This window comes from Nocardioides currus, from assembly GCF_003057875.1.
In the GTDB taxonomy this organism is placed as follows: domain Bacteria; phylum Actinomycetota; class Actinomycetes; order Propionibacteriales; family Nocardioidaceae; genus Nocardioides; species Nocardioides currus.
Window position 1 is genome coordinate 172,360 of sequence record NZ_PYXZ01000004.1, and the last position, 169,639, is coordinate 341,998.

Here is a 169,639-nt window from a genome sequence, read left to right on the forward strand (position 1 = left end):
GAGAGCAACCCGTCGTGGACCCGGGCGAAGGCGAAGTACGTCCGCACCACCTGGGCGTCGACGTCGTACTTCTCCTTGCGGAGGATCTCCTCGTAGTAGGTCGAGTCCGGGCTCTGCACCTCGGTGGCGTCCGGGTGGTCCTCGCGGTAGCGGGCGAGCAGCTCGACCAGGTCGCGGCGCATCGGCTCCTCCGCGGCCGCGGTGATCTTCTCGATGAACTCGGGGATGGCCGGCCCCGAGCCGATCATCTTCACCTCGGCGTCGTAGCTCGGCCAGTCCGCATAGCCGAGGAGCGTGGCCAGCTCGTGCCGCTTCGCGAACAGCTCGCGCAACCGCTCGTCGTTCTCGGGGTAGCCACGGTTCTGGTAGACGAGCGTCAGCTCCCTGCGCAGGTCGGCGTCGTGGGCGAAGGTCCGCACCGGCACGAAGTCGGGGTACTCCGTCGTGACCGTGACCAGGCCGTCCTCCACCGGGTGCTGGTCGAGCCAGTCCTGCGGCAGGCCGTCCAGCCGCGCCGGCTCCACCCGGATCGAGCGCACGTCGTCCCGGATCGCCTTGGAGAAGTCCTGGTCCAGCACCGTCAGCTCCTCGCGGAGGCGGGCGATCCGGGCCCGGGTGTCGTCGTCGCGATCCACGCCGGCACGACGGAAGTCGCGCAGGGTGCGCTCGAGCACCCGGGTGGCCTCGGGGTCGTCCGCGACCTCGGCGGCGTCCAGCCCGGAGAGCACCTCGTAGAGGTCCCGGTCGAGATCGAGCGCAGTGCTGAGCTTCTCCGCGTCCTGGGCGACCCGGTCGGCCAGCTCCCGCACGGTCTCGTCCGGGTGGACGTTGGCGTAGAGCTCGGCGATGGCGGCGACCCCTCCGATCCGGTGACCCACCTCGTCCCACGCCACGAGCGCCTCACGCGTCGACGTCACGCCGCGCCGCACGAGCGCGTCGGCACCCGCCCGTGCGGCCGAGAGTCCCTCGGCGGCGCGGTCGCGCACCCAGTCGGCGGCGTCGGTGGCGGGCAGGTCGAGGGCGTGGAGTCGGGTCACCCGCCCCACCCTTCCATCCCGTGGCCGGGTCGGGCGAGCAGGGCACGACGCGCAGTCGTGCGGTTGTCTACCGTGGGTGACATGACGCTGATCGCGGAAGACCTGCTGCTGATCCTGCTCGACGACGACACGGGGACCCTCAGCCACTCCGACAAGATCCAGCCGCTCCTGGGCGGCGCGCTGCTCGTCGAGCTCGCACTGGCGGAGCGGATCGAGGTGGCCGAGAAGACCAGCATCTGGAGCAGCGCCAAGGTGGCCGTCGTCGAGCACGAACCACTCGAGGACACGCTCTTCGATCCGCTGCTCGACCAGGCCCTGGCCACGATCGCGGAGAAGCCGCGGACCGCGCAGGACCTCGTCAACCGTCTCGGCAAGGGGGCGAAGGACCTCCTGCTCGAGCGGCTCGCCGAGCGGGGCCTCGTCCGCCCGGTCGAGGACAAGGTGTGGGGACTGTTCCCGCGCACGACCTGGCCCGCCGCCGACCGCACGTACGAGGACAGCGTGCGCGCGCTGCTGCAGGGCGCGCTGGTCCAGGGTCTGACCCCGACCCCTCGTACCTCCGGGCTGGTCGCCCTGCTGACCGCTGTCGGTCACGCCCACAAGGTGGTCGACCGCGGCGACGTGCCGGCCAAGGTGGTCAAGGCACGCGCGAAGGAGATCTCGGAAGGCGCGTGGGCGGCCAAGGCCGTCAAGGACGCCGTGGCCGCCGCCCAGGCAGCCGTGACGGCGGCGGTCGTGGCGAGCACGACCGGCGCCGCCGTCGCGAGCAGCTGAGAACGGTGAGCCGGAGCTGATCAGCCGGAGCTGGTCAGCTGAAGTCGAGGTCGCCCGTGCGGGTGCGCTTGAGCTCGAAGAAGTAGGGGAACTTAGCCACCGCGACGGTGCCGTCCCACAGGTCGAGCGCGTCCTGGCCCCGCGGGATCTTGCTGAGGACGGGGCCGAAGAAGGCCGCGCCCTCGATGTGGATCGTCGGCGTCCCGACGTCGTCGCCCACCGCGTCCATGCCCTCGTGGTGGGACGTCGCGACGGCCTCGTCGAGCGACTCGTCGTCCCAGGCCTCGATCAGCGACTCCGGCAGCCCCACGTCGGCCAGCGACGCGAGGACCGTGTCGCGGTCGAGCTCCTCGGAGTTGTTGTGGCGCCGGGTGCCGATCGCGGTGTACCACTCACCGAGGGTCGCGTTGTCGTGCTCCTGCGCGATCTTGATCGCGACCCGGACCGGCTTCTCGGTCCCGACGAGCATGTCGCGGTAGTCCTGCGGGATGTCCTTGTCCTTGTTCAGGTACGCCAGGGACATCACGTGCCAGGTGAGGTCCATGTCGCGGTGCTGCTCGACCTCGCGGATCCACCGTGAGGTGATCCAGGCGAAGGGGCAGAGCGGGTCGAACCAGAAGTCAGCCTTGGTGGTCATGCCTGAACACAACCACGCCGCCGCGAATCCATTCCCGCGACCCGTGGTGGCAGGATGCCGACCATGCCTGGAACCAACCTCACCCGGGACGAGGCCGCGACCCGCGCCGCACTCCTGGACGTCACCTCCTACACGATCGACCTTGACCTCACGACCGGGGACAAGACGTTCGCGTCGACCACGACCATCACCTTCACGAGCCGCGAGGTCGGGGCCGAGACCTTCGCCGACCTCGTCGGTGCGACCGTCAACGAGATCAACCTCAACGGCCGCGACCTCGATCCCTTCACGTCGTACGTCGACAGCCGGATCGCCCTCGACGACCTGCAGGCGGAGAACACGCTGGTCGTGCGCGCCGACTGCACCTACTCCCACACCGGGGAGGGCCTGCACCGCTTCGTCGACCCCGCGGACGACCGCGTCTACCTCTACAGCCAGTTCGAGGTCCCCGACGCGCGCCGCGTGTTCACCACCTTCGAGCAGCCCGACCTCAAGTCGGTCTTCACCTTCAACGTCACCGCCCCCAGTCACTGGAAGGTCGTCTCGACGGCGCCGACCCCCGAGCCCGAGGACCTCGGTGAGGACAAGGCGCTGTGGCGCTTCCCGGTGACCGAGCGGATGTCGACGTACATCACCGCCGTGGTCGCGGGTGAGTACCACGAGGTCCTCGACAGCTACGACGGCAAGTTCGGCACCATCCCGCTCGGCCACTACTGCCGCCAGTCGCTGGTCGAGCACATGGACACCGACGTGCTCGTCGAGCTCACCAAGCAGAGCTTCGAGTTCTTCGAGGAGAAGTTCGACTTCCCCTACCCCTTCCACAAGTACGACCAGCTCTACGTGCCGGAGTACAACATGGGTGCGATGGAGAACGCGGGCTGCGTGACGCTGCGCGACGAGTACCTCCCCCGCTCGCGCCAGCCGCGCTCGTTCTACGAGTTCCGCGCCTCCGTCATCACCCACGAGATGGCCCACATGTGGTTCGGCGACCTCGTCACCATGAAGTGGTGGGACGACCTGTGGCTCAACGAGTCGTTCGCCGAGTGGGCCTGCTACTGGTGCGAGGCCGAGGCCACGGAGTACACCGACGCGTGGACCGGCTTCGCCAACGCCCGCAAGCAGACCGGCTACCGCGCCGACCAGCTGCCCTCGACGCACCCGATCGCGGCCGACAACGTCGACCTGCACGCGGTCGAGGTCAACTTCGACATGATCACCTACGCCAAGGGCGCCTCGGTGCTCAAGCAGCTCGTCGCGTGGGTCGGCCTCGACGCCTTCGTCGAGGGCATCCGTGACTACTTCAAGCAGCACGCGTTCGGCAACACCGAGTTCTCCGACCTGCTGGTCTCGCTGGAGAAGGCCTCGGGCCGCGAGCTCGACAGCTGGGCGCAGGAGTGGCTCCAGACCGCCGGCGTCAACACGCTCGCGCCGGTCTTCGAGCTCGGCGCCGACGGCAGCTACACGTCGTTCTCGATCGCGCAGTCGGCCCACCCCGACTGGCCGACGCTGCGCCGCCACCGCCTCGGCATCGGCCTGTACGACGCCGACGACTCCGGCACGCTGACGCGACGCGACTACCTCGAGGTCGACGTCGAGGGCGCGACCACCGAGGTCGCCGCCCTGGTCGGCACGACCCAGCCGGCCCTGTTGCTGCTCAACGACCAGGACCACGCCTACGCCAAGATCCGGCTCGACGAGCGCTCGCTCGCGACCGTCATCGACGGACTGGCGAAGGTCGAGGACTCGCTGGCCCGGGCCCTCGTCTGGGGCGCCGCCTGGGACATGACCCGCGACGCCGAGATGTCCTCCACCGACTGGGTGCGCCTGGTCCTGGCCAACATCGGCTCCGAGACCGACGCCTGGGGCGTCACGCGCATCCCGATGATGGCCGCCACGGCGATCGCCCGCTACAGCGACCCCGCCCACCGCGCGGAGCTGAGCGACGAGTGGGAGCAGGGCATCCGGCAGCTGATGCTCGACGCCGAGCCGGGCAGCGACCAGCAGCTCACCTTCGCGCGCTGCTTCATCGGCTCCGCCCCGTCCAACGCCCGTCAGGACCACATGCCGCGCTCGACGGGGGCGCTGGACGACCTCGAGCGGATGCTCGACGGGTCCTTCGCCGTCGAGGGCCTCGCCGTCGACCAGGACCTCCGCTGGGCCATCGTCGCCGCCCTGGCCGCGTCGGGCCGCTACGACGACGCGGACATCGACGCCGAGCTCGCCCGCGACAACACGATCGAGGGCAAGGAGAAGGCCGCCCGCGCTCGCGTCGCGCAGCCGACGGCCGAGGCCAAGGAGGCCGGCTGGAAGGCGATCCTCGACCCCGCCACGCCCAACGAGACCTCGAGCCAGATGGTGCTCTCGATCTTCCGCTCCGAGCAGGACGAGATGGTGGCGCCGTACGTCGAGAAGTACCTCGAGGCCGCCGACACGGTGATCGAGACACTCGGCTTCCACAAGGCGGCGCACATGCTGGAGTACGGCTTCCCGCTGGCCGTCGGCTCGCCCGAGGTCGTGGCCCGTCTCGACGCGTGGCTGGCCGACAACGACGCCCCGACGGGTGCCCAGCGCTACGTGGCCGAGGCCCGCGACGACATCGCCCGTGCCCTCGCCGCCCAGGAGCGCGACGCCCAGCGCTGAGTCGAGTCGGCGCGAACAGCCCGGCGAGTCGGCGCGAACAGCCCGGCGAGTCGGCGCGAACGGCCCGGCGAGTCGGCGCGAACGGCCCGGCGAGTCGGCGCGAACGGCCCGGCGAGTCGGCGCGAACCTGCCCGGCGTTGCGGTTCGCGCCGACTCGGCACCACTTTCACGCCGACTCGGCGGTGGGGTGGGTGAGGCGGGGCGGAGTCAGACGCCGGAGTGCAGGGTGTTCTGCGGACGCGCGTGGTCGGCCAGCATCGCGATGCCGCGCTTGAGCCCGCCCACGAAGTCGTCGGCGGCGAAGTCCGCCTGCATGGCGAGGATGGCCAGCTCGACCTCGCGGTCGGTGAGGTGGCGGCGCACCTCGGTGCCGGTGACGACGTCGATCGTGCGGGCGGCCGGCTCGATCATCACGAGCACGCTGCGGGTCGGCGCCACCAGCGACGAGTGCAGCCGTCGGGCGTACACCCGGCTGTCACCCTCGGCGTGGCCGATGTAGACGGAGAACTCGAAGCGGCACGACTGCTCGGCGGCGCGGATGGCCCGGTCGAGCTCCGCGCGCTCGCGCGAGCTCAGCTCACCAGCTGCCACGGGCTCCGCCGGTCTCGTCCGTCTCGTCGGCGGAGTCGCCGGCCGGGAGCTCCTTGGCGCTCGCGCGTGGTCCGCCGAGCCACAGGCTCTCGGGAGCCATGCCCCCGGGCGAGACGTCCTCGCCGCGCACGATGGCCGGGACGTAGACCGCGAGGCCGATCAGCACGAACAGCAGGACGGGCAACCCGCCCAGCAGGAGCAGCGCGTGCAGGGTGTCGACGTCCTCGACGGTCGTCCAGCCCTCGGCCTGCTCGGCGTGGGCCGGGGCGGCGACCAGCGCGAGGCACAGCGCCACGAGCGGCAGGCTGGCGCGAGCGGCGATCCGGGCGGGAGTGGAGAGCGCGGGCGTGTTCACGAGCCCCACGATATCCGCATCCGGCGGCAGTCAGGGTCCCACCCTCGACCGGCGGTCCGTCGACTCGATCACACCCGCGCCGCGCAGCGGCAGGGCGACTTGGGTCTCGCTGACGAGTCGCCATACTGGCGGGCATGCTTTCGCTCTCCGAGTCCTGTTCCGACGGCGAAGACATCTGTGAGTGGGTGCTGCGCGAGACCGGCGACCAGAGGCTCGCCACCGTCTCCGACTGGCTCGTCGGCAAGCCCGCGGCCCTGACCGGTCTGGTCGTCCTCGGGCTGGTCATCCGGTGGCTGCTGCACCGGTTGATCGACCGCCTGGTCGCCCGTGCCGAGGTGGGCATGCTGCCCAACCGCTTCAGCCGTGCGGTGACCGGCGGCAAGGTGGGTGCGGCGCTCAACCTCCACGAGGCCGCCGGCTCGACGCGGCGGGTGCAACGCGCGGCCACGATGGGCACGCTCCTCAAGAGCGTCGTCACGGGGATCGTGCTGGCCGTCGTCGTGACGATGATGCTCAGCGAGATCGGCGTCAACATCGCACCGATCATCGCCAGCGCCGGGATCCTCGGCCTCGCCCTCGGCTTCGGTGCGCAGAGCCTCGTCTCGGACTTCCTGTCCGGCATCTTCATGATCTTCGAGGACCAGTACGGCGTGGGCGACGAGGTCGACCTCGGCGAGGCCGTCGGCACCGTCGAGGCCGTGAGCCTGCGCGTCACGCGGGTGCGCGACGTCAACGGCACGGTGTGGTACGTCCGCAACGGCGAGATCATGCGCGTGGGCAACATGAGCCAGAACTGGGCGCGCACCGTGCTCGACATCAGCGTCGCGTACGGCGAGGACATCACCCGCGTGCAGCGGGTGCTCACCGACATCGCCCATGACCTGTGGGAGGACGAGGACTTCACCGGCCGCGTCATCGAGGAGCCCTCGGTGTGGGGCATCCAGGACATCACCGCCGACGCGGTGGTCGTCCGGGTCGCCCTCAAGACCGCGCCGCTCGAGCAGTGGGCGGTCGCGCGAGAGATGCGTCAGCGGATCAAGGCCCGCTTCGACCACGAGGGCATCGAGATGCCGCACGCCCAGCGCGTCGTGTGGCTCCGCTCCCCCGACGCGGAGCCCGAGGCCCCGGAGGTGGACCTGGGCGACGCGCCGAAGGCGCAGGGTCCCGCCCAGGCCGAGGGTCCGGCGTGAGCGTGGATCCTCGACCACGACGCAGTCGTGATCGAGGATCCACGCGACTCGCTCAGCTGAGTGCGGCGTCCAGCGTGATCGTCACGGCCGAGAGCGCCTGCGAGACCGGACAGCCCGCCTTGGCCTCCTCGGCCAGCCGCACGAAGGTGTCGTTGTCGAGTCCCTCGACGACCCCGCGCACGGTGAGCTTGATGCCGGTGATCCCGGTGCCGGGCGTGAAGTCCACGGCGGCGGAGGTGTCGAGCGAGGTCGCCGGGGTGTCGTTCTTCGCCAGCCCGTTGGAGAACGCCATCGAGAAGCAGGACGAGTGGGCGGCGGCGATCAGCTCCTCGGGGCTGGTCTTGCCGTTGGCCTCCTCGGCGCGCGAGGGCCACGAGACGTCGTAGGTGCCGAGCCCCGACGAGTCGAGGGTGACCTGGCCGGCGCCCTCGAACAGGGTGCCTTCCCAGTGGGTGGTGGCGGTGCGGGTGGTGGGCATGGATGCTCCTTGCACGATCGGGACGGGTCGCGACCGAGTCTTCCACGCGCCCCCCGGCGCCCGCCTCCTCGTCCGTTCGGGCCGGACGACACAATGGGCGCCGTGAGCACCTTCTACGACGAGATCGGCGGCGAGGCGACGATCCGCCGGATCGTGCACACGTTCTACGAGGGCGTGGCGGACGACCCGCTGCTCCGCCCGCTCTACCCCGAGGAGGACCTCGGGCCGGCCGAGGAGCGGTTCGCCCTGTTCCTCGTGCAGTACTGGGGCGGGCCCACCACCTACGGCGACACCCGCGGCCACCCGCGGCTGCGGATGCGGCATGCGCCGTTCGCCGTGACGCCCGCCGCCGCCGAGCGCTGGCTCGTGCACTTCCGCGCGGGGCTCGACGAGGTGGAGCTGACCCCGGAGCAGGACGAGCAGTTCTGGAGCTACGTCACCCACGCTGCGCAGTTCATGGTCAACACCCTGGAGTAGCCGCTCAGGCGGCGAGCGCGTCCAGGATCGCGTCGCGGAACTCGGCGGGCGGCTCGATCGAGTGCTGCGTGGCGGGGTCGAAGAAGACCAGCACGACCCGGGCGCGGGAGAGCACGGTGTCCCCGTCACGGATCTCGGAGCTGATGGTGAACGACTTCGACCCGACGTGCGTGATGCGTGAGTGGACGTCGTACGCCTCGAGCCGGAACAGGATCGGGATGCGGTAGTCGACGTCGGTCTGCGCGACCACGACGTGGAAGCCCGTGTCGCCGGTGATGTCGCGGCCGAGCCGCTCCATCAGCGGGATGCGCGCCTCCTGGAAGTACTCGAAGTACTTCACGTTGTTGACGTGGCCGTAGACGTCGACGTCGGAGAAGCGGACGTGCAGCGGGTAGTGGCCCGGGCTCCACGTTCGTTCGGCCGCGACGGGCTCGATCCTCGGCGACTTCGGCAGCGGCTCCTCGAGGAAGGGCGCGAGGGTGTCCTTCTCCTCGGGACTGAGCCGCCGGGGGCGCTCGGTGGCGAAGACGTACGGCGTCAGCACCGTGCTCGCCCGCAGGTGCACCACGCGGCCGTCGGGCGTCTCGTCGAAGACCTCGTAGGCCATGGTGAAGCTGGCCGCGCGGATCTCGGTCACCCAGCACTCGATGCTGATGGGCCGGAACCGGAAGGTCAGTGGCGCCCGGTAGGTGACCTCGTGGCGCACGACGACCACGCCCTCGGCGAGGTCCTCACCCTGGCTCCCGTCCTCGCCGCGGCGTACGGACGGACCGTGGCTGCGCATCATGTCGACGCGCGCCTCCTGGAGGTAGTCGACGTAGACGACGTTGTTGACGTGGCCCAGCAGGTCGAGGTCGGCCCACCGCATCGGGCACTGGTAGAGGTGGCGCACACCTGATGCTCTCATCAGCGGCGCCACCTCCGGTCAGGCAGCGATCGGGCGCGAGATCAGCGCGCGCCGAGCAGGTGGCCGTAGTAGGCCGGGATGGTCTCCTGGCGGGCGACGCGCACCTTGCGGTTGGAGGCGAGGAACTCGGCGCCGGCGCCGATGGTGAGGAGGAGGGCCACGGCGGCGACGGCGACCACGGCGAAGACGAAGACGTTCAGGTTGATCAGCTCGAAGCTCATGACGGATGTCCTTTCTACGTCTGTAGAATCTCTACATGTGTAGAAGGTACGCCGCTCCGCCACCGTGTGCAAGTCGGCCGGTAGTGTCGTGCCTCACCCACCAGGGAGGGGGCGACATGACCGAGTCCGACGCGGCTCCGAGGGCGCTGTCCGCCCGGCGGCGCCAGATCCTCGAGGCGGCGATCACGGTGCTCGCCGGCCAGGGGTGGCGGGGCCTGACCCACCGGGCGATCGACCGGGCCGCTGGCCTGCCCGAGGGCTCCAGCTCGGCCTACTACCGCTCCCGCAGCGCTCTCCAGACGGCGATGGCCGACTTCGTGGTGGGGCAGCTCGCGACCGACGTGGAGGCGCTGGCCGCCGAGCTCGAGGAGTGCCCGGGCGACCACGACCGCGCGGTCGCCGCGACGACCGCCACCTTCCGGCGCTGGCTCGACGAGTCCGACCTCCTCACGGCGCGGCTCGAGCTCACCCTGGCCGCGGCGCGCGACGACGACCTGGCGGCGCAGCTGCGCGACTCCCGGGAGGGGCTGACGAGCATCGTCGGCGACATCCTGGCCCGGGGCGGTCACCCCCGCACGGATGCCGTCTCGGGGACCATCGTGGCCGCCGTCGACGGAGTGCTCATCTCCGCGCTCCTGCGTCCGCCGGCACACCGTGCCCGCTTCGTGGCCGACAGCCTCGACCTGCTCCTCGGATCGCTGGTCGAGGGGCGCCCGGCCGAGTGAGGCACGCCATACGCGCGCCCCGGACCGCGGACTAGGGTGACGACGCATCCCACCTGACGCTTGAGAATCGGAGTTCTTCCATGCCCGAGGCAGTGATCGTTTCCGTCGCCCGCTCCCCCATCGGTCGCGCCAACAAGGGCTCGCTCAAGGACTTCCGGCCCGACGAGCTCACCGCCCTGATCGTGCGCGAGGCGCTCGACAAGGTCCCCGCCCTCGACCGCAAGACCGTCGACGACCTCTACCTCGGCAACGGCCTGCCGGGCGGGGAGATGGGCAACAACATGGGTCGCATCGTCAACGTCCTCAACGACATGGACGAGGTCCCGGGCGCGACCATCACCCGCTACTGCGCGTCGTCCGTCCAGACCACCCGGATGGCCTTCCACGCCATCAAGGCCGGCGAGGGCGACGTGTTCATCTCCGCCGGGGTCGAGACCGTGTCGCGGTTCGCCAAGGGCACCTCCGACCACATCCCCGGCACCCGCAACGAGGTCTTCGCCGACGCCGAGGCCCGCACCGCGAAGATGGCCGAGGGCGGCCAGGACTGGCACGACCCCCGCGAGGACGGCCTGCTCCCGGACGCCTACATCGCGATGGGCCAGACCGCCGAGAACGTCGCCCGCCTACGCGGCCTGGACCGCAAGGAGCTCGACGAGTTCGCCGTACGCTCGCAGAACCTCGCCGAGAAGGCGATCGCCGACGGCTTCTGGGCCCGCGAGATCACGCCCGTCACCACCCCCGACGGCACCGTCGTCTCCGCCGACGACGGCCCGCGCGCCGGGGTCACCTACAACGCCATCGCCTCGCTGCAGCCGGTCTTCCGCCCCGACGGCGTCGTGACCGCCGGCAACTGCTGCGCCCTCAACGACGGCGCCGCCGCCGTGGTCCTCATGTCCGACACCAAGGCCGCCGAGCTCGGCCTCACGCCGCTGGCGCGGATCGTGTCCACCGGCGTCTCGGGGCTGTCCCCCGAGATCATGGGCCTCGGCCCGGTGGAGGCGACGAAGCGGGCGCTGGCCAATGCCGGCATGAGCATCGGCGACATCGACCTCGTCGAGATCAACGAGGCCTTCGCCGCGCAGGTCGTCCCGTCCTACCAGGACCTCGGCATCGACCTCGACCGCCTCAACGTCAACGGCGGGGCCATCGCGGTCGGCCACCCCTTCGGCATGACCGGCGCCCGGCTGCAGAACACGATGCTCAACAGCCTCGACTGGCACGACAAGTCCACCGGCCTGATCACCATGTGCGTCGGTGGCGGCCAGGGCATGGCGCTGATCCTGGAGCGCCTGGGCTGACCCGCCCGGCCCGCTGATCGCCGTACGAGCCGGCAGGCCGTGACGCAACACGAGGGTCACGGTCTGCGGGTTCTCGTACCTTTCGGGCGCCGCGGTGGTTACCCTCGGGGCACCGCGGCTCGCTGAGCCACGGACACCAGGGGGAGAACGCACCGATGACGACCGCGCCACGACAGCCGCGCTGGCTCGACGAGTCCCAGCAGCGGGCCTGGCGCGCCCTCGTCGTCGGCACGACGCTGCTGATGGACCGTCTGGACGACGACCTGCGGCGGACGTTCAACATCTCCCTCACGGAGTACGAGATCCTCGTGCGGCTCTCCGAGCGTCCCGGCCGGAGCATGCGGATGGCCCAGCTCGCCGATGCGCTCGCGCACTCACGCAGTCGGGTCACCCACACGGTCGACCGCATGCAGAAGGCCGGCTACATCGTGCGGGCCGCCACCCCCGAGGACGGGCGCGGCATCGTCGCCACGATGACCGACGCCGGCTTCGCCCTCCTCGTGGAGGCCGCGCCGATGCACGTCGAGGGCGTCCGCACCTACCTCGTCGACGTCGCCGACCCGACCGACTTCAGCGCCGTCGGTCGCGTGATGGACGCCGTCACCGACGAGCTCATCGCCGGCCACCCGGAGATGGATCTGCGCTGATCGGCCCGCCTGGCGGTCCGTGAGCCACGGTTCGTACGCCGATCCTGTGGCTGGGGCACCGCCGCCGGCGTGGCGCCGAGACGACGAACGGCCCCGGTCCCGCAGCAGCGGGACCGGGGCCGTCGTGTCGTGCGATCAGTCGCGGGTCAGGCGGCGGTGCGTGACGCGGTGCGGGCGGGCCGCCTCCACGCCGAGGCGCTCGACCTTGTTCTCCTCGTAGGACGCGAAGTTGCCCTCGAACCAGAACCACTTGGCCGGGTCCTCGTCGTCGCCCTCCCACGCCAGGATGTGTGTCGCGACGCGGTCCAGGAACCAGCGGTCGTGCGAGGTGACCACGGCACACCCGGGGTAGTCGAGCAGCGCGTCCTCGAGCGCCGAGAGCGTCTCGACGTCCAGGTCGTTGGTCGGCTCGTCGAGCAGCAGCACGTTGCCGCCCTGCTTGAGGGTGAGCGCCAGGTTGAGGCGGTTGCGCTCACCACCGGAGAGCACGCCGGCCTTCTTCTGCTGGTCGGGGCCCTTGAAGCCGAACGAGGCGACGTAGGCCCGCGAGTTCATCTCGAAGTTGGCGACCTTGATGAAGTCGAGGCCGTCGGAGACGACCTCCCAGACGTTCTTGTTGGGGTCGATGCCGCCACGGCTCTGGTCGACGTACGACAGCTTGACCGTCTGGCCGACGACGAGCTCGCCGCCGTCCGGCTCCTCGGAGCCGGTGATCATCCGGAACAGCGTCGTCTTGCCGACACCGTTGGGGCCGACGATGCCGACGATGCCGGCGCGGGGCAGCGTGAACGAGATGTCGTTCCACAGCGTGCGGCCCTCGAAGCCCTTCACCAGGTGGCGGGCCTCCAGCACGACGTCACCGAGGCGCGGGCCCGGCGGGATGTTGATGTCGGCGGTGTCGATCTTGCGGGCCTTGTCGGCCTCGGCGGCCATCTCCTCGTAGCGCGCGAGCCGCGACTTCGACTTGGTCTGGCGCGCCTTGGCGTTGGAGCGCACCCACTCCAGCTCCTTCTCGAGCATCTTGGCGCGCTTGGCATCCTTCTGCCCCTCGATCTTGAGGCGTTCCTTCTTGGTCTCGAGGTACGTCGAGTAGTTGCCCTCGTAGGGGTGCGTCTTGCCGCGGTCGAGCTCGAGGATCCACTCGGCGACGTTGTCGAGGAAGTAGCGGTCGTGGGTGATGGCCAGGACGGCGCCGGGGTAGTCCTTGAGGTGACCCTCCAACCACTGCACCGACTCGGCGTCGAGGTGGTTGGTGGGCTCGTCGAGGAGCAGCAGGTCGGGCTGCTCGAGCAGCAGCTTGCACAGCGCGACGCGGCGGCGCTCACCACCGGAGAGGTTGTCGACGAGCGCGTCCGGCGGCGGGCAGCGCAGCGCGTCCATGGCCTGGTCGAGGCGGGAGTCGAGGTCCCAGGCGCTGGCGTGGTCGAGGTCGGTCTGCAGGTCGCCCATCTCGGCGAGCAGGGTGTCGAAGTCGGCGTCGGGGTCGGCCATCAGCTCGGAGATCTCGTTGTAGCGGTCGAGCTTGCCCTTGATCTCGCCGACAGCCTCCTCGACGTTCTCCAGCACGGTCTTGCCCTCGGTCAGCGGCGGCTCCTGCTGGAGCATGCCGACCGTGGCGTCGGGGTCGAGGATCGCGTCGCCGTTGTTGGCCCGGTCGAGACCGGCCATGATCTTGAACAGCGACGACTTGCCGGTGCCGTTGGGACCGACGACGCCGATCTTGGCGCCGTGCAGGAACGAGAGGGTGACGTTGTCGAGGACGACCTTGTCACCGTGGGCCTTGCGCACGTTGCGCAGGGTAAAGACGTATTCAGCCATGGACCCGAGCCTACGGGGCGCTGAGCCCGGGGCCGCAACCGGCAGACGCGCTCCGCGGCTCGCCCGCCGGGGACGGGTCCGGGTGTCCTCGCCTCCCCGGTCCCGCTCCCCCGCGTCTCCGACCGTCGTGCGCCTCAGGCGGCGTCCGCCTCGGGCATCTCCGCCGCGGGCGCGACCGGGGCCTCCCCCGGGTCCTGCGCGAACGACGGCGCCGACTCCGGCGAGAGCGCGGCCCACGGGTCGGGCGAGACCGCCTGCTGCTCCTGCCCGGTCACCGACCCGGGCCGGGCCGGCCGGGTGAACACGGCGGTCCCGCGGGACAGGTCGTGACCGACCGAGGTCGCCGTGACGACGAGCTGGGTGCTGGTCGAGCCGTCGGGCTTGGTCCACACGTCCGCCTCGAGCTTGCCGTGGACCACGACCGGGTCGCCGCGGCCGATCGAGGCGGCGACGTTGTCGGCGAGCCGGCGCCAGGCCTTCACGGAGTACCACGTCGTCGTGCCGTCCTCCCACTGGTCGTTGCGGAAGCGGCGTGACGTGGTGGCCACCCGGAAGTTGGCGACCGCGGACCCGCCACCGACGTCGCGGAGCGAGACGTCGGAGCCGACCCAGCCGTTGAGCGTGATGTAGGTGTCGTTCATGAGTAGTGCCTTCCTCGCATGGAGGACGGCGGGCCCGCCCTCGACGCCAAGGGTGCGGCGAGGCACGGACAGCGGGACGGCGGCGTACGAACGCCTGTGGACGCGGCGGAGCGGCACCCACCCTGTGGACGCCCAGCGGACCGGGACGGCCTACTTCAGCGCGACGGCCAGACCCTCGCGCATGGTCGAGTACGCCGCCAGCTCGGACTGGATCGGTTGCACGACCAGCTCCTGGGACACCGAGGAGATGGCGTCGCGCAGGCGCTTGTCGGCGGCCCGCGCGCGTCGCTTGGCGGTCATCGACACCAGCACGCGGCAGACCAGGGCGAGCAGCACGCCCAGGAGGATGCCGCCGAGCAGCATCAGCGTCGGGACGGGGAAGCCGACGACCGCGGGCGTGGGTGGCTCGGGCAGCCGCGCGTAGGAGCCGAAGGCCAGCACCGCCAGCCAGCCGGCGCCGACGACGGCGGTGACGATGAGCAGCCACTGGAGCACGCGCACCAGGCCGGCCCAGACGGGGATCTTCTCCGCACCGAGGTCGGTGGCGGCCACCGACCGGTCGAGGCGGTCGCCGAGGTCGGGCAGCCGCGAGACCGAGGCCCTGCGGATCGCCGTGACCCACGGCTGGCCCATGCCGTCGGAGACCTGGTCGGCCAGCGCGCGCACCTCGGTGTCGACGCGCGCCTTCTGCACACCGGTCGCCTGGGGCACCGACGTGCGGGCGGCGCCGGTGAGCTGCTTGCCCGCCGAGCCGAGGTCGAGGTGGAGCCGCTTGAGCGGGTCGGGCTTGAGCCGGGAGAACCACGCGGTCACCGGCCACCCCGTGGCCCGGTTGGCGCGGATGCGGGTGGAGTCCTCGACCGCCTTGACAACGGTCGGGACCCCGGCCGAGTCGGCGAAGGCGTCGTCGAGCGCGGCGATCCGCTCGGTGGAGAGCGAGCCAACCTTGGCGTTGCCCGAGACCTCCTGGATGCGCACGGCAGCGGCACGCACGTCGGCGGCCAGCCGGGCGCGCGTGGCCTTCTTCTCCGCCACCCGCTTGGCGATCTGCTTCTTCAGCTCGTCGATCCCCCAGCCGTGGCGGGCGCTGATGCCGAGCACGGGCACGCCGTCGAGGCCGTCCGCGTCGAGCAGGCGGCGCACGTCCGCGAGCATCCCCTCGCGACGGGCCTCCGGGACGGTGTCGATGTGGTTGAGGACGACGAGCATGACGTCCTTGTGGGAGGCGAGCGGAGCGAGGTAGCGGTCGTGAATGGCGGCGTCGGCGTACTTCTGCGGGTCGAGCACCCACACGAACATGTCGGCGAGCCGCACGAGCCGGTCCACCTCGAGGTGGTGGGAGACCTCGGTCGAGTCGTGGTCGGGCAGGTCGAGGAGCACGACGCCCTGCAGGGCGTGGTCCTCCTTGCCGGTGGACAGCATCGAGTCGCGCGTCACCTGGTGCCGGGCGGGGATGCCCAGCCACTCGAGCAGCTCCTCGGCGCCCTCGCGGCCCCACACGCAGGCGGTCGCCCACGAGGTGGTCGGACGGCGTACGCCGACGGCGGAGAGCTCGAGCTCGCTCAGCGCGTTGAAGGTGGAGGACTTGCCGGAGCCGGTCGCTCCCGCCAGCGCGACGACGGTGTGCTCGGCGGAGAGCTTGAGCCGGCCGGCTGCACGGTCGACCACCGACCGCGCGTCGGCGATCAGGGCGTCGTCGACCCGCCCCTCGGCGCTGTCGACCGCCTGCTCGAGACCCTGCACACGGGTCCCGATCTCAGAGCTTCGCGAGACGAGCTTCTTGGCCCCCTCGAGCAAGGACGTCATGGTCTCCCTCGGACAACTGCGGTGAGTGCTGAGGACAGCCTATGCGTGCTCGACTTCTCAGCTGCCGGTGCCACCCTTGGCAGCGAAGCGGAGGTCGTCCACGCGGCGCGAGGCCGCCCGCAGCTTCTCGGGCGCCTCGGGCGAGATCTCGAGGCCGGTGAGCAGGTCGAGGTAGCGCTGACGCTCGGAGTCGAGCAGCGCGGTGACCTTGCTCTCGAGGTCGCGGCGGGCACGCTCGGCGAGGGTGCGCACGGCCTGGTCGCCGAAGACGGCCTCGAGGAGCTTCTGCCCCAGCACCGCCGACCCGCCGGCGATGCCGGCCTCGGCGCCGGTGACGCCGGCCGTGTGGGCGAACACGACCACCATCAGCGCGACCGAGAGCCCGTTGACGCCGAAGGCCAGGAACCGTGCCGTCGTGCGCTTGTCGGCGCCCTCGCTGCGGACCATCTCGAGCACGTCGGACTGCCAGTCGCGTACGGCGCGCTCGGCCCGCCGACGGAAGTCGCGCGAGGCACGCCCGAGGTCCTCGCCGGCGTCGGCGAGCAGGATCTGGCCGGAGGCGAGCGACTGCCACGAGGCCTCGGCCCGCTCGGCGGCGGCCTCGGCGTGCTCGAGGATGAGCGTCTCCAGGCCCGACTCGACGGCGACCGTGACCCGCTCGGCCTGCTGCGGCTTGCCCTTGATCGCGTTGACGACGCGGTCGCGCAGCCACCCGACCCGGGTCTCCAGCGACTTGAGCAGCTCGCCCGTCCCGACGAACTCCTGCCAGCGGGCGAGCACCTCGCCGCGGAGCAGGGTGCCGTCGGCGGAGGCGGCGGAGATCTCGGTCACCGCCTGGTCGTAGGCCTTGTTGGCGTCGTCTCGCAGGCGGCGTACGGCGTCGACCTGCTCCGTGGCGGCGTCGGCGACGAAGTAGGTGCGACGGGCCAGGGTGCGGACGGCGCCGTCGAGCGTCTGCTTCACCACCGCGGAGCGGGCCTCGGCGTCGGCGGCCAGGGACTCCAGCCAGCCGCGGATCGAGGAGACGGACGACGCCGGGAGCAGGCCGTCCTCGGAGACGTCGCCCTCGGTGACGACGAACAGCGGGGAGTCCTTGAGCCCGCGGCTCGCCAGCATGCGCGCCAGGTGCGTCGACACCGTCTCGACCGCCTCCTCGGGCGTGCGGTCGAGGACGATGGCGACCGCGGCGGACCGCTCGGCGGCCTTGCGCAGGAAGTCCCACGGCACCTGGTCGGCGTAGCGCGCGGCCGACGTGACGAACAGCCACAGGTCGGCGGCGGCGAGGAGCTGGGCCGCGAGGGTGCGGTTGCGCTCCTCCACCGAGTCGATGTCGGGCGCGTCGAGGATCGCGAGGCCCGCGGGCACTGCCTCGGAGGACACGAGCTGCAGCGCCTCGGGATCGTTGGTCGAGCGGCTGACCCGCTCGAGCTCGGGGAGGAGCCGGTCCTGGCCGAACCACTCCGCGTCGGCCGGGTTGTGCACCAGCACCGGGGAGCGGGTCGTGGGCCGGAGGACGCCGGGCTGGGTGACACGGCTGCCGACGAGCGAGTTGACCAGCGTCGACTTGCCGGCGCCCGTCGAGCCGCCGACGACGGTCAGGAGCGGGGCGTCGATGGTCATCAACCGCGGGATGACGTAGTCCTCGAGCTGGTCGACCATCTCGCGCTGGGCGTCGCGCTGCTCGGGCGCGCTCGGCAGCTCGAGCGGCAGGCGGACCTCCTGGAGGGCGCTGCGCATCTGCACGAGGGCCGTCAGCATCCGGGTGCTCTCGGCGCTCGGCGTGTTGCTCGTGTCGGCGCTCTTGTCGGCGCTCTTGTCGGCGCCCTGCCCGGCGGCCTTGGTCGAGTCGGTGTCACTCATCGGGTGGGCACCACCTGTCCGGGGAAGGAGATGTAGGGACGGACGGCATTGAGGGTGACCACGTGCTCCTGGCCTCGTTGGGCGAAGTCGTGCGGGGCGGTGCCGCGCAGGTAACGGTGGTGCAGGTAGGCGAGCTCGATCGCCGCCGACTGGTACTCCCGCATGGCGCGCTCGGCCTGCGGACCACCGGCCTGCCGGGCGTAGAGCCGAGCCCGTCGGCGGGCCCGGAGGTCTACCAGCCACGGGATGTCGGTCGCGGGGATCAGGCCGCGCCGCGACGCGTCCTCCAGGGCGGCGGCCATCATCCCCTTCTCCGAGCCACGGCGATACAGCGCGAAGGCGATCAGGGCGATGAAGGCGGGCAGCATCAAGGTGCCGTACACGACGAAGAAGTTGCCCGGGCCGCCCAGCGTCGAGGAGTTCCACAGCGAGTGCGCCATCACGGCCAGGACGTATCCGCCGACGGGGGCCAGGAAGCGGGCGGCGGCGTTGCGCGAGGTCACCGCGAGTCCGACGCCGATGCCGATGAACGCGGTGAAGAGCGGGTGCGCGAACGGGCTCAGCAGGCAGCGCAGGATGAAGGTGCCGGTCAGCGCCTCCGTGCCGCCGGGGCCGAGGCCGTCCGTGCCGTTGTAGGCGGCCGCGAGGTAGAGGATGTTCTCGGTGAAGGCGAAGCCGATGCCGACCATGCCCGCATAGACGATGCCGTCGAGGATGCCGTCGAGCTCGTGCCGGCGCCACCACAGCAGCAGCACCAGGAACGCGCCCTTCGTGGCCTCCTCGGTCACCGGAGCGAGGAACGCGAGGCTGGCCTCGTCGCTGGCACCGCCCGCGATGCCGATGCCCTGGAAGATCAACGCCGCGGCGGTGGCGACGAACGCTCCCCACAGCAGCCCGCCCACGAGCAGCGAGCGCGGCTCGGGCTCGTAGCGGTCCAGCCACATGAAGCAGCCGACCAGCGGTCCGACGGGCAGCGCCGCCAGCAGGGCGGCCACGACCAGCGAGCCGGGGGCGCCCGAGAACGCGATCACGACGGCCATCACGACGGCGCCGAGCAGCACGAGCGCGGTCACGACAACGGTGAACGCAACGCTGTCGCGACGACGTCTGGGCATGCCGGGAGCCTAGCCCGATTCGCTCCGGCGACCCTCAACCGCTCGGCGTACAGTGACCGCGTGAGCGAGCAGAACGAGACCGTCAAGACCGAGTCCCACGACCCTGCGGTGCCCGCTGCCTACGCCGCGTTCATGCGCACCGGATGGGGAGATCGCGAGCTGGACCTGCCTCGTCACCCGGTCGCGTCGTACGCCGAGCAGCGCCGCGCGAGGCTCGCGGACGCCTTCCCGGGCGAGCGTCTGGTGATCCCCGCCGGCACCTACAAGGTGCGTGCCAACGACACCGACTACCGCTTCCGCCCCGACACCGCCCACACCTACTTCACCGGCAACCAGACTTCCGACGCCGTGCTCGTCCTCGACGACGGCGAGGCCGTGCTCTACGCCCGGCCACGCTCCGAGCGCGACACAGACGAGTTCTTCCGCGACCGGCAGTACGGCGAGCTGTGGGCCGGTCGCCGTCCCTCGGCCCACGAGATCAGCGACTCGCTCGGCATCGAGGTGCGCCACGTGAAGGACCTGCCGTCCTTCGACGACGACCGCAAGACCCGCGACATCACGACCGACGAGGACCTCGCCCGCGTGGCCTCCGAGCTGCGGCTGCTCAAGGACGAGTGGGAGGTCGGTGAGCTCCAGGAGGCCTGCGACATCACCACCCTCGGATTCGAGGACTCCGTGCGCGAGTGGGACCGCGTGCTCGAGATGGGCGAGCGCTGGATCGAGGGCACCTTCTTCCGTCGCGCCCGCGCGATGGGCAACGACATCGGCTACGACTCGATCGTCGGCGGCGGCTCGCACGCGACGACGTTGCACTGGATCGACAACACCGGCCCCATCACGCCTGGCCAGCTCGTGCTCCTCGACATGGGCGTGGAGGGCAAGAACCTCTACACCGCGGACGTGACGCGCACGCTGCCGGTCGACGGGCGCTTCACCACGCTGCAGCGCGACCTCTACGACCTGGTCTTCAACGCCCAGCAGGCGGGCATCGAGGCCGTCCGCCCCGGCGTCCCGTTCCTCGCGGCGCACAACGCGGCGATGGAGGTCCTGGCCCACGGCCTGTCCGACCTCGGGCTGCTGCCGGTCTCGGCCGAGGAGGCACTCGACCCCGAGTCGAAGCTCTACGCCCGCTGGACGCTGCACGGCACCTCTCACATGCTCGGCATGGACGTGCACGACTGCGGCCGCGCGTCGGCCGACATCTACCCCAAGGGCGACCTCGCCGAGGGCATGGTCCTCACCGTCGAGCCGGGGCTGTACTTCCAGGAGGACGACCTCCTCGTCCCCGACGAGCTGCGCGGCATCGGCATCCGGATCGAGGACGACATCCTCGTGACCGCCGACGGGTTCGAGAACCTCTCGGCGGCGCTGCCCCGCACCTCGGGCGACGTCGAGGAGTGGATGGGCCGCCACATCGGTGGTTGAGGTGCGAGGAGCGCCAGCGACGAGCCTCGGAACCATCGACGGTCGCCTCCGGTGCCACCACTACGACGCCTTCCGGTGTCGGTCCTGCTCGCTGCTGGAGGTCCCGCGAGCCCGACAGCTCAGTGACAAGGAGGCGCACGCGCGCTCCCTCGTGCCCGCGCCCAGCTGGCTGCCGACCGTGGCGGGGCCCGACGCCGGGTTCCGGAACAAGGCCAAGATGGCCGTCGGGGGTACGGCGTCCGCGCCCACGCTGGGGATCCTGGACCGTTCGCACGCGGGAGTGGACCTGCGTGACTGCGGCCTGCACTCCCCCGGCCTCACCGCCGCCCTGGAGGTCGTCGCGCGCTTCGTCTCGCGGGCCGACCTGGCGCCGTACGACGTCGGGACGCGGAGCGGCGAGCTCAAGCACGTGCTGATGACGGAGTCGCCCGACGGCGAGCTGCTGCTGCGGCTCGTGGTGCGCTCGACCGCCGACGAGGCGCGGATCCGCAAGCACCTGCCGTGGCTGCTCGACTCGCTGCCGAGGCTGCGGGTCGTCTCGCTGAACGTCCAGCCGTCGCACGCGGCCGTCCTCGAGGGCGAACGCGAGATCGTGCTGACGCCGGAGACGACGCTGCCGATGCGGCTCGAGGGACTGGAGCTGGCGCTGCGCCCGCAGGGCTTCTTCCAGACCAACACCCTCGTCGCGGCTGCGCTCTACGCCCAGGCCCGCGCGTGGGTCACCGCCATCGACCCGGCGTCGGTGTGGGACCTCTACTGCGGGGTCGGCGGCTTCGCCCTGGCGTGTACGGCGCCGGGCCGCTCGGTCACCGGGGTCGAGCTGTCCGCCGAGGCCGTCGCGGCGGCGTCGGCCACGGCACCGGAGGGCGTGGACTTCGTCGCCGGCGACGCGACGCAGTGGGCGCTCGCGCAGTCGTCGTCACCCGACCTGGTGGTCGTGAACCCGCCGCGGCGTGGCATCGGCGCCGACCTCGCCGGCTGGCTCGAGGCCTCCGACGTCGCCCATGTCGTCTACTCCTCGTGCAACGCCGAGTCGTTGGCGCGCGACCTCGCGACGATGCCGTCGCTGCGCCCGGTCGAGGCGCGTGTGCTCGACATGTTCCCGCACACGACGCACTACGAGGTGATCGTGCTGCTGGCGCGCTGAGCTGGACCATGCGGCGGACAGGACCGTCGGCCGGTCACGCTCACGCGCTCCCCGGCGATGGGGAACAATGTCGGCGCCAGCCCCCGTAGCTCAGCTGGATAGAGCGTCCGACTTCTAATCGGATGGCCGCAGGTTCGAGTCCTGCCGGGGGCGCGTCGTGACACAGGTGTACCGAGGAATCTCGTCGAGTCAGGACCTCGAGGGCACAGCCGTGCCGAGATGCCGGTACGCCTGTGTCCGTCGACCCGCCGGGTCCGGCAACGGTTTCGACACAGCTGTGTCAGGCCACCACCGACGTGACCTCGACCAGCCCCTCCTGCATGCACTCCATGAACACGTCGAGGTCCTCGACCGCGTCGCCGTCGATGTTCAGGCCGATGCAGCAGGTGCCGTTGTGCGAGATCATCGCGGCCATCACGGCCACGCCGGGCAGCGGACCGAACGGGAAGACGCGCTCGACCCGGGCACCGGCCATGTAGACGGGATAGGGCACACCCGGCACGTTGGAGGCGGAGAGCTCGGCGGCACTGCCCACCAGGTCGAAGGCGATCTGCCCGATCTTCGAGGGCACCCGGTTGAGCAGCGGCGCGACGACGGACAGCGTGTCGAGGGCCGGCTCGACCCGCAGGGTCAGGACGATCCCGCGCAGCACGGCGATCCGTTCGACCGGGTCCTCGATCCCGATCGGGGCCGCGAAGTAGGCTCCGGCGAACTTGTTGCCGCCCATCGGGTCGTCGGTCTTGCGCATGCTGACCGGCATCACCGTCGACAGGTCGTCGATCGCGACGCCGTGCCGCTCGTGGTAGCGCCGGAGCCCGCCGAGGAGGGCCGCGACGTAGGCGTCGTTGAGGGAGCCGCGGGCCAGCTTCGCGGCCGCCTTGAGGTCGGCGAGCTCGCACTCCATCACCTGGAACCGCCAGGTGCTCCCCCGCCGGTCGCCGAGGAGCGGCGACGAACGGGCCGGCGGGGCTGCGAGCGTTCGCCGCAGTGAGCTGCCGTAGCGGACGGCCTCACCGAGTGCGCTGGACCGCCCGGTCAGCATCCGGGCGCCGCCGGTGACCGCGCGTGCAGCCACGCCGGGGATCCGCCGCACCTGCTCCCCCATCACCGTCGCGGTCAGCTCCCACGGGTCGGAGGGGTAGCCAGCGTCGCGCGGCGGCGCGGAGGGCTTGTCCGGGGTGTGCTCGCGGGTGCGGCTCTGCACCAGTGACATCAGCTGGATCCCGCCGAGACCGTCGGTGAGCGAGTGGTGCAGCTTGAGGAGGTACGCCGCGCGCCCGCCCTCGAGCCCTTCGACCAGCGTGCCCTCCCACAGCGGGCGGGTGCGGTCGAAGGGGGCCAGTGCCTGGGTCTGGGCGAACTCCAGCAGCTGGGCCATCGACCCGTCGCCCGGCAGGTGCGTGCGGCGCACGTGGTAGTCGAGCTGGAAGCCCTCGTCGGGCACCCACGCGGGCGGACCGACCGGCAGCAGCGGGTCCATCACCCGCTGCCGGCAGCGGGGCACCAGCTCGGTGGCCCACTCGTTGGCCGCCATGAACCGGTCCCAGTCGGGGGCCCGGTCCAGGATCAGCAGCGAGCAGATCGTCGACGACAGCCGGGGGTGGTTCTCCGAGCGCCACATCAGCGCCTCGGTCTCGTTCATCCGGTCCTCGGCGCCCCACGTCGCGGCGAGGTCCCACATCTGTCCGTTCTCGGTCACGACGGCCACTTCTCCAGGGTGTCGACGAAGAGCTGGCGCACCTCGGGGACGATGGTGTTGAGGTCCTCGGCGGTCCACTCGCCGGTGTCGATCGGGTCGAGCACGCAGACCTCGATGGTCCCGGGCCGGACCACCGTGGCGCGCGGGGCGAGCAGCTGGCCGGCGTTGCGGATGACCACGGGCACGATCGGCACGCCCGCCTGCATCGCCATGTGGAAGGCGCCCTTCTTGAAGGGCCCGGGCTCGGGCGTCGGCATCCGCGTCCCCTCGGGGAAGATCATGATCGAGGTGCCCGACCGGATGCGGTCGGTCAGCGCGTCGAGGGCCTCGCGCGACTGCCCCGAGTTGGAGCGGTCGATGAAGACCGGGTCGAGGAACAGCGAGGCAGCGACCATGCGGGGGTCGAACCGTGCCTCGGCCTTGGAGACGCCGGTGAAGTCGCGTCGCAACAGCGAGCCCATGATCACCGGGTCGAGCGAGCTCTGGTGGTTGCCGATGAAGATCGCCGGGCGCGCCTTCCAGACGTTCTCCTCGCCGGTGATGTCGAGCCTCACCCCGGCGAGCGCGAGCGCCGCGTCGCACGCCAGCGGGATGCCGACGTTGGTGCCGGCCCGCTTGTCGCGGCGTACGGCGCCGAGGACCGCCCCGGCGACCAGCCCCGCGTTGAGGCCACCGGCCGCGGCCGCGGTGCCGAGCACGGACCGCACGCCCCGGCGGAGCGGCTCGACGACGTCGAGGACCGGCCAGCCCTGCAGGTCTGCGGTCGCCCGGAGCGCACGGCCTGGGGCGATCGGGTGCGGGCGGCCGGTGCTGGCGAGGAACGCGACGTCCTCGTCACCGTTGGCGTAGCCGTAGCTCTGGCCCAGGTCGACGTCGTTCTCGCGCGCGAAGCGGCGTACGGCCTGGGCCTTGGGCTCGCCCCACAGGAACGACCCGACGACGCGCCCGGTCAGGACCCCGTCCTCGATCTCCAGCTCGGTGCACAGGATGTGGTCGATCCCGAGCTCGCGCGCGACCGGACCGGTCTGGAACCGGGTCGCGGCGGAGGCGAGGACCACCACGTGGCCCATGCGCTGGTGGGCCTTGACGATCGCGCGTGCCTGCGGGCGGATCGTGCCGGCGATCTTCTGGACGAAGAGCCGCTCGCCCATCTCGGTCATCGCGTCCTCGAGGTGCCCACGCAGCGCGCTGATCCCGAGGTCGCCGGCCCGGGTCGGGTCGCCACCGAGCTCGCCGTCGACGGCGGTGAGCACCAGCCGGGCGAGGTCGCCCGCGCCCACCTGACCGCGGCGGAGCTGGTCGCGCAGGATGTGGGTCGCGGTGAAGCCGTGGACGAGGGTGCCGTCGAGGTCGAAGAACGCGGCGATGTGCGGCCCGCGCGGACCGGCCTCGATCTCGGCGATCAGGTCGTCCGGGTTCACGCGCGTCCTGCGCGGTGGAACTCCGCGATGGTGTCGATGCGGGCCATGGTCTGCTCGATCTCGTCGGCGAACGCCTCCCGCCTCTTGTCGAGGTCGGGGGCGTCGGACTCGAGGAGCCCGCGGTGGTCGGCGAGCCGGAGGGCGGTCTTGAACAGCTCGAGGGTCACCGACTCGTCGCTGGTGATGCGGCCCTGCAGCGACCACTGCTGACCGACGGCGACGCAGTCGTCGAGGAACTCCGCCTCGCTGAAGGGCACGTCGAGGTCGGCCAACCGGTCGGCGACGATGTGGTAGGCGTCGAGGAACGGGCGCAGCACGAGGTGCGCGACGTGCGGGCGGGTCGAGGCCAGGCGGGAGCGCAGCTCGGCGGCGTCGGCCTTGCGACGGCTGGCCGACGGAGCGGCGACCTGCCGGAGCTCGGCGTCGATGTCGGAGCCGAACTCGTGGCGACCGGAGAAGAAGAAGTCGAACTTCAACAGCTCGCGCAGCCGCAGCGCCTCCGCCTCGGCGACGGCCCGGAAGTCGCCCGAGTCGCTCTCGGCGGCGGCCAGCAGCGCCAGCTCGCCGATCGCGCGGTCGACGAAGACGTGGATCGCGGTGTTGCGGTAGAACGCGGCGACCAGGTGCTTGTCGGGGGCGATGCGCCACACCGTCTCCGTGCCGCCGTCGTAGGCCACGAGCACGCCTGACGCGACGAGCTCCTGCAGCGTGCGCCGCAGGGTCTCGCGCTCCTTGAGGTTGAAGGCGCCCGCGACCCGCCAGCCGCGCTCGGCGAGGTAGTCGGCGATCGGGGCGACCGTCGCCTGCACCTGCGCCAGCGACAGCGCACGGTCCTCCCCGAGGATCGCCATGCTGACGATCGCGGTGGCCGTCACCGGCGTCGCCCGGTTGATGCGGTGGCACGACTCCAGCGCGATCCGCTCGATGGCGTACGGCGCTGCGGCCTCGTCCGCCTGGAGCTCGGCCATCCGCTGGGCCAGCGAGATCGGCTCGCCGAAGTCGACGTAAGCCCGACCCAGGCGCTGGCGCTGCTCGCGGGCGAAGCGGTAGAGCCAGCGCAGGTCCTCCGGCCGCTTCTGCGCACCCTTGGCCTCCGAGGTCATCATCGCGACCTCGTGCAGCTGGTCGTAGACGATCGAGACCGGGACGATCAGCGCGTCGACGCCGTCGGCCTCGGTGACCGCGTCGCACACGTAGCGCATGATCCCGAAGGCCGGCGGGCGCAGCTTCCCGGTGCGGGTGCGACCGCCCTCGATCGACCACGCCAGGTTGGCCTTGTTCTTCAGCAGCTGGGCGATGTAGGACCGCAGCGCCTGCCGGTAGACCGGGATGTCGGACGTGCTGCGCTTGATGAAGATGACGCCCGAGCGGCTCGCGATGCCGCCCATCGGGAAGAAGTTGAGGTTGGCCCCGCCGAACGTGAACGGCATCGACATCCGGCCCTGCGCCACGACCTCGGGCACGAGCGCCCCGTCGAGGTAGGACCGGTGGGAGAACAGGAACAGCAGCGAGTGCTGCCGGTCGAGCGCACGCAACCGGGCGATCGACTCCTCGTCGACGTACACGTCGTGGGCCCGGGCCAGCCACTGCGAGAAGCGCCGGAAGGCGGCGCCGGTCCCTGCACTGTGGGTGGCCGACATCTCGCGCAGGTGCGCGCCGGCCTCGGCACCGACCTGGCGGGTCGGACGGCCGAGGTCCTCGGCGAGGGTGGCGAGCTTCTCGCCGAACGCCTCGTCGGCCAGGATCTGCGCCACCTCGCGGCCGTCCGCGGCCCCGGCGGGGGCGAGACCGACCTTGCTGGCGAGGGGCAGGACGAGCTTCGCGCCGCGACCCCTCGCCCGTGCGAGCGCCGATCCGGAGCGTGCCGCCGTGTCCGCCATGACCGGAGTCTGTGAGCCCGCGTCACTCCGGTCAAGGGCAGGTCCATGCCACTGACGCCAGACCGGCACCCCCGCGGCGCGCCTCCCCGCGCGACCCGCGTCGCCCGGCTAGAAATGACGCAGGCCCGGCGACGTATGAGATCGCCGGGCCGAAATCTTTCCCGCCCACCCCGAAATAGGGTGGAACCCGGCAAGTATGAGTTGCCGGGTTCCGGTTGTCATCCGGACCGAAGTCCTTCCGACACCCCAAGTTGTACGCCCGAGGTCGCGGCCTCCGCAAGACCCTGCGGGCCCGGACTTCCGCCACCGACGGCGTGTCGTCGCGGACACGCCGTGGCGTGTGACGGATGGGACGAGTCAACCGACGTGGTCGTCGATCTCCGCGAGGATCCGCGCCTTCACGTCCTCGGGGGCGAAGGAGGCGCGCACGGCCGCCCGCGACAGGTCGGCGACGCCGTCACGATCCAGCGAGAGCAGCTCCGCCGCGACGGCGTACTCGTCGTTCAGCGTGGTGCCGAACATCGGCGGGTCGTCGGAGTTGATCGTCACCGGCACACCGGCCTCGACGAACGCCGCGAGGGGGTGCTCGGCCAACGTGGCCACGGCCCGGGTCGCGATGTTGGACGACGGGCAGACCTCGAGGGTGATGCCCTCGGCGGCGAGGTGCTCGAGGAGGGCGGGGTCACCGACGGAGGAGGTGCCGTGACCGATCCGCTCGGCGCCCAGGACGCGGACGGCGTCCCACACGGTGTCGGGACCGGTCGTCTCGCCGGCGTGCGGCACCGAGTGGAGGCCGCGGGCGCGGGCGGCGTCGAAGTGCGGCTGGAACTGGGGTCGGGGCACGCCGATCTCGGGCCCGCCGAGTCCGAAGCCGACGAGCGCCTCGGGGCCGTGCTCGAGCGCGTAGTAGAGCGTCGCCTCGGCGGCCGGGAGGCCGGACTCACCGGGGATGTCGTAGATCCACCGCAACACCAGCCCGAAGTCGCGCTCAGCAGCGACGCGCGCGTCCTCGATGGCCTCGGTGTAGGCCTCGATCGGCATACCGATGTCGTCGCGGTCGGGACGCACCGAGGTGTACGGCGTGCACGTCAGCTCGGCGTAACGCAGCCGCTGCCCCTCGGCCATCTCGCGCGCCACCTCGTAGGTGAGGGTGCGGACGTCCTCGGGCGTGCGGATGATGTCGACCACCGCGAGGTAGACGTCGATGAAGTGGGCGAAGTCGCGGAACTCGAAGAAGCGCTTCAGCTCCTCGAGGTCCGAGGGCACCGTCCCGGGGTGCCGGGCCGCCAGCTCGGAGACGATCCGCGGCGAGGCCGAGCCGACGTGGTGGACATGCAGCTCGGCCTTGGGGAGGCCGGCGATGAACGAGCTGAGGGACGATTCGGTGAGGGGCGCGTCAGTCACGCGCCGAGTGTCGCACCGGTCCCGCGGATCGACTCACTCGATGGCGTTGCGGATCGCCTCGACCGCCTCCGGGAGCGTGGCTCCGGCGGCCTCGCCGTCGACGAAGACCGTGGGGGTCCCGTTGACGCCGTCGACGGACATCTGCTCGGTGGCGTTCTTGATCCACTGGTCGAAGGACTTGTCCTCGATCGCCGTACGCACCGCCGACTCGTCCGCGCCGGCCGTGACCGCGTCGGCGATCAGCTCGTCGTCCTCCGGTCCGTCCGTCCCCTCCTCGGGCTGGTTGGCGAAGAGCTCGTCGTGGAAGGACTTGAAGGCGTCGGCACCGCTCGTGTCGAGCACGACGGCGGCGGCGTTCATCGCGCGCGAGGAGTACTCGTTGCCCGAGGCGCGGTCGAGGAAGGACACCATCCGGTAGTCGACCTGCACCTTCCCGGCATCGATGGCGGCGTTGAGGTCGTCCCCCACCTCGCTCTCGAGCTGCGCGCAGATCGGGCACTGGAAGTCCTCGTAGATCGTGATCGTCGTGGGCGCCGAGGCGTCGCCGACCATCACGCCGTAGTCGTCCACGACCCCGGCCGGCGGGGTGGCGGCCTCGCCCGTGGAGTCGCGCAGGTTCTGGATCAGGAACCCACCACCGATGACGACGACGATCCCCACCACGACGGCGGCGATCATCGCGATGCGCTTCTGGCGCTCCTTGCGCTCCTGCTCGGCCTTCAACGCTGCGGCTCGAGCGGCCCGCTCAGCCGCCTTGTTGCGCTTGGACATCCACATCCCCTTCCGCGGTCTCCGCCGGGCGTGGGCCGGGGAGGATCAACGAGTCGAGTGACCAGCGGGTCCGCGGCCGGACGACCAGCCACACCGAGAGCAGCAGCAGCCCGACGTCGCGCGCGATCTCCATCGGATACTTCGACGCCGCGCCCTCCTCGACCCCGCCGCCACCGAAGCAGCCGCAGTCGATCGAGAGGCCGCGGGCCCAGGCCGAGGCGATGCCGATGATGAAGGCCGCGAACAGCAACGCCGACGCGACGCCCATCGCCCGGGTCAGCAGACCCAGGACCAGGCACAGCCCGATCACGATCTCGACGAGCGGGAGCAGGTGGCCGACGGTCGGCACGACCGACTCCGGGAGGAGGTCGTAGGCGCGGACGGCGCGCACGCTCTCCGCCGGATCAGGGAGCTTGAGGGCCCCCGCCACGATCCAGACGCCACCGGTGACCAGTCGCGCCACGAGACCGATCCACTGATTCACGCACCTGACCCTAGGACCAGCGCCTGAACCGCCGCTGAGAAGCCTGAGTAGGGTGCTCACCGTGAACGAGCGACTCGTGTGGATCGACTGTGAGATGACCGGCCTCGACCTGGAGGCCGACGCGCTCGTGGAGGTCGCCGCGCTGGTCACCGACTTCGACCTCAACGTCCTCGGCGAGGGCATCGACGTCCTGATCAAGCCGCCGCAGGCCGCGCTGGACCAGATGATCGACTTCGTCCGCAACATGCACGTCACCTCGGGCCTGCTCGAGGAGCTCGAGGGCGGGACGACGATGGAGGACGCCGAGGCGCAGGTGCTGGCCTACATCAAGGAGCACTGCCCCGACGGCAGCCGCCCCCCGCTCGGCGGCAACACCGTCGCCACGGACCGCTCCTTCCTGGCGCGCGACATGCCGACGCTCGAGGGCTTCCTGCACTACCGCAACGTCGACGTCTCCTCGATCAAGGAACTCGCGCGTCGGTGGTATCCCCGCACCTACTTCGCGGCGCCCGCCAAGCGCGGCAACCACCGGGCGCTCGCCGACATCCAGGAGAGCATCGAGGAGCTGCGCTACTACCGCGAGGCCGTCTTCGTGCCGCAGCCCGGGCTCGACACCGCCGGCGCGCGCGAGGTGGCGGCGCGCCACGCCGGGTCGATCACCGGGCTCGGCCCCGATTCAGAATCCGCGCACTGATTGCCCTACACTTCTCATCGGTCTCGCGCCCTCGCGCGCGAGCCGTTGCAACAACCCTGGTGGGTATAGCTCAGCTGGTAGAGCGCCGCCTTGTGGTGGCGGATGTCGCGGGTTCAAGTCCCGTTACTCACCCCAGACAGATCGAGCCCCTGATCCGCGGAGACGCGGGTCAGGGGCTCGATGCGTGTGACGACGTCGTCAGCCCAACGCCTCGCGGAACCAGCCGGTGATGGTGGTCGGGTGGGTGATGGCGGTGCCCACGCAGACCGCGAACGCGCCCGCGGCCAGGGCGGCGGCGGCCTGGTCGGGCCGGTGGACCCGGCCCTCGGCCATCACCGGCGCGCTGCACGTGCCGTGGACGAGCGTGATCAGGTCGAGGTCCGGTCCGTCCGTCCTCGGTCGCTCCCCGGTGTAGCCCGACAGCGTCGTGCCCAGGATGTCGGCACCCGCCTGCTCGGCCTCCCGCGCGTCGTCCAGCGACCCGCAGTCGGCCATCACCGCGACGTCGTGCTCCGCCTTGAGAGCCGTGATGGTCTCGGCCAGGGTCAAGCCGTCGGGTCGGGTACGGCGCGTGCCGTCGACCGCGACCACGTGCGCGCCGGCCTCGGCGACCGCGAGGGCGTGCCGCAGGGTCGGGGTGATGAAGACGTCGTCGTCGCCGTCCTTCCAGAGCCCGACGACCGGCACGTCCGTGGCGCCGACCGCGGCCCGGACGTCGGCGATGCCCTGCACGCGGACCGCGCGAGCGCCGCCCTCGACGACGGCCTGCACCATGCGCGCGGTCACGTCGGGCGTGCGCAGCGGCTCCCCCGGATAGGCCTGGCACGACACGACCAGCCCGCCTCGCAGTTGATCGAGCTCCATCATCCGAGGCTCGCCTCCTGCTCGACGAGGTCCCACGCGAGGCTCGCCGCACCGAGCAGCGCGGCCTCGTCGCCCAGCGACGACGCGACGAGCGGGGTCCCGCGCACTGCGGGCATCACCTCAGCGGATGCTGCCTCCCGGAGCGCGTCCCACCAGCGCGCGCCGAGGTTGGCCACTCCCCCGCCGACCACGACGATGGACGGGTCGAGGACGTTGACCAGTCCTCCCACGACAGCGCCGACGGCACGGCCGCCGAGCTCGACCACCTCGCGGGCGGCGGTGTCCCCCGCCGCGGCGCGAGCGGCGACGTCGCGGAGGTCGGTGACCTCCTGGCCCGTGCGTCGCTCGAGCTCCGCGACCAGCCCCGGTCCCGACGCCAGCGCCTCGAGGTGTCCGGTGCCGCCGCAAGTGCACGCGAGTCCGGCTGCGTGCGTCGACGGCACGTGGCCGACGTGGCCGGCCGCCGCGTGGGCACCGGTGAGGAGCCCGCCCGGCATCTGCCGTACGACGAGGGCACCGCCGATGCCCGTCCCGACGGCGACGAAGAGCATCGACGGGTGGCCCGCACCCGCGCCGTGGGCGGCCTCGCCCAGGGCGTGCGCGTGCACGTCGTTGCGTACGGCGACCGGCACGCCGGTGGACGCGGCGAGCGCCCCGCGCAGGTCGGTCCCCGCCCACCCGGGCAGTGCGTCGGTGGCCCCGAGCACGATCCCGGTGTCGGGGTCGATGACGCCGGCGCTGCCGACCCCGAGGGCCGCCAGGCGGAGGTCGGGCCGGGACTGCGAGAGCGACTCGAGCAGCGCTCCGGCCGTCGCGAGCACCGCCTCCGCGCCCGCGGCGGCCGGAGTCGGCTGCCGGGACCGGGCGAGGACGGCACCGCCGCGATCGACCAGGCCGGCGGCCGTCTTGGTCCCGCCGATGTCGAGGACGCCGACGACAGGCTCGAGCACCGCTCAGACCAGTCCGGCCAGCTCGAGCTGGTCGTGCACGCGCGCGGTCTCGTCCTGGTCGAGGGGGCGCATCGGTAGCGACACGGCGTTGGAGTCGATCACCCCGAGCAGCGCCAGCGCGGTCTTGAACGACCCGACGCCGCGGGTGCTCCCGAACGTGGTGGCAGGGTCGGCGGCACCGACGATCCGGAACAGGCGGGTGATGCGTTCCTGCTCCACCCGGGCGGTGGCCCAGTCGCCAGAGACGCAGGCGTCGTGCAGGCGCACGTAGCCCGCCGGGTCGACGTTGGCCAGGCCCGGCACCGAGCCGGACGCGCCGGCCAGCATCATGGCGTCGACCACCACCTCGTGGCCGGTGAGGGCGGAGAAGGTGGCGAGGGCGGGGTCCTGCGACACCTCGCTCACCAGCTGGCGGAAGGACACGTCGTCGCCGCTGGAGTCCTTGACGCCGACGACGACGCCGTCGCGGGCCAGCGTGACGAGCAGGTCGACGCCGAGCTTGACGTGGACGCAGACCGGGATGTCGTAGGCGAGCTGCGGTAGGGCGGTCGCGGCGTGGATGGCGCGGAAGTGGCGCTCGACCTCGTGCGGGCCGACGAGCGTGTAGAACGGCGCGGTGGTGACGACCGCGTCCACCCCGAGCGACTCCGCAGCACGCACCCGCTGGATCACGCGCTGGGTGGCAGGCTCGATGCACCCAGCGATCACCGGCACCTGGCCGGCGGTCGTCTTGACGACGACGTCGAGGACCTCGTCGCGCTGCTCGTCGGTGAGGTAGACGGTCTCGCCGGAGCTGCCGAGCGCGAACAGTCCGTGGACCCCGCCGCCGAGCAAGTGCTCGACCACGCGCTCGAGGGAGGCGCGGTCGACGGACCCGTCCTCGTGGAGCGGGGTGACGACGGGCGGGACGACCCCTGAGTAGGACGGGGTGGGGTGGTTCACGGCTTCTCCTCGACGTGTAGCGGTGTGGTGGTCCGGGTCTCGCGGCGCGCGAGCTCGACGAGCTCGGCGTCGCTGGTGCCGAGCGGCACCGGGTGGTGGCAGCGGAACGCGTGCGGCCCGTGGCCGTTGGCGGTGCCCGGCGTCAGCTCGGGCAGGGTCTCGGCGCAGACCTCGGTGGCCTTCCAGCAGCGGGTGCGGAACGGGCAGCCGCTGGGGGGTCGGGTCGCGGACGGGACCGGCCCGACCAGCGGGATCGGGTCGATCGGTGCGAGCAGGCCGGGCGTGGCGGAGAACAGCGCACGCGTGTAGGGGTGCTGTGCACCCTCGGGCATCGACCTGGCGGGGGTGATCTCGACCAGTCGGCCGAGGTACATCGTGACGATCCGGTCGCTGACGCGACGCACGGTCTGGATGTCATGGGACACGAAGACCATCGCCAGCCCGAGCCGCTCCTGCAGGTCCAGGAGCAGGTTGAGGATCTGCGCCCGCACGGAGACGTCGAGGGCGCTGGTCGGTTCGTCGGCGATCAGCAGCCCCGGCTCGAGGGCCAACGCCCGGGCGATCGCCACCCGCTGGCGCTGTCCCCCGGAGAGCTGGCTCGGCAGCGCGTCGGCGACCGAGTCGGGCAGGCCCACGAGCTGCATCAGCTCGCGGACCCGACTGTCGCGCTCCGCGCCGCTCCCGCGGCGGTGCACGTCGAGGGGGTCGCGGAGGATCTGGCGCACGGGCATCCGCCGGTTGAGGGACGTGGACGGGTCCTGGAAGACCATCCCCACACCGGCCCCGATGTGGTGGCGGCGCTCGGCGGCGGTCATCGTCCACACGTCGTGCCCGTCGATGCGGACCTCGCCGGACGTGGGCTGCTGGAGACCGACGAGCACCTTGGCCATCGTCGACTTGCCGCAGCCGGACTCCCCCACCACGCCGACGGTCTCGCCGGCGGCGATGGTCAGGTCGGCGCCGGTCAGCGCGTGGACGCGGTCGCGGTCGAACCAGCCGCCTCCTCGCGCGCGGTGCACGACGTGGACGTCCCGCAGCTCCACGACGGGGGTGGTCACGCTACTCATGTGCGTACTCGCTTCGCTCCGTGCGCACATGAGGCTCCACCCGCGCTGTGTTGATTGATTCGCTCGCTGCGCTCGTTCATGGACGCACCTCCAGGGTCGTCAGGGGTACGGCGGGGTGGTGGCAGGCCACGGCATGGTGGGCCTCCCCCTCGAGGGACGGCACCTGCTCGCGGCAGACGTCGCTGGCCATCGGGCAGCGGTCGCTGAACCGGCACCCCGTCGGGAAGTCGGCGGGCGAGGGCACCACGCCGGGGATCTGCGTCAGCCGCTCGGCCCGGGTCTCGAGCGAGAGCACGGACCCGAGCAGCCCGCGGGCGTAGTGGTGGGCCGGGGCCTCGATGACGTCGGGGGTGGTGCCCGACTCGACGATCTGGCCGCCGTACATCACCTCCACGCGGTGCGAGACGTCGCTGACCAGGGCCAGGTCGTGGCTGACCAGGACGAGCGCGAACCCGAGCTCGGCCTGGAGCCGCAGCAGCAGCTCGATGACCTGGGCCTGCACGGTCACGTCGAGGGCCGTGGTCGGCTCGTCGGCGATCACCAGCTTCGGGTCGCGGGAGAGTGCCATGGCGATGACCACGCGCTGGCGCTGGCCGCCGGACAGCTCGTGGGGGTAGGACGCGAGCGTGCGCTCGGGGTCGAGCCCCACGAGCCGCATCAGCTCCTCGGGCGACCGGGTGCCGCCGCGGCGTACGAGCTGGCGCAGCTGGCCCCCGACCTTGATCGCCGGGTTGAGCGCCGACAACGCGTCCTGGTAGACCATCGCGATCTCGCGGCCCATCAGCCCCCGGCGACGCCGGGCGTCGAGACCGATGAGCTCGAGGTCGCCGAACTTCACGGACCCCCGCGCCTCGGCCCCGCGCGGGAGGAGGCCCATCACGGCGAGCGAGGTGAGCGACTTGCCCGAGCCGGACTCGCCGACCAGGCCCACGACCTCGCCGGCACGCACCCGGAAGGAGATGTCGTCGACGATGTCCACGTCGGCGTGCCGGCCCGGGAAGCGGACCGAGAGGCCCTCGACGCTCAGCACCGGTTCGCCGGTGGGCTCGGGTCGCGCCCGCTCGCGCAGTCGGCGGGCTGCCTCGGCGAGGCCGGGCAGCTGGACGACCTCGCCGTTGCCGGGACGCCCCGTCTCCAGGCGGTCCTCCGCCGCGAGCTTCGCGGCGGGCAGTGCGCGACGGGCGGCCGGGGCGGCCCATGCGTCGGAGATGCCCTCGGACAGCACGTTGAGCGCCAGCACGGTCAACAGGATCAGCAGGCCCGGGAAGAAGGTGGCCCACCACCCGCCGACCTGCACCATCTCTTTGCCGAAGGCGATCACCGAGCCCCACGACGACTCGGCCTCCTGCGGCGAGAGGCCGCCGCCGATGAAGGAGAGCGAGGCCTCGAAGACGATCGCGTCGGCGACCATCACGGTCACGAACACCAGGATCGGGGCAGCACAGTTGCGCAGCACGTGGCGCCACAGGATGTGGGGCCGTCGTGCCCCGATGACGCGTTCGGCGGCGACGTAGTCCTCCTGGTACTGGCTGATCACGTTCGCACGCACGATCCGCGCGACGGGCGGGGTGAAGACGAAGCCGATGGCGACGACGAGCACCAGCAGGCTGTTCTTGCCGAAGGAGATGATGAGCAGCGCCGAGAGCACGATGGCCGGGAAGGCCATCACCACGTCGAGGCAGCGCATGATGACCTCGTCGACAGCGCTGCGCGCGGTGCCGGCCAGGGCGCCGAGGAGCGCGCCGGCCACGAGCGCGATGGCCGCGGCACCGAAGCCGACGACCAACGAGCGGCGGGTGCCGGCGACCAGCCGCGAGAAGACGTCACGTCCGAGCTTGTCGAGGCCGAACCAGTAGTCGCCGTTGGGCCCGGTGAGCGCGGAGCCGAGGCCGCTCTGCGTCGGGTCGTGGAGGACGAGGAGGGGTGCGAACACCCCCACCAGAACGATCAGGGACAAGAAGACGACGGCGACACGTGAGGACGTGCCGAGCCGGGTGAACGCGGACATCAGTGACCTCCCCGGAGGCGGGGGTTGGCGAAGAGGTAGAGCACGTCGACGAGCAGGTTGACCACGACGAAGCCGAGGGCGATCGTGAGCACGGTGCCCTGGGCGAGTGCGGTGTCGTTCTGCCGGACGGCCGTCATGATCAGGGTGCCCATGCCGGGCAGCGAGAAGATCGCCTCGATGATCACCGTGCCGCCGATCAGATAGCCGATGCGCAGGCCCAGCACCGTCAGCGGGTTGACGAGGGCGTTGCGCAGGACGTTGCGGCCCACCACGACGTACGGCGGGAGGCCGGCCCCGATGGCGGTGCGCACGTAGTCGCGGTCGAGCTCCTCGACCATCGAGGTGCGCACGATGCGCGCCAGCGAGCAGCCGACGGGCACGGCGAGCGCGATGGCGGGCAGCGCGAGGCTGGAGAGCCAGCCGGAGACCGAGTCGGCCGGGTTCACGTAGCCGCCCGACGGGAAGACGGAGCGGCGTACGGCGAGCTCCTGGATCAGCAGCAGCGCGAGCCAGAAGGACGGGACGGAGATGCCGGCCATCGAGGAGAACCGCATCACCTGGTCGGGCCAGCGGTCGCGGTGGAGGGCGGCGGTGATGCCGAGGGCCAGGCCGATGACCAGGGCGCCGGCGACCCCCAGCAGGGTCAGCTGGATGGTGAGCGGGAGCGCCTCGGCGATCTTGCTGGAGACCGGCACCGACGGCGGGAACGTCATGCCCAAGTCGCCCTGGACGAGGTCGCCGAGGAACGCGAGGTAGCGCACGGGCAGGGAACGGTCGAGGCCGTTGGCCTGCTCGAAGGCGGCGACCTGCGCGGCCGAGGCCTGGTCGCCCAGCACGGAGAGCGCGGGGTCGACGGGCGAGAACTGCATGACCACGAACACGAACAGGGTGATGCCCAGCACGAGCGGGATCAGCGTGAGCAGGCGTTTGGCCAGCATGCCCAGCACGGTCAGCATGGGGGTTCTCCCAACGGGTCGGTGGTGGCGGTTCGTCCCGCCCGCGGTCGGGGGCGCCGCGGGCGGGACGTCGGGGCGATGGTCAGTCCGCGCGCTGGGTGTCGAGGAAGTAGAGACCGGTGGTGGCCGGTCCCTCGAAGCCCTCGAGCGCGTCGGGGTCGGAGGCGGTGACCACCTTCGTGTGCAGGATCGGGTAGAGCGGAGCCTCCTCGGCGACGATGTCGAGCACCTGCTTCCACAGGTCGTCACGCTCGGCCTCGTCCTCGGTGACGGAGGCCTGGTCGAGCAGGCTCGCCACCTCGTCGCGGGCCGGACCCTGCCAGCGCATGCGATCGGTCGGCCAGGTCTCGCCGTAGTAGAACCAGCGCATCAGCAGGTCGGGGTCGGGGCCGAAGACGCTCGGGTCGCCCGAGGCCAGCAGCACCCGGAACGTGTCCGAGGGCACCAGCTCGCCGTACACCGCCGACGACGGGACCGTGTTGAGGGTCGCGGTGACGCCGATCTTCTTCCACGCCTCCACGAGCAGCGGGGCGATGTCCTTGATGAAGGAGGTGTCGGTGGTGACGAGCTCGAAGGAGAGGTCCTCGACGCCCGCCTCGGCAAGCAGGTCCTTGGCCTTCTCCGCGTCGTAGTCGTAGACCGTCGAGGCCTCCTGGTAGGCCGCGTTGCCCTCGTCGAGGTAGCTGGTCGCGGGCGTGCCGAACCCGTTGAGCGCGGTCTGGATGACCTGGTCCTTGTCGATCGCGTAGTGCAGGGCCTGCCGCACCCGCTTGTCGTCGAAGGGAGCGGCGCCGTTGTTGAACATCAGGAAGGCCTGGTTGAAGGCCTGCTTCTCGTCCACCTGGTAGTCGCCCTCGAGGGAGTCGACGTTGAGGTAGGGCACCGCCTCGATGGCCTGGACCCGGCCGCCCTGGAGGTCGGCGATGCGCGCGGCCCCGTCGGTGTTGGTGTTCCAGGTCATCGTCTTCACGGTGGCCGGACGGGGGCCGTTGTAGTTGTCGTTGGCCGACAGCTTGAGCCCGGTCTCGGCCGAGGCACTGTCGAGCTTGTAGGGCCCGGAGCCGATCGGCGCGGTGTCGAACTTCTCCGACGCGGCCGCGTCGGCCGTGAGCGCCTCGGGGACGATCTTGACGACCGCGATGCGCTGGGCGAAGAGCGGGAACGGCTCCTTCAGCGTGAAGGTCACCGTGGACTCGTCGGTCGCCTCGACCTTGTCGAGGAAGGAGATGAAGCCGGCCATCAGCGGCGGCGCCGCCGGGTCGTCGGGCTCGATGATGCGCATGAAGGAGTGGGCGACGTCCTCGGTGGTCACCGGGGAGCCGTCGGAGAAGGTGGCGTCCTCGCGCAGGTCGACGGTCCAGGTCAGGCCGTCGTCGCTGGGGACGGGCTCCGAGCCGGCCAGGGCGAGGTAGGGCTCACGGGTGATCGGGTCGAGGTCGACCAGCCCCTCGAAGATGTGCTGGTTGGCGGCCGTCGCCACGGCGCTGGACGCGTTGTCCGGGTCGAAGCCGCTCGACAGCGCGAACGCCAGCGTCGCCTCGATGCTGTCGCCGGCGCCACCGCCGCTGCTGCTGTTGGTCGAGGACGGTCCCCCACAGGCCGCCGTGACGAGCGCGAGGGCGAGCGCGGCTACGGCCGCTCGTGCCGCCGTGCGACGACGCGAGACCCGGCGTCCCGCGAGTTGGGTGATGCTCACAGTGATTGCCTCCATCGGCAGTGTCGGGGTTCCGCGGACCTGCGGCGACCTCTCTCTGGCAAGACCTCAGACGTATGATGTCTGATGCTTGAAGCGTGACACGGATCACCAGACACGTCAAGCACCCGTTCGACCACCACCCGACGGCGCTCCCGCAGCGCCAGACCAGGAGACCGCGATGCCCCTCTTCGACCTCCCCCGCCACGAGCTCGAGACCCGTCGCCCGGACCGGCACGAGCCGCCCGACTTCGAGGACTTCTGGCTCGGCACGCTCGCCGAGACCCGGTCGTACGACCTCGCGCCCGGCGTCGCGGCGTACGACCTGGCCCTGCCGACCGTCGAGGCCTCCCACCTCAGCTTCGCCGGCTTCGGTGGTCAGCGCGTCAACGCCCTCCTGCTCCGACCCCACCGCCGGCTCGTCGCCTCGCCGCCGGTCGTGGTGCAGTTCCTGGGGTACGGCGACGGGACCGGCAGCGCGCTCGACTGGCTGGCCCTCCCGGCGGCCGGGTTCGCCACGCTGGTCATGGACACACGCGGCCAGGGCGCCCGGGCCCGCCGGGCCGGGCGCACCGGCGACCTCGGTGGCAGCAGCTCTCCCCACGTCGAGGGCTTCCTGACCCGCGGCATCCTCGACCCCGCGGACCACTACTACCGGCGCGTGTTCGCCGACGCCGTGCGCGCCGTCGAGGCTGCCGCCAGCCTCGACGACGTCGACACCGACCGGATCGCCGTCGCCGGCACCAGCCAGGGCGGCGGCATCGCCCTCGCGGCCGCCGCGTGGGCGCACCCCGTCGCCGGCGCGGTCGTCAACGTGCCGTTCCTCTGTGCCCCGAGGCGGGCGATCGAGGTGACCGACCGGGCGCCGTACGCCGAGCTGGTGGCGTTCCTGCGCACCCACCGCGCGGACGCAGAGCGCGCCCTGAGCACCCTCGACTACGTCGACGGCGTCAACCACGCGGCCCACGCCACCGTGCCCGCGCTGTTCTCGGTCGCCCTCATGGACCAGGTGTGCCCGCCGTCGACGGTCTACGCGGCGTTCCACCACTACGGTGGCCCCAAGCGGCTGGAGGTCTATCCGTGGAACGAGCACGAGGGTGGCGGCACCGCGCACGACGAGCTCACGATCGGGTGGCTGCGCGAACTGTTCGACCAATGAACCCGTATTGGTCAGATGTCTGATGTATGCTGCGCCACATCAGCGGGTGGGCACCAACGCCGCCGGCCACGACCGACGAGGGGCAGCACGCGATGAACCAGAGCACGACCCGGGTCTCCCGGATGCGCCGGTCCACCGCCGCCGACCAGATCAAGGAGCTCATCCTCGCGCGCGGGCTCCAGGCAGGTGACCCCCTCCCCACCGAGTCGGAGCTCTGCGACACCCTCGACGTGTCGCGCTCGTCGGTGCGCGAGGCGATCCGCTCGCTGGCGACCCTCGACATCGTCGAGGTCCGCCACGGCCACGGCACCTTCGTCGGACGGATGTCGCTGGACCCGATGGTCCAGGCCCTCGTCTTCCGTGGCGCCCTGTCGCACGACGACAACCTCCAGGCGCTGCGCGACGTGGTCGAGATCCGCCAGGCCCTCGACGTCGCGATGGCGGAGCAGGTCGTCGCCAGTCTCCAGGGCCAGGAGAACGCCGAGCTGCACCGGTTGGCGGACGAGATGGTCGATCAGGCGGACCAGGGCAACCCGTTCCTCGAGGCCGACCGCGCCTTCCACACCACGCTGCTGGCCGGGCTCGACAACCAGCTCGCGGGCCAGCTCGTCGGGGCCTTCTGGGACGTCCACACCGCGGTGCTGCCGCGCCTCGGACTCGCGCTGCCGGCCGACCTCCGCAAGACCGCGCGATCGCACCGCGACATCCTCGTCGCGGCCGAGGCGGGCGACGTCGAGGCGTTCTGCACCGCGGTCGGCCAGCACTACGAGCCGCTCGCCCGGGCCCTGAAGCGGGCGCACTGACCCGTCCGCCGCCGCGGGCCCGACGCAGCAACGCGACCCGTCGGGAGACTACCGACGCGTAGGGCTGGCGCATTCGCGTGGTCTCCTCCTAGCATCAGACGTCTGATGTGTGACGTATGATACCTACTCGGAGGAGACCCATGACTTCCCGCGCCATCTCCCGGGCCGCCACGGCAGCCTGTGCCCTGATCGCCCTGTCCCCCGTTGCGGCGGCGGCCTCGCCGGCCGGCCCCGACCACGACGCCACCCCGTTCTGGACCGGCGGCCCCGGGCGCTACGCCGAGCAGGACCTCGCCATCGGCGGGGACGGCGTCTTCCCCAACTACCGGATCCCGGCCCTCACGGTGGCGCCCAACGGCGACCTGCTGGCGTCCTACGACGGGCGCCCCACCGGCATCGACGCGCCCGGCCCCAACTCCATCCTCCAGCGCCGCTCGACCGACGACGGCCGCACGTGGGGCCCGCAGACCGTGGTTCACGCCGGCGTCGAGGGGGCGGCGAAGGTGGGCTACTCCGACCCCAGCTACGTCGTCGACCGCGAGACCGGGACGGTCTTCAACTTCCACGTCTTCTCCCAGGACCAGGGCTTCATCGGCTCGCGTCCCGGCGTCGACCCCGCCGATCGCAACGTGCTGCACGCCGAGGTGAGCACCTCCACCGACAACGGCACCACCTGGCAGCACCGCACCATCACCGCCGACATCACCCCGGACCTCGCGTGGCGCTCGCGGTTCGCCGCGTCGGGCCAGGGCATCCAGCTGCGCTACGGCCCCCACGCCGGTCGGCTGGTCCAGCAGTACACCGTGATCAACGCGGTCGGCGCCTTCCAGGCCGTGTCGGTCTACTCCGACGACCACGGGGCGACCTGGCGCGCCGGCGAGGCCGTCGGCACCGGCATGGACGAGAACAAGACCGTCGAGCTCTCCGACGGCACCGTCATGCTGAACTCGCGCGACTCGGCCGGCTCGAAGCTACGCAAGGTCGCCTACTCCCACGACGGCGGCGTGACCTACGGCGAGGTGAGCATCGACCGCGAGCTGCCCGACCCGACCAACAACGCCTCGATCGTGCGCGCCTTCCCCAACGCACCCAGCGGCTCCGACCGCGCGAAGGTGCTGCTCTTCTCGAACGCCGCCTCCCAGACCAGCCGCAGCAACGGCACCGTCCGGGCGAGCTGCGACGACGGGCAGAGCTGGCCGATCTCGCGGGTCTTCCAGCCCGGTGAGATGGCCTACTCGACGCTCGCGACGCTGCCCGACGGAGATGTCGGCCTGCTCTACGAGCCGGGCCACAACGCCATCCGCTTCGCGGAGTTCGACCTCGCCTGGCTGCGCGGACTCTGCGCCCCGCTGACCGCCCCCGAGCTCCGCATCGAGCGCGGCACGACGGCCACCAGCACCCTGACGGTCGCCAACCAGCTGGGACCGGTCGTCAAGCCGGCGTCGCTGGCCTTCGACGCGCCGGCCGGGTGGACGGTGTCCGCACCCCGGCCGGGCAAGCTCCAGCCGCACCGCTCGGTCGACCTGCCCCTCACCGTCACTGTCCCCGCCGGTGCGACCGGCGGGACCTACCGCGTCCCGGTGCGCCTCACCGACGACGCCGGCCGCTCGTCGGCCGGCACCGTCACCGTGGTGGTGCCCAAGACCGCCGACGAGGTCGACGGCCGGATCAGCGTGACGGGCGGGACCCTCACCAACGCCCACCCCGCGCCGTACGCCCTCGGCGACCGGCTGCAGTTCAGCTACCGGGTCACCAACCTCACCGACGCGGTGACCACCGTCGTCGCGACCGGCAACCTGCGCGACCTCGACCCGGCGGTCGACGCGCGCAACTGCCGCTGGCGCAACCTGCCGGGGGCGGGCGCCTACTCCTGCACGTCGGCCTACCACCTGGTGACGCAGGCCGACCTGGACCGTGGCTCCTTCACCCCGCTCACGACCTGGACCTCGACCTCGGGTGACGACGTCACCACGGTCGAGCACGCCGGGCCGGCGGTGTCGCTGCGCTGAGCGGTCGGGCCGGTCGGTCGCGCTCCCGGCCCGTCGTCGGGTCGCCCCTGCGAGCTTTCCCATTCACCTGAGGATGCCCGCTGCACTGCCTACGCTGCAGACATGTCTCGGACCCGCGTCACGCTCGCTGCCCTCGCCATTGCCCTCACCGCATCCGGCTGTGCCGCGCTGACCGGCTCGGGGTCAGGGGGCGAGACCCGGCAGCTCGAGTCACCAACGGCCACGGGTCCCCGGATCGGCGGCTCAGGGTACTCGTACCGCGTGCCGAAGAACTGGGGGAAGCCGGGCAGAACCGTCCCGGGGTTCGACCCTGACAGCGCCGCGTTCGACCTCAGAGACACCGACGAGTTCACCGACAACATCAACGTCATCGCGTCCCCCACCGGCCGCATCAGCCCCGACGAGATCGAGGACGGTGTTCAGGAGGAGCTCGAACGTACGGGAGCCACCGACGTCGAGGTCCACGACCGCGTCGTGATCGCCGGCGAGGAGTCCGCCCACGTCAGCGGGGGGTCCTCCGTCAACGACGTCGACTACATCGTCGAGCAGTACTACGTCAGCAACGACGACCAGACCTTCGTCGTCACCTTCTCGTTCAGCCCGGACGTGCCTGCGAAGAAGCGCACACGCGTCACCGACTCCACGCTCTCCACGTGGACCTGGAATGCCTGAGGCCCGGTCGAGGGTGGTGACTCAGCCGGGGATGTGGCCGAAGCTGCCGCGCTGGAAGTCCTCGTAGGCCTGGAGCACCTCGCTGCGCGTGTTCATCACGAACGGGCCGCCCCACGCGACCGCCTCGCGGATCGGGCGGCCGCCGACCACGACCACGTCCATCCGGGGCGCGCGGCTCTCCTGCGTCCGGTCGGCCTCGATGGTGAGGAAGTCCCCCGGTCCGAGCAGCGCGGCCTGGCCGGTGCGCAGCGGGCTGGCCTCGATCCCGACCGAGCCCGCGCCGCTGAGAACGTAGACCAGCGCGTTGAACTCGACGTTCCACGGCAGCTCGAGGCGGGCGCCCGGCTCGAGGGTGGCGTGCACGAGGGTCATCGGGGTGTGGGTCGAGCCGGGTCCCACGGTCCCGTCCACGTCGCCGGCGATGACCCGCACGAGCACCCCGCCGTCGTACGTCGCCGCGAGCCCGACCTCGCTCGAGCGGAGGTCCTGGTAGGCCGGCGTGGTGAGCTTGGCGTTGCGCGGCAGGTTGACCCACAGCTGGATGCCGTGGAAGAGGCCGCCCTGGGTCACCAGCCACTCGGGCGGGGCCTCGATGTGGAGGATGCCGCCGCCCGCGGTCATCCACTGGGGGTCGCCGTCGGTGATCGTGCCGCCCCCGCCGTGGCTGTCCTGGTGGTCGAAGACGCCGTCGATGATGTAGGTGACGGTCTCGAAGCCGCGGTGCGGGTGCCAGGGCGTGCCCTTGGCCTCGCCGGGGGCGTACTCCACCTCGCCCATCTGGTCCATCATGATGAACGGGTCGAGGTCGACGAGGTCGATGCCGGCGAACGCGCGGCGCACCGGGAAACCTTCGCCCTCGAAGCCACGCGGCCCGGTCGTCACCGACCGGACGGGCCGGGGCTGGTCACCGAGTCCCGGGCGCTTCAGCGAGGGCAGGACGCTCAGGTCCTCGACGGTGATGGCGGGCATCGGGCCCTCCGGGGAGCGACGACGCCACGGCTCGGCACCGCACTGCCCCCACGGTATCGCGACCGTCTAGGTTGGCTCGATGAGCAACGGTCACTCGTCCTACGACGTCGCCATCGTCGGCGGCGGCCACAACGGCCTCGTCGCGGCTGCCTACCTCGCCCGGGCGGGCCTGTCCGTGGTCGTGCTCGAGCGCCTCGGCCACACCGGCGGCGCCGCCGTCTCGGTCAGCCCGTTCGCCGGGAAGCCGGCCCGCCTGTCGCGCTACTCCTACCTCGTCTCGCTCATGCCCGAGCAGCTGATGGCGGACCTCGACCTCGACGTCCGGCTGGCCTCGCGGAGCACGGCCAGCTACACGCCGTACACCCGCGACGGCCGCGCCGGCGGCCTGCTCGTCGAGCGCCCCGAGGGCGAGGCCACGCGCGCGTCCTTCGCGGCCCTGACCGGCTCCGACCGGGAGTACGACGCGTGGCGCGAGTTCTACGCCGACATGACGGACCTCGCGCACGCCGTCGCCCCGACCCTGATGTCGCCCCTCCCCCTCGAGCGGGAGGTGCGCGAGAGCGTCGACCCCGGCATCTGGCGCGACGTCGTGACCCAGCCGTTGGGGACGACCATCGAGGAGCGGTTCCTCGACGACACCGTCCGCGGCGTCGTGGCGACCGACGCGCTGATCGGCACGTTCGCCTCGATGCGGGACGAGTCGCTCGTCCAGAACCGCTGCTTCCTCTACCACCTGATCGGCAACGGCACCGGTGAGTGGCGGGTGCCGATCGGCGGGATGGGCGCCGTCACCGACGCGCTCGCCCGGGCCGCCACCTCGGCCGGTGCGGAGATCATCACGGGCGCCGGCGTCAGCCGCATCGAGCCGGGGTCGGACTCGGCCTCGGTGGTGTGGCACGACGGCGCCGGCGAGCACGCGCTGACCTGTCGCCGGGTGCTGTCCGGGGTCGCCCCGTGGGTGCTGCGGATCCTGCTCGGCGAGGGACAGGACGACGCCACCAAGCCGCAGGGCGCGCAGCTCAAGATCAACTTCCTGCTGGACCGGCTGCCCGAGCTCGCATCCGGCGCCGACCCGGCCGTCGCCTTCGCCGGCACCCTGCACCTCGGCGAGGACTACACGCAGCTCGAGACGGCGTACGCCGAGGCGGCAGCCGGGCAGGTCCCCTCGACGATGCCCGGCGAGGTCTACTGCCACTCGCTCAGCGACCCCTCGATCCTGGGCGACCTCGCCGCGCAGGGCGCGCACACGCTCACCTACTTCGGCCTGCACACCCCGGCCGCGCTCTTCGAGGGCGACGGCGGCGCGGCGGCCGAGGAACTCGCCGTGGAGCGCGCGATCGCCTCGCTCGACGAGCACCTCGTCGGCTCGATCCGCGACTGCGTGAGCACCGACGAGCACGGCAACCCCTGCATCGAGGCCAAGGTGCCGCAGGACGTCGAGCGCGACCTGGCGATGCCCGGCGGCCACATCTTCCACGGTGACCTCGACTGGCCGTGGGCGCCCAACCGGGCCCGCCGCGACACGCCGGCCCAGCAGTGGGGCGTGCAGACCGACCACGACGTCGTCCTGCTCTGCGGGTCCGGGGCCCGCCGCGGCGGCGCCGTCTCCGGCCTCGGCGGTCACAACGCGGCGCAGGCCGTGCTCGCCGAGCTCGGGTGAGGTCATCTCGATTTCTCCCGAGGGTGGCAGGCGTGTAGAGTTCCCATCCGTTGCCCGGCACTCCACCGTGCCGGCCAACATGCGCCAGTAGCTCAATTGGCAGAGCAGCTGACTCTTAATCAGCGGGTTCGGGGTTCAAGTCCCTGCTGGCGTACAACACCACGAAGGCCGGTCCACACGGACCGGCCTTCGTCATCTCCGCTCACGGCTCCCGGGTCGACGCGGCCGTCGTGCCCCCGAGCTCGATCGCCGGCAGGCCGAGCTTGCGGTGGTCCCAGCTCCGGGTGCGGTCGACGTCGAGGCGCAGCACCACCCGGTTGTGCATCATCAGCTCGAGGAACGGCCGCAGCTCCTCGGTGTACGGCGCGTTGTAGCGCTCGAACACGTCGAGGCACACCCGCTCCAGCAGCTCGGGGTCGTCCTCGACCACCACGCCGCGGCCCTCCATCGAGACCCCGCGCAGCTGGTCGTAGGTGTGGCCGGCCTCGACCAGGAAGCTCACCCGGTCGTCTCGGCGCAGGTTGCGGACCTTCTGCGACTTCAGCTTCGTCTCGAACCACACGTGTCCGTCGAACCACGCGTACCACATGCCGATCAGGTGGATCTGCCCCTGCGGCCCGACGGTGGCCAGCGTCGAGCTCCGCTGCTCGCGCAGGAACGTGTCGACCTCGGAGTCGCTCATGACGATCGCGTCGCGCTGCTTCACGCGATCACCCTAGGGCGCAGGCGGGAGTGGCCGCGGCGCAGGCACAGCGGACGGTCTGCCGGGCGGGGGACTCCGGCAGGCCGTCCATCGTCACTCGACATTCACGGGGGTAACGTCGCGACTCCGACCATCGTGGCCCCGTGGACGCGCGCGTGGCTACCCCTCGCAGGGAGATCACCCAAATTGGTCCGTCGGGCTTACAAATAGAGCCCGGTCGAGCCGCCCTCGAGCCGCTCGGCGGCGACGGCGTGGACGTCGCGCTCACGCATCACGACGTACACCTCACCGTGGACCTCGACCTCGGCCTTGTCCTCGGGGTCGAAGAGCACCCGGTCGCCGACCTCGACGGCGCGCGCGTGCGGGCCGGCCGCGACGACGCGCGACCACTGGAGCCGACGCGCGCCCATGGCCGCGGTGGCGGGGATGACGATGCCGCCCGAGGAGCGCCGCTCCCCCGACTCGCGGTCGAGCTCGACGAGGAGCCGGTCGTGCAGCATCTTGATGGCGGCCGTGCCGGCGGGGTTGCTCACGAGGGTCGCGGGGCCAGGCTCAGCGGGTGACCCGGCGGATCACGGCGATCAGCACGAGCGCGCCGACGACGCCGCCCGCGACCTTGAGGATGTTGTCGGTGCGCGGGGCGCCCGACTCGACGTCGACGAAGTGCGACTTCACCGAGGCGACCTCGCGACCCACGATGGTCTTCGGGTTGGCACGGTAGGTGAGCTGGTCGATCGTGTGGGCCAGACGCTGGCGCGTCTCCTCGATCTCGCGCTCGAGCGCACTCAGTTCGTTGGTCACGCCGGAAGGCTACCAACCGTGCGCGGGTCGAATCCCCACGGCAGCTCCAGTCGGTGCGCGGCCATCAGCGACTCGTCGGTGAGCACGGCCAGGGTGTCGGCGTCCGCCACGACGTGCCCGTCGCTGAGCACCACCGAGCGGGGGCACAGCTCCAGCGCGTACGGCAGGTCGTGGGTCACCATCAGCAGCGTCACGTCCAGGCTGCGCAGGATGTCGGCGAGCTCGCGTCGGCTCGCCGGGTCGAGGTTGGAGCTCGGCTCGTCCAGCACCAGGATCTCCGGCTCCATCGCCAGCACGGTCGCGACCGCGACCCGCCGTCGCTGGCCGTGGGAGAGGTGGTGCGGCGGGCGGTCGGCGAAGTCGGCCATCCCGACCTGGTCGAGGGCCGTCATCACCCGCCGGTCGAGCGCCGCGCCCTTCAGCCCGAGGTTGGCGGGTCCGAAGGCGACGTCCTGTCGCACGGTGCCGAGGAAGAGCTGGTCGTCGGGATCCTGGAACACGATCCCGACGCGCCGCCGGATCTCGGCCAGGTTCTTCTTCTCGACGGGCAGGCCGCTGATGGCCACGCTCCCGGCGCCGCCGGTCAGGATGCCGTTGAGGTGCAGCACGAGCGTCGTCTTGCCGGCTCCGTTGGGGCCGAGCAGCGCGACCCGCTCGCCGGGGTGCACGTGGAGGTCTACGCCGAAGAGCGCCTGGTGGCCGTCGGGGTAGGCGAAGGCCAGCCCGCGCACGTCGAGGGTGGGGACGCTCATCTCGGGAGCCTTCCGGTGTAGCCGCGCGACAGCATGGCGAGGTGGACCCGCTCCCCGCGCTCGTAGGTGCGGATGAACAGCGCCCCCATCGTGCTGGCCAGCGCCCACCAGTGCCGCGGCGAGCGTGGGTCGCACCCGCGCGAGCGCATCGCCACCAGCATCCGCGACAGGTCCCCGGTGACGAGGTCGAGGTAGCGGAACATGAACCCCATGATCTGCACGACCAGGTCGGGGACGTGCAGGCGCTGGAGGCCGCGCAGGATCTCGTCGGGCTCGGTGGTGACCGCGAAGGTCAGCGACGACGCGACGCCGATGGTGCCCTTGGCCAGCAGCGCGAACGCCGCGACGAGGCCGTGCTCGGACAGCGAGAGGCCCAGGACCTCGGTCCGGGGACCGGTGGCGATGACAGGCATCAGCAGCGCGAAGAGCACGAACGGCACCTCGATCACCATCAGCCGGCCGATGTGGCGCAGCGGCACCCGCGAGGCGCGGATGACGACCAGCACGACGACGGCGTAGGCCGCGAAGGCGACGTACCAGTCCCGCGGGGTCGCGACGACGAGCAGCATGAAGCCGACCAGGACCAGCAGCTTGTGGTGGGCCGCCATCCGGTGCACCGGGCTGTGCCCGTGGGTGACCGGGAAGCCGCGGCCGTGGCCAGCGCCCACGTCAGGCCGGGTCTGTGGTGTGGGTACGGCGACGCCGGAGCACCCAGAACAGGCCGCCGCCGACGAGGAGCGTGGTCAGCGACCCGACCACGCCGGCGACGCCGCCGCTGAGCCGGTCGTCGTCGATGCCGCGGGTGGAGTATCCGGCGAAGGGGCCGTCGGAGGTCGCCGACGCCTTCTCCTGGTCGATGAACCCGGTCTGCTCGGCGACGTAGTTGAGCCCGTCGGGGTGGGAGCTGGCGTAGAAGCTGCCGACCCCGGCGATGAGCAGCGCCACCAGCAGGAACCCGGCGTAGAACTTCGCGTTGCGCTTCATCGGGCGGCCTCCGCGGTGGTGCGGACCTCGAGCTCGCGGGCGGCGAGCAGGGGGCGTGCGCCGTACACGAGATCGGGCCTCGTGGTGACGATCGTGCCGATCACCAGGGTGGTGATGACGGCCTCGCCGATCCCGATGACCGTGTGCCACCCGAGCATCGCGGTGAGCACGGTCGAGGTATCGATCGGCGCGGTGCCGCCGACGGCGAAGAGGAGCGTGAAGGCCAGCGCAGCGGCCGGGACGCTGACGAGCGCGGCGACGCCGGCGGCGGGCGCGACCAGCGAGAGCCGGCGCGGCAGCAGGCGGCGCAGCCCGGCGAAGACCAGCCAGCCGGTGCCCGCGCCGACGATGCCCATCAGGGTGATGTTGGTGCCGAGCGCGGTGATGCCGCCGTCGGCCATCAGCAGGGCCTGGACCACGAGGACCACGCTGATGCACAGCGCGCCGGTCCAGGGGCCGACGAGCACGGCGGCGAGCGCGCCGCCGAGGAGGTGGCCGCTGGTCCCGCCGGCGACCGGGAAGTTGATCATCTGCCCGGCGAACACGAAGGTCGCGACCAGGCCGGCCATCGGGGCGGTGCGGTCGTCGAGCTCGCGGCGCGCGCCGCGCAGGGCCACGGCCACGCCGGCCGCCGCCACCACTCCGGTCGCGACGGACGTCGGGGCGTCGAGGAAGCCGTCAGGCACGTGCATGGGTCATCTCGCTCTCGCCTCGGGCCGACGGGATGCTTGGATGGTGTGCCCGTCGATCGCTCCTGCGACTCTATTGCATGTAGCGCGACCCCGACCTACCCAGGAGGACAGGATGACCACCCGCCTCGCCCCCGGCGACCCCGCCCCCGACTTCACGCTCACCGACGACGCGGGCTCGGAGGTCACGCTGTCCGCCCTGCGCGGCCGGAAGGTGATCCTGTACTTCTACCCCGCCGCGATGACGCCCGGCTGCACCAAGCAGGCCTGCGACTTCAGCGAGTCCCTCGACTCGCTCCAGGGCGCCGGCTACGAGGTGCTCGGCGTCTCCAAGGACAAGCCGGCCAAGCTCGCGAAGTTCCGTGAGCGCGACCAGCTCACCCTCACCCTGCTCTCCGACGAGGCGCTCGAGGTGCACAAGGCCTACGGCGCGTACGGCGAGAAGAAGCTGTACGGCAAGACGGTCGAGGGCGTCATCCGCTCGACCTTCGTCATCGACGAGGACGGCAAGGTCGAGCTTGCGCAGTACAACGTCAAGGCCACCGGCCACGTCGCGAAGCTGCGGCGGGACCTCGGTCTCGACTGAGGTCGCGGCTGTCGGTGCTCGCGCCTAGCGTGCGAGCGTGATCGTCCGGCGGAAGTACACGCGCGAGCTGCTGGTCGACGCCGTGCAGGCGTCGACCTCCGTGGCCGGCGTCCTTCGATACTTCGGCCTGCGTCCGACAGGAGGGGCACACGCCCACCTGAGCCGAGCGATCAAGGCCTTCGACATCGACACCTCCCACTTCCGGCGTCAGTCCTCGACCGGCCACTCGTCGAGAAGACTGGCCGCGGATCGCATCCTGGTCGTCCTGCCGGATGGATCCCCTCGGGCAAAGCCACACATGCTCGCCCGCGCCCTGGTCGAGTCGGGCCTGGACTATGCGTGCGCACTCTGTGGATGCAACGGCACCTGGCAAGGGCTCCCGTTGACGCTCGAGGTCGACCACGTCGACGGCGACTACCACAACAATCTGCTGTCCAACCTCAGGTTCCTCTGTCCCAACTGCCACCGGCAGACCCCGAACTTCGCGGGACGCAGCAGGGGTAAGTACTCCTCGCGACCCACGCTCACCCAACCACGAGACCCGGCCTCCTAGACTGGGCGCGCTTCAGCCGAAGTGGTGGAACGGCAGACACGCGGGTTTTAGGTATCCGTGCCTTCGGGCGTGGGGGTTCAAGTCCCCCCTTCGGCACATCAGTTCCGACAATGCGGTGTGCCTGCAGGTCCCGCAATCGGCTCCGCGGCACCACCCTGGTCGCTAGGGTCCGCTCATGGACTCCGCGCTGACCGAGATCGGGCTGCCCATCGCCCTGGCGATCATCATGTTCGGGCTGGGGCTCGATCTGACGCCGGCCGACTTCCGGCGGGTGGGTCAGCACCCGAAGGCCGTGGTCGTCGCCCTGGCCTGCCAGCTGGTGCTGCTGCCGGCGATCTGCTTCGGGCTCGTCGTGCTCCTCGACCTGCCCCCGCTCCTCGGCATCGGCATGCTGCTGCTGGCCGCCAGCCCGGGCGGCACGACCGCCAACCTCTTCAGCCACCTGTTCCGCGGCGACGTCGCCCTCAACATCACCCTGACCGCCATCAACTCGATCATCGCGATCGCCACACTGCCGATCATCACCAACCTGGCGATCGGCTACTTCGACCTGAGCGACGAGGTGTCGATGCCGCTCGCCGAGGTGGTGAAGGTCTTCGCGTTGATCCTGCTCCCCGTCGGGATCGGCATGGTCGTGCGCGACCGGGCGCCGGGGTTCGCCGCACGGATGGACAAGCCGGTGCGCATCGCCTCGGCCGTGATCCTGGCGGTGCTGGTGCTGGGCATCCTGGCGGGCGAGGCGGAGAACGTCGGCGACTACCTCGCGAAGGTGGGGCTGGCGGTCGTGATCTTCTGCCTGGTGAGCCTGGTCGTCGGATTCGTCGTCCCGCGTGCGGTCGGCGTCGTGGAGAAGCAGGCCATCGCCTCGTCGTTCGAGATCGGGGTGCACAACGCGACCCTGGCCATCTTCGTGGCCGAGAACGTCCTCGACGAGCCCGAGATCGCCGTGCCCGCGGCGGTCTACGGCCTGCTGATGTTCCCGCTCGCCGCGCTGTGGGGGATGTTCGTCTCCCGCCGGGTGGCGGCGAGCTCGGCGTCGGTCACCGCCTGACCTGTCTCCGGCGCGTCGGACGTGTGGAAGTCTCCGTACGCCGCGCAGCGCACGCTCGACGGGTCGCGCCCTGCGGACTTCGTCACGTCCGACGCGCCGCAGCGTCAGGCGCGGGCGTCAGGCGCGGGCGTCAGGCGCGGGCGTCAGGCCCGGGCATCAGGCGAGGGCGGCGGCGATCCGCGGGGCGAGCGCGCGCAGGGCCTGGCCGCGGTGCGAGATGCGGTCCTTCTCGGCGGGGTCGAGCTCGGCGGAGGTGAGGTCGGCTTCGGCGTGCTCGTCGGCGACGAAGAGGACGTCGTAGCCGAACCCGCCGCTCCCCCGCGGCTCGTGGATGATGCGGCCGGGCATCCGGCCGTGCTCGACGAGCTCCGCGCCGTCGGCGCCGACGAAGGCGATGGAGCACTCGAACCACGCGTCGCGCCGCTCGTCGGGCACGTCGCCGAGCTGGGCCAGCAGCAGGTCGTTGTTGCGGGCGTCGGACTTGGGCGGTCCCGACCATCGCGCCGACAGCACGCCGGGCATGCCGTTGAGCGCGCTGACGCACAGCCCGCTGTCGTCGGCGATGCTCGGCAGGCCGGTGGCGGCGAACCCGGCACGCGCCTTGAGCAGCGCGTTGCCCTCGAACGTCGGCTGGTCCTCGACGGGCTCGTCGTAGTGGGTCACGTCGTCGAGCCCGACGACCTCGACGCCGTCGACGTGCTCGGCGAGGATGCGCTGCATCTCGACGAGCTTCTTGGCGTTGCGCGAGGCGAGGAAGACCCTCATCGCGCGAGCGCCTCCTGCTGGAGGCGGGTCAGGTCGACGCATCCCTTCGCCGCGAGGTCGAGCAGCGCGTCGAGCTCGGCGCGGTCGAAGGCCGCGCCCTCGGCGGTGCCCTGCACCTCGACGAACGAGCCGGCGCCGGTCATCACGACGTTCATGTCGGTCTCGGCCCGCACGTCCTCCTCGTAGGGCAGGTCGAGCCGCGGGACGCCGTCGATGATCCCGACGCTGACGGCGGCGACCGAGCCGGTCAGCGGCTCACCGGTCAGCGCGCCGGTCGAGCGCAGGTGCGAGACCGCGTCCGCCAGTGCGACGTACGCCCCGGTGATCGACGCCGTGCGCGTCCCGCCGTCGGCCTGCAGGACGTCGCAGTCGATGACGATGGTGTTCTCGCCGAGCTCCTTGTAGTCGATGATCGCGCGCAGGGAGCGGCCGACCAGGCGAGAGATCTCGTGGGTGCGCCCGCCGATGCGGCCCTTGACCGACTCGCGGTCGGAGCGGGTGTTGGTGGAGGCGGGGAGCATGGCGTACTCCGCCGTCACCCAGCCCAGGCCCGACCCCTTGCGCCACCGCGGCACGCCCTCGGAGGCCGACGCCGCGCACAGCACCTTGGTGCCGCCGAACTCCACGAGCACCGATCCGGCCGCGTGGTCGAGCCAGTTGCGGGTGATCGTGATCGGGCGGAGCTGGTCGTCCGCGCGACCGTCGGCGCGGGCGGGGGTGGAGAGGTTCGTCATGGGCTCCAACCTAGTTGGGCCGACGGGGGCAGACGCCAGCCGGGCCCGGTCATCCCCGTGGAAGACCGGACCCGGCTCGGTGTTGGCCCCTCCCCCGTGGGGGGCCAGTCGGTGGGAGCTACTTGAGCTCGGCCCTTGCGACCCGGCGCAGGCCGACGGCGAAGGGCAGGACGATCCAGATCACGAAGGTGACGATGACCTGCATCAGGGTGGTGGTGCTCGGCTCGACGCTCGGGTCGGGACCTTGACCGACGTAGGGCCCGACCGCGAAGCCGAAGTCGATCCACGGGATGAGGTCCTGGGCCCAGTCGAAGAAGGCGTAGAGCGTGCCGTAGACCATGAACGGCAGCAGCAGGGAGACGACGTAGTAGATCGCGATCGAGGCCGGCGAGCTCAGGAACACCAGGCCGAAGGCGAACGCCATCGTGAAGTAGGCCATCTGCTGGAAGAGCGTCCACGCGAAGACGTCGGCCTCGAGGTTCCAGACCGGGTCGTTGCCCGTGATCGCGGAGGCCAGCAGGGTGCCGATCGCGCCGAGGACGATCGCCAGCGCGATGGTGGCCACCGCCAGGACCAGCACGGTGACGAACTTCGCCCAGACCACGCGCATCCGGTGCGGCTCGAGGGTGAAGGACACCAGGCCCGTGCGCTGGCTCCACTCGCTGGTGATGCTGGTGATGGCGAGCACCGGGACGAGCAGCGAGACCGGGATCGTCATGATCTGGGAGAACGCGTTGGCCGAGACGGTGACCTCGTCGTCGAGGGCGACCACCAGCAGGGTGATGCCGAGCGCGAGGACGAGCAGCCCGCCGGTGACGGCGAGCAGCCAGAACCCGGCGCGGGTGTCGCGCATCTTGCGGAGCTCGACGGAGACGAGGCGCCCGAAGGGCACCTGCTCGGTGCCGGACAGGTCGATGGTGGGCGACGCGTCCGCTGAGACGGCGGTCATACCGCGACTCCTTCGCTGGTGATGCTCTCGCGCTGGGTGTCAGCGGTGAGCTCGAGGAACAGGTTCTCCAGTCCGCCCTCGGCGGGCCGGAGGTCGGTGAGGACGATCTGCTTGTCGGCGGCGACCTGGCCGACCTGCACGGGGTCGGCCTCGACGCGGAGACCGTCGCCGGCGGCCGACACGGTGTAGCCGGCCGACTCGAGCGCGGACGACAGCGACGCGACGTCGAGCGCCGTGACGTGCGTGCCCCCGCCGGAACGACCGGCGAGCAGCTCCTGCTTGGTGCCGCTGGCCACGATCTGGCCGCGGCCGATGAGGATCATCTCGTCGGCGACCAGCTCGACCTCGTTGAGGAGGTGGCTGGAGAGCAGCACCGTGCCGCCCCGGTCGGCGTAGTCCTTGAGCAGCCCGCGCATCCAGCGGATGCCGGCCGGGTCGAGGCCGTTGGCCGGCTCGTCGAGGATCAGCACGGACGGGTCGCCCAGCAGCGCGTGCGCGATGCCGAGGCGCTGGCGCATGCCGAGGGAGTAGTTGCGCAGGCGGCGCGAGGACTCGGTGTCGGACAGGCTCACCAGGTCGAGCATCTCGTCGACGCGGCCGGCCGGCAGCCCCATCTGCTTGGCGCCGAGGGCGAGGATCTCGCGGCCCGTACGTCCGGCGTGCTGCGCGGACGCGTCGAGCAGGACGCCGACGTGGCGGCCGGGGTTGGGGATGTCGCGGTAGTGGTGCCCGCCGATGGTGACCTCACCGGCGGTGGCCGGCGTCAGGCCGACCATCACGCGCATGGTGGTGGTCTTCCCGGCTCCGTTGGGGCCCAGGAAGCCGGTCACCCGACCGGGTCGACAGGTGAAGGTCACGTCCTTCACGGCGGTGAAGTCGCCGTACTGCTTGGTCAGTGAGCTCACGCGGATCATGGCTCCAGCCTGCCCGGCCGCGGCCGGCCCCCACATCGGTCGCAGGGCTCGATCCCTCCCCTACCTAAGTAGGGGTGCCCGTCGCCTAGCCTTGGCGCATGGACGGCCCGCCTGCTCGACTGCGAGCCGAGGACACCCGGCCCGAGCTGACGCCGTTCCGTCACGCGTGGCGGCTCGCCGTCTGCCTGGTCTTCGGTCTCGTCGTCTGGTCGCAGGCCACGGCGAACGAGTGGAACGACCACCGGGCGATCTTCTGGGGCGAGGTCGTGCTCGGCGTCGCCGCGTTCGTCCTCGTCGTGTTCCGTCGGCGCGCCCCCGTCACCGTGGCGGCCATCGTGGCCGTGATGAGCGCGTTCTCGGGGCTGGCGTCCGGTCCCGCCACCCTGAGCGCGGTGTCGGTGGCCACCCTGCGGCGGCCGCTGCCGATCATCGGGATCGGCCTGCTCAACTTCGCCTGCGCGATGACCTACACGCTCTACGCGCCCTTCGACCTCAGCGGCCCCATCTGGGTCTCGGTCGTGATCAATCTGGTCACCAACGCCGCGATGATGGGCTGGGGCATGTACCTCGGTTCACGCCGCGAGCTGCTCTGGACGCTGCACCAGCGGGCGTCGCGCGCCGAGGCCGAGCAGGAGCTGCGGGTCGCCCAGGGGCGCAGCCAGGAACGGGAGCGGATCGCCCGCGAGATGCACGACGTGCTGGCGCACCGCATCACCCAGATCTCGATGCAGTCCGCCGCGCTGGCCTTCCGCGACGACCTCGAGGCGGACGAGCTGCGCGCCGGGCTCGGCGAGATCCAGGGCAAGTCCAACGAGGCGATCAACGAGCTCCGCGGAGTGCTGGGCGTGCTGCGCGACCAGGCCACCGGCGAGCTGGTGGACGGCCCGCAGCCGACCTACTCCGACCTCGCCGCCCTCGTGTCAGAGTCGCGGGACAACGGCCTGCACGTGGAGTTCAGCGACCGCGTCGACCGCTCGGATGGCGAGGTGCCGGACGTCGTCGGGCGAGCGCTCTACCGGATCATCCAGGAGGGGCTCACCAACGCCACCAAGCACGCGCCCGGGGCAGTGGTACGGATCGCGCTGAGCGGCTCCCCCGCGGACGGCATCGACTTCCAGATCCGCAACCCCCTCGGCTTCGCGGTCGGATCGGCACCCGGCGCCGGCCTCGGGCTGGTCGGGCTCTCCGAGCGGGCCGAGCTGCGCGGCGGCACCCTCGTCCACGGTCGCGAGGGCACGACGTTCGTCCTGCGCGGGTGGATACCGTGGTCGACATGATCCGGGTGCTGGTCGTCGACGACGACCCCCTCGTCCGCTCGGCTCTGTCGCTGATGCTCGGTGGGCAGCCCGACCTTGTCCTGGTCGGCGAGGCCGGCAACGGCGCCGAGGCCGTCGCGGCGGTGGAGCGGGAGCGGCCGCGGGTCGTGCTGATGGACATCCGGATGCCCGTGATGAACGGGCTCGACGCGACCCGGGCGATCGTCGAGCTGCCCGACCCTCCGTCGGTGATCGTGCTGACGACCTTCCACGCCGACGAGCACGTCGTGGCCGCAGTCGCCGCGGGCGCCGACGGCTTCCTGCTGAAGGACACTCCCCCGCACGAGATCGTCAGCGCCGTACGCCGCGTGGCGAACGGCGAGGCCATGCTCTCGCCCGCTGTGACCCGCACCGTGCTCGACCGGATCCGGTCGGGCCAGCCGCAGGGCCGCTCGAGCGTGGCCGAGCAGCGGCTGGCGACGCTGACCCTGCGCGAGCGGGAGGTCGCGGTGTGCGTCGGTCGCGGCTTGAGCAACGCGGAGGTCGCCCGCGAGCTCCACCTGTCGGTGCCGACCGTGAAGGCGCACGTCTCGCGGCTCTTCGACAAGCTCGACTCGACGAACCGCGTGCAGATCGCGATGGTCGTGCACGACGCCGGGCTCGTCTGAGTCGCCGAGGCGTCAGAGGTCGATGACCATCCCGGCCACGGCGAGGTCGAGCGGGCCGGACCAGGTGGTGCGGGCCTCGGTGAGCGCGTCCTGCGAGTCGTGCCACGGCGGGATGTGGGTGAGGACGAGACGGCCCACGCCGGCCTCGGTGGCCGTCGTCCCGCACTCCGACCCGGTCATGTGCAGGTCGGGCGGGTTGTCGACGCCGTCGCGGAACGACGCCTCGCAGAGCAGCAGGTCGGCGCCGGTGGCCAGCGACGTCAGCTCGGGGCACGCACCCGTGTCGCCGCTGTAGACGAGGCTGCGCCCGCCCACCGTGACCTTGAGCGCGAAGGCGTCGACGGGGTGGACCACCGGTCGCGACTCGACCACGAACGGCCCGACCGTCACGGCCTCGCCGTGGGGCCGGAAGTCGAACTCCTCGGTCATGCCGGGGTCGAGCGGCAGGTCGTAGGCGCGCGCGAGCCGACCGGGGGTGTCGCCCGGTCCCCACACCGGGATGCGGGGCTGGGCGCCGGTGGGGTGGTACTTGCGCATGACGTAGTAGCCGCACATGTCGAGGCAGTGGTCGGCGTGGAGGTGGCTGAGGAACACCGCGTCGATCGTCAGCGGGTCGACGTAGCGGTGCAGCTCGCCCAGCGCGCCGTTGCCGAGGTCGAGCAGGATGCGGACGGTGCGGCCCTCGTGCTCGGCCTCGAGGAGGTAGCTGCTGGCGGCCGACTCCGGACCGGGGTAGGAGCCGGAGCAGCCGATGACCGTGAGGCGCGCCGCGCTCACGACAGGCCTCCGGCGAACTGCGAGGCGCCGAGCAGCTCGGAGCCGAGGAAGCGGCGCCCGAGGGTCTCGAACTCGTCGGGGCTGCCGGTGGTCGCGAACGAGTAGGTGGCCTCGCCACTCTCCAGCATCAGGTCGGTGCGGGCCAGCAGCTTGTAGACGTCCTTGGCGCACTCCTCGGCCGAGCTGACCAGGGTGACGCCGTCGCCCATGACCATCGAGATGACGCCGGTGAGCAACGGGTAGTGGGTGCAGCCCAGCACGAGGGTGTCGATGTCGGCCTCGACCAGCGGCTGGAGGTACTCGTGGGCGACGTCGATCAGCTCGCTGCCGCCGGTCACGCCCTGCTCGACGAAGTCGACGAAGCGGGGGCAGGCGCGGGTGAGGAGGTCGACGTGCGGCGCCGCGGCGAACGCGTCGTCGTAGGCCATCGACTCGGCCGTGGCGCGGGTGCAGATGACGCCGATGCGCCCGGTGGCGGATGCGGCGACGGCGCGCCGCGTGGCGGGCAGGATCACCTCGACGACCGGGACGTCGTAGCGCTCGCGGGCGTCGCGCAGCATGGCGGCGCTGGCGGAGTTGCAGGCGATGACCAGCGCCTTGACGCCCTCGGCGTAGAGGTGGTCGAGGCACTCGAGGGCGTACTCACGGACCTCGCTGATCGGCTTGGCGCCGTACGGCGCTCGCGCGGTGTCGCCGACGTAGCGGATGGATTCGTGCGGCAGCTGGTCGATGACCGAGCGCGCCACGGTCAGCCCGCCGAAGCCGGAGTCGAAGATCCCGATCGGGGCTTCTCTGGTCACGGTTGGCACGCGCCAAGGCTAGGGCTGCCCGTCGCGAAAGGCACGCCGTCGGCGGCGTTGGCCCGGTCACACGGCATGGGACGGGTCATGTGGAGGGCAGGTCGCCCGCGTGCCCGGCGATCCACTGCATCAGCGGCACCAGGTGGGTGGCGAGCTCCTGGCCGGAGGGCGTCAGGGAGTACTCCACGTGCGGCGGGACGACCGGCCGTGCCTCGCGGGTGACCAGGCCGTCGGCGGCCAGCGTGCGCAGGGTCTGGGCGAGCATCTTCTCGCTCACGCCCTCCGCCCGGCGGCGCAGCTCGCTCCAGCGCAGCGGCTCGCCCTCCGAGAGGGACAGGAGCACCAGCACGCCCCACTTGCTCATCACGTGGTCCAGCAGCACCCGGCTGCCGCACGCGGCCGGGAAGACGCCGTCGGGGTAGATGTCGCGGAGCTGGGCACTCACCTTCATGTAGGTACCTTACTTCAAAGTGGGTACTAACCAACGGGAAGCATCGGGGACCTCCGTCCGTTGGGCCGGACGACAGCCCACTCCCCTCGACCCGAAGGACCCACCATGACCACCTACCTCGTCACCGCCGCCAGCGGACACCTCGGCCGCCTCGCCGTCCACGCCCTCCTCGAGCGCGGCGTCGCCGCCGGTGACGTCGTCGCCACGGCCCGCGACCTCGACGCGATCTCCGACCTCGCCGCCCTCGGCGTTCAGACCCGTCGCGCCGACTACACCGACCCGTCCTCGCTCAAGGAGGCCTTCGCCGGCGTCGACCGCGTCCTGCTCGTCTCCTCCAACGCGGTCGGCGGCGACCGGGTCGGCCAGCACGCCAACGTCATCGCCGCCGCGAGCGACGCCGGCGTCGAGCTGATCGGCTACACCAGCATCCCGCGCGCCGACAGCAACCCCATGCTCCTCGCGCAGGACCACCGCCGCACCGAGGAGCTGCTGGCGGCGTCCGGCCTGCCCACGGTCCTGCTGCGCAACTCGTGGTACGTCGAGAACTACACCGAGCAGCTCGCGCCGGTGCTCGAGCACGGCACCGTCCTCGGCGCAGCCGGCGGTGGCCGGGTCAGCGTCGCCACCCGGGCCGACTACGCCGCGGCAGCCGCCGCTGCCCTCGTCGCCGACGACCAGGCCGGACGCACCTACGAGCTCGGCGGCGACACCGCCATCACCCTCGAGGAGTACGCCGCCGAGGTGGCCGCCGCGTCGGGTCGCGAGATCTCCTACACCGACCTGCCGGCCGACCAGCTCGTCGCGGCTCTCGTCGGCGCGGGCGTCCCGGAGGCCTTCGCGGGCGTCCTCGCCGACTCCGACCTCGGCATCGCCCGCGGCGACCTGCTCGTCGAGTCCGGCGACCTGTCCCGGCTGATCGGTCGCCCCACCACCGCCCCGGCCGAGGCGATCCGCGCCGCGCTGGCCTGAGGGTCTGCCTCGTCCGGTCCCGCCGTTCAAGACGCACCCGTGCGGCCGGGGGTGGCGGGCCGGACGGCCACGCCCACCTAGGGTTGGGCGCATGTCACGCCTCGGAGTCGTCCTCACCACCCTCGTCCTCACGGCCTCCGGGGGCGTTGCCTGCGCCGCCGTCGGCGATGCGCCTGCCCCGGCCGGAGCTGCGTCCGAGCGCCACGCGGATCGTCGGGCAGATCGTCGGGCCGACGCAGTCACCGACTCGGTGGTGGCCATCTCGCTCGACGGGTTCAACCCGCCGGCCCTGCGCAGGCTCGGCCGCTCCGGCACCCCCAACCTGCACCGGATCATCAAGCAGGGCGCCAGCACGCTGAACGCGCGCACCGAGCAGGAGATGACGATCACCCTGCCCAACCACACCGGCATGGTGACCGGGCGGCGCATCGAGGCGGCGACCGGCGGCCACGGCGTCACCTGGAACGACGACCGGATGGTGCCGGCCACGGTGCAGGCGGCCGCTGGTGGACCGGTGGACTCGGTCTTCACCGTCGTCGACCAGGCCGGCCTGTCGTCCGGCTTCTTCGCCAGCAAGACGAAGTTCTCCCTGTGGGACCGCTCGTGGCCCGATGCGACCGACACCCAGACCATCATCGAGGACAACGACGCCCTGGTCCGCTCCTTCAAGACCGACCTGCTCTCGCAGCCGCGCGCCTTCCGCCTGCTCCACCTCTCCGAGACCGACGCGGTCGGCCACGCGAAGGGCTTCATGGGGAAGGCTTACCTGCGCGCCGTACGCCGTGCCGACCGCCGCGTGGGCGCGGTGATCCGGGCGATCAAGCAGAACCCCGCACAGACCGGCCGCACCACCGTCATCATCACCGCCGACCACGGCGGCAAGGGCTTCGCCAACGGCGGTCACGGCGACCCGACGAAGGCCCACAACTACACCGTGCCGTTCCTCGTGTGGGGCTCCGGCGCCCAGGCCGGCACCGACCTGTACGACCTCAACCCCGACTACACCGACCCGGGTCGCAGCCGGCCCGGCTACACCGGCGCGCAGCCCGTCCGCAACGGCGACGTCGCCAACCTCGCGCTCGACCTGCTCGGCCTGGGCGCGGTCCCCGGCAGCGAGCACGACGTGCAGCAGGACCTCGACGTCTCCTCGGTGGAGGTCACCGCTCCGCGGGCGTAGGCCAGGGGTTGAACCGGCAGCCGTCGAGCCCCTTCGACTGCTGCATCATCACCGGCGCCGGGCGACCCGGCCCGGGACAACCGCTGTGACCGTGCCCGAGCCAGTGCCCGGTCTCGTGGTTGACGACGAGGTGGCGGTAGTCGCGCAGCGTGCCGTGGGCCGCGTTCCACGCCGGTGAGGCGAACTTCCACCGGTCCTGGTTGATCACCACGAACCGGCCGACCCGGCACGACCACGTGGTCGAGCACTCCGCCCCGAAGCTCGGCAGCGTCGAGGCCTGCGCGAGCACCAGCGTGAAGTCGCCGCCCCGCGCGACCCTCCGGAAGGCGATGCCACCCGCCCGCCAGCCCCGCGCATCGGCGTACGTCTCCTGCGCCTGGCGCCTGAACGTCGCGACGCTGGTGGTGATCCGCCCGCGCGTGGCGACGGAGTAGGTGACGCGGCGGCGCACCGGCGTGCGGTAGTCGACCTCGGTGGTCGGCGCGGAGGTGACGGCCGTCCACGCGTAGCCGTCGGCGCGGGCACGGATCTCGACGCTCAGCCGCGTCCCGACGTCGAGCGCCGTGAGGCGGTAGGAGCGCTGGTTGCTACGTGCGATCGGCTCACCGTCGCGCAGCCAGCGGTAGTGGGTCTCGGTGCGCCGCGGCGTCCAGCGACCGGGGTGTGCCCGGAGCACCTGCCCCTCCTTCGTCGTGCCGCCGATCGACGGGGCCACCGTGTTGGTCAGGGGCGGCAGCTCGGAGTCGGCGCGCGCGGGCGCCGCGACGAGGACCAGCAGGAGCGCGAGCAGGAGGGCGCGGGGCACGGCGCCAGACTAGAACCCGATCGACCTCGGGTGGCGGCACGACCACAATGGCGTCTCGTGACCTCCGCCGCGCGCCTGCTCCAGCAGATCGACCCGTTGCCAGCGCCCGCGCGCGAGCGGCTGCTCGCCGAGACGGCGAGGCGGCTGGCCGGCACCACCGACCTGCGTCCGCTGCTCGACGACCTGGCCGCGCATGGAGCCTTCGGATCGCGACTGGCCCTGCGCTTGGCCGTGGTCGCGCAGGACGCCGCACACGTGGAGCGCAGCCTGGACGCGGCCGAGCCGTCGGTGCGGGCGCGGGCGATCGTGGCCGCGGTCGAGCTCGGTCTCCCGGCATCGCTGCTCCTCGAACGGTTCCCGAAGCTGCCGGCCGCCCACCGGGCGACGCTGTTCCGTGCGCTGCGAGGTCATGCGTCGGTCGAGCTCGCGGAGGCGCTCCTCCCCGTCGCGCAGGACCGCTTCGGCGACCGCGAGGCCGCGGCCCTGCTGCCGGCCGTGGGCCACGAGCGGGTCGCCGCCCTGCTCCCCGACCTCGACCACGCCGTCGGCAGCTGGACCTCGCTCGGCTCCCGGCACCCCGCGCAGCTGCTGGCGTACGTCGAGTCGCGGCTCTCCACCGAGCCCACCGCGCTCTGGGCCGGCACGTGGGGGCAGGTCGGCCCGGCGGTCGCGGCCGCGACGCCCGCCGACCCCGCCCGGGTGCTGGGGCTGCTCGAGCGGAGCATCCTGCACGCCCCGTTCCCGGCGGCGCTGACCACCCACACAGCGATGCTGGCGCGCCTCGACCCCGCGCGCTTCCTCCGGCTCGTCACCGACCCCGGCCGGGTCGGCCAGGTGCCGCTCGGCCGCACAGCGATGAAGGCCATGGCCGACCTGCCGGACGCCGACCTCGTCGCGCTCGGTCGGGCCGTCGACGAGACGTGTCGCCTCGCGGTCCTGCTCCACGCGCTGCCACCCTCGCGCCGGGCGGTCGTCCACGAGGGCGTCGCGGGCACCGGCGAGCTCAACCGGTACGGCGCCCACCACGCCCTGGAGTCGATCGACGAGCTGCCCGCGGTGTCCAGGCACGCGGCGGCGCGCCGGCTGCTCGCGGAGCGCAGCATCGCCGACGACCCTCGCTCGCGGCTCGCGGTCACCGCCCGCCTCGACTGGCCCGACGCCGAACCCGTTCTCCGCCCGGCCACGCAGCAACCCGAGGCTCAGGACCGCGCCCACGCGTGGGCCTGCCTGGTCGGCGCCGCCGCGCGGAGCCGGGAGCCGGAGGTGGTGACCGAGCTGTTGGGCTCGATGGATCGCGTCCGCAACGACCAGGACGTCGTGCGCCGCTCCGTGCTCTCGGCCCTGGCGGCGGTTCCCCCGTGGCTGTTCAGCGACTCCGACGCTGCCGCGCTCTCGCAGATGGTCGCCGATGCGGCCGCCGCTCGCGACGCCTCCTGGCAGACGATGTCGGCGATCCGCGCGCTGTGCGACCGGCTCCTGCACACCGGGCTGGTGGACGCGAAGCCCGCGTTGGCCCGGACCGCCCTCGACGGCCTCGGCGTCCTCGCCTCGCAGTCGTCCAGCCCGACCCTGCGCGGCGTCACCCGCCACCTCCCGCGCGGGGCCGAGGAGTCGCTCGTGACGGCCCTGCTCCCCCGGATCGAGACGGACGCGGCGCGCGGCGACTTCGACGTCGCCCTCGACCTGGCGTTCGTGCTCGGTCGACGGGCCTGGGACCTGCCGCGCCTCCAGACGTACGTCGACCGCGCCCGCGGCGCGAAGTCGGACAGCACCGTGCGCGGTGCGATCTCGTTGTGGCTGGCTCCACCGAGCACCCGCGACGAGCGGGTGGCCCTGGTCATCAAGGCCGACCGCTCGACGGTCACCATCCCGGCGGTCTCCCACGCGATCGGCTGGCGTCGCACCGACCTCCTCGACGACGTGCTCCGGCGCTCGATGCACGGCCGGTTCCTCAAGCGGGGGGTGCGGTTCGTGCCGCACTTCCAGGGTTGCTTCCACCGCTGGCTGCCGAGACAGGTCCTCGCCTACTCGAAGCTCCTCGGCGACGTCGCCGGGTCGGCGAGGCTGCCGGCATGGGAGCGCACGCAGGCGACGCGCACCCTGGGTCGGATCGGCGCCGACCTGCCCCTGCTCCGGTCCCTGGCCGGCGACACGGAGGTCAGCGTCGCCGAGGCGGCGATCGCCGGACTCGCGTGGGCCGATGACCCCACGGATGCGCTTCCCGACCTGGTGGCGCTCGCCCAGACCGACCGTGCCCGGGTGGCGGTCCCGGCGATCACCCGCGCGGCCCGTCTCGTCCTCCCGCGCGACCTGCCCGCGATCCTGCGTCCGCTCCTCGTCGGCGCGAAGATCACCTCGCGCAAGGAGGCCGTCCGGCTGCTGGCCGAGCAGCGGGTCCCCGGCGCGGCCCGGCTCCTCGTCGACACCTTCGACCTCCCCGACCAGCACCGCGACGTACGCCGTGCCGTGATCGCCGCGGCCCGCTTCCACCTCGACGACCCGGAGACCTGGGACCTGCTCGACCGCGCGATCAGCGACGCCGAGGTCGCGACGGCGGTGCTCGACGTGCCCGTCGGGACCGTCGCCCGCCGGCACCGGCCCTCCTACGCCGCGCTCGTGCAGCGGGTGGCCGCGTCCGACGACCCCGACACGGCGCGGCCGGGACTCGCGGCGCTCCCGGCGTGGCTGCCCTGGTGTCCCGAGGCGGTCGAGGAGCTCGTCGCGACCGTGGCCGACCTGACGCGCACCTCCGGCTGGCGCCCGGCCCTCACCGCGCTGGCGACCGGGTGCACGATCACCGGTTCGGGTGCCCCGCTCGCCGCGCTGGCCGTCTCGTTGGCGGGACAGGACGACGACTCGCTCGACGGTCCCGACCGCGACCGGCCCGCCCTCCGCCGCCTCGACGCCCTGGTGCAGTCGACGATCGCTGCCGTCGCCGACCGGCACCGGGCGCTGGCCACCGAGGTCGGCGAGGGCCTCGCCGACCTCCACCAGGCGGGCGCCATCCGCCTGCTCGCCGCCGGCCTCGACTTCGACGACGCCGCACCCCTGCTGCGGATCTGCGTGCTCGCCGACCGTCCGACGCTGGCCGTCCTGGCCCGCGACAGCGTGGCGCAGGCCTTCGCCCCGGTCGTACGGCGACGGCCCGGCAGGGCCACGGAGCTGCTGGCCGAGCTGCCCACGGACGACACGGCGACCGGGCTGGTGGCGCTGGCGATCGCCGAGCCAGCCGGCGTCGTCGAGGGGTGGCCGAGCGACCTGCAGGCGGTCGTGCGCTCCCTGCGCGAGCACCCCGACCCAGACCTGCGCGACAGCGCGCTGCGGGTGGCGCTGGCTCCGGAGTGAGCCGTCAGCGGTGGACGCCCTTGCGCCAGGCGCTGTAGGAGGTGAGCCGCTGGCCGGCGGGCCGCGCGAGCCACGGCCAGGGGTGGGTGGCGACGACGGAGACCGACCGGGAGTGGCGCGCGAAGCCCGGCACGGGCGCGAAGGTGGCCGCGAGGTCGAGGCCGGCGAGCTCGTCGGCGACCCGCCCTCGGCGTACGACGACCTCACGGCGTTCGGCGAGGTCGGCCAGGCACTCGGTGAGGAAGACCAGCCGCTTGCCCGAGAGGCGCAGTGACCGCAGCAGCGGCTCGTCGAAGACGAAGACCACCGGCAGGTCGGGGTGGGCGGTCAGGGCGGGGTCGCCGTCGCCCAGCGACTCGGCAGTCAGCCAGACGTGGGTCGGCTCGCCCACGACGTGGGGGCTGGTGGGACCGGCCGACGCGGCGCCGTCCACGCCGGACAGCGGGGTGTCCTCGACCCGGGGACCGCGCGGCGCGTCGGGCCACCCCTGGATCGGACAGGCGTCGCTCAACGGGCACGAGCGACACAGCTGGGGAGCACGCTTCTCGACCTGCCAGCGGCTGAAGCCGTAGGGCTTGCCGGTCCCGGCCCCGATGGTCCACTGCCAGCCGAGCCGGTTGGCGGCCCGCGAGCCGTCGAGCAGGTGCCGGAAGAACTCGTCCTCGCCCTCTCGCCAGTCGCGCCCGTGGCGCACGGTCCAGTGCGAGGCCCACCACATGCGGGTCTGGTTGACCAGCCAGCCGTCGGTCTCGAGCTCGTCGCGCAGCCAGGACGTGCAGGCCATGTCCTCGTCCCACGGCTCCGAGACGGGCGGGCGCGGCGGGTGGAAGCGCAGCGGGTCACGAGTCCGCGACCCCACCCGCGCGTAGAGGTGCCGGGCGTACTCCTGCCACAGCAGCTCGTCGCGGAAGCGCCGCCGGTCCCCCGCCGGGGCGTCGGCCACCGCGTCCCAGAGCTCGGGCAGGCTGAGCAGCCCGTGACGCACGTACGGCGACAGGCGGGTCGCGCCCCGCCTGCTCGCCGGCAGGACGGCCGAGCGCGAGCGTGCGTAGCCGGTGATGTCGAGCGTCGCGAGTGCGGCGTCGGCCGCCGCCTGACCGCCCCGGTGACCGCCGGAGCCGACGTTGTCCGGGCCCTCGAGCGTCACGTCCCCCAGGTGGGAGGCGACCCAGGCGCGGACATCCCCGGTGTCCTGGACCTCGGGGAGGGTGGGCAGCACGGGCATGTCCCCACCCTGCCAGCCGACCTACAGCACCCCGAGGTGGTCGAGGAGGATCCGGATCCCGATCAGGACCAGGATCAGCCCGCCGACGACCTCGGCCGGGGTGCGGAAGCGGACCCCCGCCCGGTGGCCGAGGTGCACGCCGACCAGCGTCAGCACGAACGTGACCACGCCGATCGCGAGCACCGCGCCGGTGATGTCGACCTCGAGGAAGGCGAAGCTCACCCCGACGGCGAGGGCATCGATGCTGGTCGCGATGCCGAGGAGCAGCAGCTGCCGCAGGGGGATGCCGACCTCGTCGGTGCTCTCGTCCGCGTCGGGGTGCAGCGCCTCCCAGATCATCCGGGCTCCGATGAGGACCAGCAGGCCGAAGGCGATCCAGTGGTCGACGTCCTCGATGTAGTCGCGCAGTCCGCGACCCAGGAACCAGCCGATCAGCGGCATCAGAGCCTGGAAGCCGCCGAAGGTCGCGGCCAGCACGAGCGCGTCGCGCGAGCGCAGCCGGCGCATCTGCAGGCCCTTGCCGAGGGCGACGGCGAAGGCGTCGGCGGAGACGCCGAGGGCGATCAGGAGGAGTGTCCAGGTGGACATGGGGGCCTTTCGGAAGTGGGGCTGCCGAAGGCCGTTCAGGGGTGGCTTCGGCACGTCAAGGTGCCGAAGGTCTCGCTCACCCGGCCTGGCTGGCCGGGCGGTACGCCGGGTGGCCTGGGCCACCGGTGTGTCGACGTACCTCCGCGCCCCGGAGACCGGGACTGGGACGGGAACTACTCCCCTTCGAAGCCCCCATGTTGCCAGAGCCCGGACTGTTGGTGGGCATCGACGCCGGGTGATGCCCGCCACTGCGGGCGGTCGACCTCAGGCCCAGAGCTGGCCGTCGAGGCGGTCCTCCGCCTCGTCGACGGTGCCCTCGTAGGCACCGGTGGAGAGGTACTTCCAGCCGCCGTCGCACACGACGAACGCGATGTCGGCCCGCTCCCCGGCCTTGACCGCCTTGGCCGCCTGGCCGAGCGCGGCGTGCAGGATCGCGCCGGTGGAGATGCCGGCGAAGATGCCCTCGAGCTCGAGCAGCTCGCGGACGCGGCGTACGGCGTCGCGCGGGCCGACCGAGAAGCGGGAGTCGATCAGCGAGGCGTCGTACAGCTCCGGCACGAACCCCTCGTCGAGGTTGCGCAGGCCGTAGACGAGCTCGCCGTAGCGCGGCTCGGCGGCGACGATCCGCACCTCGGGCTTGGCTTGGCGGAAGAAGCGCGAGACGCCCATCAGGGTGCCGGTGGTGCCGAGGCCGGCGACGAAGTGGGTGATCTCGGGCAGGTCGGCGAGCAGCTCGGGGCCGGTGCCCTCCTCGTGCGCGAGCGCGTTGGCGTCGTTGCCGTACTGGTAGAGCATCACCCAGTCGGGGTGCTCGCCGGCGATCTTCTTCGCGACCCGCACGGCCTCGTTGGAGCCGCCCGCGGCAGGCGACGACACGATCTCCGCGCCCCACATGCGCAGCAGCTGGCGACGCTCCTCGGAGGTGTTCTCCGGCATCACGCACACGATGCGGTAGCCCTTGAGCTTGGCCGCCATCGCCAGCGAGATGCCGGTGTTGCCGCTCGTCGGCTCGAGGATCGTGCAGCCGGGACGCAGCGTGCCGTCCTTCTCCGCCTGCTCGATCATCTTCAGCGCGGGCCGGTCCTTGATGGAGCCGGTCGGGTTGCGGTCCTCCATCTTGGCCCAGATGCGCACGTCCGGGCTCGGCGACAGCCGCGGCAGCCCGATCAGCGGCGTGCCGCCGACGGACTCGAGCAGGCTGTCGAAGCGGGTCATGCGCTCAGCGCGCCCCGCCGGCGACGGCGGGGAGGACGACGACCTGGTCGCCGTCGGCGAGCTCGGCCTGGAGGCCGCCGATGAAGCGGACGTCCTCGTCGTTGATGTAGACGTTGACGAAGCGGCGCAGGTCCACCGACCCGTCCTTGGTCTCGACCAGGCGGTCCTTGATCCCGGGGTGGTTGCCCTCCAGGTCGTCGATCAGCGCCGTCAGCGAGGCACCGGTCGCCTCGACGGCCTTCGCGCCGTCGGTGTAGGTGCGGAGGATGGTGGGGATGCGGACCTCGATGGCCATCAGGTGCTCTCTTCCTGCTCGGTGGGCGTGATCGTGACGTCCTCTTCGGTCACGACTCCGTCGACGATGCTGTAGGACCTGAACTCGACCGGGCCCTCGTTATTCCCGTGCTCGCGCGTGCTGACGAGCACGTAGTGGGCGTTGGGCTCGCTCGCCAGACCGATGTCGGTGCGGCTCGGGTAGGCCTCCGTGGCCGTGTGCGAGTGGTAGACCACGACCGGCTCCTCGTCACGCTCGTCCATGTCCTTGTAGAGCTGGAACAGGTCGGTCGAGTCGAACTCGTAGAACGTCGGCGAGCCGGCAGCGTTGACCATCTCGATGAAGCGCACCGGTCGGTCGCTGCCCTCCGGGCCGGCGACGATGCCGCAGGCCTCGTCCGGGTGGTCGCGCTTGGCGTGCGCGACGATCGCGTCGTACGTCGCCTGGTCGATGGTCAGCACGGGTCCAAGCCTAGGCGGCAATCCATTTGACCCCGACCCGTCTCACCGGATATATCTCGACGTCAAGACACATGGGGGTGTGCATGACCGTCGTCCCGCCCGCACCGCTGACCCGGCGCGGCATCCCGCTGGAGCGCGACCTGCGGGTCCTCGCTCTCGGCTCCTTCGCCAACCGCTTCGGCGCGGGCGCGGTGATGACGACGAGCGCGCTCTACTTCACCCGCCAGGTCGGCTTCTCCCCCGCCGAGGTCGGGCTCGCGCTGGCGGTCGCCGCCGTCGTGGGCATCGTGGTCCAGATCCCGGCCGGGCACCTCGGGGACAGCCACGGGCCGCGCCGCGTGCTGACGATCCTGATGGTCGGGGCCGCGCTCACCAGCGCGCTCCCCGTCCTGGCCCGGGCACCGTGGCAGCTGGCGCTGCTGCTGGGCCTGCAGGCGCTCTTCGAGCGGTCGGCGGGCGCCGTACAGCAAGGGGTCATCGCGCAGCTGGCGACCGGCGGGCGCGGGGTGCTGTTCAAGGCCTACCTGCGCGCGGTGACCAACACGGCGATCGGGCTCGGGTCGGTCTTCGGCGGCGCCGCGCTGGTGGTCGACGAGACCTGGGCGTACGTCGCGGTCTTCGTGCTCAACGCCGTGTTCACCGGCTTCGCGGCCTGGAACAGCCGCCGCCTCCCCGACCTGCCGGCCTTCGAGCGCGTCGAGGGCGAGCCGCGGCTGGCGGTGCTGCGGGACTGGCCCTACGCCGTCGTGGTCGCGATCACCGGGCTGTTCGCGCTGCACTTCTTCGTCATGGAGCTCGGGCTGGCGCTCTTCGTCTCCGAGCGCACCGCGGCACCACCGGTGATGGTCGCCGTGCTGCTCCTGCTCAACACCACCTGCGTGGCGCTCTTCCAGGTCCGGCTGTCCCGGCGGGCCGACTCGGTCGAGGCCGGCGCCCGGGCGCTCGTGCGCGGGGCGATCTGGATCGCGGCCGGGTTCGCGATCGTCTCGCTGGCCGACCGCGGCGAGGCGGCGTTCGCCGTCGTCGTGCTGGTGATCGGCTCGCTGGTCCACGTCGTCGGCGAGATGATCGGCTCCGGCGGCCAGTGGGGCCTGCAGATGGGGCTTGCGCCGCACGAGCGGCAGGGGCAGTACCAGGGCTTCGCGGGCCTGGGCTTCAGCACCGTGGCCGTGTTCGCCCCGCCGGTGGTCACGCTGCTCTGCGTCGACATGGGCGAGACCGGCTGGCTCGTGCTGGCGGGCATCATGCTCGCCATCGCGGCCGTGTCGGTGCCGGTCTCGCGGTGGGCCCTGGCCTCGCGCGAGCGCTACGGCGTGCTCACGCACTCGGGCTGAGTCACACCCGGATCGCGGCGGGGATCCCGTCCCGGAAGACCTCGGGCTCGGCCGGGAAGGACTCGGTGACGCCGCGGTCGTGGCGGGCGGCGCTCCAGGCGGCGGCGCACGCGTCGAGCAGGTCATCCTCGGCGAAGGTCGGGTTGCGGAACCACGCCGGCGCCTCGATGCCCTGCTCGCGCAACGCCTCGCGTCGGGCGAGGGCGCCCTCGGGGTCCTTCTTGCGGGCCAGCACGGGCGCGCCGGTCATCCGCGCGAAGCTGAGCTCGGGGTGCACCTCGATCACCTCGACCCCGGGTCGTCCGCGCAGCCAGGCGTCGACCTGGAGGATCTTGGGGCCGAGCGCGTAGGCCTGGGCGCTCGCGCTGGTCCCGCCGGTGGCAGCGACGTTGGCGGCCCGCGCCAGCTCGTAGGTCGGCGCTTCGTACGCCGCTCGCGTGAGCGTGGTGAAGAGCGACGAGCCCTTCCCGACCAGCTGCCTGCGGGCCTCCGCGTCGGCCCGGCGACCACCCGCGTCGGGGAGCCCGATGGGGATGTCGATCGCGACGACCGCGGGGTCGGCGCTCTCCCGCACCAGCTCCAGCAGGGCCGAGATCGACTCGGCGACGTGGACGGTCGGACGCCCCTCCGGACCGATCAGCACGCCGACCCACCCGGCCGCGCAGGCATCGACCCCGAGGACGGGGCGGTCGGGGCGGAGCCGCACCGGGGCCGTGGGCGCGCTCGCCCCGCCCGCGAAGCGCGCCTCGCGCTCGTCGGACAGGCCGGCCTCCATCCGGGCCTGCATGTGGTCGGACATCTCGGGAAGGTCCGCGATCGGCCACCAGCGCACGTCGGTGGACTCGTCGTCGGCGACGTATGCCTCCCCGCTGATCCACGTGCAGGCGAAGGTGAGGTCGAGGTAGGACGCGCGGTCGCCGTTGTCGTAGGTGATCTCGTCGAGCACCATCGTCGCCGCGAGCCGGTCGACGCTGATCACCACCCCGGTCTCCTCCAGCGCCTCGCGCGCGGCGGCGACCGCCGGTTCCTCCCCCGGGTCGACGATGCCGGTGACGGGCGTCCACGCGCCGTTGTCGGAGCGCTTGACCAGCAGGACGTGGCCGTCGCCGCGGGTGATCACGGCGGTGACGCCGGGCAGCCACAGCGGGTGGTGGCCGATCATCTCCCGCATCTCGACGATGAAGTCGGGGATCGGGCTCACGGGGTGCTCACCGGGTCAGCGCCTCGACCAGGGTCTCCTGGAGCCAGCCGACCCACTCGTAGATGTCGTGCGCCTGGGAGCGGGGGTCCTCGTCGTCGAGGGCGGCCCACACCTCCTCGTCGCCCTCCTCGACGCCCAGCCGGGTGGCGAGCGCGAGGCGGATGTCGGTGAACGAGCGCATCCAGGTCTCGGCGGACGGCTCGTCGAGCTCGACGTCGATCATGAGCCCGTCCTCCTCGAGCTCGGGCGGCAGCCCGGCCTCCTCGAGGGTGTCGATGATGCAGCAGGCCGCGGCCGCCTTGCCGTCGCGCAGGCTGCCCTCCGTGAACCGGCGGAACTCCGAGGCTGCCTCAGCGTCCTCGGTGTAGGCCGTCGGGAAGAGCCGCTGGAGGACCGGGTCCTCGGGCTCGCTGGTGGGCCCGGAGAAGTCCATCATCGCCTCGAACGGGTCGCGCGAGTCGTCCGGCACGGCCGCCTCGTTGCGCAGCAGCTCGACGATCTGCGAGGCGAGCGAGCGCAGCAGGTCGGCCTCGAAGCCGGAGAAGTTGGCGATGACGAGGCGGGAGGACCGGTGGCGGGTGAAGGCCCCCACGTCAGGTCGCCTTCTCCATCGTCGCCCACAGGCCGTACTCGTGCATCGCCTGCACGTCGCGCTCCATCTCCTCGCGGGTCCCGGTCGACACGACCGACTTGCCGTCCTCGTGCACCTCCATCATCAGCTTCTCCGCCTTGGGCTCGGGATAGCCGAAGTACTTCTGGAAGACGTAGCTGACGTAGGACATGAGGTTGACCGGGTCGTTCCACACGATGGTCACCCACGGCTTGGCCAGGAAGGTGATCTCGTCGGGGGTGAGCGTCGGATCGACCTCGACGGGGCTTGCTGCTGACACGGTCGCCATCGTGGCACACGCACCCCTGCCGACCTCAGTCCCAGGTGATCGCGTGCCGGTCGAAGTCCTCCTGGTCCGTCCAGACGGGAACGACGCAGAAGACCATGCCGCCGGGGTCGTCCATCACCACCCAGCCGTCGGCCCGTTCGGTCACGGTGGCTCCCAGCGCCTCGAGCCGGGCCACCTCGGCGGGCACGTCGTCGGTCTCGAGGTCGAGGTGGACCCGCGGCGGGGTGCCGGACCCCGTCCGCTGGAGCTCGAAGGCGACGTTGCCGGGCAGCCGGTCGAGGGACTCGTAGGGCGGGTCCGGGTTGGCGGAGCGTACGGCGCCCTGCGCGCCGGCCCAGAAGTCGGCCGCAGCGTCGAAGGACTCCTGCGGGTGGTCGATCATGACGACGGCGATGCGAGACCGGTGCACGGACAGCACGCTACGCCCGCCGCTAGTCTCGCGCCCATGGCCGACCTCGAGACAGCCCTGGCCGACGGCGTGCTCACCCTGCGGTTCAACCGGCCCGAGGTGCTCAACGCGCTGTCGGGCGAGATGGCGCTCGCGCTCTGCGAGGAGCTCGAGGGCGCGGTGTCGCGTCGCGACGTGCGGGTCGTGGTGATCACGGGCACCGGCGCGGCCTTCAGCACCGGGGCGGACATCGGCGGCGCCGAGGCGCACGAGCGCTTCGACGTACGCGCCCTGGACGCCGCCAACCGGATGGTGCGCGCCGTGGTCAACCTCGACAAGCCGGTCGTCGCCGGGGTCAACGGCATCGCCGCCGGGGTGGGCGCGAGCATCGCGCTCGCCGCGGACATCATCGTGGCCGCGGAGTCGGCGGCGTTCCTGCTCGCCTTCGCGCGGGTCGGCCTGATGCCGGACGGCGGGGCGACGGCGACCATCGCGGCCGGCGTCGGGCGGGCGCGCGCGATGCGGATGGCCCTGCTCGCCGAGCCGCTGGGTGCGGCGGAGGCGCTCGACGCGGGGCTGGTCACGCACCTGGCGGGCGACGAGGAGCTCGACGCGACGGTGGTCCGGCTGGCCCGGCGCCTGGCGGCGGGACCGCCGCTCGCATTCTCGGCGACCAAGAAGGCGATCAACGCCGCGACGCTGTCCCACCTCGACGGCGCGCTCGAGCGGGAGCGCACGGGTCAGACGATCCTGCTGCGCACCGCCGACGCGGCCGAGGGCATGCGCGCCTTCAACGAGTCGCGACGCCCCGACTTCACCGGCGCCTGATCAGCACCACTTGCCCGCCAGCGTGGTGACGACGTTGTAGTTGCGGTTGGTGGCGACGCCGATGAGCCTCTCGACCCGCAGCGGGTCGACGCTGCCGGCCTGGACGCCGTCGCCGAGCAGCAGGTGGCAGGCCCGGTTGCGAACGACCGCGCGGTGCTCGTCCGTCGAGACCGCCTCCACCGCGGCGACGTCCTTCGGGGACTCCTTCAGCAACAGGACGTAGTGGCGGGCCAGGTCGTCGGAGTGCAGCTCCTCGGCGTCCGCGCCGATCTGCGCGAACTCCGCCTGCGTGAAGACGATCGTCGGCACCTCGAAGCCCGCCGCCTCGCGGAAGGCCTTCTCCAACGTCGCCTCGACCTTGGCCCGGGAGCGCAGCGAGGACGTCACGCGCACGTTGCCGGTGTTGATGTGGGTCTCGACGTCGGTGAAGCCGGCGTCCTCGCACGCCTTCCTGATCGCGTCCTTGGGGAACTTGCGCGTGGCTCCGAGGTTGATCGCCCGGAGGAAGGCCAGGTGGGTCGGCATGGGCACATCATGACTGACTCGTGCGTCACATGCGCTGGCATCTACATAGGTTTCCTATGTAATCTCGAGGCATGCCCCAGCACACCGCCGAGACCCTGCGCCTGAGCAGCGACCTCGTCGTCCACGCTGCCCGCCTGGTGCGCGCCGCGCGACGCACGAGCATCCAGGACGGGGCCGGGGTGCGGGTGCTCTCCCTGCTCGACCAGCTCGGCCCGGCCACCGTGACCGCGCTGGCCGCCGCCGACCGCAGCTCCCAGCCGACGATGTCGGGCGCCGTCGCCGCGCTGGCCGAGAAGGGCTGGGTCGAGAAGCGGCCACATCCCGACGACGCACGCGCGAGCCTCGTGCACGTCACCCCTGCCGGGGCCGCGGCGCTCAGCGACGTACGCCGTGCGCACGCCACCGCCGTCGCCGACCGGCTCGCCACGACCGACCACACCACCAGCGACCTGGCCACCGCCGTCGCCGTCCTGCGCGACCTCCTCGCCGTGGACGGCGCGACCCTCGCCGGGTCAGTCGAGGAAGGAACACTGTGACCACCACGCACCACGAGCCGAGGACGGCCGAGCAGGCACCGTCGATGTGGCAGCAGCCGCGCGCCGTGTGGGCCGTCGCCTTCGCCTCGGTCATCGCCTTCATGGGCATCGGGCTCGTCGACCCGATCCTCAAGCCCATCGCCGAGTCGATGGACGCCTCACCCAGCCAGGTCTCGCTGCTCTTCACCAGCTACATGGCGGTGATGGGCGTGGCGATGCTCGTGACCGGGTTCGTCTCCAGCCGCATCGGCGCCAAGCGCACCCTGATGCTCGGGCTGGTCATCATCATCGTCTCCGCCGCGCTCGCCGGCGCGTCGAGCTCGATCGACGCCATCGTCGCCTTCCGCGCGGGCTGGGGCCTGGGCAACGCCCTCTTCATCGCCACCGCCCTCTCGACGATCGTGATGTCGGCGCGCGGGTCGATGGCGCAGGCCGTGATCCTCTTCGAGGCCGCCCTCGGCCTCGGCATCGCCGCCGGCCCGCTGCTCGGCGGACAACTGGGCTCCATCTCGTGGCGTGGGCCGTTCTTCGGCGTCGCCGTGCTGATGACCATCGCGCTGGCCGCGACCGCCTGGCTGCTGCCCGACACCCCGCCGACCGGCGCGCGGACCTCGCTCGCCGACCCGTTGCGGGCCCTGCGCCACCGCGGCCTCCTGACCGTCGCGCTGACCGCGCTGTTCTACAACGTCGGCTTCTTCATCCTGCTCGCCGTGACGCCGTTCCCCCTCGGCATGGGCGCGATGGCGATCGGCTGGATCTTCTTCGGCTGGGGCCTGATGCTGGCCGTCGCGAGCGTGTGGGTGGCGCCCGCACTGCAGCGCCGCTTCGGCAACCTCCCGGTCGTCGTCGGCGCGCTGGGCCTGTTCGCCCTCGACCTGCTCGTGATGGCGCTCTTCACTGCGCACCCGCCGGTCCTCGTCGTGTGCGTCGTGGTCGCGGGCGCGTTCCTCGGCATCAACAACACCGTGATCACCGAGACCGTGATGGAGTCGGCGCCGGTCCCGCGCCCGGTGGCGTCGGCGGCCTACTCGTTCGTCCGCTTCGGTGGCGGCGCGGTGGCGCCGTGGGCGGGTGGCAAGCTCTACGAGCACGTCAGCCCCGGCTCGCCCTTCTGGGTCGGCGCGGCGGCCGTCGCGCTCGGGGCCGCGATCCTCTGGACCGGCCGGTCGCACCTCCAGCACGAGGAGCCGTCCGACCTCGACGAGGCCGAGGCGATCGTCGCCGGCGACGCGGGCTGATCAGCCCGCTTTGAACTCCAGCCCCTGCTCGGCGAAGGCCTCGCGCAGCCGGTCGACGGCCACGGGACCGACGCCGTGCAGGGCGATCAGCTCGGCCTCGGTCAGCGTGGTCACCTGCTCGAGCGTCGTGATGCCGACATTGCGCAGGGCCCCGGTCGCGGGCGCCCCGATGGAGCGGGGCAGCGCCGTGCCCGACGACCGGGGAGCCCGGACGCGCGGGGCGGGCAGTCCGGCGTCGACGACCGCCTCGCCGCGGGGCGAGAGCAGGTAGCCGATCGCGAGCGACTCGGTCAGCCCGAGCTCCTTGAGCTTGCGGACGTCCTTCTTGAAGTCGGCGGTCTCCCGCCCGACCTGGGCGGCGAGATCGGGCGCCCGGACGCCTGCGTTGAGGTCGATCAGGTCCAGCGTCTCGCGGGTCCACGCGCCGTACGCCGAAGCGCGGTCGAGCCTCGCCAGGCGGGCGTCGATCTCGGCGATCGCTGCCGCATCGGGGACCTCGTTGCGCAGCGCCTCGCGCGGATCGGGTCCGGCGTAGGCGAGACCGATGCGCCAGACGGGGTCCTGCGGCCGGGCGGCGAGCGCCTCCTTGAGCGCCTTCAGCGACGGGGCGCCCGCCCGGCGCGCGTCCTCGGCCGTGATGCGGCCGGCACGCTCGACCGAGGTGACCTCGAGCAGTCCGACGGCCGTGCGCATCCTCGTCCCGACCACGACCCGCGGCCTGGCCCAGCGGCGGAACGCCAGGTCGACGGTGCCGGCCTTGATCGCGGCGAGCTCGGCCGGGCGGATCATCATGGCCGTCACTTTGCCAGAGCCTCGTAGCCTCGGGGGCATGGCGACGGTGCGCGCACGACTCGGGCAGGAGCTCTTCCGTCGCGTGGCCGGTCCCGACGGGCCGAAGCACCGCGAGCGCATCCACGGCACGCCGGGCCCCCGGTGGTTCGACGCCGACTCCGAGATCGTGCGGGTGCACGGCGACGCGTCGATGTTCGTCGGCGGCATCCGCGCCATCCTGCTGCAGACGATGCATCCGGCCGCGATGCAGGCGGTCGCCGACCACTCCGGCTACCGCGGCGACATGTGGGGACGGCTCGCGCGCACCAGCCACTTCCTCGCCGTGACCACGTTCGGCACCGCTGAGCACGCCGAGCAGGCGATCCGCGCTGTCCGCTCCATCCACGAGCGCGTCGTCGGCACGATGCCCGACGGCACGCCCTACGCCGCCGGCGACCCGCACCTCCTCGCATGGGTCCACGCCGCGGAGGTCGACAGCTTCCTGCTCGCGCACCAGACGTACGGCGCACGCCCGCTCGACGACGCCGGCTGCGACGCCTACGTGGCGCAGGCGGGCCTGGTCGCCTCGAAGCTCGGGGTGGTCGACCCGCCGACCACCGTGGCCGAGCTGCGCGACGTGCTCGAGGCGTTCCGCCCCGAGCTGCGCGCGACCGACGAGACGCGCGCGGCCGTCCGGTTCCTCGTGCTGCACCCCGACCTGCCGATGGCCGCGCGGCCGGCGTACGGCGTGCTGATCGCCGCCGGCGTCGCACTGATGCCGCGGTGGACCCGGCGCCCCCTCCGGCTCCCGTGGCTGCCGGTCTCCGAGCGCACCGTCGTCCGCGCCCTCGGCACCCTGGCCACCGGCACCATCCGGTGGGCGATGAGCTCCGGGATCGACGAAGCGCACGAGCTGCGGGCCTCGGCCAGCGCCTGACGCATCGTTTGGGTTTCCCCGGCTAGCCGGGGAAACCCAAACTTCTGGTAGCAAACTTGCCCCGAGAAGTTCACATTTACCCGGTTAGCCGGGGAAACCGTGATGGGTGGATCAGAGGTTGCCGCGGGCGTCCTGCTCGCGCTCGATGGCCTCGAAGAGGGCCTTGAAGTTGCCCTTGCCGAAGCCGAGCGAGCCGTGGCGCTCGATGAACTCGTAGAACACCGTCGGCCGGTCGCCCATCGGCTTGGTGAAGATCTGGAGGAGGTAGCCGTCCTCGTCGCGGTCGACGAGGATCTTGCGCTTCTTCAGCTCCTCGATCGGCACCCGCACCTCGCCGATCCGGGCGCGCAGCTCGGGGTCGTCGTAGTAGGAGTCGGGGGTGTCGAGGAACTCGATGCCGTTGTCGCGCAGGATGTCGACCGAGCGCAGGATGTCGTTGGTCGCCAGCGCGATGTGCTGGCAGCCGGCGCCGTCGTAGAACTCGAGGTACTCGTCGATCTGCGACTTCTTCTTCGCGATCGCCGGCTCGTTGAGCGGGAACTTCACGCGGTGGTTGCCGCTCGCGACGACCTTCGACATCAGCGCGGAGTAGTCGGTGGCGATGTCGTCGCCGATGAACTCGGCCATGTTCGTGAAGCCGAGGACCTGGTTGTAGAAGGTCACCCACTCGTCCATCCGGCCGAGCTCGACGTTGCCGACGCAGTGGTCGACGGCCTGGAAGAGCCGCTTGGGGTGGCCCTCGCGGCGGACGACGCTGGAGGACCGCGCGACGTAGCCTGGCAGGTAGGGGCCGGTGTAGCGCGAGCGGTCGACGAGGGTGTGGCGCGTCTCGCCGTACGTCGCGATGGCCGCGAGCCGGACGGTGCCGTGCTCGTCGGACTCGTCGTGGGGCTCGACGAGGATCGTGGCGCCCATGGCGCGGGCGTGCTCGATGCACTTGTCGACGTCGGGCACCTCGATGGCGAGGTCGACGACGCCGTCGCCGTGGCGGCGGTGGTGGTCGAGCACGGGGCTGTCGGGGGTGACGCCGCCGGTGAAGACGAATCGGGCCGAGCCGCTGCGCAGGACGTAGGACTTGGAATCGCGGAAGCCGTTCTCGGGGCCGCGGTAGGCCTCGAGCTCCATGCCGAGCGCGAGCTGGTAGAAGCTCGCGGTCTGGGTGGCGTTGCCGACCACGAAGCACACCGCGTCCTGCGCGGTGACGGGGAACGGGTCAGTCGAGGCGTCGTACTCCACCAGCCCGACCAGCTGCTGGAGCTGCTCGAGGGTGAGCCCGGCCTGCTGCTCCTCGGCGGTGAGCACGGTCAGCGTGGTGTCAGTCATGGCGCAAGGATCGCGACACAGCGCAAGGTGTGCAACAGTACGCCGAAGCGCTGGACAACTTGCACAACGCGGAGGCCGCAGATGGACGATCTGGACGCACATGTGATCGATCTCTTCGCGGCCGAGCCGCGCATCGGCGTGCTGGAGGCGAGCCGACGCCTAGGCGTGGCCCGCGGCACCGTCCAGGCCCGCCTCGACCGGCTCGCGGCGACCGGGGTCGTGACCGGCTGGGGCCCCGACCTCTCCCCCGACGCCCTCGGCTTCCCGGTGATGGCCTTCCTCACCCTGGAGATCCGCCAGGGGTCGGGCCACGACGCCATCGCCGCCCACCTCGCCCGGATCCCGGAGGTGCTCGAGGCCTACACGATCACCGGCGCCGGCGACATGTGGGCGCGGGTGGTCGCGCGGTCCAACGCCGACCTCCAGCGCGTCATCGACCAGGTCCTCGCCGAGGGCGGGATCGAGCGCTCGACCACGGTGATCGCGCTGGCCGCACAGATCGAGCACCGCGTGCTCCCGCTGGCGCGGGCCGCTGCGGCGACGCCGGGCCAGCGCACCTAGCTGTTGGAGGCCCAGCCCCCGAAGATCATGCAGCTCGACGTGGCGTGCGCGAGCAGCCGGTCGTCCTCGTCGACGAGCTGGGCCTCGGCGAGCGCCGTGCGTCGCCCGCGCGAGAGCACCTTCCCCACGCAGGTCACCTGACCGGACTCGAGGGTGACCGGACGCAGGAACTTCACGCTCAGGTCCAGCGAGGTGTACATCTCGCCGACGGCCAGGGTCGAGTGCACCGAGCAGCCGGCCGCGGTGTCGAGCAGGGTCGAGATCATCCCGCCGTGGACCCCGCCGAGCGGGTTGTAGTGGAAGGTGTCCACGCGCATGCCACAGGTGACCGAGCCGCGCTCGGCGTGGAAGTGGTTCATGTCGATCGTCGCCATCACCGGCGGCGGCGGCACCAGGCCCTGCTCGATGGCGTGCAGCTGGCCGAGGCCGTCGAGCTCGGCCATCGCGGCGAAGTCACCCTGGCCGGGCAGGGCCCACGTGAACTCGCGAGAAGCGGTCTGCCAGGCACTGAGGTCGGGCTGCGGCTGGGTCTGTGTCATGGATCCAGACTCGCACCGCCTTGCTGAGTCTGTCAACGAGACTTAGGCTGGCGTGATGACCGCCTCCCCTCCGGCCGCCCTCGCCTGGTCGACGGACAACTGCACCGTCGGGCGAGCCATGGAGATCCTCGGCGAGCGCTGGACGTTCGTGGTGCTGCGCGAGGTGTTCAACGGCGTGCGTCGCTTCGACGACATGCGCCGCCACTCGGGCATGCCCCGCCAGGTCCTCACCGACCGGCTGGCCCTGCTCGTCGAGGCGGGCATCCTGCGCCGCGAGCCCTACCGCGAGCCGGGGCAGCGCGAGCGCCACGAGTACCGCCCCACGGAGAAGGGCTTCGACCTCTACCCGGTGCTCGTCGCCGTACGCGCCTGGGGCGATCGCTACCTCGCGGACCCCGAGGGATCACCGGTCGAGTTCGAGCACGTCGGCTGCGGGGCCGAGGTCCACCTCGCGCTGCGCTGCGCTGAGGGGCACGAGCTGACCGGACGGCGCGACGTCGCCACCCGGCCCGGGCCGGGCATCAGACCGTTCTAGCGCAGGCGCTCCGCGACCTCCTTGGCCGCCGCGATCACCCGCGGCGCCACGAGCGTCTCGTCGATGGTGCCGTCGAGGGTCACGATGCCGACGCTCGCCCGCAGCCCCTCGAGGCCGCGCACCGGTGCGGCCAGTCCGTGGGCACCGGACTGCAGCTCACCGCTCGTGACGGCGTACGGCGCGAAGTCCGCCTCGTCCAGCAGCCCGATGGCCTTCCCGGCGGCCCCCGCCGACAGCGGGTGGCGCGAGCCGATGCGGTAGGCGACGTGGAAGTCGGTCCACGTCGGCTCCACCACGGCGAGGGCGAGGGCCTCGTCGCCGTCGGCGACCGTGAGGTGGGCCGTGCACCCGAGCGCCTCGGCGAGGGCGCGCAGGACCGGGACGGCGAGGTCGCGCAGGAGCGGCTGCACCGCGGCCGCGAGGTGGAGCACGCCGAGGCCGACGAAGAGGCGTCCGCGCGAGTCGCGACGGATCAGCGCGTTCTGCTCCAAGGTGCTGATCAGGCGGTAGACCACCGTGCGGTTGACGGCCATCCGCTGGGACAGCTCGGTGACCGTGAGGCCCTCCGGCGCGTCGGCCAGCACCCGCAGGACCCGGAGCCCGCGGTCGAGCGTCTGCGACGTCTCGGCGGCCATGGAATCAATCTAGTGACAACTTCCCCCTGCCGTCTCCCATCACAAGGTCGGATGCCTCTGCGCAGCCAACCCCGAGACGGGGTGGTCCAGACCACACGATCCAAGGGAGAACCCATGCATCACCACGTACGCCGCTCGCTCGCCGCCTCCGGCACGACGGCGCTCCTCGCCGCAGCCTTGCTCACCGCCCCCGGCGCCCACGCCGCGGCCGCCACCACCTGCCTCGGCAAGGCGGTCACCATCGACGGCACCACGACCGGGACCGTCGCCGGCACGGACGGCGACGACGTGATCGTCGCCCTCGCCGGCTCGAGCATCACCGGCCTCGCGGGCAACGACACGATCTGCGTGCTCCCGGGCACGGCCACGACCGCCACGGTCATCGACGCCGGTCCCGGCGACGACGCCGTCGACACCACGCCCCTGGCGGCCGGCACCGCCGTGACCGCCACGCTCGGCCCGGGTGACGACAGCTACGCCGGCGGCGCTGCCGCCGACGTGGTCACCGCCGGACCGGGCGTCGACACGGTCTCGACCGGCGCGGGCAACGACAGCGTCAGCAGCGGCGTGGCCGGCGAGGCCAACGCCGACAAGATCGACCTCGGGTCGGGCGACGACGTCCTCGACTGGCACGGCAACCAGACCGGCAACGGCTCGGTCGAGGTCGGCGACGGCGTCAACACCCTCAACGACGGCGACGGCGGGACGGTCGCCATCGACGCCAACGGACGCCGGGTCAACCGCAACGGCAACAACGTCCTGGCGTGGAACGGCGCCTTCACCCACTACGTGGTGGAGTCCTCGGCGTCCGTCATCGCCTTTGCGGGCACAGCGGCGGCCGAGACCTTCGAGGTCACCGACCCCGCGACCGGGGCCCAGCCCACCAAGGTCAAGGTCGACATGGGTGCCGGCGACGACACCATGACCGTGCGCGCCAACGTGGTCGACCTGTCCACATGGAACGGCGGCGACGGCGTCGACACCTTCGAGGTCGCCTACAACTACGGACAGGTGCTGCTCGACCTGCGCAGCACGCAGTTCGAGACCGGCGCCCCCGACGTCACCGTCGACCAGCGCGTCAGCAACGTCGAGAACGTGGACGCCGTCGCGACCACCGTGACCCTCAAGGGTGGCGACGGGCCCAACGTCCTCAACATGCAGGGCTGCACCATGACCGCGGCCGGCCGGGCCGGCGCCGACACGATCAGCTACGGCGTCGACCTCGACAACGCGCCCGCGATCACGTGCAGTGACACCAAGCTCGTCGCGCGGGGCGGCAAGGACACCGACACGATCACCGGCACCAACGGCGACGACCGCCTGTTCGGCAACAAGGGCGAGGACGTCATCAACGCCCTCGCCGGCGACGACGTCATCTTCGGTGGCGACGACACCGACCGCATCCAGGGCGGGTCGGGCAACGACAAGGTCCGTGGCGGCAAGGGCGACGACATGCTCGGCGGCAACGAGGGCAACGACCGCGTCCAGGGCGACCAGGGCAACGACCGCCTGCTCGGCCACTCGGGCAACGACACCCTGGTCGGCGGCCTCGGCTTCGACCGTGGCGACGGCGGCCCCGGCTTCGACCGCTCGTTCAAGGTCGAGAACCGCCGCAACATCGAGCGCGCTCGCTGAGCCAGCGCCTCGTTCGCACCACGACACACAGCACCACCCGACCGGCCGTCGCCCGCACCCGCGGGCGGCGGCCGGTCCGCGTGTGACGCCGCCGTGAGCGGTGCGTGAGCCACAGTCCAGCTCGACGGAACGTGGGTCACCCACCGCCGTACGCCGTGTCGACCGCGACCCGCGGACGCGTCGGTGGCACAGCCACCGTCCGCGCGCCGAGACGGTGGCTCACGCACCGCCACGCGCGGCGCCTCAGGACGTCTTCTTGACCGCCCACTCGCGCACGCGGTTGATCCGCGCGTGCAGCTGGTCGGCGGAGGCCACGGCCGCGGCGGGGCCGCCGCACTCCTTGCGCAGCGCGGCGTGGGTGATGCCGTGGGCCTGGCCGGTGCGGTGGTGCCAGGCGGCGACCAGCCCGTTGAGCTCGCGCCGCAGCACGGCGAGCTGCTCGTGGGTGGTGAGCTCGGCGACCGAGTCGGGCTCGCGGCCACCGCGGGCGGCCTTCTGCTGCTTGGCCCGCTCGCTGGTGCGGGAGTGGAGCAGCTCGCGCACCTGGTCGGGCTCGAGGAGCCCGGGGATGCCGAGGAAGTCCATCTCCTCCTCCGACCCGACGTGGACCTCACCGGAGTGGCCGAACTCGCCGCCGTCGTAGAGCACGCGGTCGAAGGACGCGGTCGAACCGAGCGCCTCGAAGGACATCTCCAGCTCGCCGGACGCCGACTCGGCCGCGTTGGCCTGGGCGAGCAGGTCGTTCTCGGCGGCGAAGATGTCGCCGTCGTCGTTGACCTTGCGCCCGAGCACGTGGTCGCGCTCGACCTCCATCTCGGAGGCGTAGCCGAGCAGGTGCGGCACCGACGGGAGGAACACCGACGCGGTCTCGCCGCGTCCCCGGGCGCGGACGAAGCGCCCGACGGCCTGCGCGAAGAAGAGCTGGGTGCCGGTGGTGGTGGCCCACACCCCGACGCCGAGGCGCGGCACGTCCACGCCCTCGGACACCATGCGTACGGCGACCATCCACCGCTGGTCGGAGTCGCTGAACTTCGAGATCTTCTTCGAGGCCGCCTTCTCGTCGGAGAGCACGACCGTGGGGGCCTCGCCGCTGATCTTCTTGAGCAGCGCGGCGTACGCCCGGGCGGACTCCTGGTCGGAGGCGATGACGAGGCCGCCGGCGTCGGGCATGTGCCGGCGCACCTCGGAGAGCCGCTTGTCGGCGGCCGCGAGCACGGCCGGCATCCACGAGCCCGCCGGGTCGAGGGCGGTGCGCAGTGCCTGCGCGTGCATGTCCTTGGTGAGCGGCTCGCCGAGGCGCGCGAGCACCTCGTCGCCGGCACGCGTGCGCCAGGTCATCTCGCCGGAGTAGGCCATGAAGAGGACGGGCCGCACGACGTGGTCGGCGAGCGCGTGGGCGTAGCCGTAGGTGAAGTCGGCGACCGAGCGCGGGATCCCGTCGTCGCCGGGCGCGTAGGTGACGAACGGGATCGGGTTGACGTCGGAGCGGAAGGGCGTCCCGGTCAGGGCCAGTCGGCGGGTAGCGGGTTCGAACGCCTCCCGGACGCCGTCGCCCCACGACATCGCGTCGCCCGCGTGGTGGATCTCGTCGAGGATGACCAGCGTCTTGAAGCGCTCGGTGCGGATCCGCATCGCGAGCGGGTTGACCGCGACCCCGGCGTAGGTGACGGCGATGCCGACGTAGTCCTTCGACGTCTTGCCGGAGCCCGCACTGTAGGTCGGGTCGATCGGGATGCCCGCCCGTGCGGCGGCCTCGGCCCACTGCACCTTGAGGTGCTCGGTCGGCGCGACGATCGTGATGCGATCGACGATCCGGCGACCCAGCAGCTCGGCGGCGACCGTGAGGGCGAAGGTCGTCTTGCCGGCGCCGGGCGTCGCGACGGTCAGGAAGTCACGCGGCGACGCAGCGGCGTACCTGTCCATCGCCGCCTGCTGCCAGGCGCGCAACGACGGCGCCGTGCCCCAGGCCGCGCGGTCGGGCCACGCGGGGGTGAGGACGGGCTGGGGGTGGACGGGGTCGGTCGGTCCCGTCACGCGTCGGGGCCCTGGTTGCCACCGTCACCGCTGCCGTCGCCGGGCTTCATCTGCTCCCAGATGTCCTTGCAGTCGGGACAGACCGGGAACTTCTCCGGCGCCCGGGACGGCACCCAGACCTTGCCGCACAGGGCGATGACGGGCGTGCCCATGACCATCGCCTCGGTGAGCTTGTCCTTGGGGACGTAGTGGCTGAACTTCTCGTGATCACCCTCGTCGGTCGGCTGGGTGCGACGGTCTTCGATCGTCTGCGTGCCGGGCGAGAATCCGATGGTGCTCATGGGGAGGAGTCTAGGTCAGTCGGGCGCTCAGTTCAGGTCGGGATCGGCAGGCCGGGTCACGTGCCACGACAGCTGCCCGGGCTGGCGGCGCATCACCTCGCGCCACAGGTCCGTGGTGTCGGCGCGGAACGCGTCGGCGCTCTCGCCGGCGACGACGTACCAGCTCCCCTCGGCGATCTCGGCGTCGAGCTGGGCGCGTCCCCAGCCTGCGTAGCCGGCGTAGACGCGCATCTCGCCGAGCCCGCCGTCGACGAGCTCGACCGGGGTGTCGAGGTCGACCATGCCGAGACGGCCCGTGACGGTCCGGAAGCCGACGGGCACGTCGCCGTCGTCGTGCAGCAGGGCGACGGCCAGCGCGCCGTCAGGGCTGACGGGGCCGCCGCGGAAGAACACCTCGGGCTCGGCGCACAGCGCGCCCCACGGCGCGAGCACCTCGGCGACGGGCACCGGCGACGGACGGTTCAGCACCACCCCGAGCACGCCGTCGTCGTCGACGTCGAGCACCAGCACGACCGTGTGCGCGAAGTTGGGATCGACCAGCTCGGCGGTGGCGAGCAGGAGGCTGCCCGCAGCCACGTGGGTCCGGCCGGTCATGTCGTCCAGTATGTCCCAGACGTGCACGCCCGGACGTGCGAGACGGCCCTCGCCCGACGTCCTGGGAGGGGAGGGTGCGGATGGGGCCGCACGGCGTCGGGGAGGACCGTCACGTCGAGGGGCGCGGTTCAGGCCGCGGTGAGCACCGCCCGCAGGCGCTCGACCAGCGACGGCGAGCCGGAGGCGGCGCGGGGCGCCGGGACGGTCAGCGAGGCGCGTGCCCGCTCGGCGATGCGCTCGCCGGCCGCCGCCGCGCCGTCGTCGCGAGCCGAGGCGCGACCCGCCATGACGGACAGGAGCACGTGCTCCTTGGCGGCCGAGGTCGTCATCGCGCGCGCCATCTCGGCATCGAGGGGCTCGGCGCGGTAGCGGTCGAGGATCGCCCGCACGCCGGGGAGCTCCGCCGCGGTGGCCTGCCAGGCGGCGAGGACGGCGCCCTCGAGGTCCATCGGCTGGGTCATCAGCTCGCGCTCGATGCGACCGGCCAGGCGGGTGTGCCAGCGCAGGGCCAGCGCGCCGAGCAGCGTCAGCTCGTCGCGGAACGTCTCGGCGACACCATCGACGTCCATCGGCAGCAGGCCGTCGCGGCGGGCGTCGGCCTGGGTGATCACGGCGCGGAGGACGTCTCCGCGGTGGTGAAAGGACGTCCAGGTCATGGCGGCTCCTTCGGGCGATCGTGTTCCATACCAACGGTACGTACCCAGAGTATGTCGGCCGGCAGCCCGGACAAGGACGCACGGCGGTGATCCCGCCCACACCGAACGTCTCGGCGTCCGGACGGCCGGACCTACACTCGCCCGGTGAGCAAACCCGCGGCGGCCCGGCTGATCCCCAAGGTCCCGACGAAGGTGCCCCGGGTCGGCGCTCGCCGTACCACCCGCTCCTCCACCAAGCGCGAGCTCGTCGCCGTCGCCGAGGAGCTCTTCGCCGAGCAGGGCTATCCCGCCACGTCGCTGGACCAGATCGTCGGCCAGGCGCAGGTGACGAAGGGCGCGCTCTACCACCACTTCTCCGGCAAGCAGGCGCTCTTCGAGGCCGTCTTCGAGCGGGTCGAGGCCGAGGCCCGCGCCTCGATCCAGGCCGGCCTCAAGGATCAGCGCGACCCGTGGCTGAAGGCCCAGGCCGGGCTGCGCGCGTTCCTCGACGTCGTCCAGCAGCCGGCCTACCGGCGGATCGTGGTCCTCGACGGCCCCTCCGTGCTGGGCTACGAGCGGTTCCGCGAGCAGGAGGAGCGCTCGACGTTCGCGATCGTGGTCGAGATCGTCCGGGCGGTGCTCACGGCCGGGGAGTGGGACGACGGCGAGGTGGACGAAGAGATGCTGCAGACCTTCACGCGCGTCTTCTTCGGCGCCATGTCGTCGGCCGGCACGTCCGTGGCCTCGAGCGACGACCCAGCCCTGGCCGCCCAGCGGGTCGAGGCGGCGCTGGGGTTCATCCTCACGGGCCTGCGCTCGCTGGCCGACGCCGGCGTGCCGCTGCCCGACCCGGCCGCGGGTCGGGACAGCGCTCGCTGAGGGCTACTTCGCCCAGGTGACGTTGCCGCTGCCCTGCGGCACCAGCTCGATCCAGGTGCGACCGGCGGGGACGGTGAGCTCCTCGCCCTTCTTCGTCTCCAGCTTGATCGCGCCGGTCAGGCCGTCCTTGGTCCAGGTGCCCTGCACGACCTTGCCGTCGTGGAAGAGCTGCGCCGGACCGGTGCCCTCGAACTTGGTCTCGGGCACGGGATAGCCGGCCGGGTCGCGATAGCCCGCGTCGCCGATCTCGACGCGCATCACGAGCACGCTGGTCGCCGGGAACTGGTCGCCCTCCGCGGCGTACGAGTTGGCGTTGACGTAGGTGCCGCCCTGGAAGGTCCAGTCGGTCGTGTGGCCGCCGAAGGAGGCCGAGAGCGACGACGCCTTCTTGCCACCGGGGAAGTCGGCCTCGGCGCCGAAGTCGAGGTAGGGCTTGGGTGCCTCGCCGCCCTTGATGCCCTTGGCGATCACGTCGGGGTGCGCGAACAGGTTGTACGGCGCGGAGCGCCCCGTGTCGCGGTAGACGCCCTTGGCTCCCTCGGTGACGAACGGGATGCCGGCCTTGTTGATGCGCTGGAGCGTGATGGCCGCTGCGCCGCTGGTGATCACGTGCGCACCGGTGGGGACGATGCCGATGTCGCTGGCGCGCATCGAGCGCACCGGGCCGACGACTCCGGGGACGGTGGAGTAGTAGAACGCCGCGAGCCGGGTCATCCCGCCCTCGACCAGTTCCTCCACGACCATGTCGGCCTTGCTCAACCCGATCTGCGGGGAGCTCGACGAGGTGTTGTCGACCTTGGTCACGATGACCGGGTGGGTGGGTGCGTCGCCGTCCATCTCGAGGCCGGTCAGCGGCCACAGGGCCGGCTCCTCGGGCGTCTCGGTGGCCTCGGCCGACGGCTCCGCGCTCGAGGAGGACTCCTCGGTGGGCGTCTCGTCGTCACCCCCGCAGGCAGCCAGTCCGGTCAGCAGGGCGGTGGCCGCGAGGGCGGCCTGGATGCGTCGCATGCGGGGGTGCACGGCGTACTCCGTTCAGCGGGGTGCAGAGGAAAGTCGACGACCAGTGTGGCTCCGGCCGCCAACGCGATTCCGTAGGCGCGCCCACGGTGTGGTCCCGGTCACACATGGACCGGGACCACGCCCGCGGGTGCCGCGTCAGCGCAGGGTGCCGCCGAACCAGCTGCTGGTCCACGGCGCGGCGACGGTGACGCTCTGGCCGGAGCCGGGCGCGTGCACCATCATGGCGTGGCCGTTCTCGTTGCCGATGAAGATCGCGGCGTGGTAGACGCCGCCGGCGCCGTAGAAGAACATCAGGTCGCCGGGGCGCATGTCCTCCTTGGCGATCCGCTTGGTGTAGGCCGCCTGGGCGCCCGAGGTGCGGGGGACGTCGAAGCCGGCCGCACGGTAGCTGTAGAACACCAGGCCCGAGCAGTCGAAGGCGTTCGGGCCGGCGGAGCCGTAGGAGTAGGCATCGCCGCGCTGCGCCATGGCGGTGCGCTGCGCGTCGGCGATGCGGTCGTCGAGGCGCTCGGAGGCGCGCTCGCGGCGGGCCGCCATGGTCTTGTCGAACTTCTTGACCTGGCTGGTCGAGAGGGCCACGGCGCCGGAGCGGAAGTCCGCCCCGTCGGCGGCATGTGCGGGAGCGACGGCCAGGGTGGTGGCGGAGACTCCGAGGGTGACGAGGGTGAGCGCGCCGGAGCGCGCCAGGCGACGAATCGCAGGCATGGTTGCTGTCCTTTCCCACGCCTGTGAGGTGAGCTGTCGGATTAGGGCTGGAAAGTGCCCCGCCACCTGTCGGTGGCTTCACCCCGAGCCGCCTGCGCACGCTGGTCAGCGTTGCAGCCGGCAGTGGAACCTGTGGGTCCCCCACTCCTGCCCGAATTCGTGACTCGGGGGTTCGTCTCCGGCGGGCAGGACTCGGCGTTACCGGCGACGACTATGAGGTTGTCTGGCCCTTCTCCACTCCCATACGGCGGAGACTGAGGCCTCGGCGACGTTAGGCACGGAAGCGCTCGAAATCCAACCGGCCGACACGACGATGGGTCGTGTCGGCCGGTGCTGAGCGTGGATCCGGGCCCGGGACGTGACGAGCGTCTCCCCCGCCGGCCGCGGTGTCGGTGTGTTCAGCCGAGCTTGGCGCCCCCGTCGACGTACAGCGTCTGACCGGTGATGTACGACGCCTCGTCGCTGCACAGGAACGCCGCCGCGGCGGCGATGTCCTCGGGGAAGCCGACCCGGCGGACCGGGTTGGACTCGGCGGCGGCCGCGCGGAAGTCCTCGACGCTCATGCCGACCCGGGCGGCGGTGGCGTCGGTCATCTCGGTGGCGATGAAGCCGGGGCCGATCGCGTTGGCGTTGATGCCGAACGGGCCGAGCTCGATGCCCAGCGTGCGGGTGAAGCCCTGGATCCCCATCTTCGCGGCGGAGTAGTTGGCCTGGCCGCGGTTGCCGAGCGCCGAGACGCTGGAGAGGTTGAGGATCTTGCCGTACTTCTGCTGCACGAAGTGCTTCTGCGCGGCCTTGGTCATGTTGAACGCGCCCTTGAGGTGCACGCCCATCACGAGGTCCCAGTCGAGCTCGGTCATCTTGAAGAGCAGGTTGTCGCGGGTGATGCCGGCGTTGTTGACCAGGACGTGGATGCCGCCGAGCTCGGCGACGACGCGCTCGACGGTCGCCTCGGACGCCGCGGTGTCGGAGACGTCGCAGCCGATGCCGATCGCCCGTGCGCCGTCGACCAGCTCGAGCTTGGCCGCCGCCTCCTGGGCCGCGGACTCGTCGAGGTCGACGACGGCGATCGACGCGCCCTCGCTGGCGAAGCGCTGCGCCGTACCGAACCCGATGCCGCGCGCTGCTCCGGTGATGACTGCGACGCGACCGTCGAAGCGACCCATGGTGACTCCCTCAAGACCTGTGGAATTTGGACGCGGCCGAGACTAGTCCCCGGTCACCAGCTCCACGGTCGCGGCTCGTCCCATGCGAGCACATGACCCCAGTGCTCGCGGCGCCCGAGCGTGACGAGCGCGTCCTCGTCCAACGTGACGGGGTCGAACGTGGACAGCACCGCACGGGGCGGACCCGCGTCGCAGTTGGCGGTGTGGGCGATCACCAGTCGGTCGTCGCGGGCGTCGACGAGGCTGATCCCGCCCGTGCTCCCGGGCACGCGCACCATCCTCTGCTCACCCCGGGCGTTCTCGCGCGTCAGGAAGGATCCCCCGCACGGGCCGTTGCCCTCGAGGTAGGCCACTCCCCCGACTTCACGGACGTCGGTGTCGTCCCAGCTGGGGCCGCGGAAGCCGGGCGAGCTGGTCCGGCGCAGTCCGGCGCGCGGGGTGATGGAGCCGTCGAGGCCGACCGTGACGAGCTGCGAGCCCTTCCGTGAGAAGCAGGAGGCGAGCAGCTGCGTGTCGTCGTACCACCTCAGCGGCCGGCACTCGCCCGGTGTCGCGAGCTCGCTGGGCGTCGAGCCGTCGAGCGGCATCACGGTGAGGTGGCCGGTTCCTGCGACCACGGCGGCGTTGCCGTCGGGGGTGGTGATCGGACTCCAGCTCGTCCCGCCGCGGCCGACCAGGGTGCGGGTCCCGTCCCAGCCGATGGAGAGGACGTTGCCGCCGATGGTCTGGGTCAGCACGCCGGTGCCGTCGGGGCGGAGGCCGGCCGAGGTCGCGCGCTTCGGCAGCGCGAGGCTCTGGCTGGCGCCGGAGCGGAGGTCGACGCGGATCGCCTGCGTGCGCGAGAGGCTGACGTAGCGCTGGAGCAGCGCGACCCGGGTCTCGGGGTCCCAGCCGACGAGGGTGAAGTTGCTCGGGTCGACGTGGTGCCTCAGCGGCTGCCTGGTCGTGGCGTAGAGGGAGTAGCGGGTGCCCTCGGGCGAGACCAGCTCGAGGCTGCGCGCCTTCAACCGCAGCTCGCCCTGCACCATCCGGCCACGGTCCACCGTCGCGAGCGTCCAGCCCTCGCCGACCTCGTCCCACGGCACGCTGGCGCGGCGTTCGACCGCCTCGGCAGCGGCGGCGGGAGCGACGAGCGCGAGCATCAACAGGGCGAGCAGCGGCGCGATCAGCTTCCTCATGCCCCTGTGACGCGTGGGGTCGGGGAAGGGTTGCGTCAGTCCGCGAGAGCGTCGCGGAGCCGGGCGGCGTGCTCGTCCATCTCGCCGGCGGCGTACTTCGTGCGCGGCCAGAAGAACCCGCGGAGCCCGTCGCCCTTGGTGCGGGGCACGACGTGCAGGTGCAGGTGCGGCACCGACTGGCTGACGGTGTTGTTGATCGCGACGAACGAACCCTGGGCCCCGAGTCCCGTCTTCACCGCGGTGGCGAGGTCCTGCGCGGCGGAGAGGAACCCGTCGCGCTGGTGGGCCGGCAGGTCGGGCAGCGTCTCCACGTGGTCGCGCGGCACCAGCAGGACGTGACCCTTGAACACCGGCCGCTGGTCGAGGAAGCCGAGCAGGCCGGGGCGGTCGAGCACGATCGACGCCGGCTCGTCGCCGCTGATGATCCGGCAGAAGACGCAGTCAGCCATGCCGGCGAGCCTAGATCAGTCGCCCCCAGACCCCCGTCGCAACCAAACGGCGCACGCCGACCGTCACACGGTCATGACGACGACGAGGTGGGCCGCCTCGGGCCTCGCGGCTCTGCTGCTCGTGGGGGCCACCACGACGGCGGTGCACGCCGGGACACGTGAGGCAGCCCCACGGGTGACGAGCGTGACCAGCGCGTACGGCGACGGGCCGGTCCGCCTCGACGGCCACGACGCCCGGATCACCTTCACCGGGCGCCAGGGCGACGTCGTCCACCTCGACACCGGGACGGCCGAGCGCATCGGGGGCTCGAGCACCAGGCTCCTCTCGTCCGGCCGCACAGTGCCGCAGACCTGGAAGTTCTACTGGAAGCTGCCCCGCACCGGCCGGTTCACGTTCGCCTTCCGCGCCTCCGACCACGACCGCCCGGGCCGCCTCCTCCAGCTGGAGAAGGTGCGCGTCGCTCGGGCCGGCATCGACGGCGCCCCCGTCGCGGGACGACCGCAGCGTCGCGGCTTCATCAACGCCGTGGCGGTCGACCTCTCGGCCGGCGACCGCGTGCTGCTCACGTCCCACGACTGGTCCCACCTGCTCCTCACCCCGGGCGGCCAGTCGGCCGGGTTGTACGGCGAGGACCTCCAGCTCGAGGTCGGCCGATCGATCCACACCACGATCGGCGACACCAGCACCGTCCGGCCGGGCGCCGGTCGCCTGCTGGTCCTGGCCAAGGGGACCAGGCCTACGCAGGTCACGCGCAGCACCGTGCAGCCGATCGCCACCGACGGAACCGTCGAGGAGCTCACCTCCGACCGCCGACCCCGGGAGCACGTCTTCACGTTCGACGCGAGCGACGGTGACGTGGTCGTCCCCGACTTCCACGGCACGCGCCGCTGGTCGCGGGTCTTCGAGGGCGCCGACGGCGTCATCGCGGAGGACGCCCCCAGCTCGGGCGCCTACTGGGTGGACGGCACCGGGGTCGCGCGCTACTCGGTCATCACCCGGGGCAAGCCCGGGCGGACCATCCGGCTGAGCCTGACGAAGGCGCTGCGCCTCCCCGACCTGACCACCCTCGACGACCCGGTCACGCTGGCCACGACGACGCCGGGCCAGTACGTGGCCGTCGAGCTGCCGCCGTACCCCAACCCGTATCCGATCGGCATGAGCGCGACCAGCACGACCTTCACCACCAGCGACGGCTCGGCGCCGGCGTGGGCGGTGCACCTCGAGCCGGCCCGGCCCCACAACTGCCAGGCCGATCCGCAGGCCCCGCTCGGGTGCGGGGAGTACTACCCGCTCACCATCGACCAGGACCACCCCAACAACAATCCCGAGATCGGCTACGGCTTCACCGGCAACTCGCTGGTGCTGGCCGTCCCGCCGACCGTGTCGGGCAGCGTGACGATCGCGCTGGTGCAGAAGGTCTGGCCGTCCTGACGGTCGTCAGCGGGCGGCCCGCACCTCGGCGGCGAGGTCCTTCGAGAGGTCCCACTCGTTGACGTGCATGGCGGCGACGAGCAGGTCTCCGCGGTACCACCGCGCGACGAACGAGTCGGCTCCGCTCGACCCGTCCTCGATCTTCACCGAGTCGTAGCCCTCGGATCCGGGATGGCCGAAGTACTCCAGCCCGAGGTCGTACTGGTCGGAGAAGAACATCGGGATCTCGTCGTAGCTGACGGACTCACCGAGCAGGGCGTGCGCCGCGGCCTTGCCCTGGCTGACGGCGTTCTGCCAGTGCTCGACGCGGACGCGCTCACCGAGCAGCGGATGGGCCTGGTTGGCGACGTCTCCGGCGGCGAACACGTCGGGGTGGCTGGTGCGCAGCCCGGCGTCGACCAGGATGCCGTTGTCCACGTCGAGTCCGGCGCTGCGGGCGAGGTTGTCGTCGGGCGCGGCACCGATGCCGACCAGCACCGTGTCCACCTCGAGCTCGGTGCCGTCGTCGAGCACGGCCGCCGACCCGTCGAGCTGGTCGAGCGAGGTCCCGGTCCGGAGGTCGACGCCGTGGCGGCGGTGCACGTCGGCCAAGCGCTGGCCGACCTCCGCGCCCATCGCCCCGAGGAGCGGCTGCTCGGCGGGCTCGACCAGGGTGACGCCGACACCGCGACCGCGGGCCGTGGCCGCGACCTCCATGCCGATCCAGCCGCCTCCCACCACGAGCAGCCGCGAACCCGGAGAGAGCCGGTCCTGGAGGTGCCGCGAGTCGTCGAGGCTGCGGAGGTGGACGACCTCGACCCGGTCGGTCGAGCTGATCGGGAGGTGGCGCGGCTGGGCGCCCGTGGCGATCAGCAGCTTGTCGTAGGACTGGTCGCCCCGGCTGGTGCAGACGGTGTGCCCGTCGAGGTCGATGCTCTCGACGACGGTGCCGGAACGGACGTCGACGTCGTGCTCGGCGTACCACTCCCGGGGCTTGAGGTAGGCGTCCTCGGCCGCCGACTCGCCCGCGAGGAAGCCCTTCGACAGCGGCGGTCGCTCGTACGGCGGGTGCGGCTCGCCCGCGAACAGCACGAGGCCGCCGTCGTACCCACTCTCGCGCAGCTCGACGGCGGCGTTGCCCGCCGCCATCCCGCCACCGATGATCACGATGGGCTCGGTCATGCGACATCTCCGTCCGTCGAGGGTCCTCCCAGTCTGTACGGCGCACGGGAGCGAGCCAACCCCGGACGTGACGATGGCGGTGTCTCGCGGTCACCGTGGTGACTGCGGGACACCGCCATCTCTCAACAGGGCTGGTGGAGCTGGCGGGAATCGAACCCGCGTCCTCGAGCGTCGAACCAAGTCTTCTCCGGGTGCAGTCAGTGCTGTCGTCTTCTCAGTCCCGGCGCTCGCACTGACACGTCGCCGACAGACTCAGTCAGGATGAAGTCCCGATCACCCCTCCTGACAAAGGTGATCAGCAAGTCCTCTAGATGAGGCCTGGGTCCGGGACGAGGACGGGTGCCCGGTCAGACCCTTCGATCACTGCTCAGGCAGCGAGAGCGAAGTCGTTGCGGTTTGAGTTGGCAACTATGGTTTTCCAGCGATCGTTAACGAGATGACGCTGGCTTCTCGACCCGCTTCCCCTGGAACTAACGTCCCAAGTCGAAACCGATCAGCCCCTCTTGAGTTGTGTGTGGGTCAGTCTACGGGTCAACACCGACAGCCGTCGCGCGCATTCCCCTCCGACCGCCGCCGGCGCGGATTCAGGACGCCGAGAGCTCCACCTGGTCGCCGAGGTCGACGACCTCCTGCGAGGTCGTCAGGCTCAGCCGCGGGTCGGTCACCAGGGCGGCGAGGTCTTCGAGCGGGACACCGAGATCGAGGTCACGCGGGTCGTCGGTGACGTCCGGGCCGATCACCTGCACGGCGACGTCCTCCCCGTCGCGGCGGTCGATGACGTAGACGACGCCCGGGTCCTCCTCGGGCTCGAGGTCCTGCCAGGCGATCGTCACGTCGTGCCCGTCCACGGTGTCGTCGACGCACTCGTCGAAGAACGTCGGCGTCGCGCACACGAGCGGGCTGTCGGTGGTCGGGGCGACGACGACGGCCAGCGACACGTCGCCGTACTCCGACCGTGCCCCCGGCGAGGGCTCACCCAGCTCGCGGGTGAAGACGTCCCACGCCGTGACCTCGACCGGCGACAGGTCGACGTGCTCCTGCGTGATCGCGGCGATCGCCTCGGGGGTGATCGGCTCGTCACCGGCGACGGCCTCGTCGGAGGACGAGCACCCGGCCAGTCCGAGCGCGAGCACAGCGACGACGATCCCCCGAGTCATCGCCCGAGCCTACGGCGGACGAGGTCCTCCGCGGCCTCGGGCCAGGCCGGGAACTCGAATGCGAAGCCCTCCGCCAGCAGCCGGGTCGGCACCACGCGCCGGCTCTTGAGGAGCAGCTCGGTGTCGGTGCGCAGCACGAAGGCGCCGATCTCCGCCATCCACCGCGTCGCGGGCAGGCCGGGACGACGTCCGCGCAGGGCCTTCATCAGGTCACGCTGCGGCAGCGGACCGGGTGAGGCCAGGTTGACCGGTCCGTGGAGGTCGTCTCGCTCCAGCAGCGTCTCCACGGCGCGGACGAAGTCGCGGTCGTGGATCCACGAGACGTACTGCCGCCCACCCGCGACGGGCCCGCCGAGCCCGAGCCGCGCCATCCAGAGCAGGACGTCGAGGACGCCGCCCCGGTCGGGGCTCATCACCATGGCCGAGCGCAGCGCGACCTTGCGCGTCGCCGGGGTGTCGGCCATCAGCTGCGCGGCCTCCCACCGCTGGGCGATCTCCACGCTGAAGGCCCAGTAGTCCGGCACGTCCGGCTCGTCGCCGCCGATCACGCCGTCCTCGCCGTTGGCCGCGCCGTGCGTGTGGGCGTAGATGGTGGCGGTGCTCGCCTGGAGCCAGACCCGCGGCGGGCGGGCGGCGCGCTCGATCGCCTGGCCGACGGCGAGCGTCGAGTAGACCCGCGAGTCCATCATCTCGGCGAGGTGCTCGTCGGTGTAGCGGCAGCTGACTGTGCGCCCGGCGAGGTTGATCACGGCATCGGCTCCGTCGACCTCGACGGCCCAGTCGCCGACGTTCCGCCCGTCCCACACCACGTGCCTGACCCCGCTCTCGAGCGGTGTCGCGTTCCGGCTGAGCACCACGACCTCGTGCCCGGCCTGCGTGAGCGCACGACGCAGGATCCCGCCGACCTGTCCGGTCCCCCCGGGGATGACGATCTTCATGGCGCAGACAGTACGCCATGTTTTGAACGCGTTCAATTACGCGATCAGACGCTCCCCGTTGCTCCAGCAGACCGCGCGCAACCAGTCGTCGCCCAGGTCGAGACGCTCGAGCGCCTCGAGCTGGTGGCGGTAGGGGTAGGGGATGTTCGGGAAGTCGGAGCCCAGCAGCACCTTCCCGGCCAGGCCGAGGTCGCGCACGCGCGGGAGGAGGCCGGGTGGGAAGACCCCGCCCATCTCGGAGAAGAAGTCGGTGAAGGCCATCGTCGTGTCGAGGTGCACCCGGTGATGCGTCTCGGCCAGCTCGAGGAACGGGGCATACTCCGGCGCTCCCATGTGCGCGATCACCAGGCACAGCCGGGGGTGTCGCGCGAGCAGCGCGGCGACCGGGTCGGGTCCGGTGTACGTCGCCGCCACCGGCCCGCTCCCCGCGTGCAGCACGACCGGGGTGCCCGCCTCGGCGACCAGTCCCCAGGTCTCGTCGAGCAGCGGGTCGAGCACCGAGAAGTCGCCGACCTGCACGTGGATCTTGAAGACGTCGATCGTGTCGAGGCGCTTCGCGACGTACGCCGCTGCCGACTGCTCGGGATAGAAGGTGCCGCACACCAGCGCCTCCGGCACGCGCGCCGCGAAGTCGGCGGCCCACTCGTTGAGCCAGTCGGCCATGTCCGGCTTGTGGGCGTAGGCCAGGGCGGTGAAGCGGCGTACACCCAGGTCGCGCAGCGTCGCGACCAGCGCCTCGTCGGTGTCGCGGTAGTGCAGGGGCCACGGTCGGCCGATCAGCGGCCCCGCCGCGTCGAACTGGGCGCGCACCTTGGCCATCACCCGCGGCGGCAGGAAGTGGGTGTGGATGTCGAGCAGACCCGGGAGGCCGAGCCGCGTCCACCAGGCGTGGACGGCCTGAGCATCGGTGGAGGTGTCGGTGTCGCTCACGCCTGGACCCGGGCGCCGTTGGCGGCCAGGCAGGACACGAACTCGCTGGCGTAGCCGCGCTCGCGCAGGTCCTTGAAGTCGTTGCCCATCATCCGGTTGATCCGCTCGCGGCTGACGTTGCAGCTCGCGGTCTGCCACGTCCCGGGACCGGTCGGCCAGGTGATCGAGACGTCGGCGCCGTTGAGGCTCATGAAGCCGCGTCGCGCGACCACCAGGGTGTGGCACGCCGCGCGCCAGTCGGGGGCGGAGGCGCCGTCGGGCGTGAAGGTCATCGTCCCGGACTGCACCTCGAAGACCCCGAACGTGGAGCTCAGGGTGCTCCCGATCATGCCGCCCGCGCCGGTGCCGAGGATCTCGCCGTTCCACCGGCCGGCGGCCGCGCTGCCCTCGGGTCCACGCCAGTCGGCGGGCGCGGGGCTGGACGACGAGCCGGGCTGCTCCACGACCTTGAACTTCGCGATCACCACGAACAGGACGATGAAGAAGAGGACCAGGACGAAGAACCCGGCGAGGACGAGCACGGCGATCATCAGTCGGTGAAGCCCTTCAGCCGCCGCTGGACGGCCTGCTCCTTCTCGCGGTTGGACTGCCGCTCGGCCAGCGAGTGGCGCTTGTCGTACTCCTTCTTGCCCTTGGCGATCGCGATCTCGATCTTGGCGCGACCGTCCTTGAAGTAGAGCGAGAGCGGCACGATCGTGTATCCCTTGTCGCCGACCTTGCGCTCGATCTTGGTGATCTCCACGCGGTTGAGCAGCAGCTTGCGCTTGCGGCGGGCGGCGTGGTTGGTCCACGAGCCCTGGGCGTACTCCGGGATGTGGACGCCGTGCAGCCACGCCTCGCCGTTGTCGAGGTCGACGAACCCGTCGACGAGGCTCGCGCGGCCCTCGCGCAGCGACTTCACCTCGGTGCCCTGGAGGACCAGGCCGGCCTCGTAGGTGTCCTCGATGTGGAAGTCGTGGCGGGCCTTCTTGTTCTGCGCGATCAGCCGGTTGCGCTGATCCTTCTCCTTCGCGGCCATTCGCCCATCTTCTCATCAGGCCGCAAGCCGAAAGCGCCCTACAGGTAGTTGGCCGGGTCGACGGCCTTGCCGTTGGACATCACCGTGAAGTGCAGGTGGCAGCCGGTCGACCAGCCCGTCGAGCCGACGTAGCCGATGACGTCGCCGCGCTTGACCTGGGCGCCGACGCCGACGGTGTAGGACGAGGCGTGGTTGTAGATCGTCGCGATGCCCGCGCCGGCGAGGGCGCCGTTGTCGATGATCAGCCGGTTGCCGTAGACGTCGCTGTAGTAGGACGAGATGACCCGCCCGTCCTCGGCGGCGACCATCGGCTCGCCGCAGCTGACGCCGAAGTCGGTGCCGTCGTGGAGGCCCCAGTAGCCGTAGATCGGGTGCGTGCGCCAGCCGAAGGGCGAGGTGACAGACCCCGGCACCGGCCGCTGCAGCAGCCCGGTGGTGGGAGCGGCGCGCCCGCTGGCGGCAGCGGCCGCACGGGCGCGGGCGAGGGCCCGGGCGGCGATCCGCTTGAGCCGCTCCTCGATCTGCTTCTTCTCGCGCTCGGCGGCCTTGAGCTTGCGTACGTCGCGGGCCTTGATGCGCGCCGCGTCGGACCGCGCCGACTTGCGCTCCCCCACCAGCGAGACGACCGACGCCTTGGCGCTCGCGGCCTCCGCCTCGAGCTCCTGGGTCTCGGCGAGGTTGGCCGCAGCCTCCTCGCGCTTGGCCTCGACGTCGTCGCGGGCGGCGGCGACCTGGTCCTCGTGGACCTCGAGGAGCACCTCGGTGGCCTGCAGCCGGTCGTAGTCACGCGTCTGCTTGTCGACCACCGCCTGGTTGACGTCCGCGCGGCGGGTGAGGTCCTGGGCGGACTCGGAGTCGAGCAGCGACGAGAACGCCATCAGGTCGGGGTCGCCCTGGGTGTAGAGGTCCTTGATGGTGTCGCCGACGACCTTGCGCTGCGCGGCGACGTCCGCCTCCCCCGCGACCACCTCGGCCTGGGCGGCGGCCAGCGTGGCCTCGGCCTCGGCGAGGAGCGCGGCCGCGGCGGCGTCCCGCTCCTGGGCGACGCTGAGCTTGCCCTGGGCGGTGGCGAGCGCCGTACGCGCGTCGACGAGCTGGCCCTGGGCCGCCTCGAGCCGCTCGGTGGCCCGGCTCAGCTGCCGGCTCGAGTCCTCGAGGTGCTCGTGGGCGCGGTCGACCAACTTCTCGGCCTGCTTCTGCCGGTCCTTGAGGTGGTCGTCGGCAGAGATCGCGGCGAGCGCCGGGGGGACGGAGAGGGTGCCCAGTGCGAGGACCGCGGCGACGGATGCTGCGGCCATGCGTGTACGGGCGGTACGGGGGAAGGATCGCACCGGGAAGCCTTACGTGTGTTCGGGGAAGGGAACGCGATGAAGGTAACCCGCCCGGATCACACTTTGAGGTATTTGCGCGTCAGCACGAGTGTCGGGAGCACGGTGAGCAGCGGACCGAGGATCGCGACCACCACCACGCCGACGAGGTACTGCTCCATCCCGATCCACGGGATGAACTGCAACCGGTCGGTCGCGCGCTCCTCGATCCCGAAGTACATGAACGCGCCGAGGGCCCCCACCGCGAGCAGGACGCCGAGCAGCGCGGTCACCAGCGCCTCGAGCAGGAAGGGCAGTGCGATGTAGAGGGTGGAGGCGCCGACGAGCCGCATGATGCCGATCTCCTTGCGGCGCGCGAAGGCCGCGAGGCGGATCGTGTTGGCCACCAGCAGCAGGGCCGCGACGACCAGGAAGGCGGCCGTGGCGATCGAGACCCACTGCAGCATGTTGATGGAGCCGATGATCGGCTCGATGTAGCGGCGCATGTCCTGCACGCCGGACACGCCGTCGAGGCCGGTGACGGCGCTGGCGATGCCCTGGAACTTCTCGGGGTCCTTGAGCTCGACCCACAACGACTCGGGCATGTCGTCGGCGGTGAGGATGGCGTTGTCGCCCTCGAACTTCTCCGCGCCGTAGAGCTCCTTGACCTTCTCGAAGGCCTCGTCCTTGGTCTCGAGGTCCCAACCGGCGGCCTCGGGGTTCTCGTCGATCACGGTGGTGATGGCGTCGCGCTGGGCATCGGTGACCTCACCCGCGCAGGCGGGGTTGCGGTCGTCGTTGTTGCAGAGCAGGACCTGGATCTGGAGCTGGCTGCCCCAGTGGTCGGCGGCCTTCTCCGCCTGCAGGTGGAAGAGCACGCCGAGGCCGACGAGAGTCAGCGAGACGAAGAGGGTGAGGACGACCGCGAGGTGCATCGACAGGTTGCGCCGGAGCCCCTGGCCGAGCTCGGAGAAGACGTAGCGAAGCTGCATGGATCTGTGTCAGTCCTTCTCAGTTGGAGGTGCCGTAGACGCCCTGCGCCTGGTCGCGCACCACTCGGCCGTTCTCGAGCTCGATGACGCGCTTGCGCATCTGGTCGACGATCCCCGCGTCGTGCGTGGCCATCACCACCGTCGTGCCGGTGCGGTTGATCCGGTCGAGGAGCTTCATGATCCCGACCGAGGTGGTCGGGTCGAGGTTGCCGGTCGGCTCGTCGGCGATGAGGATCTTGGGCCGGTTGACGAAGGCGCGGGCGATCGCGACACGCTGCTGCTCGCCACCGGAGAGCTCGTCGGGCAGCCGGTCGCCCTTGCCGGTCAGGCCGACCATCTCGAGGGTCTCGGGGACCAGCGTCTTGATGTCGCCACGCGACTTGCCGATGACCTGGAGCGCGAAGGCGACGTTCTCGGACACGGTCTTGTTGCCGAGCAGGCGGAAGTCCTGGAAGACGGTGCCGATCTCGCGACGCAGCCGCGGCACCTTCCAGCTCGCGAGCCGGTTGATCTCCTTGCCCGCGACGTACACCCGGCCCGCGGAGGGGCGGTACTCCCGCAGCACGAGGCGCAGGAAGGTCGACTTGCCCGAGCCCGACGACCCCACGAGGAAGACGAACTCGCCCTTGTCGACGTCGACCGAGACCTGGTCGAGGGCCGCGTGGGCGTGGCCGGGGTAGGTCTTGGTGACCTTCTCGAAGCGAATCACGGCCCCGAGGCTACGCGGTGGCCCCAGCGATCCGCGGCATCGCGGAGCCCTAGGCTGGCGTGGTGCTCGCCTCATCCCGTACGCCGCCGCGCCGGCGTCGCCTCGCCACGGCGGGCCTGGCCATCGGGGTGCTGCTCGTGGCGGTCACCGGGTGCTCGGGCGACGACGACCCGGCCACCCCGACGGCCCCGGCCGCCGCCGAGCCGACGCCGCTGGCCGACTACGACACCTCCGGCCTGGCCCTGGTCCGGGGTGACTTCTGCGAGCGCGTGCCCGCGGACGCGGTCGCGGCGGCGCTGGACGGCGAGGCGACCGACGCCGCCTCGTGGCGCCCCGGAGTCAGGCTGCCGGGCACCCGCGACATCAGCAACGAGTTCGGCTGCTCGTGGACGGACGGCTCGGCCACCGCCCGCGCCTGGGTGTTCGCTCCCCCGATCACCGCGTCCCGCGCGTCCGACTTCGTGTCGGAGACCGTCGGGAAGGGTTGTCGCCGCCTGCGGTCGGCTCCCGACCTCGGGTCGCCGAGCGTGGCGCAGCAGTGCGACGACTCGACCGGGTTCCACGGACTCGTCGGCGACGCGTGGGTGGGCTGCGAGGTCAGTGCCGCGGCGACCGACGAGGACCTCGTCGGCGAGTGGTGCGTCGCCGTACTCGAGGCCCTGCGGACGTCATGAGAGGTGGTCGCTCCAGCAGCCACTGCCCATGACGTCAACCGGGATCAGGCGTCGGCCTCGGCCTTGTCGGTGCCGCGGCGCCAGCGGATGCCGGCCTCGAGGAACCCGTCGAGGTCGCCGTCGAAGACCGCTTGCGGGTTGCCGGACTCGTAGGAGGTCCGGAGGTCCTTGACGATCTGGTAGGGGTTGAGCACGTAGTTGCGCATCTGGTCGCCCCACGACGCCTGGACGTCGCCGCGCATGCCGTCGAGGTGGGCCTTCTCCTCGGCCTTCTTGAGGGCAAGCAGCTTGGCCTTGAGCACGACCATCGCGCTGGCCTTGTTCTGGAGCTGGCTCTTCTCGTTCTGGCACTGCACGACGGTGCCGGTGGGGATGTGGGTCAGCCGGACGGCGGAGTCGGTCGTGTTGACGGATTGGCCGCCGGGGCCGCCGGAGCGGTAGACGTCGACCTTGATGTCCTCGTCGTTGATCTCGATCTCGTCGGTCTGCTCGAGCACCGGCACGACCTCGACGGCTGCGAAGGAGGTCTGGCGACGGCCCTGGTTGTCGAAGGGGCTGATCCGGACGAGGCGGTGGGTGCCGGCCTCGACGGAGAGCGTGCCGTAGGCGTACGGCGCGTGGACCGCGAAGGTCGCCGACTTCAGGCCCGCCTCCTCGGCGTACGACGTCTCGAACACCTCGACGGGGTACTTGTGCTGCTCGGCCCAGCGCGTGTACATCCGCATCAGGGTCTCGGCGAAGTCGGCCGCGTCGACGCCGCCGGCGCCGGAGCGGATGCTGATCAGGGCCTCGCGGGCGTCGTACTCCCCGTTGAGGAGGGTGCGGATCTCGAGGGACTCGACGGACCGCTTGATCCGGTCGAGCTCGAGCTGCGAGTCGTCGAGGGTGGCGGTGTCGCCCTCCTCCTGCGCCATCTCGACCATCAGCGCGAGGTCCTCGATGCGGCCCTCGAGGCTGGTGAACTTGTCGAGCTCGCCCTGGATCGCGGAGAGGCGGCCGGTGACGCGGGTCGCGTTGTCGACGTCGTCCCAGAGGTCGGGCGCGGCGACCTGGTCCTCGAGGTCGGCGATCTCCTCGCGCATCTTGTCCAGGTCGAGGACCTGGCCGATGGTGCTCATGGTCGCCTGGAGCTGCTTGATCTCTTGGTCGAAGTCGGTGCCTGCCACAAGGGGAAACAGTACGGGGCGGGCGGTCGGGTGGCGAACCGCCCGGGCCCGTCGCTGAGGACGGACGACGGGCGGCTCTGTCGGGCGGTGCGAGCCCGACTCCTGCGCTCCCATCTGGGAAGGGGGAGCGAGACTGTGGCTACGTCGTGCAGAGCACCTCGGGGGTTGCGACGGCAGTGTTGGCGGCCGGTGTGCCCGAGGAGGCCAGCTCGTAGCGGATCCGGAAGGCATCGGTGACGTTGGTCTCCGCGTCCTCGATGACCTGGCCGAGCACGAGACCGGAGGCGAAGGCGACCCTGTCGTCGATCTTGAGGGCCACCGTGCCGGTGCCACCGGTGGCCGAGGAGTCGGTCAGCGCGTAGGTCGCTCGCAGCTTGAGGCACTTCTTGCCGAGGGTGTACTCCACGTAGTTCGGCGCGTCCGGTGCCGTGCTGATCAGGCTGTTGGCGAAGTTGTCCGCGCCGATCATGGCCGTCGTGTTGATGATGCCGGCAGCGACCCCGCGCTGGCGCGAGGCCAAGGGGCCCCAGGCGTAGACCGTGAGCTCGAGCTCGCTGCTGACGCCCTTCGCGACCTTGCCGGCCGCGGGCTTCAGCACGCGGTAGAAGCGGGTGCCGGCCACGCTGGGCTCGTCCTTCAGCAGGAAGGTGCCGTTGGCCCGGACCTTCGCCGTGCCGGACTGCGACCACGTCTTCTTGCCCTCCAGGCGCTGCTGGAGCACGACCTTGTCCCCCGCCGCGCCCGGTCGGACCGAGCCGCGGATCTTGACGGTGTCCTCCTTGGCGACCGCGGTGGCCTTGCTGATCCGCGCGGAGACGGAGTAGCCCGGAGCCTGGCGAGAGGCCGAATCGCTCGCGTGGGCCGTCGCGGTGGTGGAGGCGAGGAGCGGAGCGACGACCAGCGCCAGACCGGCGCCGGTGGTGATGATGCGGTTCATGGGAGTCCCCCTGTCGTGCGGCCCTGTCGGCCTGCTGCAAGAGGGATGCGTGCGTACGCCGATTAGTTGCCGACCAGTTCCGGCCGGTGTGGCGTGCGGGCGGACCACCGACCAGACTGGGCGCGTGACCAGCTCATCGTCCCCGGGGTCCCGCGTCGACGGCGCGATGGCGATCCTGCGCGCACGTGGCGAGCGGGTGACGCAGGCCAGGCGCGCGGTGGTCGAGGTGCTGGACGCCACTGCCGAGCACCTCGACGCCGACGAGATCGCCGCACGTGCGGAGGCGTCCGCCCCCGGGCTGCACCGCACGACGGTCTATCGCGCGCTCGCCACCCTGGGCGACCTCGGGATGGTGTCCCACACCCATGTCGGCGGGGCGGCCGCGGTCTACCACCTGACGATCGACGACCCCCGCCTCGCGACCGCGCCGTCGGTCCACGCCCACGCCCAGTGCACGGTCTGCTCGGCGGTCTTCGACATCCCCGTGGCGAGCTTCGAGGCCCTCACCGCCGACCTGATGTCCGACCTCGGCTTCCAGCTGGAGCCGGAGCACGCGGCACTGCTCGGCCGGTGCTCGGCCTGCCGTACGTCGAACGCCTGACGCTCACTGCTGGATCGTGACCGCCGCGGTGCTGCTCGCCCCGACGACGGGCTGCGCCGGGCTGCCCGGGATGTGCATCGGCAGGTCGAGCGGCGCGGTCAGCACCACCGTCACCGAACGGTCGACCGCGTTGACCCGGGCGTCGACCTCGATCCCGGGGTAGGTGCGGTCGGCGCCGACGGAGACGAGGTAGGCCTGGACCACCTTCTGCACCGCTCCCTTCTCCTGGAGCAGTCGCTCGGCGTCCAGCCCGCCCTCGTACGTGCCAGCGGCGCCGAGGTCGGCGCCCCGGAGCGCCGCACCGTCGGCAAGCGTGTCGAGGCTCTGGCGCTGGAGGTAGGCCGCCGACGCGTTGATGACCAGCGCCACGCCCATCAACAGGACGGCCGCGAGACCGACCAGCAGCGGGATGGTCGAGCCGCGCTCGTCGCGGGACCTCATTCGTCGGCCTCGACGGCACCGTCCGGTACGGCGACGAACTGGCCGATCGGCACCGTGTGGCTCGCCTTCAGGTCGAGCGAGCGGCGGTCGCTGTCCAGCACGGCTGGCAGGTACGGCAGCGCAACCCCCGAGTCGATCGCGACCGTGATCATCGAGGTCCCGGCGTGGCAGTCCTGCGGGAAGGGCTGGCAGGTCACGACGACCGTGGCCGTCTGGCCCTTCCCGCCCTGGTCGGCGAGGGTCTGGTCCACGACCGCCCGCGCCCGGGCCGCTCCGGTCGCGTCGTCCGGCGCGAGGGCGTACGCACGGGCCGCCGCTCGGGCGGCCCCGTCCAGGGCGAACGCTCCCCGCTGGACCTCGAACACGGTCAGCACGATCCAGGTGATCGGGATGAACAGGATCAGCCCGACCCAGCAGAACTCGACGAGCGCGCTGCCTGATTCCTCGCGTCGCGAACGGCGCCTGCGCAGCTGCCTCATGGCGACTCGATGATCGCGTTGCCGCTGACGGTGACGTCGATCGCAGGTCCGCCGAGGCCGAGCACGGGCACGCTCGCCGTCACCGTGACCCGGTAGCCCGGCGATCCCCCGACGTCGGCCGGGGCGATGGACACGCCGTCGGCGTATCGCTCGTTGACGGTGCCGACGATCTGCTCGATCGTCTTGGCCCGTCCGTCCTCCATGGTGGCCCCGCTGACGGCGGCGCGTCGGGCTCCCTCGGCCGCGGCCGAGGACAGGGTGTTGCGCACGTGCAGCACCAGCGCCAGCTGGAGCAGCGCGGCGAACAGCGGCAGCAGCACCACCAGGATCATCACGAAGTCCACGACCGCGCTGCCGCGCTCGGACCTCCGCATCCGCCCGATCCCCCGGTGGACGAGTGTCACCGGGCTACTTCACGGAGTCGAAGGCCCGCGTCAGGAGAGCCTTGAGCGGGTCCTGGGCGAAGGTGAAGATGGCGATCGCCAACCCGACCGTCATCACCGTCACCATCACCCAGCCCGGGACGTCGCCGCGCTCGTCACGGGCGCGCGACCCCGGCTGTGGCGCCGTCAGCGCGACGTACACACGCAACATCTGGTCGAGAGCGGACTGCTTCATCGGATACCCCGTTCGGTTGTTCGGTCGTGCACGGATGTGGGTCGGGAGGCGGCGGTCTTGGTCACGGCACCACCAGGCTGAGGCCGATGGCGCCCGGGAAGAACGCGAACAGCACCGTCACGGGCAGCACCAGGAAGACGACGGGCGCCATCATGAAGACCTCCTTGCGCGCGGCGGTCTCGATCAGGTTGCGGCGCCCGGCCTCACGGACGTCGGCGGCCTGCGCGTGGAGGACATCGGCCAGCGGCGTGCCGCGCTCGATCGCGACCGAGATGCCGGTGGCGAACCGCGCGACCAGCGGCAGCCCGGTCGTGGCCGCGAGACGGTCGAAGCCGGCGGCGACCGGGGTGCCGGTGCGGATCTCGGCCAGCACCCGACCGAGGTCGGCGGAGAGCTCACCGCCGCTGCGGCGTACGACGCGGTCGAGCGCCGCCACCGGGCTCTCGCCCGCCGCGACGGCCAACGCGAGCAGCTCGGCCACGGTCGGGAACTCGGCCACGATCTGCCGCTCGCGGTTGGTCGCCTGGCTGCTGAGTCGGTTGTCGCGGGCCATCACGCCGAAGACGAAGCCCACCACGCACAGCAGGAGCGCCGAGATCGGGCCGACTGATCCCGAGAGCGCCCGCAGCAGCGAGAAGGCGGCGACGAGGCCGAAGCCCGCCAGTCCCCAGAGCACCTGCTCGACCCGGAACTCGTGCACGGACTTGTCGATCGCCGCCCGCTGGAGCCGGCGGCGCACCGAGGTCGCACCCCCCATCACCTTCTCGACCACGTCGGCGGCCGAGCGCAGGAGCGGGCCGAAGATGCCGGCCGCGGCGACGGTCGGCGACGAGGACGCGACCCGGAGGGTGGGTGTGCGGCCCACCTGCGGCAGGTCGCGGACGTAGGGCATGACCCGCAGGCCGAGCTGCGGACGCCGGATCACCGCGACCCGGGCGGCGACCATGAGCAGGCCGATCGCCGTCGTCGCGCCGAGGATCGCGCCCCACAGTGCGGTGCTCATGAGGCGCTCATGCCAGGATCCGCCGTTCTGCGGGCAGACGTCCGATACGCATCATCACGCGGTAGGCGACGAGGCACAGTCCCGCGCCGACCGAGAGGACCACGATCCCGGCGCCGGAGGAGTAGGCGGTGACGGAGCCCGACTGGAACGACATCAGCAGCAGGACCACCCAGGGCGCCGCCACCGCGAGCCGGGCCCCGTTGACGGTCCAGGCCTGGCGGGACTCCATCTCGGAGCGGGTGCGGGCCTCGTCACGGAGGTAGCCCGAGAGGTTGCGCAGCAGCCGCCCGAGCTCGCCGCCGCCGACCTCGCGAGCGATGCGCAGCCCTTCGACGACCCGGTCGCCGACCGGGTCGGCCAGCCGGTCCTTGAGCCGGTCGAGCGACTCGTGGAAGCGACCGGTCACCTGGTAGTCGAGGGCGAACTCGTCGAAGGCCTCGCGCAGCGCCTCCGGCCCGTTGGTGCCGAGCGCGGAGAGCGCGTCGGGGAGTGAGAGTCCGGCGCGTACGGCGCTGGCGAGGTTGTCCACGGCGTCGGGCCACACGTCGGCGAACTCCCGCTGCCGCTTGGCGGCACGCTGCTTCACGACGGCGATCGGCAGGTAGCCCGCCATCGCCGCGAACGCGACGGCGACCGGGACGGTCCGCGAGACCGCCTGGATGACCACGAAGCCGAACACGAACAGCACCAGGCACAGCGCGAACAGGCTGCCGACCGACACCTCGCCCAGCCCGGCCCGGGCGAGCAGCTGGCGCCAGCGACCGCCGCCCGGCGCGGGGTCCCGCGGCGATCGGGGCAGGAAGAACGCCGACCAGACGAGGAGCAGTCCGAGCCCGAGGCCGAGGCCGACGAGGGCACCCATCAGCGGACTCCGTTGAGGATGCGGTGCAGGTCGATGCCGACGCGCTCGTAGCGCTCGAGCCGCGACGGCATCCCGGCGCCGCGACGCAGCTCGCCGCCGGCCCGCTCGAAGATCGACTCGACCTCGATGTGGTCGTTCTCCACGCGTCCGGGCACCGACACGATCTCGTTGACACGCCGGACGCCCTGGGCGTCGATGCCCAGGTGGACGACGAGGTCGACCGAGCTGGCGACCGTCGGCACGACGAAGCCGGCCGAGATGTTCTCCCCGGCCAGCAGCGGCAGCGTGCACATCTTCACCAGCGCCTCGCGGGCGCTGTTGGCGTGCAGGGTGCACATGCCCGGGAGCCCGGCGTTGAGCGCGAGCAGCAGGTCGAGGCACTCCTCGGCACGGACCTCGCCCACCACGACCCGGCTCGGGCGCATCCGCAGCGCCTCCTTGACGAGGTCGCGCAGCTGGATCTCGCCGGTCCCCTCGAGCCCCGACTGCCGGGTCTGCATCGGCACCCAGTCGGGGTGGTTGAACTGGAGCTCGAAGACCTCTTCGGCCGACACGACGCGGTCGCTGCCGGGGATGGAGGCGGCCAGGCAGTTGAGGAAGGTCGTCTTGCCGGCCTGGGTGCCGCCGGCCACGAGCACGTTGAGGCCGGCACGGATCGAGGCGTCGAGGAAGACCGCCGCCTGGCTCGTCAGGCTGCCGAGCTCGACCAGGTCGTCGAGGCGCTTGGCGCGGACGACGAACTTGCGGATGTTGACCGCGGTGAAGAAAACCACTGCGTCGTTGCGACCATGGCGTGGCGGACGGCCACGAGCGTGATCCCCCGGGGATCATAGGGCCACCATGATCACGAAGGTCGTCATCCAGGGGTACCGCAAGTTCCGGTCATTCTCCGTCGCGCCAGATGCGGCGACGAACATCATCGTCGGCGACAACGAGACTGGTAAGTCAACGCTGCTCGAAGCCATCACCCTGGCTCTGAGCGGGAGAATCGACGGTCGTTGGGCGAACGAGGAACTCAATCCCTACTGGTTCAACGCCGAGGACGTGCGCGACTACCTCGCCGCGTACGCCAAGGACCCGCAGACGCCTGCCCCGTCGATCCGCATCGAGCTCTACTTCGACTCCGAGGATCCCGACGTCCAGCGCATGCGCGGGGTCCACAACTCACTGCGCCTCGACTGTCCCGGCACCAAGTTGGAAGTTGTCCGCAACCCGGACTACGACGAGGAGTTCACGGCCTACATGGCCGACCCCGATCGCCTCGGCGTGATGCCGACGGAGTACTTCGAGGCCATGTGGAAGGACTTCAACGACACGCCGCTGCGTCGGCGCCCCGCGGCCCTCGGGCTTTCGATGATCGACTCACGCACGATTCGGTCGAAGGCGGGGGTCGACTACCACACCCGGGAAATCCTCAGCTCGTTCCTCGAGCCGAAGGAACGAGCAGCAATCTCAGTGGCCCACCGCAAGTCACGCCACGAGATGACGACCTCATCGCTAGGCGGCCTCAACGAGAAGGTGCGTGACGGATCGGAGGACCTTCACGACGCTCCCCTCAGCTTGACGATGGACCAGTCCGCACGGGCCTCCTGGGAGGCTGGCGTCGTACCCCAGGTGGATAACATCCCGTTCGCCATGGCCGGTCAGGGACAGCAGGCATCGATCAAGGTGGCGCTAGCGATGAAGCGCCGCGCCGAATCTGCTCGCACGGTTCTGATCGAGGAACCCGAGACGCATCTTGCCTACAGCCGCCTCCACAAGTTGATCGATCGAGTCGAGACCCTTGCCGGCAAGAACCAACAACTGTTCGTCACCACCCACAGCTCCTTCGTCCTCAACCGCCTCGGCCTCGACAAGCTCATCTGCCTGCGCGGAGACACCCCCGCCCGCATCACCGACCTCGACGACGGAACCGTCGCCTACTTCAAGCACCTGTCGGGGTACGACACACTGCGTCTTGTCCTCGCAACGCGGTTGGTTCTCGTCGAGGGTCCGTCCGACGAGATGGTCTTCAAGCGGGGCTACTTCGACAGGTTCAACAAGTACCCCGAAGCCGACGGCATCGACGTGATCTCCATGAACGGGATCACCTTCAAGCGAGCACTCGAGTTGTGCACTCGCCTCGACCGCGACGTCGTAGCCCTCCAGGACAACGACGGAACGGATGCTGCCAACATCGTCGAGGAACTCAAGGAGTACCTGTCTGTAAACCGCAAGATGTTCGTTGGCGACCCTGCGCTCGGCAAAACCCTGGAGCCACAGCTCGTCAAGGCCAACGGCGTCGATCACATGCGGACGGTCTTGGGTCTGCGCCCACAAGACAATCCCGACACCTGGATGCCCAACCACAAAACCGAAGGCGCCCTGCGCATTCTCGAGTCAGAACAGACGGTTGTGATGCCTGACTACGTCAAGCAGGCCGTCGAGCACTTCGCATGAACCGAGTGATTCTGGCCGTCGCCGGCGGGCGCAAGACCCAGTCGATCGTCGAGGACTGCAGATCATGTCCAGAAGGCCGTCGCATCCTGGTTCTCGGGTACACGACCGCAAGCCAGCACGAGCTCCTGACTCGGATTCGAGCGGCCGGCGTCCACGGTCACCAAGTCGAGGTGATGGGTTGGTTCGCCTTCCTCCTGCAACACCTCGTCCGCCCCTACCTCCCGCTCCTCTACGAGGGCCGGCGGTTGACTGGCCTCAACTTCGAGGGCGACCCCGGCCGCTACGCCACGGGCATCGAACGTTTCCTCGACACTGACGACCGCGCATACATGCTGCACCTCGCCAAGCTTGCGCACGACGTGGCGGCGGCGAGCAACGGCGCCGCGATCGACCGGCTCGAACACATCTACGACGAGATCTACATCGACGAGGTACAAGACCTCGGCGGATGGGACCTCGAGATCATCCAGCTCCTCTTGAAGACAAAGCTGAGAATCACCATGGTCGGCGACATGCGGCAGGCGCTGCTCTCTACCAACATCAAGGACCCCAAAAACAAGCCGTACCGCAAGGAAAAGATCTTCAACTGGTTCCAACTGATGGAGCAGCGCAAGCTCCTCAGTATCGAACAGGCACCAACCACCTACAGGTCAAGTCAGCCCATCGCGACATTGTCCGACTCGATCTTCGACCCGAGCCTCGGGTACGCGCCGACCATCTCGGCATCAACCGAGACACACGAACACGCGGGACTCTTCACCGTTCGAGAAGCCGACGCCATCGAGTACGCCCAACGCCATGAGGCCCTCTGCCTCCGCCACAGCAGAGCCGTCGCCAAGCACCTGGACCTTCCCTTCATGACTTTCGGGGTGGCCAAGGGACGCACCGTAGACCACGTCCTGATCTACCCGACGGCAAAGGCGCTCCAATTCCTCACCGGTGGTGCGCGCCTTGAGGGCCAAGCCGCCTGTGCGCTGTATGTAGGTGTCACCCGCGCCAAGCACAGCGTTGCCTTCATCACCGACCAACAACTTCTCAACACCACCGCCTGGACCCGTGCGCCGATACTGCCGAAGGCCCCCGGACCGTCCTAGCCATCGCGTCCGTCAGTCCCGCCTTGATCACCACCGCGACGCGACGCCCGATTCGTCCATCCTGCCCCTGACCCGAGATACTACTTTTCTTGTGTAGTTCCTACGGTCGATGTAGCATTCCGGGCATGGACAAGGCGCGGCTCGACCCGGTGGCCACCCACCTCATCACCAGCTACGTGGACACCGGTTCATACAGCCAGCGGTTCAAGGACGACCACCATGTGCCGCCGTCGCTGATGGCCAAGGTGCACCATCTGCGCTCGGTCATCCAGGCACTACTCGTTGACGACTCCAACTACGAACTCGCTCCCAGCTACGTTGACTACGGCCGGGTCGAGTTCACCGACCTGAAGACCGGTGAACGGTACCTCTTGAAGAGCTCCAAGGCGGTCGCGATCGAGACCGCGACCGCACGGCAGAACGGCAGCCTCTTCCCGATCACGAACCTGATCCGGCCATCCGACATCAAGGTCATCGTGTACCGCTTCCAGCGCGCCGGCCTTGAGCTTTCGATCGCCCCGGCGAGCACCCGTGGCCGCTCGGAGAAGATCCACGTCGCCGACGCACCAGTCCTCGTCGACGTCTGGCCCTACCAGACCGACGAGCTGGCCGACCAGACGAAGCCGTTCGACCAGACAGCCCGCGACAACTTTGCGGACCTTGGCGACCTCGGACACGACCAGGGTGTGGGCGAGTTCGAGTGAACCGCCTTCGCTCCTATCGGATGATCGAAGGAATCGCGCAAGACCAGTTGGGCGATCTGCTCGGCCTCTCTCCGCAGATGATCTCGGCCATCGAAGGCGGGCGCCGCACCTTTAACGGAGATCTCGCACCCTTGGGCTACTCCAACGACCGCTTCGAGCTCCCCGACATGTCCGAGCCGCTCCACCGGCAACGTGCCTCAACCAAGGTCGCAACCAAGAAGCGCGCCAAGGAGCTGCTCCGCCTTGCCGGCGAGGTCTTCGGCGAACTCCGGGAACGCACCCCCGGGGCACCGGACCTCATGCTGCGCCCGGGCGCGGCGCCAATCTCCCTGGACGACCTCGACGACCTAGCCCTCGACGTGCGCTACTCATTGCGCCACGAGGAGTCCGGCGCCATCCGCAACCTCACCTCGCTCGTCGAACGCGCCGGAGTCTGCTTGGTCCCGATCGTAGGTCTCGGCGTCGACGGCCTGTCATCGTGGGTCGGCGAGGTACCGGTGATTGGTCTGGCACCCAACGTGCCGGGCGACCGCTTCCGACTAACGCTAGGTCACGAACTCGCACACCTGCTGTTCCACAGACGAGCGACGGCAACGACCGAGCACGAGGCAAACAGGTTCGCGTCCAACCTGCTGTTCCCTCAAGGCGACTTCGAGGAGCAGATGCCCGATCGGCCGCAACTCCGGGACTTCGTCGGCCTGAAGTCGTCATGGGGCGTCTCTGTTGCAGCACTGGTCTATCGAGCGCACGACCTCGAGATCATCGACGACAGCCGCTACCGCGCCCTACAGATCCAGATGTCGAAATGGCGGCGCAACGAGCCCGGCCAGTTCAGCCCCGTGCACGGCGAGCTGATGAACCGGCTCATCGAGACGAATGGCGGAATGGCGGCCGTGGCCAAGGACCTAGGGGTGAACCAGCAGCACCTCGCCATGCTCGGCAACTGGAACCACCTCCGCGTCGTGTGAACCAGCACCACTGGATCAGCCATGAGCGTGACATTTTCGTGGTGCAGTGGACCTTGTGACACCTGAACAAGACAAACGGCCGCAGCCTCCCGAGCCGCTCACCGTGGAGCATGTCACGACCGCGAGCTCCGAGACCGGTCCATTGGTGCACCTCATCCGCGAGAGCGAGTGGCGCCACTGGACCGGTCCTCCGCGAGCCCTGTGCGGCGTCGAAATGGCTCGTCCGGGCGTCAGCTGGTTCGCTCTAGCGGGGTGCCGGAAGTGCGCCGCGTACGGCCTGAAGCGCGGTCTCCGCGAAATCGTCGACACAAGCGGCCGAACTGTGTCGCTCCGAGACGTCTACGACGGCGTCGTCCTCGACATCGAATGAGTTGGCGATCCGGGCACAGAACGCGGGAGAGCTCGCACAGCGGCCATCGACCCCAGCCCGCGTCGTATGGTCATGGATCCACGCGACCCATCACGGCTGCCTACGAGGGGCCGCAACACCGGTCGGCGGACTCCCGCGCGGTTTGGTGGCGACAGCACCAGGCAGCGTTCTTGATCGGGGAGCAGCCCAGGTGTGGTTTTGTATGGCCGAGGAGGTCGTCGACATCACGGTGCTCAGCGAGACCACGAACGGCGTCACGGGTAACGAGGTTCGAAGGGAAGGCTGACATTGAAGGTCAAGTTCCGCGTCGTCACGTCGATGCCCGCCGGGCGCGAGCGAAGGCCCGATACCGTCTACCTCTGGTCATCTGCATGGGACGACTGGTTCAAGTTCTCCACTCTGTACAACGTCTCGTACGTCGACTCGGACTCCGAAACCCACCACATCGGGGAGACCAAGATCGGCGAGTTCGGCCTCAAACCCCGGCGCAGCGGCGACGGCAAAGAGCCAGGCTTCCGAAGCCCAACCCTGCCGGCGCGGTTCAGCACCCTCGATGAGCGCTTCTTCTCGCTGGGCCAAGATACGAGCTTCTACGAGGAACTCTCCAAGATCGGCTCGACGTTCCGGATGTCCTTCCTTGCGGCCATCAACGACATCGCATTCGATGCAGAACTCCGAGTCCGCGCGGAGTCCGAGCAGGTCACAGGAGTCTCCCTCCTCCGAAACGTGCCACTTCAGACGGTTCGCGAGCAGTACGCCCGACTAGCCCGTGGGGGCGCCAGGCTCACGTCCTACAAGTTCGTCTACCGCAAGAAGCAGCTGGATGCTGATGCGCTGGCGCTATCGTTCGCAGTGGACCCATCGGTCAACCCGCCCACGAACATCCACGTGCTCATCGGCCGCAATGGAGTCGGCAAGAGCACGGTCCTCAACGGCATAGCAAAGACGATCATCGCGAACTCCGACAAGCGCGCGGCCACCAATGACAAGACCGCCGAGAAGGCCCCCTGGGACCAGTTCTCCAACGTAGTCTCTGTTTCCTTCAGCGCCTTCGACTCATTCGCTCCCCTCAGCCTTCCCCAAGACCGTCGAGGGCTGCCCTACCACTATGTCGGCCTGAAGAAGGTCAACTCGGGCGGGGACGCACAAGCGCCGGAGATCAAGGACCCAGCGGCCCTCGCCCGCGAGATGAGCCAAGCCGTCAAGACCTGCCTCGTGGGCGCCCGTCATGCGCGGCTCACCCGCGCCCTACGGCTACTTGAGGGAGACCCGATCTTCGCCTCTATCGGCATCGGTGACCTCATCGGAGAGGCATCCCGCGAGGAGGTCGTCGAAACCCTTCCCAAACTCTTTCGCCGACTCAGCTCAGGGCACAAGATCGTGCTACTCACGGTCACTAAGCTCGTCGAGACAATAGAAGAAAAGAGTCTGGTCCTGTTTGACGAACCAGAGGCTCACCTACACCCGCCTTTGCTCTCTGCGTTCATCCGCGCGCTGAGCGACCTCCTGACCAACCGCAACGGCATGGCGATCATCGCTACCCATTCCCCGGTCGTGTTGCAAGAGGTCCCGAAATCCTGTGTGTGGAAGTTGCAGCGCGCCGGCGATTTGGTGACCCGCGAGCGGCCGAGCATCGAGACCTTCGGTGAGAACGTCGGGATTCTCACCGACGAGATCTTCGGCCTGGAGGTGACCGCGACCGGATTCCACAAGCTCCTCGCGGACCTTGCCGGCGACTCCGATTCCTACGAAGAAGCGCTCGAACAACTCGGATCACGACTTGGCACCGAAGGCCGAGCGATCCTGCGAGCGATGCTCAATGCCCGCTCCGGGAGACCGAATGTGGCGCGCTAGTACACCTGACTGCACTGCGGAGGAGGTTGCTAGAGCTTGCGTTAGGAAAGTCCGAAATGACGACCTCCGAGTGACGCTTCTGAAGTCAATTTCCGACTTCACCCTCAACAGCGCCGCCTATCGGGCCAGCGCTGCGTCCAGTTCACTGCACAAGGCCACTGCAGAAGACTATGAAATCGTCGGCATTGCCGACGCTGACTTTCATCAGCTTTACAAGAGCCGCCTGGCTCGGCCCGGCTCCCCCGCATACCAGTACTACGAGCGGCTACGAACAAGCGCGGCCCATGGCTTGTGCGCCTACTGCAGATACGGCCAGGCAAAGACACTTGATCACTTCATCCCGAAAACGACCATCGCCGGACTGAGCATCGAGCCCTGGAACCTCGTGCCATGTTGTCATCAGTGCAACCACAAGCTTGGTCGAAATTGGTCGGACCAAGCACACGAACAGATGCTGCATCCATACTTCGCCCCCGATCTGGGACGCTGGCTTGCCGCAGAAGTTCATCCGACCCGGCCAGCTTCAGTTTCATTCCAGGCCGTCCCAGATCCCACCCTGCCCGACGGCCTGCGACGACAGGTCGTCAACCAATTTGAGGCATTGGGACTTGCCGAGCTCTACGCAGTCGTCTCGAGCCAAGAGCTCGCCGGGCTTAGCCGCCGTTTGGTCTCGGTGGGCGACGAGATCGACATCCCGAGCTACCTCGACGAGCTCGCAACACTTGCTTTTTGCGGCGACCTCAACGACCGTCGGGGCGTACTATATGAGGCCCTTTCACAGAGCTCGTGGTACTGCGACGGAGGCTTCGCCGATGTTTGACCGGAGTCAGCACCTGATTCTCGAGGGGTGGTTCCTTCACGTCGACCAGATACTCCGACTGCTCGGCGGGGAACGCGCGTCCGCCGCGACCGCAAGCTTGCCGAGCCAAGCGTCGCCACTTGGCAAGACCTACTGGGCACAGGCGATCGAGGAGGCGCTCGCACAGTACCTTCGGGAGATCGAGGTGACTTCGCTCGCCGTCGCCGTGAAGGACGACCGACTGGAGAAGGGCATGCTGGTATGGCTGGATCAAGCCCTCTACTTCAAAGGTCTCGCCACGGCGGCGAGGAGCGGAGGGAGAGCCAATTTCAAAGGCAAACTCGACACCGACACCACGACCGCCATTGTCGGCGATTTCAACCCTGAGCGAGTCATGAGTTCCACCGGATCGCACGCGTTGAGTGGAAGAAGTCGCCAGTTTCTGCTCGGATACATCACGGAGCATGGCGGTGACGAGGTTACGCTGAGGCCACTCTTCATCGGGCAACGGTACTTGCGCCCAATAGGAGACAAAGGCCTCCCCTTTGCAGATCGCGCGGTGCGCGACACTGCCCTTGCCCATCCGGCGCAGGTCGATGCGTTCGCGCACGTAGACTTTTCACGCGCGCTGAACCTAAAGGACCTCCAGGAGCTACGAGACGTCCCGGAGAGGCAGGTCAAGACTTGGTTCGCCGAGATCTTCGGCGAACCTGACGTTCCCAAGGACTGGGGTGGCGAGCAGTTCGACCTCTGGACTGCGCAGGTCACGATCGGCCGGGAACATGTGCAAACGGCAATTGCGTTCAAAGGACCTGCACTCTTCCGTCCAATGACCATCGCGCACCTAGGCCATAACGGCGATCAGATCGACCGACTGTTCGCGACGGCTGCTGATCTCCTTGTGGTGCAGCACTGCCACAGCATCACGGCTCCCGTGGTCAACATGCTCCGGATCTATGCGACTCATCCGAGCCACGTTCGGCGGTACATGACAATCAACGGCTATCAGACGCTAGCGATCCTCAGACACTTCGGATACCTGACCCCGTCATAGCGCCTCGGAGCGCCTCCGGTAGCCGTCGATCGGCGCCACGACAAGCCGGTCACCAGATCGTGCAACGCGGCGAGGCATGCACCGCCACTCCCCCGAACCGGACGCACATGCGAATGCCGACGCCATCGCGCGTTTGTCGATTGCTCAGTCTCCCGGCCGTGACAGTGGCAGGCTGCCGGCATGAACGACCAGGACCCCTGGCAAGCTGCCGAGACCCACACCTGGGAACAGGACATGAAACGCGGCGACTGGGAAACCCAACGCACAGCCCACATGCCCGACCCACCCTGGCCCGAGCCCACCAACCCGATCCTCGCCGCGCTCCTCCACGACGCTCGCAACAACATCGCCGACGGCATGCCCGTCGACCTGGCGATGCTCCAGCTCGCAACCCACTGCTGGTTCGAAGGCGGAATCGACAGTTACGACCGCGGCCAGCACGACGCCCGAAACCAGACGCAGCCGTAGGCCCACCGCCGCGGATCGGAGACGACGACCGCCGCCACCCAGCGCAGAGCCCTTGTCAGGATCGCGCGACCATCTCCTCGCTGTGACGTGCCGGTGCCTGCGCCCCAGCATGGTCGGCAAGGAGGAAGTCGGCACAGCGCTCGCCGACCATGACGGCCGGCAGGTTGGTGTTCGAGCGCGGGATGACGGGGAACACCGAGGTGTCGGCCACACGAAGGCCCGCGACTCCGCGAACGCGCAGCTCGGAGTCAAGCGCCCCGCCCGTGCCCATACGCGCCGTGCACGAGGCGTGATAGGTGTGTTCGACGTTCTCGCGGATCCAGGTCTCCAGATCGGCGTCTGACTCGACGTCGACTCCGGGCGAGATCTCGATTCCGGCATGGGTCGCCAGCGGTCCGGTCGCGACGATCTCGCGGCTGAGCCGGATGGCACGGATCATCGCGGCCATCTCGGCCGGGCCCGACAGCATGTTGAGCCGGATCCGCGCGTGCTGTGCGGGATCGGCCGACGCGATCAGCACGCTCCCGGTGCTGGTCGGCGTCCAGTAGGACTGACCGAGCGTGAAGGTCGGCCTGTCGTAGACCTGGGCACCGTGCTCACGGAAGTACGACGGCACGAACACGATCTGGAAGTCCGGTCCCGGGAGCCCCGGCTCGCTCCTGATGTGCGCGGTCGCCTCGGCGACGTTGCTGGTGAGCTTGCCCGTCCCCGACGCGACCCACTGCTCGACGTACGCCGGGTCGTCGCCGTCGAAGAGCCCGACCTCGTCGCCCTCGATTTCCCAGTTCATCAACGTCATTGGGTGGTCCATGAGGTGCGCGCCGACCGCCGGCAGGTCGACGACCGGCGTGATGCCGAGCGCACGGAGGTGCTCCGCCGGGCCGATGCCGGACCGCTGCAGGATCTCCGGCGTGCCGAAGACTCCCCCGCTCACCACGACCTCTCGCAGCGCGCGGGCGTCGACGGAACGGCCGCCGGCCAGGTAGCGCACCCCGACCGCAGCGCCGTCCTCGATGAGCACCTTGTCGATGAGCGCGCCCGTGACGACAGTCAGCGCGTCGTTGTCTTCCAGCGGGGCGAGGTAGGCCGTTGCGGTGTCATAGCGCCGGCCGTCGCGCATAGTGGTCGTGACGAGGCCTACGCCGTCGAGGTTCGGTCCGCGATGGGCGGGGTTGTCCTCGATGCCCGTCTCGATCGCCGAGGCGACGAAGGCCTTGCTGAGCGGGTCGGGCGAGGGCAGCTCCCGCCAGCCGAGCGGCGACTTGTCGAAGTAGGGCTCCACGTCGGACCAGGACCAGCCCTCGACGCCGTACGTCGTCCAACTGTCGTAGTCGGCCCGGCTTCCGCGAACGTGCAGCATGCAGTTCATCGAGCTGCAGCCGCCGAGAGTCTTGGCTCGCGGCTGGTAGATGCTGCGGTCGCCAAGCGTCGGCTCCGGCTCGGTGTGGTAGTCCCAGTCGCGGTCGCTGTGGAATAGCTGCGCGAAGGCGGCCGGGATCTGCACCTCGGGCACGCGGTTGTCCGGGCCTCCCTCCAGGAGCAGTACCCGGGCGCCGCTCTCGGCCAGTCGCGCCGCGACGGCACAGCCTGCCGATCCGGCCCCAGCCACGATGTAGTCGTAGGTCTCCATCTCACTCTCCTCCAGCCTCGGTGCGGATCGGCGGCCCCAGTGCCACCGGTCCCATGCCTCGTAAGGCCGACGGTAGGCGTCCGGCGTACGGCGGCACTGTTCAGAAATTGAACTCCGCGGCTGGCGGAAGCACTCCTAGCGTGGCGTCGACGCCGTCCGGACCAATGGAGGTTCCAGTGAGCACCACACCGCACTACGACATGTACATCAACGGGGAATGGATCGAGAGTCCCGACCGCTACGAGGTCCGAGCGCCAGCGACCGGCGAGGTCACCGCGACGGTGTCCTTCGGCGGCATCGACCATGCCGACGCCGCCGTCGCCGCCGCGAAGGCCGCCCACGATGAGGGCACCTGGCGCCGGATGACACCGGCCCAGCGCGCTGACGTCCTGGACCGGATGGCCGAAATCATGGAGGCCAAGGCCGCCGAGCTGGCCGCGCTCGCCACCGGCGAGAACGGGGTCACGGTCCGGATCGCGACCGCCTTCCACATCGGTCTCGGCGTGGCGAACCTGCGGTTCTTCGCCGGCCTGGCCCGCGCCTTCCGGCCCGAGATCGCCAACCCGCTCATCCCCGAGACCGAAGATGTCCGATCGGTGCTGCGCCGCGAGCCCATCGGGGTCTGCGCCGGCATCGTGCCGTTCAACTTCCCCCTGGTCCTGGCCGGCTGGAAGGTCGGTCCCGCGCTAGCAGCCGGCAACACCTTCGTGCTCAAGTGCGACGAGAACACCCCGCTCACCCTGCTGGAACTGGCCAAGTCCGCCGAGGAGGCAGGGCTCCCGCCGGGCGTCCTCAACGTCATCACGGGCCCCGGCGAGACCGTCGGCGCCCACCTGAGCAGCCACCCCGACGTCCGCAAGATCGCGTTTACCGGCTCGACCGCGGTCGGCAAGCTCGTCCACCAGGCCGCGACGGACAACCTAAAGCGGGTCACCCTAGAGCTAGGCGGCAAGGGTCCGAACATCATCCTCGACGACGCCAACCTCGACATGGCCATCGACGGCTCGCTGTACGCGTTCTTGATGTACGCCGGACAGGTCTGCGAGTCGGGCACCCGGCTGCTAGTCCCCGCCGAGCGGCACGACGAGATCGTCGAGCGGCTCGTGGCGCGCGTGCGCGACGTACGCATCGGCGACCCGAACGACCCGGCCAGCGACATGGGCCCGGTCGCCTCCCTGGACCAGAAGAAGCGGGTCGAGAGCTACCTCGAGATCGCGCTCCAGGAGGGCGCCACCATCGCCTACCAAGGCACCGTGCCCGACGGCGCCGCGTACGCCGACGGGGCGTGGGTCGCGCCGGTCATCTTCACCGGCGTCACCAACCAGATGCGGATCGCCCGCGAGGAGGTCTTCGGCCCGGTCCTGGCCGTGATCGCCTACGACAGCGTCGAGGAGGCGATCGCGATCGCCAACGACTCCGACTACGGCCTCGCCGCGGGCGTGTGGGGCTCGGCCGAGCGGGCCGTCGAGGTCGCGCACCAGCTCGAGGCCGGCACCGTGTGGGTCAACGACTGGCACGCCGGCTTCCCGCTGAACCCCTTCGGTGGCTACAAGCAGAGCGGCCTGGGCCGCGAGGTCGGCCCCGACGCGATCAACGAGTACACCCAGCTCAAGACCGTCCACCAGGCCAAGGACAACGACTGGACCAAGCACGGCTTCGCGCTCGTCCTGCCGCCCCCGGCCTGAGCCCGATTCACTCGGGCGGCGTCCGCATGGGCTGGCGCCGCCCGAGTACCAACTCCTCCCATGGCGAACTGGCCGCGCCGCGTTCTCGGGAGTACTGCTCACATGTCGAACCTAGGTTGTCTCAATGACTTCGGGGAAGCACAGGGCACCGGGGCGTCCTGTGAGCGGACGGGGGCCGGCACATAGGACTCGTCGACCTGACCCGCGGCCGAGGCACGGTCGGGCCGGGCGCTTAGGTCGGTGATGACATCCTGGGCGTCGATGACCGCGCTGGCTTGGCCGAGACGGATCATCTGGTTGACGCCGGCCGAGGCAGCACTAGTTACCGGCCCGGGCAGCCCCATGACTGTCCGGCGAAGGTTGCCGGCCCACTCGGCCGTGTTGAGAGCTCCGCTGCGGTGGGCGCCCTCGATGAGCAAGGTGCCCTCGGCGAGGCCGGCGACGATCCGGTTCCTGGCCAGGAAGCGGGTGCGGTTCGCTTCGGTACCCGGGGGTGCTTCGGAGACGACCAGGCCACGGTTGGCGATCGCGTCGAGGAGGCTGGCGTTCGCACTCGGGTAAGGGCGGTCGACTCCCTCTGGCAGGACGGCGATGGTCGTGCCTTTGGCCATCAGGGCTCCGCGGTGCGCGGCTTCGTCGACGCCGTAGGCAAGGCCGCTGACCACGGTGTGCCCCATGCTGGCCAGGTCATGGCTGAACTCGGTGGCCTGCTCGATGCCGTAGCTGGTGGCAGCCCGGGAGCCGACGACTGCGACCGAAGTGAGCGCGAGCTGGTGGAGCTCGTGGTTGCCCCGGACCCACAGCCCGACCGGTTCGCCGCCGCGATCGTGCAGGGCGCCGGCGCCGCGGAGTCCTGCGAGCTGGCGGGGCCATTCGTTATCGCCGGGTACGACGAAACGGATGCCCTTGGCGGCTGCCTGCTCGAGCACGCGGGCCGGGTCGACGAGGGCGAGCTCCTGGCCGATTATGAACGCCCAGTGGGCGGCCACATCGCCGGCGGCCTCGAGGTACTCGAGCACCTTGCTGGCACCGAGCTCGCTGGCCAGGCCCGTGACGCGGAGATCTCCGGGTTCGGTGACAGAGCTGAGCCGGACACGCGCGAGCCTCTCGGTCTCGTCGGCCGCGTGCACCGGGCGGCTCACGCCCTTGCGGCTGGTCGGGCTGGTCGTGTTCGTTTGGTTGGTTGTCATTCCTGGGCTCCCCACAGCAGGTTTAGGTCGGGGTCGTGGATGACGTCCAGGCGTGTGCCGGGGTCGTAGGAGGCCGGCTCGGGCACGATGAGCCGGCGGAGCCTGCGTTCGGTGCTGCTGCGCTGATCGTCGCCCCTGACCTTGCGACTGACATCGACGCGGTGCTCGCCGGCGTGGGGCGTGTCCTCTGTTCGGTCCACCGCGGTGTCCTTTCTCAGCGCCCGGGCGCCGGACGGTCGGTGGTGGGCCGCTGGGGGTACGGGAGGTCGCGGTGCTGCGTGGCCGGCCGGGGGACGAAGGACTCGTCCAACCCGCCAGCCGTATCAGCGAGATCGCCGGCGAGCTCCCGCTCCTGGGTCTGGTAACGGTCCCATTCCTGGGGGTGGATGCCGTTCTGGAGCGCTGAGGCGACCAAGGCGGCCATGGAGTAGGGCCGGTCGTCCGGCACCTGGTCGAGGGCGCACCAGGCCCTTGCCCCATCGCCATGGAGCCAGCTGGCGAACCCGAGCATGGAGGCGGGTGCAGCGCGGAGCTCGTCGGGGGCTCGGCGGGTGAGGTCGTGCCACAGGGACATGTGGGAGGTGCGGTTCTCCCGGTTCATGTCCTCCCAGAGTGCGTCGCGGGTGCCGATCGTCTCGAGAGCGACCAGCAGGCGGGCGCCGTCGACGTTGGAGAGCCGGCCGCCGCCGTCCGCGTGGAACTGTTCGACGCGGTCCAGTGCCCACTCCCGTTCCGCTGTCGGGGTGCTCGCAGCGGCCGCTGTGCGCGCGGCGGGGAGCAGCTGGGTGATCGGGTCGCGATCGCCCACCATGGATGCGGCCATCGAGGCACGACTGGCGGCCGGCTGCGGTGCGCCGGCGAGTACTGTCGTGGTCGCGATCCGCTCAGCCGTTGTCTGGTTTCGCAAGCCGCTGTGGCCGGTGTTGAACTCACACCACTGTCTGCCGTCGGTCCACAGGCGGATGTGGGTGTTGATGCCGATGCCGTCGAGGCGGTTGGACATGTGCTGGCTGGCGAGCCCCGCGCTGCGGCGGTCCTCGGTGAAGCAGAGGACCGCCAGGACGGCACCTGGGCGGGCGTGGCGGCCGTACGGGCCGCTCACGGCATCCCAGGCCTTGTCCCGGTCGCGTGCGGTCGTGGGCAGGTCGAGACGGACGATCGGGAGCCCCGGCCGAAAGGGCACGAGGACGATCGACTCCTCGGGCCTAAATCCGAGGACGTGCGGAACGGCGGACAGCAGCTCGTCCGGGGACTGTACGACGAGATCCATCGCAGCGAACCTCCTCGCTCAGCTGGCCCGGGTCCGCCGGGGCGCGCGGTCGACGCGGTCCGAGACGTACTTGAGCGAGACCCCGACCTCGCCGAAGCGGTTGTCAACGACCGCTTCGCGGGTGCGCTTCTCGCCGGACTCCTTGTCGGCCCAGGCCTCGGTGCGCTCGAGACCGTGAACGAAGACCGTGTCCGCCGAGCCGCCACTGTCGTGCACATGCGTGGCGGCCGGGCCGAAGATCGTGACGTTGCGGGAAGTGCGATCGACATCGAGCGACTCGCCCACGTCGTTCTGGGCGCGGCGATTGACCAGGACCCGGCAACTGAAGAACGGATCGTTCTCGCGGGTGTGATGAGGCTCAGGGGCGTCGGTCAGGTTGCCGGCGAAGGCGACGGTGGTGTGCATGGTTCCTCCAGTGATGGCCAGCCATTGCGTACGTGAATGTGGGACGCTCGGAGGTCGTCCCACATTCACCTAGGTCCGATCGGGGTCCGGCAGCGATCACTCGGGCGGAACTTGTTCTCAACCTTGATCAGATTGCAGGGCTCAGGGGTTGCTCAGCAGGGCACCAAGCAGCCGAAGCGGTACTTGAACGTCGCGACGCGGATGCGCTTGCAAGTATCGCCGTCGAACAGGCCCGACCTCGTGGCTCTTGATCCCTCAAACGCCATCGGGTGGCCCATCGGGGAGCCATCACCCCGCAGGATCTCCGGCTTACCGAACACACGCCGCTGGCCGAGGCCGAGGTCCGCTCGGTCTGCGCCGCGAGTCGATCGGGGCTTGCACCGGCACCGTGCCGCTGAACTTCTCACGAATGCTGGCAAGCCCGGGCGTCGGCCGGCCGCCGGTCGCCGGTCGCCGGCAACACTTTGTCGCTCGTGTGCGAAGAGAACACCCGACTCACCCGACTGGAGTTTGCGGTTCTGCCGAGGAGGCTGGGGTTGCCACCCGGCGTACTCAACGTCGCGGGGCCTGGCGGGACCGTGGGCGCCGCCCTGCGCAGCCACCCCACGGACCCAAGTTCGCCTGCACCGGCTCCGCAGAGGTCCGCAAGAAGGTCAACGTGGCCGCCTCCGACAACCTGAAGCGCGGGTCACCCTGGGAACGCCGCGGAAATGGTCCGAACAATGTCCTCGGCAACGCGAATCTCGACATACCGCTCGACGGCTCGCTCAGTGCCTTCCCAAGTTTCGCGGGACGGGTCTCCGATTCCATGCGTCGGCTGCTGGTCCAGGCCCACCTGCACGAAGAGACCGTTGAGCAGCTCGTCGCCCGGATCGATCACATCCACATCGGCGACCCCGAACACCCGCCAGCGACACTGGCCTGGTCGCCTCGCTGGTCCAGACGAAGCGGTCACGCACTACCCTCGAGCCAACCGGGAGATCACACACGATTCCGAGCGCCTCGGCCCCGGGCCGGACCCGCCCTGCCCGATCCTGCTCAGGCTCCGCGGTACCCGTCGGCGAGCCACTCGCTAACCAGGGATGACGGGCCCAATCGAACTGAAGTTACTCAGGGCACCCGACCGCACCAATCACGGCCTGCGAGACCTCGTGGATTGAACCATGACCGTCCCGGAGCGGACGGCCGGTTCCGCCGCGACGTTCCGCGATGACCTCGGCGAGGATGCTCACCGCAGTCTCGGGTGGCGTCGTCGCTCGAAGGTCCAGCCCGATCGGACTGTGCAGGCGATCGAGGGCATCGTCGCCCACACCTGCGTTCCTCAGCCGGACAACCCGATCATCGTGTGTGGTCCGGGAACCCATCGCTCCAACGAATGCCAGCTCTGCGGCGAGTGCAACCTTCAGGACGGGAACATCGAACTTGGGATCGTGCGTCAGCACGACGACCACAGTTCGCTCGTCGATGCGGCCGGCGTCGATCTCGGCCGCCAAGTAGCGATGCGGCCAGTCGACGACGACCTCACTCGCCGTACGGAAGCGGTCCGCGCTCGCGAACACCGAGCGGGCGTCGCAAACCGTCACCTGGTAGCCGAGCAACCGGCCCGCGTCACACAAGGCAGCAGAGAAGTCCACGGCACCGAACAGGACCAAGCGCGGCGGGGGGACATAGGTCCGCACGAAAACGCCCACGTCCTCGCCGACGGGCTCCCCCCCGGACCCGTAGATGAGCTTCGCGCTGTGCCCAGCGGCAAGGAGGGCCAGTGCATCTTCCCGCACGGAGATGTCCAGCAGATCACTTCCGAGACCGGCGTCAGCGACGACGGAACGGGGGGTCACGACCAGGCGGCGTCCCCGCTGTTGCGCCTGGGGGTGATCCACCACCGTCGCGACCGCGACCGGCTCACCTGCGCGGACGGCCGCCTGAACCACGTCGAGATTCGGAAAACCGGCACGGTCGATCCGCTCGATGAACACCTCCAACTCCCCGCCGCAGGTCAAGCCAATCGAGAACTCGTCTGCGGCGAAGCCGTAGCGAGCCAGCACGGGAGCCCCGCCGGAGATGACGCCCATCGCCTCGTCATACACCGCTGCTTCGACACACCCGCCCGAGACGGAACCGGTGACCCGGCCGTCCGGTGAGACGATCATGGCGGCCCCGGCCTGTCGCGGGGCCGAGCCTCGGGTCGCCACCACGGTGGCGACGCCGACGGACTCCCCACGTCTCCAGAACTCAAGGATCTCCTCGAGTGCCTCGACCTCGAAGTCGTGCTTGGCCATGACGCACTTCAGTTGTCGTATGCCGGCGGCGGCAACGCACCAGGCGGGAAGGGCGTGAAGTCGACGTCGAAATTGATCGGGAAGTTGCGCGGACGGATCCCGGTGACGCGTGTGAAGGCGTTGACGATCGCCCCCGTGGGAGCCGTCATCCCGACCTCGCCGACGCCGCCGATGGGATGCCCGCTGTCCGGCATGACGATGACTTCGACCTCATGGGGGTAGTCACGCTGCCGCGTCCAGTGGTACTGAGAGTAGCTGCCCTCGAGCGGCAGTCCGTTGACCAGGTGCACACCCGCTTTGAGGGTCAACGCGATGGCCTCGGCGATCCCGCCTTCCATCTGAGCCTTGATTCCCAGGGGGTTCACCGGCTTCCCCACGTCGACGACGACGGTGGCCTTCGTGACACGAGGATGCTTCGGGTCGCGCGCGTCCAACTCGACGACGCATGCCGCCGTCGAACGGGACTCCGTGTGGAAGCCGAATCCTTGGGCGTGGCCGGCAGGCATCTCCTTGCCCCACTGGGCTGCCTTCGCGACCCGTCGGACGACCTCCTTGTACCGCTCGTTCCGCAGGAACGTGAGTCGGAAGTCGACCTCGTCCTTGTTGAGCGCCATGGCCATCTCGTTGGCCATGATCTCCTCCACCCCTCGCGTGGGCTGGGAGTGCACGGAGCGATAGGCGGTCACGTCCATCGGGATCGCAACGGGCCAGAACAGCTTCGTGCTGACACCGAAGTTGTATGGCGAGTTCACCATGGTCAGGAAGGTCGCCGTGTCGTAGACACGGTCCCCGATCGCGTTGCGGAGGCCGCCGGGCATCGCCATGGCCGTCTGCGAGAGGATCTCGCCGAGTCCGATGCGGAGGTCGAGCTCGATGCTGGCGACATGGTGCTCATAGCTGATCACCTGGCCGCCTAGCATGCTGGCCCGGACCCTGTGAACCTGCGGGGGCCGCAGCCGCGTGTGCCGCATGTCGTCGGCACGGTGGTACATCAGCTTGGCGGGTCGCCCCAAGGCCTTGGAGACCTGGGCCGCCTGCGAGGCGGCGTCCCAGAAGGCCTTCCGGCCGAGGCCGGTCCCGGCTGGTACGACGTGCAGGCGAACCTTGTTCTGCGGAAGTCCGATCTCGTCGGCGATCGTCTGCATCGCGACGATCGGGATCTGGAACGATCCCCAGATCTCTGCGCTGTCATTGCGCACGTCGGCGATCGCGCATTCGGTCTCCATCGGAGCGTGGGCGGCCGGAGCCCACGTGAATTCGCCCTCGACCACCTTCGCGCCCAACTGGGGGACGAGGAGGGGGGGCAACGCGGAACGGAGCCGCGCGTTGAGGGTCTCGTTGGAGTGCCCGTCGATGACGCCGCCGCCCCAGGTGACGTCCAGTGCCGCGACCCCGTCGCGGGCCTGCCCGAACGTTCGCGCCATGACCGCAACGCCGGGCGGGATCCGGACAATCCCATGCGACTCGGGGATCGCGACGACGCCGAGGACGCCAGGCATCTGCTCGACCGCCGCCTTGTTGTTGATGGAGACGAGCACGCCGCGTGAGGTGGGAGGGCGTCGGACCATGGTCGGCATGGCGTCAGGGACCCTGAGGTCCATCGTGTACTGCTTCTTACCCGTCACGATGGAGAGCGCGTCCAAGCGACCGGCGGGATGCCCGATGACCTTGAAGTCACCGGCAGCCTTGGGCGTAGCCCGGAGCGCCGGCACGGACGCAGCCTCTTCAGCCAACTCGCCGTAGCCCAAGGCGCGACCGTCGGGGGCGACGACCGTGCCATCGCGAGTCTCGAGCTCGCCGGCGGAGAGATCCCACCGGTTCGCAGCGGCGCCGATCAGCTTCGCCCGGGCCGAGGCAGCCATTCTGCGGAGCGGTTCGTAGAGGATCCGCATCGTCGAGGAGCCGCCGGTGTACATGTTGAAGAGGAGCTCGGGCCGGGCGTCGGACAGCGGCACGTCGACTTTGCTCATCGGAAGGTCCAACTCCTCGGCGACGAGCATGCCGCAGGCAGTCGCGATGCCCTGACCCATTTCGAGGCGAGGCAACTCCAACCGTGCCCGACCGTCCGCCCCCACCTCCAGGAGGAGGAGGCCCATCGTGGGCGTCGCCGCCAGGTTGAGGACATCGGCTACGTCGAGGATCTCCACCGTGTCGGGGAGCGAGGGGATCGCGGCGCTGGCAGCGGTCGGCATACCGGCGTCCAGGCTGACTCTCGCAGCGATGGTGAGCGTCGGAACTGCGACCGCCGCACGAAGGACCCGCCGGCGACCGATTCCGCGCACCGGTTCGGTCTCCGCACTGTCGATGCAGTCGTGGTCGTGTAAGGACATCGCTGCCAAACCCCCGATTCCAGCCGTCGCTCCCCATGTGAGCGACGCAACGTGGCGGTACGCTAGTGGCGCTTTTCGTCTCCGTCAACAATCCCAGCCTGCTCGCCTGCAGCAGACCAGGCGACACCCGAGCAAGCCGAGGACAAGGGCTCAGGCTTGAACACACGAGCCAGTCGACGGTCCGGTGGACTCATCCTCTTCATCGACAAGGTGCGCGACCACGACCACGGACGAGACGTGACAGGTCTCGACTACTCAACGCATCCCGCTCGCCTTCCAGCAGCTCCATGCCGTCTGTGAGCGCGTTGCCGCGGACTTCGCCATCACGGGGTTTGCCGTCGTTCACCACGTCGGCCGCCGGTCGGTCGGTCGGTCGGCAACCTTGCTGTAGTGCTGGCCACCACGGCAGCACACCGAGGAACCTCCTTCGAGGCCAGCCATGCTCTCATCGACACGCTCCAGGCAGAGGTCTCGATCTGGAAGCATCAGCTCTTCGCTGACGGCTCCGACAACTGGGTGGGCATCCGTAGGCCAAGCCTCGATCCGTGGCTCGAGGCTCAGGGTCTGAACGAGTCGACATCGACGCCCGTTGCGAGGTCGTCACATGCGTTCAAGTCGGGGCCGTGGACGACGAGATACCGGCAGGCACCTTCGTCGTCGGTCGCCGAGTCGCACACCCTCGACCAATGAGCCCGACCTGTCAGGACCCGATGCCCGGGGCGCCGGAGTAGGCCGCGCGCGCGAGGACCGATCTGTCGGCGCCACGCTGGGTCAGCAGACGGCAGATAACGGCAGCCGTCACGTCGGGCAGATCGACGAGATGGACGAGAGCCGCTTCGTGGGCGGAACCGGCCAGCCCCGGAGCCCGGCACGAAGCGACGTCCCCATTCCCCGCCGCCAGTCGCACGCACGGACCAGAGCGACGCCACCCGAGGACACCCTGTCGTCCATCAGGCGTTCCGCATGGTCGGCTGGGGCTCCGTGCACGGCGGCGACACCGGCACAGCCACCGGTCAGCATCCGATCCACCGTGCCGCTGAGCCACGCTCGACCAGCGTCAGCGCGCACCAACGCCTTCGGCCTCCCATCCCGCTGCCCGCGCCTGCCGCGAGCAGGAGTCCGCGCACCGGCAGGAGGGCGCCGAGTAGATGGGCTCCACCCGAGGCGCTGTCGCCCAGGGCTGCACCCCGCTCAGCCGGTGACCGGGAGCTTCGTCTTGACGGGCACCGGGATCGGCGCCTCACCGGGCAGGGACTTGCCGCCCGCCTTCGGTTCCGCCGGCATCTCGGCCATCATCTTGGCTGCGCGCTTGATGGCCTGGCGGATGCGGTGGTAGGTGCCGCACCGGCACACGTTGAGGACCTTGTCGATGTCATCGTCGCTCGGGTTCGGGTTCGTCTTCAGCAGCGCCACGGTGTTCATGATCTGCCCCTGCTGGCAATAGCCGCACTGGCTGACGTCTTCCTCGATCCAGGCTTCCTGCACGGGGTGCAGCCCATCCCCCGCGACAGTGTCCGCCAGGCCCTCGATGGTGGTCACATTGCGGCCGACCACTTTCGACACCGGGACCGAGCAGGGCCGGATCGCTTCACCATCCATGAGGCTTGTGCAGGCCTTGCACACATCGATGCCGCAGCCGTACTTAGGCCCGGTGATGCCGAGGATGTCCCGAATCACCCAGAGCAGCGGCATGTCGCCCGGGGCCTCGACGGCGACCTCCTCGCCGTTGATGGTGAAGGTCTGTTTGCTCATCAATCCTGCTCCTTGAATGGCGGGGAACACGCGAACGAGACGAGGGTACGCTCATGCCAGATTCCGTACCGCGCACTTTGTCATGTGCCCCGCGTCACATGCAAGACGTCAGCCCGCCCCTGTGGCCTGGCCGGTCGATCGAGCCCTGTCGATCAGGACTTGTCGATCAACACGGGGGTGCCGAGCGGTACGACCCGAAGTGCTCGCAGGGCGTCGTCCGGAACCCGGACGCAACCGTGGCTGACCGCCTTGCCGAACACGGTTGCGTCGCTCCAGCCGTGGAGCGCAACGGTGCCGGGGCCGCCGCCGTAGCTGTCCAGTGTCTTGCTGTGGGCCCCCAACGGCAGGATCACCGGCGAGAACTTCTGGTCTTCGTCGACGAACTGTCCCAGTATGAAGGTGCGGCCCAGGGGGGTTGGCGTAGCGGGCGCACCGATCGCTACCAGCCAGGAGCCGACAGGCTGGCCGTCCTTGAGCAGCTCCAGCCGGCGCGAGCCGAGATAAATACGCACCAGGTGGCGGGTATATGCCTCCTGAAGTCCGTCGCCGAGCCGCAGCCAGCCGGTCGAGCGGTTGGGGCGCGAGGGCAGCAAGACCCGTACCCACCCGCCCTCCTCGCCCTTCATCACGTCACTGCGCCCGATGACCGGGAGCCACAGGTCCCCGTACTGCCGCGGCTTGACCTTCGCGAATGCGGTGCCATCGGGAGCGTCGAACACCGGAGCGGCTCGAGTGGGATGGACGACCACGGTCCTGCCATTCTTGGCACCGCTCGGCGCCCTCCTCGACTCAGAGTTCCGAGGCGCCGCCTTGATGGTGGCGCGAGTGTTGCTCACCGGCAACGACGACAGGTCAACCGCTACCACCGACAGCGGCGTCGCCGGTGGCTTGTGTTGCTGGTCGCCTCCTCGAACGAACAGGAGATATCCGACCACCAGCACCACGACGGCCAGGAGGATGGGCAGAGCCCATCCGGCCCGCTCTCCCGCACCTGGCGGCGTCAGCCTCGCCGCCACCGGGGACGTAGCAGTCGCCGACACTTCCTGCCGCGCCACGGGCGCGGGACGATCCCCATCGATATTGCTGGGCTCGGGCACCCTGACCCCCTCGGTTGTCGGAACCCATCGCGGTACGGGATTCAAGCAAATCGTACCGCGCGAAAGCTCCGCCGACCGTGGGTATCGATTTTCGGTCCCGACACGCCCATCACGCCGGCGCCCCCGGCACCTGACTTTGGCCTGACGGCCTGGTGACTAGAGTTGCCCTCCGCGGCCGGTCGCATCTCAGGACGGGCGCAGGGGAACAACAAGGCGCGCACACAACGCAGGGACATGGACGTGGAGAAATCACCAGCACGTGGAGCGGGACGCCGTCCAGCCAGCGAGCACGCTCAGGCACGCGCCATCGACGGCCTCGTGCAGTTGGTGCTTCGCGACGGTTTCCTGCACCTCACCGTCGAGGACATGACCGCTCACCTGCACTGCTCGAGGGCAACCCTCTACAGCATCGCTCCGAGCCGCCAGCAGATCGTCACGGCGACCATCGACCAGTTCTTCCGCGACAGCGCCGACGCCGTGACCCGAACCACGCGCGCCGAAGTCACCAGCAGCGCGCGACTCGAGGCGTACCTCACTGCCATTCGCGACCAGATGCAACGAATCTCGCGGCGGTGCTACGACGACATGCGAGCGTTCGGACCGACCGATGCCGTCTACACGACCTACGCTCAACTCTCCATCGAAACCGTCGGCCGGCTCATCCAGGCGGGAGTCTCGGACGGGAGCTTCCGGTCCCTTCACGCCTCCTTCGTCAGCACGGCGGCGACGGTACTCATCGACGGGATCATGCGGGGCGTCTTCCTCGAAGCCTCGGGGATCTCGGACGGGGAGGCCTACAGCGAGCTGGGATCGCTTCTCCTGGCCGCCCTCGGCGTTCCACCCCTCAGCGGCGACTGACCCACGCTCACGGAAAGCAGCGCTCCGGATTCTGACGTCCGCGGACCCGCGGGCCGCCACCGCTCTATCCATGGTCACGTGCACCCACTGGCGGACCGGCGCGGCCGGGTCGCGACCGACTTCCGCGCCTCTCCTAGCGACCGCCGCAACGTGCGCTGCACCAACTGCATGCCCGCCGAAGGGCTCGACTGGCCGCCTCACGAGAACCAGTTGAGTGACGAGGACTGCGACCGGGTCCGGCTGACCGCCGACGGCCAGGCCCGCAACTACCTGTTCGCCCGCACCGAGTCCGATCTCCGGGTCGCGATGAGGTCGGGCGCGACCGAGGCAGGCCTCGCCCCACGCTGGCTGGCGGCCATGCGCGGCAAGGCACCGGCCACGGCATCGACGACCCGATCTTCCTCCAACCCGACCGGCCGATGTCCACGATCGGAGGCTGACCTGCTGATCGCGACCACGCCGATGACAGATTTCGCGGCTGTGGATCACAGCGGGTCGGCCAGCGCTGACCCCCAGATCCCGCGTTGGCCGACCCGCTGTGCGTCACACCCATCGGTGGCAGGGCTGCCGGAACCTGGACGGGCGCCGCCGCGGGTGGTCCCGCGACGGCGCCCGTCGGATCAGTCAGCGACCGGTCACGGCCGTCAACACCATCACTTGGAGATCCCGCCCTTTGGCGCCTGGGGCGCCACGCCGTCGTACTTCTCGACCGGGCCGTCCCCGTCGTCGGTGACGTAGACCGGACTGATGATCTCAGCCTTCAGGTCCGTGATCCGCGTCATCGCGGTGCCGATGAAGCCCGAGTGGTCGTCAGCCGAGAACGCGAACGGGGTCAAGCCAGGGCCGACGAGGTCACCCGAGCCAAGGACCTTCAGCAGGCCCTCTCGGGTCAGATCCTTCCCCGCGGCTTGAAGCGCCTCGACGGCCGAGTAGGCCAAGGCGTAGCCGTACAGGACGATCGAGTCGAGACCCTGCTCCTCGTTGTACTCGTTGTTGATCGTGGTGAACAGCTTGATCCAACTGTTGTCCGCGTCGGTCGGCAGAGGGAGGAAGGTGCTGGAGATGAGTCCGTTCGTCAGTGCGGCTGCATCATCCTTGAGGTACCCAGTCAGCCCGACCGGGTCGGAGCCGATGGAGACGACGACCCACTGCGCCTTGAAGCCGAGCTTGGCCGAGGTACCCAGGGCCAGCGCGGTGAACCCCGGGCTGCTGAAGCTGACGACGACCTCGCAGCCGGAGGCCTGCAACTTGCCGATCTGCGCCTTCACATCCGGGTTCGTCGCCGTGTAGGCCTCCGAGGCCTTGAGCCCGTCCTTGCCCAGAACCGTCTCGACGCCCTTCACGCCGTCGGCGCCGAGGTCGTCGCCCTGCCCGAAGGCGCATACGGTCTTGCCGGCGAAGTTCTCCTTGACGTACGACGCCAACACCTTGCCCTCGCGGATGTAATCCGTCTGCCACCCGAACGTGTCGGGGTAAATGTCCGGCTGGTTCCAGGACACGCTGCCCGACGACGGGAACAGGTCCGGCACCTTGTTCTGGCGGATGAAGTCGAGCACCGCCGTGTGCGGCGCCGTGCCGAACGCGCCGACCAGGGCGAACACCTTGTCCTTGAGGACCAGCTTGCGCGTCTTCTCCGCGGTCTTCGTCGGGTTGTAGCCGTCGTCCTCGACGACGAAGTCGATCGACCGACCGTGGACACCACCGTTGTCGTTGACGTAGTTGAAGTACGCGGCCATCGCCTTGCTCATCTTGGCGTAACCGGGCGCGACCGGACCCGTCAGCGGCTGCGTCGAGCCGATCTTGATCGTGTCGCCGGTAACGCCCGGCGCCGACTCGCTGCCGCCGCCCGCGCCCCCGCACGCGGTCGTCGTGACCGCGATGGTTACGGTGGTGGCAATCCCGGTTGCAGTCCGCGCCCAGGCTCGCGAAGCCCTCGAGCGAAGTGTGCGATTCATCAGTTGTCTCCTTGGTGGTGGGTGGAACGGCGAGGCAAGCGGTCCCCCAGGCGGGAGAGCAGCCCCTGGATGCCGCCGGGCGCGGCAAGCATCACGACAATCAGCAGGAGGCCGTAGGACGCCGACGGGAGGTTCTCGTCGACGTCCATATCGGCGAGCACCTTCTGCAGAAAGACGACGAGCGCGCTGCCCCAGATCGCTCCTCGAAGGCTTCCCAGGCCGCCGATGACGACTGCGGCGAGGACGCCCAAGGAGAGCCTGAGGTCGAAGGAGTGCGGGTTGACTCCTTGGAGGAAGAGCGCCAGGACAGCACCTCCCAGACCGGCGGTCGCGGCGCTGACGGCAAACGCCGTTACCTGCTCCCGCGGGATGGACAGGCCGCACAACTGCGCGGCGATCTCGTCGTCGCGTACCGCGGCCCAGTGTCGACCGACAGCCGACCGCTTGACGTTCGCCAGGACGAAGAAGGTCACGCCGACGGCGACGACGCCGATCAGGGCAACGAAGCGGTCCGGCAACCACAGCGCGTTGTCCAATGCGGTCGGCATGTCGGGCGGCGGCACCGGGAGTCCCTGCTCACCGTTGAACCAATGGTCGAAATAGGTCACCAGGCCCGGAACAGCGACGCCGAACGAGAGCGTCGCACCGGCGAGATACGGGCCGCGCAGCCGCGCCGCGGCCAGACCGATCAACAGGCCGACACACAGCGTGACGAGGACGGCCAACACCAGAGCGAGGGCGACGGAGAGGACCGGGACCTCGCGCAGTGCCGTCGTCCTCGGCTCCAGGAACAGGGCCATGGTGTAAGCCCCGACCGCCATCAGGGCCGCATGACCGAGAGAGATCTGACCGTTGCCGCCGATCAGCACGGTCAACCCCATCGCAACGCAGGCATACGCAGTCAGCATCGCGACGCTGCCGACGGTGAAGTCGTCGACCGTGTAGACCGCGAGCAGTCCCACTGCGGTCACAGTCGCAGCCGCTAGCCCGTTGCGCACAGCGGAGTGCGTCAGGAGTCGGCGCGCGGGGGAGCCGAGCACCGGATGTTCAGTCGTGGTTGTGTCGTCATGGCGCATGGTCGACATCTCAGACCTTTCGGGTGCGGGAGCTGCTGAACAGGCCTTGCGGACGCGCCAGCAGCACACCGATGAGCAGGAGGAACGCAACGGGAAGAAGAAGGTCGGGCTGGCTGTATCCGCTGGTGTACGAGAGGGCGAGGCCACAGGCCAGGCCGCCGGTGACGGCGCCGACGAGACTGTCCAGGCCACCCACGATCGCGGCGGTGAAGCCGAGCACGAGCAGGCCGTCCAGAACCGTCGGAACCAGTTCGGTGGCCGTGGGCGTGTAGAGCATGGCCGCCAAACCGCCAGCGACGCCGGCCAGAGCCCAACCGAGACTCAACATCAACGGCACCTGGACACCCATCAGACGGGCGGTCTGGGGCGCGAAGGCGGCGGCCCGCATCCGCAGGCCCACTGCCGTGCGGGCCAAGAGAAGGCCGAGGGTGACCACGGTCAACGTCACCGCCCCCACCACGAAGAGATCCTGCGGCGAGACCAAGGGGAGTGATCCTGCCTGGTAGGACTTCGTGCTGAAGGCTGAGCCGATCGTGCGGGTCTCGTCGACGGCGAACAGCATGCCGAGAGCGGCTTCGATCAGGATGAGAAGCCCGACGCCGACCACGGCGCTGTTGAGCGGCGGCATCGACTCCGCCCTGCGAAACACCGTCTGCTGGACGAGCACCCCGAGCACCGCGCCGCCGACCAGCGCGGCGGCGAGGCCCAGCCAGAAGGAGCCGGTCACGTCGGTGACAGACCAGGCGATGTACGCCGACGCCGCCGCTTGGGCACCCTGGGCGAAGTTGAGAACCCGAGTGGAGCGCCAGATGATGACCAGGGCGAGCGCCATCGACGCATAGATCGCGCCGAGCGTGAGTCCGTTGACGGTGAAGAGTATGAAGCGTTCCATCACTGTTCCTGCGTTCTAGAAGCCGAGATAGGCATGTCGGAGGGCGACGTCGGCTTGGAGTTCACGGGCCGGTCCCCGCGCCACCACGCTGCCGAGGGACAGCACCACGCCTTCGTCGGCGACCCCCAGCGCGCTGTGAACGTTCTGCTCGACGAGGAAGACCGTGAGGCCCTGTGACTCACGCAGGTCGCCCAGCAACGCCATGAGCTGGGCGACGATGCTCGGCGCCAACCCGAGTGAAGGCTCGTCGAGAAGGAGGAGCTTCGGTCGGGCGACGAGCGCTCGGCCAAGGGCGAGCATCTGACGTTCTCCGCCGGAGAGCTGGTGGCCGTGGAAGGAGATGCGCTCCGCAAGCCGGGGAAAGAGATCCAGGACCTCGTCGATGGCCGTCTGAGTGGTCTGGACCGCAGATGCGCCGGTCCGCCACAGCCCGCCGAGACGGAGATTCTCCCGCACCGTGAGCTCGCGGATCACTCCCCCGCCCTCGGGCACGTGACTGAGCCCCCGCTGCACTCGATGCTCTACCGGAACCCGCGTGATGTCCTCGCCCAGGAACGTCACTCGCCCCTCGGTGGGAGGCAACACGCCGGACAACGCCTTGAGCAATGTCGTCTTGCCGGCGCCGTTGGCGCCGAGAACCGCGGTGATGGTGCTGGGAGCGATGTCGAGGGCGATGTCGTGCAGCACGGGGAGTTGGCCGTACCCCGCGCGGAGGCCGGTGATCTGAAGCATCGCGTTCATTCCGGCACCACCCCGAGATAGGCAGCGGCGACCTCTGGGGAGGCCTGCACCTCGGCGGGCGTTCCTGCCGCGACGCACCTCCCGAAGTCCAGGACGACGACCTGGTCGCACACACGCATGACGAGGTCCATGTGGTGCTCGACCAGCACGACCGAGCAGGGACGGTCGGCATCGGCCGGAAGACCTTTGATGAGTTGAACGAGTGGCTCCAAGTCCTCTGCCCCCAAGCCGCCCGCGGGCTCGTCCAGCAGCAGCAGCCGAGGTCGGCTGATCAAGGCCCGCGCCATCGCGACCCGCTTCTGGATCGGGTAGGGAAGATCGCCCGCACAGCGGTCCGCGACGTCAGCCACCCCGAGTCGCTCCATCAAGGCGAGTGCTTCGCCGCGCAGCTTTCGATCCGCCCGATCCCCGCCCGGCAACGCAAGCAGCGCCGAGCCGAGCCCGGTCTGACGGCTTGAAGCCGCGCCGACCATGACGTTCTCGACAGCCGTCAAGCGAGCGAACAACCCGACGCCCTGGAGGGTTCGGGAGATGCCCTCGCGCACCAACTGGTCGGGACGGGGATGGAATGGTTGGCCACGCCATGTGATGGATCCGCTGGTGGGTTTGACGAATCCGCTCATGACGTTGAAGAGCGTCGTCTTGCCGGCCCCGTTGGGCCCGATGACGCCGGTCACCGTGCCGCGCGGGGCGGCAAAGGAAACGCTCTCGAGCGCGACGAGCCCACCGAACTTGACTCCGATGTCGGTCACGGCGAGGTCTGCCATGTACTTCTCCTGAAGGGGCGAGGTGAGCGGCGCAGTGCGCTCAGACGTCAGACCTGACGGCCCGGGACCGCAGGGTGCTACGGCAGCCGGCGGCCGCCGTTGGTGGAGCTGAGCTCGTTGCCGGTGCTCAGGCGCCGCCGTAGGTGTCGGCGAACTTGGCGCGCATCACCTTCTTGTCGAGCTTGCCGACACTGGTGCGGTCCAGGGAGTCGAGGAAGAGCGCCCGCTCGGGCAGCTGCCACTTCGCGAAGGCCGGCGCCAGCAGCTCGTGCAGCTCGGCAAGCGGCACCTCCACCCCGTCGGTGGTGACGATGAGCGCCAGCGGACGCTCCTGCCACTTCGGGTGCGCGACCCCGATGATCGCAGCCTCCCGGACCCGCGGGTGCGAGGTCAGCGCGTTCTCCATGTCGATCGAGGAGATCCACTCGCCACCCGACTTGATCACGTCCTTGATCCGATCGACGACCTTGACGTAGCCGTACTCGTCGATCGTCGCTACGTCGCCTGAGCGCCAGTAGCCGTCGAGGAAGCGCTCCGGCTCGTTGAGCGAGTGGTACGACGACGTGATCCACGGTCCGCGAAGCAGCAACTCACCCTGGGCGGCCCCGTCGAAAGGAAGGTCGTTGTCCTCGGCGTCGACGAGTCGGATGTCGACGCCGGTGACCATCACGCCCTGGCAGCGCTTGCGGTCCCACCGCTCCTCCTCGGGCCGGTCGGTCAGCGACGGCTTGATGCCGCGGTTGACGGTCACCAGCGGCGTGGTCTCGGTGGCGCCGTAGGCGTGGATGATGTCGGCGCCGGTGAGCTCGGCGTACCCGCGCATCATGCTCAGCGGCGGCTCGGTGGCGCCGCTGAGGAAGCGCGCCCTGCTCAGGTCCGGCCTGATCTCCAGGGTGCGAATGTAGTCGAGCATCGGCCCGAAGATCGCCGGCGCACCGTTGCCCACCGTCACGCCCTCGGCGATCATCGCGTCCACGATCGGGCCCAGGTTGTCAGCGGCATACCGCCCGGGCAGCACGACCTTTGCCCTGGCCTGGACTGCCGCCTGAGGCAGTCCCCAGCACGAGCCGTGGAACATCGGCGTCAGGAGCAGCACCGAGTCGTGGGCGCTCATGCCCAGTTCGGCGACCATCGTCAGGGTGTGCAGGTAGATACCGCGATGGGAGTAGTAGACACCCTTGGGTCGGCCGGTCGTGCCGGTCGTGTAGCAAGCGCTGTACGCCGACGACTCCTCGATCATCGGCCAGTCGATCTCCCTGTTGGCCACCGCAAGCAGGTCCTCGTAGTGCAGCGGGTTCGGCAGCGTGGTCTCGATCTCGCTCAGCGGCCGATCGCTCATCACGATCCACCGGACGTCGGGATTCTCGGCCGCGAGCCCTTCGGCGACGCTGAGCAGGCTCTCGTCGACGAGCACCCAGCTGGTGTTGCTGTGCCTCATCACGAAACCGAGGTCCTCCTGGCCCAGCCGCAGGTTCATCTGCAGCATTACCGCCGCGATGCCAGGGATGGACCAGTAGAGCTCGAAGAACCGGCGACTGTTCCAGTCGATGACGCCGACCACGTCGCCGGGCGCCACGCCCAGACCGCGCAGGACGTTGGCCGACCGGACGATCCGCTCGTACGCGTCGCGGTAGGTGTAACGGTCCCAACCACCGTCCGCGGTGCGGTAAGCGATCTCCTGCTCCGGGGAGGTCCGCGCGGCGTGCCGGATCAAGGTGGTGGTGTTGAGCGGGTAGTCGTCGCCGTGCGTCGACGGCAGGCCCTTGATCAATTCGTACATGCGACTACTCCTCGGGCGTGATTGACGGATGAGGTCGGCCCACCCGCCTTGGTCGGCACAGGGGCAGGTAGTTGCCAACCCTGTGTTGCGGGTCACGACCGTACGAGCAGGACTACGGCTGGCACTGTCTAGAAACTGAACAGTCGAACCGCGTCACGCGCTCCTACGGTCCTGTTCTGCGCAACCATCCCCACCGCCTGCCGACCACAGGAGGAAGTCGTCAACGGCACGCCGCACTACAACATGTTCATCAACGGAGAGTGGGTTGACAGCCCCACCCGCTACGAGGTCCTCGCACCCGCCGACGGCGGACTCACCGCGACCGTGGCCTTCGGGGTCGAGAAAGCCGGGCGTTGACCTCCACGACATGCGATAGCGTGATGTGGTGACCGCCACATCACATGAGCGTCCGGAGATCGCCTCGTCGTGGGCTCGGTCGGTGCTCAGCGGGGTCGCGCCGGCAGGGCTGCGTCTGGACGACGTGGGCGTGGAGTTCGACCCCTCCAGTCGGCTGCTCCGGGCGGCCGCTCCGGTGCTGGAGAAACTGGCCGACACGCTGCTCGACACCCGGTACAACCTCCTCCTAGCGGACCGGGACGGGCACATCGTCTACCGCTGGTTCGCCGACCGCAGGCTGGAGAACGTGCTCGATGACCTGGGCATCCGACCGGGTGTCACGGGCGCGGAGGACGTGATCGGCACCAACGCGATCGGCACCACCCTGGAGATTCGCCGTGGGATCGCCGTCTACGGCGAGGAACACTTCATCGAGCCGTTCAAACCATACTCCTGCTACGGGCATCCGATCATCAGTCCGGTGACGCGACGCGTAGAGGGTGTACTCGACATCAGTTGCCAGGCCAGGGACGCCAACCCGCTGCTGGCTCCGTTCCTGGTGCGCGCTGTCGAGGAGATCGAGTTGCGGCTGGTCGACCTGTCCAAGACGTCCGAGCGGGTCCTGATGGCGGCCTTCCAGGCCGAGCCCTGGCTCCGCAGCCGGGCGGTCGCCGCCCTGGGCGAGGACGTCGTGCTGACCAACAAGGCGGCCGTCGACCTGCTCTCCCCCAGCGACTACGCTTCAATGCGGCTGCTCGCCGACGAGCTCGACCGGGCCTCGGAGCACCGCACCCGGGTGCACCTGTCCTCCGGGCTCGAGGTGGACGTCCACCTGTCGCGGGTGTCGGGGGCCGGCACCGGCACCCTTTTCCGGTTCATCCCGGCCGAACAGCGGCGACATTCAGCGACCCCGCCCGCTCGGGACGCTGGTCAGGTGCCCGGCATGTCAGGTCCGGTGCTGATCCACGGCCCGTCCGGGGCCGGCCGGAGCACGGAGGCCCGCAAGCTAGCGCCCGACGCGGTCCACCTCGACTGCACAGACGCGACGACCCTCGGGGAGCAGGCCTGGACCGCGTCCCTGCGCACGGCACTGGCCCGCGATGTACCGACGTGCTTGGAGAACATCGATCTGCTGCCGCCCGCGCTGGTACCGCTCGTCGTTGACGCGGTCGCGGCCGGACGCCGGCTGATATTGACATCGGCTCCGGTGCGGGGGTTGTCGGGGCCGCACTTGGCGCTGGCCTCGATCGTCATCGACAAGCGCGAGTTGGCCGGCTTGCAGGAGCGCGCGAGCGAGATCGGCACACTAGCCATGCGCTTGGTCCGCGACCTCGACCCGGCGGCCAACGTCCGTCTGATCCCCAGCGTGATCGAGACTCTCGCCGCCCGGCCTTGGCCCGGCAACCTACACGAGTTGCGTGCCGTGATGGCCGAGGTGCTGAAGAGGCGGAGCAGCGGCGACGTCACCGTGCAGGACCTACCCGAGCACTATCGGACGACCATCCGGGCCCGGCACCTCGCCCGCCGGGAGCGAGCCGAGCGGGCGGCAATCATCGACGCCCTCACGGAGCACGACGGCAACAAGGCCCATGCGGCGAAGGACCTCGGGATCAGCCGGACCACGCTGTACGCCCGGATGCGAGCTCTCAAGATCGATTTCTGAGAGGCCCTGCGGGAAGGTCAGGTGCCGTTGAGCGATCGGCGTACCCGTGCGGCCAGCGTCTCGTTGGCGGGTGAGCCGCCGAGGACGACGACGGCCACGTCGCTCTCGCGCATCGCCGGGGCGAGGGCGACCGCATAGTCGAACTCGGCCTCGGTGACCACAGCCGCGGCGGTGAGCTCGGCACGGAGCGGGCCGTCGGTCTCGTCGGCCCACCAGGCGCCGAGGAACCGAGCGAACGTGCGCTGAGCCACCGAGCGTGCGCGCAGCGCGGGCACGATGCTGGTCAGGCGATAGCGGAACCGCGCGAAGTCGCCCTCGCCGCGATTGTGGTCCAGAACGAGATGGGCGGCATCAGCGACAGCAATCATCCGCGTGGACGGCGAGGACGCCGCGAGTCGTGCCTCAATGCTTGCCAACACGGCGTCATGGTCGGGGGAGATCACCGCCTCTTTGGAGGCGAAAGCGCGGAAGAAGGTGGTCCGTTCGACACCGGCCCGCTCAGCGATGTCATCGACGGTGGTCGCGTCGAACCCGCGTGTGCTGAACAGCGCAAGCGCCGCGGCCATGAGGCGTTCGCGCGCGGAGGCAGAGATAGGGGGCATCAGTACTCAAAGCCACTTCCATGGTATTGAGTTCCTAATATATGGTACTCAGTACCATCTGCAGTATCGAAGGGAGCATCATGATTGAAAAGGTAGGCGTGGTCGGCGGAGGCCTGATGGGCTCGGGTATCGCCGAGGTCAACGCCCGCGCAGGCAAGGACGTCATCGTCGTCGAGTCCTCGACCGACGCCGTCGAGGCGGCTCGCCAGCGCCTCGAGGGCTCCCTCAAGCGCGCCGAGAGCCGCGGCAAGATCAAGTCCGTGGACGCCGTACTCGCTCGAATCCGGGTGGTCAACGACCTCACGGCACTCGCCGACCGCGATCTCGTGGTGGAGGCAATCGTCGAGGAAGAGAGGGCAAAGACCGAACTGTTCCGACGCCTGGACGAGATCGTCAACAGCCCGGACGCAATCCTGGCCTCCAACACCTCCTCCATCCCGATCATGAAACTCGCGGTGGTCACCCAGCGCCCGACCCACGTGCTCGGGGTGCACTTTTTCAACCCCGTACCGGTACTCAAACTGGTCGAGCTCGTCCCGTCCCTGATGACCGACCCCGCCACCACCGAGCGCGCCCGCGCCTTCGTGCAGGACGACCTCGGCAAGACCGCCATCGACTGCCAGGACCGCGCCGGCTTCGTCGTCAACGCCCTGCTGATCCCGTTCATCCTCTCGGCCATTCGGATGCTGGAGTCCGGGTTCGCGACGGCCGAGGACATTGACCACGGCCTCGTCCTCGGCGCCGCCCACCCCCAGGGCCCGCTCGCACTGGCCGATCTGATCGGCCTCGACACAGTCAAGGCGATCGCGGACTCGCTGTACGACGAGTTCAAGGAGCCGCTCTACACCGCGCCGCCGCTGCTCAATCGGATGGTCGATGCAGGTCTGCTCGGCCGCAAGACCGGCCGTGGCTTCTACACCTCTAACGGGAAGTGACCGGGATGGACAACGACTACCCGATGTACGCCCTCTCCGAGGAGCACCAGGCCATCCGTGAGGCCGTCCGCGCCGTCTGTGACGCGAAGGTCGCCCCGTTCGCGGCCGAGGTCGACGAGGAGGCGCGCTACCCGCAGGAGGCGCACGACGCCCTGCTGGCCGCCGACTTCCACGCCCCGCACGTCCCGGAGCAGTACGGCGGCGCCGGTGCCGACGCGCTCGCGACCGTGATCGTGATCGAGGAGGTCGCCCGGGCCGACGTCTCGGCCTCGCTGATCCCCGCGGTCAACAAGCTCGGCTCACTGCCGGTGATGATCGGCGGCGGCGAGCAGATCAAGGCGAAGTACCTCACCAAGCTCGCGGCGGGCGAGGGCGGCTTCTCGTACTGCCTGTCCGAGCCCGACGCCGGCTCCGACGCCGCCAACCAGAAGACCCGCGCCGTCCGCGACGGCGACGCCTGGATCCTCAACGGCACCAAGCGCTGGATCTCCAACGCGGGGGAGTCGGAGTTCTACACGGTCCTCGCCACCACCGACCCCGACGCCCGGACGAAGGGCATCTCCGCCTTCGTCGTCGAGAAGTCCGACGAGGGTGTCTCCTTCGGTGCCCCGGAGAAGAAGCTCGGCATCAAGGGCTCCCCGACCCGCGAGGTCTACTTCGACAACGTCCGCATCCCCGCCGACCGCATCATCGGCGAGGAGGGCAAGGGCTTCGAGTACGCCATGAAGACCCTCGACCACACCCGCATCACGATCGCGGCCCAGGCCGTCGGTGTCGCCCAGGGCGCGCTCGACTACGCCCTCGGCTATGCCCAGGAGCGCCAGCAGTTCGGCAAGGCCATCGCCGACTTCCAGGGCCTGCAGTTCCTGCTCGCCGACATGGGCATGAAGGTCGAGGCCGCCCGCCAGCTGACGTACGCCGCCGCGGGCCGCTCCGAGCGCGGCGACAGCGACCTCACCTTCTTCGGTGCCGCGGCCAAGTGCTTCGCCTCCGACGTCGCCATGGAGGTCACGACCAACGCCGTGCAGGTCCTCGGCGGCTACGGCTACACCCGCGACTACCCGGTCGAGCGGATGATGCGCGACGCCAAGATCACCCAGATCTACGAGGGCACCAACCAGGTGCAGCGGATCGTGATGGCCCGCCAACTCCTCGCCGGAGTGCAATCGGAGATCTGAAGGGCGCGCTTCTCTGAGTAGACAAGTGCGAGCATCGAGGACGTAGCGAGCTTCGTCGGCGACCGAGGGTGCCGACCACTAATCCGCACCGGGGCCTAGGCCGGCCTTCCGCGCTCGATCTCCACCCGGGCGGCGATCTCCGCGTGCAGGCGCTTCTTATCGACCTTGCCGACAGCCGTCTTCGGCAGCTCCTCGATCCACTCGAGTCGCTCGGGCCACTTGAACTTCGCGACTCCCAGTCCGTCGAGGTGCGCCTGGATCTCTACCAAGGCGAGCGGGCCTCCACGGCCGACGAGGTAGGCGCAGGACCGCTCTCCTAGCCTCTCGTCGGGCATCGCGACGACGGCGGCGCTGACGATGTCGGGGTGTCGGAGCAGGAGGACCTCGACCTCCTCGGCGTTGATCTTCTCGCCGCCGCGGTTGATGACGTCCTTCAGGCGGCCCTCGACCGAGAGGTAGCGCGCGCCGCCGTAGGTCTGGACGGAGACGAGGTCGCCGGTGCGGAAGAAGCCGGTCGACGAGAACGCCGCGCGGTTGTGATCGGCGGCGTCGAAGTAGCCGTGAAGGGTGTAGGGGCCGGCACAGCAGAGCTCGCCGACCTCACCGTCGGCGACCTCGTCGTCGGTCCCGGGAGCCAGGACGGCGAAGGTGTCGGCCGGCGAGATGCCGGTCCCGACCGTGGTCAGCCGGGCCTCCCGAGGCGCGTCGAGCGGCGTCACGGCGAAGAAGCCCTCGCCCATGCCGAAGAGCTGCCCGCTCCACATCCCGAGCTCCTCGATCCGCTCGAAGATCGGCAGCGGCACCTTCGCACCGGACAGCACCACCCTGCGCAACGTAGGCGCCAGGGCGGCGAACTCCGGCGACCGGATCGCGTTGTAGTGCCCGTGCCCGAGGAGTACGTCGGTCACGCCCGAGTCCGCGAGCAGTGGGAGCGCCTCGGTCAGGTCCGGCGAGGTGAGGATCAGGGTGCCGCCGACGCTGTGCGGTCCGTGGAGGCCGCAGACGATGCCGGCGTTGTGGATCAGCGGGATCAGGTGACCGTTGCGGGTGTTCTCGTCCCAACCCCACGCGGCGGCGTAGGCGCGGGCGTTGTACCAGTACTCCGCGTGCAGGCGCGGGATCACCTTGGGAACGCCCGTCGTGCCGCCGGAGAGCTGGAAGACGGCGACCTCGTCGGGGTCGATGGCGCGCTGGATCGCGTCGACCGTGTGGCGTGCGGTCGCGGCATCGAGATCCTGCCCGAGGTCCTCGATACGGACGCCCGCCTGGTCGGGTGAGGCACCCAGGGTCAGCAGGTGTCGCAGCGCCGGGCGCGCGGCCTGCTGGCCCTCGGCGAAGGAGACCAGGTCGAACCCCTTGGTGCCGGCCTCCACGAGGTGGGCGCTCGCGTCGGTCCGCTCGGCGATGTCGCCGATCTCGTGGGCACGGTGCACAGCCAGCGTGCAGACCGGGATCAGTCCGGCCTTGAGGACGCCGTACCAGGCGACGACGGCGAGCAGTCGGTTGGTGACCTGGAAGAGCACCCGCTCCCCCGGCTCGAGCCCCAGGCGGGCGAGCCCTGCCGCCACACGATCGGCCTGCTCGTCCAGCTCGGCGAAGGTCAGTCGTCCTTCGGCAGTGACGACCGCGTCGCGGGCGGGGTGCCTCTCGGCGACGGCACGGAACTCGGCCGCGATCGGGAGTGTCCCCCAGAGCCCCTCCGCGCGGTACGCCGACACAAGCTCCTGCGGGAACGGGACGACCCGTCCGCTCCAGTCGATGCTGCCCATTCGCCTGCCCTTCGGCGCTCGCCGCGACGGCCCCGTGACCGTCGGCACATTCTCCAAGGTAAGCAAGTCCTACGCATGCGTCAACTTCTTGACGGCCATGTCGACCGCGGCTTATCGTGAAAGGACATGTCGTCGGCCGGAAAGGCATCATCGTGGAACTGCGTTCCGTAGCCGTCCTGGGCGGAGGCCCGGGCGGCCTCTACGTCGCCCGCCTCCTCAAGCTGCGCCACCCCGACTGCGCGGTGGACCTCTACGAGCAGAGCCCGCCCGACCAGACCTTCGGGTTCGGCGTCGGTCTGGCCACCAAGACCCAGCGCAACCTCGAGGCCGCCGACCCGGCGAGCCTGGCAGCGATCGTCGAGCGCTCCTTCCAGCACGAGATGGCGATGGAGGTCCGCGGCGAGCGGGTTCTGCTGCCCGTCGACAACCTGATCGCCATCGGTCGCTCAACCCTGCTCGACGTCCTGCGCCAGCACGCCGAGGACGCCGGGGTCCGCCTGCACTACGGCACCCGGGTCACCGCCGACGAGCTCGACGCGGAACTCGTGATCGCGTCCGACGGCGTCAGCAGCGCGACGCGCGAGGCGTCCGCCGACACCTTCGGCGCGACCATCGACACGCACGACTCGCTCTATCTCTGGTGCGGGACCGACTTCGCCCTGCCCACGGCTTCCTTCCTGCCCGTGGAGACCGAGCACGGCACGTTCGTGGCCCACGCCTACCCGTATGCCCCCGACCGGAGCACCTTCCTCATCGAGACCGACGAGGAGACCTGGCGACGGGCTGGCTTCGACGCGACCACTGCTCGCACGCCGTACGACGAGTCGGACGTGGAGTCGCTGGCCTACCTCAGCCAGGCGTTCGCCGCCGAGCTCCAGGGCCACCCCCTCGTCGGCAACCGCACGCGTTGGCTGCAGTTCCGGACGATCCGTTGCGCCCGCTGGCACCACGACAACGTCGTGCTGCTCGGCGACGCCGCACACACCGCGCACTACTCCATCGGTTCGGGCACGAAGCTCGCGATGGAGGACGGGATCGCCCTGGACGCCGCCCTCGCGGAGGCACCCGACCTGGAGACTGCGCTTGCACGCTACGAAGCCGTACGCCGGCCCGCGGTCGAGCACCTGCAGGAGACCGCCCGTCGCAGCATGCGCTGGTGGGACACGTTCCCCGACCGGCTCGACGTGCCCGTCGACCAGCTGTTGATCGCCTACATGACACGGGCGGGCAAGGTCAGCGTCGACCGGTTCGCCGCCCTGGCCGGCGACGTCGTCCGCCGCGGCCTTGCCCACTACGCGGGCTGCGCGGTCTCCGAGGTGCCGGAGGAGGACCGCACGGACTGGATCCTGTCGCGTCCTCTCCTCCGGGACGACCAGACCTGGCCTGCAAGGTCGGTGACGCTGGAGCAGCTCGGCAGCCACGTCGACCTGACGGTCGACGTCCACGACCCGTGGGGAGGCGACGGCGACGTGCAGGTGAAGCAGGCGACCGCTCAGTCCGGCGACGCTTCGAGGAGCGTCCTGCTGCGCTCCGCCGACGACCTGGGAGCAGTGCTCACGATGTTCGACCTCGGGGAGCGCCTGCGCCGCGAGGCCGGGGTCGTCGTGGCCGCGACGGTGCCGGCGCCGTTGGTCGAGTTCGCCGTCGCCGCGCTGGCGAGCGGTCGCATCGACCTCGTCGTCCCGATGCCGGCGTCCGCCTGACGCCCGCACGCAGAAGCGCTGAGGCCCGGTCTCCTTTCAGGAGACCGGGCCTCAGCGCTTCTCGTCGCGGTCAGAACCGCGCGTCGATCCACTCCTCGATGCGGGTCGCCGCCAGCGAGGTGCCGGTCGGCGCGCCAGGGCGGATCGGGCCGCCGAAGTGCGTGCCCGCCACGGCGCCGACGGTCAGGTCGTCGGCGGCGAGGGCGTCACCCATCGCGGCGATGTCGACCGGGTACGACGCCTGGTCGCCCGTGAACTCCAGCAGGAACGTGGGGACGGAGACCCCCGGGGCACAGCGCACGAAGTCGGCGTTGGTTGTGTTGGCCGACCACGTCGAGAGCCAGGCCTCGGCCGTGCTCAGCCGGCCGAACCCGACCAGGCCGTAGTTGGTCAGGTCGGGGCGTCGTCCGAAGAGCGAGCCGTACGGGCGCTCGTTGGGGTCGAGCGTGAGGTCGACGTTCCGCAGGTCGGCGTCGGTCCGGTAGACCGTGATGAGCCGGGGCGCCAGGGCGCGCCGACGGTCGGCGGGATCGCCGTCCTGCTTGAACGAGCCGTTCGCGGCCTGGGCCTCGGCGACGTGGCCGCGCGCGACGTCGTCGATGCGGCGGAGCCGCTCGGCCTGGGCAGCCCGGTACCGCGCGACGAACTCCTCGTCGTACCGGGTGGGTTCGGGGGCGGGCCGGTAGCCGTTGCGGGCGTCGAACGGGTCGAGCCCCGGGTCGACCGACAACGGATCGCCCTCGTCGACGACCGACGGGTCGATCACCCGGCGCAGCAGGGCGCCCTGTCCGGGGTGCGGCGCGAGGAACACCACGCCGTCGGGGAGCGGCATCTCCGCGTCGCGGAGGGCGACCGGACGGCCCGACGGAGCCGTCGCCAGACGCTCCGGCGGGGAGAGGCTGGCCTGCTGGCAGTAGAACGCGGCCAGCGTTCCGCCTCCCGAGTGACCGAGCGACACCACGTGGTCGAAGCCTGCCGATCGCAGGAACGCATGGCCGGCGGCGAAGTCGATGATCGCCTGCTCGTGGATCAGGGTGAGGTCGTTGTTCGGCGACCGCGAGCCCTGGGTCCACACGGCGTACCCGGCCCCGAGGAAGTAGGGCACCAGCGAGTGGTACGTGACGTCCTGGCGGGGATGCATGACGGTGACGACGGTGCGAGCGCCCGCGGGCACCCGCAGGACGCCGGTGACCTTCGCGTCGTCCACCGTCGTGAGCTCGTGCACCGAGGTGGTCACGCCGTCGGGCGAGTCGATCGAGTCGACGTAGCGACCAGCGCCGAGCCGGCTGGCGGTCTCGGTCATCGTTGCTCCAGGCGCAGCGCGTCCTTGTCCCACTGCACGATCCGGCAGCCCTCCAGGCCACCGACGCAGCTGTACCAGACCGCGTGCCGCGCACCCGACGCCCGGCGGTCGATGACCACCGGCTTGTCGGACGCGATCACGAAGTACGGCCCGAGGCGGTCGACGGTCACGTCGGGCGCCTCGGCCGCAACAGCGGCGATCTGGGTGTTCTCGGGTACGTCGAGCATGAACAGGCGGTGGGTCATCGCGGCACCTCCTGCTCGGCCTGCCAGGCCCCGGCACGCTCGACGATCAGCTCGGCCTTGCGCACGAGCAGGTCGTCCATGCCGTGGCCGGGGCGCTGGGCGATGTCGACGAGGGCGTCGATCGTCAGGTTGGCGTCGAGGTCCTCCTGCGGGGTGACCGGGCGCAGGGCGCGGGTGATCTCGACCATGTAGCCGTTGGGGTCGTGGGTGTAGATCGACTCGATGGTCTCGTGCTGGATCTGCATCTCCACGGGCCACTGGCTCGCGTCGAGCCGCCGCCGGTACTCCATGAGGTGGTCCTCGCCGTCCACGTGGATCGCGAGATGGCGGGAGCGGACGAACCAGTCGGGCGTCTCCTCGCCGAACTGCGCGTAGACGTCGCCCTTCGCGACCTCGGGCTTCGGAAGCCCGAAGTAGTAGAAGAAGGCGATCCGGTCGTCGTTGCCGATGTCGAAGAAGAAGTGGATGAAGTCGGGGTGGTCCTCGGGTCCCCAGCCGGCGGCGCAGATGGAGTGCACGACGGGGAACCCGAGGGTGTCGCGGTAGAACCGCACGGTGCCGACGGGGTCGAAGGTCGGGAAGGCGGCGTGGTCGACGCCGCGGACCAGGTGCTGGTCGGAGAGCGAGCTCATCGGATTCCTTTCGCGGAGCGATGGGAGGTTCAGGCTGTGGGCTGGAGGCTGTCGGCCCGCAGCAGGGAGCCGGCTCCGGGGATGTCGACGGACAGGCCGGCCGCGCGCAGGATGCTGTAGGCACCGGCGGTCGCGGCCGACAGCACGGGCACGCCGAGCTCCTGCTCGGCGGCCTCCACGAGCGGCAGTGACGGCATCTGCACGCAGGCCGAGATGACCAGGGCGTCGACACCGGTCAGGTCGAGGCTGCGAGCGGCGTCCATGACACGGTCGCCGGGGATGCAGCCGACCTCGCGGTTGTCCTCGACCTCGAGCGCGCGCCAGTCGGTGACCTCGAAGCCCTCGGCTTCGAGGTAGGCCACGACCTTTTCCGCGAGCGGTCGCATGTACGGCGTCACGAGGGCGATCCGCCGTGCGGAGAGTGCCTGCAGGCCCTCCACGAGCGCACCGGCACTGGAGCGCACCCGCGCCTCGGCACCTCCGGTGGCGAGCTGCTCGGCGACGTGACCCTCGACCCGCTGGTGCTCGCCGGGACCGACCGCCATCAGGGCGACCAGGCAGGCATACAGGATCACGTCGGGCGACGCGTCCCCGAGCTCGAGGATGCAGCGCTCGCGCTGGGCGTTCATCGCCGCGAGCTGCTCGGGCGAGACCTTCGCCATCCGCATCCGGCTGGCGTGGAACGAGAAGTCGGCCTCCGGGTGGCGCCCCAGGATCGCGGGCATCTCGGTCTCGACCGTGACATTGGAGCTCGGCACGACGAGGCCGATGCGTACATGGTTCATGGGGTTCCTTTCGACTCCCCCATGATTCAACGGTCACGACAAAAAGTCAACGCTGATGTAAAGTTCACTGCACACCCAGACCACTCCACCAGATGAAGGAGGTGGCCCCATGCGCGAGGCCGTCATCGTCTCCACCGCTCGGACCCCCATCGGCAAGGCCTACCGGGGTCGGTTCAACGAGATCCCCGCACCCGAGCTCGCCGCCCATGCGATCGGCGCCGCGCTCGCTCGTGCGTCCGTCGAGAGCAGCGAGGTCGAGGACGTCGTGCTCGGCTGCGCAATGCAGGAGGGCACGTCCGGGTACAACGTGGCTCGCCAGGCCGCACTACGCGCAGGGCTGCCGACCAGCGTTCCCGGCATGAGCATCGATCGGCAGTGCGCCTCCGGCCTGATGGCGATCGCCACCGCGGCCAAGCAGGTCGTCGCCGACGGCATGCAGGTCGCGGTCGGCGGTGGCGTCGAGTCGATCTCGCTCGTCCAGAACGAGCACCGCAACTCCTACCGCGCCCAGGACCCCTGGCTCGTGGACCGCGGGCACGACGTCTACGTCAGCATGCTCGACACGGCCGAGAACGTCGCCCAGCGGTACGACGTCGGGCGCGACGCCCAGGACGAGTACGCCCTCGAGTCGCAGCGTCGTACCGCCGCAGCCCAGGACGCCGGGCTCTTCGCCGGCGAGATCGCACCCTTCGACGGCCTCGCCCTCGACGAGGGCAACCGCCCGACGACCACGCTCGACGGCCTGGCCGGACTCCGACCGGTGCTCGCCGACCGCCCCGGCCACGCGGCGACGATCACCGCTGGCAATGCCTCCCAACTGTCGGACGGCGCCGCTGCCGTCGTACTGATGGAGGCCGCCGAGGCGAGCCGCCGCGGTCTCGAGCCCCTCGGCGCCTACCGTGGCATGGCCGTCGCCGGATGCGAGCCCGACGAGATGGGCATCGGACCGGTCTTCGCGATCCCGCGCCTGTTGCGCCAGCACGGGCTCCGTATCGACGACATCGACCTGTGGGAGCTGAACGAGGCGTTCGCGTCGCAGGCGCTGTACTGCCGTGACCAGCTCGGCATCGACCCCGAGCGGTACAACGTCAACGGCGGCGCGATCGCGGTCGGCCATCCCTACGGCATGAGCGGCGCCCGGATGGTGGGCCACGCCTTGCTCGAGGGGCGGCGGCGCGGAGCGCGGTACGTCGTCGTGTCCATGTGCGTCGGCGGCGGCATGGGAGCCGCAGGACTGTTCGAGCTGTGAGTAACCTCCGAGTCGTGAGCACGAGCAAGCCGCGCACCGCGCCCGCGAAGAAGGCCGCAGCAGCCAAGGCGACCAAGTCGCCCAAGGCGACGGGCGTGCGACGTGGGCTGGTCGAGCAGGAGATCTACGACCACGCGACGCGCCTGTTCGCCGAGCGCGGCTTCGCCGGCACCAGCTTCCAGGACATCGCCGACGCCGTGGGGCTGACGCGGCCAGCGCTCTACCACTACGTCAGCAGCAAGGACGAGCTGCTCGCCCGCCTGGTCGCCGAGATCACCCAGGACTCCGCCGCAGGCATCCAGGCGATCGCCGACCGTGCGGACATCGACGTCACCCGCAAGGTGCACGAGATCGTCGCGATGAGCGTGCGCCGCCAGGCCGAGAGCGCGGCGCGCTTCCAGCTCCTGATCCGCTCCGAGGCCGACCTGCCCGAGGACATCGCCGCGACCCACACCGCCGGCCGCCGCGCCGTGCTCAAGGCGATGGCCGGCGTGGTCGAGGAAGGCGTGAAGAGTGGGGCGTTCCGGCCGGTCGAACCACGCGTGGCCGCGCTCGGACTGCTCGGCATGAACAACTGGGTGGCGTGGTGGTACCAGCCCGACGACCGCAACGACCTCGACCGGATCTGCGAGCAGCTGGCCGACATGGCCGTCGCCTCGCTCGTCCAGCCGGACGACCGGGCCGTCAGCCGGGCCGACCCGCGCGACGTCCTGCGCCTGGTCCGCCGCGACCTCGAGCACCTCGAGGAGCTGCTCGACAACTGAGCCGCGCAAGACCACGAGGGGCCCCACGCCGTGCATGGAGGCCCCTCGCCCGTTTTTCCAGCGCGTTCACGCCTGGATCTATTTACGCTTGCGTCAACCTATTGACGTTCTAGTTGAACCGCTCTAGCGTTGTGAGCACCGACACAACGAAACGAGGACCACTCATGGCTTACGTCATCGGGGTCGACGTCGGCGGAACCTTCACGGACGCCGTGCTCGACGACGACGCAGGAAACATCGTGGCGGCCAAGGCGCCGTCGACTCCCCCGGACTACTCCCAGGGCGTCATGGACGTGCTCGGTGTGCTCGCGGAGCAGCTCGGCATGCCGGTCGAGGAGATGCTGGCCAACACCCACCACATCGCCCACGGCACGACGTCCTCGCTGAACGCGCTCGTCATGGGCAACGTGCCGCCGGTCGGCTTCCTGACCACCGCCGGGCACCGCGACTCGATCTTCATCATGAACGTCGAGGGCCGCTACCTCGGCGGATCGCCCGACCAGCTGCAGAACGTGCTCGGGCAGAGCAAGGACCACGGCCTGATCCCCAAGCGCCACGCGCTCGAGGTCGTCGAGCGCATCGACCGCGACGGCACGGTCGTCGTCGCCCTCGACGAGGAGTCGGTCCGCACGGCGGTCCGCACCCTGCTCGACGCGGACGTCAAGGCGATCGCCGTCTCCCTGCTCTGGTCGTTCAAGAACCCGGCGCACGAGCAGCGGATCCGCGAGATCGTCCACGAGATCGACCCCGAGATGTTCGTGTCCCTCTCCTCCGAGGTGAGCCCGCGCATCCGTGAGTTCGCCCGGAACTCGACGACCGTGATGAGCGCCCAGATCGGCCCGGGTCTCCGCGACTACCTCGGCTCCCTCGAGGGTCGTCTGCGTGCGCAGGGCCTGGCTGGCCCGCTCCTGGTGATGCAGAGCAACGGGGGCGCGATCGCCGCCGCGGAGGCGCCGGCCACGGCCATCAGCACGGTCGGCTCGGTCCTGACCGGTGGTGTCGTCGGCGCGGTGTCGCTGGGCGAGCAGCTCGGCCACAAGAACATCATCTCCACCGACGTCGGCGGTACGACGTTCCTCGTCGGTCTGGTCGTCGACGGCGAGCCGGTGCGCACCAGCAGCACGATCATCAACCACCACCCGATCAACGTGCCCACCCTCGAGGTGCACGCGATCGGCTCCGGCGGCGGCGCGATCGCCTGGCTCGACAAGGGAGGCAACCTGCAGGTCGGCCCGCGCAGCGCGCAGTCCGTGCCCGGCCCCGCCTGCTACGACGCCGGTGGCACCGAGCCGACCAACACCGACGCGAACCTGGTGCTCGGCATCCTGCCCGAGTCCGGCCTGCTCGGCGGGCGCAAGGCGCTCAACGTCGAGGCCGCGCGCGAGGCGATCCGCAAGAACATCGCCGAACCGCTGGGGCTGTCCGTCGAGGACGCCGCGGCCGCGATCTACGCGATCCAGAACGCCCAGACCGGCGACCTGCTGCGCAAGACCGTCGTCGAGACCGGTCACGACCCGCGCGACTTCGTGCTCTACGCGTTCGGCGGCGCGGGCCCCGCCTACTGCGGCTTCTACTCCGCCGAGGTCGGCGTGAAGGAGTGCATCGTGCCGCTCGGCCCGGTCGCCTCCGCCTTCTCGGCGTACGGCCTGGCCTCCTCCGACATCGTGCTCGCCTCCGAGCTCTCGGACCCCGGCCCGATGCCCTTCGACCCGGCGCGCGCGATGGAGAACTTCCGCTCGCTCGAGGACCAGGTCCGTGCCGCCCTCGAGCGACAGGGCCTCGACTTCGAGAGCATCGAGCTGGTCCGCTCCCTGGACCTGCGCTACACCGCACAGCTCGCCGAGGTCGCCGTCGAGGTGCCCGCGGGCGAGCTCGACGAGGCCGCCATGGTCCAGGTGATGGCCGACTTCGAGCAGCGGTACGCCGAGCTGTTCGGCGAGGGCACCGGCTTCAGCGCCGCCGGCGTCCAGGCCATCACCTTCCGGGTCCGCGGGACCGGCGTGCTGCCGTTCTCCCCCGCCCTCCCCCAGGTCGAGCCGGCCGCCGATCCCGACCCGTCGGTCGCTCTGCACGCCACCCGCAAGGTCTGCCTCGACCCGCGACTGGGCTACGTCGACACCCCGGTCTACGACTACCGCAAGCTGCGCGCCGGCCACCGGATCGCCGGCCCGGCGATCATCGAGGTCCCCACGACCACCGTCGTCGTACCGCCGGACATGACCGGCACGGTCGACCACCTCGGCAACCTGACCATCACCACCCGGAACTGAGGCGGAACCGACATGACCATGCAGATTCCCGGCTCCGAGCACTTCTCGAGCCGTCCCACGAACCCCGACGAGCTCGCGGCCGGACTGCCCGAGTCACTCGAGGTCCACACCGTCACCCAGGAGCAGATCGACGGGCTCGACCCGCTGACCTACGAGGTCGTGCGGCACCGCCTGTGGTCGGTGACCGAGGAGATGGGCGAGGCGCTCAAGCGCATGTCCGGCTCCCCGATCGTCACGGACGCGAACGACTTCGACTTCGCGATCTGCGACGAGCTCGGCCAGGAGGTGCAGGTCGGCCTCTACAACACGATGCTCGCCGGCGCGGTCGACCTCGCGATCTACTGGACGCTGAAGAACCGGTCGCACAACCCGGGCATCCGCGAGGGCGACATGTTCCTCTGCAACGACCCGTGGGTCGGCGGCGGCCTGCACCAGAACGACGTCATCGTGTTCCAGCCCGTCTTCCACGACGGCAAGCTGTTCGCCTGGACCAGCGCGATCTGTCACGAGCCCGACCTCGGCGGAGTGGGCCTGGGCTCGTTCAGTCCGGCCGCCCAGGACGTCTTCTCCGAGGCCCTTCCGACGCCACCGATCAAGGTGGTCAAGGACTTCGACCTGCAGGACGACGTCGTCGACGTGTGGATCCGCCGCTCGCGCGTCCCCATGCTCGTCAACCTCGACCTGCGCGCCAAGGTCGGCTCCAACACCGTCGGCCGCAAGCGCCTCGAGGAGGTCATCGCCCAGTACGGCGCCGACACCGTCAAGGCCGTGATGAAGCGGATGATGGCCGACGCCGAGGGCCGGCTGCGCACCAAGCTCAGCGACCTGCCCGACGGCACCTGGGAGGCCACCGGCTACCAGGACCAGTCCCACGAGGGCGACCGCGGCGTCCACAAGATCACCGTCGCGATGACGAAGCAGGACAACCACCTGACCTTCGACTTCACCGGCACCGACCCGCAGGCCGGCATGATCAACTGCACCTACGCCGGCATGCGTGGTGGCGTGATGCTCGCGCTGCTGCCGATCCTCGCCAACGACATCCCCTGGTCGGCGGGCGGCCTGATGCGCTGCTTCGACCTGGTGTCGGAGGAGGGGACGATCAACAACGCGACCTTCCCGGCCGCCGTCAGCCGAGGTCCGATCGGCCCGGCCTGGCTCACCGGGACCCTCGTTGCCCAGTGCCTGTCGCAGATGCTCGACCAGTCCGCGGACCTCGGCAAGAGCGTCCAGGCCGCCTGCTGCGGTACCTGGGACACCGCCGTCGTCGCCGGTCTCGACGAGCGCGGCGAGGTCCCGATGCCCTTCCTCAACGTGATGATGGAGCCGATGGCCGGTGGCTTCGGCGCCCGTCCCGAGATGGACGGCATGGACACCGGCGGCCTGTTCTGCATCCCGATGGGCCGCATCCCCGACGTCGAGATGACCGAGTTCCTCTACCCGCTGCTCACCCTGTGGCGCCGCGAGGAGCCGGACTCCGGTGGCCCGGGCCGCAAGCGTGGCGGCGTCAGTGCCTCGCTCGCCGTCACCCTGCACGGCTCGTCGCAGCCGGCCGGCCTCGTCCTGGCCTCTGCTGGCAAGGCGGTCGCCCAGAACAACGGCCTCGCAGGCGGCTACCCCGGCAACACGGGCCTCGACGCCGTCGTACGCCAGGCGAACGTGTCACAGGTCCTGGCCGACGGCCGGATCCCGCAGTCTCTGGACGAGCTCGGCGCCGACGTCGAGATCGGGCACTGCTACGCGCAGTCCTACCTCGCCCCCGGCGAGGTGCTCTACATGAACTGGCAGGGTGGCGGCGGCTACGGCGACCCGCTCCTCCGCGACCCCGAGGCCGTGCGCCACGACGTCCTCGAGGACAAGGTGACCGCTGCGGCGGCCGAGGCCGTCTACGGCGTCGTGCTCAGCGATGGTGACGTCGACCGGGCCGCCACGGAGAGCCGACGCGCGGCGCTTCGCGACGAGCGTCGCGACCGGTCGACCGTCGTACCCCGCGATCGAGGCAAGGTCGACCTCGGCCTGGCGCGCCGCGTCGACGACAACCTCGTCCTCGCCGGCACCACGGTCGCCTGCGCCCGCTGCGGCCACGGTCTTGCCGATCTCGACCAGGACGACTCGCTCGGCCTGGCCTCCTACGACGGTCCGTCGTCGGCCGCCGGGCCGCAGGTCACCTCGGACCCGGCCTACTACGTCGACGACACCATCGTGTTCCGCCAGCGCTCCTGCCCGGCCTGCTGGACCGCGATCACCTCCGCGATCGTCCCCGCCGACCACACCGACGCAACCGACGACCTCGACCGCCTCGGAGTGCGGGCTCTCACCTCGCGCTGAGCCCGACGACTCGGCCCCTGACGGATGATCTCCGTCAGGGGCCGAACTGCTTTTCGTGACCGGTGGTCAGTGCGATGACGGGCGGTGTGCGGCGAACAGCTCCGCGAGGTGCATCGCCGAGATGTCGCCCAAGTCGCCAACCTGGAGCCGGCAGGACATCCCGTCGGCCAGCACGACGGCGTCGACGTGCTCCCGCAGCGCCGGGAGCAGATGGGTCTCCGCGACCGTCACACTGACGTCGTAGTGGCCCTTCTCGACCCCGAAGTTGCCGGCGAGACCGCAACAACCCTGGACCCTGACGACCTGGGCGCCGGCCTTCTCGAGCAGTCGCTGGTCGACGTCCCAGCCGAGGACCGCATTCTGGTGGCAGTGTGGCTGCGCAACGACCCTCACGCCGCTCAAGTCCGGGACGGGAAGGTCGAGCCGGGTCACCAGCTCCGCGAAGCTGAGCACCCCGTCGGCGACGACGTCGACCTCGACGGCATCGCACAGCTCCCGCGCATCACTGCGCAAGGTCGCCAGGCACGACGGCTCGAGCGCGATGACCGGGACACCGCTGCGCACGTACGGCGCCAGGGCGCGCGCGGCCCGAGAGACGATCGAGCGGGCACGATCAAGCTGACCAGTGGTGATCCACGTCAGCCCGCAGCACGCATCGTCCTGGATCACCTCGACCCGCAGCCCCTGCGCCTCCAGGTAGGCGATCGCCGCCGTCCCCGACTGCGGCAGGAAGTGGTCGGTGAAGGAGTCGGCCCAGATCCAGACGTCCGGCTCGGACGGGCTCATGGGGCGGCGCCGGGTCGAGCGGCGCAGGGTCGACGACGCGAATTCCGGGACCGCTCGGCGCGCGTCGATGCCCGCCGCCCGCTTCGCGATGGCCGCGACGAAAGGCAGTCGCAGCAGGAGGTTGTTCAGTCGTGCGACCGGAGCGAGCAAGCGGGCCCACCGGGGCAGCTGCCCAAGGAAGAAGTGGGATCGGGGCCGACGGATGCCCTGGACGTCGTGGCGCTGGTGCAGCACCTCACTCTTGTACGTCGCCATGTCGACGCCGCTGGGACAGTCGGTCGAGCAGCCCTTGCAGGACAGGCAGAGGTCCAGCGCGGTGTCCACCGCGGGGTCAGCCAGGCCCGCGAGCAGCGTTCCGTCGAGGGCTTCCTGCAGGGTCCGCGCTCGCCCCCGCGTGGAGTCCCGCTCGTCCCGTGTCGCCAGGTACGACGGGCACATCACGCCGCCCGGGCGCGGCGCCACGCACTTGCCGACCCCTGTGCATCGGTGAACGGCCGTTCCCAGATCGCCCGCATCGTGCAGCAGCCGCAGTCCGGCCCGAACCGTGGCCCGCTGCCGCACGGGCCACAGGTCGTCGGTGATCGGCACCGGGTCGGCGATGATGCCCGGGTTGAGCAGGTTGTCGGGGTCGCAGATCGCCTTGACCTGACCGAACAGCGCGATCGACTGCTCGTCGTACATCAGGGGCAGGAGCTCGCCTCGGACCCGGCCGTCACCGTGCTCGCCCGACAGCGAGCCGCCGTAGCCGCGCAACCGGGTGGCGCAGGCGGTCATGAACTCGCGGAAGACGCCCGCGGACGCCGGGTCGCCCGGGTGGAACGGGAAGTCGATGCGGCAGTGCACGCACCCGTCGCCGAAGTGGCCGTAGGGCACGCCCTGGAGCCCGAAGTCGACAAGGAGAGCCTCGAAGTCCCGCAGCCACTCCCCCAGGCGCGCCGGGGGAACCGCGGCGTCCTCCCAGCCGCCGTAGGCTGGCGTGGGCAGCGACCGCCCGGCGAGGCCGGCGCCGTCCTCCCGGATCCGCCACAACGCGGCGCTCTCGCGTGGGTCGTCGACCTGCCGCCAGCCCAGCGGCTCGCCGGCGGCGACCAACGCCCCCACGAGAGACCGGACGTCGTCACCGGCGATCTCGACGAACAGCCACCCCGACCCACGTGGCAGCTCGGGCACGGGCGTGCCCTTGGCGCGCACCAGGTCGACGATCCTGGCGTCCATGCCCTCGCAGGCGATCAGCCGCCCAGGCGCCGCTGCGAGCAGGGAAGGGACGGCGTCGGCGGCATCGGCCATTGAGGCGTACCCGAGCACGACCAGGGTGCGGACGACGTCGTCGTCGACCAGCCGGACGGTCGCCTCGAGGACGGTGGCGAGCGTTCCCTCGCTGCCGACGAGGGCCCGGTCGAGTCGCTGGCGTTCGGGCAGCAGGTGCTCGAGGCTGTAGCCGCTCACCTGACGACCGAAGCGGCCGAACTCGGTCCGCAGGTGGACGAGGTGCGCGGCGCCGATGTCCGCGAGGCGCTGCGCCGTGTCGCCGTAGGGGGTCCCCGGGCCGAGATCGGCGAGCTCGCCGTTGCCGAAGAGGACCTTCAAGGACTCAACGTTGTCGGCCGTGCGTCCGTAGCCAAGTGCCCGGGAGCCACAGGCGTTGTTGCCGATCATCCCGCCGATCGTGCAGCGCGTGTGGGTCGAGGGGTCGGGACCGAACCTGAGGCGATGTGGCGCCGCGGCGCGCTGGAGATCGGCGTGCACGACACCTGGTTCGACCCGCGCCGTCCGCGCCTCGCGGTCGATCTCCAGAACCCGGTTGAGCCCCCGGGTGTCGATGACGATTCCCTCGCCGATGGCGTTCCCGGCGATGCTCGTCCCGGCACCGCGCATGGTGACCGGCAGGCCAGCGGCGCGCGCGGTGTCGTGCACCGCGGCGATGTCGTCGACGTGGCGGGCGCGGACGACGCCCGCGGGTACGACGCGGTAAAGGCTGGCGTCCGAGGTGTAGAGCGCTCGGGTCGCCGAGGTGACGTCAAGTTCGACGCCGGCCCCCGCGAGCACGTCACTGGCTTCGCGAAGCCCGTCGAGCGCGTCCGTACCGGCGCGATCGCCGAAGTCAGCGCGGGCGTTCACGGGTGACCACATCGGGCGCCAGGCCCCACTCGTTCCCCCCGAGCCGCGACAACGGCGCCAGCCGGTCGAGCAGGGGCATGCCGTCGGCCAGCACGGCCGGATCAACGTCGAAGGCGACCACCTCACCCAGCACGATCGTGCAGTCACCGACCGAGATCGTCTCGTGCAGCCGGCACTCGATGGCAGCCGGCGAGGCGGCGACGCGGGGCGGCGCCACGATGCTGCTCGACGCCATCTCGATACCGAGCGCCGCGGACTCGTCGATGCCAGCGTCGAAACTGGCGCTCGACGCGTTCACTTCATCGATCTGCGGCTCGCTGGCCAGGCTGATCGTGAACTCCCCCGTCGCCACAATGTTGCGCAGCGTGTCCTTGGTGCCGACCGAGGTGAACTGGACGATCGGCGGCCGCACGCTCGCGACGGTGAAGAAGGAGTGAGGCGCCAGATTGCCGACACCCTCCGCCGACACCGTGGCCACCCACGCGATCGGGCGCGGCACGACCAGGCTCGTCATCAGCCGGTAGGCGTTGACGCCGGACTCCCCCGGCCGCAGGACGAGACGGTCGGGACCCATGGACCAATGATGCACCATTCGCCTCAGGCGTCCATAATTCAACGATCACGTCAATTCGGGCACAGGGAACGGAGCCCGGCAAACAGAGGAGCACCCATGGGTCGTTTCGACGGGCGAGTCGCCGTCATCACCGGAGCAGCACGCGGGATCGGGTTCGGCACCGCCGCCCGGTTCGCCGAGGAGGGCGCGTCCATCGCGATCGTCGACCTCGACGAGACCGCGGCCGCCGAGGCCGCCGCCAAGCTGCCCCTGGTCGAGGGCGCCAAGGCCATCGGCGTGGGCGCCAACGTCTCCGACGGCGCGTCCGTCGACGCCGCCATCGAGCGGGTCGTGACCGACCTCGGCGGCATCCACGTCCTGGTCAACAACGCGGGCATCACCCGCGACAACCTGCTGTTCAAGATGACCGAGGACGACTGGGACCTGGTCATGGGCGTGCACCTCAAGGGCGCCTTCCTGATGACCAAGGCCGCCCAGGCCCACTTCGTGGCCCAGAAGTACGGCAAGGTCGTGAACATCTCCTCGATCTCCGCGCTCGGCAACCGCGGCCAGGCCAACTACTCGGCCGCCAAGATGGGCATCCAGGGCTTCACCCGGACCCTCGGCATCGAGCTCGGCCCGTTCGGCATCAACGTCAACGCCGTCGCGCCCGGCTTCATCGCCACCGAGATGACGGAGGCGACTGCCCTTCGCCTCAGGCTCGAGCCGGAGGAGTTCTTCCGCCTCAACGCCGAAGCCAACCCCGTCCGCCGGATCGGACTCACTGACGACATCGCCGCCGCGGTCACCTTCCTCTCGGCCGACGAGTCGTCGTACATCACCGGACAAACGATCTACGTCGACGGCGGGCTCTCGCTCGGCGCCTCAAGGGCGGCCTCGGAGTTGGTCGACTCTCCAACCGGCTCAGCGAGTCACCTGGTCGAGGAGCTCGAGAATGTGGACGTAGTCCTCGCCGGTCGACCGCGCCATCCCAAGCTCGCAGGTCCGGTTAAGGGAGGCATGGGCAGAGGTAGCCAGCGCGCCGACCTCAGCCGCCTCCCGGGCCGTGGCCGACCTCGTGAGCTCGGGGTGGAGCATCCCCCGGTCACCCGCGAAGGCGCAGCACATCCAGCCGTCGGGCACCACGACGTCCTCCGCTACGAGCGCGGCGACGCGGTTCAGCGCGTGGTTAATGCCCAGCCTCGTCGACGAGCAAGTCGGGTGCAGGGTCACCGAGGGAAGGCGGCGTCCTTCCGGCAGGCGAGGCACCACGACACGGTCGACGAAGTCGACGGCGTCCACCACCTTCACCGTCGCCAGGCCGGCCGCCTCGAGCAGCACCTCGACGCCCTCGGTACACGACGATGCGTCGCAGACCAAGGGCAGCTCGCCGCCGCGCGTGGCGTCACGTAGCGCGGCCGCCACCTTGTCGCGCATCACTGCGTACCCGTCCGTCAGACCCTTGGACTTCCAGGGAGTTCCGCAGCACAGGGAGCCGATGGCGGCGGGAGTGGCCAGGGCGACTCCGGCACGGGCACAGAGCGCGAGGAACGACTCGCTCACCCCACCTCCCCCGGCAGCCCCGAACATCGTGGTGGTGCAGCTGGGGAAGTACACAGCGACCGGATCCGGTTGGGCGATCTCGCGACGGCGGCGTCCGCCGGACGGCAGGTCTGCCGACCACTGCGGTACGACGTCGTCACCGACGAGGGCGCGGGCCGAGCGGGTCGTCGTTACCGGCAGCGCGGCGGGGACGGCGGCCGCGATCGTCAGCGCCGCGCCAGCAGCGCGCGTGGCGCCGTCCCAGTGGCGTGCGGCGGACTTCCACACACGTTGGATGGCAGCGGACTGGGTCTCGGCACGCAGTCGGCGGACCAGGTCGCCGGTGTTGATCAGCACAGGGCATGCCGTCTCGCACATGCCGTCGGCCGCGCAGGTCTCGATGCCGTCGTACTGGTAGTCGCGCTCGAGCGACTCGACCAGCTCCGCGTCGCCGTGCTGGTGTGCGCGTTTGATCTCCCGTCGCGCGACGATCCGTTCGCGGGGCGTCAGGGTGAGGTCCCGGCTGGGGCAGACGGGCTCGCAGTACCCGCATTCCACGCACCGGTCAACCTCGTCCTCGACCGAAGGGCTGGTCTTGAGGTTCGACACGTGGGCTGCGTCGTCCTGGGACAGCAGGACGCCGGGGTTGAGGACCCCGTCCGGGTCGGCCAGGCGCTTCACCTCCAGCATGACGTCGTAGAGGTCGTCGCCGTACTGGCGACGGACAAAGGGAGCCATGGTCCGGCCGGTCCCATGCTCCGCCTTCAGCGTGCCGCCCTGCGCGAGCACGAGCGACACCATGTCCTCGGTGAACGCCTCATAGCGCCGCAGGCAATCCGGGTCGTCGAAGCGCTCGTTGATCATGAAGTGGATGTTGCCGTCCTTGGCATGACCGAAGATCACGCTGTCCTCGTAGCCGTGCTCGTCGAACAACTCGAGGAGTGCCGCGCAGGTCTTGTTCAGCCGCTCGACCGGAACCGCAATGTCCTCGAGGAGGGAGTTGGTGCCCGACGGGCGGTTGCCCGCCACCTCGGTGAACAGTCCCTTCCGGATGTGCCACAGCCGCGCGCGCAGGTCGGGGCTTGTCGTGATCGGCGAGGCCGTGGCCACGTGCAGACCGTGGAGCGCCCGCTCGCCGGCCTCCACCCGGCTCGCCAATGCCTCCGCCGTCTCCTCCCGGTATTCCAGAAGCAGAGCCGCATGGTCGCGCACCTTCATCTCGCGCAGCTCGTTGGTCGCGGCCGCGTTGCGCTGGGCGACCCGGAGGCTGGCGGCATCCATCAGCTCGATCGTGGCGAGACCGGTGGCGACCAGTTCGGGCAGTGCACCCGTGGCTCCGGCGAGGTCGTCGAAGACGAGGAGCTGGGTGGCGACGTACGGCTTGACCTTGACCGTCCGGAAGGTCGCCTCGGCCACGAACGCGAGCGTGCCCTCACTGCCGACGACCAGGTGCTCGAGGATGTCGACCGGCCGGTCGTGGTCGAGGAATGAGTTGATGCCGTAGCCCATTGTGTTCTTGATCGCGAAGAGCCGCTTGATCTCGCGCACCGCCTCGGGCCGGCTCCTGATCCCCTCGCGCAACGCCACCAGCCCGTCGTATAGCGTCCTTTCGCGGGCCCGGAGGATGAGGTCGGCGTCGGGATCGCTGGTGTCGATCACCGTCCCGCTCGCCAGCACGAGAACGCTCGATTCCAGCGTCCGGTAGGCGTTGTCGACGACACCGCAGGCCATGCCGCTGGAGTTGTTGGCGATGACACCTCCGATGGTGCAGGCGACCTCGCTTGCGGGATCCGGACCGAGCATGCGGCCGTACCTGGCGAGTCGGGCGTTGACCTGGCGCACCGTCGCGCCGGGACCGGAGCGCACCCGGGCGCCCCCGTCCAGAACCTCGATCCCCCTGAAGTTGCGTCGGGTGTCAACGAGCACGCTGTCGGTGCCCGCCTGCCCGCTGAGGCTGGTCCCACCACCCCGGAAGGTCACCGTCGCCCCGCTGCGCCGCGCAGCCGCGACGACTGCCCCCACCTCCCGGGCATCGCTAGGCCGAGCCACGGCCTGCGGGATGAACAGGAAGTGGGAGGCGTCATGACCGCCCGCCAGTCGGTCGAGCGGCCGTACCGAAACGGATCCGCAGACGTCGGCCAACGCCCGGTGGAGACCTGGCCAGACGTGCGGCAGGCTGCTGGGCGGGGAGCTGGTCATGGAGTTGGCCTCCTGGGCGACATCATGCTGGGTGGGGTGGGGGACGCCGGATGACGTTCCTAGGGCGCGGAACGGCCGGTAGACCGGCGGACCGTCCGGCCGCTCTGCGCCCGCCGGGCCGACACCACTGCGACCGACACCGCCGTGAGGAGGGCCAACCCGTTGAACGCGTCGGTGATCCACTGCTCGCCCCCGAGCAGCTGCAGACCCTTCACACCCGTGGCCAGGAGCAGGATCGACAGGATCGTGCCCCACACGTTGAACTTGCCGGGCTTGAGCTGGGTGGTTCCGAGGAAGCACGCAGCGAACGAGGGCAGGAGGTACGACGGCCCGATGTCGGGACCGACGCTGCCGATCTTGCCCGCCAACAGCACTCCGGCCAGACCGGCGGCGAAGCCGGTGATGACGAACGAGGCGAAGAGGTGTCTGCCGGTCCGCACGCCGGCGAGGAAGGCCGCCTCGGGATTGGCTCCCGTGGCGTAGAGCCGGCGCCCGAAGGGGGTGTGCTCTAGCAGGTACCAGGCCGCAGCAGCCACGATGAGCGCATACAGCACGAGGATCGGGACTCCGGCCGGCTCGGCGTTCGACGTCTCACGCAGGGCGTCCGGAAGAGGACCGCGGAACTGCTGGCCGGAGACCAGCCGGGTCGCGGCCAGCAGGATCGACGTCATCGCGAGGGTGGCGATCAGGCTGTTGATCCGGATGACGGAGACGAAGAAGCCGTTGATCGCGCCGACTGCCGTGCTGAGCGCGATCGCGACCAGTGCGGAGAACCAGGGGCCGTGACCGCCCACCGTCGACAGCGTTGCCACGACGACTGCGGCGAATCCCAGGTTCTGCGCCATGGACAGGTCGAACCCGCCGGCGGCCAGCGAGAAGAGCAGGCCCACAGCGACGATGATGGTCACCGCTTCGTTGGTCGCGATCCCGGTCGCGGTCTGTACGGTGAGGAAGGTCTGAGGGACCAGTGCCCCGAACACGACGATGATCGCTGCCCAGATGTAGAGGCCGCTGAAGCGCAGCAGCAGACCGCCGGAGCCGCCACCTCTCGCGGAACGCCTTGAGGTCGATGCTGGGATCGACGCCGTTTCGACCGGCTCTGCCGCGGTGTCTGCAGGTGAGGTCATGATGCTCGTTCTCCTTGTGGGGCGACAGCCAGGCTGGCCCGGATGAGGTTGTCAACGGTGAGTGAGCCCCCGCTGAGCTCGGTGGTGACGGCGCCGTCGCTCATGACGATGACCCGGTCGGCGACGGCCGCGAGCTCCTCGGGATCGGAGGAGCTGAAGAGGACCGCGGCACCGCCGGCAGCCGCTTCGCGCAGTGCCACGTAGATGTCGTGCTTGGCGCCCGTGTCGACGCCACTGGTGGGTTCCTGGAGGAGGAGCACCTTCGCATCGATGCGAAGCCACCTCGCCAGGACGACCCGCTGCTGGTTCCCGCCGCTCAGCGTGGAGAGGAGACTGTTCGCCGAGTGTCGGACACGCACCAGCTCTAGCCATGGCTTCACGTCGCGGTGCTCTGCTCGTCCGCCCAGCCACCGCCCGGCGCCGGTCGGGACCCGGGGCAGCGTGATGTTCTCGCGCAGCGACCAACCCTGGATCGAACTGAGTCGCTTGCGGTCGGCGGGCGCGAAGGCGATGCCGTGGCCGACAGCGGCGTGGGGGTCGGCGATCTCGACCAGCTGACCGTCGAGCTCGATCGTGCCCCGCTCCCGGGGCTTGGCACCGGCGAGGAGGAAGAGAAGGTCCTCGTACCCGGACCCGAGGAGTCCCGTGATACCGACGATCTCACCCCGACCGAGAGTCAGGTCGGCCGTCTCCACGGTGGCACCGCACAGGTCGCGGGCTTCCAGCACGATCGGGGCGTCGCGATGTACCTGCCCGGGCTCGATTCCCTCGACCGTCCGTCCGAGGATCAGCTCGACCAGGCTGTCGTGGTCGAGCTCCGCGACGGGTCGGTTGGCGACGACGGCGCCGTCGCGCAGCACGGTGACGTCATCGGCGATTGCGAACACCTCGTCGAGGCGGTGCGAGACGTACATGACCGTGTTGCCCTCGGCCTTGAGTCTCTCGATCAAGCCGAAGAGCAGCGCCACCTCGGCGCTTTGCAGGGCCGCCGTCGGCTCATCGAGCACGATCAGACGCGGTGCCGACGAATCGTCGTCACCGAGGGCGCGGGCGATCGCCACGAGCGTCTGCTCCGCCGGACTGAGGTGATCGAGACGCTGGCGGACGTCGATTTCGATGCCGTAGCGGTCGAGCAGCCGCTGCGCGCGCCGACGCTCGCGACTGCCCGAAAGCCATCCCGTGTTGGCGTAGGACGATCCCAACGACAGGTTGTCGGTCACGTCCAGGGTCGAGATGAGCCCGAGGTCCTGGTGGATGAAGCGCAGGCCGGCTTCCCTGGCCCCCCGGGACGAGCCGAGCGACAACTCATTGCCGAGGACTTCGGCGGTCGCGCCGGCGTCAGGCTGATAGACGCCGGCCAGCACCTTGATGAAGGTCGATTTGCCGCATCCGTTCTGGCCGAGAAGCGCCCGGACGGTCCCGGGTGCGATCTCGATGTCCACGTCCCGTAGCCCCTTGCCCCCGGGAAAGGTCTTGCTGAGGCCCTGGACCTTCAGAGCCGGCGCGGAGGCCGACGCTCCACGGGGACCGGCACCCCGTGGAGCGGATGTGGTGACGTCCATGGATCAGGAGACGTTCCACGCGGCGAGGAACACGTCGGGCGAACCGGGCGTCACAGGCGACTCATCGGTCTGCGTCACATTGTCGCCGGTGAAGACCTGGTGCCAGCCACCCGGCTCGAACCACTGGTCGTCCGGGGTTGCGCCCAGCGAGAGACGGGCAAGGCCGTCGACGACACGCCACCCGTTCGACTCGATCTCCTCACCGATGGTCGTCCACTCGGTGCCCTTCTTCACGTTGGCGAGATTGGCGGCCTGCGGCGCGCGGGACGTGATCTTGACGGTGTCAGCCAAGTCTGCGGTCTGCAGCGCCTCGGGCACACCGACGGTCATGTCAGCGAGCGCAAAGGCCACGTACTTGATCTCGGGGTGCGCCTGGAGGTAGCTGACGACCTGACCCGGCAGGGCCGTGCCGATGCCGGACGCCGACACCTCGAGCACCTGCGGCTTGTCGCCTGCCTTCTTGATCTGCTCCTCGAACCCGTCCTTGATCGGGTTCCAGATGGCCGACAGGGCGGGGTCCCAGACGAAGACCGTGTTCGATCCAGATCCGCCATCGGCCACGATGACGTCTCCCATGAGCGCCCCGCTCTCGCGAAGCTCGGGGTAGCCGTTGTACGACGCCGAGACCGGGCCGTCCTTCGACGGCCGGTCGCCGGCGGGCGCGATGGAGACGACGGGAATGCCGAGGTCGGCGGCCTTGGCCAGCTGCTTCTCCACGATGGTGTCGGGAGCGAACGGGATGAAGGCAATGACGTCCGGGGGATCCTGCAGCAGCTGGTCCCAGGCCGCCACGTAGCCCTCAGGAGTCATCTCGGTCTCGACCTGCTTCGACTCCCAGCCGAGGGCCTCGGCAGCCTTGACCGAAGCGTCCGTCACCGTCCGGCACACCGGAAGAGGACAGGTGATGAAGCCGTAGGTCAGGCCCTTCTCCACGGCGCCCGGCAGCGGCGCGACCTCGATCGGAGGCTGCTCGACCGACATGGCGTCGACGCGCTCCTGAGCTGCAGCCACCACCTCCTTCGACCCGCTGGAGGACCCGTCACCGTCTCCGCCCACACCGTTCGTGCAAGCGCTCACGGCGATTCCTACGGCGCAGAGGGTGCTGGCGACACCCTTGCGCACGACGCGACTACGCATACGTCCTACCTCACGTTCCCTTGGAGAGTCCGCTGCCAGCTCGCACCCGAACTGCGCAGCAGCGACAAGCTGCTGGTGGCAGGCCCGCCGTCAGAAAGACGGACGGTTGGCTGAAAGAGTGAGGCGGATCACGTCACCCCTCAACGACTTTCTGCCCTGTGGAACTTCTCGCCTTGCGTCCCGAACGATCCCGCGTCGCAATCGACAACCGAGGCTTTTTCCGCTGCGCAGAATGCCGTTGCAGAGTTCGTTTGGTCGCCGCAGGATCGGGCCACGTTTCGAGCAGTGCTCCCGCGGATGCTTGGCCTCGTTCCCAACGGCGGCCCTTCGGCCCGACAACAAAAGCGGGCGCCAGCAGGATCGGGATCCCACGGGCTGGTCATGCGATGCAGTCCGGAGCCACACTCGTCGACACACCCCGGCACGCGGACGGCGCGTGTCGTCCCGCTTCCGATCGTCAGTCACCACAACAGGCGCTCGGATCCCGTGCGATGTCTGAGGAGACACGATGGCCATGAACGAGAACACGCCGGCGACGCCGCCCGAGATCGACCCTCGGCGGTTCCGCGAGGTTCTCGGGCACTACCCGACGGGGGTCTGCATCGTGACCGCCATCGCCCCGACCGGCGAGCCGACGACAGAGCCCCGCGGGGTGGTGGGCTTTGAGGTGATCCTCGGTGCCTACACGTCGCTGCTCTCGATGGCGGCGACCGAGTCAGTATCGCTGGTGTCGTAGAGCTTGGCCATAGATCCCTCGGA

165 protein-coding genes, 4 tRNA genes, 1 other RNA gene, 3 pseudogenes and 1 riboswitch (1 of these 174 cut by a window edge) are annotated in these 169,639 nt (G+C 70.4%); of the genes and pseudogenes, 61 read left to right on the top strand and 112 right to left on the bottom strand.

What is annotated here, in order from left to right; all coding sequences use genetic code 11:
- On the bottom strand, positions 1-1,037 hold the 5' portion of the coding sequence (locus C7S10_RS11200) for a M3 family metallopeptidase (RefSeq protein ID WP_108344523.1). 886 nt of this gene lie to the left of the window's left edge; only the first 1,037 of its 1,923 coding nucleotides appear in the window; it begins with the start codon at positions 1,035-1,037; its stop codon lies beyond the left edge, outside the window.
- 81 nt (positions 1,038-1,118) lie between these two features.
- On the opposite strand from C7S10_RS11200, the gene C7S10_RS11205 reads away from it, so the two are divergent.
- A complete protein-coding gene (locus tag C7S10_RS11205; RefSeq protein WP_108344524.1) occupies positions 1,119-1,811 on the top strand; it encodes a GOLPH3/VPS74 family protein in 693 nt (230 codons plus the stop codon).
- A gap of 34 nt (positions 1,812-1,845) precedes the next feature.
- Here C7S10_RS11205 and C7S10_RS11210 read toward each other — a convergent pair whose 3' ends face one another.
- On the bottom strand, positions 1,846-2,448 hold the full coding sequence (locus C7S10_RS11210) for a mycothiol-dependent nitroreductase Rv2466c family protein (protein ID WP_108344525.1): 603 nt from the start codon (positions 2,446-2,448) through the stop codon (positions 1,846-1,848).
- A 63-nt stretch (positions 2,449-2,511) separates the two neighbouring features.
- Here C7S10_RS11210 and pepN point away from each other — a divergent pair, with 63 nt between their 5' ends.
- Entirely contained in the window at positions 2,512-5,088 is a 2,577-nt protein-coding gene (gene pepN / locus C7S10_RS11215) for an aminopeptidase N (RefSeq protein WP_108344526.1), read from the top strand.
- 207 nt (positions 5,089-5,295) lie between these two features.
- Here pepN and C7S10_RS11220 read toward each other — a convergent pair whose 3' ends face one another.
- The gene (locus tag C7S10_RS11220; RefSeq protein ID WP_108344527.1) at positions 5,296-5,679 is read right to left on the bottom strand and encodes a DUF5130 family protein; all 384 of its coding nucleotides are present in this window, start codon (positions 5,677-5,679) and stop codon (positions 5,296-5,298) included.
- On the bottom strand, positions 5,666-6,034 hold the full coding sequence (locus tag C7S10_RS11225; RefSeq protein WP_133176495.1) for a hypothetical protein: 369 nt from the start codon (positions 6,032-6,034) through the stop codon (positions 5,666-5,668). The genes C7S10_RS11220 and C7S10_RS11225 overlap by 14 nt, the downstream gene beginning before the upstream one ends.
- 134 nt (positions 6,035-6,168) lie before the next feature.
- On the opposite strand from C7S10_RS11225, the gene C7S10_RS11230 reads away from it, so the two are divergent.
- The gene (locus tag C7S10_RS11230; RefSeq protein ID WP_108344529.1) at positions 6,169-7,224 is read left to right on the top strand and encodes a mechanosensitive ion channel family protein; all 1,056 of its coding nucleotides are present in this window, start codon (positions 6,169-6,171) and stop codon (positions 7,222-7,224) included.
- 52 nt (positions 7,225-7,276) lie between these two features.
- Here the strand turns inward: C7S10_RS11230 and C7S10_RS11235 are convergent, their stop codons facing one another.
- Complete coding sequence (locus C7S10_RS11235) at positions 7,277-7,702, bottom strand: OsmC family protein (RefSeq protein ID WP_108344530.1); 426 nt, start codon at positions 7,700-7,702, stop codon at positions 7,277-7,279.
- A 93-nt stretch (positions 7,703-7,795) separates the two neighbouring features.
- Here C7S10_RS11235 and C7S10_RS11240 point away from each other — a divergent pair, with 93 nt between their 5' ends.
- Positions 7,796-8,179: a globin gene (locus C7S10_RS11240; protein ID WP_108344531.1), complete on the top strand. Its 384-nt coding sequence runs from the start codon at positions 7,796-7,798 to the stop codon at positions 8,177-8,179.
- A gap of 4 nt (positions 8,180-8,183) precedes the next feature.
- On the opposite strand, the gene C7S10_RS11245 is transcribed toward C7S10_RS11240, so the two are convergent.
- Complete coding sequence (locus C7S10_RS11245; protein WP_243395319.1) at positions 8,184-9,086, bottom strand: acyl-CoA thioesterase; 903 nt, start codon at positions 9,084-9,086, stop codon at positions 8,184-8,186.
- Between the two features lie 41 nt (positions 9,087-9,127).
- Positions 9,128-9,307 (bottom strand): hypothetical protein, encoded by a 180-nt coding sequence (locus C7S10_RS11250; RefSeq protein WP_108344533.1) that lies wholly within the window; start codon positions 9,305-9,307, stop codon positions 9,128-9,130.
- Between the two features lie 116 nt (positions 9,308-9,423).
- On the opposite strand from C7S10_RS11250, the gene C7S10_RS11255 reads away from it, so the two are divergent.
- The 3 genes from C7S10_RS11255 to C7S10_RS11265 all read left to right on the top strand — a co-directional run bounded on the left by C7S10_RS11255 (position 9,424) and on the right by C7S10_RS11265 (position 11,977).
- A complete protein-coding gene (locus C7S10_RS11255) occupies positions 9,424-10,032 on the top strand; it encodes a TetR/AcrR family transcriptional regulator (protein WP_165807121.1) in 609 nt (202 codons plus the stop codon).
- A gap of 80 nt (positions 10,033-10,112) precedes the next feature.
- Positions 10,113-11,330: an acetyl-CoA C-acetyltransferase gene (locus tag C7S10_RS11260; protein WP_108344535.1), complete on the top strand. Its 1,218-nt coding sequence runs from the start codon at positions 10,113-10,115 to the stop codon at positions 11,328-11,330.
- A gap of 155 nt (positions 11,331-11,485) precedes the next feature.
- Complete coding sequence (locus C7S10_RS11265) at positions 11,486-11,977, top strand: MarR family winged helix-turn-helix transcriptional regulator (RefSeq protein WP_108344536.1); 492 nt, start codon at positions 11,486-11,488, stop codon at positions 11,975-11,977.
- Positions 11,978-12,112: 135 nt separating this feature from the next.
- Here C7S10_RS11265 and ettA read toward each other — a convergent pair whose 3' ends face one another.
- The 5 genes from ettA to C7S10_RS11290 all read right to left on the bottom strand — a co-directional run bounded on the left by ettA (position 12,113) and on the right by C7S10_RS11290 (position 19,217).
- Complete coding sequence (gene ettA, locus C7S10_RS11270; RefSeq protein WP_108344537.1) at positions 12,113-13,795, bottom strand: energy-dependent translational throttle protein EttA; 1,683 nt, start codon at positions 13,793-13,795, stop codon at positions 12,113-12,115.
- A 134-nt stretch (positions 13,796-13,929) separates the two neighbouring features.
- The gene (locus C7S10_RS11275) at positions 13,930-14,436 is read right to left on the bottom strand and encodes a single-stranded DNA-binding protein (RefSeq protein WP_108344538.1); all 507 of its coding nucleotides are present in this window, start codon (positions 14,434-14,436) and stop codon (positions 13,930-13,932) included.
- Between the two features lie 150 nt (positions 14,437-14,586).
- Complete coding sequence (locus C7S10_RS11280) at positions 14,587-16,242, bottom strand: YfjP family GTPase (protein ID WP_108344539.1); 1,656 nt, start codon at positions 16,240-16,242, stop codon at positions 14,587-14,589.
- A 57-nt stretch (positions 16,243-16,299) separates the two neighbouring features.
- Positions 16,300-18,102: a dynamin family protein gene (locus C7S10_RS11285; RefSeq protein ID WP_243395320.1), complete on the bottom strand. Its 1,803-nt coding sequence runs from the start codon at positions 18,100-18,102 to the stop codon at positions 16,300-16,302.
- A complete protein-coding gene (locus C7S10_RS11290; RefSeq protein WP_108344540.1) occupies positions 18,099-19,217 on the bottom strand; it encodes a PrsW family intramembrane metalloprotease in 1,119 nt (372 codons plus the stop codon). Before C7S10_RS11290 ends, C7S10_RS11285 begins: the two co-directional genes overlap by 4 nt.
- A 60-nt stretch (positions 19,218-19,277) precedes the next feature.
- Between C7S10_RS11290 and C7S10_RS11295 the strand changes: the two genes are divergently transcribed.
- The 3 genes from C7S10_RS11295 to C7S10_RS11305 all read left to right on the top strand — a co-directional run bounded on the left by C7S10_RS11295 (position 19,278) and on the right by C7S10_RS11305 (position 21,942).
- Complete coding sequence (locus C7S10_RS11295; protein WP_243395321.1) at positions 19,278-20,642, top strand: aminopeptidase P family protein; 1,365 nt, start codon at positions 19,278-19,280, stop codon at positions 20,640-20,642.
- A gap of 1 nt (position 20,643) precedes the next feature.
- Positions 20,644-21,789 carry a 23S rRNA (uracil(747)-C(5))-methyltransferase RlmC gene (gene rlmC, locus C7S10_RS11300; protein WP_243395322.1) on the top strand — a complete coding sequence of 382 codons (1,146 nt, stop codon included), beginning with the start codon at positions 20,644-20,646 and terminating at the stop codon, positions 21,787-21,789.
- A gap of 79 nt (positions 21,790-21,868) precedes the next feature.
- Positions 21,869-21,942 (top strand) — tRNA-Arg (locus C7S10_RS11305).
- A gap of 127 nt (positions 21,943-22,069) precedes the next feature.
- Here C7S10_RS11305 and C7S10_RS11310 read toward each other — a convergent pair.
- The 6 genes from C7S10_RS11310 to C7S10_RS11335 all read right to left on the bottom strand — a co-directional run bounded on the left by C7S10_RS11310 (position 22,070) and on the right by C7S10_RS11335 (position 29,448).
- The gene (locus tag C7S10_RS11310) at positions 22,070-23,488 is read right to left on the bottom strand and encodes a wax ester/triacylglycerol synthase domain-containing protein (RefSeq protein ID WP_133176496.1); all 1,419 of its coding nucleotides are present in this window, start codon (positions 23,486-23,488) and stop codon (positions 22,070-22,072) included.
- Positions 23,485-24,909, bottom strand: coding sequence for an HAD-IB family hydrolase (locus C7S10_RS11315; RefSeq protein WP_108344542.1), 1,425 nt, complete (start codon positions 24,907-24,909; stop codon positions 23,485-23,487). The genes C7S10_RS11310 and C7S10_RS11315 overlap by 4 nt, the downstream gene beginning before the upstream one ends.
- A complete protein-coding gene (locus C7S10_RS11320; protein WP_108344543.1) occupies positions 24,906-26,789 on the bottom strand; it encodes a lysophospholipid acyltransferase in 1,884 nt (627 codons plus the stop codon). Before C7S10_RS11320 ends, C7S10_RS11315 begins: the two co-directional genes overlap by 4 nt.
- Before the next feature lie 357 nt (positions 26,790-27,146).
- Positions 27,147-28,193: an adenosine deaminase gene (locus C7S10_RS11325; RefSeq protein WP_108344544.1), complete on the bottom strand. Its 1,047-nt coding sequence runs from the start codon at positions 28,191-28,193 to the stop codon at positions 27,147-27,149.
- A 33-nt stretch (positions 28,194-28,226) separates the two neighbouring features.
- Positions 28,227-28,964, bottom strand: a complete 738-nt coding sequence (locus C7S10_RS11330) for a DsbA family protein (protein WP_165807122.1) — start codon at positions 28,962-28,964, stop codon at positions 28,227-28,229.
- Complete coding sequence (locus C7S10_RS11335; RefSeq protein ID WP_108344546.1) at positions 28,939-29,448, bottom strand: DoxX family protein; 510 nt, start codon at positions 29,446-29,448, stop codon at positions 28,939-28,941. The genes C7S10_RS11330 and C7S10_RS11335 overlap by 26 nt, the downstream gene beginning before the upstream one ends.
- Before the next feature lie 61 nt (positions 29,449-29,509).
- Here C7S10_RS11335 and orn point away from each other — a divergent pair, with 61 nt between their 5' ends.
- Positions 29,510-30,142 (top strand): oligoribonuclease, encoded by a 633-nt coding sequence (gene orn, locus C7S10_RS11340; RefSeq protein ID WP_108344683.1) that lies wholly within the window; start codon positions 29,510-29,512, stop codon positions 30,140-30,142.
- 59 nt (positions 30,143-30,201) lie between these two features.
- Positions 30,202-30,277: transfer RNA gene (locus C7S10_RS11345), tRNA-His, on the top strand.
- A 63-nt stretch (positions 30,278-30,340) separates the two neighbouring features.
- On the opposite strand, the gene C7S10_RS11350 is transcribed toward C7S10_RS11345, so the two are convergent.
- From C7S10_RS11350 to C7S10_RS11380, 7 genes are all read right to left on the bottom strand, one after another.
- A complete protein-coding gene (locus tag C7S10_RS11350; RefSeq protein WP_423802713.1) occupies positions 30,341-31,006 on the bottom strand; it encodes an N-acetylmannosamine-6-phosphate 2-epimerase in 666 nt (221 codons plus the stop codon).
- A complete protein-coding gene (locus C7S10_RS11355; protein ID WP_108344548.1) occupies positions 31,006-31,956 on the bottom strand; it encodes an ROK family protein in 951 nt (316 codons plus the stop codon). Before C7S10_RS11355 ends, C7S10_RS11350 begins: the two co-directional genes overlap by 1 nt.
- A gap of 3 nt (positions 31,957-31,959) precedes the next feature.
- A complete protein-coding gene (locus C7S10_RS11360; protein ID WP_108344549.1) occupies positions 31,960-32,898 on the bottom strand; it encodes a dihydrodipicolinate synthase family protein in 939 nt (312 codons plus the stop codon).
- Positions 32,895-33,965, bottom strand: a complete 1,071-nt coding sequence (locus tag C7S10_RS11365; protein WP_108344550.1) for an oligopeptide/dipeptide ABC transporter ATP-binding protein — start codon at positions 33,963-33,965, stop codon at positions 32,895-32,897. Before C7S10_RS11365 ends, C7S10_RS11360 begins: the two co-directional genes overlap by 4 nt.
- Positions 33,966-34,041: 76 nt before the next feature.
- Positions 34,042-35,973 (bottom strand): dipeptide/oligopeptide/nickel ABC transporter permease/ATP-binding protein, encoded by a 1,932-nt coding sequence (locus C7S10_RS11370; protein ID WP_108344551.1) that lies wholly within the window; start codon positions 35,971-35,973, stop codon positions 34,042-34,044.
- Positions 35,973-36,929 carry an ABC transporter permease gene (locus C7S10_RS11375; protein ID WP_108344552.1) on the bottom strand — a complete coding sequence of 319 codons (957 nt, stop codon included), beginning with the start codon at positions 36,927-36,929 and terminating at the stop codon, positions 35,973-35,975. The genes C7S10_RS11370 and C7S10_RS11375 overlap by 1 nt, the downstream gene beginning before the upstream one ends.
- Before the next feature lie 82 nt (positions 36,930-37,011).
- Entirely contained in the window at positions 37,012-38,625 is a 1,614-nt protein-coding gene (locus tag C7S10_RS11380; RefSeq protein ID WP_207769336.1) for an ABC transporter substrate-binding protein, read from the bottom strand.
- Positions 38,626-38,803: 178 nt separating this feature from the next.
- Here C7S10_RS11380 and C7S10_RS11385 point away from each other — a divergent pair, with 178 nt between their 5' ends.
- From C7S10_RS11385 to C7S10_RS11400, 4 genes are all read left to right on the top strand, one after another.
- Positions 38,804-39,781, top strand: a complete 978-nt coding sequence (locus tag C7S10_RS11385) for an acetylxylan esterase (protein ID WP_108344554.1) — start codon at positions 38,804-38,806, stop codon at positions 39,779-39,781.
- Between the two features lie 26 nt (positions 39,782-39,807).
- On the top strand, positions 39,808-40,584 hold the full coding sequence (locus C7S10_RS11390; RefSeq protein WP_207769337.1) for a FadR/GntR family transcriptional regulator: 777 nt from the start codon (positions 39,808-39,810) through the stop codon (positions 40,582-40,584).
- A gap of 140 nt (positions 40,585-40,724) precedes the next feature.
- On the top strand, positions 40,725-42,593 hold the full coding sequence (locus C7S10_RS23080) for an exo-alpha-sialidase (RefSeq protein ID WP_108344555.1): 1,869 nt from the start codon (positions 40,725-40,727) through the stop codon (positions 42,591-42,593).
- Positions 42,594-42,695: 102 nt separating this feature from the next.
- Positions 42,696-43,265, top strand: coding sequence for a hypothetical protein (locus C7S10_RS11400; protein WP_133176497.1), 570 nt, complete (start codon positions 42,696-42,698; stop codon positions 43,263-43,265).
- 21 nt (positions 43,266-43,286) lie between these two features.
- Here the strand turns inward: C7S10_RS11400 and C7S10_RS11405 are convergent, their stop codons facing one another.
- On the bottom strand, positions 43,287-44,234 hold the full coding sequence (locus C7S10_RS11405) for a pirin family protein (protein ID WP_108344557.1): 948 nt from the start codon (positions 44,232-44,234) through the stop codon (positions 43,287-43,289).
- Between the two features lie 79 nt (positions 44,235-44,313).
- On the opposite strand from C7S10_RS11405, the gene C7S10_RS11410 reads away from it, so the two are divergent.
- Entirely contained in the window at positions 44,314-45,894 is a 1,581-nt protein-coding gene (locus C7S10_RS11410; RefSeq protein ID WP_108344558.1) for a phytoene desaturase family protein, read from the top strand.
- 81 nt (positions 45,895-45,975) lie between these two features.
- Positions 45,976-46,048 (top strand) — tRNA-Lys (locus tag C7S10_RS11415).
- A 48-nt stretch (positions 46,049-46,096) separates the two neighbouring features.
- Here C7S10_RS11415 and C7S10_RS11420 read toward each other — a convergent pair.
- The 7 genes from C7S10_RS11420 to C7S10_RS11445 all read right to left on the bottom strand — a co-directional run bounded on the left by C7S10_RS11420 (position 46,097) and on the right by C7S10_RS11445 (position 49,826).
- Positions 46,097-46,600, bottom strand: coding sequence for a pyridoxamine 5'-phosphate oxidase family protein (locus C7S10_RS11420; protein ID WP_243395323.1), 504 nt, complete (start codon positions 46,598-46,600; stop codon positions 46,097-46,099).
- Between the two features lie 197 nt (positions 46,601-46,797).
- The gene (locus tag C7S10_RS11425) at positions 46,798-47,097 is read right to left on the bottom strand and encodes a GroES family chaperonin (RefSeq protein WP_108344686.1); all 300 of its coding nucleotides are present in this window, start codon (positions 47,095-47,097) and stop codon (positions 46,798-46,800) included.
- 52 nt (positions 47,098-47,149) lie between these two features.
- On the bottom strand, positions 47,150-47,398 hold the full coding sequence (locus C7S10_RS11430) for a DUF3618 domain-containing protein (RefSeq protein ID WP_108344559.1): 249 nt from the start codon (positions 47,396-47,398) through the stop codon (positions 47,150-47,152).
- Positions 47,395-48,150 carry an energy-coupling factor ABC transporter ATP-binding protein gene (locus C7S10_RS11435; RefSeq protein WP_108344560.1) on the bottom strand — a complete coding sequence of 252 codons (756 nt, stop codon included), beginning with the start codon at positions 48,148-48,150 and terminating at the stop codon, positions 47,395-47,397. Before C7S10_RS11435 ends, C7S10_RS11430 begins: the two co-directional genes overlap by 4 nt.
- Positions 48,147-48,818 carry a cobalt ECF transporter T component CbiQ gene (gene cbiQ / locus C7S10_RS11440; RefSeq protein ID WP_108344561.1) on the bottom strand — a complete coding sequence of 224 codons (672 nt, stop codon included), beginning with the start codon at positions 48,816-48,818 and terminating at the stop codon, positions 48,147-48,149. The genes C7S10_RS11435 and cbiQ overlap by 4 nt, the downstream gene beginning before the upstream one ends.
- A 1-nt stretch (position 48,819) precedes the next feature.
- The gene (locus C7S10_RS22215) at positions 48,820-49,134 is read right to left on the bottom strand and encodes a PDGLE domain-containing protein (RefSeq protein ID WP_165807123.1); all 315 of its coding nucleotides are present in this window, start codon (positions 49,132-49,134) and stop codon (positions 48,820-48,822) included.
- Entirely contained in the window at positions 49,131-49,826 is a 696-nt protein-coding gene (locus C7S10_RS11445) for an energy-coupling factor ABC transporter permease (protein ID WP_165807124.1), read from the bottom strand. Before C7S10_RS11445 ends, C7S10_RS22215 begins: the two co-directional genes overlap by 4 nt.
- A 112-nt stretch (positions 49,827-49,938) precedes the next feature.
- Between C7S10_RS11445 and bcp the strand changes: the two genes are divergently transcribed.
- The 4 genes from bcp to C7S10_RS11465 all read left to right on the top strand — a co-directional run bounded on the left by bcp (position 49,939) and on the right by C7S10_RS11465 (position 52,013).
- Positions 49,939-50,409 carry a thioredoxin-dependent thiol peroxidase gene (bcp, locus tag C7S10_RS11450; RefSeq protein ID WP_108344562.1) on the top strand — a complete coding sequence of 157 codons (471 nt, stop codon included), beginning with the start codon at positions 49,939-49,941 and terminating at the stop codon, positions 50,407-50,409.
- 37 nt (positions 50,410-50,446) lie between these two features.
- Complete coding sequence (locus C7S10_RS11455) at positions 50,447-50,962, top strand: HNH endonuclease signature motif containing protein (protein WP_207769339.1); 516 nt, start codon at positions 50,447-50,449, stop codon at positions 50,960-50,962.
- Positions 50,963-50,977: 15 nt separating this feature from the next.
- A tRNA-Leu gene (locus C7S10_RS11460) sits at positions 50,978-51,058 on the top strand.
- Between the two features lie 79 nt (positions 51,059-51,137).
- Positions 51,138-52,013, top strand: coding sequence for a bile acid:sodium symporter family protein (locus C7S10_RS11465; RefSeq protein ID WP_108344563.1), 876 nt, complete (start codon positions 51,138-51,140; stop codon positions 52,011-52,013).
- Between the two features lie 156 nt (positions 52,014-52,169).
- Here the strand turns inward: C7S10_RS11465 and rdgB are convergent, their stop codons facing one another.
- The 4 genes from rdgB to C7S10_RS11485 all read right to left on the bottom strand — a co-directional run bounded on the left by rdgB (position 52,170) and on the right by C7S10_RS11485 (position 55,375).
- Entirely contained in the window at positions 52,170-52,778 is a 609-nt protein-coding gene (gene rdgB, locus C7S10_RS11470) for an RdgB/HAM1 family non-canonical purine NTP pyrophosphatase (RefSeq protein ID WP_108344564.1), read from the bottom strand.
- Positions 52,775-53,512, bottom strand: coding sequence for a ribonuclease PH (rph, locus tag C7S10_RS11475; protein ID WP_108344565.1), 738 nt, complete (start codon positions 53,510-53,512; stop codon positions 52,775-52,777). The genes rdgB and rph overlap by 4 nt, the downstream gene beginning before the upstream one ends.
- A 118-nt stretch (positions 53,513-53,630) precedes the next feature.
- Positions 53,631-54,461, bottom strand: coding sequence for an ABC-2 transporter permease (locus tag C7S10_RS11480; protein WP_108344566.1), 831 nt, complete (start codon positions 54,459-54,461; stop codon positions 53,631-53,633).
- On the bottom strand, positions 54,458-55,375 hold the full coding sequence (locus C7S10_RS11485; protein WP_108344567.1) for an ABC transporter ATP-binding protein: 918 nt from the start codon (positions 55,373-55,375) through the stop codon (positions 54,458-54,460). The genes C7S10_RS11480 and C7S10_RS11485 overlap by 4 nt, the downstream gene beginning before the upstream one ends.
- Positions 55,376-55,473: 98 nt before the next feature.
- Between C7S10_RS11485 and C7S10_RS11490 the strand changes: the two genes are divergently transcribed.
- Together C7S10_RS11490 and C7S10_RS11495 are read left to right on the top strand one after the other, a co-directional pair.
- A complete protein-coding gene (locus tag C7S10_RS11490) occupies positions 55,474-56,652 on the top strand; it encodes a histidine kinase (protein WP_108344568.1) in 1,179 nt (392 codons plus the stop codon).
- Entirely contained in the window at positions 56,649-57,299 is a 651-nt protein-coding gene (locus C7S10_RS11495; RefSeq protein WP_108344688.1) for a response regulator, read from the top strand. The genes C7S10_RS11490 and C7S10_RS11495 overlap by 4 nt, the downstream gene beginning before the upstream one ends.
- Positions 57,300-57,311: 12 nt before the next feature.
- On the opposite strand, the gene C7S10_RS11500 is transcribed toward C7S10_RS11495, so the two are convergent.
- The 3 genes from C7S10_RS11500 to C7S10_RS11510 all read right to left on the bottom strand — a co-directional run bounded on the left by C7S10_RS11500 (position 57,312) and on the right by C7S10_RS11510 (position 59,327).
- A complete protein-coding gene (locus C7S10_RS11500) occupies positions 57,312-58,076 on the bottom strand; it encodes an MBL fold metallo-hydrolase (RefSeq protein WP_108344569.1) in 765 nt (254 codons plus the stop codon).
- The gene (murI, locus tag C7S10_RS11505) at positions 58,073-58,885 is read right to left on the bottom strand and encodes a glutamate racemase (RefSeq protein WP_108344570.1); all 813 of its coding nucleotides are present in this window, start codon (positions 58,883-58,885) and stop codon (positions 58,073-58,075) included. Before murI ends, C7S10_RS11500 begins: the two co-directional genes overlap by 4 nt.
- Positions 58,886-58,961: 76 nt before the next feature.
- Positions 58,962-59,327: a winged helix-turn-helix transcriptional regulator gene (locus C7S10_RS11510; RefSeq protein ID WP_108344571.1), complete on the bottom strand. Its 366-nt coding sequence runs from the start codon at positions 59,325-59,327 to the stop codon at positions 58,962-58,964.
- Between the two features lie 105 nt (positions 59,328-59,432).
- Between C7S10_RS11510 and C7S10_RS11515 the strand changes: the two genes are divergently transcribed.
- Together C7S10_RS11515 and C7S10_RS11520 are read left to right on the top strand one after the other, a co-directional pair.
- Positions 59,433-60,296, top strand: coding sequence for an NAD(P)H-binding protein (locus C7S10_RS11515; protein ID WP_108344572.1), 864 nt, complete (start codon positions 59,433-59,435; stop codon positions 60,294-60,296).
- A gap of 91 nt (positions 60,297-60,387) precedes the next feature.
- Complete coding sequence (locus C7S10_RS11520) at positions 60,388-61,473, top strand: alkaline phosphatase family protein (protein WP_108344573.1); 1,086 nt, start codon at positions 60,388-60,390, stop codon at positions 61,471-61,473.
- Here C7S10_RS11520 and C7S10_RS11525 read toward each other — a convergent pair.
- Positions 61,454-62,278 carry a DUF3152 domain-containing protein gene (locus C7S10_RS11525; protein ID WP_108344574.1) on the bottom strand — a complete coding sequence of 275 codons (825 nt, stop codon included), beginning with the start codon at positions 62,276-62,278 and terminating at the stop codon, positions 61,454-61,456. The genes C7S10_RS11520 and C7S10_RS11525 overlap by 20 nt on opposite strands.
- Before the next feature lie 57 nt (positions 62,279-62,335).
- On the opposite strand from C7S10_RS11525, the gene C7S10_RS11530 reads away from it, so the two are divergent.
- The gene (locus C7S10_RS11530) at positions 62,336-65,623 is read left to right on the top strand and encodes a hypothetical protein (RefSeq protein WP_108344575.1); all 3,288 of its coding nucleotides are present in this window, start codon (positions 62,336-62,338) and stop codon (positions 65,621-65,623) included.
- Positions 65,624-65,627: 4 nt separating this feature from the next.
- Here the strand turns inward: C7S10_RS11530 and C7S10_RS11535 are convergent, their stop codons facing one another.
- From C7S10_RS11535 to C7S10_RS11555, 5 genes are all read right to left on the bottom strand, one after another.
- On the bottom strand, positions 65,628-66,848 hold the full coding sequence (locus C7S10_RS11535) for an FAD-binding domain-containing protein (RefSeq protein ID WP_108344576.1): 1,221 nt from the start codon (positions 66,846-66,848) through the stop codon (positions 65,628-65,630).
- Positions 66,849-66,869: 21 nt separating this feature from the next.
- A complete protein-coding gene (locus C7S10_RS11540; RefSeq protein ID WP_108344577.1) occupies positions 66,870-67,436 on the bottom strand; it encodes a manganese efflux pump MntP in 567 nt (188 codons plus the stop codon).
- 264 nt (positions 67,437-67,700) lie between these two features.
- A complete protein-coding gene (locus C7S10_RS11545; protein WP_108344578.1) occupies positions 67,701-68,651 on the bottom strand; it encodes a PLP-dependent cysteine synthase family protein in 951 nt (316 codons plus the stop codon).
- Between the two features lie 4 nt (positions 68,652-68,655).
- Positions 68,656-68,946, bottom strand: coding sequence for a MoaD/ThiS family protein (locus C7S10_RS11550; RefSeq protein WP_108344579.1), 291 nt, complete (start codon positions 68,944-68,946; stop codon positions 68,656-68,658).
- The gene (locus tag C7S10_RS11555) at positions 68,946-69,386 is read right to left on the bottom strand and encodes a M67 family metallopeptidase (RefSeq protein WP_108344580.1); all 441 of its coding nucleotides are present in this window, start codon (positions 69,384-69,386) and stop codon (positions 68,946-68,948) included. Before C7S10_RS11555 ends, C7S10_RS11550 begins: the two co-directional genes overlap by 1 nt.
- An 83-nt stretch (positions 69,387-69,469) precedes the next feature.
- On the opposite strand from C7S10_RS11555, the gene C7S10_RS11560 reads away from it, so the two are divergent.
- Positions 69,470-70,720, top strand: coding sequence for an MFS transporter (locus C7S10_RS11560; protein ID WP_165807125.1), 1,251 nt, complete (start codon positions 69,470-69,472; stop codon positions 70,718-70,720).
- A gap of 1 nt (position 70,721) precedes the next feature.
- Here C7S10_RS11560 and C7S10_RS11565 read toward each other — a convergent pair whose 3' ends face one another.
- Genes C7S10_RS11565 through C7S10_RS11580 form a run of 4 tightly spaced genes read right to left on the bottom strand, consistent with a single transcriptional unit; the run spans position 70,722 to position 73,229 of the window.
- Positions 70,722-71,921: a DUF429 domain-containing protein gene (locus tag C7S10_RS11565; protein WP_207769340.1), complete on the bottom strand. Its 1,200-nt coding sequence runs from the start codon at positions 71,919-71,921 to the stop codon at positions 70,722-70,724.
- A 7-nt stretch (positions 71,922-71,928) separates the two neighbouring features.
- Positions 71,929-72,513, bottom strand: a complete 585-nt coding sequence (locus C7S10_RS11570) for a DUF2017 domain-containing protein (RefSeq protein ID WP_108344582.1) — start codon at positions 72,511-72,513, stop codon at positions 71,929-71,931.
- A gap of 1 nt (position 72,514) precedes the next feature.
- Positions 72,515-72,811 carry an ATP-dependent Clp protease adapter ClpS gene (gene clpS / locus C7S10_RS11575; protein WP_423802714.1) on the bottom strand — a complete coding sequence of 99 codons (297 nt, stop codon included), beginning with the start codon at positions 72,809-72,811 and terminating at the stop codon, positions 72,515-72,517.
- A gap of 34 nt (positions 72,812-72,845) precedes the next feature.
- Entirely contained in the window at positions 72,846-73,229 is a 384-nt protein-coding gene (locus C7S10_RS11580; RefSeq protein ID WP_207769341.1) for a VOC family protein, read from the bottom strand.
- Positions 73,230-73,265: 36 nt separating this feature from the next.
- Here C7S10_RS11580 and C7S10_RS11585 point away from each other — a divergent pair, with 36 nt between their 5' ends.
- Positions 73,266-74,036 (top strand): enoyl-CoA hydratase-related protein, encoded by a 771-nt coding sequence (locus C7S10_RS11585; RefSeq protein ID WP_108344584.1) that lies wholly within the window; start codon positions 73,266-73,268, stop codon positions 74,034-74,036.
- Here C7S10_RS11585 and C7S10_RS11590 read toward each other — a convergent pair whose 3' ends face one another.
- Positions 74,037-74,561: a DUF1697 domain-containing protein gene (locus C7S10_RS11590; RefSeq protein WP_108344585.1), complete on the bottom strand. Its 525-nt coding sequence runs from the start codon at positions 74,559-74,561 to the stop codon at positions 74,037-74,039. It lies immediately after the preceding gene.
- Positions 74,562-74,632: 71 nt separating this feature from the next.
- On the opposite strand from C7S10_RS11590, the gene C7S10_RS11595 reads away from it, so the two are divergent.
- Both C7S10_RS11595 and C7S10_RS11600 read left to right on the top strand, forming a co-directional pair.
- On the top strand, positions 74,633-75,097 hold the full coding sequence (locus tag C7S10_RS11595; RefSeq protein ID WP_108344586.1) for a MarR family winged helix-turn-helix transcriptional regulator: 465 nt from the start codon (positions 74,633-74,635) through the stop codon (positions 75,095-75,097).
- Positions 75,094-76,335: an MFS transporter gene (locus C7S10_RS11600; RefSeq protein ID WP_243395324.1), complete on the top strand. Its 1,242-nt coding sequence runs from the start codon at positions 75,094-75,096 to the stop codon at positions 76,333-76,335. Before C7S10_RS11595 ends, C7S10_RS11600 begins: the two co-directional genes overlap by 4 nt.
- Here C7S10_RS11600 and C7S10_RS22790 read toward each other — a convergent pair whose 3' ends face one another.
- Positions 76,336-77,127, bottom strand: coding sequence for a hypothetical protein (locus C7S10_RS22790; protein WP_108344692.1), 792 nt, complete (start codon positions 77,125-77,127; stop codon positions 76,336-76,338). It lies immediately after the preceding gene.
- A 37-nt stretch (positions 77,128-77,164) separates the two neighbouring features.
- On the opposite strand from C7S10_RS22790, the gene C7S10_RS11610 reads away from it, so the two are divergent.
- Positions 77,165-78,043 carry an oxygenase MpaB family protein gene (locus C7S10_RS11610; RefSeq protein WP_108344587.1) on the top strand — a complete coding sequence of 293 codons (879 nt, stop codon included), beginning with the start codon at positions 77,165-77,167 and terminating at the stop codon, positions 78,041-78,043.
- Positions 78,044-78,154: 111 nt separating this feature from the next.
- On the opposite strand, the gene hppD is transcribed toward C7S10_RS11610, so the two are convergent.
- Positions 78,155-79,366, bottom strand: coding sequence for a 4-hydroxyphenylpyruvate dioxygenase (gene hppD, locus C7S10_RS11615; RefSeq protein ID WP_108344588.1), 1,212 nt, complete (start codon positions 79,364-79,366; stop codon positions 78,155-78,157).
- 81 nt (positions 79,367-79,447) lie between these two features.
- Between hppD and C7S10_RS11620 the strand changes: the two genes are divergently transcribed.
- Complete coding sequence (locus C7S10_RS11620) at positions 79,448-79,927, top strand: Lrp/AsnC family transcriptional regulator (protein ID WP_108344589.1); 480 nt, start codon at positions 79,448-79,450, stop codon at positions 79,925-79,927.
- Here the strand turns inward: C7S10_RS11620 and C7S10_RS11625 are convergent.
- A complete protein-coding gene (locus C7S10_RS11625) occupies positions 79,924-80,466 on the bottom strand; it encodes a PaaI family thioesterase (protein ID WP_207769342.1) in 543 nt (180 codons plus the stop codon). The two genes, C7S10_RS11620 and C7S10_RS11625, sit on opposite strands and share 4 nt — an antisense overlap.
- A 55-nt stretch (positions 80,467-80,521) precedes the next feature.
- Between C7S10_RS11625 and C7S10_RS11630 the strand changes: the two genes are divergently transcribed.
- Positions 80,522-81,001, top strand: coding sequence for a winged helix-turn-helix transcriptional regulator (locus C7S10_RS11630; RefSeq protein WP_108344590.1), 480 nt, complete (start codon positions 80,522-80,524; stop codon positions 80,999-81,001).
- Here C7S10_RS11630 and C7S10_RS11635 read toward each other — a convergent pair.
- Complete coding sequence (locus C7S10_RS11635) at positions 80,998-81,636, bottom strand: IclR family transcriptional regulator (protein WP_108344591.1); 639 nt, start codon at positions 81,634-81,636, stop codon at positions 80,998-81,000. The two genes, C7S10_RS11630 and C7S10_RS11635, sit on opposite strands and share 4 nt — an antisense overlap.
- A gap of 114 nt (positions 81,637-81,750) precedes the next feature.
- Here C7S10_RS11635 and C7S10_RS11640 point away from each other — a divergent pair, with 114 nt between their 5' ends.
- On the top strand, positions 81,751-83,271 hold the full coding sequence (locus tag C7S10_RS11640; RefSeq protein WP_165807126.1) for a calcium-binding protein: 1,521 nt from the start codon (positions 81,751-81,753) through the stop codon (positions 83,269-83,271).
- A gap of 243 nt (positions 83,272-83,514) precedes the next feature.
- Here C7S10_RS11640 and C7S10_RS11645 read toward each other — a convergent pair whose 3' ends face one another.
- The 4 genes from C7S10_RS11645 to C7S10_RS11660 form a co-directional block, all read right to left on the bottom strand.
- Entirely contained in the window at positions 83,515-85,194 is a 1,680-nt protein-coding gene (locus C7S10_RS11645; protein WP_243395334.1) for a DEAD/DEAH box helicase, read from the bottom strand.
- Between the two features lie 107 nt (positions 85,195-85,301).
- On the bottom strand, positions 85,302-85,586 hold the full coding sequence (locus tag C7S10_RS11650; RefSeq protein ID WP_108344594.1) for a DUF3039 domain-containing protein: 285 nt from the start codon (positions 85,584-85,586) through the stop codon (positions 85,302-85,304).
- Between the two features lie 27 nt (positions 85,587-85,613).
- On the bottom strand, positions 85,614-86,180 hold the full coding sequence (locus tag C7S10_RS11655) for a YqgE/AlgH family protein (RefSeq protein ID WP_108344694.1): 567 nt from the start codon (positions 86,178-86,180) through the stop codon (positions 85,614-85,616).
- A gap of 128 nt (positions 86,181-86,308) precedes the next feature.
- Positions 86,309-86,836, bottom strand: a complete 528-nt coding sequence (locus C7S10_RS11660; RefSeq protein ID WP_108344595.1) for a hypothetical protein — start codon at positions 86,834-86,836, stop codon at positions 86,309-86,311.
- A 144-nt stretch (positions 86,837-86,980) separates the two neighbouring features.
- Between C7S10_RS11660 and C7S10_RS11665 the strand changes: the two genes are divergently transcribed.
- On the top strand, positions 86,981-87,694 hold the full coding sequence (locus C7S10_RS11665) for a TetR/AcrR family transcriptional regulator (RefSeq protein ID WP_108344596.1): 714 nt from the start codon (positions 86,981-86,983) through the stop codon (positions 87,692-87,694).
- 3 nt (positions 87,695-87,697) lie between these two features.
- On the opposite strand, the gene C7S10_RS11670 is transcribed toward C7S10_RS11665, so the two are convergent.
- From C7S10_RS11670 to C7S10_RS11690, 5 genes are all read right to left on the bottom strand, one after another.
- Positions 87,698-88,702 carry a DUF3048 domain-containing protein gene (locus C7S10_RS11670; protein ID WP_108344597.1) on the bottom strand — a complete coding sequence of 335 codons (1,005 nt, stop codon included), beginning with the start codon at positions 88,700-88,702 and terminating at the stop codon, positions 87,698-87,700.
- A gap of 147 nt (positions 88,703-88,849) precedes the next feature.
- On the bottom strand, positions 88,850-89,419 hold the full coding sequence (locus tag C7S10_RS11675; protein ID WP_108344598.1) for a C40 family peptidase: 570 nt from the start codon (positions 89,417-89,419) through the stop codon (positions 88,850-88,852).
- A 3-nt stretch (positions 89,420-89,422) separates the two neighbouring features.
- Positions 89,423-89,599: riboswitch (cyclic di-AMP (ydaO/yuaA leader) on the bottom strand.
- Positions 89,600-89,817: 218 nt separating this feature from the next.
- Positions 89,818-90,585, bottom strand: a complete 768-nt coding sequence (locus C7S10_RS11680; RefSeq protein WP_108344599.1) for an SDR family NAD(P)-dependent oxidoreductase — start codon at positions 90,583-90,585, stop codon at positions 89,818-89,820.
- A gap of 53 nt (positions 90,586-90,638) precedes the next feature.
- Entirely contained in the window at positions 90,639-91,763 is a 1,125-nt protein-coding gene (locus C7S10_RS11685) for a hypothetical protein (RefSeq protein ID WP_108344600.1), read from the bottom strand.
- Positions 91,764-91,798: 35 nt separating this feature from the next.
- Positions 91,799-92,212 carry an HIT family protein gene (locus C7S10_RS11690; protein WP_108344601.1) on the bottom strand — a complete coding sequence of 138 codons (414 nt, stop codon included), beginning with the start codon at positions 92,210-92,212 and terminating at the stop codon, positions 91,799-91,801.
- 73 nt (positions 92,213-92,285) lie between these two features.
- Here C7S10_RS11690 and C7S10_RS11695 point away from each other — a divergent pair, with 73 nt between their 5' ends.
- Positions 92,286-93,644, top strand: coding sequence for a hypothetical protein (locus tag C7S10_RS11695; protein ID WP_108344602.1), 1,359 nt, complete (start codon positions 92,286-92,288; stop codon positions 93,642-93,644).
- Between the two features lie 6 nt (positions 93,645-93,650).
- Here C7S10_RS11695 and C7S10_RS11700 read toward each other — a convergent pair whose 3' ends face one another.
- The 10 genes from C7S10_RS11700 to ftsE all read right to left on the bottom strand — a co-directional run bounded on the left by C7S10_RS11700 (position 93,651) and on the right by ftsE (position 101,856).
- A complete protein-coding gene (locus tag C7S10_RS11700; protein WP_108344603.1) occupies positions 93,651-94,805 on the bottom strand; it encodes an NAD(P)/FAD-dependent oxidoreductase in 1,155 nt (384 codons plus the stop codon).
- 132 nt (positions 94,806-94,937) lie between these two features.
- Positions 94,938-95,306: a transfer-messenger RNA gene (ssrA, locus tag C7S10_RS11705) on the bottom strand.
- A gap of 83 nt (positions 95,307-95,389) precedes the next feature.
- Positions 95,390-95,962: a hypothetical protein gene (locus C7S10_RS11710; RefSeq protein WP_108344604.1), complete on the bottom strand. Its 573-nt coding sequence runs from the start codon at positions 95,960-95,962 to the stop codon at positions 95,390-95,392.
- Entirely contained in the window at positions 95,959-96,900 is a 942-nt protein-coding gene (locus tag C7S10_RS11715; RefSeq protein WP_108344605.1) for an epimerase, read from the bottom strand. The genes C7S10_RS11710 and C7S10_RS11715 overlap by 4 nt, the downstream gene beginning before the upstream one ends.
- Positions 96,901-96,936: 36 nt before the next feature.
- On the bottom strand, positions 96,937-97,830 hold the full coding sequence (locus C7S10_RS11720; protein ID WP_108344606.1) for an amidohydrolase family protein: 894 nt from the start codon (positions 97,828-97,830) through the stop codon (positions 96,937-96,939).
- Positions 97,827-98,360: a hypothetical protein gene (locus tag C7S10_RS11725; protein ID WP_108344607.1), complete on the bottom strand. Its 534-nt coding sequence runs from the start codon at positions 98,358-98,360 to the stop codon at positions 97,827-97,829. The genes C7S10_RS11720 and C7S10_RS11725 overlap by 4 nt, the downstream gene beginning before the upstream one ends.
- Positions 98,360-98,848, bottom strand: coding sequence for an SsrA-binding protein SmpB (gene smpB / locus C7S10_RS11730; RefSeq protein WP_108344608.1), 489 nt, complete (start codon positions 98,846-98,848; stop codon positions 98,360-98,362). Before smpB ends, C7S10_RS11725 begins: the two co-directional genes overlap by 1 nt.
- Before the next feature lie 38 nt (positions 98,849-98,886).
- Positions 98,887-100,146 (bottom strand): M23 family metallopeptidase, encoded by a 1,260-nt coding sequence (locus tag C7S10_RS11735; protein ID WP_108344609.1) that lies wholly within the window; start codon positions 100,144-100,146, stop codon positions 98,887-98,889.
- A gap of 89 nt (positions 100,147-100,235) precedes the next feature.
- Entirely contained in the window at positions 100,236-101,147 is a 912-nt protein-coding gene (ftsX, locus tag C7S10_RS11740) for a permease-like cell division protein FtsX (protein WP_108344610.1), read from the bottom strand.
- Between the two features lie 19 nt (positions 101,148-101,166).
- On the bottom strand, positions 101,167-101,856 hold the full coding sequence (ftsE, locus tag C7S10_RS11745) for a cell division ATP-binding protein FtsE (protein ID WP_108344611.1): 690 nt from the start codon (positions 101,854-101,856) through the stop codon (positions 101,167-101,169).
- 62 nt (positions 101,857-101,918) lie between these two features.
- Here ftsE and C7S10_RS11750 point away from each other — a divergent pair, with 62 nt between their 5' ends.
- Positions 101,919-102,530: a hypothetical protein gene (locus tag C7S10_RS11750; RefSeq protein WP_133176498.1), complete on the top strand. Its 612-nt coding sequence runs from the start codon at positions 101,919-101,921 to the stop codon at positions 102,528-102,530.
- 44 nt (positions 102,531-102,574) lie between these two features.
- Here C7S10_RS11750 and prfB read toward each other — a convergent pair whose 3' ends face one another.
- Positions 102,575-103,696 carry a peptide chain release factor 2 gene (gene prfB, locus C7S10_RS11755; RefSeq protein ID WP_207769343.1) on the bottom strand — a complete coding sequence of 374 codons (1,122 nt, stop codon included), beginning with the start codon at positions 103,694-103,696 and terminating at the stop codon, positions 102,575-102,577.
- A gap of 139 nt (positions 103,697-103,835) precedes the next feature.
- Positions 103,836-104,633 carry a hypothetical protein gene (locus C7S10_RS11760; protein WP_108344614.1) on the bottom strand — a complete coding sequence of 266 codons (798 nt, stop codon included), beginning with the start codon at positions 104,631-104,633 and terminating at the stop codon, positions 103,836-103,838.
- A gap of 124 nt (positions 104,634-104,757) precedes the next feature.
- On the opposite strand from C7S10_RS11760, the gene C7S10_RS11765 reads away from it, so the two are divergent.
- Positions 104,758-105,234, top strand: coding sequence for a Fur family transcriptional regulator (locus C7S10_RS11765; protein WP_243395325.1), 477 nt, complete (start codon positions 104,758-104,760; stop codon positions 105,232-105,234).
- Between the two features lie 3 nt (positions 105,235-105,237).
- Here the strand turns inward: C7S10_RS11765 and C7S10_RS11770 are convergent, their stop codons facing one another.
- From C7S10_RS11770 to C7S10_RS11800, 7 genes are all read right to left on the bottom strand, one after another.
- Entirely contained in the window at positions 105,238-105,675 is a 438-nt protein-coding gene (locus tag C7S10_RS11770) for a pilus assembly protein TadG-related protein (protein ID WP_108344616.1), read from the bottom strand.
- Positions 105,672-106,154 (bottom strand): hypothetical protein, encoded by a 483-nt coding sequence (locus tag C7S10_RS11775; RefSeq protein ID WP_108344617.1) that lies wholly within the window; start codon positions 106,152-106,154, stop codon positions 105,672-105,674. Before C7S10_RS11775 ends, C7S10_RS11770 begins: the two co-directional genes overlap by 4 nt.
- Complete coding sequence (locus tag C7S10_RS11780; RefSeq protein ID WP_243395326.1) at positions 106,151-106,558, bottom strand: TadE/TadG family type IV pilus assembly protein; 408 nt, start codon at positions 106,556-106,558, stop codon at positions 106,151-106,153. The genes C7S10_RS11775 and C7S10_RS11780 overlap by 4 nt, the downstream gene beginning before the upstream one ends.
- A gap of 4 nt (positions 106,559-106,562) precedes the next feature.
- Entirely contained in the window at positions 106,563-106,772 is a 210-nt protein-coding gene (locus C7S10_RS11785; protein ID WP_243395327.1) for a hypothetical protein, read from the bottom strand.
- Between the two features lie 61 nt (positions 106,773-106,833).
- A complete protein-coding gene (locus tag C7S10_RS11790; RefSeq protein WP_108344619.1) occupies positions 106,834-107,775 on the bottom strand; it encodes a type II secretion system F family protein in 942 nt (313 codons plus the stop codon).
- 7 nt (positions 107,776-107,782) lie between these two features.
- On the bottom strand, positions 107,783-108,637 hold the full coding sequence (locus C7S10_RS11795) for a type II secretion system F family protein (protein WP_108344620.1): 855 nt from the start codon (positions 108,635-108,637) through the stop codon (positions 107,783-107,785).
- Positions 108,637-109,410, bottom strand: a complete 774-nt coding sequence (locus C7S10_RS11800) for a TadA family conjugal transfer-associated ATPase (RefSeq protein ID WP_207769344.1) — start codon at positions 109,408-109,410, stop codon at positions 108,637-108,639. Before C7S10_RS11800 ends, C7S10_RS11795 begins: the two co-directional genes overlap by 1 nt.
- 67 nt (positions 109,411-109,477) lie before the next feature.
- Between C7S10_RS11800 and C7S10_RS11805 the strand changes: the two genes are divergently transcribed.
- The 8 genes from C7S10_RS11805 (at position 109,478) to C7S10_RS11845 (ending at position 118,387) form a co-directional block, all read left to right on the top strand.
- Positions 109,478-111,076 carry an ATP-dependent nuclease gene (locus tag C7S10_RS11805; RefSeq protein WP_108344621.1) on the top strand — a complete coding sequence of 533 codons (1,599 nt, stop codon included), beginning with the start codon at positions 109,478-109,480 and terminating at the stop codon, positions 111,074-111,076.
- Positions 111,077-111,081: 5 nt separating this feature from the next.
- On the top strand, positions 111,082-112,170 hold the full coding sequence (locus C7S10_RS11810) for a UvrD-helicase domain-containing protein (protein WP_165807127.1): 1,089 nt from the start codon (positions 111,082-111,084) through the stop codon (positions 112,168-112,170).
- A 125-nt stretch (positions 112,171-112,295) separates the two neighbouring features.
- The gene (locus C7S10_RS11815) at positions 112,296-112,874 is read left to right on the top strand and encodes a hypothetical protein (protein WP_108344623.1); all 579 of its coding nucleotides are present in this window, start codon (positions 112,296-112,298) and stop codon (positions 112,872-112,874) included.
- A gap of 20 nt (positions 112,875-112,894) precedes the next feature.
- Positions 112,895-113,842, top strand: coding sequence for an XRE family transcriptional regulator (locus tag C7S10_RS11820; protein ID WP_207769345.1), 948 nt, complete (start codon positions 112,895-112,897; stop codon positions 113,840-113,842).
- 658 nt (positions 113,843-114,500) lie between these two features.
- Positions 114,501-116,066: an AAA family ATPase gene (locus C7S10_RS11830; RefSeq protein ID WP_207769346.1), complete on the top strand. Its 1,566-nt coding sequence runs from the start codon at positions 114,501-114,503 to the stop codon at positions 116,064-116,066.
- Between the two features lie 70 nt (positions 116,067-116,136).
- Entirely contained in the window at positions 116,137-116,886 is a 750-nt protein-coding gene (locus tag C7S10_RS22040) for an HNH endonuclease (RefSeq protein ID WP_133176499.1), read from the top strand.
- Complete coding sequence (locus C7S10_RS11840; RefSeq protein WP_108344627.1) at positions 116,879-117,919, top strand: hypothetical protein; 1,041 nt, start codon at positions 116,879-116,881, stop codon at positions 117,917-117,919. Before C7S10_RS22040 ends, C7S10_RS11840 begins: the two co-directional genes overlap by 8 nt.
- 180 nt (positions 117,920-118,099) lie before the next feature.
- Positions 118,100-118,387 (top strand): hypothetical protein, encoded by a 288-nt coding sequence (locus C7S10_RS11845; protein WP_133176500.1) that lies wholly within the window; start codon positions 118,100-118,102, stop codon positions 118,385-118,387.
- Between the two features lie 55 nt (positions 118,388-118,442).
- Here C7S10_RS11845 and C7S10_RS11850 read toward each other — a convergent pair whose 3' ends face one another.
- Positions 118,443-120,017: a GMC family oxidoreductase gene (locus tag C7S10_RS11850; RefSeq protein ID WP_108344629.1), complete on the bottom strand. Its 1,575-nt coding sequence runs from the start codon at positions 120,015-120,017 to the stop codon at positions 118,443-118,445.
- Between the two features lie 176 nt (positions 120,018-120,193).
- Here C7S10_RS11850 and C7S10_RS11855 point away from each other — a divergent pair, with 176 nt between their 5' ends.
- On the top strand, positions 120,194-121,702 hold the full coding sequence (locus tag C7S10_RS11855; protein ID WP_108344630.1) for an aldehyde dehydrogenase family protein: 1,509 nt from the start codon (positions 120,194-120,196) through the stop codon (positions 121,700-121,702).
- Between the two features lie 98 nt (positions 121,703-121,800).
- Here the strand turns inward: C7S10_RS11855 and dprA are convergent, their stop codons facing one another.
- From dprA to C7S10_RS11875, 4 genes are read right to left on the bottom strand one after another with little or no spacing between them, the layout of a single operon-like run.
- Positions 121,801-122,892 (bottom strand): DNA-processing protein DprA, encoded by a 1,092-nt coding sequence (dprA, locus tag C7S10_RS11860; RefSeq protein ID WP_108344631.1) that lies wholly within the window; start codon positions 122,890-122,892, stop codon positions 121,801-121,803.
- Entirely contained in the window at positions 122,889-123,092 is a 204-nt protein-coding gene (locus tag C7S10_RS11865; protein WP_108344632.1) for a hypothetical protein, read from the bottom strand. Before C7S10_RS11865 ends, dprA begins: the two co-directional genes overlap by 4 nt.
- A gap of 14 nt (positions 123,093-123,106) precedes the next feature.
- Positions 123,107-124,162, bottom strand: coding sequence for a DUF4192 domain-containing protein (locus C7S10_RS11870; protein WP_108344633.1), 1,056 nt, complete (start codon positions 124,160-124,162; stop codon positions 123,107-123,109).
- An 18-nt stretch (positions 124,163-124,180) separates the two neighbouring features.
- Positions 124,181-124,567, bottom strand: coding sequence for a single-stranded DNA-binding protein (locus tag C7S10_RS11875; protein ID WP_108344634.1), 387 nt, complete (start codon positions 124,565-124,567; stop codon positions 124,181-124,183).
- A 461-nt stretch (positions 124,568-125,028) separates the two neighbouring features.
- Here C7S10_RS11875 and C7S10_RS23170 point away from each other — a divergent pair.
- Positions 125,029-125,247, top strand: a pseudogene (locus C7S10_RS23170) (hypothetical protein); the annotation flags it as partial.
- An 8-nt stretch (positions 125,248-125,255) separates the two neighbouring features.
- Here the strand turns inward: C7S10_RS23170 and C7S10_RS22795 are convergent.
- The 6 genes from C7S10_RS22795 to C7S10_RS22565 form a co-directional block, all read right to left on the bottom strand.
- A complete protein-coding gene (locus C7S10_RS22795; RefSeq protein ID WP_243395328.1) occupies positions 125,256-125,471 on the bottom strand; it encodes a hypothetical protein in 216 nt (71 codons plus the stop codon).
- Positions 125,472-125,673: 202 nt separating this feature from the next.
- On the bottom strand, positions 125,674-126,846 hold the full coding sequence (locus C7S10_RS11885) for an XdhC family protein (RefSeq protein ID WP_108344636.1): 1,173 nt from the start codon (positions 126,844-126,846) through the stop codon (positions 125,674-125,676).
- 8 nt (positions 126,847-126,854) lie between these two features.
- Positions 126,855-129,176, bottom strand: a complete 2,322-nt coding sequence (locus C7S10_RS11890) for a xanthine dehydrogenase family protein molybdopterin-binding subunit (RefSeq protein ID WP_108344637.1) — start codon at positions 129,174-129,176, stop codon at positions 126,855-126,857.
- A 798-nt stretch (positions 129,177-129,974) separates the two neighbouring features.
- Positions 129,975-130,244, bottom strand: a complete 270-nt coding sequence (locus tag C7S10_RS22800; RefSeq protein ID WP_243395335.1) for a glycosyltransferase family protein — start codon at positions 130,242-130,244, stop codon at positions 129,975-129,977.
- Between the two features lie 123 nt (positions 130,245-130,367).
- A complete protein-coding gene (locus C7S10_RS11905) occupies positions 130,368-130,928 on the bottom strand; it encodes a (2Fe-2S)-binding protein (protein ID WP_108344638.1) in 561 nt (186 codons plus the stop codon).
- A 152-nt stretch (positions 130,929-131,080) separates the two neighbouring features.
- The gene (locus C7S10_RS22565) at positions 131,081-132,025 is read right to left on the bottom strand and encodes a L,D-transpeptidase (RefSeq protein ID WP_243395329.1); all 945 of its coding nucleotides are present in this window, start codon (positions 132,023-132,025) and stop codon (positions 131,081-131,083) included.
- A gap of 366 nt (positions 132,026-132,391) precedes the next feature.
- Here C7S10_RS22565 and C7S10_RS11915 point away from each other — a divergent pair, with 366 nt between their 5' ends.
- Both C7S10_RS11915 and C7S10_RS11920 read left to right on the top strand, forming a co-directional pair.
- Positions 132,392-132,883, top strand: coding sequence for a TetR/AcrR family transcriptional regulator (locus C7S10_RS11915; RefSeq protein ID WP_133176501.1), 492 nt, complete (start codon positions 132,392-132,394; stop codon positions 132,881-132,883).
- Between the two features lie 222 nt (positions 132,884-133,105).
- Positions 133,106-133,323, top strand: a pseudogene (locus tag C7S10_RS11920) (GTP 3',8-cyclase MoaA); the annotation flags it as partial.
- Between the two features lie 213 nt (positions 133,324-133,536).
- Here C7S10_RS11920 and C7S10_RS11925 read toward each other — a convergent pair.
- The 6 genes from C7S10_RS11925 to C7S10_RS11950 form a co-directional block, all read right to left on the bottom strand.
- Positions 133,537-134,838 (bottom strand): ABC transporter substrate-binding protein, encoded by a 1,302-nt coding sequence (locus C7S10_RS11925; protein WP_108344640.1) that lies wholly within the window; start codon positions 134,836-134,838, stop codon positions 133,537-133,539.
- Entirely contained in the window at positions 134,838-135,800 is a 963-nt protein-coding gene (locus C7S10_RS11930) for a branched-chain amino acid ABC transporter permease (RefSeq protein WP_165807129.1), read from the bottom strand. The genes C7S10_RS11925 and C7S10_RS11930 overlap by 1 nt, the downstream gene beginning before the upstream one ends.
- A 124-nt stretch (positions 135,801-135,924) precedes the next feature.
- Positions 135,925-136,806: a branched-chain amino acid ABC transporter permease gene (locus tag C7S10_RS11935; protein ID WP_108344642.1), complete on the bottom strand. Its 882-nt coding sequence runs from the start codon at positions 136,804-136,806 to the stop codon at positions 135,925-135,927.
- Between the two features lie 15 nt (positions 136,807-136,821).
- Positions 136,822-137,538 carry an ABC transporter ATP-binding protein gene (locus C7S10_RS11940; protein WP_207769348.1) on the bottom strand — a complete coding sequence of 239 codons (717 nt, stop codon included), beginning with the start codon at positions 137,536-137,538 and terminating at the stop codon, positions 136,822-136,824.
- A 5-nt stretch (positions 137,539-137,543) separates the two neighbouring features.
- Complete coding sequence (locus C7S10_RS11945; RefSeq protein ID WP_108344644.1) at positions 137,544-138,314, bottom strand: ABC transporter ATP-binding protein; 771 nt, start codon at positions 138,312-138,314, stop codon at positions 137,544-137,546.
- 127 nt (positions 138,315-138,441) lie between these two features.
- On the bottom strand, positions 138,442-140,094 hold the full coding sequence (locus tag C7S10_RS11950; protein ID WP_108344645.1) for a long-chain-fatty-acid--CoA ligase: 1,653 nt from the start codon (positions 140,092-140,094) through the stop codon (positions 138,442-138,444).
- A 385-nt stretch (positions 140,095-140,479) separates the two neighbouring features.
- Between C7S10_RS11950 and C7S10_RS22995 the strand changes: the two genes are divergently transcribed.
- The gene (locus C7S10_RS22995) at positions 140,480-142,093 is read left to right on the top strand and encodes a sigma-54-dependent Fis family transcriptional regulator (protein WP_133176502.1); all 1,614 of its coding nucleotides are present in this window, start codon (positions 140,480-140,482) and stop codon (positions 142,091-142,093) included.
- Positions 142,094-142,110: 17 nt separating this feature from the next.
- On the opposite strand, the gene C7S10_RS11960 is transcribed toward C7S10_RS22995, so the two are convergent.
- Entirely contained in the window at positions 142,111-142,659 is a 549-nt protein-coding gene (locus C7S10_RS11960; RefSeq protein ID WP_207769349.1) for a TetR family transcriptional regulator, read from the bottom strand.
- Between the two features lie 77 nt (positions 142,660-142,736).
- On the opposite strand from C7S10_RS11960, the gene C7S10_RS11965 reads away from it, so the two are divergent.
- Both C7S10_RS11965 and C7S10_RS11970 read left to right on the top strand, forming a co-directional pair.
- Positions 142,737-143,630 (top strand): 3-hydroxybutyryl-CoA dehydrogenase, encoded by an 894-nt coding sequence (locus C7S10_RS11965; protein ID WP_243395330.1) that lies wholly within the window; start codon positions 142,737-142,739, stop codon positions 143,628-143,630.
- 5 nt (positions 143,631-143,635) lie between these two features.
- Positions 143,636-144,808: an acyl-CoA dehydrogenase family protein gene (locus C7S10_RS11970; protein WP_108344649.1), complete on the top strand. Its 1,173-nt coding sequence runs from the start codon at positions 143,636-143,638 to the stop codon at positions 144,806-144,808.
- Positions 144,809-144,903: 95 nt separating this feature from the next.
- On the opposite strand, the gene C7S10_RS11975 is transcribed toward C7S10_RS11970, so the two are convergent.
- Positions 144,904-146,577, bottom strand: coding sequence for a (2,3-dihydroxybenzoyl)adenylate synthase (locus C7S10_RS11975; RefSeq protein ID WP_108344650.1), 1,674 nt, complete (start codon positions 146,575-146,577; stop codon positions 144,904-144,906).
- Positions 146,578-146,729: 152 nt separating this feature from the next.
- On the opposite strand from C7S10_RS11975, the gene C7S10_RS11980 reads away from it, so the two are divergent.
- On the top strand, positions 146,730-148,280 hold the full coding sequence (locus tag C7S10_RS11980; protein ID WP_108344651.1) for an FAD-dependent monooxygenase: 1,551 nt from the start codon (positions 146,730-146,732) through the stop codon (positions 148,278-148,280).
- Positions 148,281-148,350: 70 nt separating this feature from the next.
- Here C7S10_RS11980 and C7S10_RS11985 read toward each other — a convergent pair whose 3' ends face one another.
- The 4 genes from C7S10_RS11985 to C7S10_RS12000 are packed head-to-tail and all read right to left on the bottom strand — an operon-like array spanning position 148,351 to position 151,245.
- On the bottom strand, positions 148,351-149,583 hold the full coding sequence (locus C7S10_RS11985; protein ID WP_108344652.1) for an alpha/beta fold hydrolase: 1,233 nt from the start codon (positions 149,581-149,583) through the stop codon (positions 148,351-148,353).
- Positions 149,580-149,828 carry a hypothetical protein gene (locus tag C7S10_RS11990; RefSeq protein WP_108344653.1) on the bottom strand — a complete coding sequence of 83 codons (249 nt, stop codon included), beginning with the start codon at positions 149,826-149,828 and terminating at the stop codon, positions 149,580-149,582. Before C7S10_RS11990 ends, C7S10_RS11985 begins: the two co-directional genes overlap by 4 nt.
- Positions 149,825-150,460 carry a VOC family protein gene (locus C7S10_RS11995; protein WP_108344654.1) on the bottom strand — a complete coding sequence of 212 codons (636 nt, stop codon included), beginning with the start codon at positions 150,458-150,460 and terminating at the stop codon, positions 149,825-149,827. The genes C7S10_RS11990 and C7S10_RS11995 overlap by 4 nt, the downstream gene beginning before the upstream one ends.
- 29 nt (positions 150,461-150,489) lie before the next feature.
- Positions 150,490-151,245 carry a maleate cis-trans isomerase family protein gene (locus tag C7S10_RS12000; RefSeq protein ID WP_108344655.1) on the bottom strand — a complete coding sequence of 252 codons (756 nt, stop codon included), beginning with the start codon at positions 151,243-151,245 and terminating at the stop codon, positions 150,490-150,492.
- A 109-nt stretch (positions 151,246-151,354) separates the two neighbouring features.
- On the opposite strand from C7S10_RS12000, the gene C7S10_RS12005 reads away from it, so the two are divergent.
- The 4 genes from C7S10_RS12005 (at position 151,355) to C7S10_RS12020 (ending at position 157,856) form a co-directional block, all read left to right on the top strand.
- Positions 151,355-152,494 carry an acetyl-CoA C-acyltransferase gene (locus tag C7S10_RS12005; RefSeq protein ID WP_108344656.1) on the top strand — a complete coding sequence of 380 codons (1,140 nt, stop codon included), beginning with the start codon at positions 151,355-151,357 and terminating at the stop codon, positions 152,492-152,494.
- A 14-nt stretch (positions 152,495-152,508) separates the two neighbouring features.
- Positions 152,509-153,258 (top strand): TetR/AcrR family transcriptional regulator, encoded by a 750-nt coding sequence (locus C7S10_RS12010; RefSeq protein ID WP_108344657.1) that lies wholly within the window; start codon positions 152,509-152,511, stop codon positions 153,256-153,258.
- Positions 153,259-153,422: 164 nt separating this feature from the next.
- A complete protein-coding gene (locus tag C7S10_RS12015) occupies positions 153,423-155,528 on the top strand; it encodes a hydantoinase/oxoprolinase family protein (RefSeq protein ID WP_108344658.1) in 2,106 nt (701 codons plus the stop codon).
- A gap of 12 nt (positions 155,529-155,540) precedes the next feature.
- Positions 155,541-157,856 carry a hydantoinase B/oxoprolinase family protein gene (locus C7S10_RS12020; protein WP_108344659.1) on the top strand — a complete coding sequence of 772 codons (2,316 nt, stop codon included), beginning with the start codon at positions 155,541-155,543 and terminating at the stop codon, positions 157,854-157,856.
- A gap of 66 nt (positions 157,857-157,922) precedes the next feature.
- On the opposite strand, the gene C7S10_RS12025 is transcribed toward C7S10_RS12020, so the two are convergent.
- Together C7S10_RS12025 and C7S10_RS12030 are read right to left on the bottom strand one after the other, a co-directional pair.
- The gene (locus C7S10_RS12025; protein ID WP_341476747.1) at positions 157,923-160,760 is read right to left on the bottom strand and encodes an FAD-binding and (Fe-S)-binding domain-containing protein; all 2,838 of its coding nucleotides are present in this window, start codon (positions 160,758-160,760) and stop codon (positions 157,923-157,925) included.
- Entirely contained in the window at positions 160,744-161,334 is a 591-nt protein-coding gene (locus tag C7S10_RS12030; protein WP_108344661.1) for a flavin reductase family protein, read from the bottom strand. Before C7S10_RS12030 ends, C7S10_RS12025 begins: the two co-directional genes overlap by 17 nt.
- Before the next feature lie 96 nt (positions 161,335-161,430).
- On the opposite strand from C7S10_RS12030, the pseudogene C7S10_RS12035 reads away from it, so the two are divergent.
- Positions 161,431-162,129 (top strand): annotated as a pseudogene (locus C7S10_RS12035) (SDR family NAD(P)-dependent oxidoreductase); the annotation flags it as partial.
- 108 nt (positions 162,130-162,237) lie between these two features.
- On the opposite strand, the gene C7S10_RS12040 reads toward C7S10_RS12035, so the two are convergent.
- From C7S10_RS12040 to C7S10_RS12055, 4 genes are all read right to left on the bottom strand, one after another.
- On the bottom strand, positions 162,238-165,054 hold the full coding sequence (locus C7S10_RS12040) for an FAD-binding and (Fe-S)-binding domain-containing protein (RefSeq protein WP_108344662.1): 2,817 nt from the start codon (positions 165,052-165,054) through the stop codon (positions 162,238-162,240).
- 59 nt (positions 165,055-165,113) lie between these two features.
- On the bottom strand, positions 165,114-166,181 hold the full coding sequence (locus tag C7S10_RS12045) for an ABC transporter permease (RefSeq protein WP_108344663.1): 1,068 nt from the start codon (positions 166,179-166,181) through the stop codon (positions 165,114-165,116).
- Complete coding sequence (locus C7S10_RS12050; RefSeq protein WP_165807130.1) at positions 166,178-167,623, bottom strand: sugar ABC transporter ATP-binding protein; 1,446 nt, start codon at positions 167,621-167,623, stop codon at positions 166,178-166,180. Before C7S10_RS12050 ends, C7S10_RS12045 begins: the two co-directional genes overlap by 4 nt.
- Positions 167,624-167,746: 123 nt before the next feature.
- Positions 167,747-168,754: a sugar ABC transporter substrate-binding protein gene (locus tag C7S10_RS12055; protein ID WP_165807131.1), complete on the bottom strand. Its 1,008-nt coding sequence runs from the start codon at positions 168,752-168,754 to the stop codon at positions 167,747-167,749.
- A gap of 634 nt (positions 168,755-169,388) precedes the next feature.
- On the opposite strand from C7S10_RS12055, the gene C7S10_RS12060 reads away from it, so the two are divergent.
- The gene (locus C7S10_RS12060; protein WP_108344666.1) at positions 169,389-169,616 is read left to right on the top strand and encodes a hypothetical protein; all 228 of its coding nucleotides are present in this window, start codon (positions 169,389-169,391) and stop codon (positions 169,614-169,616) included.
- The last annotated feature ends 23 nt before the right edge of the window (positions 169,617-169,639 follow it).

Coding starts and splice junctions, on each gene's coding strand:
- C7S10_RS11710 (WP_108344604.1), bottom strand. CDS start 95,962: ATGACTCGGGGGATCGTCGTCGCTGTGCTCGCGCTCGGACTGGCCGGG.
- C7S10_RS11465 (WP_108344563.1), top strand. CDS start 51,138: ATGGACTCCGCGCTGACCGAGATCGGGCTGCCCATCGCCCTGGCGATC.
- C7S10_RS11620 (WP_108344589.1), top strand. CDS start 79,448: ATGGACGATCTGGACGCACATGTGATCGATCTCTTCGCGGCCGAGCCG.
- C7S10_RS11520 (WP_108344573.1), top strand. CDS start 60,388: ATGTCACGCCTCGGAGTCGTCCTCACCACCCTCGTCCTCACGGCCTCC.
- dprA (WP_108344631.1), bottom strand. CDS start 122,892: ATGACAACCAACCAAACGAACACGACCAGCCCGACCAGCCGCAAGGGC.
- C7S10_RS11260 (WP_108344535.1), top strand. CDS start 10,113: ATGCCCGAGGCAGTGATCGTTTCCGTCGCCCGCTCCCCCATCGGTCGC.
- C7S10_RS11905 (WP_108344638.1), bottom strand. CDS start 130,928: ATGAGCAAACAGACCTTCACCATCAACGGCGAGGAGGTCGCCGTCGAG.
- C7S10_RS11790 (WP_108344619.1), bottom strand. CDS start 107,775: ATGAGCACCGCACTGTGGGGCGCGATCCTCGGCGCGACGACGGCGATC.
- C7S10_RS11365 (WP_108344550.1), bottom strand. CDS start 33,965: ATGAGTAGCGTGACCACCCCCGTCGTGGAGCTGCGGGACGTCCACGTC.
- C7S10_RS11240 (WP_108344531.1), top strand. CDS start 7,796: ATGGGCGCCGTGAGCACCTTCTACGACGAGATCGGCGGCGAGGCGACG.
- C7S10_RS11545 (WP_108344578.1), bottom strand. CDS start 68,651: ATGACCCGCTTCGACAGCCTGCTCGAGTCCGTCGGCGGCACGCCGCTG.
- C7S10_RS11590 (WP_108344585.1), bottom strand. CDS start 74,561: ATGCCGACCCACCTGGCCTTCCTCCGGGCGATCAACCTCGGAGCCACG.
- C7S10_RS11785 (WP_243395327.1), bottom strand. CDS start 106,772: ATGAAGCAGTCCGCTCTCGACCAGATGTTGCGTGTGTACGTCGCGCTG.
- C7S10_RS11245 (WP_243395319.1), bottom strand. CDS start 9,086: ATGAGAGCATCAGGTGTGCGCCACCTCTACCAGTGCCCGATGCGGTGG.
- C7S10_RS11875 (WP_108344634.1), bottom strand. CDS start 124,567: ATGCACACCACCGTCGCCTTCGCCGGCAACCTGACCGACGCCCCTGAG.
- C7S10_RS11405 (WP_108344557.1), bottom strand. CDS start 44,234: ATGCCCGCCATCACCGTCGAGGACCTGAGCGTCCTGCCCTCGCTGAAG.
- C7S10_RS12040 (WP_108344662.1), bottom strand. CDS start 165,054: ATGACCAGCTCCCCGCCCAGCAGCCTGCCGCACGTCTGGCCAGGTCTC.
- C7S10_RS11725 (WP_108344607.1), bottom strand. CDS start 98,360: ATGATCGCCGTGCTCGTCCTCGCCGGGTTCTTCGTCCTGGTCCTCTTC.
- C7S10_RS11235 (WP_108344530.1), bottom strand. CDS start 7,702: ATGCCCACCACCCGCACCGCCACCACCCACTGGGAAGGCACCCTGTTC.
- C7S10_RS11695 (WP_108344602.1), top strand. CDS start 92,286: ATGACGACGACGAGGTGGGCCGCCTCGGGCCTCGCGGCTCTGCTGCTC.
- C7S10_RS11400 (WP_133176497.1), top strand. CDS start 42,696: ATGTCTCGGACCCGCGTCACGCTCGCTGCCCTCGCCATTGCCCTCACC.
- C7S10_RS22790 (WP_108344692.1), bottom strand. CDS start 77,127: ATGATGATCCGCCCGGCCGAGCTCGCCGCGATCAAGGCCGGCACCGTC.
- C7S10_RS12005 (WP_108344656.1), top strand. CDS start 151,355: ATGCGCGAGGCCGTCATCGTCTCCACCGCTCGGACCCCCATCGGCAAG.
- C7S10_RS11965 (WP_243395330.1), top strand. CDS start 142,737: ATGGTACTCAGTACCATCTGCAGTATCGAAGGGAGCATCATGATTGAA.
- C7S10_RS11945 (WP_108344644.1), bottom strand. CDS start 138,314: ATGGCAGACCTCGCCGTGACCGACATCGGAGTCAAGTTCGGTGGGCTC.
- C7S10_RS11775 (WP_108344617.1), bottom strand. CDS start 106,154: ATGAGGCAGCTGCGCAGGCGCCGTTCGCGACGCGAGGAATCAGGCAGC.
- C7S10_RS11285 (WP_243395320.1), bottom strand. CDS start 18,102: ATGAGTGACACCGACTCGACCAAGGCCGCCGGGCAGGGCGCCGACAAG.
- C7S10_RS11735 (WP_108344609.1), bottom strand. CDS start 100,146: ATGGCCGCAGCATCCGTCGCCGCGGTCCTCGCACTGGGCACCCTCTCC.
- C7S10_RS11660 (WP_108344595.1), bottom strand. CDS start 86,836: ATGACCTGGACGTCCTTTCACCACCGCGGAGACGTCCTCCGCGCCGTG.
- C7S10_RS11205 (WP_108344524.1), top strand. CDS start 1,119: ATGACGCTGATCGCGGAAGACCTGCTGCTGATCCTGCTCGACGACGAC.
- C7S10_RS11845 (WP_133176500.1), top strand. CDS start 118,100: ATGAACGACCAGGACCCCTGGCAAGCTGCCGAGACCCACACCTGGGAA.
- C7S10_RS11540 (WP_108344577.1), bottom strand. CDS start 67,436: ATGTCCACCTGGACACTCCTCCTGATCGCCCTCGGCGTCTCCGCCGAC.
- C7S10_RS11770 (WP_108344616.1), bottom strand. CDS start 105,675: ATGAGGTCCCGCGACGAGCGCGGCTCGACCATCCCGCTGCTGGTCGGT.
- C7S10_RS11445 (WP_165807124.1), bottom strand. CDS start 49,826: ATGCACGTGCCTGACGGCTTCCTCGACGCCCCGACGTCCGTCGCGACC.
- C7S10_RS11925 (WP_108344640.1), bottom strand. CDS start 134,838: ATGAATCGCACACTTCGCTCGAGGGCTTCGCGAGCCTGGGCGCGGACT.
- C7S10_RS11425 (WP_108344686.1), bottom strand. CDS start 47,097: ATGCTGCACGACCGGCTCCTCGTCGAGCTCGACCGCGAGTCGGGGGAG.
- C7S10_RS11480 (WP_108344566.1), bottom strand. CDS start 54,461: ATGACCGCCGTCTCAGCGGACGCGTCGCCCACCATCGACCTGTCCGGC.
- C7S10_RS11670 (WP_108344597.1), bottom strand. CDS start 88,702: ATGCGACGCATCCAGGCCGCCCTCGCGGCCACCGCCCTGCTGACCGGA.
- C7S10_RS11655 (WP_108344694.1), bottom strand. CDS start 86,180: ATGACCGGCCGGACCCACGTGGCTGCGGGCAGCCTCCTGCTCGCCACC.
- C7S10_RS11585 (WP_108344584.1), top strand. CDS start 73,266: ATGGCCGACCTCGAGACAGCCCTGGCCGACGGCGTGCTCACCCTGCGG.
- C7S10_RS12000 (WP_108344655.1), bottom strand. CDS start 151,245: ATGAACCATGTACGCATCGGCCTCGTCGTGCCGAGCTCCAATGTCACG.
- ettA (WP_108344537.1), bottom strand. CDS start 13,795: ATGGCTGAATACGTCTTTACCCTGCGCAACGTGCGCAAGGCCCACGGT.
- C7S10_RS11890 (WP_108344637.1), bottom strand. CDS start 129,176: ATGTCCTTACACGACCACGACTGCATCGACAGTGCGGAGACCGAACCG.
- C7S10_RS11630 (WP_108344590.1), top strand. CDS start 80,522: ATGACCGCCTCCCCTCCGGCCGCCCTCGCCTGGTCGACGGACAACTGC.
- C7S10_RS11950 (WP_108344645.1), bottom strand. CDS start 140,094: ATGTACGAATTGATCAAGGGCCTGCCGTCGACGCACGGCGACGACTAC.
- C7S10_RS11610 (WP_108344587.1), top strand. CDS start 77,165: ATGGCGACGGTGCGCGCACGACTCGGGCAGGAGCTCTTCCGTCGCGTG.
- C7S10_RS11550 (WP_108344579.1), bottom strand. CDS start 68,946: ATGGCCATCGAGGTCCGCATCCCCACCATCCTCCGCACCTACACCGAC.
- C7S10_RS11690 (WP_108344601.1), bottom strand. CDS start 92,212: ATGGCTGACTGCGTCTTCTGCCGGATCATCAGCGGCGACGAGCCGGCG.
- C7S10_RS23080 (WP_108344555.1), top strand. CDS start 40,725: ATGACTTCCCGCGCCATCTCCCGGGCCGCCACGGCAGCCTGTGCCCTG.
- C7S10_RS11990 (WP_108344653.1), bottom strand. CDS start 149,828: ATGACCCACCGCCTGTTCATGCTCGACGTACCCGAGAACACCCAGATC.
- C7S10_RS11230 (WP_108344529.1), top strand. CDS start 6,169: ATGCTTTCGCTCTCCGAGTCCTGTTCCGACGGCGAAGACATCTGTGAG.
- C7S10_RS11485 (WP_108344567.1), bottom strand. CDS start 55,375: ATGATCCGCGTGAGCTCACTGACCAAGCAGTACGGCGACTTCACCGCC.
- C7S10_RS11385 (WP_108344554.1), top strand. CDS start 38,804: ATGCCCCTCTTCGACCTCCCCCGCCACGAGCTCGAGACCCGTCGCCCG.
- C7S10_RS11870 (WP_108344633.1), bottom strand. CDS start 124,162: ATGGATCTCGTCGTACAGTCCCCGGACGAGCTGCTGTCCGCCGTTCCG.
- C7S10_RS11640 (WP_165807126.1), top strand. CDS start 81,751: ATGCATCACCACGTACGCCGCTCGCTCGCCGCCTCCGGCACGACGGCG.
- C7S10_RS11760 (WP_108344614.1), bottom strand. CDS start 104,633: ATGAACCGCATCATCACCACCGGCGCCGGTCTGGCGCTGGTCGTCGCT.
- C7S10_RS11330 (WP_165807122.1), bottom strand. CDS start 28,964: ATGTCCAAGCGCAACAAGGCGGCTGAGCGGGCCGCTCGAGCCGCAGCG.
- C7S10_RS11625 (WP_207769342.1), bottom strand. CDS start 80,466: ATGACACAGACCCAGCCGCAGCCCGACCTCAGTGCCTGGCAGACCGCT.
- C7S10_RS11820 (WP_207769345.1), top strand. CDS start 112,895: ATGATCGAAGGAATCGCGCAAGACCAGTTGGGCGATCTGCTCGGCCTC.
- C7S10_RS11935 (WP_108344642.1), bottom strand. CDS start 136,806: ATGGAACGCTTCATACTCTTCACCGTCAACGGACTCACGCTCGGCGCG.
- C7S10_RS11410 (WP_108344558.1), top strand. CDS start 44,314: ATGAGCAACGGTCACTCGTCCTACGACGTCGCCATCGTCGGCGGCGGC.
- C7S10_RS11250 (WP_108344533.1), bottom strand. CDS start 9,307: ATGAGCTTCGAGCTGATCAACCTGAACGTCTTCGTCTTCGCCGTGGTC.
- C7S10_RS11805 (WP_108344621.1), top strand. CDS start 109,478: ATGATCACGAAGGTCGTCATCCAGGGGTACCGCAAGTTCCGGTCATTC.
- C7S10_RS11255 (WP_165807121.1), top strand. CDS start 9,424: ATGACCGAGTCCGACGCGGCTCCGAGGGCGCTGTCCGCCCGGCGGCGC.
- C7S10_RS11595 (WP_108344586.1), top strand. CDS start 74,633: ATGCCCCAGCACACCGCCGAGACCCTGCGCCTGAGCAGCGACCTCGTC.
- C7S10_RS11490 (WP_108344568.1), top strand. CDS start 55,474: ATGGACGGCCCGCCTGCTCGACTGCGAGCCGAGGACACCCGGCCCGAG.
- C7S10_RS11280 (WP_108344539.1), bottom strand. CDS start 16,242: ATGACGTCCTTGCTCGAGGGGGCCAAGAAGCTCGTCTCGCGAAGCTCT.
- C7S10_RS12060 (WP_108344666.1), top strand. CDS start 169,389: ATGGCCATGAACGAGAACACGCCGGCGACGCCGCCCGAGATCGACCCT.
- C7S10_RS11320 (WP_108344543.1), bottom strand. CDS start 26,789: ATGGCGGACACGGCGGCACGCTCCGGATCGGCGCTCGCACGGGCGAGG.
- rdgB (WP_108344564.1), bottom strand. CDS start 52,778: ATGAGGGTCTTCCTCGCCTCGCGCAACGCCAAGAAGCTCGTCGAGATG.
- C7S10_RS11700 (WP_108344603.1), bottom strand. CDS start 94,805: ATGACCGAGCCCATCGTGATCATCGGTGGCGGGATGGCGGCGGGCAAC.
- bcp (WP_108344562.1), top strand. CDS start 49,939: ATGACCACCCGCCTCGCCCCCGGCGACCCCGCCCCCGACTTCACGCTC.
- C7S10_RS12015 (WP_108344658.1), top strand. CDS start 153,423: ATGGCTTACGTCATCGGGGTCGACGTCGGCGGAACCTTCACGGACGCC.
- C7S10_RS11560 (WP_165807125.1), top strand. CDS start 69,470: ATGACCGTCGTCCCGCCCGCACCGCTGACCCGGCGCGGCATCCCGCTG.
- C7S10_RS11970 (WP_108344649.1), top strand. CDS start 143,636: ATGGACAACGACTACCCGATGTACGCCCTCTCCGAGGAGCACCAGGCC.
- ftsX (WP_108344610.1), bottom strand. CDS start 101,147: ATGCAGCTTCGCTACGTCTTCTCCGAGCTCGGCCAGGGGCTCCGGCGC.
- C7S10_RS11350 (WP_423802713.1), bottom strand. CDS start 31,006: ATGGAGCTCGATCAACTGCGAGGCGGGCTGGTCGTGTCGTGCCAGGCC.
- C7S10_RS11375 (WP_108344552.1), bottom strand. CDS start 36,929: ATGCTGACCGTGCTGGGCATGCTGGCCAAACGCCTGCTCACGCTGATC.
- C7S10_RS11840 (WP_108344627.1), top strand. CDS start 116,879: ATGTTTGACCGGAGTCAGCACCTGATTCTCGAGGGGTGGTTCCTTCAC.
- C7S10_RS12045 (WP_108344663.1), bottom strand. CDS start 166,181: ATGACCTCACCTGCAGACACCGCGGCAGAGCCGGTCGAAACGGCGTCG.
- C7S10_RS11495 (WP_108344688.1), top strand. CDS start 56,649: ATGATCCGGGTGCTGGTCGTCGACGACGACCCCCTCGTCCGCTCGGCT.
- C7S10_RS11915 (WP_133176501.1), top strand. CDS start 132,392: ATGACCGCTCACCTGCACTGCTCGAGGGCAACCCTCTACAGCATCGCT.
- C7S10_RS11850 (WP_108344629.1), bottom strand. CDS start 120,017: ATGGAGACCTACGACTACATCGTGGCTGGGGCCGGATCGGCAGGCTGT.
- C7S10_RS11815 (WP_108344623.1), top strand. CDS start 112,296: ATGGACAAGGCGCGGCTCGACCCGGTGGCCACCCACCTCATCACCAGC.
- smpB (WP_108344608.1), bottom strand. CDS start 98,848: ATGGCCGCGAAGGAGAAGGATCAGCGCAACCGGCTGATCGCGCAGAAC.
- C7S10_RS11645 (WP_243395334.1), bottom strand. CDS start 85,194: ATGGACAGGTACGCCGCTGCGTCGCCGCGTGACTTCCTGACCGTCGCG.
- C7S10_RS11370 (WP_108344551.1), bottom strand. CDS start 35,973: ATGTCCGCGTTCACCCGGCTCGGCACGTCCTCACGTGTCGCCGTCGTC.
- C7S10_RS12020 (WP_108344659.1), top strand. CDS start 155,541: ATGACCATGCAGATTCCCGGCTCCGAGCACTTCTCGAGCCGTCCCACG.
- C7S10_RS11275 (WP_108344538.1), bottom strand. CDS start 14,436: ATGAACGACACCTACATCACGCTCAACGGCTGGGTCGGCTCCGACGTC.
- C7S10_RS11995 (WP_108344654.1), bottom strand. CDS start 150,460: ATGAGCTCGCTCTCCGACCAGCACCTGGTCCGCGGCGTCGACCACGCC.
- C7S10_RS11940 (WP_207769348.1), bottom strand. CDS start 137,538: ATGCTTCAGATCACCGGCCTCCGCGCGGGGTACGGCCAACTCCCCGTG.
- pepN (WP_108344526.1), top strand. CDS start 2,512: ATGCCTGGAACCAACCTCACCCGGGACGAGGCCGCGACCCGCGCCGCA.
- C7S10_RS11290 (WP_108344540.1), bottom strand. CDS start 19,217: ATGCCCAGACGTCGTCGCGACAGCGTTGCGTTCACCGTTGTCGTGACC.
- C7S10_RS11535 (WP_108344576.1), bottom strand. CDS start 66,848: ATGCCCGTGCTGCCCACCCTCCCCGAGGTCCAGGACACCGGGGATGTC.
- C7S10_RS11675 (WP_108344598.1), bottom strand. CDS start 89,419: ATGCCTGCGATTCGTCGCCTGGCGCGCTCCGGCGCGCTCACCCTCGTC.
- C7S10_RS11210 (WP_108344525.1), bottom strand. CDS start 2,448: ATGACCACCAAGGCTGACTTCTGGTTCGACCCGCTCTGCCCCTTCGCC.
- C7S10_RS11795 (WP_108344620.1), bottom strand. CDS start 108,637: ATGGGTGCCCTCGTCGGCCTCGGCCTCGGGCTCGGACTGCTCCTCGTC.
- C7S10_RS12030 (WP_108344661.1), bottom strand. CDS start 161,334: ATGGGTCCCGACCGTCTCGTCCTGCGGCCGGGGGAGTCCGGCGTCAAC.
- C7S10_RS11515 (WP_108344572.1), top strand. CDS start 59,433: ATGACCACCTACCTCGTCACCGCCGCCAGCGGACACCTCGGCCGCCTC.
- C7S10_RS11715 (WP_108344605.1), bottom strand. CDS start 96,900: ATGAAGATCGTCATCCCCGGGGGGACCGGACAGGTCGGCGGGATCCTG.
- C7S10_RS11390 (WP_207769337.1), top strand. CDS start 39,808: ATGCTGCGCCACATCAGCGGGTGGGCACCAACGCCGCCGGCCACGACC.
- hppD (WP_108344588.1), bottom strand. CDS start 79,366: ATGACTGACACCACGCTGACCGTGCTCACCGCCGAGGAGCAGCAGGCC.
- rph (WP_108344565.1), bottom strand. CDS start 53,512: ATGACGAACCTCTCCACCCCCGCCCGCGCCGACGGTCGCGCGGACGAC.
- C7S10_RS11635 (WP_108344591.1), bottom strand. CDS start 81,636: ATGGCCGCCGAGACGTCGCAGACGCTCGACCGCGGGCTCCGGGTCCTG.
- C7S10_RS11650 (WP_108344594.1), bottom strand. CDS start 85,586: ATGAGCACCATCGGATTCTCGCCCGGCACGCAGACGATCGAAGACCGT.
- C7S10_RS11960 (WP_207769349.1), bottom strand. CDS start 142,659: ATGGCCGCGGCGCTTGCGCTGTTCAGCACACGCGGGTTCGACGCGACC.
- C7S10_RS22215 (WP_165807123.1), bottom strand. CDS start 49,134: ATGAAGCGCAACGCGAAGTTCTACGCCGGGTTCCTGCTGGTGGCGCTG.
- C7S10_RS11435 (WP_108344560.1), bottom strand. CDS start 48,150: ATGAGCGTCCCCACCCTCGACGTGCGCGGGCTGGCCTTCGCCTACCCC.
- C7S10_RS11510 (WP_108344571.1), bottom strand. CDS start 59,327: ATGAAGGTGAGTGCCCAGCTCCGCGACATCTACCCCGACGGCGTCTTC.
- C7S10_RS11265 (WP_108344536.1), top strand. CDS start 11,486: ATGACGACCGCGCCACGACAGCCGCGCTGGCTCGACGAGTCCCAGCAG.
- C7S10_RS11685 (WP_108344600.1), bottom strand. CDS start 91,763: ATGAGGAAGCTGATCGCGCCGCTGCTCGCCCTGTTGATGCTCGCGCTC.
- C7S10_RS11975 (WP_108344650.1), bottom strand. CDS start 146,577: ATGGGCAGCATCGACTGGAGCGGACGGGTCGTCCCGTTCCCGCAGGAG.
- C7S10_RS11885 (WP_108344636.1), bottom strand. CDS start 126,846: ATGGCCAAGCACGACTTCGAGGTCGAGGCACTCGAGGAGATCCTTGAG.
- C7S10_RS11985 (WP_108344652.1), bottom strand. CDS start 149,583: ATGACCGAGACCGCCAGCCGGCTCGGCGCTGGTCGCTACGTCGACTCG.
- C7S10_RS11680 (WP_108344599.1), bottom strand. CDS start 90,585: ATGGGTCGCTTCGACGGTCGCGTCGCAGTCATCACCGGAGCAGCGCGC.